The sequence below is a fragment of the Cytobacillus sp. GQ23 genome, assembly GCF_059758675.1.
Genome location: NZ_JCAXER010000010.1, coordinates 1 through 167,995 on the forward strand (window position 1 = coordinate 1; position 167,995 = coordinate 167,995).

Here is a 167,995-nt window from a genome sequence, read left to right on the forward strand (position 1 = left end):
TAAGTCCTCTTTTGGCCATAATACTAATTATACTTGACAAATTTAATAAAGAATTATTATTAGGCGTATTAATATTTACCTTTTTATGTACCTTAATAGCAAAGTTGCTTGGGTATGATTTGGAAATTGGTAGTAAGAAACATTATAAAATATCGTTATTAACTTTTTTATTTATTTTATTTCTAATAGGAATTTATTCTCAAATTCCACATTCGAATCTTAAAGAGTTAATAGCAACAAATTATTTTATTTTATTAGTACTTTTAACTCCTTTTTTTCATTCCTTGGGAATAATATTAATTCCACCTACAAACAATTCTAACAATACTCCTTCACAAGATTGGCATGAACTTTTTAAGAAATAATATCCAAAATTAATGAAGCCAGTGTGACCGAATCAGGATCGGTGAAGTAGTAAAGTGGATATAGAAAAACCTTAAAAGTGAAAAGAAGTGGTCTAGTTCCATTTTAACAAAGTGTTAAAATATAAAAAATTATGTCTACCTTAATATGATTGATAATTAAAAGGTTGAGATGTTTGAAAATGAACTGCATTTTTATAGCAAGGTTTTTATTTTATTCACGAAAGCAGTCAAGGTGTCATCGCTTCTAAATCGCTGAAATAAAAATTTTTAGAGATATTTTAATCCCTTTTAATTCATATATAATATCTGAGCGGGTGCATGCCATTGAGCACAAGTCAAGAAATAAATTCAAATCCTTTCTTTTTTGACAGGGAAGATCATTTGTATTAGGAGCTGCATATGAAACTTAATCGTATTCATCACATAGCTATTATCTGTAGTGATTATAAACAGTCCAAGTTATTTTATGTAGATATCCTTGGGTTACAAGTATTACGGGAAGTCTATCGAGAAGAGCGTCAATCGTATAAATTGGACCTTGAGGTGAATGGTTCTTATCAGGTAGAGCTATTTTCATTTCCTAATCCACCGGAACGCCAAAGTTATCCTGAAGCATTGGGCCTCCGTCATTTAGCTTTTGAGGTTGAGGATATTGAGGAATGGATTGCATATCTTCTGGCTAGGGATATAAAAGCAGAACCGGTACGAATTGATCCTTATACAAATAAAAGGTTCACATTCTTTAACGATCCGGATGGGCTGCCGATTGAATTATATGAATCTTAGTAACAAGATTATTAGTTGGAGAAAAACCACAATAGGTAGTAGACGCCACATACTTTAGTTTAATAGCATGATTTAGAACTACTGTTAGAGGAAGAAAAATCTATTTCTTTGCTTCCTCTAAGTATTCTATAGTCCTTTTATCTATTAAAACTCCTCCTGAATCCCTTCTAAAATAGCGGAGATGAACTTTTCTCCCTCTGACACAAGATCAAACTGATCAAATAATTGCCAATCATACAACGTTCCCCGCATGCAGCGCGTAATTAACATGGTTAATTCACTGGGAGACCGATCTTTTTTAATCTCTCCAGCAACCTGCCCTTCCTCTACTATTTTGTAAACAATCTTATAAAGCTGTCGTTCCATATTAGAGAAGTAATCAGATTTATTAGGGATTAATGCACTGACATATACGGTTCTGAGCAGGTCCTTTCCTAAGGTGTCACGCAAGTAAACCATTTGCGATTTAACCAGCAGCGAGATTTTCTCATATGATTTCATTTCCTTTGGCAGGGTTTCCATAAAGTCAGCATAAAACTCATCGATTTCCTTGAACTTTTCAAGGAAAATATCATATTTTGAGTTGAAATGTACATAGAAAGCACCTTTCGATGTTCCGCTTTTTGCGGCTATTTCATCTACAGTAACATGGTCAAATCCCTTTTCACCGAATAATGCCAAGGCGGTATCGAGGATTTTTTTCTTTGTTTCCTGGGCTTTTAATTGTCTATGAGTTAAACCTGGCATTTGGATTCTCCTTTTAAATTACTTAGTTCATTATATCTGAATTGAATAAATTTTCTAAAAAATTAATTGACTCACTTATCACATTAAACTAAAATGAATTTCAAAGACTGCAGTCAAAAACTATAGTCTTTGAAATTCATTTTAAACTTGGCTTAGAAAAATGTAAACGCTTTAATTTTAAACACAAAGGAGGCATACTGTTTGGACATTGTCGGTCATAAAACCCTGCGTGAATTGTTAAGTGAAAAAGTCGAAATGTACCCAGATAAGACGTTTATCCTCTTCGAAGATCTTAAACAGCAAGTGCGTGAATTAACCTATCGCCAGTTTGCAGATGGAGTCAATCGATTAAGTCAGTCCTTTCTCAAGCTTGGGGTAACAAAAGGAAAGCATGTTACCCTGCACCTGCCTAACACCCTTGAATTTATGACCTCATGGTTTGCCCTTGCGAATATTGGTGCCATCATGGTTCCAACCAATATCTTATCCACATCCGATGAAATGGAATATGTGATCAATCATTCTGAATCCGTGTTATTAATAACGGAAGAAGAGTATTTGGATAAATTCACTAAAATCCGTGACAGGCTCCCTAACCTTCAGGATATTATCCTTGCCAGATATGAAGGGGAGCAATACAGGCAGCAAAGCTTAGAGTATTTGATGGAAGGTGCAGAAGCTTTAGTCCCTAATGTCCCATTAAATGCGGAGGATGTAGCCGCAATGCTTTATACATCCGGCACAACCTCCAAGCCAAAGGGCGTTCAGGTGACCCATGCGAACTATCTTTTTGCAGGGGAAGTGATGTCTAAGTCTATTCGTTTAACCCCCGAGGATAGGCAATTAATCGTGCTGCCGCTGTTTCATGGAAATGCCCAGTATTACTCTGCCATGTCTGCTTTAACTGTAGGGGCTAGTATGGCCATTACAGAGAAGTTCAGTGCATCCCGCTACTTCAAACAGGCAATCAATCTCGGTGCAACTGTAGGATCGCTATTTGCAGCACCTATTCGGATGATCCTGGCGCAGACTTACGATCCTGCTGATCGCAAGAATTCGATGAGGGTGATCTGGTATGCCCAAAGTGTGGCAGAGGGTCAGGTGGAAAGGTTCGAGGACCAATATAATGTTCCGCTGCTTCAAATGTATGGAATGACAGAAACAATCGGTGTTCCATTAATGAACCCCATTGATGGAGTCCGGAAAAATAGGAGTATCGGCAAGCCGACTCTTGGCTATGGAGTGAAAGTAACGGATGAGGATGGGAAGGAAGTTCCTGTAGGGCAGGTTGGCCAAATTACAATTAAAGGAGTACCCGGCCGGACTTTGATGAAAGGTTACTTTAAAAATCCTTCCGCAACGGCGGAAGCATTAAGAGATGGCTGGCTTTATTCAGGAGACAATGCAAGGCTGGGAGAAGACGGTTATTTTTATTTTGTCGATCGCATAAAGGATATGATCAAGCGCGCTGGGGAAAATGTAGCAGCTAATGAGGTGGAAAGTGTCCTGGCTGATCACCCGGCTGTCTATGAATCTGCTGTTATCGGGGTGCCGGACGACATTCGCGATGAGGCCATTATTGCCTACATCATTCCCAAGGCTGGCTATGAAGTAACAAGCGACGAATTGCTTTACTACTGCCGTGATCGGCTCGCGAAATTCAAAGTCCCAGACTCCATTCATTTTGTTGAGGATTTTCCGCGCACCTCTGTCGGTAAGATACAAAAGCATATCATCAGAAAACAGCATTTGGAGCAATGGAATCATATTTCATAGAAGAATTTAAGGTCATAAAAGATACTTTGATAAGGGAGTAGGTTCTATGAAAAAAAGCCGCATATTGATGGCAAGTCTTGTGGGTTCGGTCATTGAATGGTATGACTTTTATCTATACGGAACGGCAACAGGTCTAGTGTTTTCATCTCTATTTTTTCCTAATCATGATCCTGCCATTTCTTTGCTGATTGCATTTGCGACGTTTGGTGCTGGTTATGCAGCAAGACCAATCGGAAGTATTATCTTCGGTCATATGGGCGATAAAATTGGACGGAAGGCCGCCTTAATGCTTACCCTGATTGGGATGGGAGGAAGCTCTTTCCTCATAGGACTACTTCCTACATATGCGCAAATTGGGCTGTTTGCACCTATTTTATTGGTGCTGCTCCGTCTTATCCAGGGCATAGCCCTTGGCGGCGAATGGGGAGGCGCTGTACTGCTGGCCACTGAATATGCTCCCAAAGGAGTCCGGGGACTCTACGGCTCCATTCCTCAATTAGGTGTTCCACTAGGACTCGTGGCAGGATCCTTCAGTTTAACTCTAATCAGCTCATTAACGACAGAGGCCCAGTTTCTGGCATGGGGCTGGAGAATACCGTTCTTAATGAGTATTGTGCTGATTGCCTTAGCATTATGGATCCGAAATGGCATTGATGAGACACCAGCATTTCAGCAGCAAAAGGAAAGCGGTGATCTTGCCAAAGTCCCGTTTTTTGAGATGTTCCGTTCCAACTGGAAAACAGTTCTCCAGGTCATTGGCCTAAAGCTTGGCGATGGATTCTTTAATGTATTCCTCATGTCCTTTGTCCTTGTATTCTCGACGATGTATTTAGGCTATTCCAGGGATACAGCTCTAACGGCTTTGACAATTGGCTGTGCAACAATGATTATTACCATTCCTGCAGTAGGCTATCTTTCTGATTTTATCGGAAGAAAAACGATTTACACAGCGGGGTTAGTTCTTATGTTTTTATTGTCGATTCCTTATTTCACCATGGTCGGGGAAAGCCCTGCGTGGCTGTACTTTTTCCAAGCCGCTATGTTAGGTGTCATCTGGGCTGCTATTTTCTCCACTCAAGGAACTTTATTTTCAGAACTATTCCCTGCAAAGGTTCGTTATACGGGACTGTCGGTAGGATATCAGATTGCAGCTGCCATTGTCGGGTTCGGACCTATGTTATGGACATCGATGGCTGAAGCATATGGACCATCTCCATGGGTATTTGGAGGATTTATGATGGCCGGAGTAATGGTATCTCTTATATTAATTTTGTTTACAACTGATACAAGAAGAGTCTCCAGTTATCAGGATAACGATGAAGAATTAGGGGAGGATAAATCTCTTTCTATTTAAGGGGAGAATGCCTTCCAATTGAACAATGAAAAAAATAACCTTGCTGTTTTTGCAGCAAGGGTTTTTTCTGTATTGTAAAGGCAGGAAATTAAGGAGGTTTGTTTTTTGATTCAATCAAACGTTTGATTGAATACTGTCTATCTCTTGGGAACCAATAGAATAGCATCCGCAATCGGCCGTTCGCCAGTTGAATCAGAAGGTCTTGTCACCAGTGTATCTCGAACTGTCATGGAAGTGGACCCGCCTCCGTCAAGGTTAACCGCATGGACTGCACCCAATGATTTCATCAACCTTGCACTCTCTTCGAAGCTTGCACCAACACTATGGCCTGGAGATCGGCCATCAATGGTTACAAAAAGCAGGGTTCCGTCTGCTCTTATCCCGGCAAGTGTTCTAGGATGGCGTCTTTCCCCAAATCGATAATAGAATTCCGGGTTGTCATTATGGTGGAAGCCTTCTGTCACGGCATTAATTGAAATTTTTCCTTCATCTAATAGTCGCGGTCCCCCATTAATAATACCCGCTGCCTTTTCAAAAGGTAAGGGTACTCTGTCTGCTCTTACCTCATTTTTCACTTGGATTTTCATGCCAATTTGAGCATGGTCCAGAAGCCACTGGGCAGCATCGCCTGCTCCAGCAAGAACCGACCCGTTACTAGGAATTTCTCCGCCTAGCTGCTTTCGCAGTTCAATCACGTCTCCGTTCTCATTTAAGACTGCTTCTATCCCAATTCCAGCCTCTGTTTGATTCCCGAAGTCCGGTGTGAAATGGATGAGTTCATTCCCGTCGCTGCAAGTAAAATCATGTTTTGGGTTCTCGGTTGGTGTATCTCCTCCTGTCCCTCCGCAGCTTCGTATCAATTCTGGTTTCCGGTTTAACCCATCCACTTCCCTCACTGCCCCGTCAGACGATATGGCAGTCTGGGAGGATGTGATAGAAGCGATGCGGGCGTCTATGCCTGCTGAAGGAAGTATAAGGCTTGAACGGCCGTTAACCGCTTCACTTATCAGCTTTCCGTCCATAACGGAGATACCTGCAAGATCACCAGGTGTGCCATCCTTGTTTCCGATCACAAAATAGCCAGCATTGATTCCAGCTAGAGCATGATTGCGGCCTGCCATTTCAGTGAGGAGTTCTTTGCCCTGAACCTTATCTTTAGCAAGCTGGGGTAAAATGCTTCCGTTAAAAGAATCCGGATCAACCTCCAGTAAATTCACGACCCAAGGGCCGGTAGTCTGGTTCCCATCTTCACCGGTATAAACCGTAAGCACATCTGTATAGCCCATCTCGGATAATTCTTGCTGGAGCTCTTTGGCAGCTTCTTGTTTCTGGAACTCGCCAACCCTGACCAGATAGCCAAGAGGGCCTCTTTCTTCATCGTCCATGGCCCGGTCGTCAATACGCTCGATGCGGGGATTAAACCCCTCTGATTTAAGCCTTGCTGCTAAATCTTTAGCCTGTTTTCGTGTCTCCGTAAAATCTACATCAACTGTGAAATAATCCTTTTCAGATTCTTCCCCTCGGATAATCTTTGTGTAGGTAACTCCTGGTGCAAGGCTTTCGGTGGTTCTGGATTCGTTTAAAGACGGCAGACCGAGAGGCAGTGTTTCATTATGCTGATTAGCTGATTCTGTACTTGCCGGCATAATCAGAATTGAGAATAAACCAATGGATGAAATAATAGGAAGAACCATTTTACTTAGTGGTTTGTTCAATTTTCTCACTACTCTCACTCCTTTAAATGGTGTGTTGGAATTCTTTACAACAGTATAAGAAACAGGTATTAACCAAACGTTAACCAATCTTATGTATAGTATTAAGTTTTATTTAGGTTTGTAAATCTGAATGGTTTACTTCTTCTCTGGTTGAATGAAGTGTGGAACAACGAACAGTCTCCGGTTTACTCTCTATGAGTGCGTGGAATAAGTTCTTTAACAGTTCCTCAATTTTACTGTAATAGCATTTGCAAAGTTCTGGACTTTTAATTATCAATACACCTTTGCGAAGGGATGTTCATTGGTTATAAGGTTGGTCTGTCAATTAAATATATACTGTACTACTAAGTGGTTATGTGAAAATGGAAAAGTGGATTAAGTGCCCTGGTAAGAATTCGTTTCCAATAAATGAAATATTAGGTAGTTTGTAATATAAATAAGTTTTAAATGCGAAAAATAGGGATAATTTTATACCCAAAGAACTATATATGTGTTATTATTATTTTCCATTATATTGGATGAAGGGAGTAAAAGAGGTGAATGAAGAATTAAATGCCAAAACAATTCGTGTGTTATCTCTTTTTGAAATGCTGAACAGCGGGGAAATAGTAAAGAAGAGTAAGGCAGCGGAACGTTTTAATGTAAGCGAAAAAACGATACACAGAGACCTCAAAGAAATAAATGTCTACTACACCCAAGTTAAATACAAAACACTAGTCAATAGTGTCGTCTATAATCGGATGGAGAAAGGGTATTTATTAAGGGTTAGTAGGTATTAAATAAACAAAGCCTCCCGAATCATGGGACGGCCTTGTCTTTTTTACATATCATTCCACTTGGAAAAAGCAGGAGTGGGTTCTTTAAGTTGTAATATATTTTCCGATGTATCCAGCCTCTTTTCAATGGCTAAGGCCTGTTTCTTCATTAAATCCCTCAAAAATGCTTTATAGCCTCTTTGTTAATTTCACTCTACGGTGTAACTCTCTTGATTTGCACATAAAACCACTAGTTTATAAAGTAATAAGAAATAAGGGGTCCAACGATAATCAATGCGTATGTTAAGCCGCGGACATTGTCTTCTCACGGAACTTTTATGCTTGAAAAAGTATTTAGTACAGCAGTAACGCACTAGTTTGAGATAATACTTTTCCTTTTGTAACTCCATGCTGAAAAGTATCTTTTCCTGGGAAAGTATTGAATACTATGTCGAAATTTATAAGTGGATGTTTCTTTCAATATATCTCCAACAAGGAGTTTATCTCATACTTAAATCTGTCATTTTTAAGATGTTTTTAATAGAAAATAGAGCAAAAAAAAAGTAAAATAAAAATAAGGCTTAGAAAATTGGAAAAAGTATTAATAATAGAACGTAGTGGGAGAAATTCATAAAAACAAACTTTATCAAATGTTAATGCCACAAAAAACAAAGGAATATTGTCTGTTTTATGTGGGGATGTTACAATGAATAATAAGAAATAAAAGAAATAGGTGATGACATATGGTCTCTTCATTCCAATCAGATACACCATGGATAGGAAATGAAAGACAGGCACAGTTAATTACACTCGTAGATGAACTTGGAATGATTCGAGTTGCGGAAATGAGCAAGCGTTTTGGGGTTACAGAGGAAACGATCCGCAGGGACTTGGAGAGGCTTGAAAAAGAAGGATACCTTTCAAGAGTTCACGGTGGTGCAGTGTCCCTTAAAAAATCTGGCTCTGAAATACCGGTACTGAAGAGGGAACAGACTAATATTGAAGAAAAGCGCGCTATTGCTTTAAAAGCTGCTTCTTTTATAGAAGATGGAGATATCATCGGAATTGATTCTAGTACAACTGCTTTGCAGATGGCGAAGTTTATAAAAGATAAGGAAATCACCGTCATCACTAATTCTATTGCTGTTACACTAGAGCTGGCTAATCAAAAAGGAATTACTGTCATAACGGTTGGGGGATATTTGCTGGAGGATTCCTTGTCATTCGTTGGGGTATCTACCCAAAAAGTGATAGAGGACTATCATTTGGATAAGTTTTTCTTTTCCTGTACAGGGTTTGATGCCAAGAGGGGCATAAGTGAAGTCCATGAAATGCAGGCCCAAATTAAAAAGCAGTTTATCTCTATCTCTGATCAGCTGTTTTTATTAGCGGATTACAGTAAATATGGGACTAAGTCCTTGGTCAGTATTGAAAATTTAAAGAATGTCGATTACTTAATTACAGATGATAAAATGGCAGTAAATGATGTAATGAACATACGAAACCTGGGTATTAATACAATTGTTGCAGATTAAAGCACAGATCTAAATGGATCTGTGCTTTTTTTTGGGGAAAACCAAATAGAATAAGCAAATTAATAAAAAATTATTCTTTAATTTAGACTTGAATGCTTACTATAAACTATTTCTTTACAAAAACGTTTGCAAGTATGGGTAAACAAAGTAATTACTTTTATAAAATGTCTGTTTTTAAAAATAAAATATCAGAAAAATGTTGAAAAACAAAAATTTCCGAATTATAATAAAAATCAAATAAGGTGGTGGGCGATTTTGAGCAATAAATATGTATTTGGGATCGATTTCGGAACCGAGTCGGCAAGGGCGATTTTGGTGAATGTTCAAAACGGTTCAATTGTCACATCTGCCGTTTCCCCGTATCCGCATGGCGTGATCACAGACAGCTTGCCTGGAACAGATATAAAGATTCAGCCGCAATGGGCTTTGCAGCACCCCAATGATTATTTACATACTTTACGGGAGACTGTGACAAATTGCTTAGAAGATTCGAAGATAGAGAAAGAAGAAGTAATTGGAATCGGTGTAGACTTTACTGCTAGTACGGTACTGCCTATCGATGAAAGTGGGATTCCGCTTTGTTTATGTCCGGATTATGTGGAAAACCCACATAGTTGGGTGAAGCTATGGAAACATCATGCTGCAGACAAAGAGGCGGCACTCATTAATATCCGTGGTGCTGAAAGAAGCGAGTCCTTTCTTCAGCGATATGGCGGTGAACTATCTGAGGAATGGATGTTTCCTAAAATGCTCCAAGTGTTACATGAGGCTCCTGAAATTTATAAAGCTGCTGATCGATTTATAGAAGCAGGGGATTGGATTACGATGCAGCTTATTGGTGCAGATATAAGAAGTTCCTGTATGGCGGGGTATAAGGGAAGCTGGAGCAAGAAGGAAGGTTACCCATCAAATGAATTTTTGAAAACGCTTCATCCTGATTTTGAAAAGGCTGTACAGGAAAAGTTAACAGCAAATATTTATCCAGTTGGATCAAGAGCGGGATTTTTAACAAATAGAATGGCGGAAGAATTAGGGTTAACAGAAAACACAGCAGTAGCGGTCGGAATTATTGATGCACATGCTGCAGTTATAGGAGCAGGTGTTGATGCTCCTAAAAAAATGGTTATGGCCATGGGAACCTCTATTTGCCATATGTGCATTGATGAAGAAGAGCGCTTTGTTCCAGGTATCAGCGGAGTCGTAGAGGATGGAATCCTCCCGGGCTATTTTGCATATGAGGCTGGGCAGAGTGCAGGCGGAGATTCTTTGGCATGGTTCATCAATCATTGTGTGCCTGATTATCTGTCAAGAGAGGCAGAAGCCGCAGGGATTTCCCTTTATCAGCTGATGGAAAAAATGGCCTCTGAGCTTATGCCGGGAGAACATGGACTTGTCGCTCTTGATTGGTGGAATGGAAATCGTTTATTGAAGGATCCAAACCTAACAGGGACAATCTTGGGATTAACTCTCAGCACCAAGCCGGAACACATCTATCGGGCGCTGCTTGAGTCCCTGGCTTTTGGTGCAAGAAAAATCCTTCAGGTATTTAATGAAAGCGGTATCAGTATTGAGGAACTATATGCATGTGGCGGTCTGGCTGAAAAGAATAAGCTGCTAATGCAATTGTTCGCAGATATTACCGGTAAAAATGTGCATGTCGTATCGGTGCCTCACACCTGTGCGATGGGAGCAGCTGTCCTTGCCGCCGTTGCAGCAGGAAAGGAAAAGGGTGGATGGAGTTCCATTAACGAGGCCATCCAAAAGATGATCTATTATGATGATGAAATTTATAGGCCAATCCCTGAGAATCAAGCCATTTATCATCAGGTGTTTGAAGTTTATAACGAGCTTCATAATGAATTTGCACAGAACAATTCACCGGTCAAAGCACTGCATGCTATTCATAGGAATCTTGCTGCAAGGCAGAAGGAGGTAATGAAATGACATTAATTGGACCTTCCCTTATGTGTGCGGATATGGGAAATCTCCAGGAATCGGTAACCCGGCTGGATCAAGCAGGAGTAGACTATTATCACTTGGATGTAATGGATGGAAAATTCGTTCCCAATTTCACCATGGGACCTGATCTGATTAGGAAAATAAGAGAATATACAAAGAAGCCTTTAGACGTGCATTTAATGATAGAAAAGCCTGAGGATCATCTTGATCTTTTTATTGATGCCGGAGCAGATATGATTTCCGTACATACAGAGGCAACTGCCCATCTTCAGAGGACTTTACAGAGGATAAAAGATAAAGGGGTAAAAGCTGGTGTTGCTTTAAACCCGTCTACCCCGGTATCAGAGATTGAATATGTACTTGATGTCATTGACTATATTACAGTCATGACCGTAAACCCGGGATTCGCCGGACAGAAATTTGTTCCGCTGATGAATAAAAAGATTAGCAGAATTAGAGAGTTGATTGAAAATGAAGGATACAAGGTGGATATTCAAGCAGATGGAAATATTGGCTACCATACTATTCCCGAAGTAATCGAAAATGGGGCAACGATGCTGGTTCTCGGCACTTCTTGTCTATTTAGGAATGACATCACTCTGGAGGATGCAGTAAAGAAACTTCGCACCTTCTTAAGTGAACAGGAAGCTGGAATTAAATCAGGAATGTGAGGTGGCTTAATTGGCAGAAATAACTGTTGTTGGAAGCATCAACATAGATATTGTGACCCTAACAGATCATTATCCGAATCGCGGAGAGACTATATTTGGGAAGAAGATGGAGCTGATGCCTGGAGGTAAGGGTGCCAACCAGGCTACAGCATGTGCAAGGTTAGGGAAAACGGTAAACATGGTTGGGAGCATTGGTCAGGATACCTATGGCGATATTTTATTAGATTCCCTAAAAGCCAGTAAAGTAGATATCTCCAATATCAAACGAGTAAAGGAAACATCGACTGGCTGTGCCATTATAACCATTGATAAAACAGCCGAGAACACGATGCTTGTGTTAAAAGGAGCCAATGATGAGTTATCTGTTCAGGATATCGAAGAAGCGTTCAGTGAGATCAATGACAGCAAAGTGCTTTTAGTCCAAATGGAAGTGCCTGAGAAAACGGTGATTCAATCGATGATAGAGGCAAGGAAAAGGGGGATGTTTGTCATATTGGATCCGGCACCAGCAGAGGGAATCACAGTGCGTGCTCTGGAATATGCCGATTTGATTATTCCGAATCGGCAGGAAACCAAACAGCTGACAGGTATTGATGTGACCGATATTGAGACAGCGAACAAGGCAGCCAAGTACTTTGAGCATATGGGTTTAAAACAATCCATCATTAAAATGGCCGATAAAGGATCCCTTGTATATCAAGATGGCAGATCCACATATATAGAATCAATCCCAGTCAAGGCGGTAGACACAGTTGGTGCCGGAGATTCATTTGCAGGTGCACTGGCTTGTGCGATTGCAGATGGTGAAGATCTTGTTTCCGCTGCGGAATTCGCAACCATTGTAGGGGCTTTGAAAGTTACCAAGCTGGGAGCGCAGGTGGGCATTCCTACATTGGATGAAGTGAATCAGTTCTGTTCTGAAAGGAAAATCAGTCACTATATGACGGGGAGCCGGAAAACATCTTCTGCTTGACCTGCCAGATGAAAGGAGGATTATCATGTCTGACTATCTATTGAAAATGACCCATATTAGCAAGACGTTTCCTGGAGTAAAGGCACTCGATGATGTAACCTTGGAAGTCAAACCTGGAGAGGTGCATGCGTTAATTGGGGAAAATGGAGCCGGAAAGTCTACTTTAATTAAAATCCTTTCTGGTATTTATCAGCCTGATTCTGGGGCAGAGTTTTATTTTGAAGGCAAAAAAGCGGAAATAAATAAGCCAATAGACGCCACATTAAAAGGTATTTCAATTATATACCAGGACCTGAGTTTATTCCCGAATCTATCAGTCGCTGAAAATATTTATATAGGAAGAGACAGTACAAGCAGGCCTTGGAAGAAAATCAATTGGAAGTCAGCTGAAGACATCGCGAGGAAGGCTTTGAAAGAACTTGATGTTGAAATTGATATTCATCTCCCATTGGAAAAGCTCAGCATTGCCCAGCAGCAATTGATTGAAATTGCGAGAGCCCTGGCTTTTGAGTCCAAATTAATTGTCATGGATGAGCCTACTTCTTCTCTATCAAGCGGGGAGGTAGAAAAGCTGTATAAAGTGATTAATGATTTGAAAAGCAGAGGAATCTCTATTATTTTCGTCAGTCATAAGCTAAAAGAGCTATTTACAGTCTCTGATCGGTTTACTGTCCTTAGGGATGGTAAGTATGTTGGAACTTATGAAAGCAAAGAATTAGATGAGGACCGGTTAATTCAATTAATGGTCGGAAGAACCGTTCTTTATGAAAAAAACCAATCCAGAAGTATGGCCGGTGAAACGATATTTGAAGTAGACCATCTTTCAAAGGATGGTAATTTCAAAGATATATCCTTTGAATTGAAAAAAGGAGAAGTGCTGGGAATTACAGGTTTGGTTGGTTCCGGGAGAACAGAACTTGCCCAGGCTATTTTCGGGGTAAATAAGCCCTACCAGGGAATGATCAAAATCAATGGGAAGGCGGTTTCCATTAAATCCAGTGAAGATGCAATGAAAAAGGGAATTGCTTATATTCCTGAGAGCCGGAAGACCCAGGGGCTGATTCTCGGCCAATCGATTATTAACAATATCTCATTGCCGATCTTAAAAACATTAAGAAATAAATTGGGATTAATCAACCGCAAAAAAGAAATTAAATTGGCCAATGATTACGTAAAAACCTTGGATGTGCGCCCGGCACTGCCTGAAAGGGCAGCAGGGGACCTATCTGGAGGTAATCAGCAAAAGGTTGTTATATCGAAATGGCTATCGACTAATCCTGACATACTCATTATTGATGAGCCAACAAATGGAATTGATATTGGTGCAAAAACTGAAATCCATAAACTTCTTCGCAGGCTTGCTTCTGAAGGAATGGGTGTAATCGTGATATCCTCTGAGCTTCCTGAGGTGCTGGCGGTCAGTGACCGTGTTCTTGTCATGAGACATGGGCGCGTCGCGGGAGAACTGGATATTGAAGAAGCCACTCAGGAATCTATTATGAACTTGGCATTGCTTGGTTCAGGAAATGTAAATAGAAATAAAGAGAAGGCATCATTTGTTCCAAATCAGGAGGTGCAAATGTAATGAACTCTATACTGAAGTCTAAAGAGATGAGCATTGCGGCTATTGTTATATTACTTTGCGTGATTCTGACCATCATGAGCCCGGCATTTCTAAGTCCTGGGAATATCCTCGATATTTTAAAAGGAAATGCGGTACTTGGCATCCTTGCTGTAGGAATGACGCTCATCATTATTACAGGCGGGATTGATGTTTCAGTTGCAGCTGTGACAAGTGCAGTTTGGGTTATTATTGGAAAACTGCTGGTTTTAATGCCTGATAGTCCAGTTGCTATCTTATTGCTCTTTATAATTGCACCTTTGATTGGCATCTTCTTTGGAGCTATAAATGGCTTTCTCGTCTCAAGGATTCAGATACCTGCAATCGTCGTTACACTTGGTACCATGAGCATGATTAACGGGATCGTCTTATATATCACGAATGGCCAGTATTTAAACAGTACAAGCTTTCCAAGCATATTTTTGAAGTTTGCTAACTTTAATGTGTTTGGTGTATCGATTTTAACAATAATCTTTATAGTCATTGCCATTTTCACCTGGTTTGTTCTGAAATATACCGTAATTGGCCGTGAAGTTTTGGCAATTGGCGGAAATAAAGAGTCTGCTATCCGGGTTGGAATCAACTTTGATAAAGTGCAAATATTTGTTTTCTCCTATATGGGCTTCCTGGCGGGTGTTGCAGCAATTGCCCAGCTTTCATACACAAAAGCTGTGGATCCGAATGGAATGCTTGGCTTTGAATTGACGGTTATTGCAGCCGTAGTGCTTGGCGGCGCCAATATTATGGGAGGAAGAGGCTCCATTGTTGGTACTTTCCTTGGAGTATTACTGCTGGCAATTATGGAAAACGGATTGATCCTGGCAAGAATCGACACTTTTTGGCAGCAGGTTGTTATTGGTGTTGTCATTCTATTGGCTGTTTCGTTTGACCATATCCAATATAAAAGGGCTAAGAATAAGATGGCGCGTATCGAAGTGGAAGCATAGAGAGGAGGGGATAAAATGAAATCGCTATCAAAAGAACATGTCTTAGGAATTATTGCTGTTGGGCTAATTGTCTTAATGACCATACTGGCACCAGGTTTTTTATCATCCAACAACATTAATAATATGATGTTTCAGCTGCCTGAATTTGGCCTTATTGCATTGGGAATGATGGTCGTCATAATCACTGGGGGAATTGATCTCTCCATCACCTATGTAGCAGCACTTTCCGGTGTAACCATTGCCATGATGCAAATGAATGGATACTCCATGCTTGTGGCGATTATCGTGGGTATAGCAGTTGGACTGGCATGTGGCTTTTTGAATGGCTTCATCGTTTCAAAGATAGGCGTTTCACCTATTCTCGTAACGCTGGGCACAATGGTCTTATTTGAAGGGGTAATTTTGAGTATAACAAAGGGCAGATCCATATCTGGCTTTAGTGAATCTTACAGCTTGATCGGGAATGGATATTATATGGGGATTATCCCTTTGTCAATGCTGATTTTTATCATTGTAGCCATATTAACCGGGATTATCCTGACAAAGACGGGCTGGGGACGAAGTGTTTATATGGTTGGAAGCAACCCCGTGGCTACACTTTTCTCAGGAATCAATAACAGCCGAGTCCTGATGAAAGTCTATCTTTTTGCCGCATTTATGGCGACGCTTGCATCCATCATCATGACCTCCAGGTATAACACGGCGAAAGTTGACTTAGGTTCTTCCTATCTCCTTCAAAGTGTGGCGGCTGCTGTACTTGGCGGAACCAACATCCAGGGCGGATATGGAAAGGTTATTGGAACAGTATACGCAGTTATCATATTCCAGGTTCTATCTAATGGATTGAATTTAATGGGAGTTCCAAGAGCGATAGTTGGCGTTATTACTGGAGCGATTCTCATTCTTGTGCTTGTCATTAACTTCCTTAAAGCTAAAGCAGATGAAAAGAAACAAAAAAAGCAGCAGGAAGCGGCAGCAGCGTAAAAACGATCGGGCGTCATCTGACATAGTCGGATAACCATATAAATGCAAGACTATTAAAGGGGGAAAAACGAATGAAAAGATTTTGGGTATCGTTACTATCAATGGTTTTAGCTCTTGGCCTTTTAGCTGGCTGTGTATCGCAAGAAAGTGCAGGATCCAAAAGTGAAGCATCAGACAAAAAAAGCGGCGGTGATGACAAGCTGACGATTGCTGTTGTACCGAAGCTTGTCGGTATCCCTTATTTTAACGCATCTGAAAAAGGAGCGGTAAAAGCTGGAGAAGAATTAGGCGTTGAAGTAATTTATACCGGTCCTACTGAAGCGGATGCTGCTCAGCAGGTTAAAGTTATTGAAGACTTAATCAGCCAAAATGTTGATGTTATTGCTGTTGCTCCGAATGATCCAGCATCTTTAACTCCAGTTTTAAAGAAAGCAAAAGAACAGGGCATTACGGTAATGGACTGGGATACACCAGCTGATCAGTCTGTAGTGGAACTATCTGTTCACCAAATCGATGATGAAGGTTTTGGACGCCATATCGCAAAATCCCTGATTGAACAAATGGGTACAGAAGAAGGCGAAATTGCAATCTTGACTGGCGGCCTTTCTGCAGCGAACCTAAACTCTTGGATTGACGCTGCCAAAAAAGAACTTGAAGAAAACTATCCAAATATCAAACTGGTAACGGATGTAGTTCCTACAGACGAAAAGCAGCCTGTTGCTTACCAAAAGACGCTTGATTTAATTAAAGCATATCCTGACTTAAAGGGTATCATGGCTTTCTCAACAATCGCTCCAATTGGTGCTGCACAAGCTGTACAGGAAAAAGGACTTCAAGATAAGATTGCCGTAGTTGGAACGGCTCTTCCAAATGACTCTAAGCCGTTTCTGGAAGATGGATCCCTGGATGTTGCCATCCTTTGGGAGCCGGACAAGCTTGGTTACTTAACTGTTGCTCTTGCTAAAGAACTGGCAGAAGGCAAAAACCCTGAAAATGGCCTGGATGTGCCGGCGGTTGGAAAGATTGAAGTTTGGGATGATAACAAAACGATTATCATGGGTCCTCCAACAGACTTTACAGCTGAAAATGCTGGTGACTATGATTTCTAATCGATAGAAAGAGGCGGGGAATCCAAAGTTTTTGGATTCCCCCTTTTACGTTCTTTCATAACCTGTACAGCTCCTTTTTTATACATTGAGAACGTAATGGCGAGTGTGTTATAGTATGGAAAACAAAAACAAACAAAAGTAAACAAAAACTCGTTAAAAAAAGGGGCAGGAATATAAAGTGTTAGTAGCTGAAAGGCAACAGAAGATTATCGAGCTTGTTAATATTCGTAAAAGTATTCGGGTCAGTGAATTAAGTGAGTATTTCAATGTTACAGAAGAGACGATCCGCAGGGACCTGGAGAAACTGGAAAAAGAAAATAAACTCAAAAGAAGCCACGGCGGGGCTGTCAGCATTCAGGAGGAAGACCTGGATGTATCAGAACGCGAAATTACAAATGTAAATGAAAAAAGGGCTATTGCGAATCTAGCGGCAGAGCTGGTTGAAAGCGGGGACCGAATAATCCTGGATGCGAGCACGACTGCATGGTATATGGCAAAAGTCCTTCAGAATATCCCCCTCACAGTTATTACGAACTCCATAAAAGTTTCTATAGAACTGAGCAAAAAGGACAAGATTGAAGTCATATCCACAGGGGGTAGGCTGAACACAAAATCTATGTCCTATCTAGGCCCGTTAGCGGAGCGGTCACTTGATATGTACCACGTTAATAAGTGCTTTATGTCATGTAGAGGGCTGCATTTAGAGAATGGATTAAGTGATTCAAATGAAGAGCAGGCTCTCCTTAAGAAGAAAATGGCAGAGCAGTCAGATAAGGTGATAGTCATGGTTGATTCCAGCAAGTTTGGCGTAAAGGGATTTTCTAAAATTGCACCTTTAAGCAAAGCTCGTCAGGTCATTACTGATTCAAAGATTAATCCCGGAGTTAAAACAAGATTGGAAGAAAATCAGCTAACTGTCCGTATTGCGGATATTTAAATAAACAAAAATAAAACAACACAATAATCTTTGTTTGTGTTGTTTTATTTTTGGGAAGAAAGTATAATATAAATAGAAAAATTAAGAATATTGATAACTTTGTTTGTGTGAATTATTAGAAAAATGATAGGTCGTTAATTTCATAATATAAAGGAGCATTATAAATGAGTACTGTTAATGCGAAAAGAAATATGCTGGAAGCTCCATTTTTAAAACAGATGATACAGGCAACACAGAATATGTGGAGATTAGGGTGGGATGAACGCAACGGAGGGAATGTTAGTGTAATCCTCGATGAAGAGGATGTGGCGCCATATATTGAAAAAGGGAACTCTATCCGTACAATCAGCCTGGATTTTCCGGTCCCGGAGCTTTCTGGAAAGTACTTTCTAGTAACCGCTTCAGGAAGCTACTTCAAAAATATTATCGACAATCCTGAAGAACTGCTGGGCATTATCCAGGTAGCAGATGGAGGTAATGAACTGGATATCATTTGGGGATTTGCCAATGGCGGAAAACCAACGAGCGAACTTCCGTCTCATTTCATGAGCCATATCGTCAGACTCAAGCATGATGATACTCACAGGGTGATAATGCACAACCACGCTACTAATGTTGTTGCCATGACTTTTACTCATGAATTGGATGAAGCAGCATTTACTAAATCACTATGGCAAATGGAATCAGAATGCATAATTGTATTCCCGGATGGTGTGGGGCTCCTTCCTTGGATGATACCAGGCACGACGGAGATTGGGAAAGAAACAGCAAAGAAAATGAATGAACACCGTTTAGTCGTATGGCCGCATCATGGCATTTTTGGAACAGGAAACTCCATTGATGATGCTTTTGGCTTAATCGAGACTGCCGAGAAAGCTGCGCAGATCTACATGCTGATTCAATCCCACCGTGGAGGAGTGAAACAGGTTATAACAGATGACCAGCTTTCCGTATTAGCTGAAGCTTTTGGAGTAACACCTAAACCAGGAATCCTTCAATTGACTAAATAATATTAATACATGCTGGCTGGACAGATAGTTCTGCCAGTTTTATTTCACATTAAAGTAAACGTTTCCAAAGGAGGGTGTTTCGCATGGGCAAACTCAGCCTGGCTGTCGATATTGGTGCGTCCAGCGGAAGATTGATTGCCGGACACCTTGAGGAAGGTGTACTGAAATTAGAAGAAATTTACCGTTTTGAGAATAAAATCGTTAAAAATCAGGATCAATTCTGCTGGGATGTTGATACTTTATTCATGGAAATTAAAAAGGGAATTCATGAATGCGGGAAACGGGGCTTGAAGCCTGACAGCATTGGCATTGATACATGGGCGATAGACTTTGTGCTATTGGATGAATATGACCAGCCCTTGACTGAAGCTGTATCCTATCGGGATCCTCGGACGGCAGGCATGATGGAAGAAGTATTTAAAGTGATCGAAAAGGATCAGCTCTACTTAGAGACGGGAATCCAATTTCTTACCTTTAATACGATTTATCAGCTTGAGGCGTTGAAAAGAGATAGGCCGGAAGTATTAAAAAGAGCTAAAACATTTCTCATGGTTCCTGATTATTTCAACTATTTATTAACCGGAAAAAAATCAAATGAATATACCAACGCTACCACCACGCAGCTGGTCAATGCCTTTTCAAAAAATTGGGATGCTGGCATCATCGAAAAGCTTGGAATTAATAAGGAGATATTCCAGGAAATCATGCCTCCAGGCACTGTTCTTGGGAAATTAAAGGAAGAGCTAGCTGCAGATTTTGGATTTGATCTTGAAGTCATATTACCAGCTACCCATGATACGGGATCAGCTGTAGTGGCTGTGCCTGAAGTGGAAAAAACCATATATATCAGCTCCGGAACCTGGTCCCTAATTGGCGTTGAGAACCGCTTTCCGATTTGTGTTCCTAAAGCCCACCAATATAATTATACAAATGAAGGTGGCGTGGATTACCGTTATCGGTTCCTAAAGAACATTATGGGGCTTTGGATGATCCAGGAAGTGAAGAGAAATTACAAGGACCAATATTCTTTTAGTGAACTAGTTGCGCTGGCCCGTGAGGCAACAGATTTTCATACCATTATAAATGTGGACGATGGCAGATTTTTGAAGCCTGATCATATGATTGCGGAAATCCAGGATTATTGTACGGAAAAGAACCTGCCTGTACCAGAAAAACCTGGTGAGATTGCTAAGTGTATTTTTGTTAGTTTAGCAGAAAGCTATCAAAATGCCATAATTGAAATTGAAGAGATCTTCGAACAGGAGTTTAAGACCATTAACGTAATCGGCGGAGGCTGCCAGAATGAATACTTGAACCAGCTTATTGCGGACAAGACCGGCAAAGTGGTGATCGCCGGTCCCTCAGAAGCAACAGCCATCGGAAATCTGGCTGCACAGCTCATGTCCCTGGATGAAATTATGGACCTAAAAGAGGCGAGAACCATTATTAAAAGGTCTTTTGATCTGAAGGAATTCACCCCTGCAGCATCAGAAGTCAATGAGGAGTGTGCCTTATGAAGATACAGGAGAACTACCAAAATGCAAAACTGGCTTACGAAAAATGGGGAATAAATACAGATAAAGTCCTAGAAGTTCTAAAAGCCATTCCTATTTCCATCCACTGCTGGCAAGGGGATGATATCCAGGGGTTTGAGATGAAGCAGAATGAACTTTCCGGAGGCATTGATGTTACAGGGGATTATCCGGGAAAGGCTGCCTCTCCCGAGCAATTGAGAAATGACCTGGAAAAGGCTCTTTCCCTAATACCGGGGAAACATCGTGTAAACCTGCATGCTATCTACGCAGAAACAGATGGAAAAGTGATTGAACGCGACCAATTGGAGCCAAAGTATTTTCAAAATTGGGTGGATTGGGCTAAGAAACTTGGCCTTGGATTGGATTTCAATCCTACATTATTCTCCCATGAAAAAGCAGCAGATGGATTAACACTATCCCACCCGAACGAAGAAATCAGAGAGTTCTGGATTAATCACTGTATCGCCAGCCGTAAAATTGGCGAGTACTTTGGCAGGGAACTGGGAACTCCGTGTCTGACAAATATCTGGATACCGGACGGGTATAAGGACATTCCGAGCGACCGGATGACACCGAGAGTGAGATTGAAAGAGTCATTGGATGAGATTTTTGCTGAAGAAATAGAAACTGCTTTTAATATCGATGCAATCGAGAGCAAACTATTTGGCATCGGTTCAGAGTCCTATGTTGTTGGCTCCCATGAATTTTATCTGGGATATGCCCTGAAAAATGATAAACTCTGTCTGCTTGACACGGGTCACTTTCATCCAACTGAGACAGTATCCAATAAAATATCTTCCATGCTTCTATATGCTGATCAGCTGGCATTACATGTTTCACGGCCAGTACGCTGGGATAGTGACCATGTCGTAACATTGGATGATGAGCTGCGTGAAATTGCCTTGGAGCTGGTACGCTGTAATGCTTTGGATAAAGTGAAGCTTGGACTCGATTTCTTTGACGCCAGTATTAACCGGGTAGCCGCCTGGGTCATTGGGACCCGCAATATGATCAAGGCTTTATTGTATGCGCTGCTGACCCCTGTTGATTACCTTAAAGATCTTCAGGAAAAGGGTCATTTTACGGAACGCCTGGCAATCATGGAAGAATTTAAGACATATCCATTTGGAGCAGTGTGGGATTATTACTGTGAATCAATGGGCGTGCCAGTCAAAGAGACATGGCTTGATGAAATAAATAAATATGAGGAAGAAGTTTTGTCGAAAAGATAATTGATATATTCTACAAAGAGATGGGCATTTTTGATCCATCTCTTTTCTTGTTTTCATTTCCTGTTCATATCTGGGAATTTTGTTTTTTAAAACTAAGCGTTTGGACGGTAAAAAAAATTCTGAATATTTCCAGTTTGGCTGTCGTTTAGTAGGGAAATGATTTAATAAGCTTATAAAAGAAAGGGGTGAGTTCCCTGAGGCCCTTATTTGGAACAGTAGAGTATTTCGAACAAAAGATTGAAGCGTGCCTTTCCAATAAAAAAATTAATAAAAATAAAGAAAGGCATTTAAGGGATATCGTTAAAAAGCTTGAAAAAGAAATCCGTCATGATTTTACCTGTCACGAAAGAATCAGGAAAGAATGCCTCGATAATCTCTTTAAAGTATTCAAAAAAACTGCCGCCATGCAGTGAAAAAGGCGGCAGTGGGTTTGGCTATGGCTTTCTTCCTTCTTTGTTTACTTATTATAATCCCACATAATCGTCCATTCATCTTTTTCTTTCCCCAAAAAGATATCCTGCTCGATATCAAAATTTCCATATTTCCCTTTGAACGTTTGGATAACTGTAAGCTTATAAACATCCTTGATGGCGGTGTCCTCCTTGGACATCCTCCAGGATTTAAGCTTTTCAGGTTTGCTGAGTGTGTATGTAAATGTATCTACACCAAAGTGGTTCATAAAAACGTGGGCACGGTCCTGGATATAATGGCCCTTCGTGAATTTCTTTTTCATACTGGGGTGAAAAAGCTCCCAAGACGAGGAGAATTCTCCCTCCTGTTCATAGGAGTAGAACTCTTCAGCCGTTTCTTTAGCTTGCATCTCGGACGATGAGAATAGGAATTTGAAAGCAAACAGGATCATAGCCGCCAAAACCAGTCCGAAGCTGATTTTAAGGATTGTTTTCTGCTGGTGTTTTTTAAATCCCATGAATAACGCTCCCTTATATAGGTTGTATGCTTTTATCCTATTCGAATGCTGGGTGATAAATGAGAAAAGGTGCTGAGAATAATTTGAGTCAGTTTAGTTATGGGTGGACTCAAATAAAAAGAACACCTTTTTTAGCAGGTGCTCTCTGTAATATTACTTAGTATTTTATCGGTTTCGCATAAAAAATAAATCTTTGGGGTGCATTGCCAAGGTAGCTGAAAGGATAGCAGGTTGTAACAGTCAGAATCTCATCAGGAGATGTGCTTTTTATGATTGTGCGGTCATCTGCGTCGACTATTTTCGTATCGTAAATTTCATAGGAAAATTCTCCATAGGGGAGCTTTACGGTAAAGATATCCCCTAATTCCAATTGATCGAATTGCCGGAAGACAGTATCCCGATGGCCGGACAGAACGATCTGATCCTTTTGGGTGGGAAATGCCGTTCCGGGGTAATGCCCAACACCGGCCGCAAGCTGCTCTTCATCTGTTCCTTCGATAATGGGGATATCCTTTTTCAGTTTTGGAACGGTGAGTAGGCCAATTGTCTCATTCGGCTTAAAATCCATGCTGATGGGTTCATCCGCCTTCGAAGCTCCTAAAACCTCTAGTGCTTCTTCTTTTTTCTCCTCCGTCTGAACCTGTGAATCTCGTATCTGCCATAATGAATAACCTGTTAGAACAGCTCCTGCAAGCAATAAAAATAGGACCGCATATTTCAACTCTATCACCCTTGAAAAATATATTTTTTACGACAAAAATCGCGATATACAACTGCTTATTTATAGTATATATTTCTTATATAAATAGAGATAGTAAAATTTTACATTAAAGGGAGCAGTGAGAATGCTTAAAAGAAAGTGGTTACATTTAGCAGTTGTTTTAACCATGATTTTCTCATTTTTCAGTCCGGCTGCCAATGCAGAAGAAAGCGAGGATCCTTCGACTGCCATTGACCTGCTGAATCCAATCTATCAAAAAGGGCAAGTCATTCTAAAATGGAAAACCCTATCCGAAACAGATGCCAATGAAACATTCACGATCATCAAGAACCACCAGGAAACATCCATCCTTGCAGAACTAAAAGCATCTTCAAACCTGGATGGAAAAGTTATAAAGGAATATGAGTATATAGATACAGATATTCAATCAGATATGACTTATACATACGCAGTCAAGAAGGGAGAAGATCAGGCTGTCAGTGCCTCCAAGCAGGTCACATCAGCCGAGGCGAAGGAAAGTGACAAAGAACATACGGAAGAGGCTGCCGAAGATTCCAAGCCATCCTCTGAAAAGCCTTCCGAAACCGATGAAAGTAAAGAACCACAAGATAATGCCGGGGAAACAAAAGCTGAGCAGGAAAAAACGGAACCAGCAGCTGGACAGCCTTCAGCAGAAGAGGCGGGAATTTCTTTTCAAGATGCTAATTTTGAGAAGCTGATCCGGTTCGCAATCGGGAAAGCAGAGGGCGTCATTTTAAAAGATGACCTCATCGGATTAACCTCGTTGGAGATTCATAACAGCTATGGCGATATTACCAGCTTAAAAGGGCTCGAAAATGCAGTGAATTTAGAGACGCTAACAATTGAAAACATTTCTCTTACAGACCTTTCAGCTCTGAAGGACCTAAACAAACTGACCTCCGTGAAATTAGTGTCTCTGCCTGTATCCAATATTGATGTTCTTTTATCATTGCCGCAATTGGAAAAGGTGGAAGCAGGTTATCTGGACCTGGATTTGGGAACTTCATCCGTTCTTGAAAATCTGGTTTCAAAGGGAGTAACTGTTGAAACACTTGAAGAAGACTCATCGTTTTTACTCACAGCTTACCGGATCACAGAATCGTCCGCGCAGATTTCATGGGGAATGTATAATAGCGATACGGTGGAAGAGTACAAATTATATGTGAATGGAAAACTGGAAAAAACGTTAGACGGCGGAGTATACGAATATCACTTATCAGGTCTTGATGACACAAAAGCTTATGAAGTGAAAGTGGAGGCCCTAAAAGGCGGCAAGGTGCTTGCAAGCCAGGTGCATTCTTTTACAACCCTCTCTGCCCCCCAGGGTAAAAAGGCAGCCATCTCAGATGAGAATCTGCTTCGTGCCATTCAGGAGGAACTGGGGCTGAAACGGGAACTGTATAAAAGTGACCTGGAACGTCTAACCTCTCTTGCTGCGCCAAACATGGACATTAAGTCCTTAAAAGGACTTGAAGATGCTGTCAACCTGGATCATTTGGTGATATACGGTAACCAAATTCAGGACTTAACTCCATTAGCCGGCTTGAAAAAACTTATTATTCTGGATATGGGAGACAATCCGCTTTCAGACACAACTGTTTTAAGAAACTTAAATAATGTGGCAAACCTTGATTTATCCTACACAGATATAAAGGATTTTACCTTTTTAAAAGATTTGGGGAAATTGCAGGTTGTTTATCTATACGGAAATCTGCAAATTGAAGAACATGCCCCTTCCCTGGCGGTAATAGAGGCTCTGCAAGCCAAAGGTGTTGAGGTCTATCTTGATATACAGGAAAATGTGAATCTCGAAATTTACCCGACCTTTGTAAACGAATCAAGAATTGGACTTGAATGGGGATATTGGACAGAGGACGAGGAGGACTATTCTTATCCGGACAAATATGTGTTTATCTTTGATGGGGAAGAAGAGGAGCTATCAGGAAACACCACATCGAAAATCATTGAAAATCTTAAACCTGATACCACATACAGCCTTAAGGTGAAAGCTTATGAAAATGGAAAATTGATTGGAAGAGCAGCATTGGATGTGACGACTAAGAAGCCGCCTTCCGGGAAAGTGATTCATTTTAAAGATAAAAACTTGGAAAAAGCCATTAAGGAAGCGTTGGGATTAGTCAGGGATGTACAGGAGAGCGATATGCTTGATGTCACCAGTCTCTATCTTGGCGCAGCTTCCATTAAGAACTTGTCAGGTATTGAGAACGCCGTGAATCTTGAGTTTCTCTCTTTATGGGGGAACGAGATCAGTGACCTCACCCCGCTTAGCAGTCTCGTTAAGCTAATTGAGCTTGATCTGGATGATAATCCGATTTCAAGTTTAAAGCCGCTTGTTTCTTTGAAAAACTTGACCGGGCTGTTTTTATCGAACACGAATGTAAAAGATTATTCACCTTTAAATCAGCTTGTAAATTTGAATTACCTTTTCCTGTCTTCAAACGGAATGACAGCAATCCCTAATCTTTCAAATCTGACTAAACTGGAATTCTTAGTTTTGGATAATAATAACCTGTCTGATTTAAAGGGAATAGAAGGTCTCCGAAATCTTATGCTTCTTGATGTCAGCTATAATCCATTATCTGATCTGTCTGCTCTGAGCAGCATCAGCCTTTATGCTCTAAATGTTTCTTATACGGAAGTTACGGACCTTAAGTGGGCTAAGCCATTAGGGACACTGCAATCTTTAAGTATCGATGGCAACCGTATCGAGGATTTAGGCCCTCTGGTTCATCTGAAAAATTTGGTTGAGCTTAGTGCCAATGAGCTTCCAATTACGGATATCCGCGTGTTATTGGAGCTGCCAAATCTGCAATATGTAAGTCTTTATAACAATGAACTGCTCGATATATCTGAAGGGTCAGAAGCCATGCGTGTAATTGAAGAGCTTGAAGCTAAAGGTGTATATGTTGAATATGGAAATTACAGCGAAGAAGGCCACCTATACTTCGATTGGATTGATACAACCAGCACATCGATTGAAACGTCATGGGTATATGAAGGGGAAGAAGACATCACAAGCTACCGCATCTATTTAAACGGAGAATTGGTTGATGAAATTGATTCCTCGAAAACTAGCTATACGTTTGAAGACCTTGAACCAGGAACGCCATATGAAATTACCCTGGAGGCTTATGCTGGAGAGGAGCCCGTTGACTATGCCTGGGAATATGTTTGGACAGCAAGTGAAGACTTCTATTTTACCGATATGAAAACAGATGCAGATTCCATTGAAGCTTTCTGGACATACGATGGTGACGAAGAGATTTCCGGCTATAATGTCTATTTAGATGGTGAGTATATGGATTCCCTGGATTCTGACAGCAGCAGCTATCTTTTTGAAGAATTACTGTCCGATACGAACTACCGCATCACAATCGAAGCATTGAATGCTGAAGGAATGGTTATTGCTCAGGCATCCGCAAATGTCGCTACAGATCGTGAAGGGGTGCCTGGAGGAGAAAATCCGGGTGAGGACCCTGGAGAGGGTGATTCAGATAGTGGCCCTGTCCCGGGTAAAACACCAGCACCTGGTGGAAAGGCAGAGCCAAAACCTGCTGATAAAGGGAAATATATTTCAGTAGAAGAAAAGAAAGCAGCTAAAGGCAGTAAGCTCCCTAATACCGCAACCAGCCATTACAATTTATTAGCCATGGGTCTAATGACCTTGCTTGCGGGTTCGCTATTGTTTATTTACACTCAGCGAAGAAAAAGAGCATAAGGTATTCGCAAAAAGCCCTATGAAGAGATTGTCTTCATAGGGCTTTTACTATTGTAAATTACGTTTACTTGAAAAGTGCAGAATAAAAGACCCTGTAAGTATAAACAAGGTCTTTGCATGCAGCTTTCTAATTTTCTTATATCTATATCAATCCATTTTGTTAATGCATCTGCTTCTTGCTAAAAAGAATCAGCTTGCCTTATTCCCAATCTATTTTTTATAAACACTGCCATCTTGTATACAAACCCCCGCGAAGGTAAGAATGTATGGAAAAAGGAGGCGGGGGAATTGTACAGATTCGTATTTTTGATAGTTTGGTGCAGTGTTATTTTCATAAGTACTTGCTCAGCAAGCTTAGAGAACATTTTAGAGAATGGAACTATTGAATTTAACTGGACGGCTAGTCCATCTTATACCGATCTTTTCAATCCGGTGCCAGCCAGCCCGTCTCTAGCATTCTGGCTGCGGAAACTGGGGCATGCTTTTGTCTTCCTCATTCTAACTGTTGCGTTGTTTTTGCTGAAAGGAAATCTGACTTTTTCTGGCCTATCTGCTTTTTCTTTTGCAGTCTCGACAGAGATTCTTCAGCTGTTTTTTACAAGAGATGGAAGATTATTTGATGTGGCCTTTGATTCTTTCGGAATTGTACTTGCTCTACTTCTATTGGTGGTTATGTTAAGGCTTAAAAAAAGAGCAGAGACGGTTTATTGCTTAGATGAATAGCTTTTTACGAGGATAATTCAGGACTTTTACATAAGTGCTTCCTTCCTTGCTTTTAAAAAACTTTATTCCAACCAGCTTTAAAGGTGTATAAATTTCTTTCATATGTACTAAAGGCATGTTAATCAGCTCCTATAATTTAGAATATTAACTCTATTATACCTTAATAACGAACACTATTGTTTATATAGTTCTCTAAAAAAAACGACAAAATTTTTGTTTTAGTGTTTATAGTTTTTTAAAATGGGTACTAGTGTGTTGTTGCCTGAATTTAAAACTTTTTTTGAAATGGACAAATAATGTCTAAAAAGAAGAGCAGGGCAGCCGATAATACTAAAGGGCAAAATTACTGAAAGGTAATGACGCAAAGCTAAAGGGGCCTCTATCTCGATGGTAAGGCCAGCCAGCTGCCATCAAATGTAAAGGAGCTAATTTTTTGATGTCAAAATCTATTTGGATCACACCTGAGGAAATTAAGAGAAGAAAGAGGATAAAGAAAAAGGTACTTTATATATCCTTTTTGTTCTTCACCGTAATTCTTAGTGCCATGGTCACCATATTAGCCAGCAAAGTATAATACATAGCAAACACAGCCATCCATTGTCGAGATGGCTGTTTCTTATTGTTTTGAAAGGCTCTTTTCTCATTATTGGCCATGGTCCTTCATATATATATTGTGTGGTGCTGTGAACAGATGAATGGGGGAGAAGCCTTGGGGTCAAAGCATGACAACAGCAGAAAGATTTTGAAAAGCACTTGGCTTTGGTTTACTGTGGCAGGTGTGGTTATTCTTTTTGGAGTGTTTTACTTTATTGGCTCCAATACAGCGAAAACTGAATTAAATGGAAAAAAGGTTGGGCTTGAAGAATTGGTGAAAAAAATAGAGGAGCGGGAAGTCTTATTAGGTGAGTTAAAAAACAAGACTGAAAGCCAGACAAAAGAAGTGGCAGATATTCAGAAAGAAATTCAGGAGATGGAAAAGGAAAAGAATGAAGCTCTTAGAATAATAGAAAATAAAAGCCGGGCAGAAGAAGAAATGAAAGAGCTGCAAAAGCAAGTGGAAAAGAGCCATAAAGAGTTGAGTAACTTAACTGAAGAAATCAAAGCGAAAAAGGCAGAACTGGCTGCTGTTGAAGGGGAAATCATTGAAAAGAAACAAGAGCCCAAAGTTTTACCTGCCGGTTTCTTTACCGTTGGCAAGGATTTGCCAGCGGGACGTTATAAGGTGGTTGCTCAAAGCGGTTTCGGAAACTTCTTTGTTAATAGCGGTTCAAAGGTCAATATCATTCTTGGTGATGCAGAAATAGGAGTAATCGAGTACGTTTTTTACGCTGATGAAGGTGATGAAATCGAATCTGCGTTATCCGCCAAATTTATACCAGTGGAATGATAGATTGGCAGGGGTGTGCCCAGATTCATTATCTGGGCTTTTTTTATTGCTCCATTATTAATATCAATCAAACATTTGAATGAAAAACTGGTACCATTTCAGTGGTAACATAAGCGGAGAAAATGGTAATATGTTGGAAGGAGGGATTTGCATGAAAAGGGTGTTTTTTCTAGTTATTTCTATATTCATTTTGGCCTTTTTGGGTGGATGCAACAAAGAAATTAAGCCGCAAGACCGCTTTAAACAATATGTGGAGCATTGGAACAAACAGGAATTTGAAAAGATGTATGAGTTCCTGTCTGATGACGCCAAAAAATCCATCAGTAAAGAGGATTATGTTAATCGGTATAAAAAAGTGTACAAGGACTTGGAGATCAGCAATTTAAAGGTTACATATAAACCAGATATGGAAAAGGAATATAAGAAGGAAGAAAAGGCAGCTCTTCCATTTTCGGCAAGCATGGACAGTGCCGCCGGAAAGATCGATTTCACTCATGATGCCAATCTTGTGAAAGAGGAAAAAGAGGATGAGGAAAATTGGTTTGTAGCCTGGGATACGACCTATATTTTCCCAGAGCTGGGGCCTGAGGATAAAATCTCTTACTCTGCTGTGCCTTCACAGAGAGGCGATATTGTGGACCGGACGGGAGACCCGCTTGCCTTAAATGGAACCCTATACGAGATCGGGGTCGTTCCTGAGCAGATGGAGGGCCAAAAGGAGCAAACCATTAAGGGGCTATCTGAAGCACTGGATATTTCAGAGGAGCAGATTAATAAAAATCTGAATGCCAGCTGGGTGCAGCCCGGTTATTTCGTGCCATTGAAGAAGGTTTCTCCTGATGATAAAGATACGCTTGATAAAGTATTTGCCCTGAAGGGTGTATTGAAGCAGGATGTAAAAGGCAGAATTTATCCATTTGGAGAGGCAGCTGCCCATCTGATTGGCTATGTGGGGCCAATCAACGCAGATGAACTGAAAAAGCAGGAAGGAAAAGGCTACTCCAGCACCGATCTTATCGGTAAGAGAGGGCTCGAGCAGGTTCTTGAAGAACGGTTGAAAGGTACTAACGGAGTAAAAATAGGCATCGAGAAAAAGGACGGCTCAGAAGTCGTGCTGGCTGAAAAGCCGGTAGAAAACGGGGAAACTATTCAGCTGACAATTGATATTACCCTTCAAAGGGATTTATACAACGAGATGGAAGGAAGTCCTGGAACAGCTGCCGCTATTGACCCTGTTACAGGAGAAACCCTTGCTTTAGTCAGCAGCCCAAGCTTTGACCCAAACCAGGCATCGCTCGGATTCTCGGGGGAGGAATGGAAGGCGCTTGAGGGAAATAAGAATATGCCGCTTATGAATCGTTTCAAACAAACATACGCACCAGGCTCTGTCATGAAGCCAATCACTGGAGCAGTTGGATTGTTGGAAGGAACGCTGACACTTGACGAAACCATTAATGTAAAAGGTCTGAAGTGGCAAAAAAGCAAATCCTGGGGCAGTTATCAAGTCACCAGGGTCAAGGATCCAAATGCTCCAGTTAATTTTGAAAAAGCCATGATGTATTCCGACAATATTTACTTTGCCAAGGAAGCATTGGACTTAGGAAAGGATAAGTTTTCGGCCGGCCTGAAGAAATTTGGATTTGAAGAAGAAATGCCATACGCATTCCCGCTGGAGCCATCCCAAATCGGAAGTCTGGACAGTGAAATTAAACTCGCCGATTCCGGTTATGGCCAGGCTGAGGTAGAAATGAATATCCTCCACCTTGCAGCTTCATATACACCGTTCATTAATAAAGGTTCATTAATCAAACCTGTGTTGATGGAAGAGGAAGAAAAGAGCCAGGTATGGAAGGAAAACATCATAAGCGAAGAAACTGCCAAAACGGTTGAATCCGCCATGATTAAAGTCGTCCAGGATCCTTCCGGAACTGCACGCTCTGCAAACATGAAAGACTATCCCCTTGCAGGGAAAACCGGAACAGCCGAATTAAAACGAAGTGCGGATGAAAAAGGGCAGGAAAATGGCCTCTTTGTTGCCTACAATCCGGAATCTCCGAAGCTCCTAATGGCTATGATGATTGAAGGAGTGGAAGACAAGGGCGGTTCTAAAGTGGTTGTGGAGAAAGTGAAGAAAGCATTTGAAAAGCATAAAGATCGGTTTTAATCACAGAAGGTGAAGCGGGAGCTGCTTCACCTTTTTTTCATTTTTTTGAAGTATGTTCCTGTTAAATGTTTTGAATACAGGCTTTATATTTTTTACCGTGCATAAGAAGACTTTGTGCTTCCTAGGAATATGTTGGAAGATACCTAAAGGGCATTTGAATATTAATAAGAAAATCCCCTTCCAAAATGGAAGGGGATATGTCCATGCAATCTCCAAATGTGCATATGGGAATACGATGATAATTATAGATATTGCTGAATTTGGAGTCAAAGAAAAAGCTTTGTGCAGCTTCTAACGCAATAAAGAATTGATTTATTTCAATTCAAGATGTGCCTTCAATTCATTTTGAACTCTTTGCTGCTCATCGCTTGAAACAATCAGGTACCAGATATTATTTATTGTCTGCCCATTGCCAGATATGGTCATTTGTTCAATATTCCCGGCTGCATCTCTATAATTCTTTTGAATATCTTTCATTTCGGCAAATGTCATATTGGTGCGCACATTTTTGCCAAGTGCTCCAAAAATATCATCAAAGTTTGTCAGGGAGTTCACGCTTATTCCCTTTTTAATAACACCTTGGATAATTTGGCGCTGGCGATCCTGGCGTCCAAAGTCTCCATTGGGGTCTTGCTTTCTCATCTGGACATATGCTAAAGCAGCGTCACCATCAAGATTGTTGGCTCCTTCAGCAAATTGATGGCCGCCTTGATTAAATGCTAGTGAGCTATTAACTGTAATTCCTCCAACAGCATCTACAATATCTTTAAAACCTTCCATATTCACTTTAATATAGTAATCTAGCGGAATGTCCAGGAAGTTTTCGACTGTTGCCATCGACATTTCCTCATTGCCAAATGCATAAGCATGGTTGATTTTATCCTCAGTTCCTGTTCCAATAATCTCTGTTCTGGTATCACGAGGAATGCTGAGCATCTTAATGGATTTATCATTTGGATTAACGGTAAGAACAATCATTGTATCCGAGCGGCCTTTATCGCCTGAGCGCTCATCCACACCGAGCATCAATACAGAGAACGGCTCTCTTTTTTCCAGCGTAATTTTCTCAGGCCGTTTATCTGATTTTTCCCGGTCAATTGGCTGGTGCATTGTTTCCACAGCATCTGTCAGAGACTTGTATACCATAAAGGCATAACCTCCGCCACCTATCAATAACACTAAAAATACGATCCCTAATACCTTCGGCCATTTCGGCTTTTTCTTCCTTTTTTCGGCACGCATCTATTATATCCTCCACGTTTTTACAAGAATTGTAATCCTGCTAACTAGAATATCAAATAATTATAAAAATGAATAGAAAATTTTTGAAATACCTGCAGTCTGCAGGTAAAAAGATATAAATAATCTTAATAAGGAAAGCATTTATTAAAAAGATAACACATGAATCAAAAGTTAAGGTGGGAGTATTCACGTATTTATGTATAGATGCCTGCATTATGAGCACAAAAAAAAGCTCCTAAATTAGAGCCTTTTTGTATCTTTTTTATTTAATTTGGACTAACCATACTCCCAATTCCTCGTCAAAGAACGGCTCGGATGCAGCATGAAGGACATGCTGATTATCGGAGTCTATAAAAGGGGTGCCGTCCGGATGAAACATGCGAAACCTGTCACCTATTTGAATAGTGTGATATTCCGTCTCCTCCCAATTTCCATCTTTATGCACTTCGATTTTGTGAAGCTCCATTTCCTCCATTACCAGCACCTCCAAGTTCGGTTTTCCCATTCAATTAAAGGTTATCCAGAATTATACATTTCCATTCGTTTTTGGAACGAATTTTTAAATTCTCTTAACATCATATGACAAAAATTAAACATATATTTCTATTAGTATATTTTTCTGCAAATTTCGCATTGTGAATTGTAAGATTTATAGATAAAATAAGTAATGGTGTCAAATTATGTAACAAATAAGAGAGATGGGGGATAATTAGTTGAATGCTAGAAAGTGGATGATTCTGGTTTCTGTTTTGGTGTTGATCTTGTCAGTTTCAATTTTCCCTGGTAAATCTGAAGCATTTACAGATTTATCAATTTATAAAGTGGAAACAGGGAAATTTGGAAGTGAAAGCGAGGCGAATGCAGCCTTAGAACAGCTTAGAAAGGACACAGGATGGACCGGAGTATATCAGCAGACTAGTAATTATCAAATTACAAGCGGGTATTTTCCAGGTGAATCTAAAGTAAAAGAAGTCCTTAAGCAAATGGAATCTTCAACTGGCATAACAGGTACATATGAAGGCTGGGGAGAACCACAGGAATATCAGGAGGTAGTCAGCGGTTATTATAGCAGCGAATCTGCAGCCCAGGATGTTTTACGGCAGTTTGAAAGCTCTACAGGTTTTCAAGGCAGATACGAACAATGGCTTGATCCGCTTAGTAAATACAAAGTTATTAGTGGATATTACAATGGAGAGTCGACTGTAAAGGAGATTCTAAAAAAGCTTGAAGAACAAACGGGAGTAACCGGTAAATACCAAGGCTCAGGTGAACCTCAGGATTATTATAATCTTGTTAGCGGCTACTATAACGGTGAAGCGGCAGTAAAGGATGTCATTCAAAAATTCGAAGCTGCAACAGGCTTGAAAGGGAGCTTTGAAGGCTGGGGCAATCCTGAGAATTACTATCAAATTACTAGCGGTTATTATAATGGAGAGTCAGCCGTTAAGAATGCCCTCACCCAAATGGAAACGGCTACGGGCGTAAAAGGAAGCTATAGAGGCTGGGGGGAACCGGAAAGCTATTACCAGCTCACAAGCGGCTATTATAATGGCGAAGCAGCAGTTACGAATGTTCTAAACCAGCTTAAATCTGCTACTGGGATAAATGGTTCATATGTAGGCTGGGGCAATCCCGAAAACTATTATGTACTAAAAAGTGCCTATTACAGCAGCGAGTCTTCGGCCCGGAATGTCATACAGCAATTAACTTCTTCTACAGGAATTAAAGCAAGTTATGAAGGCTGGGGAGAAGCAGAGAGCTATTACCAGATTACAAGCGGCTACTATAATGGTGAAGCGACAGTCAAGAGTGTGGTGCAGCAGTTTAAGTCTGCCACTGGAATCAATGCAGGATACGAGTCTATCGGAAGCGGGAGATATCAGCTTAAATCAGTTCCTGTACTTGGCATGGAGACGGTTAATCGCGGACTGGAATTTTTCAAGAAAAAGAATTTGAGTGCCCAATATCAGGCAACAGGTGAAAAGGGTTATACAAAATTCCAGATTATCTCCCAGCCGGTTTTGGGTGATGCAAATCTGGATAAGGCTTTAAATTTCTTTAACCAAAAAAGCCTTAAAGCGGAATATCAGGCAACAGGGGAAACAGGCTATAACAAGTTTCAATTAGTCACTGAACCTGTGCTGGGGATAGGCAAAGTAAATGAAGCTCTTGCGTTCTTTGGACAAAAGAAGCTGAAAGCTGAATATCAATCGAACGGGAAAACAGGGTATACCAAGTTTGAACTGGTTTCTGAGCCTGTATTGGGTGATTCCAAGTTAAATGCGGTTCTTTCATACTTTAAGCAGAAGAACCTTAAAGCGAATCATCAGGCTACAGGAGAGACTGGATTTACCAAGTTCCAGTTCGTTTCAGCTCCTATTCTGGAGGTTTCACAGCTTAAAGCAGGGCAGGCATTCTTTACAGAAAGAAACTGGAAGGTAGAAACTCTGCCAACAGGAGAAAAGGGATATACGAAATTTGATATAGTTCTTGATTCTGTACTAGGATCACAACTTAATGATGTACTTGCATTTTTTAAACGGAATAATTGGTCTGCAGATTATCAGCCTGTTGGAACAGTGCAGGAAACGAATCGATACCAGATTGTGTCCGAGCCTTTAATAGGAACAAGTAATGTCAACAAAGCTCTTAATTTCTTTGCAAGCAGAAATTTAAAGGCAGTCAATCAGTCTACTGGCGAAAGAGGATATGATAAGTTTTACATTAAATCTGCTCCGATAGCCGGTACGATTTTACTGAATAAGGGGCTGGATTTCTTTAAATCCAATAATTGGTCAGCTACCCATACTGCAATCGGTGTGCCGCATTACCAGATCGTTACCCAGGAGTTTACTGGCTATGACACAGCGGCAGACGTTATTGGGAAGCTGAAGACTTTGTATGGATGGACTTCTTATGCTGTCAAAGTTAAAAATGGACCGCAGTTAATGTATACGGATTATGGCCTTTCTCTTAACCAAATGCTAGATATCCAAATGACTAGAAGCCCACAGACTGATAAGTATCGGAATGAGCCAAGGTTCATCCATGCTGATTATGTGGATACGAGTAAAGGGATTGTAACCGGTGATAACGTTAATGTACGAACAGAGCCGTCTTTGACTGGGACAATTACTCAAAAAGTGAATTCTGGCACTCAAGTGCTAGTGATTCGCAAAACAGGGGATTGGGTCGAAGTTCGTATGACTTGGCAGGATGCTAAGTCAGCAGATGTAAGTGAATATTTAAATCCTAATAACTTTAGCATGGACAGCAAATATTATTTCCAATTTCTCAAATTGTCCAAGCCGGCATATATTGATGCAGCGGAGGTAAACAGCAAAATCCTTAATAATAAAGGTATTCTGACAGGCAAGGCACAAGCCTTCATATCCGCAGCACAAATGTACAGCATTAATGAGCTATATCTGATTTCTCACGCTCTATTAGAGACAGGAAACGGAAGTTCGAAGCTTGCTAACGGTGTAATGTATAATGGCAAAACAGTTTATAACATGTATGGTTATGGGGCATATGATTCCTGCCCGCTTGAATGTGGCGCTAAAACTGCCTATGACAATGGCTGGTTTACACCTGAACAGGCTATCATTGGCGGTGCAAGACTTATCAGCAGCGGTTATATTTATAACACAACGTTCCAGCAGGATACGTTGTACAAGATGAGATGGAATCCTGTTCAGCCTTCACATCAATATGCTACAGATATCGGCTGGGCATACAAGCAGGTTGGCAGCATCTATAACTTATATCAATTGCTTGATAACTATACGCTATACTATGATGTGCCAAAATATTATTAGAAAGAGCAAGCTGGTCCAAGTAATTGGGCCAGCTTTTTTTCTGTGATCTTGCCTGCCAGATGAATGGAAATGAAAAAACTATATTTCTAACTACAAATCAGGTATAATTATGAAAGTGTTTTTATTCAATCGACAAAAATCTGTATGACTTGACAAAAAGCTTCATGTGCTATTTGTGGATGAGGCTTGAGAATACCGCAAACATTTTGGTATCTTTTCTATAAATTCTTTTTGAAAGAGGGATTTAATATGACAGTTTTAGTCACAGGGGGCGCTGGGTATATTGGAAGCCATGCTGCCGTAGAGTTGCTTAATAATGGATATGAAATTGTAGTTCTTGATAATTTATCTAACAGCCAAATGGAATCAATCAGGCGTGTGAAAGAGTTAACAGGCAAGGAGTTTCCTTTTTATTCATATGACTTATTAGATAAGGAAGCGCTGGATCAGCTCTTTAGCAACTATCAATTTGATTCTGTTATGCATTTTGCAGGTTTAAAAGCAGTAGGTGAATCTGTGGAAATTCCATTAACGTATTATCATAATAATATTACCGGAACGTTGAACCTTTGTGAGGTCATGGCCAAATATGATGTGAAGAAGCTGGTTTTCAGCTCTTCTGCCACCGTGTACGGCAATCCGGATCGTGTGCCGATTGATGAATCATTCCCTCTGTCAGCCACTAACCCTTATGGCCGCACAAAATTAATGATCGAGGAAATCTTAAGAGATTTATACGTCTCGGATTCATCTTGGAGAATTGCGCTGTTAAGATACTTTAATCCAATCGGTGCACATGAAAGCGGACGAATCGGAGAAAATCCTAATGGTATTCCAAATAACCTAATGCCATACATTACTCAAGTTGCTATTGGCAAGCGAGAAAAACTATCTGTATTCGGCAATGATTATGATACACATGATGGCACAGGTGTACGTGATTTTATCCATGTAGTCGATTTGGTGAAAGGCCATTTAAAAGCCCTTGAATATTTGGATGGAAATCAGGGAGTAGAAACGTTTAACCTGGGAACGGGTACAGGATACAGTGTACTTGATTTGGTCAATGCCTTTAGCTCTGTCAGTTCGAAGGAAATCCCATATGAGTTCACGGAACGCCGTCAGGGAGATATCGGCATTTGCTATGCAAACCCTGAAAAAGCAGCCAAATTATTAGGGTGGCGTGCTGAAAAGGGACTTCAAGAGATGTGCCAGGATTCCTGGAAGTGGCAATCAACTAATCCAAACGGATTTGAAGAATAAGGTTACGAATCTTAAGAGTCAGGAATCAAAGGAGTAATTTTATGTTTGATATATACAAGGAAATGTGGGAACGCCGCAGAATGGTTCATGCATTGTCCTTAAATGAGATAAAAAGAGAATATGCGGGTACTTTATTTGGGTTTATTTGGGGACTTATAAATCCGCTAATGAGGATAGCTGTTTTTTGGTTCGTTTTCAGTGTCGGTGCCCGGGCGGGAGGACCGGTGAATGGTGCTCCTTTTATGGCGTGGCTCGCAATCGGAATGGTGGCGTGGTTTTTAATCAATGACGGATTTAAACTGGCGCAGAAATCCTTTCGGAGCAAAAGGGGTATCATAAAAAATACACCTTTCCCGATCGCCATATTGCCGGCGGTACAAATTTTGTTTTCCTACTATACTCATTTGATATTATTGGCCGTTATGCTGGTGGTTATTGGCATATCGATTAAGAGCATTTCATTCTACTGGTTCCAGCTTCTATATTATGATTTTGCCGCCTTAATGCTTCTATTGGGTCTCGGTTCGGTTACGGCTCCGCTGGTAGCCATCAGTAAAGATTTCGGTCGTTTCTTGGACACCACTCTTGTATTCCTGTTTTGGATGACGCCTATTTTCTGGTCTATCGATAATTTGGGTCTTGGTGCCTTGGAAACGGTGATTAAACTTAACCCATTTCATTATATTGTCCAGGGCTATCGTGATTCCTTCCTGTTTGATACGGGTTTTTGGGAGTATCCACTGTATACGCTATATTTCTGGGCATTGGTATTCGTATTATTTGTTTTAGGAAATTACTTATATAAACGTATGAAACCTATTTTTCTTGATATATTGTAACTTTCACTTGTGAAAGGCGGATCATTATGGAGATTGCAGTCAGTGTGAAGAATCTGACAAAAAAATATAAGCTATATGATGACAAATGGGGACCTATTAAAGAGGTTCTTACCCATAAAAAGCTCCACAAAGAGTTCCTGGCCCTTAATGATGTTTCAATAGACTTCCCTAAAGGGGAGTCTATTGGCGTTTTAGGTAAAAATGGTTCAGGAAAATCAACTTTGCTCAAAATTATTACAGGCATTGCGGATCCTACCGCCGGAGATGTACGGGTGGATGGGTCTCTTGTATTTTTGGATGTCAGCTCCGGTATTGATGCTGAATTAAGCGGATATGAGAATATCTTTATGAAAGGAATTCTGCTGGGCTATTCAAAAGAGGAAATGATGGAAAAGGTCGAGGATATCATCGAGTTTTCGGAACTGGGAGAGTTCATCCATCAGCCTGTGAAAAATTATTCTTCTGGTATGAGGTCTAAGCTGGGTTTTGCGATATCGGTGAATGTGGATCCTGACATCCTTATTGTCGATGAAGCATTGGCGGTTGGAGACTCTCTATTCAGAGAAAAATGTATGAATAAGATGAATGAATTCAAGGAGAAGGGTAAAACCATTATATTCGTCAGCCATGACAAGCATGCTGTCGAATCCTTTTGCTCCAAGGCAGCCTGGATTCACCAGGGGAATCTGATCAGTTATGGAGACTCCAAATTTGTTGGCTCTATTTATAATGATTTTATGAGCGGCAGGAAAACGCTTGAAGCGATTAAATCTGAAATACAATTTCATCATTCCATCGATAAAGTGGTATATAACACGACTTCCGAGGGGATTTCCTTGGATTTGGAAGGCTATTTATACAGTGACAATGAAACGGCTGCAAGAGACTTTGAAGCAGTTCTGCGGGACTCCAGAACAGGGGAATATCTATCCAAGCCAATAATAAGGAAACCACTAAAGAATCATTCCATGGTTCCGGCAAGCCAAAAGGATCAGGCTGGATTTTCAGTGCAATTTTCTGAAGCTCAACTAGCTGCCTTCGTGAAGCCCGGAAAATATGATGTTGGCATCAGGTATAAGGGCGAAAAGGAAGAGTGGACAGAATTCCCTTTATGGGCAGGGCAGGCAGAGATTATGGAAGATAATTCGGTCCAAGGCCCGTATAAATATCATTTAAAACAAGAAAGCAATAAACTTTTTATGACCGTTGATAACCACGAAAAGGTTCAAGAACAGATCAACAAGATCTGGTTTGATGAAAATTCCTTGAAAATAGAAGGGGTTGCTTTTGTCAGAGGGTATGAAACCGATTCGGAAGATGATGTAAGAATGGAATTCCATTTAATTAACATGGAAACGTTTGAAGAAAGAGTTTATCCAGCTGAAGTGAGCGAAACGGAGGAAATAACAGAGAATGTCTCCTTCAATCCTCAAGGGAAAAAGTATAATTATTCACAATTTCATGTGGATTTGGATATTGCAAATATTCCTGCCGGCAGATATGAGTGCAAATTAAGATACGAAATGAAAAATCCGCCGCATCATAAAATGCTGGTCCTGGCATGGGCATCTAAACATGACCAATATCCATCTGTTCCTTATAAAATAGAAAACAAAGAGATAGACGTACAAACTGGCTCCAAATATCTCTTAATCGAGGTAAAGGGCAGCCTATCATAAAAGCTCTAAAACTTGGGCAGATTATACTTATTCTTGAAGAAGTACGGACCTGGGAAAGAGGTTTTTTATATTAGGGAATATGAGGAGTTATAAAATGAAATCGAAGAATATTGTGTTTGTTTTAAATGAATATAATGGCCATGGCGGCGCACAGAGGGTTGCTTCCATATTGGCGGATGATTTCCTCAAAGATGGACATAACGTTGCCGTTTTAAGTATAAATGAGCAGGAGAATGAGCCAAGCTATTTTTCTGCTGACATACCTGTTCATATCGTACACAAGGATGGATACCGCGCACCGATTGCCAAGGAAATCTCTTCAAACCTGAAGGCTTTGCGATTCAATAAGGTTGCATCTGAAGTTAAGAGAAGGATCGAGCTCGTTAAAAGAAGGAAAGAAGTGCAAAGATTCTTTGACAAATATGGTGATGAAGATGTGTATGTCATTATCATCCAAGTTTGGGGAATGCAATGGATTCAGCCTGTTCTGTATAGGAAAAATGTGAAGATCATCGGACAAAGCCATGAAAGCGTTGCGGCTGCGAAAAATTCCCATCGCTATAAAAGGCTTCTCCGATATTATCGTCAAGTATCGAAGTTTTTATTATTGACCCAAAAAGACGCCGAGTACTTTGTAAATCTGGGTTTTACAAATGCCGGAGTGATGTATAATCCATCACCGTTCAGGTCTGCTAACGAAGCTTTGAAGTTATATTCAAATAAAACGATTGTTTCTACAGGAAGACTTATTGAGGACAAAGGGTTTGATGTGCTGATTGAATCCTTTGCCAGGGTGGCGGAAGATATACCAGGATGGAAGCTTGAAATTTACGGTGAAGGGCCTGCGAAAAAGTCACTCCAAAGCCTGATTGATGTTCTTGACATGAATGATCGGATTCATTTAAAGGGTCAAACAGGAAATGTTCAGGAAGTATTAGAAAGTGCCAGCTTCTTTGTGCTATCTTCCAAAGCTGAAGGGCTGCCCATGTCTTTAATAGAAGCACAATCCTGTGGCCTTCCGTGCATCTCCACGGACTGTGCCCCTGGTATACGGGAGATCATTGATGAATATGAAAACGGGTATTTAGCTCCGGTTGGAGATGTGCCTGTACTGTCGCGGCATATTAGGCGCCTTGCACAAAATGAGGATTTATATGCTGAATTTAGCGAGAAGTCTTTTAGTAAAAGTGAGAAATTCGAAAAATCTGTAATCAAACAGCAATGGTATGACTTATTTGATGAATTGGGAGGTGGGCATGGTGTTAACTAAATTAAATACTCAGCATAAGCCGCCTAAGCTATCTGTCGTTGTCATTGCTTTCAATAACGAATTATATATTGAAGAATGTTTGGAATCCCTCCATGAACAAACATATAAGGATTTCGAAGTAGTTGTCGTAAATGATTACTCTAAAGACAAAACCGGAGAAATCATCGATGACTTTATTAAAGATAAACCAAATTTTAAATCCATTCATCTTCAGGAAAACAGTGGAGGCTGCAGCACACCCCGGAATACAGGGATTGAAAACACAACTGGAGAGTATATCATGTTCCTGGATGGTGACGATTGGTATACGGTGGATGCGTGCGAGAAAATGGTCGCTGCCATTGAAAGGACAGGCTCAGACTTTGTGGCAGGACAAGCAATTCGCACAAATAATTATCATATCTGGTATCATAAACAAATTTATAACATTGAACGGATTAATATAAATATCCGGGATTTTAAAGTGCTTCTTTTTGACAGCGTTTCTACAAATAAGATCTATAAGCGTTCTTTTTTGGATAAACATCATTTGCGTTTTCCTGAAGGCATTCATTATGAAGATGTTGTTTTTACAGGTAAAGCATATTTCCTTGCAGAAAGTGTAAGTATTATTCCGGAACCGATTTACTATTGGCGGGTAGTCGAAAATGCTGCAGTAAAATCTATCTCCAACAGAAGATTTGAATTTGAAAACTTTGAGAACCGAATTATATCCCATCGATATTATGATAAGTTCTTGAGAGAAAACGGAGATCTTCTCTACCAGGAACATAAGAATAACCGTTTTCTGCGCCATGATTTAAAATTATATATAAATGATTACCTGGAGTTTGACGAAGAATATAAAGAAAAATTCCATGCCCTGATTTATGAATATATGCACGAAGTTATGGACGAATATGCATTTACGAATCTTGCCGAAAAAGACCGTATCCTATACTACTTGCTTTATTTAGGTGACAAAGAGGCATTTCAGGATTATATTGCCTATATTAATGGACTGCCTACGAAGGCGAATAGAATTTACGCTGTTGCTGATCGATATTATTTCCGTCCTTCTATTCAAAAATATAATGAAAAGTTCCTTCGGATCAGCAGTTTAAGAGTAGATTTCAATCTATATGATATGAAATTAAATCATGATAAGCTCGTTTTTCAGGCAAATATCAATACAGAATCAGTTAATGATGAAGAAATTGATTTGTATTGGGTGCTTCGAAATAACCTGACAAAAGAAATGCTTGTTTCTGATAGCGAGGGTGGAAACAGGTATAGCATTGATCTGAAGAATATGGAGCCTGGAAACTATTATCTATCCTTGTTTATTAGTCATCAGGGCAACCTTCATAAGCGTCTTGTTAAGAAGACGGATATTTATGACTTCAGCAATAAACTGGTTAAGAACAATGGATTATCAAAAGCATTCTTTATTAATCACAAAAATTCCTTTGCCATACAAGTGCTTCCATTAAAGAGAATGGACCAGGTTAAATGGATGTTTTCCAAAAGGAGAAAACCAAAACAGCATAAGAAGACGGGAGTTCTTCAAAACGCGCTTACTAATTTTATCAAGGGCCGAATTAAAAAGCTCCCTGTTAAATCGAACTGGGTGGTCTTCGAAGCCCATATGGGAAAACAGTACAGTGACAGTCCTAAGTATATTTATGAAGAACTGCTGAAGGGAAATAACAAATACAAATATATCTGGTCCTTTGAAGATCCGGAAGCTGTCGAGGTGCCTGGAAATCCTGTTAAAATTAAAAAAAATAGCCTCAAATATTATTATTATCTAAACCGTTCCAAGTATTGGGTAGATAACCAGGGAATTGCACATTTAGTCCCTAAGAAGAAAGATCAGGTGTATCTGCAAACCTGGCATGGAACACCTCTTAAGAGAATGGGCTATGACCAAAAAAAGCTTCCTGGTGAAACGGAGCTGTCACGACTTCGGGTTCAGACAGATGCTTGGGATTTCTTCATTTCTCCAAACTCCTACAGCTCCAAAATCTTTACGCGCGGATTCCGGTATGGGGGAGAGATACTTGAGACAGGTTACCCAAGAAATGATATTCTGATTAACAAGCCAAGGGAGATTGCGGAAAAGGTTCGGAATGAAACAGGGATTTCTGCAGGCAAAAAGGTCATTCTTTTTGCTCCTACATTCCGGGACTGGGATCCCAACTCATTCCAAAAAACACTCGCAGATATCCAGCAGCTTAGCAAAAGTGTTGACCAAGACACTATTATCCTGCTCCGGCTGCATTACTTGTTATCTGCAAAGATCTCTCATATGAGAATGCCTGAGAATGTCATAAATGCATCAGGCTATCAGGATATACAGGAATTATATTTGGTGTCGGATGTATTGATCAGTGATTATTCATCTGTCATGTTTGACTTTGCATTATTAAAGCGGCCGATTATTTTATACTGCTATGACCTGGAAGAATATTTGGCCCGCCGGGGAACCTACTTTGATCTTGTTGAAAAGGCCCCTGGTCCGGTATGCAGAAAGATAGATGAAGTCATTTCCTTCTTGAATCATCCTGCCCAATTAAACGAGTATGAGCAATTACTGGACCGTTTTGTTGCTGAATTTGGCAGTATAGAAGATGGCAATGCTTCTGAAAGAGTCGTAAACAGGGTTTTTCATTAACTAAATAAAAAGAGTTGCTTTTTGCAGCTCTTTTTATTATTTTGGCATTTGTAAATGTAGAGGTGAGAAATGTGTCTGCACTTGTATCCATTGTAATTCCAGTATATAATGCTGCTCCTTATCTTGACGAATGTTTGAAATCTGTCATAGATCAAAGCTATCAGGCTTTAGAAGTCATTATTATTAATGATGGTTCGACTGACCAAAGCGAAGAGATCATTAATCGGTATGTTAATCAGGATAGCCGATTAACATTAATCAACCAGCAGAACCACGGGTTAGGCTATACCAGGAATAAAGGTATTTCATTAAGCAATGGAACATACATTTTCTTTTTGGATTCTGATGACCGCATACCGGCTCATGCCATCCAATCCTTAGTGAAAGCAGCTTTAAAGGGTGACGCCGATTATGCAGCAGGGAAAGTTATTCGTTTTAATGAAGAGAGAAAATATATCCCCATCAGGCATCTGGAATTTAATCTATACAAAAAGAATGAGATCACTGCACTTTTGGATCAACCGGAATTGCTACAGGATAGCATTGCCTGCAATAAGCTATGGAAGAAGGATTTTGTGAAAAGAAACAATCTTCATTTTACAGAAGGAAAGTATTATGAAGATCTGGCTTTTACAATGAAAGGGGCCGTACTTGCAGGCAAGATAGCCATTGTTAATAGTTTTGTATATGAATGGCGGGTTAGGGAAGGAGAAGATAAGCCTTCCATCACACAGCAGCAAATGAAACTGCAGAACACTCTGGATCGAATTAGTGCCTTATCTTCAAACAGACAGTGGCTGAAAGCTAACCAAATACCTGTGAAAATCATTCAGGAGCATGATTTAAAAAGCTTATTGGATCTCTTGAGGCTCCATGTCATTAAATATGCCTTAATCGATGATGCAGATAGAGAACGGTGGGAAGATGCGGTCACCTCATTTTTAAATGAAATCCCGGCTGATACTGCGTTAAAGCTTCCCGCTAAAGAAAAGAAGCTCTATGATTTATTTATCAATAAAAATTATAATGAATTGAAATTATTTTCTTTAATTTATACAAACACAGAAACAACTCCAATTGTCTTTCAGGAAAGCAGCAGGTTCCTTTTAAAAGGTGAAGAAAAGACTCATGATGTTACCAAAGATTTTAAGCCCACAGTAATAATAAGTAAAATCGTACCGGATGATTTAGGGTTCGAAATTTCAGGAGCATTGACTATTCCGAAGGCCAGCAAGCAAGCCGTTGGTGAAATCTATGCGACTGTAAGAGGCTCAAAGGAAAAGATCATACTCACTAATGTTGAAAGTGAGCCTGTGGAGGAACCTCACCCTTATCTCTTTGAAAATCAGAAATATAAAGCATGGATTCAAGCCAAGGCCTTTAAAAATGTGGTTCGGGGATCCACCTTGGACCTATATTTCCGCCTGGTTGATTATCCCGAGTATCGGCCGGCCAGAATTAGAGTTTCTCCAGGGGTTAACACTCCCGATGGAATCAAAGAGCCCGCGCTATCTCTTTATCGGACAAATTTAGGCAATATGAGTATAGAGATTAAAGCCAAAAATGATCTGTTCGGAAAAGCTCTTGCCAAAATCAAAAAAATACTGAAGTAAAGTGGGAAAAAGCCCGGAACTATAACTGTTCCGGGCTTTCTCTGCTGATTTAATAGGAAATAGCTCTTTTTTCCTGATTGCTCCATAGTTTATTGAACTCGCTTTTACTGATCTTGACATTTTTTTGCCCTGTCCATGGGTCGTTGAAATAATAATTGCTGCTGTCATAGCCTACTAAAGTGATGGCATGTACAGTAAAGCCGTGCATAGGGGAGACCCAGACAACCACTGGCTTTCGATAAGATAAGTGAGCTTCTATTGCTGCATTGCTTTTACCTGATAAGTTTACTGAACTTCCTGCATATTTTTTTACGATGCCCATTAATGCAGTTGGATAAATAGTCCAGCCAAACTTTGTAAATGGATCACCTACATACCCTAAATAAGGGCTGTAAGGATGCTTTGGCATTTCATTGGCTAATTTTACTTTATTAGCTGATGCTCCTTTATATTGAAGCATCATGGTTACAGCAGTGATTTCACAGCCGGTTGGCAGCTCTGGCAGCTGTGATATAAGCGGAACATTTAATTGCAGTCCGCTAATTTTAGAGCCATGGTATCCATAGGATGTTTTTGGTGCATAAAAATAGACTGAAAGGATGCGCTGGGTTCCTGATTCTCTCAAGGATCCTTTTTTAATATAGCCTGCGGTATCAAGATCGAATATGTATTTGATTCTATTGCTGTGGCTGCCATAGTAGGTTTGAGGATAGTACTCAAACCATGAAAGGATACGCTTGGTCCCTTTTTCTCTTTTAGAGGTTTTTGATATATGACCCGACTTGTTCATATCAAATATAAGACTGATTTTATCACCGTGATTTCCATAAACGGCATTAGAATAATATTCATATAGCGAAAGAATTCGCTGAGATCCTTTTTCTCGTTTGCTTGCCAGGGCCACATTGCCTGAGCTGTTTATATCGAAAATGTATTCAATGCTTGTGCTATGCTTTCCGTAAACAGTTCCAGGATAATAATGATAAGCTGATGTGATCCGCTGGGTATCCTTTTCTCTCTGAATAGCTTTATTCAAATAGCCGGATGAATTAAGTTCAAAGGAAAATTTAATCTTGCTTCCATGTGCACCATATGAGGTTTGAGGATAATACTGATATATGGCCAAGGTGCGCTGTGTGTCTATTTCCCTCTGGAATGCACTTGCAATATATCCTGATGCAGTCATTTCAAATATGTATTTAATCCTTTTCCCATGCGCCCCATATCGGGTTTGAGGGTAATATTCATAATGGATTTCTGGCTGCTGGGAGTCCTCTTTAAGTTTTTGAGCTTTTATAATATAACCATCCTGATTTAAAGAGAAAATAAACTTTACATGCTCATTCGCATTTTCGTGCGAAGTATTGGGATAAAACTCCTTTATTGTAACGAGTTTATTATTTGAGTAAACTTCTGCATGGGTCAGGTATCCGTTTGAATTTAAGAAATATTTAGTATTGCCCTCTATAATCGTATTCTCATTTTGCAGAGCCTGAGAACTGCTGACGGCTTTTGATTTTTGAACAGCCTTTTCCGTTAATGTTTTGTTGGACTCAAGGCTTTCTGATACATCAGTTAGCGTATCTTTTGATGACTCATCAGTTAACGTATCTTTTGATGACTCATCAGTTAACGTATCTTTTGATGATTCGGCGGGTTCTGTAATTTGCTGGGATGGCTCTTTTCCTTCTTGCATCGGATCCGTAACATCACTTATAAATGACTCTTCAGCGATTGTATCATCCTCTGTCATTTGTTCTGAAGTTTCTTCCTCTTTTGGCTGGTCAATCAGAGTTTCTTGAAGATTTTCTTCTGAAGGAACAATTTCCTCAGAAACGGTTTCCTGGTTTTCGGCCTCTGCATATGCCGGTCTATGTATGACCGGAATCAATAGCGATAAGATAAGTGAAGAAGCCAATAGTTTCTTAATCATTCTTTTCCCCTTTCTTATTTTGTTCGTGTTACTCACAATTATTAATAGTATAATAGATTTTCAGTGTAGGAAAGAGAATTTTCGACCAGTTTTTATCCAGTTCCGCAATCGCAGACAAAATGCGACGCAAAAAAATACTCCCCTTACGTCTCGTAAAGGGAGCTCTTTTTTGTTTCTTGCGACTTTAAGGTATATAAGATCCAAGAAGCGATATTTTGGCTTGAAGCTCCTTTGGAATATTCATTCCATTTATTCTCGTATTCCGATATTTCTTCAAGCTGAAAATTACCTGACTGTAAAATAGTTATAATTTCGCTTGTTGACATGGCAATTGGGCCAGGGACAACGTCTGAATACTCGCCCCAGAACCCGCGTTCTTTTTGATAGTGCTCAAGATCATAAGGAAAGAAGATCATTGGCTTCCCTAGAATTGAAAAATCAAATGGAATAGATGAATAATCAGTAATTAATATATCAGTAATAAATAAAATGTCATTAAGCTTGGCATATTTAGAATAATCATAAACAAATCCATCGTATTTGCTTATATCCAGATTGTTTTTGACAGCAGGATGCAGCCTTAGCAGAACAATATAATCTCCATATAAATGGTGCTGCATTTCCTCCAGGTCCAAATGAAGCTGAAAGTGATCCAATTCATTATCCCGGAAGGTCGGTGCATATAGAATGACCTTTTTTTCTTCCAGATAAGGGAATTTTTGATACATATATTTTTTAATAAGAGCTATCCGCTTTTCGTTAAAAAAAACATCTGTTCTCGGCATTCCGGTTCTAAGAATGTTTTTTTCTTCAATTCCAAACGCTTTCCCAAATATCCTGGCCATTTCTTCCGAGCCGACTATTATATTATGGAACTGCTTATATACTTTTTTAAACCTTGTAATGGCCCTGCTCTTCCTGTTTGCAATCGAGGGGTCTTTAAGGCCGAATTGTTTAATGGCGCCGGAAGCATGCCATACTTGGAGGCAAGTAACATTTTTTTTGAATCGGATTGATGAAAGAAATCCATAATAATTATCCACGATCACCAGCTTGGAAGTGGCTAAATGATAAATGGAAATTATAAAATCCTTCAGCTTTTTAGGCTCAAATAGCAATATCGTGCTCTCATCATATTTAGAAAAAAAGTTATACACATTCTTGCTTGCTAAAAAAATAGCACGACAAGAAGGATCTTGTCGCCTAAGTTCTTCATATATACTTGCGCTATTTTCAATAAAAGTAACAACGAAAACAGTTTTTTCTTTCTTTTGGGGGAACAGCTTGCATATATTAAATATGAAAGAAAATAACATCAAGTATATTGATACTAAGATCTCTCTAGCCATTGTGAACTTTGAACAAATCTTTCTTAATCTTTGTTGTTGATATTCCAACTGTTCTTGGAAGGTAGATTACTTCGCAATATTCTTTAAGGAAATCAAATTTCCCTTTCCAATCATCGCCCATGACAAAAATATCAATATCATTTTCAATAACATCGCTGATTTTTTGTTCCCAATTGTTTTCAGGAATGACTTTATCAACATATCTAATGGACTCCAGGATCATTTTTCTATTCTCGTAGCTATGGTATGCTTCTTTATTTTTAAGAGCATTAAACTCATCTGAGGAGATGGCAACTGTCAGATGATCTCCAAGCTCCTTTGCTCTTTTTAGAATATTTATATGACCCCAATGCAGCAAATCAAATGTACCGTATGTGATGACTTTTTTCATCGATTACTCCTCCTAAAAACTTGCTGTATTCGATTTCGGATATATTTTTACAATTATTTAATACTGACTCAACATTATCCATCTATCATAAAAGTATAATGGTGGAGTCTGTGTCCAAAGACTTATTTACATCGACAATTTTCATTGTAAATCTTTATGTTTACAAAGCCATTACAGTGAACTAACAATTTGTACACGTTCAGTAATAACGCAAACATACTTATACTATTTTATTCTTTTTCTTGGTATTTTACAAGTTTACTTCGCGTGGGGATGCTGCCATATCCTGTTAGCCATTTATTCATTTTTTATACCTTGATAATGATTCGTTAAAACCAGATTCATTTGATAATCGCCATGAATAGCTTTATAATGTCTTCATATGCCGAAAAATGTTGAAAAAATAGTCAATTCTATATACAAGGTGAATGAGACATGCCATTAAAAAATTTTTTGTTAAGGGTAAAAAGAAGCAATAAAATACAGAGAATATATCAAATTGTTTTTAAGCTGGCCGGTTATCTTCCTGTGAAGGAAGACCTTATCATCTTTGAAAGCTTTTTAGGAAAGCAATATAGCTGCAATCCTAGAGCCATTTATGAATACCTGAGAGAAAATCACCCTGAATATACTATGTATTGGAGTGCAGATAAAAGGTATCTGGAAAACTTTACTGATAAGGATATATTATATGCAGAAAGATTTTCTCTAAAATGGCTTTTTCTCATGGCCAGAGCCCGTTATTGGGTAAGCAACAGCCGACTGCCATTGTGGATCCCGAAGCCTTCTCATACCACTTATCTTCAAACATGGCATGGAACGCCTCTAAAAAGGCTTGCAGCTGATATGGATGAAGTGCACATGCCCGGTACTGATACAGAAAGCTACAAAGTGAATTTCCTGAAGGAATCAAGTAAGTGGGATTATTTGATTTCCCCTAATAAATATTCCACGGATATATTCAGAAGGGCATTTGGATTCCGAAAAGAAATGATTGAATCCGGCTATCCACGCAATGATTTTCTTTACAATAACAATAATGTAGAAACTATTGCAAAGTTGAAAAAGGACTATCACTTGCCGCTGGATAAAAAGATTCTACTCTATGCCCCAACCTGGAGAGATGACCAGTTTTATGGGAAGGGCCAATATAAATTTGAACTTCAGTTAAACCTTGATCGCTTAAGGGAAGAACTGGGGCATGAATATATTATTATTTTAAGAATGCATTATTTAGTCGCTGAGAACTTTGACTTAACACCATATGAAGGGTTTGCCTTTGATTTCTCCCATCATGAGGACATACGTGAGCTATATTTAATATCTGATATGCTAGTGACTGATTATTCTTCTGTTTTCTTTGATTACGGAAATCTGAGGCGTCCGATGATCTTCTATGTATATGATATCGATAATTATAGAGATAAACTTCGCGGCTTCTATTTTGATTTTGAAGAGAAGGCACCTGGTCCATTAGCCAGGACCACAGAGGAGGTAATTCATTATATTAAGAATATAACCCCGGATTCTTATTTGAATGAGCAATATGAGGAGTTTTACAGCAAATTTTGCTATTTAGAGAGTGGAGAGTCTTCAAGGCGGGTTGTTGAAGAGGTTTTTCTGAAAAAAGATATATAACTAATGTATTAAGGTAAAAGGGATGGCGAATGCTGTCCCTTTTTCTTTTAATTCAATTTTGTAAAGCTTTGAATAAAAATATTGCACTTAAGTGAAAAATTGTAAATATTCTCTGCATTCATTTACTTCAAAATACGAATCACTTATTCTATAAGAAATATTCATGAATACATTGCAGAGAGGTGAAAAAACATCCAGATATACTGCTGACTCCAAGTTAAACCCTGCTTTATCCTTGTCCTCGAATGATTAAGCGGCGATTATTGGCTGCTTATCTTTTGTGGTATATTAATGGAGAAAATTTAAGATGACAAGGAGTTTTCTTATGAATTTAGAACATGTGGACATTTTGGGTGTTCCTTTTGTTCATGCAACCCGCTCTCAATTTGTTGATCAATTGCAGCATCATATAAATGCGGAACAAAAAGCTTTTGTGATAACGGCAAATCCTGAAATTGTAATGAAAGCCAATGAGGAACCGTCGTATATGAAGGTGGTGGAACAGGCGACCTATGTAACGGCAGATGGGATTGGTGTGGTAAAGGCGGCAAAGCTGTTAAATAAACCGCTGCCTGAGAGGGTAGCAGGCTATGATGTGATGATGGACTTGCTTCAATTAGCTGACCGGCACCAGCACCGTGTGTATCTGCTGGGGGCCAGGCAGGAAACGCTGGAAAAGGCTGAAAGGAATATTGGAAAACGATTTCCTCAGCTAAAAATAGTCGGTTCGCATAATGGGTTTTTTGACTGGAAAAGCAGACATATTCAGCAGGAAATTGCTGAAAAGCGGCCGGATCTCATTTTTGTGGCATTAGGCGTGCCAAGGCAGGAAAATTGGATTGCTGAAAATATTCATCAATTTGACAAAGGTGTGTTTGTTGGTGTCGGGGGCAGTTTTGATGTCATTGCCGGGACCGTGAAAAGAGCGCCGGAAATCTGGCAAAGGATGAATCTGGAATGGTTTTACAGGCTGTTAAAGCAGCCAAGCCGTTTTGGACGAATGATGGCACTGCCGAGATTCGCTTTCAAGATTTTAGCGCAGAAAGCAAGAAGCTAGCATGAAGCAAGCGTTTATTAAAAGCACTTTAATCTTATCCGTTGCCACTCTGGCATCAAAGATACTTGGAAGCATTTTTCGCATTCCGCTTCAGAATATTGCCGGAGATGAAGTGCTGGGTATTTTTAGCTTAGTTTATCCTGTCTACATGGTGGCTCTGATTCTTTCAGTAGCGGGAATTCCGATTGCTATTTCCAAATTGATTTCTGAAGCAAATGTGCATGGGGATCGGGAGAAGATATATAAAATATATATCACTGCGGTGATTTTGGCTGTTTTATTTGGTCTGACTAGCTTTACGCTTATCTGCAGCTTTTCAGCCCCGATAGCGGAGGTACTGGGCAGCGCAAGCACCCGTTTAGCCTTAATTGTTGTTTCGGCCACTCTTCTGGTAGCGCCGTATATGGCTGTGTACAGGGGGTATTTTCAAGGCTTTCAGGATATTAGGCCAACAGCTGTTTCCCAGGTGCTCGAGCAATTTATCCGGGTGGCTTTTATCCTGATGATTGCTTATGTGCTCGTTGAAAGAAATTATTCCGATGTGGCGGTGTCTGCTGGCATTATGGCCGGTTCCATTTTAGGGGCTGCAGCTTCAGCAGTTTATTTGCGGGTTTTGTTTGCCCGTTCTTCTTTAAAACCCAAATCAGAAGGATTTCGCTATTCATACAGGGATTTTTTGAGTACAGGAAAAACGATTCTCTATATTTCCCTGCCGATCTGTATTGGGGCCATCACAATGGCGCTTTTGAATTTCGTGGATTCTGTGACCATTCCATATAGTCTAAAGAGAACAGATATTGACCAAAATATTACCTATAAGTATGGAATTTACGGGCGGGGGCTGTCGCTTGTTCAAATTGCTACTGTGTTCTCAAGCTCGATCGTGCTTCCGCTTATCCCTCTATTAACAGAGACGCTGGCTGAAAAGAATTACGAAAAGGCAAGTGGGATCCTGGAGAGAACTCACCGTCTGACGCATCTTGTGTCATGGCCCGCAGCATTCGGGCTGCTGGCATTAAGTCTTCCTTTAAACCTGGCTCTATTTAAAGACCTGGAAGGAAGCGCTGTGCTGGCGGTCATCGGCTTCAGCTCTGTATTTACTTCGTTAACTGTACTGGGTACCGGGATTTTGCAGGGAATCAATCTGGCCAAGCAGGCTGCCTATATTATTGTCTGCGGTGTAATTCTGAAAGCGGCAGTGAACATTATCCTGGTCGGCCTGTTTGGCCTAATCGGGGCAGCCTATTCGACACTTGCCGTATATGTGGTCATTTTTATTGCCAATACTATTTTTATTAAGAAGGCAGTTCCTTTCCCTGTTTGGAAATGGAAGGATTCCGCTGTCGTGATTTCTTCCATTATTATGGGCGGGTTCATTAGTCTTTTAGTTTTTTATGCGGATATTGAACATTGGAGCAGAATGAAAGCTTTGTTATTTTCCGGGTCTGCCGTTATAGCAGGTGCTTTCACCTATTTTATCCTTTTAATTATTACGAGAGGTATTGATAGAACTGAAATCGCCTCTATGCCTTTATTGAACAAATGGAAGTCAAAAGGAACAAATTAGCATTCGGTGCTTTCTTTGAAAGGATGTCGAGATTGAAAAAAGCTGTTTTTGGTTTATTGATTCTGTCTCTTCTTTTAACGCTGCCTGGCCTTATGCAGAGGCACCAGGCTGAATGGAATAATCGGAATTATGAAACGATTATTCCGTTTCAGGATATTCAATCACTGGTGTCTAAGGATCCCAGTCTGCAATTGGAGGATGTATTGCGGGATTTGAAAGATGCTGGGCTGCATGGTGTCAGTATACAGCCTGAGACTTTAAATAGCTTGGAGGACATAGGGGATATTAACGTCCTGACCGGCGGAAGGATCCAGGAGATGTCTATCCTGAATAGTGAAGTGGAAAATTCGGTTGATCGGTTGTCTAATGAAGGAGCATATATACATATACAAAATGAAAATAAGCTCACAGACCGGCTTACAAATGTTTTCCAGGCAGCAGAAACAGTCAGAATTGGAGACAAGGAATTTACTCATTTTCCTGCATTGAACAGTGACCAATTCAATGGAACGCCTATTGGATATAGAGAAGAAATTATAGATGAAATTAAGAAAGCAGATCTTTCAGTCGTTTTTCGCATGCCTAATTCCCTGGATGAAAAAGACCCCTTTGTACTCAATCAGCTGCTTGATTTTTCAGATGAGAAATCAAATCGCCTTTTGATTTCCGGTGTAGAAGTCATCGGCTACCCGGACGCAGAGAAGATCAAAAGCTTTGCACAAAAGCTGAAGGATGAGAATATAGCTGTTTATGCCATTGAATTCTCCGATCAGCGTGGAATCGGTACAGTGGCAAGAGCGATGGATTTTGAGATGATCCGGCTGCACAGCCTTGATTTAAATGCAGTACCGAGCATGGAGGAAGGCGTGGATAGGGCTGTTCGTGCCGTAAAGGAAAGGAATATCCGCTCGTTGTTCCTTCGAATGGAGAAGGGGGAAGAACCTGAAAAAGCGCTTTTCAATACAAAAGAGTTTATTCAGGCAATACATAGCCAAATGCCAGCTCACTATAAACCGGGGAAGGCCCAGGTTTTTGATTCCATATCTGTCCCATTATGGAGTCAATTATCAGCGTTGATGGCAGCTGTCCTTTTTATTTCCATTGCAGTACAAACGATTTTTTCCAGGCAGGCATTATTCTATGCATCACTTGCAGGCATGTTTTTACTTGCGGCCGCAGCCTTTTGGCTGAAAGCTCATATCCTCCTGCAGGGGCTTGCTTTACTGGTTGCCGTTATTACGCCGATTTTTGCGGTCCTCCCTGCAAAAAATAGGAAAGGGATATTCCTGCCATATGGCCGGGCGGCTCTAATCAGCTTTGCGGGCATTATCATTATTACTTCACTTTTGAATGGAAATGAATACTTGGTGAAAATTGAAGCGTTCCGCGGAGTTAAGCTGACTTACCTTGTACCAATCCTGTTTGTCATGGTTTATGCTCTTTTGCGGGACCTCAAGGGCATCCTGAGCATGAAGGTTCAGTATTGGCATTTAGCCGTGATTGGCTTATTAGCTGTTATCGGATTGTACTATATAAGCCGTACTGGAAATGCGGGGAGCGTATCATCCATTGAACTGGCTTTTCGCCAATGGCTGGAAGAGGTCATGTATGTAAGGCCGAGAACGAAGGAGTTTCTGATTGGCTTCCCGTTCTTTGTGCTGGCGCTTTACCTCTATCCTCATCATCAAAAAATTGGCTTGTATTTGCTTATACCTGGTGTTATCGGGTATTTATCAATTGTTAACACCTTTACCCATTTGCATATACCTCTCTATATCTCACTTCTGAGGACTTTTTACAGCCTTGCATTAGGGTTAGGGATCGGCCTGATTTTTATCTTTTTATTTAAACAAGGACGGTCTATTTACGAGAAGAAATGGAAACTGAGGTGTTAATAAATGAAGGTGGTTCTATCAGGTTATTATGGTTTCGATAATGTAGGAGATGAGGCGATTCTTTATTCGATCATACAGGCACTAAGGGATAAAGAACCAGGAATGGATATTACTGTGCTATCGAATAACCCTCCACTTACAGAGAAAACTTACAATGTTAAGGCAGTGGACCGCTGGAGCGTTATAGAAGTATGTAAAGCACTAATTGCTGCTGATGGCTTGATAAGCGGAGGGGGCAGTCTGCTGCAGGATGAGACGAAACTTAGGTCGATCCCCTATTACTCAGGCGTAATTCATTTTGCTAATCTCATCAGAAAACCGGTATTTATCTATGCACAAGGAATCGGTCCCCTGCACCATCCTATCAGCAGGGCTGTTGTCAAAAAAGTATTAAGAAAAACGGAAATAACGGTACGCGACCTCGCATCGAAAAAACTGCTCGAAAGAATTGGAGTCCAAAATTCAATTGAGATTGTGCCTGATCCTGTATTAGGTCTTAAGCTTGCAGAGCAGAACAGCACCTGGTGGGAGAAGCAGGCGTTTACCGGTTCTGCTGTTACAGTATCAGTCAGAGATTGGCCTTCTTCCTCGGATTATAAACAAAAGATGGCAAATGCTTTAGATTCCTTAGCCCAGGATGGAAACCAGGTTGTCTTTGTCCCTATGCACGGCAAACACGATGAAAGAGCATCAAAAGAAACAGCTGAAAAAATGAAGGAGAAAAGCTATATTGCTCCTTATGATGCCTCCATTGAAGAAAAAATAGCCATCATCGGCAAGTCGGATGTGCTGGTTGGAATGAGGCTGCATGCGCTTATTTTTTCTTCGATCACCTATACTCCTTTTATTGCTTTATCATATGATCCGAAAATCGAAGCATTTGCCGAGATTGCCGGACAGCCTGTAGCAGGTCATGTGATGGAGGAAGGATGGGATGGATCATCTCTTTCACAAGCGGTAAGAACCGCTTTGCGAAATAAGGGTGCTGAATCCATGCATCTAAAGGAAAAAATCGGATATCTGCAGCAGGAAGCGGGTAACACGGCTCAAAAAGCTATTCGATTTTTCGAGAAGGAGGTGAAGGGAAATAAAATGGGTGAGGGGTCACTGAAAAAACACTAAATCATGTAACTATTATGGCATCTTTAACGTCTTATTAAAGGAAATGCTTAGTTCATGTCGAAATAAGGAATCAGGATGAAGGGAATTACCGAAAAATTTGTAAATTGCTTGGAAGCTAGACCAAAATAAAAAAGCTAATTGATGCAGATGTATGATATAATTAGGCTCGGTATATACATACATTTGTTTAGGAAAAATATGCCTGATTCCGAAAGTGAAATAGGGGCATTATACTCATAAGGAGGGTCTTTATGTTTTACTTGACCTTAGTATTATGTTTTTTATGCTCTGTTATTATGACCCCTTTTGTAAAAAAATTGGCGTTGAAAATAGGAGCTACTGATCGGCCCAACCATAGAAAAGTTCATCAAAAAGTAATGCCCCGATTAGGCGGGCTCGCGATATATATCAGTTTTTTGCTTGGAATGCTCATTTTCCAGCCAGACAAGGATTACCATATTCCTATACTTGTGGGCAGTTTGCTGATCGTCATCCTCGGTGTATTGGATGATAAGTATGAGCTATCTGCAAAGATTAAGCTAATTGTCCAGATTGCAGCTGCCTTAATTGTTGTTTTGTGGGGCGGAGTGGATGTTAATTCCATCAATACCCCTTTTGGCGGAGAAATTAAATTTGGTTATTTTGCCATTCCGATTACAGTCCTGTGGATTGTCGGTGTAACGAACGCAATCAACCTGATTGATGGCTTAGACGGGTTGGCAGCTGGTGTATCATCGATAGCACTGATCACCATCTCCAGTATGGCGATCATCATGGGGAATACCTATGTTATCGCTGTTTCTGCCCTTGTATTAGTTAGTACACTGGGCTTTCTTTTCTACAACTTTCATCCTGCAAAGATATTCATGGGTGATACCGGAGCCCTTTTTTTGGGGTACATCATTGGAGTGCTTTCCCTGTTGGGTTTCAAAAATGTCACAGTGATTTCGTTTATCATCCCGATTCTGATTTTGGGCGTGCCGCTATCAGATACATTTTTTGCGATCATCAGACGAATTGTGAATAAAAAGCCTTTATCAGCACCAGATAAATCCCACCTGCATCATTGTTTATTGAACTTAGGATTTACACACAGGCAAACGGTATTGATGATTTATGCGATTTCAGTCTTCTTCGGACTTGCAGCTATCATCTTTTCTCAGGCAAAAGTGTGGGGGGCCATATTATTCATCACAGTCATCGTGCTTTTAATTGAATTATTTGCGGAAGTGATTGGACTGGTGGGGAAGGATTATCAGCCGCTATTAAAAAGGCTGAAAAGCAGAGTTGCTTCCTCTGCTAAAAATAGATAAACAAAAATAAGCAGCCTTATTAGGTTGCTTATTTTTATGCTTGTGCAAATGGACTTATGTAAAAAAATCTGAAAATTTTCTTAACATTCGCATCATATTGGCTTAACAATCCCATGTTATTTTTTATGTAAAGGAACTTAAGGAGTGATAACATGGTCAAGAAAATGAAGATTATTTGGCATCAGTTTTGGTTTTTAACTTATAATACAATCCTATGCACGACTTTTACATCACCTTATAAGTCCAGTCTATTCAAAAAGTCAAAATATCATCAATTAAAACTGATACAGCATTTATAGGGCTGTATTTTTTTATGCCGAAATAGGTCACATAAAAAACCCTCTCAATTCCTGCTGGAACTGGGAGGGTTCTGCATTTTAATATTCACTTTCGGCTTCAGTCTGATATTCTGTCTGACTATCAACCTGTTCTTGACTATCAGCATCATCCGTTGTGTTTTGTCCGAGTTCTGTATCGCTCAGGTCTAAATGGCCTTTTAATTCAGTCTGTATTTCTGCCAGACTGGCCTGATCCAATTCATAATAATAGACGCGATTTCCATTGCTGTTCGGCAGGTACATATCCTGGCCAGCGATATTTAATGATTCTATATTTATAGAGGATCCTTCTGCTGCATAATTCAGGAATGCCTTCATTTGGTCAAAGGTTAGGTCAGTCTCCATATTCTTTCCAACCGCTTCAATGACATTGGCATACTTTGAAATAGAACCGACAGATGCAGCTCTGTTTACGATTGCTTTCAGAATTTCCTGCTGTCTTTCGCCGCGCTGGATATCACTATCCTTTTTTCTGGTACGGGCCAATGCCAGTGCTTCTTCACCATTTAACAATTGATATCCAGGCTCTAAACTGATGGCATTAGGTGTATCATTTGAGTCCTGCTCCGAAAAAGCGTAAGGGACATCCACTTTAATGCCATCTAATGCTTCCACTATATCGATGAAGGCATTGAAGTTTACTTTCACATAAAAATCGACTGGAATATCAAGCATATCCTCCACGGTTTCAATGGTGGTGGCAGGACCGCCATTCGCATGGGCATGTGTGATTTTATCCTGGTAGCCCAATTTTGGAATGTAAACATAAGAGTCCCTTGGAATGCTAAGCAATTTAACTGATTTGGAATCCTTATTAAAAGTAGCAAGCATTAGCGCATCCGATCTGGAAGATGTGCTGAAAGACCTTTTGCTGCTGTCATCTACACCAATGAAAAGAACTGAAATATTATCTATATCCGGCTGTGCTGCAGATGCTCTCTTTGTAGTGCGATCTATAGGATTATAGGAATCATCCATAACTGATTGTGCTTTATTATATAGAAAAGTTCCATATGCCGTGGCGCTAAGTGTCAGTAAGATAATAGGAAGGAAAATAAATAAAAAGATTCTTCTCTTCCTTTTTGATTTTCTTTTTTCGATAACTATCGAACGTCTATCATGAGACATCTGTATGCTCCTTTATTTAAAAGTAAAGAGTGACATATGTTATTTTATAATTTTTAAGGAGTTTAGTAAAACAAAATTTTGGGTATGCTATTGTTTTACCTCTTCTTCCAAGTATAGGCTGTCACCTAAAGTAATTTGCCCAGCGCCATTTGTTAATTCGGTCATCCAGTCAGTAAAAGCCCCAGTTTGGTTTTCTTCCACAAATGTTTCAACTGTGACTGTATCAAGATAGTGAATTTCCTTTAACGCGTAAATAGAAGTTCTCAGCTCATTTTCGACTTTGCCAAGCAATGTATAATCAATCTTTGTCTTCATAACTGTCATGAGCTTTCTTTCAACAATCCCCGTCGCCTGCAGTCCTTCAGAGGTTGCTCTTCCATAAGCTCTGATCAACCCGCCGGCTCCTAATTTTATTCCGCCGAAATACCTGGTTATGACAACCACAGTATCCTTCAGCTTTTTTTTCTTCAATACTTCAAGGATAGGTACACCTGCCGTGCCGCTTGGTTCTCCGTCATCATTAGCTTTTTGAATCTGGTCGTTTTCACCAATTAAGTAGGCAGAACAATTATGGGTGGCATTGGAATGCTTCTTTTTAATTTTCTGAATAAATTCCAGGGCCTCTTCTGCTGTTTCTGCTCTGGCGACATGAGCGATAAACCTTGATCTTTCTATTTCGATTTCATTTTCTCCGTATCCCTTAACTGTATAATAAGAGGGCAGCACAGACACCGCTCCTTTCTTTACCTTTGTACAAAAAATTCAGCTAAATTCATTATAATTCGACAAGTTTCCCAACATCAATTTTTTAACAGAATGTAATGAAACTTTAATATAGAACATTTTTTCCCATGTTATAATGTAAGCAATTCTGATGTTTATGCTGCTATAATAAAAAATGTGCCAATTTTAATCTTTAAGTGGCATAAATATACATATTATTTTGCTTGATAGTCATGTTTACCCTGCTTTTATATAGGATATAAGACACGGGGTGAAATCACAAGCCTAAGCCTTTTTACCGAATTTTAGGTAACTTGGTATAATTTTCAGACTGGAAACATAGTATCTTAGCTCATTTAGCGCTAAAATAAAGGTACTTAGCGGAAGGGTTACGCCCTTGGAGGAGTGTAAATGAGTATTAAGAAATTCGATTCCAAGACTCTGGATCTTATTCTTGAAAAAATGGTTCAAACAGTAGGTACCAGTAAAGATGAAATATTCCGTATAGGCGAGCAATGCCGTAAAGATTACGAGAACCTTACGGAAGAATTAAAAGAAGTAAAACAAATGGTCCTTAAAGTAATTGAAGAAGGGGATCGGCTGGAAGTGCAAACCCGGTTTGCAAGAAAGCGCCTTTCTGAAGTCAGCATGCATTTTAAGGATTATTCTGAGTCTGAAGTCCGTGAAGCCTATGAGAAAGCACATCAGCTTCAAATGGATTTATCCATGAACCGTCAGCTTGAGAAACAGCTGAGGGATCGCCGTGATGATATTGAAAGACGGCTTATAGGTGTTAATGACACCATCGATAGATCGGAAGTTCTTATTTCACAAATTACCGTCGTAATGAATTATCTGACAAGTGACCTGAAACAAATGGGAGAAATCATTGAAGATGCAAAGCTTAAACAGGATTTTGGGCTGAAAATCATCGAAGCACAGGAAGAAGAGCGGAAAAGAGTATCCCGCGAGATCCATGACGGACCTGCCCAGATGATGGCGAATGTCATGATGAGATCCGATTTAATTGAACGGGTATACAAAGAGCGCGGTGCGGATGAAGCCATTACGGAAATAAAAGACCTGAAAAAAATGGTCCGCAATGCGTTATATGAGGTTCGAAGGATTATTTATGACTTGCGTCCAATGGCACTTGATGATCTGGGATTAATACCTACCCTCAAAAAATACTTAACAACCATCGAAGAGTATCACAGAAGTACCAAGATATATTTCGCGAATGTTGGCGAAGAAAGGCGATTGCCGCCACAATATGAAGTCGCATTGTTCCGTTTGATTCAGGAATCTGTGACAAATGCTCTAAAACATGCGGAAGCTAAAGAAATCCAAGTGAAAATAGAGATAAACAGCACCAGGGTTGCAGTAGTCATTAAAGACGATGGGAAAGGCTTCAATATTCGTGAGAAGCGTCCGGGTTCTTTTGGAATTATGGGAATGAGTGAAAGGCTGGAACTCTTGGAAGGCCAGATGTCCATAGATTCCAAACCTGGCAAAGGAACCATTGTCATCATCCAGGTGCCATTAAAATAAGAAACACCTTAAGAATAGAGATAGAAAACTAACTGGAGATTTGGGAGGCGAAGCATTTGAATACAAAGATCGTCATAATTGATGACCATCAATTATTCAGAGAAGGGGTAAAACGCATTTTAGATTTCGAAAAGAGCTTTAATGTAGTGGCAGAAGGCGATGATGGCAGTGAAGCCATGAGTCTTGTTGAAGAGTATGATCCAGATGTGATTATCATGGATATCAATATGCCTAATACAAACGGTGTGGAAGCGACCCGCCAGCTGATTAATAAATATCCTCAATCCAAGGTAATCATTCTTTCCATCCATGATGATGAGAATTATGTAACGCACGCCCTTAAAACTGGAGCTAGCGGATACCTGTTAAAAGAAATGGATGCAGATGCATTAGTTGAAGCTGTAAAGGTTGTCGCTGATGGAGGATCTTACTTACATCCGAAGGTCACACACAACCTGGTAAATGAATACCGCAGATTAGCAGCAGAAGGTACAGGAACAACATCTTATTCCCAGGTAGAAATTCGCCGTCCTCTTCACTTGCTGACACGCCGCGAATGTGAAGTGCTTCAGCTCCTTGCCGATGGGAAAAGTAACCGCGGAATTGGGGAAGCTTTATACATAAGCGAAAAAACGGTTAAGAACCACGTGAGCAATATCCTGCAAAAAATGAATGTAAATGACCGTACTCAGGCAGTAGTGGTAGCTATTAAGAATGGCTGGGTAGAGGTGCGATAGCTTTATTGAGAGAAAAAGTCCTTTTTTATAGGGCTTTTTCTTTTTTATTTTCACCTTTACTCAAAAAGTTCTTTACATTCCCTTTGAAATCAAAAGGGCCATTTAAGTACCTCCTGAAAGCAAGATGGAATAATTCCTCAATTAATAGAAAGATCACAAACGAAGAAAGAATAATTGTGATTGCTTGTGCCATGTGGTTTACCTCTAATTTCTTAGTGTTTTAAGAGTAAATTATCTTCCTGCATTAATGATAACGAAATGACCATGTGGTTTAAAGGCATTTATACACTTTTCTTGAAATATTAACCAAATTATCGCTCGTAGCAATTATTTGATTAGTGCGGCCGCAGCTGTTTGAAAAATAGCTTTTGTATTGGAAGATCTCTTTTTAGCCTGATTCACCATGTGAACAAGCTCTTCGATTTCTTTAGGGGATGCGCTGTCTATCAGCCATGAAGCAAGTTCTGTCCCGCTTACAGAATGGTTGATATTAGGAACTTTAATATGTTTATATTTACTTAATTCACTATTTAGCATTTGATGAAGGGTATCTAGGCTGTACTTATTTGATGTGTGGGTATTTGTGGAGGAAGTGCTTTTACTCAATGTGTTACAGCTCCTTTACAAAATTAAGACACAAAAAGCATTTTAACATACAGCAGGGGAAGATGATAAGGTGTAAAATTACCGTCCTTAAAAGTAGGTAGAATGGGGTATTGGATTATTTGCTGCCCCAATCTATAACTTAATGCATTTTCCCTCTTAATCATATAAAATGGAACATACAGTAGAGAAAAAAAGATAAGGATGGTACCTCTATTTATGAAAACGGCTGTTGTAACGGATAGTACAGCATACATTCCTAAGAATATTAGAGAAAAGTTAAATATACATATGATTCCGCTGAGTGTGATTTTTGGCGGCGAGACTTACCGGGAAGAAGTGGAAATCACGGCTGCAGACTTTTATGAAGAAGTGAAGCACAAGGAGCTCCCAACTACTTCACAGCCGCCGGTTGGAGAGTTTGCCGAGCTGTTTAGGGAATTATCGAAAGAGCATGATGCGGTGATCTCTATCCATTTATCGAGCGGCATCAGCGGCACTTTTCAGGGGGCAGTTACTGCTGGGAGCATGGTCGAGGATATTCAGGTGTTCCCATTTGATTCCGAAATCAGCTGCATGGTGCAGGGGTTTTATGTGATTGAAGCAGCAGAATTGGCTGCTGCCGGTAAGAGTCCACAGGAAATCCTGGAGCGGCTGGAGGAAATGAAAAAGAGCATTCGCGCTTATTTCATGGTGGACGACCTTTCGCATCTTCAGCGCGGAGGACGTTTATCGAGTGCACAGGCATTGATTGGCAGTCTGCTGCAGGTGAAGCCGCTGCTTCATTTCGAGGATAAGAAAATTGTTCCGTTTGAAAAGATCCGTACCCGAAAGAAAGCGATGAAGCGGATGGTTGACCTTTTCTGGGAAGACGTGAAAAGCGGGGAGCCGTATCAGGCGGTGATTATCCATGCCAATCGTGATGCAGAAGCACGCGAGTGGAAGGCTGAGCTTGCCGCACAGTATCCGAATGTAGAGTTTATGATCAGCTACTTTGGTCCGGTTATTGGAACCCATTTGGGCGAAGGCGCTATGGGATTTGGCTGGGTGAAGAAGTAAAGTATTTTGTGCACCATTTCTGTATGAAATGGTGCATTCTTTTTGTCTGAATTGTGAACTTTGGGAAGTGACTTGCGAAACTGGGGAAGGAATGGCAAAATTGATATTTAAGGAAAACCCTCGATAAATTTATGAAAAATGAGGTGATTTTTTGCGATTTGCCACGAAAAATAATATCGCAGCCCCATGTTTTAGCAAAGAAATTCCTGAAAGCCTCCCTATATCCTTCATAAACACCATTCCGGAGCCCCCACTCAACAAAGACTACCCTTATAACAAAGAATTGCAGCAAATCCTCTGCGGAAAACAGCTTCTGCTCGAAAACCTCCAGCATCCACTCGAAGAAATCCATCAGCACTATGAAAATGGCTATGTTACTTACCGAAAAGGGATCATTAAGACCAAAGGCAAGACGGTCTGTACCAGGTGCGGCAATAAAGATAGCTCACTGTTCGCAGGTTTTCCTTGTGCCCGGTGCGGTGAGAAAGAATGTATTTACTGCCGGAAATGCATCATGATGGGCAGAGTCAGTGAGTGCACCCCGCTGATTGGCTGGAGGGGACCCGAGCCTGTCCGTGAATTAAGCGGGCATCCCCTGGAATGGGCTGGCACCCTTTCACCCGGCCAGCAGCATGCCTCGAACCAGGTAAAACAGGCTGTGATAGAAAATAATGAACTCCTCGTCTGGGCTGTCTGCGGTGCAGGAAAGACGGAGGTTCTATTTGAAGGAATCAATGCTGCTCTCGCCTCAGGAAAAAGAGTGTGCATTGCCACTCCCAGAACAGATGTGGTACTAGAGCTTGGTCCAAGACTCAAAGCAGTTTTTCCCGGCATCCATGTGGCTGTCCTCTATGGCGGCAGTGAAGACCGCCAGCTTCAAGCACCCTTAACCATTGCCACCACGCATCAGCTTCTCCGCTTTTACAAAGCTTTTGACACAGTCATTCTGGATGAAGTAGATGCCTTTCCTTATACCGCAGACGAAAGCCTCCAGTATGCGGTCCGCCAGTCCCGCAAAGAACATTCCTCGATGATTTATCTAACAGCTACCCCGAATCAAAAATGGCAGTATGAATGCCGGAGCAGGAAGAGGGAGTTTGTCACCATCCCGGCCAGGTATCACCGTCACCCATTGCCTGTGCCATCCTTCAAATGGTGCGGCAATTGGGAAAAGCCTCTCCAAAAAGATAAACTCCCGCCTGCAGTCACCCAATGGATTAATAAGAGGCTCGATAATGAGAAGCAGTGCCTGCTTTTCCTCCCTAAAATCGATAAAATGGAAATAGTCCTCTCCATTCTTCGTAAAGCCCATCCTAAAATCCAAGCGGTACACGCAGAAGACCCCGAGCGAAAAGCCAAAGTCCAAATGATGCGCAAGAAGGAAATCCCTATGCTGCTTACCACGACTATACTGGAAAGAGGTGTAACATTTCCCAATATAGATGTAGCGGTGTTAGGCAGTGAAGATCGCATCTTTACTGAAAGCGCTCTAGTTCAAATTGCAGGACGGGTCGGAAGAAGTGCCCAATTTCCAGGCGGAGATATTACCTTTTTCCACTATGGTAAAACCGAGAGCATGGTCAAAGCCCGAAAGCAAATCCTCAAAATGAATGCTGAAGCCAAAATGAAAGGATTGATTGACCATTAACTGTTTAATTTGCCATGAAGAAATTGTCTCTGCTGTCAGCTGGTCTACTCTATGGTCACGACCACAGGAGAATCATTTATGCCGGCGTTGCACAGATAACCTTTTATTTATCGAGGGAGATACTTGCGCTAAATGCAGCCGCCCATTTAGCAATTTAGAGCCTCAATTTCGAGAAGGCGATACTTGTACTGATTGTGTAAGGTGGAACCGGGATGCGGAGTTGTCAGGGATGCTGGATAAAAATGTTTCTCTTTTCATGTACAATGACTTTCTAAAAGAAACAATAGCCCGCTACAAATTCAGGGGTGACTATATTATGGCGAAAGCATTTTCTCTATTTATAAGAGAAAGGCTGAAAAATATGGAATTTGATTATCTTGCTCCTATTCCTTTAAGTCCTGAAAGACTTTATGAAAGGGGATTTAATCAGTCCGCAGCACTCATCCATGAAGCAGGCTTTACAGCCTCGGAACTTCTTCAGCGAATCCATTCTGAAAAGCAATCCAAGAAGTCGCGCCAAGATCGAATTCATCAAAATCAGGTTTTCAAGCTGCTTCCAGCAGAAATTGAAAATAAGTCAATCCTTTTAATTGATGATATTTATACAACCGGGTCGACACTTCACCATGCAGCCAAAGTGTTGAAAACTGGAGGAGCACAATCAATCCAATCTATCACATTGGCGAGAGGATAACTTTACCTATAATTCTACTTTTCTTCAAGCTATAATAGTGTCAAAGAATCTCAGAGAGGAAGAAGTCATATGGCTGAGTTATCGAACTGCCCGAAATGTGATGCCATTTTTGTCAAAAAAAATTTCCGCGATGTCTGCCAGGACTGCTGGAAAGAAGAAGAGAAGTCCTATGAGACGGTTTACCAGTTTATACGGAAGAGGGAAAACCGGACGGCAAAACTGCTGGAGGTTGTAGATGCGACGGGAGTTGAGGAAGAGCTCATCATCAAGTTCATTAAAACCGGCCGGTTGAAGCTGGCGCAATTTCCAAACCTGGGCTATCCTTGCGAAAAATGCGGGACAAGCATCCGGGAAGGCAAGCTGTGCGGCAGCTGTGCAGTCGAGCTGCGGAAGGAGCTTCAACAGTTTACAGCTGAAGAAGAACGAAGAAAAGAAGCAGCCCAGCGGGAAAAACAGGGCACTTATTTTGCGGTCAATGAAAAAATTAATCGGCGTTTTTAAGCTATGTGTCTCATTCACATAGCTTTTTCTATAGGCTTATTGATGTATTTTTTGCCAAATGTAAATTAACATTTAAACAAAATGCCACATTAGCCGATAATAGACATAGGGTTAAATCGACCGGAAAGAAAGTGAGGGGTACACATGAAAATCAATAACTTTGGTCCTTCAGGCGTGAACCCATACAAACGCCAAATGAATAAGCTTGAGCATGCAGGAAAACCAGCCAGAACGGCATCAGATAAAATAGAAATCAGCACCACTGCAAAGGAATTGCAGCAGGTATCCCAGCTGAGCGAAAACCGTAAAGCTAAAGTAGAAGAGCTTAAAATTCAGGTAGAGAACGGCACCTATAAAGTCAATCCAAAAGAAGTAGCGAAAAGCATCGCTAATTTCTATACGAAAAAATAATGAGGAGGGAATGACATGTCAGCCGAAGTACTTACTGGAACGATGGAAAAACTGCTAAAGCTTCATAAAAGCCTATATGAACTCGCAGTTAAAAAGACAGACATTATTAAGACCGGCGACATGGAAGGCCTGAATCAGATGCTGAAGGATGAGCAGGCTCATATTGCGGCTATAAGCCAATTGGAGAAAGAACGGGAGAAAGCGGCACACTCCATCGTACCTGCGCTGGAAAGCCCAACAGTATCAGATTGTTTAAATCTCCTCTCGCAGCCTGACCGCCTTAGGCTTGCAGCCATTACGGAGGAGCTTGCTGAGCTGGTGTTCGAGCTGAAGGAGCAGAATTTCCTCAACCAGCAGCTTGTTCATCAATCTCTTCAATTTGTGAATGTATCTATGAATCTATTAAGGCCGCAGCCTGAAAATATCAACTACGGCCCGCCTGCCGGAAAGAAATCTGGAAAGATGAATCCAGGAATTTTCAACTCGAAGGTGTAGCAGAACGGAGGAACTAACATGCGTTCAACTTTCATGGGACTCGAAACAGCCCGCCGCGGCATGTTCACCCAGCAAAGTGCTTTATATACAACTGGTCATAATATTTCGAATGCGAATACGCCGGGATACACCAGGCAGCGCATTAATTTCACGCAAACCGAGCCTTATCCGGGAGTCGGCATGAATCGGCCTCAGATACCCGGTCAAATGGGAACAGGTGTTGAGGCGGGAACAGTTCAGAGAATAAGAGAATCATTCCTCGATCTGCAATTTAGAACCGAAAACACAAAAATGGGCTATTATGGTGCCATGAGTGAGTCTTTAACCAAGATGGAAGAAATCATAAATGAACCGTCTGAGAATGGATTGCACAGTACGCTGGAAAAGTTCTGGAATGCTCTGCAGGATTTATCAAGCCATACAGAAAACACGGGAGCCAGAGATGTAGTGGCAGCCACTGGTCAGATGGTTGCGGATACACTGAATTATTATCATAATTCCCTGGCGCGGGTTCAGGAGGATATCGGCAATCAGGCTGGTGTGAAGGTTGATGAAATCAACGCGATTGTCGCGCAAATTGATCATCTGAATAAGCAGATTGCCTCTGTTGAGCCGCATGGATATTTGCCAAATGATCTTTATGACGAGAGAGATTTACTGGTAGATAGCCTTTCTCAATTGGTCAACGTGAAAGTGACCAGTGTAGTTCCGAATACATATGGAGATGCCAAGCCAATGGCAGCGGGCCTTTATAATATCGAGATTGTCCAGAAGGATGGAAAATCGTATACTCCGCCTATTAACCTTATTTCCGTAACAAAAGAGAGCGGAATTGTTGGCACTAACAAGGTAGAGCTTGAAAAAAGTGAAGAGAGCGGACTCGTAACAGGATTAAAGATTGGATCCTCTTCTTTTACACAATTTGAGTCTCTTTCAGGTGAACTATCCGGCTTAATTAACAGCTATGGTTATGAAGCAGGTGGTTCTGCTAAGGGAGCTTACCCTGAAATGCTGGAGAAGCTGAATAGAATGGCGTCTGCTTTTGCCAAGGAATTCAATGAGATTCATAAGAATGGATATGCCCTTGGAGCAGATACAGTCTCCGGATTGGACTTTTTCGAGTTTGATGAAGAGAACCCGGCACAAAGCATAAAAGTGAATCAAGCATTGCTAGATGACTCATCTAAAATTGCCGCGGCAGCCGAAACAGGCGGAGCGTCAGGTGATAACAAAAATGCACAGCTGCTGGCTGATTTAAGGAAGAAAAGCTTTAGTGATTATACGTCATTGTCGGATGATGAAAAGTCAAAGCTGAATGGGAGTCTTGATTCTTATTATTCAGGTATTATCGGTAAATTAGGTGTAGATTCTCAGAGTGCAAAAAAGGACCTGAAAAACTCCCTTGTGCTGGCAGATTCAGTAGACCGGAACAGGCAATCCGTCTGTGCAGTCTCATTAGATGAAGAAATGACCAATATGATTAAATTCCAACATGCGTATAACGCATCGGCCCGCAATATCACTGTGGTCGATGAAATGCTCGACAAAATCATCAACGGCATGGGCGTTGTAGGCAGATAAAGGGTGAAATAAAGTGCGCGTAACACAATCTATGCTATCAAATAACATGCTTCGAAACTTAAGCAACAGCTATAGCAGGCTGGACAAGCTGCAAGATCAAATTTCTACCCAGAAGAAATTTACCAAGCCTTCTGACGACCCAGTTGCTGCGATGATGGGGATGAACTATCGCACGGACTTAAACCGGATTCAGCAATTTACCCGTAATATCGGAGAAGTGAGAAACTGGGTCGACAGTACCGATGATGCCCTGGATAAAGGCGTGCTGGCCTTGCAGAGAATCAGGGAGTTGACGCTCCAGGCAAGCAACGGCACGCTTGAGGGAGATCAGCGTAAAGCTGTTGCTGAAGAAATCAAACAGCTAAAAGAACATCTGCAGAATATTGGTGATACGCAAGTGGGCGGAAAGTATATTTTTAACGGCAATCAGACAAATGCACGTCCATCTGAAACAGGCTTTCAAAGCGGAACCATTGAGCTTGAGGTATTTTCAGGCATCAAGATTCCTGTTAACACTGAAGGAAAGGCTCTGTTTGGGGACATGCTCAGTGAAGATGGAGATATCCAAAAGCTAATCACAGCGCTTGAAACAAATGATTCAGCCGTTGGGGATATGCTAAAGAATGTTGATAAAAACATAGACAATTTCTTGTCTGCCCGTGCTCTGATTGGTGCCAAACAGAATCGGGTCGAGCTGATGGAGGACCGACTTTCCCAGCAGGAAGTCTTCTCGACAAGAATCCTATCTGATAATGAAGACATCGATATGGAAAAAGCCATCATAGAGCTTACAACCCAGGAAAGCATCCACCGGGCAGCATTAAGCGTTGGGGCAAGAATTATTCAGCCGAGCTTAACCGACTTTTTAAGATAATCCATGAAAAGCTATCCATATGAGATAGCTTTTTTTCATAAAGAGGTGTCTAACATGAACGTGCCGCAGATCAGGATGGAGTCCAATTTTATTAAAATGGGATTAAAGATAGAAAAACCGGTACAGGAAATCGAACAGCAACCCGCCATCCAATCCATCCAGCAGCCTAAAGCCATCCTGGAAATCGATACAATCCCCGGTAAGCTGACAATCGACCAGACAAAAGCACGCGAGGACGTCGATTTAAAAAGTGTCGGCAGAAGAATAGATGAGTTTGCTCAAAACGGTTACCAGGATTGGCTGAAAGGACTGGAGAGAAGAGCTGCACAGGGAACAGAGCTCATGAAAATTGAAAACGGCGGCAACCCCATCGCCTATCAGGCAAAGGAAAACAGCGAAGGTCCTCCCAAACAGTTCAATATTGGCTGGGTACCTTCTCACAATAGTGTAAAGATTAAATATGAACCTGCAAAAGTAAACATTGAGGCTCAGCCGCAAAAGCCGAAGATTGAGGTTGAGGTCAGAAAGCCGGTTCATAAATATACGCCAGGTAAAGTCAGTACAGAGATACTTGAGAAAAATAGCCTAAGCGTTGATTTTATCAATCTAACAATATAGCAATGAGGTGAAAAGATGAATATTCAAACAAAGTTTCATGGTGTTCAAGAGATTAACAGAGAAAATATTATTACGTTTCCATCTGGGATACCGGGATTTTTAGATGAGAAGGAGTTTTATATTCTCCCACTAGAAGGGACAGACTTATTTGTGATGCAGTCAGTTAAAACAACTGAGGTGGCTTTTATTGTTACAGATCCATTTATTCTTTTTCCGCAGTATGAGTTTGATTTGCAGGACGAGGCATTAGGAAAATTAGAAATTCAATCAGATAAAGATGTGGTGGCCTTTGCAATTTTGACAGTAAGAGAGCCATTTCAGAATACAACAGCTAACCTAAAGGCACCATTAGTCATTAATCAAACAAAAAAGCTGGGCAAACAAGTCATACTTAGTCAAACACCTTACCAAACCAAGCATAAAATCATGTCACCTCAAGAACAGGGGGAGAGATAATGCTTGTACTCACAAGGAGACTGAAAGAATCCATCATGATTGGTGACGATATTGAAATCACTATTCTCTCTATTGAAGGCGACCAGGTAAAGCTAGGCATCAGCGCGCCGAAAAGTGTTGATATTCATAGGAAAGAAATATACTTATCTATTCAGCAGGAAAACAGCAGTGCAACTCAAATAGAGGCTAGAGCAATTGGAAGTTTAAGCAGCTTTTTCAAAAAGAAATAAAATTTTTTTCCAAACTATTAAACACCTGTCAAAATAAGTCGATATAACCATTGTAAAGCTGAACAGCAAAAAGGCGGCCGACTTTTCTGCTATTGGGTAAAACAAACCACATGGATGTGGAAATATATCTCAAGGAGGAAACAAATAATGAGAATTAATCATAATATTGCGGCTCTTAACACTTATCGTCAGTTGAATAGTGCTTCAACAGCACAATCAAAATCTATGGAGAAACTATCTTCTGGTCTTCGTATTAATAAAGCTGGAGATGACGCTGCTGGTCTAGCAATATCTGAAAAAATGCGCGGACAAATCCGTGGATTAGACATGGCTTCTAAAAACTCACAAGATGGTATTTCTTTAATTCAAACAGCAGAAGGTGCGTTGAACGAAACACATGATATTCTTCAACGTATGCGTGAATTAGCAGTTCAAGCTGGAAACGATACAAATACTGAGTCTGACCGTAAAGAAATCCAAAAAGAAATAAACCAAATGACTTCTGAAATTAACCGTATCGGTAATACAACAGAGTTCAACACTCAGAAATTATTGAATGGTGATAAAGATGGAGCTGCGGTTGAGGGAGTAACAGCTGTAGCTGGTGAGTATAAAATCTCCTATTCAGCAAATAACATTACAATAGGTGGGAAAACATTCACATATGATGCCACTTCAGATGGTTCTGATAAGACAAAATTTAAAAATGTTGATGAACTTATCGCAGGAATCAATGATGATGCTTCATTAAAAACTTTATTTACAGCAAGTAAAGACGGTTCGGATGTGAAATTAGTACAAGCTACTGGAAAAGAATCCGCAACTGCTCCTGTTGTTAGTGGGGCCACATTAACTGTAACAAAGGCTGGTGTAGATAAGGTTGATGCTGTCGCAGCAGACCCAACAAAGAGCCTTAAATTCCAAATCGGTGCTAATGAAAATCAAAGCTTAACATTAGATATCTCTGATATGAGAGCAGAAGCACTTGGATTAACGTCAACAGGTACTGGGGCGGACCGTGGTGTTACAGATGGTACAAGTAATGAAATTAAAGAACAAGCCCTTAGCGTTCTAACACATGACGATGCTGCAGCAACGGTAACTACTATCCAAGCAGCAATCGATAAAGTATCTGCTGAGCGTTCTAAACTTGGTGCGAACCAAAATCGCTTAGAGCACACAATCAACAACTTAAGCACATCTTCTGAAAACTTAACAGCTGCTGAGTCTCGTATCCGTGACGTAGACATGGCGAAGGAAATGATGAACCAAACTAAAAATTCTATTCTTTCCCAAGCTGCACAAGCTATGCTTGCTCAAGCTAATCAACAGCCACAAGGTGTACTTCAATTATTACGTTAATATATTTTAGGAGAGGATTGGGAACTTTCCCAATCCTCTTTCAATATTTACTTATACGCGTACATAATTAAAATAGATAGCTTCAAATTGTAGGCTATCTATTTTAGTTAACTGTATGTTTAAAGGAGAAAGTAGCATGATAAAAGAGACAGTAAAACCAAGACCATTACTTGTTCCGCAATATATGACGCAATTTTCTTGCATAGGATCTGCTTGTGAGGATTCCTGTTGTATTGGTTGGAGAGTGAATATTGATGAAGATACGTATAAGAAATATAAAAAGTCACGTGACAGTGAATTGAAACCACTTTTTGAAAAAAATGTAACTAGGCAACGCTCTAAGACAACATCTACATCTTATGCGAAGATTAAAATGGGTAATGGAGGAAGATGTTCCTTCCTATCAGATGAAAATCTTTGTAAAGTACAATTGAATTTAGGAGAAGAGTTTTTATCCAATACATGTGCAGTTTACCCCCGTACCATCAATAGTATTAATGGTGTAATTGAAAAATCAGCCACTATGTCTTGCCCAGAGGCTGCCCGGTTAGCACTTTTGAATTCAAAGGGAATCGAATTTGATGAAATTGAAGAGGCTGGTAATAACCGTGGATTTATTGCTAAGCAAATTGAAACACAGTCTTCAAAGTACACAAACAAATTACAAAGGTATTTTTGGGAGTTACGTATTTTTACTATTCAAGTTTTACAAGATCGTAATTATAAATTAGCGGATCGACTAATTATTTTAGGGATGTTCTATCAAAAGATTCAGGAACAAATTAATAAAGATAAAAATGTCTATGGTATTGTAAATGAAATCGCAAAATTCACTAATTTGATGTCTAATCAGGGAATGAAAGATCTACTTGTTGAAATACCTACCCAGTTGGCGGTTCAGATGGAATTATGCAAAGAATTAGTTGATTATCGTTATGGACAAGGAATTAATAGTCAAAGATACATTGAGTGTTTAACAGAAATGTTACAAGGTATTCAGTATACAAGAGAAGCAACTATAGAAGATGTTACAAAGTATTATAAGAATTCTCTTGATGAGTATTATGAGCCTTTTATGACTGAACACGAGTATATACTAGAAAACTATCTTGTGAATTATGTATTTAAAAATTTATTTCCACTAGAACAAAAAAATCTTTTTGAGGATTATATCATGTTGGTAATCCATTATTCGATGATAAAACTTCATTTAATAGGTATGGCAGGTTTTCATAAAGGTTTAACAAACGATCTTGTTATCAAATTAATTCAGTCTTTTGCAAAAACTGTTGAGCATAACAATACTTATTTAAACAAAGTTTTACATTTAATTAAAGTAAATGACTTTGCAACAATGTCTTATATGGCAATTTTAATAAAAAACTAAAAGGACGTTGATTAAGTAGTTAACAGAAGAAGTTTGATTTATGTAAACTATGGCATTAAAGAAGGTTTAGAGAATGTTGATGTTAGAATTACTGACTTTTGCATATCAGGCGCTAACATCAGTTACAGCAAAAGACATAGCGATAAAGCAAGTCAACAAATATGAGTACTACAATATTTCGCTAATATTAGATTTTATGCAGGAAGACTCTAGTTTTGCTAGGGTCTCTTTTCATATAGAGATTGAATATATAATTAAGAATTGGAATAGGACTTAGATTATGTATTCATTAAAATAGAAGGCTATTTACAAGCTCAATTATAATTAGATTTAATAGATCCCATCCAGGTGAAACGCCCATATTAACAATTAAAAAAAACTTCCGATATAAAAACTAATACAGATAATTTATATAGGTAGGGGATATTAATGATAGGTAGCGTATCATCTCAAAATACTTCTCTTACAACTAGATCAGTATGTTCAGATGAAAATTTAATTAAGTTACGCACTAAGGTAGAAAATAAAGATTTATCTTTTCAGTCAAACCTAAGTGGCAAAATAAAGGAAGAACAGCTGACAGAAGTAGTGGATAGCATGAACAAATTCTTACAGGCCTCTCATACATCATTGAAGTTTGTTCTCCACGAAAAACTAAATGAATATTACGTAACTCTAGTTGATGACCTAACCCAAGAAATAGTAAAAGAAATCCCATCAAAGAAAATGCTGGACATGTATGCAGCAATGACGGAGTTTGTTGGGTTAATGGTAGATAAGAAGATTTAAAAGGAGGAGTACATATTGGTTAGAATCGGAGGTCTGGCGAGCGGGATGGATATTGACCAGCTTGTATCGGATCTAATGAAGGCAGAACGGATGCCTCTAGATAAATTAAAGCAGAAGAAACAAATATTAGAGTGGCAGCGCGATGATTATCGTGCAATAAATGCTTTGCTTCTTGATTTCAGAAGTGAATTGACGCAGATGAAGCTAACTGCACGTTATCGCATGCGCCTGACAACTTCTTCAAATGAAGCAATGGTAAGTGCCACGGCAAGTGGTGCAGCAAGTCAGGCTTCTTACTCGATTTCAAAAGTAACAAAGCTGGCAAGTGCGGAGACCCGCGTGAACGGCGGCAGCATTTCTGCGGATGGGAAGTCTATCGACCCAAGCAAAAGTCTATATGCACAGGAAAACAATTTTATGTATAAAGGCAATCATACAGATTCAGGTGGAAATCCGGCCAGTAGTGCCTGGAAAAATGGTGCTGTATTAAGTAAAAGCATTAATGTGACTGATCCAGCTGCAATTAGCTTTGGAGATATGATCAAAGTAGATCCTAGTGAACTCAGTTCCTGGAGTGTAAAGGTTAATGGAGTCGGGTTTAATACGCTGAGTGAGGCAGAATTGACTGCGGCGAACCGTCCTTTAAAAGAGAACGAAGTGCTGGTAAAAGAAGATGGAACACTGCAGTTTGGCAAGGAGCCTGCAAAGGGAAGTGTCATTAAGATTGATTATGTAGCGACTGAACGGACAGGTTCCCATGCTATTGCAAGCGGCACTTCCTCTATTCAATTGGCTCAAGGTGCCTTGAACGAAGTGAAAAGCATTAAGGTAAAGGAAACATCCTCCGGAGAGACCACTGAGAAAACTTTTTCAATGGGTTATATCGTAAATGGAGAAAGAGAAATACTCGATGATGCGAATAAAGTGGTAGGCACCCTTAACTACGAAACAGGCAAAATCACGTTTAATTCTGATATGCAAAAACCGGCAGATGGATCTGACACAACGATGACTCTGGAGATTACATATGATCACAAATATACTGCTTTTTCCGTAGATACCTCAACCTCTAAAGGAGAGCGTCATGACTCTTTCCTTATTTCAGGCAGTGAGTCTCTGAATAATGTCATCAGTAAAGTCAATGCTTCAAGCACTGGTGTCAATATGTTCTTTGACAGTGCTACAGGCCAAATGACAATGACCCGCACAGAGACGGGGGATTTTAATAAAGATGGGGCTGAAACCACAACAAGCGGAAGCTTTCTGAATGATGTTCTTCGCTTCAAAGGTGCTGTGGTCAAGGAAGAAGGAAGTAACGCAGAATTTGTAATTAACGGTTTGGCCACAAACAGAAGCTCCAACACTTTTGAGGTTAACGGTGTTACCTTTACTCTTAAGCAGACCTTTGAAGATCAGCCGGTCAGCATCAATGTCAGCAATGATTCCACAAAGGTTTTTGACAATATCAAGGCATTTGTGGATAAATACAATGAAATGATCGATAAAATTCAGAAAAAAACTGGTGAAGAACGCTATCGAAGTTATACCCCCTTGACCGATGAACAGCGTGAGCAGCTGTCAGACAAGCAGCAGGAGCAGTGGGAAGAGCGGGCTAAAAGTGGTCTCCTGCGCAAGGATTCTACGCTTCAGTCTGTTTTATCAGGGATGCGGATGAACTTTTACCAGCCCGTATCGAATGATCTTGTTTCTCCGCTTTATAATCAGCTGGCCAGTATCGGTATTAAAACGACCAGCAATTATTTAGAAGGCGGAAAGCTGGAAATTGATGAAGCTGCCCTGAAAAAAGCAATTGAAGAGGACCCTGTTTCAGTTGAGAATCTTTTTAGAGGAGATGGGCAGACAGACGGGCAGAGAGGGATTGCCCACAGGCTTTATGATACTGTGAACGCTGCGATGGATAAATTGAAAACAAAAGCGGGAAACAGCTTCTCAACTAATCAGCAGTTTACCATCGGCAGGGAACTGAATGATGTAGGCAAGCGAATTGACAGCTTTGAAGATAAATTAAAGCAGGTGGAAGACCGGTACTGGCGCCAGTTCACCGCCATGGAAAAAGCGATTCAGCGTTCCAATGAGCAATCCATGTTCCTTATGAACCAATTTAGCAGCGGCATGTAAGAAAAGGGAGTGTTACACATGGCAGTAAGCAATCCATACCAATCTTATCAGCAAAACTCAGTGAATACGGCATCTCCAGGAGAGCTGACACTAATGCTGTATAACGGATGTCTTAAGTTTATTCATCAGGCGAAGAAAGCCATTGAAGATAAGAATATTGAAATGAAAAATACCAATATCCAAAAGGCACAATCTATTATTCAGGAACTGATGGTAACATTGAATATGGACATGGAAATTTCGAAGAATATGATGTCTTTGTACGACTTCATGAACCGCAGATTAATGGAAGCGAACATTAAAAGTGATGCTTCCATACTGGCTGAGGTGGAGGGCCTGGTCACCGAGTTTCGGGATACATGGAAGGAAGTTATCCAGGTGAACCGCCAGAAGCAGTTCTCGCAGGGCGGTGCGGTTTAGTGAGTTCGGTCCAAGACTTCTATGATGCCACACAAAAGCTAATAATATTACTTGAAGATGCAGCACTTGACCGTGATGAGAAAATCAGTCAGGTTGAAAATTTGCTTGAACACCGCCAGCAGGCAATGGCTGGCATAAAACCCCCCTTTTCAGATTCCGAAAAGGACCTGGGAGCCAGGCTCATCAGCTTAAATTCAAAAGTCACCGCGCTGATGACAAGGGAAAAGCTATTTATCCAAAAAGACATTAAAGACTTAAGCGTTAAGAAAGAAACAACCGGAAAATATGCTAATCCCTATCAATCCATGGCAACGGACGGCATGTTTTATGATAAAAGAAAATAGGTGACTGCCATTGTTGACACTAACTGAAGATCAGTACCTTTTCATGAAGGAATACAGTGATCTTTTATATACCATTGATGAAGCTTTTGATTATATCGTCAAAAGCTTCAGCGTTTTTAGTAAAACAGAGGGAGAACGGCTACTCGGTGATATTTTTCAGGCGTTCCCTCAAGTTGCTTCAGCCCATGAACAGCTTAGCCAGCTTGTTCCAGACAATCAGCCCATGCTCAAAGCTTTCGCTGATATCAGCACAGTTGCCGATCAGGCTGAACTGCTTATTCAAAACTTTGATGATCTTTCTGTTAGACAGGAAATCATTTCTAAAAAGCTCTATCCTGCATATGCACAGTGGCATAAAACAATTCAGCAGGAATTAAATCCCTATATTCAATCTTGATAGGCAACAGTCTCGGAGGTGTTCACATGGATATCCCTTTAATGTCTATGGTTTTATCCCAGGGCCAGGTCCAGCAGCAGGCATCCATCTTAGTCCTGAAAAAAGCCATGGACCAGGGAGCAGGAAATGAAGAATTTATTAACAAGATGATGAGCGGGTCTCAGATACAGGCCCTTGAGCATGCAGCCCAGCCCCATTTGGGCGGACATATTGATATAAAAGGATGAGCAGTGAAATTGGCTGCTCGTTTTTTTATATAAGTCATCAATTCGACAAATATTCTCAATCTTTTTACCAGTTTCAGCAGGACTTTTTAGGGGTAAAACAGAAATATAAATATATAGTCTTAATATACTTTTAAGACTAGGCATTCTTTTACAGACGCTTAGGTTTTAAAAAGCGCTCTGAGGAAGTCGCCATTGTATAATGAGAAGGAGGAGTTCACGTATGAATTACAACATTCGTGGTGAAAACATTGAGGTAACTCCAGCAATTAGAGAGTACGTAGAGAAGAAAATTGCTAAGTTAGAAAGGTATTTTACTGAAACTCCTGATGCAAATGTACATGTAAATTTAAAAACGTATAACAATAACCGTTCTAAAGTGGAAGTAACGATTCCGATGCCGAACCTGGTTCTTCGCGCAGAGGAAGATCATGATGATATGTATGCAGCGATTGATCTGATTACCGATAAATTGGAGCGTCAAATCCGCAAACATAAAACCAAAGTGAACCGTAAATTCCGCGAAAAAGGCAATCTGACTGCTGTGTTTGCAGCATTGGAAAATGAGACAGAGGCGCCTGAAGTGGATGAAGAGGATAACGATCTTGAAGTTGTCCGCCAAAAGAGCTTCGATTTGAAGCCAATGGACAGTGAAGAGGCGATCCTGCAGATGAACATGCTGGGCCACAGCTTCTACGTGTTCACAAATGCAGAGTCTAATTTAACCAATGTAGTGTACAAGCGTAAAGATGGCCGCTATGGTCTGATTGAAGCGCAATAATACAATGTGAAAAACCCCGCTCCTGAGGCGGGGTTTTTGTTTGTTGCGGGTTCTCAATTGGACTATTTGCAACGTTTACTTCTTCGCATAAACACTTTCCAAACACCCACCTAAACCGTAAACTTCTCCAATTCCCTCTCCATCACCCCAGTCATTTCCTTCAGCTGCTCCACCTTCACCATCACCTGCTCAAACGCGCGAAGCTGCTCTTCGGTAGACGCTGAGATTTCCTCAGTCCCGGCAGCGGTTTCCTCGGTTACAGCCGAAATGTTTTCTACAGCGGTAATGACCTGCTGGCTCATTTCACTGGAGGTTTTCATATCTTCAACCAATCTTTCCAGATGACTGTGAATGCCGGACACATGCTCGGAAATGGTTTCAAAGACTTGTTCTGTCTCGCTCATCGATTGGGATTGTTCTTTTGAAAGGGCATGTCCCTGTTCGGTGGCATTGTAAATATTGCTGATGCCGTTTTGGATGTTGCTGACCATTGAGGCGATCAGATCGGTTGCTTTTGAAGAGGAATCCGCAAGCTTTCGTACTTCTTCTGCCACAACCGCAAATCCTTTCCCGGCCTCACCTGCACGGGCTGCTTCAATCGCTGCATTTAATGCCAGCAGATTTGTCTGATCGGCGATATCTTTTACCGTGTTAGCTGCCCCTTCAATTTCCTTCGTGAACTGGGCAAATTCACTGACTGAACTTCGGATATGGTTAGACGAACTTGAGATCTCTTCTGCAAGTTTCATTTGTTTTTCTAAAGACACCCGTCCTTGATGGACAGATTCCAATGCCTGAGTGCTTTGCACAGCACTCTCTGCACTCGCCTGATGAACAGCGGAAAACTGCTCACCCATCACACTCATTAATTCAGCCGTTGCCTGAACATCTTCCGAGATGGCTTGGCTTCCTCTCGCCAATTCGTCCGTTGAAACAGCCACCTGGCTGCTGCTTTCATTTAAGCTGTGCATATAGGAAGCCACATCCCTGGCAAATCCCTTTACATTCTGGCTTACTTCTTCAATGGATTGGACGGTTCCTTTTAGGTTTACAACCATTTTCGAAAAAGCTTCCGTTAGTTTATCCACTTCATAGCGGCTGTTTTCTTTAAAGATGAGCTCTGATGAATCAGCGGTTAAATCACCCTCGGATATTTTCTCTGCTTTTTCCACCATGGCATTGATGGGTTTTGTGATCTTTCTCGCAGCCATCCATGAGAATACAGCCGATAAAAGAATAAGCAGCAGGCTGCCTATAAGAGAAGAATTCGTGATAAAGGCAATCTTTTGGCTGGTTTCCAGAAGTATGCCTTCATACCATTCATTTGTGCGCTTTTTCAAAAGGTGCATATCATTTAAGATGCCGGAAATTCGGATGCTCTGACGCTTGATTTCCGCTTTGTTCCCTTTATCGAAGGCTTCTGTTGAAACCTTGGATAGCTCTGCATACTTTCCTTCAATGCTGACAATGATTTTTTTATGCTCAGGAACTGCAGCAACCGAGGAGAGGGAAGCCAGGTTTTCCTGGACTTCCGTCATCATGGTCAGTGCCTGGTCCTTGTTGGCGTCACTTGAATTGTAGGTGTAATTAGCAAGCGACTGGCTTGTCACCACCAGGCTTTGCTCCAGGTCCTTCACTTTCAGTAAAAGCTCAACGTCATCTTTAGCGGAGCTTTGAATGTGTAAAGTCTGGTATATAATAAAGCCGATCATGCTGACCGAGAGTGCGAGCGGGATCAGCGTGACGATTATAAGGCGTTTTCGTAATGTCATCTTGAGAGCTCCTTTATTCAGCTGTGACTGTGATTTTTCCATTAATTATGTCTTCTGTTGCTTTTTTTAATGCAGCTTTCTGTTCCTCTGTTAAGGAAATGACGCGGACTTCAGAAAGGCCGACACCGTTTTCTGCCAGTCCCCATTCATAGGAGGAAGCTTCGATTTTTCCGTTTTCCGTCAATTCCTTCACCAGGTTAAAAACCGCAATATCGATGTTTTTGACCATCGATGCGGCAACGGCTTTTTCCGCAACAAAATACTGGTCGGAATCAACCCCGCCGGCAAGCACGCCTTTTTCTTCCGCTTTTTTCAATGCGCCAAAACCGGTGAAGCCGGCAGCAGGATAGATAAAGTCGGCACCCGCAGCAATTTGTTTTTCAGCAATTTTCCCGCCGAGAGCTGCATCTCCAAAATCACCGGCGTATTCACTTAATACGTCTATTTTCGGATTGAAGTGCTTAGCTCCTTGCACAAATCCATTTTCAAAATGGTGGATGACGGGCACATCAACACCGCCAATAAAACCCAGTTTGCCTGTTTGGCTTGTCATGGCAGCGAGCATTCCGACAAGGAAGCTGCCTTCATGCTCCTTAAACGTGAGTGAGACCACATTATCAAGCTCAGATACAGCATCAATCAGCAGAAATTGCTTATCGGGATATTTCTTCGCTGTTTTTTCAAGTGCTTCCTGTGCTGTGAAACCCAGTCCGATGATCAGGTCATGATCTTCCTTGACCAGCTCTTCAAGCGGCTTTTCAAAATTTCCGTCCGGTGCTTCTTTGTAATCAAACAGAATCCCCAGCTCATCCCGGGCTTTCTCCAGACCCCGGAAGGCAGAATCATTGAAAGATTCATCTCCCAGTCCTGAATCAGAAAGGAGAATGCCAATTTTATATTCTTTATGTTGGTTTGTGCCCTGTTTAGAGGCAGAGCAGGCTGCCAGAAGGAAGCTGAACATCAGCAGAAAAGGTAATAGTTTTTTCAAGGTAAACCTCCATGTTGTCTTATTTTGCCTTACATAATATCGGCAGAACTTCGGAGGTTTTAAGTCTGAAGTCAGTCCTTGCCAATAAAAAGGTCAAAATAAAAAAGCCTGTATTACATACAGGCTACAAAAGCATCATTCCTCCAGCACCTTATATTTCTCCTTCAATGACTCCGGAGCCATCTTCACCATTTGCTGAAGGACAAACGATGTAATTACAATATCATCCGTAAATCCGAGGATCGACAGGAAGTCGGGCACAAGATCAAGCGGCAGAAGGATATATAGAAGGCCGGCAGCAACAGGGAACAGCTTTTTACCGGCCGATACCTCTGGTGACATAAAGTAATCCTTCAGAAAGGGGAGGAACTTCCAGAACTTCAATACAAATTTGATGCGTTTAAAAAACTTCATAAAGTTCACCTTTTTCTAGTTCATTCGCTGATAGATAGTTTGTTTCAAGTATGCTTCTGTAAAGTTAAAAGAGGTGACATGGATTATTGAACAATCGTGATTTTATCCAAATCAGCGCTTTTGACGCCTTCGTTAAAAATCAGCCTTGTTTTAAATTGAAAAACCCGGTCAGGGGCAGAGCAGGGAATATCTTCAGGCAGCTGGAAGTTAAAGTCCATTTTATTGGTTTCTTCAGATTCAATGACTTTGGTGGACAGGATGGTCGCTGTTCCGATTACTTTCTCCTTTTCATCCTCTGGCGATGTCATGACCAGGTCACACTCAATCCGCTTAATTTGCTGTTCGATGGTCCCTCCTTCAATCAGGAAGATTCCGCTCACATTTTCTCCTGGTGTATATTGAAGCTTTGGCAGCTGCAGATCAATTTTTGCAGAGCCTATTCCAAGCATTGACATGTATTTTCGTAAAATCAACAAAGATCTCTCCTCTAATTTTTATAGGGGGAACTGTTTGCTCACACCATAGTTTAGGATGTTACCTACTTTACGTGCTGATCATGATAAAGTTTCAAGTAATTTTCTTTCTACCTATTCCTCCATTTTATAAAGTCAAACGTGCGGAGGTGCGGGCTCGTATATAAAAAGGGCCTTTACCGCGGTGGTAAAGGCCCATAAATAAAGACCTCCGCCACATTTGGGAAAGGTCTTCGAACAATTCTTATAGCTGCAGTCAATATCCTTTTCTTACAGCAGCCGACCCGATAAATAAAACAAGAACGGACACAGCGAACCCGATAAGGATGCTGATCGGCCCTTCGCTGAAAAATAAAAAGGTCCAGCCGGTTAAAGTCCCAATCAGCACTGCTGCAGGCATCAGCATGCCTTTTTCCTTCCTGCTCCATAAGATCTGCAAAATAACCGGCAATATAGCTGCAAAGAAGTCTCCTGAAATGAAGAATAAATCCAGTAAAGATATCGAGAATAGGTAGGCCAAGCATGGGATGACCGCCACAAACAAAAGCAGAATCCCCCACATATGCCTATTCAGTTTAAGGTCGTTCCGGCCATACAGAACATATAGCGAATGAATCTGCGATAAAAAGGTTTCAAAGAAGATAACCATGAGAATAAAAATAAGCAGAATCGTAATCGTGAAATGCTCGTATCTAAGGAATATCTTTTCAAAGACGGAGTAAAAATTTTGAAAACCGCCCTTGTAAATGGCCGATAAAGTAATCATTGAAAAAGAGAAGGGGATGGTGCTCCAGATAAGGCCGGTCATGCTGAGGCCGAGCCGCAGTTTTTCCCTTTTGCTTTTTAGAAGCATATTCCACATCTTCAGGTCCACCAGCAGATGACCAAGCATGGCGATGGTAAAGGCCGACAGCAGCAGGGGAAGTATATCCCATTCCACATAAAGCAAGTATGGATGGTACAGGCGGATGCCATCATATACAACTTCAATTCCATCCAGCATATAGGCGTGAACAAGAATCATGATCATAATTAAAAACAGAATGCCAACTTTGAGCATACTGAACCGGGTAAACCATTTTAACCGGAAAAAGACTGCTGCCAGAAATCCGAATAAAAAGAATAAACTCATCCCGATCGGCACCGGGGTACCCAAAGGAAAGACAAGGATTCCTGCCGCAAAGCCCATGACCGTCATGCCAAAAAAAATAGCCAGCAGGAGAACCCGCTTCATCCACTGAAGCGCAGGTTCAGACAATCGGCTTGCCATGATACCGAGAAAGGATGGAGACTCTTCTGAAGACCGTACCCGTTTGATAATCGGGATAAGAGCCAGGAAGGCAAGGGCGCCGGCTGCTGAAAAGCTGACAGTCCCGATAAAGCCGTAACGCAAAAAGGCTTCTGGTGCTGTAAAAACGGCATTGCCTGAAGTCCATCTGGAGATAATGGCGATGCTCAGCAGCCCGAAGCCATATTGAACTGACTTGGATAGGTTTGTTTTCATCAATGCTGCTCCCTGTATTGCTTTGGTGTGATGTTTTCTTTCTTCTTAAATTGGCTTGAGAAGTAATGCAGGCTGTTAAAACCGGTTTTTTCCGCAATCTCTGAAATGCTGTAATGGGTCGTGGACAGAAGATGTTTTGCTTTTTCCAGCCTGTAAACGGTCAGGTAGTCAATAAAAGAGGTGCCAACTTCCTCGCTGAACTTGCGGCTTAAATAGGCTGGGCTTGCGTGGACTCTGGCGGCAATATCCTGAAGTCCGACCCGCTGGTCATACGACTCATGTATTTGACTTAAAGCCTCATTGACCATTTTAGAATATTCTTTTTGGAAAATAGGAGTGGAGAATTTTTTCAGGGTCTCTTTTAATTCCGCTTCAATTATCGGTTTGGTCAGGTATTCGGAAACCCCTAGCTGAATGGACTTTTTGGCAAAATCAAAGTCCTGGTGTGCTGATAGAATGATAATCTGCAGATGGGGATGGATCTCCTTTAAGTCCTTGACCAGTTCAAGCCCGGACTTTCCCGGCATCTCGATGTCTACGAAGGACAGATGGAAATAGTGTTCTTTGCTGATGGCAAGAGCCTGGCTGCTGTCATACGCAAAGTGAAAGTTCCATAATGGAAATGCCGGCTTTAAAATATATTCAAGCTGTTCGAGTACAATAGGTTCATCATCTATACATAATACATTCATGCCTGCTCCTCCTGATGGAATTCGACTTTAGGAAGTGTTATTTTCACAGTTGCCCCGTTGTGTTCATTTTTATAAATGTCTAAATCCGATGTTTGAAAAAGAAGGTCAAGCCGCTTTTTGACATTGGAAAGCCCCTGCCCTTTAGCTATCATGTCATCAAATGAGTGATCCCCGATGCCAATGCCGTTATCCTCCACATATAAGGTGATGCTGTCTTCATGGCTGACAGCTTTAATGGAGAGGGAAAGCGGCCCTGGCTTTTTCTCCAGTCCGTGTTTGAACGAGTTTTCCACAATCGTTTGCAGAAGGTAAGGAGGCACATAGTGCTTCAAAGCATCCTCGGCTATATTCTCCGTAATGGTAAGCCGGTTATGAAACCTCATTACCTGTATTTTCAGATAATATTTTGTATATTCCCATTCCTTTTTTAATGGAATGAGCTGCTCTTTAATCTGGTATTTGAATTTTAAGAAAAGTGATAGAGTTTCCATCGCCTTGATTAGTGTATCTATGCGGTTTAAACTGGCAAGACCGAGCATCAGGTTAATGGTATTGAATAAAAAATGGGGATGAATCTGCTGGTTGAGCTGCATATATTTGCTTTCCTGCAGCGTGTTTTCAAGAACCATCTGCTGTTTCTCAAAAGAGAGCGTGTCTATTTGCTTCTCAAACGCCAGCACCATCATTAAAATAATGGCCCCGGCCATCGGTACGAATATCGAAAAAATCGCAAACACTGAAAAGGTTTCATAGGTTATTAGCATGTTCTTCCTGCCTTAAAAGAATTTCTAATAGTATAACATGTCAGATAACTGGTTGGTAAGTTAATTCGGGAAACGTAATAAAAAGAAATTTGTAATTTAATAGAAGGATTTTACAAACAAAAAGAGGTTATTTACAAATAGAGAAGTAAATTTGCAAATAGATAGCTGATTTCTGCAAATAGACAAAACGAGTGGGTAAATCGAGAATGGCCAAGTATAGAGCCCAAATCAAAACCGCTAAAAAGAGCGAAGCCGCAAAGCTCCGCCCAAAAGGGGGTTACAATATATCGAGATCAGCACTAAGCTGGTACTCTAACAATTTAAGAGATTGCCTCGGCATAATGGCAGGCAGCCTGGTGTCCTTCTCCCAGGCTCGTAAGCTCCGGATCAGACTGTCGGCACAAGTCGGTAGCCAGCGGACATCTTGTATGGAATCGGCATCCGGATGGAGGATCGATAGGGGACGGGACATCGCCTTTCAGGATGATCCGTTCCTTTTTCTTTTTCCGGTTCGGCTCGGGAATGGCTGACAGCAGCGCCTGTGTATAAGGGTGGCGCGGGTTGTCAAATAAGCTCTTCTTCTCCGCAATTTCAACCACTTTTCCCAGGTACATGACAATGATCCGGTCAGAGATATGGCGTACAACCCCAAGATCATGAGAGATAAATAGATAAGTTAAGCCATATTCCTTCTGCAGTTTTTTTAATAGATTCAGTACCTGTGCCTGAACGGAAACATCCAGTGCAGATACGGCCTCGTCACAGATGATCAGCTTTGGTTCTACCGCCAGGGCGCGGGCAATTCCGATCCGCTGTCGCTGACCGCCGCTGAATTCGTGCGGGTATCGGTCAATATGCTCTTCTTTTAACCCAACCTGCTCCAAAAGCTCAATTGCTTTGCGGCGCCGGTTCGCTTTCGGAACCACATTCAGGATTCCCATTGCTTCTTCAAGCGTCTGTCCGATTGACCTTCTTGGATTGAGAGAGGCGAAGGGGTCCTGGAAAATGACCTGCAGGTCTTTGCGGATCGAACGCATCTCCCGTTTGGATTTAGACAGCAAATTGGTTCCCTGAAAGATCACTTCCCCGCCAGTCGGCTCATCCAGGCGCAAAATCGCGCGTCCAGTCGTCGACTTTCCGCAGCCGGATTCCCCAACAATGCTGACAGTTTCCCCTTCATAAATGGTAAAGTTTACGCCATCAACCGCTTTAACATGATTGACGGTGCGGCCAAATACTCCGCCTTTAATTGGGAAGTGCTGCTGCAGGTCCTTGACCTGAAGGATTTTCTTTTCTTTAGTTAGCGTGGCTGACATCTGCTGCGGCCTCCTTTACTGCCGGGCCGTTCCATTTTTCCGTGTACATCCAGCAGCGTACTTTATCTCCGTTATCTTCTACTAATGATGGTTCTTCTGTTCTGCACATATCAGTGGCAAACGGGCATCTTGGCGCAAAGCTGCATCCTGGGGGAAGATTGTCCGGGCTTGGAACCGTGCCCGGAATGGCTTCCAATTCCTCGACATCCCTGTCGACTGCCGGAATGCTTCTAAGCAGGCCCTGTGTATAAGGGTGCTTAGGGTTATCAAAAAGGGAATCCACATCCGTATGCTCAACAATTTTTCCGCAATACATTACAGCGACACGGTCACAGGTTTCGGAGACAACCCCCATATCATGCGTAATCATGATGACAGCCGTTCCCAGCTGTTCCTGCAGATTTTTTAAAAGATCAAGGATTTGCGCCTGGATTGTTACATCCAGAGCTGTTGTAGGCTCATCCGCAATCAGCAGCTCCGGCTTGCATGCCAATGCCATGGCAATCATGACGCGCTGGCGCATTCCGCCGCTTAATTCATGGGGCTCCTGCTTGGCTCTTTTTTCAGGAGAAGGGATGCCGACTAATCGCAGCATTTCAACCGCTTTCTGCCACGCTTCCTTCTTAGGAAGCTTTTGGTGAATCCGGAAAGCTTCCGCAATCTGCTCTCCAACCGAAAAGACAGGATTGAGTGAAGTCATCGGCTCCTGGAAGATCATTGAAATCTTATTTCCACGCATTTGCCTCATGCCTTCCTCTGTTTGGGATAGCAGGTTTTTCCCTTTAAAATTGATTTCACCGTCCACGATCTTTCCGGGAGGCTCTGCAATCAGCCGCATGATGGAGAGGGAGGTGATACTCTTTCCGCTCCCTGATTCTCCGACAATGCCGAGTGTTTCTCCTCTTTTTACATCAAAGTCTACGCCGTCCACTGCTTTAATGACTTTTTTGCCGGAGAAGAAATGAGTTTTTAAGTTTTTCACTTCCAGTATCGTTTCTTTATGTTCAGTTCCCATATTTCTTGCTCCTCTCAATCGGGAATGGTTTTAGTTCAGTTCAACACGTTTATTCAGGAATCGGTAGGACAGGTCAACAAGCAGGTTGACGATGACAAACAGCACCGATACGAATAAAATGGATCCCTGCACAAGCGGCAGATCACGCATCCGGATGGCATCAATAATCAATCGACCGACTCCATTGATGGCAAAGACCGACTCTGTTAAAACGGTTCCGCCGAGAAGGGCTCCAAACTGCAGTCCGACAACTGTAATAACGGGAATCAGGGCATTTTTTAAAGCATGTTTATAAATGATCAGACGCTGGCGCACACCCTTTGCCTTGGCTGTGCGGATATAGTCCTGGCGGATAACCTCGAGCATGCTTGCGCGGGTCATCCGGGCCACAATGGCTGCACCGCCTGTCCCGAGTGTAATAGCCGGAAGGATGATATGGCTGAATGTCCCCCAGCCGGCAACAGGAAACCACTGAAGTCCGACTGAAAAGTAAATGATCAGCATCAGGCCGAGCCAGAAGTTCGGCAGGGATACGCCAAGAAGGGCAACCATCATCAATCCAACATCTGTAAAGCTGTTTTGCTTCGTTGCAGCAATGATTCCGAATAGAACACCGAGAACAACTGTAATTACAATACTCCAGAAGGCCAATTCAAGTGTGATCGGCAAACGGACAAGGATTTCATCAAGAACAGGGCGGCTTGTCCGGATGGATTCGCCAAAATCCCCTTTTACAACATCCCCAACATAACTCAAATATTGCAGGGCGAGAGGCTGATCAAGCCCGAGGTCATGGCGGATTGCTTCCACCTGCTCATCAGTTGCCCCTTCCCCTGCCACCAGAACAGCGGGATCGCCGGGAACCATTTGCATGATAAGAAAAACCATGAGGGTAACGCCCAGCAGAACTGGGACGATTTGAACAAGCCTGCGCATTAGAAAAATAAACATGGTAGTACCTCCTTAGTTTTTCATTCGCGGATCCAGTGCATCACGGAGTCCGTCCCCAAATAGATTAAAGCCCAGAACAATCAGTGCAATGGCTATGCCCGGAAATAGTGCGATATGCGGTGCTGTGAACAGGAAGTCGCGGCCATCGCTCAGCATGGCTCCCCATTCTGGAGTTGGCGGCTGTGCTCCCATTCCGAGGAAGGAAAGGCCGGCGACTGATAATATCGATGTAGCCAGGCGCAATGTCCCCTGTACGATAATCGGGCTCATGATATTTGGCAGGATATGAACAAAGATAATTTTCAGATCGCTTGCCCCTAAAACCCTTATGGCATCAATGTATTCCATTTTCTTAACACTTAACGTCGAGCCGCGGACAATACGGGCAAAAGTAGGGATTGAAAAGACACCGACAGCGATCATAACATTAATGAGGCTTGGCCCCAGCGCACTGACAATGGCTAATGCAAGCAGCAGTCCCGGGAATGCAAGCAGCACGTCAATGAAGCGCATGATAATCGTATCTACCCAGCCCCCGTAATAACCGGAAATAATCCCCAAAACTATTCCAAACAATGCTCCGATGAAGACGGAGATAAACCCAACTGCCAGAGAAAGCTGCGAACCGTACAAAATACGGCTTAATATATCGCGGCCTTTATCATCAGTTCCCATAATATGGTCAGCAGAAGGAGGCTGCAGTTTGTTAACAAGGTCAATTTCGTATGGATCATAAGGCGAGATAAGCGGTGCAAGGACAGCGAGAATAATATAAAGAAGGACAATGCTGCCGCCCACAAGCGACATTTTATTGTTGATGAGAGCTTTTGCCAGATCGGCTCCCCTAGCCTTCCTTTTAGTTACAGGCACTGGAGCTTTGGCTGTTTCCTGAGGATTTGCAATTATGCTCATGATTTAGTTCCCCCCATGTGTCTTATTGGTTGAGAACTAATTTATCAAAATTATTGACTATTTTGTCTGAATTTTAAGATAAAGTAAAAGATTCACAAAAACTCGACAAAATAACGAAAACATTGTCTAATTTTTTTTCCTATAATGGACACAACCTTAACAAATGAGGGACTAACCCAGTCCCAATTGATTTTACATATTTCATATATATTAGGGGGGAAGGTATGGAACAAAGAATTGAAAAGCTCAGAAGGAAAATGTCGGAAAATGGCTGGAAGGGTGTTTTTATATACTCACCTGAAAACAGATACTATTTTTCTGGATACAAAGGCACAGCAGGCGCTCTTTTAATAGAAGAGGAGTCCCAGAAGCTGTTTACAGATTTCCGCTATGTGGACCAGGCGAAGGATCAGGCACCCGATTTCGAAGTGATCCAGCATCAGCAAAACCTGATCGAAATGGTTTGTGATTCGTTTTCTTCTACTATTAAAAACGGAACACTTGCCCTTGAACTTGGGGATGTACCGGCATCAGTTTATCTGGAGATCCAAACAAGGCTTCCGGAAGCCGAGCTTGTGGACGTTACCTGTGCAACAAACGAAATCCGCATGATTAAAGATAAAGAAGAAATTGAAAACATGCGAAAAGGGATTGAAATTTGCGATCTGGCTTTCACGCACATCCTGGATTTCATCCGTCCCGGCATAACTGAAAAGGATATCGGGCTGGAACTTGAGATCTTCATGAAAAGGCAGGGTGCCGAACGCATTAAGCCTAATCATGTCATTGCTTCAGGGCCGCGTTCCTGCCTGCCCCATGGCCAGGCTACTGACCGGGTGATTGAGGCCGGAGATTTTGTCAAAATGGATTACGGCGCCATCGTAAACGGTTATTTTTCTGATTTTACGAGGACAGTTGTTGTGGGAGATCCATCTGAAAAGCAGTTGGAGATTTATCATATCGTCCGCCGCGCACAGGAGGAATCCTTAAAGGCAATCGGGCCTGGAAAAACGTGCAGAGAGCTTGATGAAGTCGGCCGCGGCATTATCCGTGAAGCAGGTTATGGCGGCAACTTTGGGCATAGTCTGGGACATTCCTTAGGCCTTGCTATTCATGAACAGCCTGCCATGAGAGCGACAGATGAGACGGTTCTTCAGGAAGGGATGGTCATTACTGTTGAACCGGGGATCTATATTCCAGGGTTTGGCGGGGTCAGGATAGAAGACCTTGTTGCAATTACGAAAGAAGGCCATGTAAACTTCACCAAATCAACGAAGGACCTGCAAGTGATATCATATTAAACAGGGGGTAAAGAAGATGAAATTGAAAAGTTTTTGGCTGGGGTTAGCCGCCCTGATTTTATTATTAGCCGGCTGCTCAGGCGGCAGTGATCCGGGAAGCCTTGAAGCTTCCAGCAGTGATTCAAATGCTTCAAATAAAGATCTTGTTATTGCTGTCCTGTCAGATGCAACTAAATTGGATCCGCATCTTGGCACTGATATTCCATCTGCGAATGTGTATCATGGAAAAATTTATGAAGGCCTTGTGCAGCAGGACGAAAACATGGAAATCCAGCCTGCGCTTGCTACTGAATGGAAACAGCTTGACGATCTTACATGGGAATTCAAGCTTCGTGAAGGAGTAAAGTTCCATGATGGCACTGACTTTACTGCAGAAGCTGTTCAAAAAACAATTGAACGTGTTCTTTCTGAGGAAACAGCTTCACCGCGTTCTAACCTATTTGAAATGATTAAAGAGGTAAAAGCAGTTGATGATCACACTGTTCAATTAGTAACAGAATACCCATACTCACCGCTATTGGCCAACCTGGCTCACTATGCAGCAGGCATCATGAGCCCTGCTGCCATTGAGTCAGGAGAGAACCTTGGTCAAAATCCGGTTGGGACAGGCCCTTACAAGCTTGGTGAGTGGAAGCCTGGACAGGAAATTAAATTGACTGCATTCGAAGATTATTGGGGCGAAAAGCCTTCAATGGAAACTGTCACATATAAGGTGGTTCCGGAAGATTCTACCCGTATTGCCATGGTTGAAACAGGGGAAGCGCATATAGCAGAGCCTGTGCCAGTAACAGAAGTAGAACGCATCGAAAACAGCAATAGCATGGAGCTTGTGCGCAGTGATGCGTTAGGTGTGGACTATATCGGCTTTAACGTAGAAAAAGAACCATTCAATAATGTAAAAGTGCGCCAGGCCATTAGCTATGCGATTGATACAGAAGCGATTGTAAAAGGTGTCTATAATAATGTAGGGACAGTGGCAACAGCTCCGATGGGACCTGCCATCTGGGGTCATAACGCTGATCTTAAAGGCTATAAATATGACCTTGAAAAAGCGAAGCAGCTTTTAGCGGAGGCCGGTTACCCGGACGGCTTCAAAACAACGATCTGGACAAATGATAATAAAGCTCGTATGGACGTGGCAGAAGTCGTTCAGTCTCAATTAAAAGGCATTGGCATTGAAGTGGAAACCAAAGTAGTGGAGTGGGGCGCTTACCTTGAGGGCACAGCAAAAGGCGACCATGATATGTTTATCCTTGGATGGTCTAACATGACCGGAGATGCGGATTATAATCAGTACTTTCTGTTCCACAGTGACGCACGAGGCAATCCTGGAAACCGCTCATTCTACAGCAACCCGAAAGTGGATGAGCTGATTGACAAGGGCCGCCAGGAAACAGATGAACAGAAACGTCTTGAATTCTATGCAGAAGCCCAAAAAATTGAGATGGAAGAAGCACCAATTGTCTTCCTTCGCAATGATGAAGACCTTGCCGTCATCGGCAGCAATGTCAAAGGTTTCTGGATGCATCCATCAGGTTTGTACATGCTTGAAAAGGTTACGGTTGAATAAAAAGCAAACTCAAAAAAGGAGCTGTAGCCATAAGGGTACGGCTCCTTTCATCGCAGATATTTCAAGATCCGAAATTTTTTAATCCAATTAAAACGTTAATAGTTTAATAATTTGCTATAATCGAAACTAACCAATAATTCCAGAGGTGACCTCCATGAATTTTGATTTCCAGCACCATCCATATTCATCCCAGCGAACGACCGTCATGGCAAATAACGGCATGGTCGCAACGTCTCAGCCGCTAGCAGCTCAGGCTGGATTAGATATCATGAAAAAAGGCGGAAATGCCATAGATGCAGCAATTGCCACAGCAGCGGCTCTTACTGTGGTTGAACCGACTTCTAACGGAATCGGCGGCGACGCATTTGCACTCGTCTGGACGAAAGGGAAACTGCATGGATTGAATGCAAGCGGCCCTGCTCCAAAGTCCATTTCCATCGAAGCCCTAAAGGAAAGAGGCATCGAAAAAATGCCGACGCACGGCTGGATGCCGGTTACAGTGCCTGGTGCTCCATCAGCGTGGGCTGAGCTTTCCAAGCGGTTCGGCAGGCTTCCGTTAAAAGAAGTCCTTCAGCCTGCCGTTGATTATGCGGAAAAGGGCTATCCTTTAACGCCGATCCTCGGCAAGTACTGGAAGTATGCGTATAAAAAGTTCAAACAGATTCTGACGGACGACGAATTCCAGCATTGGTTTGAAACTTTTGCTCCGGATGGCAGGGCACCTGAAGCAGGCGAGGTTTGGCGTTCTGAAGGGCATGCTGCTACTTTAAGAGCTATTGGCGAAACAGGCGGAGAAAGCTTTTACCGCGGAGAGATCGCTGATAAAATCGATGCTTTTTCAAAAAAATACAATGCTTTTTTATCAAAGGAAGACCTTGCTGATTACAAGGCAGAATGGGTTGATCCCATTAACGTAAATTACCGCGGTTATGATGTGTGGGAAATCCCGCCGAACGGCCAGGGGCTTGTAGCTCTTTTAGGGTTAAACATTGCTAAAGGCTTTGAATTCGGTGATAAAGATACGGTTGATACATACCACAAACAAATTGAATCGATGAAGTTAGCTTTCACAGACGGCAAGGCATTTATTACAGATCCTGCGGAAATGAAAGTGACTGTTGAAGAACTGCTCTCGGAGGAGTATGGTGAATCCCGCCGCAGCGAAATCGGCGAAGAAGCCGTAACGCCTGAGCCATATCAGCCGCCGCGCGGGGGAACTGTTTACCTGGCAGCAGCCGACAGTGAAGGGAATATGGTTTCCTTCATTCAAAGCAATTATATGGGCTTTGGATCCGGCCTTGTCGTTCCGGGAACAGGCATTGCCCTTCAGAATCGCGGGCACGACTTCTCTCTTGATCCGGAGCACCATAATGCCCTGAAGCCAGGCAAAAAAACGTATCATACGATTATCCCTGGCTTCCTGACAAAAGACGGCGAGGCCGTTGGACCGTTCGGTGTGATGGGCGGCTATATGCAGCCGCAGGGCCATATGCAGGTGGTTATGAATACAGTTGATTTCCACTTGAACCCGCAGGCAGCCCTTGATGCCCCAAGGTGGCAGTGGATTGAAGGGAAAAAGGTCCAGGTGGAGCCGCACTTCCCTAATCATATTGCTCAGGCATTGGTTCGCAAAGGTCATCAAATCGAGGTGACTGTTGACACAGGCGGATTCGGCCGCGGCCAGATTATCTGGCGTGACCCGAAAACAGGCGTGCTTATAGGCGGAACAGAATCGAGAACAGACGGATCAATCGCCGCCTGGTAATAAAAAGTGAGGAAGCCGCACGCATATAAGCGTAAAATAACCATATAAAAGGTAAAGGGGAGCGGACCGGACAAAAGCCGCTCCTTCATCTGCTTTTCCCGGACACGGAGGCAGTGATACCCAACTGGTCTAGTGGTGGTACAGGTACCTGGTACCGAAAACAACGAAAAGAGGTGGAGGCATCATGAAGCAGGTTGACATCTTTATGGCTTTTTTTAGAGTAGGCATTCTCGGCTATGGCGGCGGTCCGTCATCTATTCCGCTTGTCCATAAAGAGGTTGTTGATAAATATAAATGGATGGATACGGATGAATTCGGCGATGTGCTGGCACTGGGCAACGCTCTCCCAGGCCCGATTGCCACAAAAATGGCTGGCTATATCGGCTATCGTGTTGGCGGCTTACTTGGAATGGTCACTGCTCTTGCAGCGACGATGGTACCAACAATTGTCCTTATGATTACTCTTCTTACCGCATTAAATACATTCAAAGACCAGCCATGGGTAGCCGGCATGACAAAGGCAGTCGTGCCTGTTGTGGCCGTGATGCTGGCCACACTGACTTGGGACTTTGTTAAAAAGTCCTCGAAATCATCGCTGGGCTGGGGCTGGACCCTTCTTTTTGTAGCCGTGAGCTTAGTTCTTCTTGAATTTGTTAACATTCATCCTGCGATTATCATATTTGTTTTACTGACAGCGGCTCTCCTGAAGAAAGATAAGGCTGGTAAAAATGAAGCAAAAAAGGAGAGGAATCTCGCATGATTTACGTTCAGATCTTCTTGGCATTCTTCATTCCAGGGATTCTAGGATACGGCGGGGGCCCGGCGTCCATTCCATTGGTTGAAAATGAAGTGGTCGACCATTATGGCTGGCTTACAACTAATGAATTCAGTGAAATGCTGGCAATGGGCAATGCACTGCCAGGTCCGATCGCCACAAAAATGGCTGGTTATATCGGATATGAACAGGGTGGAATCCTCGGAGCCATTGTTGGAGTATTTGCCACTGTAGCTCCATCACTGATCTTGATGATTACCCTGCTCGGGCTTCTTATGAAGTATAAGGAATCACCACGGGTCAAACGGATGACTACTTATATCCGGCCAGTTATCGCGGTTCTGCTTGGCATTATGACATATGATTTTTTATTTTCAGCATACGAAGGTGCAGGCATCTGGCAGACGCTCTTTATCGGGCTGGTTAGCTTTTTTTTAATGGAAAGGCTTAAGGTTCATCCGGCTTATGTGATCGCGGGTGCACTCGTATACGGAGGACTTGTTCTAGGATAGGAGGAGAATTAATATGACGTTTTCCATCGTTGGATACGATCCGAAGGAAAAAGAATGGGGAATCGCGGTTCAATCAAAATTTCTCGGCGTTGGTGCAGTAGTGCCCTTTGCAAAAGCAGGTATTGGAGCCGTTGCGACACAGTCCTACGCCAATACTTCATACGGACCCCGTGCATTGCAATTGATGGAAGAAGGTAAAACGGCTGAAGAAGCACTGGAAATCATTACGAAAGATGATCCCGAGAAAGAGCTCCGTCAGGTCGGACTGCTGGATAGCATGGGCAACCCGGCAACATTCACTGGAGAAGGCTGCTATGATTGGGCTGGAGGCATGGTAGGGACTCATTTTGCCGCGCAGGGAAATATCCTGGTGGATGAAACAACGGTTGAGGCTATGGGCCAGACGTTTATCAGCACAGACGGCACTCTGGCTGAGCGTCTGCTCGCCGCCTTGAATGCAGGCCAGGCAGCCGGCGGTGACAGCCGGGGCCAGCAATCCGCAGCTCTTCTTGTAGTGAAAGAAGCCGGTGGATATGGTGGATTTAATGACCGCTACATAGACTTAAGGGTTGATGATCATCCGGAGCCGATTAACGAGCTGATCCGGATTTATCATCTGCAGCAGCTCTATTTTGCGCCGGCAAAGGCTGAACGGATTACGGCGATTGAAGGTGAGATAAAAGAGGGGCTCGTACGGGAGTTAACCAGGCTCGAGTATTTGAAGGCCGGCCAGGGTGATGAACAGCTAATCAAAGCATTAACGGCCTTTATTCATACCGAAAATTTCGAAGCCCGCGAACAGGAAGCGGGAAAAATTGATTTGGATGTCCTGGCATATATGAAAAAACTGTGAAAAAGGGAAAGCGGAGAGTGTGATGCTCTCCGTTTTTTTATTATTGAACTGCTGGAAAGCCGACAGGACTCAATTGAGGAAAATCAGCTAATTCCAACTAATAAAATAAGCTTCCTTAACCTGCCAAATGTAAAATCCTCTTGATTAATGCCTAAATGGCTGATAAATGTTAGGATAGTAGAGTTAAACGAATTTGGTAGGAGAGATTTAAAAGATGTCAACAGTAAAAGTAAGCAGAAACGAACCGTGCCCATGCGGGAGCGGAAAAAAATATAAAAAGTGCTGCGGCAGCAGAGATGCGGTTTCAATCAAGGATGTATTGAACCACGAAGTCCTTGAGCTTCAAAAGGAAGCAAGGGTCTATGCACTAACTCATTTTGCGGAAGACATGAAAGAGGATTTCAAGGATCTTCTGGAAATACTTGAAGACATTGAGCCGCAGGAAAAAGAGTTCTATGAATTTGTGCACTCTTTCTGGTACATTCTTTTTGGAGAACTTGAAGATATGGACTCTGTAATGGATGAGTTCATTCATTACAAGCTGCCTTCCGTTATTCGCCCTCGTACAAAAAACATTTTAAAGTCGTGGGAGGACAGTAAAGCTGCTGCTGGAAAATTAATTGAAGTGACTGAAGATAAAGCAGTTATCGAGGATTGTCTGACCGGGAAGGTGTTCAATGTCTCCCTATTTGGTGATATGGAAGTTACTGAAGGGAACTTTGCCTTTGCCATGCTGCTTCCTTATGGAGAAGAGTATGTGGCATTTCCTGCAATATTTGACCTGCCGGGAGATAATGCTGCGAAGTTTGCAGATTACATTCAGTATTCCTTCGAAGAATCCGGATATGAGAATCCTGAAGAATACACGGCTGAGTTCCTCATTGACCTAATGAATGACACGCCAAAATCATTGGCTGGCCCCAATATGGACAATTTCGACTGGCCTACCAAGGGTGCTGAGCAGGTTGCCGACATGTTCCGGAACGATATGGAAAAGGCTGAAGAGGAACCATGGCTGATCGGCATGGGGATTTCACTTTGGATGGAGTACCTCGAGAAAACCGGCAAACAGGTTAAAAAGCCTGATAACTATGTAGCTGGCCTGAGATACCTTGTAAGTACAATAGCCCCTGTAAAGGAAAATCTCACCCAGAAAGAATTCGGAGAGTTATACGGCATTAGCGCAAACCGGGTTTCTAATTATTATGGCGAGATTTATGACGCTGTCGAGAAAACTATTATTGAATTGATTGAATCATCGAATTCGTAAAATGGAGAGCATTGCTGCTCTCTTTTTTTATTTTTACGGGAATGCTGATGTTTCCCGAACTGACCGATAAATTGAAAAACTGACCGATAAATCTAGAAAGAAGCCGATAACTAGGAAATATGACCGATATACCTGGCCAACAGACTGATATCCCATTTAGTCATCGAAAGTGAGGCAAAAATGAGGCCAAACAGCAGGGAAATCTGATGCCTTACACGAATTGTATTGTCATAACCAAAAAGGAGTGCTGCTTTTGATTGAAAAAGACCGATTTATCCCTGTCCGAATCCAAAAAAATCACGCATTGCTGAAAAGAATTTCAAAAAATCACCCAAAGAGGTTCATGATCGAATCAGATCAAACGAAGAGATTAGCAGGTTATAAAGGTGAGCAAGCCGTTGACTTCCACTTAAGCAAACTGCCGGAAAAAGAGTATGTAATCCTCCATGATCTGCGCCTCTCAAACGGGACACATTTTTTTCAGATTGACACGCTAATCTTAAGCCATTCATTTGCTTTAATTTTAGAAGTGAAAAACTATGGCGGAACTTTATATTTTGATCCTGATTTCAACCAATTAATCCAAACAAATCGCAAAGGTGAAGTCAAAGGCTATCCAAATCCGGCAGAGCAAGCCAGAGTACAATGCTCTGAAATCAAAAAATGGCTATTAAAACGCAATATCAATATCCCGATTGAGTTTTTCATCATCATCAGCAAACCCTCTACCATTCTTAAAACCGCACCAGGCCACGCGAAAATGCACCAAAGAGTTCTTCATGTTCAATTCCTTCTGAAAAGTATTGAAAATATAAAGGCTGCATATAAAAAGGAAGTCTTATCTCCAAAAGATATGAAGAAAATCGCCCGCTCTCTTCTAAAAGAACACACCCCCAAAAATTTTGATATCCTAAAGCATTATGAAATCTCAAGATCTGATATACAAACAGGAGTTATCTGCAGAGTTTGCTCTTCATATCCAATGAAACGCCATTATGGAACATGGTTTTGCACCAAATGCCAATCCAAAGACAAGAGTGCTCACGTTTCAGCTATTAAGGACTTATTCCTCCTAAACAATGATTCTCCATTGAAAAATAGGCACATCTGCAGATTCCTCCAAATTTCTTCAGGAAATATAGCCAAAAAACTTATCTCAGCCAGTAAACTGCCGCATTCCGGTTCAAAAAAAGGAAGAGTGTATTTACCGAAACCAGAATATCAGCAAATTAAAGATCTGGAATAGCCCGCATGCGCCATAAGTTGTCACCCCCCTCTCAAAGTGGTAATATTAATAAGAAATATTGTGATTTTTTATGGGAGGATTCTGCCGAGAAAAAGCGAATCTATACTACCTGTGCAATGATATTAACTTTGAAACCAGATATGGTCAGCACAAGATAAAGAGCTGTCCTATCCAACATAAAGGAGCGTTTTTAATGCTTGGGATTTTAAATAGAGTGTTTGATCAAAATAAACGCGAACTAAAACGCCTCACCAAAATGGCAGAACAAATCGATGCGCTTGCATCTGATATGGAAAAATTATCGGACGAGCAGCTGCGCGAAAAAACGGAAGAATTCAAAGCCCGCTACCAAAAGGGAGAAACCGTTGATGACTTGCTGATTGAAGCCTTTGCGGTTGTCCGTGAAGCAGCGAAGCGCGTTCTTGGCTTATACCCTTATCCGGTTCAGTTAATGGGGGGGATTTCCCTTCATGACGGCAACATCTCCGAGATGAAAACAGGTGAAGGTAAAACCCTGACTGCAACGATGCCGGTTTACCTCAATGCCCTAACTGGAAAAGGCGTTCACGTTGTGACAGTCAACGAATACCTTGCAAGCCGTGACGCCACAGAAATGGGTCAGCTTTATGAATTCCTCGGACTGACTGTTGGCCTTAACCTGAATGGACTTTCCAAAGAAGAAAAGCAGGCTGCCTATGCAGCTGATATCACATATAGCACAAACAATGAGCTGGGATTTGATTATCTTCGCGATAACATGGTTCTTTACAAAGAGCAGAAGGTCCAGCGCCCTCTTCACTATGCTGTAATCGATGAGGTTGACTCCATCCTTATTGACGAAGCGCGTACACCGCTGATCATTTCCGGTTCCGCCCAAAAGTCTACACAGCTTTATATTCAGGCAAATGCGTTTGTCAGCCGCCTGAAAAAAGATGAAGATTACACGTATGATGAAAAAACAAAAGGCGTGCAGCTGACTGAAGAAGGAATGACGAAAGCAGAGAAGGCTTTTGGAATCGATAACCTTTTCGACATTTCGCATGTTGCACTGAACCACCATATTACACAGGCGTTAAAAGCGCATTCCAGCATGCACCTGGATGTTGATTATGTTGTTCAGGACGATGAAATTGTAATCGTTGACCAATTTACCGGCCGTCTGATGAAGGGCCGCCGATACAGCGATGGGCTTCACCAGGCAATCGAAGCGAAGGAAGGCCTGGAAATCCAGAACGAAAGCATGACTCTTGCAACGATTACCTTCCAGAACTATTTCCGTATGTACGAAAAGCTGGCAGGTATGACTGGTACAGCGAAAACGGAAGAAGAGGAATTCCGCAATATCTACAATATGAATGTTATCGTGATTCCAACAAACCGTCCAATTGCCCGTGATGACCGGCCGGATTTAATTTATGCCACAATGGATGGCAAATTCCGTGCGGTAGTAGAAGATATTGCCGAGCGCCACAAAAAAGGACAGCCTGTGCTTGTCGGTACAGTTGCGATTGAAACATCTGAAATCATTTCAAAATACCTGAGCAAAAAAGGTGTTCCTCATAACGTCCTGAATGCGAAGAACCATGGCCGTGAAGCTGAAATTATTGCTGACGCAGGTAAACAGGGTTCTGTAACGATTGCCACTAACATGGCAGGACGCGGTACGGACATTAAGCTCGGTGAAGGTGTTAAAGAAATAGGCGGTCTTTGTGTTATTGGGACAGAGCGTCATGAAAGCAGACGTATTGATAACCAGCTCCGCGGACGTTCCGGACGTCAGGGAGACCCGGGTGTCACGCAATTCTACCTTTCTATGGAAGATGAATTGATGCGCCGTTTCGGTTCTGACAATATGAAATCGATGATGGAACGTCTGGGTATGGATGACTCTCAGCCAATCCAGAGTAAGATGGTTTCAAGAGCTGTTGAATCTGCGCAAAAACGCGTTGAGGGCAACAACTTCGATGCCCGTAAGCAGCTGCTTTCCTATGACGATGTTCTTCGTCAGCAGCGTGAGATTCTTTACGGTCAGCGAAACGAAGTTCTAGAGTCTGAGAACTTGAGAGAGATTGTTGAAAAGATGATCATGACCAGCATCCAGCGCAATATAGAAGGATATGCACCTCGACATGAAGATGAGGATAACTGGAACCTGCAGGGGATCATTGACTATGTAAATGGAAACCTTCTTAATGAAGGTGACCTTACTATAAATGACATCCGCGGCAAAGATACGGAGGAAATCGCCGAAACCATTTTTGCCAAGGTGAAAGAACGCTATGATGAAAAAGAAGAAATGCTTAGCCCTGAACAAATGCGTGAATTTGAAAAGGTCATCGTGCTTCGGGCCGTTGACTCCAAGTGGATGGATCACATCGACGCAATGGATCAGCTTCGCCAGGGAATCCATCTGCGCGCCTATGGCCAGACCGATCCGCTTCGCGAGTACCAGGCAGAAGGCTTTGCCATGTTTGAAAACATGATTGCATCCATTGAAGAGGATGTAGCCAAGTACATCATGAAAGCTGAAATCCGCAACAACCTTGAGCGCCAGGAAGTGGCCAAAGGACAGGCCGTCAACCCAAAAGAAGACGGTGAAAAGGTTAAGAAAAAACCTGTCGTCAAGCAGATGGATGTTGGACGCAATGATCCATGTATCTGCGGAAGCGGCAAAAAGTATAAAAACTGCTGTGGTGCAGAGAAATAAACCACAAGAGCCGGCAACATCTTTGCCGGCTCCTCTCTTTGGAAAAAGCCTGGCATAGGCTTTTACAGAAAATCACGCTATAATAGGAAAAAATATTTTTTGAGGTGACCAAAATGGAATTAGCAGATATTCGGAATGAACTTGAAAAAACAGCTAAGATTTTAGCGGACTTTAGGGGGTCTCTTTGACTTAGAAAACAAAGAGGCACGCATCGCTGAGCTTGACGATGTCATGCTGCAGCCCGGATTTTGGGATGACCAGCAGGCAGCACAGGTTGTTATCAGTGAATCAAACTCACTGAAGGACCAGGTAGTGGAATTCCACAATTTATACGAAGCCTTTGAGAATCTGGAATTAACTTATGAGCTGGTAAAAGAAGAGAGCGACGCAGAATTGCAGGCTGAGCTTGAGGAAGAGCTTAAGGACTTAGTGAAGCGCCTGAATGATTTCGAGCTTCAGCTTCTTTTAAGCGAAGAATATGATAAAAACAATGCCATTCTTGAACTGCATCCAGGTGCAGGCGGAACGGAGTCACAGGACTGGGGCAGTATGCTGCTTCGCATGTACACGCGCTGGGCTGAAAAGAAAGGCTTTAAGGTGGAAACCCTTGATTATCTGCCGGGGGATGAAGCGGGGATCAAGAGTGTTACGCTTAGCATCAAGGGGCATAATGCGTATGGCTACTTGAAGGCAGAAAAAGGCGTGCACCGTCTTGTAAGGATCTCTCCATTTGATTCATCAGGACGCCGCCATACTTCATTTGTTTCCTGTGAAGTCATGCCGGAATTCAATGATGAAATTGAAATTGATATCCGAACAGAAGATCTCAAAATTGACACATACCGTGCAAGCGGTGCCGGCGGTCAGCATATCAACACAACTGACTCTGCTGTCCGTATCACCCACTTGCCGACAAATGTCGTGGTAACCTGCCAGACAGAGCGTTCCCAGATCAAAAACCGGGAACGTGCCATGAAGATGCTCCAAGCAAAGCTTTATCAAAAGAAAATCGAGGAGCAGGAAGCAGAATTGGCTGAAATCCGCGGTGAGCAAAAAGACATCGGCTGGGGAAGCCAAATCCGTTCTTATGTTTTCCACCCATACTCCATGGTGAAAGACCACCGTACCAACACGGAGTCAGGTAATGTCCAGGGAGTTATGGACGGTGACCTGGATCAGTTTATTAACGCATACTTGCGGTCAAAATTGATTTTGCCTGAGGATTAATACCAGGAGATAAGAAGCCAATGCCGGCAGAGAGACCGGCATTGGCTTTTTTGTGCAGAATAAAAGCTGAAAGTTGATTTTCAGAGAATGGCCAAGTATAAAAACGCCGAAAATTCTTCATTAAAAATGTTTTTTCAGTATATCATTAAATCCTTTTCCCCTTTAATGCTTCATAGCATCATATATTCTAACCACTTTATTGAAATAGTTTTAAATACACGTTCATTTTAGAATATAAAAAATAGTTTGACAAATAAAATAAGCTGACGTTAAAATACAAATATGTTCATAAATACAGAACAGAGTTTTATAATGTAAAACAAAATGCATAAAGGGGTGATAGACTTACAAAATTTTCGAAGTGTTTTGAAAGCGTTTTATTAATTCGAACGGCGTTTATGAACTTCCAATGATAGCGCAAACATAGAGTACTATCATTTTTAAAAATATTGAGGGGGAAGATTGATGAAGAAGTTGTCTATTTTATTTTTGAGTATTCTTATGTTCAGTACGATGGTATTGGCAGCATGCGGAGGTGGATCAAACTCGACCGGTGCTACTGAAAAAGGATCTGATAGTGCCAGTGGAGAAGGGGGAAAGCGGACAATCAAAGTTAGTATTGGGGTCAATGACAAGCATCCGGAATATGAGGCATCCTTGAAATTTAAAGAGCTGGTTGAAGCAGAGTCAGATGATTTAACAGTGGAAGTCTATCATTCCGGCCAGATTGCCGATGACCGGTCAGCGATTGAAATGCTTCAGTTCGGTACGCTTGATGCAACCATTCCATCTACTTCACCGCTTGTAAACTTTATTCCGGCGTATGGTGTTTTCGATCTTCCGTTCACGGTTCCGAATGAAGAAGTGGTAGATAAGGTATTGGATGGCCCTTTTGGAGATAAGATGCTTGAGATGGTTGATCAGCAGGGATTAGTTGGTTTGGCCTGGTGGGAAAATGGTTTCCGTAACTTAACAAATGATGTAAAACCAGTTGCAGGTATGGAGGATGTTAAAGGATTGAAGATCCGCACCATGGAAAATGAAATCCATTTAGATGCCTGGAAAGCTCTTGGTGCAAACCCAACTCCAATGGCATTCACAGAATTATTCACAGCATTACAGCAGGGGACAATCGACGGACAGGAAAACCCATATCCAACGATTTTATTAAGTAAATATCCTGAAGTTCAAAAACATGTTTCCAATACAAATCATGTGTACACACCTTTTATTTTCTTATTCAGCAAAAAGGTTTGGGAAGAGCTTTCTGCAGAACAGCAGGATATCATCTCGAAAGCAGCAATAGAAGCAGGTAAGTTTAACCGTGAGCGCACACGCGAGGTTGCCGACGAGTCACTTGAAACGCTAAAGAAAGAAATGACTTTTACAGAAATCAAAGAGGGTGAATTTGAGAAGTTCCAGGAAGCTGTGAAGCCGGTTATTGATAAATACAAAGAGAAAATCGGAGCTGAAATTGTAGACGAGTTCTTTGCTGAAATTGATAAGGCAAAATAAATATAAAACGAGCAGCCGGTTGTCCCCTGATGGCCGGCCGCTTCTGAAAGAGGGAGGCGATCAGTTTGCTTAAAGTACTAAGGTGGCTGGATGATAACTTTGAGAAATACATACTATTCGTTTTATCGGCTATCATGGTTGCTGTCATTTTCATACAGGTTTTTATGCGCTATGTGATGTCAAATTCACTGTCATGGTCAGAAGAGCTTGCGCGGTACTGCTTTATCTGGCTTATCTATATCGGTATCAGCTATGCTGTCAAGCATCATCGCCATATTAAAGTGGATGCAGCACTTATTCTTTTTAAAGATAAAACAAAAATCTATTTTTCACTCATCTCTAATATCCTCTTTTTAGTATTCTGTGTATATGTAGTGTTCTATGGCTACGGTATTGCATCCCAGCTGCTGATGTTTGGACAGACAACACCTGCACTTCAAATTCCGACAGGCATTGTATACCTTGCTCCACCAGTTGGCATGGGGCTTGCGGGCATCCGCCTGATTCAAAATATAATCGGCAATATTATATCGATTAAAAACTTTGATAAAACACATGTACTGCCAAAAGATGCCGAACAAAATATAAATGTGATCTAGACTTTAAAGGGGGTAGGATCTGAATGGCGGGGGTATTATTTGGTTCATTTGCCGCATTTCTATTTTTAACTGTTCCAATAGGAATCGCAATCGGATTGGCTGTATTATTCACCATTTTATATACCGGCAGCATGCCAGTGGAATTCCTGATGAAAGAATTAACCAACTCAGTTGACTCTTTTCCGCTGCTGGCTGTTCCATACTTTATTATCGCCGGCGAAATTATGGGGAAGGGCGGAATATCCAAACGCCTGTTTAATGTAGCTGATTCAATGGTTGGCAATAAAACAGGCGGGATTGCGATGGCAACCATCATCACCTGTATGTTCTTTGCAGCTATATCCGGTTCCGGTCCGGCAACCGTTGCAGCAATCGGGGGAATTATGATACCGGCAATGGTTCAAAAAGGCTACGATAAACGTTTTGCAACTGCAGTTGTTGCAGCAGCGGGGTCAATTGGCGTCATCATTCCACCGAGTATTCCAATGGTTATATACGGTGTTTCCGGGAGTGTTTCAATCGGGGATATGTTTATTGCCGGAATCATTCCTGGGATATTAGTGGGAATTGGATTAATGGTTTATTCTTATATCCACTCTAAAAAAATGGGTTACACGGGTTCAAATCAAGAAACAACATTAAAAGGCATCCTAACAGCTCTTTGGCAGGCTAAATGGGCGCTCATGATCCCGATTGTTATTTTAGGGGGCATATATGGCGGTATCTTTACACCAACAGAAGCAGCAGTTGTTGCTGTTGTTTTCGGCTTAATCGTCAGTGTGTTTGTATATAAAGAATTGAAGCTCAAAGATTTGCCGCAGATATTTGTTGATTCTGCCTTAACGACTGCATCAGTTCTGGTTATTGTTGGAGCTGCTACAGCATTTGGACGGTTACTGACACTTGAACAAATACCAAATCAAATTGCTGAAGCTATGATATCCATCTCGAGCGAACCGCTTATCATCATGATGCTCATTACGTTATTGCTCTTAATTGTAGGGTGTTTTATGGACACGATTGCAGCAATCATCATTTTAACGCCAATCCTCCTGCCAGTTGCCATTCAAATTGGATACGATCCGATTCACTTCGGGATTATTATGATCGTTAACCTGGCAATTGGGTTCATAACACCGCCGCTTGGTGTAAACCTGTTTGTGGGTGCTGGGATTTCAGGGCTGTCACTGGAACAGTTATCCAAGGCAATTGTGCCGTTTTTCTTTGCCATGGTTATTACACTGCTGCTTATTATCGTCGTTCCGCAGATTTCCCTGCTGTTCTTATAAATGGGCAAGTCAGTGCATTGCAGGTATTAAACAGCATTTTCATAAAGAAATAGCTGTTTCCTTTTTGTATATATTACAAAACTCTGTTTTATATTGTAGAACATTTAACAGCTTTAGATAGTTGCAGCAAAACGAATGAAGGGGAGATGAAGATGAAAAACAAGAAGTTATATGGATTGGCAGTCACTGCGCTTGCAAGCTTCTTATTCCTCACAGGCTGTGGCGGCGAGGAAGCAGGAGGAGGAGAAAAGAAAAAGGTCATTAAGGTAGCTCATTACTTTGCTGAGGACCATCCCCAAAACGTAGCATTGAAAGAAAAGTTTAAAACAATCGTAGAAGAAGAGACTAACGGCGAGCTGGAAGTTCAGCTTTACCCGAACAGTACATTGGGTGCCGAGAAGGAATTCTATGATGGTGTCCGCAACGGAACCATTGAAATGGGAATTCCGGGTTTGATTATGCAGGCGGATATTCCGAAAATGGCCGCCCCGGAATGGCCATTTTTATTTAAAAATTTCGACCATGCCCAAAAGGTTTTGAATGGGCCGATTGGCGACGAATTGACAGAAGATCTTGAATCTGAGCATGGTGTAAAGCCCCTTGCCTGGAGTGCAAATGGATTTAGAATGATTTCCTCAAACAAAACGATTGATAGTTTAGAAGATCTTGATGGACTCCGTCTTAGAATGCCGAATATACCGAACTATATTGAACTGGGAAAATTACTTGGTGCCAATGTGACACCCCTCCCAATCTCTGAAGTATTTACAGCGATGGAGCAAAAAGTGGTAGATGGCCAGGACAACCCAATTGCTACAGTCCGGGCATCCGGCTGGTATGAAGTACAAAGCGATATTCTGGAATCAAAGCATATGTTCAGCCCTAACTTGTATATCATCAACAGTAATTTTTGGAACGGTCTGACGGAAGAGCAGCAGAAAATTATCGAAAAGGCGTCAAAGGAAGCAGCAGATTATGAATTTGAACTCCTTGAAAAGAGCTATGAAGAAGATAAGAAATTTCTCGAAGAAAATGGATTAAAGTTTACAGCTCCTTCAGAAAAGTTCTCAGCAGAGATGGAAGAAGCAGCACAGCCTTTATATGAAAAGATCTACAGTGAATTTGAATGGGCGAAGGACTTAGCTGACCGCATCCGTGCGGAAGCAGAGTAACTAGCATAAGCTTGGAGGATAAAAACCTCTTTATTCCTCCAAGCTAAAATTGCAGGGAGGAGAAAGCTGTGTTTAGCAAAATTAACTCTTTTTCTACCATACTATTAAACATCGCGATTGCCTTTTCACTGGCAGCCATGTCCCTCTCCGTCTTTGGAAATGTTGTTTTGAGATATGTTTTTAATTCTGGTCTCACCTGGTCAGAAGAAATGTCACGCTACTTTTTTGTCTGGATGGTCTTCCTGGGAGCCATTGCTGCACTAAAGGATAAAATGCACCTTGGCGTGGACATTGTTGTCAATGCACTGCCAAAGGGACTTCAGAAAGTTGCCTTTCTAATCAGTAATGCAATCGTTCTTTATTTGCTTTGGCTGATCTTGGAGGGAAGCTGGAAAATGACGCTTCTCAATATGAACAGTACTGGACCAGCAACAGGCATGCCCCTTTCCTTTTTATATGGAATAGGAGTTATATCCAGCATATGGATGATGTTGATCATAATTGCAAGCCTTTTTAAGGCTATACGGGGAGCATCTGATAACCTGACCATTATCCAATCCTCACAAGATGTTCCAGCAGAAGCTGACCCTGACCAGGAAGAAAGGATCATTGCTAAATAACGGTATAGGAGAGGAGGGAGAAATCCGATATGATTGGAGTTTTTTTAGGGTCACTGTTTGGCTCGCTGACATTAGGGGTGCCGATTGCATTTGCCCTGCTTGCCAGCGCGGTTATGCTGATGTTTGCCATGGGTACGTTCGATAGCCAAATTGTTGCCCAGAATTTGATCAATGGAGCTAACAACTTTTCATTAATGGCCATTCCCTTTTTTGTTCTAGCTGGTGAACTGATGAATGCAGGAGGGATCTCCAAGCGGATTGTAGACTTTTCCATGGCTCTGGTCGGGCACATTCGTGGAGGCCTTGGCTTTGTAGCCATTATTGCCAGCATTCTTTTTGCAGGATTATCGGGTTCGGCTGTTGCGGATACAGCGGCGCTTGGGGCGATTTTAATTCCCATGATGATTGCCAAAGGATACAACGTAAACACCTCAACCGGCATCATCTGTGCATCCGGTATTATAGCCCCTGTTATACCGCCAAGCATTCCGATGATATTATTCGGAGTAACCGCCGGAGTATCCATTACAGATTTATTCATGGGCGGCATCATTCCTGGAATTATGATGGGAGTGGGGCTCATGATTGGCTGGTTCTTTATGTCAAGGAAGGATACAAGTGAACTGCCGCCAAGGAAATCAGCTAAAGAAATCCTGAAGGCGATCCAGCAGGCCAGTTTTGCACTGATGCTCCCGGTTATTATTATTGGCGGTCTGCGGGGCGGTGTTTTTACCCCAACTGAGGCTGCGGTGGTAGCTGCCTTTTATGCCTTGTTTGTTGGCTTATTCATTTACCGTGAACTGAAGCTGGAAGAGCTGTATCAGGTTTTAATCGCTTCGGCAAAAACAACGAGTGTTGTGATGTTTGTGGCTGCTGCTGCCATGGTATCAGCTTGGCTTATTACCGTCGCAAATGTCCCTGCAGAGATTGCGGGTTACATGGGTTCTCTTGTCAGCAGCCCTCTGCTGTTAATGATAGTCATAATGATATTCCTATTATTGATTGGCCTGGTAATGGATCTGACACCTGCTATCCTGATTTTTACACCGGTTTTGCTGCCGCTTGTTAAAATGGCCGGAATTGATCCAGTTTATTTTGGAATTGTTATGGTAATCAACTTGTGTATTGGATTAATCACTCCTCCGGTTGGCACGGTGTTATACGTGGGCTGTGGTATTAGTAAGATTAACCTGGTGGACCTAACGAAAGGAATTTGGCCATTCTTGCTCGTTCATGTCATTGTGCTGCTTCTATTGATCCTATTCCCGGAAATTATTACAGTTCCGCTTGCATGGCTGAATTGATGAAGGAGTAATGATAATGGACATTATTAATGAAATTTTAAAAGATATCCCCCTTCCCAAAATGGTGAAAGTAAGACAGAAATTTACCGCACCCCAACTGGAAGATGTGGCGGCTGAGGTGCGGAAAACCCTAAATGAAACCAATGTGCTGGCCAAAATAAATGACGGTGATTCCGTTGCTATTGCAGTAGGAAGCAGGGGGCTGGCTGAATTGCCTGTTCTGGTGCGGGAAACCGTCAGGGAAATTAGACGTGTTGGCGGGCATCCCTTTATAGTTCCGGCAATGGGAAGCCATGGCGGTGCTACAGCTGAAGGCCAGATTGATGTGCTGCACCAGCTTGGCGTGACGGAGGAAGCTGTAGAGGCTCCTGTTAAATCTTCTATGGAGGTTGTCCAAATTGGCAAACTTCCAAATGGGCTTCCGGTCTACATTGACCGAAATGCCTATGAAGCTGACAAAATTGTCGTCATTAACCGGATTAAGCCACATACAGCATTCCGCGGACCAGTCGAAAGCGGGCTCATGAAAATGATTACAATCGGGCTCGGAAAGCAAAAAGGAGCGGAAGCTGCCCATGCCTATAGCTTTAAATATATGGCAGAGCATGTGCCGGAAATGGCCAAAATTTCTTTAGCGAAAGCGCCAATCATTTTCGGATTGGCATCGCTTGAGAATGCTTATGACAAAGTAGCAAAAGTTATTGCTGTACCGGCGGAGGACCTGGAAACAGCCGAGCCGGAGCTGTTAAAGGAAGCAAAGTCCTTGATGCCCAAAATCCATTTTGATGAGTTCGATGTGCTGATTGTCGATGAGCTTGGAAAAGATATTTCCGGCGATGGGATGGACCCGAATATTACGGGTAACTTTGCCACGCCGTATGCCTCTGGCGGACCGGATATAAAAAGAACAGTTGTCCTGGGGCTGACCGAAAAAACGCATGGAAACGCAAATGGCATTGGGATGGCAGATATGACCACCAAAGCTGTAGTGGATGAAATTATATGGGAAAAAGGCTATGCAAATGCATTGACCAGTACAGTGATAGAAGTGATTAAGCTTCCTATGGTGCTAGAAACAAAAGAGCTGGCTGTCAAGGCTGCGATTAAAACCTGCAATGCCTTTGATTTAAACAAGGTAAAAGCTGTTCGAATCAAGAATACATTGGATATCGGAGAGATCTGGATCTCTGAGAGTCTGATTGAGGAAGCGAAACAAAACAGCCATTTAGAAGTTATGTCCGAGCCCAGGGAATTAGTGCTCAATTAATTCGAAGAGTCTCTGCAGAAAACTTGCAGATTGATAGATAAGGAGTGTTCATATGACACATTTATACCCGCTTATAGATAATCCTGTAAATCCATACCGTGACAATGTGCAGGGAAAAGCGAATGAACCGATTACGGTAGCCGGACTTTTGGACCGCGCCAAACAGACACTCGGCTCCTCCTATGAAGGCGGAAAGCCGGATTGGACACTCGAGGAAATTTACAACCGCCTGGAAGTAAATGCTCCGCGAATTGCCATTATCGGAGGTTCATCTGACCATCCTGCACACATTATGGACTATCAAACCTCTGCGCGTGCGGCCATCCGCATTTGGCAAAACGGAGGAGTTCCTTTTTATTTTTCCACACCGGTTATGTGTGACGGCACTGCCCAAAGCAATCAGGGGATGAGCTATTCCCTGCAAAGCAGGAATGCGGTTGCCCAAATGGTGGTTAATCAGCTTGAGGCACATAGTTATCACGGTGCGTTCGTCATTCAAGGGTGTGATAAACAGCCGCTGGGCGTTGTCAGTGCGCTGGCACATGTCGACCGGGTAAGACGCAGCCGCGGTGAAGCTCCGTTTTTTGCAACCTTTGCGCCTGCTCATGTGCTCGAAGGAGGCTCAATCCCTGATGATGTCATCGCAGAGCTCGAAGAATTGGCGAAAAAAGCAGAGGCAGATGGTGCAGCTGATGTGGCTGCCGATTTACGTGACACAATGGCATATATCCTGCAGTGTTCATCCAATACAGCCTTCCAGGGCGTTTTCGAGCGTGCCTATGAGAGGGGCATCCTAACAAAGGAACAGCATAAGTATTTTGAGATGAGGCTGGCAGTTGCGACATGCGACGGTCAGGGAGGGGTTTGTGCCTTTAATGGAACCGGAAATAGTTCCAGACATCTTGTGGCTGGACTGGGCCTTGTTCATCCGGCGGTGGAGCTGCTGACAGATCCGCCGACTCAAAGGCAGATCAATTCAGTTCTTGATAGCTTTGCCACCATGATTAATGAAGAAAAGTATGGCGTTTCCAATATTGTGGCTGCCAATATCAGAAATGCGGTCCGCATTCATAGTGCATCCGGCGGTTCCACTAATCTGATGATGCATATTGTTGCAGGCATGCTCTATGGCGGATACAAGTTTAGTCTATGGGATTTGGACCGCATCCATCATGAGCATCCAATTCCGGATTTGTTCGACTATAGCCTGACAGAAGGCCGTGATATTTATTCGCTCGCTATGCAGTGCTGCAGCGGAACGAGCAGGGGAATGGAAACTCTTTTTTACGAATTACTTGAACATGGTGTACCGATGGATCAGGATGCGCCGACAGTTGCAGCCAGAACCTGGAGAGAGCGTCTCGCCATCACAAGAAGCCTCCAGGCATTAAATGTAAAAGAAAATCCTGTTATCTTATCTGCTGAAGCACCGCGCAGGGCATTTAGCGGAGTGGATGTTCTGCAGGGCAATTTCTTTGAAAGCGCAGTGGTAAAAATCAGCGGGATGCCGACGCCGCAGCTTGATCAATTTGATGATAAACTGGCATTTGTTCTTTACTTTGAAAATGAAGATGATGCAAACAGAAGCCTTCTTGACTCGAATCTGCTTAACGATATTAAAAAGGATAAGCTATTTGACCATAACCTCCTGCTGGAAACACTGAAATATAACAACAGGGCGGAATGGGAACTATTAAAAGAAGAAAAATACGAAAAGCTATTTGATGAAATGGCTGAAAAAGGCATATTGAAAATTTCAGTTGTCATTGCCGGTCAGGGTCCTGTAGCCTTTGGAATGCCGGAGATGTTTACACCGATGCAGCATATTAATGCCAACCGGGTCATGAAAAAGCTTGCAACCATTATCAGTGACGGGCGTTATTCGGGTGTTACATACGGTGCTGCGATTGGACATATGACCCCGGAAGGATACGAGGGCGGCGGCATTGGCTTCCTTCAGACAGGTGATGTTGTACATCTTCAGCTGAGGGGACGCCGCATTGATTTTGTAGACAAATCCCGGCTTTTCGCAGGGGAGGTTGTCCATTCCTTTACTGACAGCTTAAAAGCAGATCGCCAGTCTCTTGCAGAGGAGAGAAAGCAGCGAATGAAGGCACGCCAGAAGCTGGTTGCAGCAAGCAATCGCATGTACGGCCATACGGATGCTGCAAACGGGGTGGTTCCGCTGGCCGTAGCCGAGGATGCAGTTCTGGATTATGAGACAGATGTTTTGCTTCAAGAGACAGGTACTGTTGCAAATTAAAGAGGCAAGCTCGTCAAAATTCCTGTAAAATTAGGCTAAATAGAACTAGGAGAGTGAGCAAAAATGCCTATTATCCAATCAGTTGAACGTGCATTGAAAATTATGGATTTATTTGACGAGCGGGATAGAGAATTATCCATCACAGAAATAAGCAAAAGAATGAATCTTCATAAAAGCACGGTTCATTCGCTGCTAAAGACTTTGCAGGAACAGAGATACATTTCTCAAAATGAGGAAAATGGAAAATATCGTCTGGGGCTAAAGCTTTTCGAACGGGGCAACATGGTCCTGAGTAATCTTGATCTGCGGAAAGTAGCCAGAAAGCATCTTGAAAGGCTATCCGCGATGACAAACTTAACGGTTCATCTGGTTATTCTCGATGGGCAGGAAGGTGTTTATATCGATAAGGTTGAAGGAAGCGGAGTTACCGTTCTTTACTCCCGCATCGGACGCAGGGTTCCCGTTCATACAAGTGCGGTAGGCAAATCGCTCATCTCAACAAAAACAGATGCCGAACTGGATCAGTTTCTTGAAAACTATCAGTACACAAAACAGACTCCAAAATCAATCTCTTCAAAAGAGGAGTTACTCTTGGAGATCGCTCATGTCCGCGAGGCAGGCTATTCAGTGGATAATGAAGAAAACGAACCGGGCATTGTCTGTTATGCAGTTCCGATTAAAGACTATTCCGGTGAGGTAATAGCAGGGATCAGCATGTCCATGCCTGCTTCGAAAGTAACGGATGAAGTCCGTGAATACCACGTGGGACTCCTGAAAGAGTGCAGCACCAGCATATCGCAGGACCTTGGGTATGAGTACCAAAAAATTTAAATCAAAATATTCTGCTGGGAGCATCCTTAGAGGGATTCTCCCTACCACTTAGAATGTAGCTTAAATACACATTGAATTAATTGAAGATTTAAAACATAAATAATAGTCATTCAGGAGGAGAGAAAAATGAGAATTATTCGCTACCTAAAGGGAAACGAAAAACAATTGGCAGGTGTAACAAATGAAAACGAAGTGGCAGACCTTCCATTCAGCGACTTTATGTCATTGATAGCCAAAGCACGTGAAGAAAACAGAACAGCGTTTGATATTGTAAAACAAGTTGCTGAGGAATCAGATAAACAGCCTCTTGAAGGCCTCAGGTTAACCACACCGATTGATGCTCCAGAAGTTTGGGCGTCCGGCGTGACATACAAGAAAAGCAGGGAAGCGCGAAATTATGAAGCTACACAAGGGAAGCTCGATCGTGAAACATTTTATGACAAAGTCTATGATGCAGTGAGGCCGGAAATTTTCTTTAAATCAACATCAGCGAGAACGGTAGGTCCGAATGATCCTGTATATCTAAGGTCCGATTCCAACTGGCAAATCCCGGAGCCGGAGCTGGGGCTTGTCATTGATAAAGATGGTAATGTGCTTGGCTATACAGCCGGAAATGATATGAGCTGCCGGGATATAGAAGGGGAAAATCCGCTGTACCTCCCGCAGGCAAAGGTTTGGAAGAACTCCTGCTCCATTGGGCCGGCTATTGTATTGGCGGAGACTGTTTCAGATCCTTATGAATTTCAGATTATCTGCCGCATCTACCGGGATGAAGAGCTTGTATTTTTTGGAGATGCTCAAGTCAGCCAGTTAAAACGCACACTGGATGAGCTGGTTCAGTACCTGGTGCTTGATAACCAAATATTTGACGGAACCGTCCTTCTTACAGGAACTTGCGTTGTACCGCCTAACGAATTTACTTTAGCGGAAAATGACCGGATTGAAATCGAAATTCCTGGTATAGGAATCCTGAATAACCCGGTTGTCCAAAGTGAAAAAGTGGAGCAAGCCGCCAAGGGGTGAGGAAATGAGTGAGTACAAAACACTTTTTTTAAATGAAAGAGACAGTGTGGCTGTAGCTCTATCAGATATACCTGCGGGAGCGGAAGTGATGGTCAAAGCAGATGGCATCGAAAAAACAGTTCGTATTCTTGAGCCGATCCAATTTGGCCATAAATTTGCAGTCCGGGCCATTCCCCAGGGGGATGACATTATTAAGTATGGTGAGGTGATTGGGGCGGCTATTGCCCCAATCGATGCCGGAGAACATGTGCATGTTCATAATCTTGAAGGCAAAAGAGGAAGGGGTGACAAGATTGTTCAATGAAAAGCTTCAGTTTTGGGGCTACCGCCGTCCAGATGGCCGTGTCGGAGTAAGAAACCATGTGCTGATCCTGCCTACTATTACTTGCGCGACGCAAACGGCACAGCGGGTGACGGAGCTGGTCAGCGGAACTGTTACATTCATCCATCAGCATGGCTGCGCGCAGGTTGGAACCGATTATGACCAGACAGCGAGAACCTATGCCGGACTGGGAATGAACCCCAATGTTTACGGTGTGATCGTCCTCGGCCTAGGGTGTGAAACCCATCAGGCACACCGTATTGGTGATGAAATAGCTAAATGCGGCAAGCCGGTTGAGACTGTATCCATACAGGAACATGGCGGAACGCTTCAAACGATTGCCGAAGCAGCAAAAATTGCTGTGAAAATGGTACAGGATGCATCCATGGTGCAGCGTGAGCTATGTGATTTCAGCGAATTGATAGTCGGTACAGAATGCGGGGGTTCTGATGCATGTTCAGGCCTTTCGGCAAACCCGGCTGTTGGGCGAACAAGCGACATGCTGGTTGAACAGGGAGGCACCGCCATTTTAGCTGAAACAACCGAACTAATTGGTGCAGAGCATTTGCTTGCCAATCGGGCAGCGAATGACTCGGTTGCTAAAAAAGCATATGCCGTCATTAAAATGATGGAGAACCGCTCCATTCAAATGGGTGTTGATATCCGTACCGGCAATCCAAGCCCGGGCAACATTGAAGGCGGCCTAAGCTCTCTTGAAGAAAAGTCGCTAGGAGCTGCAACAAAGTCGGGCACCACGCGTTTGGAAGAAGTGATTGACTATGCAGAAAGACCGACCAAAAAAGGGCTGGTCTGGATGGATACGCCGGGGCATGATATCGAACAGTTAACAGGTATGGTGGCAGGCGGAGCGCAAATTGTCCTATTCACAAGCGGACGCGGAACACCTACCGGATCGCCGATTGCCCCTGTGATAAAAATCTCGACAAATACACCAATGTTCGAACGCATGAACGAAAACATGGATCTTGATGCCGGAACCATCGTAGACGGTAAAGAGACTGTCGGAGAAGTCGGCGGACGTATTATGAAGGAGATTCAGGCTGTCGCAAATGGCAAATTGACAAAAGCAGAAATCTTGAAACAGCATGACTTTGGAATTTGGCGTATTGGCCCAACATTTTAATTTAAAGGAGAGTTCAATTATGAAAACAACTGTTGAAACCAAAACATTCAGGAACTTTATTAATAACCAATGGATAGAATCTGCATCCGGAAATGTTATTGAAAGCATTAATCCTGCTACAAAGGAAGCGGTAGGCTATGTGCAAAAGTCTGCGGAGGAAGAGCTGAATGGGGCTGTAGAAGCAGCTTTTAATGCCAAGAAAGCATGGCGTAAGCTTGGCCAGGCCGCAAGAGGCCAGCTCTTGTTCCAAACAGCAAACATCCTTGAATCAAGACTGGATGAAATTGCCGAAAGCATGACAAGAGAAATGGGAAAAACATTGCCTGAAGCCAAAGGGGAAACTGCCCGAGGCATTGCCATTCTTCGTTATTATGCAGGGGAAGGAATGCGCAAAGATGGAGACGTTATTCCATCAACAGATAAAGACGCCCTTATGTTCACAAAGCGTGCACCGCTTGGAGTAGTAGGAGTTATCACTCCCTGGAACTTCCCTGTAGCCATTCCTATCTGGAAAATCGCACCTGCTCTTGTATATGGAAATACGGTTGTATTCAAACCCGCGAGTGAAGCAGCTGTTACAGCTGCAAAGGTGGTTGAATGCTTTGCAGAAGCCGGCTTCCCTGAAGGTGTCTTAAATTTTGTAACAGGCTCAGGCGCTGTTATTGGCCAGGGATTGATTGACCATCCAAAATTGAACGCTATTACGTTTACAGGATCAGAAACTGTCGGGCAGGGTGTAGCGAAAGCAGCAGCAGCCCGCGGCATCAAGTTCCAGCTTGAAATGGGCGGAAAGAATCCTGTGATTGTCACGAAAAATGCCAATCTTGACCAGGCGGTTGAAGCAGTCATCAGCGGCGGTTTCCGCTCTTCTGGACAAAAATGTACGGCTTCAAGCAGGGTAATTGTAGAATCAGATGTTTATAACGAATTTAAGCAGAAGTTAATTGAGGCTTCTGAAAAAATCACTATAGGCAATGGACTTGAAGAAGGAATTTGGATGGGACCATGTGCAAGTGAAAGCCAGTTCAACACATTTAACAAGTACATTGAAATCGGAAAAAATGAAGGTGCCAGACTGGTTCATGGCGGCGAAGTACTGACTGGCGGCGAATTTGATAAGGGCTTCTTCGTAAAACCGGCGATTTTTGAAGACGTGACACCAGACATGACGATTGCTCAGGAAGAGATTTTCGGACCTGTGATTGCTCTTATTAGAGCCGTTGATCTGGAGGAAGCCATTGACCTGGCAAATAATACAAAATACGGATTGAGCGCTTCGATCTTTACTTCCGATATCAGCTCCATTCTGGAATTCATCGATGAAATTGAAGCAGGTCTCGTCCGGATCAATGCGGAAAGCGCCGGTGTAGAGCTTCAGGCTCCATTTGGCGGAATGAAGGCCTCAAGCACAGGCTCACGTGAACAAGGTGAAGCTGCAAAAGAATTTTATACAGCGATTAAAACCGTTTTCATAAAAGGCTCATAAACCGGCTGAATAAGGAAAAACATTCAGAGTCTGAAAAGGAGATTTCCAAACTAGAAATCTCCTTTTTATAAAAAAGTTGTGAGGTGCCCATATGAAAATTACGAAGCTTTCATTATATAAAGTTCCTCCGCGCTGGCTGTTTTTGAAGATAGAGACAGATGAAGGCATTTCAGGCTGGGGAGAGCCTGTTGTCGAAGGGCGCGCTGAAACAGTGAAGGCAGCTGTTAATGAACTATCAGACTATATTATTGGCCGCAATCCTAATGACATCGAAGATATATGGCAAACATTGTATCGGGGCGGTTTTTACCGTGGCGGGCCGATTTTGATGAGTGCGATCTCCGGGATTGAGCAGGCGCTCTGGGATATTAAAGGAAAGTATTACAATATACCAGTCTATGAAATGCTCGGCGGAAAGGCGCGCCAAAAGATTAAGGTGTATTCCTGGATTGGAGGGGACCGGCCGGCTGATGTTGCTGCGGCGGCAATAGAAAAGCAGGAGCAGGGCTTTCAGGCGATAAAAATGAACGCCTCTGAAGAAATGAACTACATAGACAGCTTTTCAAAAGTGGAAGCGGTTATTGAGCGTGTGGCTTCCATACGTGAGGCACTCGGCAGGGACTTCGGCATTGGGGTTGATTTTCATGGCCGCATTCATAAAACTATGGCCAAAACATTGGTGAAAGAGCTGGAGCCCTATCGCCCCATGTTCATTGAAGAACCGGTGCTGCCGGAAAACAATGAGGCTCTTCGTGAGATTGCCCTGCATACAACCTGTCCAATTGCCACCGGGGAAAGGATGTATACACGCTGGGGATTCAAGCAGCTTCTGCAGGATGGATATGTGGATATTATCCAGCCTGACCTTTCGCATACAGGCGGCATCCTGGAGGGAAAGAAAATTGCCGCAATGGCAGAGGCGTATGATGTGTCGATTGCGCCGCATTGTCCTCTTGGACCAATGACACTGGCATCTTCGGTGCATTTGGATGCCTCCACTCCAAATTTTATCATCCAGGAACAAAGCCTTGGCATTCACTATAACCAGGGGATGGACATTCTCGATTATATTAATAATCCTGGCGTATTCGCCTATAAAGATGGCTATGTAAACATTCCGGATCAGCCTGGACTCGGTATAGAGATTAACGAGGAAAAAGTAAAGCAGGCAGCTGAAGCCGGACATGATTGGAAAAACCCTATTTGGCGCCATGAAGATGGCAGCATCGCCGAATGGTAAGTGAGGAGGAATAAAGATGAGCTTTCATGGTATTATCCCCCCGGTTGTCACATTATTTGATGAAGCGGGAAATTTGGATTTGGAGCTGAATAGAAGGTATCTTGATAAGCTGATTTCACAGAATATTCATGGAATATTGCTGATGGGCAGCTCGGGTGAATTTTCTTCTCTTTCCATTGAAGAGCGGAAGCTGTACGTAAGGGAAATGATTAAGCATATTCACGGACGTGTAAAAGTAATGGTTGGTGTAGGACATACGGCTCTTAAGGAAGTCCTTGAACTGACTTCTTATGCAGAGGAACTGGGAGCAGATGGGGTACTGGTTGTCAGCCCTTATTATTGGAAGCTTTCAGATGATCAGCTTTATCGCTTCTATTCAACTGTTGCCAGCCGTACAGAGCTGCCTGTGTTTATTTACAATATTCCGCAATTAACCGGCCAAAACTTGCCGGTTGAGCTAATCATAAAATTGGCCAAAGACTATCAGAATATATCTGGAATTAAAGAAACGATCGGTGATTTTGGCCATATTCGCCAGGTAATGACAGAAGTGAAAAAAGTCCGTCCTGATTTCCTGGTTTTTTCAGCCTTTGACGAGCACATGCTCCCTGCCCTGATGATTGGCGCAGCTGGCAGCATCAATGGCAGCGCAGTATTTGCACCTGAGGTCTCGGTGGATTTATATGAATCTTATCAAAGAGGGGATCTGGCTAAAGCCCAGAGCAGTCACCTGCAGATTTCCAGCCTGATGGATGTTTACACGTATTGTCCGACCTTTTTCACATCCATGAAAGAAGCAGTTCATCAGCGCTGGTTTGATACAGCAGCAGGCCATCGTGCACCGTTTGATGTATATCCTGCAAATTTGCGTGAAAATGTTCGTAATCTATTAAAAATCATCGAAACGAAAGAAGGCGTTCAATTATGAAAGAATCCCGCGAACTGCTTGAACAATTAGGCTATCCATCCAGTGATTTTCGAGAATTGCCCACTTCCGCAAAAAGATTCCCGGACGGTGCCCAATACCGTGTGGAAATTCCGAGTGTTGAAGGACCTGAAGCATTAAAAGCTACGCTTGAAGAAATTGACCGGCTCGGCTTGACGATACACCGTGTCTCTCAGGGAAGCGGCATTATGCTCCAGACTGATGAGGAAATCAAAGAAATGTGCGAACTGACAGCAGAACGGGGAATGGAGCTAAGCTTATTTGTTGGTCCAAGAGGCACTTGGGATATCAGTGCAGCCCCGTTTACAGCGGGGGGGAAATCACAGGCGCTTCGCCACGAGGGAGCGGATCAGCTTGTTTATGCTATGGAGGATTTAAAGCGCGGTGCTGAACTGGGCTTAAGAGGAGCACTTGTAGCTGATGAGGGACTTCTTCTCTTAACAAAGGAGATGAAGAAAAAAGGCCAGCTTCCGGAAGACTTCGTTGTAAAGGTATCTGTGCAAATGGGCTCAGCGAACCCTGTTTCAGTAAAACTGATGCAGGATATCGGAGCAGATACGTATAATGTACCTTCTGCATTACCGCTCGCAAAGCTTGCAGCAATCCGTCAGGCCATTGATATTCCGATTGATTTGTATGTGGAGGTTCCGGATAATTTCGGCGGTTTCCTGCGCTACTACGAAATCCCGGAAATCATTCGGGTTCTCGCTCCGGTTTATATCAAATTTGGCCTTCGCAATCACCCGGATGTTTATCCTTCCGGAAAGCAATGGGAAAGCACGAATATCTCACTCGTAAAAGAGCGTGTACGCCGTGCTTCCATCGGTATTCAAATGATTGAACGATATTATCCCGAAGCTGTTACTTCAAAGCTGGGTGCAGAAGGGCTTGGTGTTCCGAAGGCTGAAAAAACGCTGGCCAAATAATTTTCAATCCCTGAGCGGTCCAATCCGTTCCAGGGATTTCTACTATTATTTAAGAGGTGAAAAGAATGACATATAAAGTACTTATAACAGACTTTGAATTTGAAAATCTCAAATATGAGGAAGCAGTATTTACCGAAAGCGGCCTTAATATAGAATTCGTCAAAGCACAATGCAAAACGGAAGATGAGGTAATCGCGCAGGCTAAGCATGCAGATGCCATTTTAAATCAATATGCACCAATCTCCAGACGTGTAATAGAATCCCTTGGAAATGCCAGGGTGATTTCCCGCTATGGTGTTGGTGTGAATACCATTGATTTAGATGCAGCCAATGAAAAAGGCATTATCGTAGCTAATGTTCCTGATTATGGGATGGAAGAGGTATCGAACCATGCCCTAGCTCTTCTATTATCTTGGGCACGTAAAGTATCCCTGTTAAATAATGAAGTGAAAAAAGGAAATTGGGATTTCAAAGCCTGTGTCCCAATTCACCGTTTTAATAATCAAACAGTTGGTGTTCTAGGGTTCGGACGCATTCCAAGGAGGTTTATTGAAAAGGTAAAGCCTCTTGGTTTTAAATTGGCCGCCTATGACCCCTTCGTTTCCGAAGAGGATATGGCATCAGCCGGGGTGCGGAAAATGGAGCTGGAGGAAATCATTAGGGAAGCCGACTATTTATCGGTACATGTTCCGCTTATTAAGGATACCTTCCATTTATTAAATGCAGACCGATTTAGCCAAATGAAGAAAAATGCTGTCATTATTAACACTGCAAGAGGTCCGATCATTGATGAAAAGGCCCTGATAGAAGCGCTTGAAAAAGCCATCATAGCAGGTGCAGCACTTGATGTAACCGAAGAAGAGCCAATTAGCATCGATAGCCCGCTTCTTCATATGGACAATGTCATTATTACTCCGCACAGCGCCTGGTATTCAGAGGAAGCCATGGTGGAGCTTCGCCAAAAGGCTGCGAAAAATATCGTTCAGGTCTTAAAGGGTGAAAAAACACCTTATGCCCTGACATAAGAAAGGATAGGTGCTGAATATGAAACTGGCTGCCTTCACTATTAATTCACAGAAGCATATAGGCGTTGTTAAGGGAGAAAAAGTCATCAGCTTAACTTTGCTGGACGGAAATCTATATCCTTCGTGCCTGAAAACCTTCATCGAAAAAAGTAAAGAGCTGCTGCCGCTTGCTGAAAGCCTGATTGAGCGTGACAGTGAAGATGCTGTTTTTCCAATTTCTGATGTGAAGCTTCTTCCGCCTATTCCATCGCCGGAAAAAATCATATGTGTCGGGCTGAATTATATTGACCATTGCAGGGAAACCGGTATGGAACCGCCCTCCTCGCCGGTGATCTTTTCGAAATATGCAAACGCTATTGTCGGCCATAATGATGCTGTAGAGATACCCATTAATTCAAATGAAGTCGATTTTGAGGCTGAGTTAGCCATTGTAATAGGTAAAGAAGCCAAGCGGGTAACGGAAGAAAAGGCAAACGATTATGTATTTGGCTACACAATCATGAATGATATTAGTGCCCGCGATTTGCAATTTAAAGACGGCCAGTGGTCCCGGGGCAAAACAGCAGACACTTTTGCGCCAACAGGACCTGTGATCGTGACAAAGGATGAAGCAGGGGATCCGCATAGTCTATCAATCTCACTCGAACTCAATGGGGAAAATATGCAAGATTCCAATACAAGCAACCTGATCTTTACCATCCCCCAGATTATTTCTTTTTTATCACAGTCTATGACGCTTAGGCCAGGTGACTTAATTGCAACAGGAACGCCTCCAGGAGTTGGAATGGGGCGGGATCCAAAGGTGTGGCTAAAAGACGGTGACAAAATGAGTATTACCATTCAAAACATCGGAACACTATCGAATTACGTAATAGGTGATTTATAGAAGAAAGAGGGCTGATAGACATGGATGTTGTAACAATCGGGGAAACGATGGCTCTTTTTACACCGAATGAGGAAGGAATGCTTCGGCATGCCCATTCTTTTTCTTTGAAATTTGGCGGGGCAGAGTCCAATGTCGCCATCGGATTGAGCCGTCTCGGACACCGTTCGAGATGGCTCAGCCGTGTTGGGGAGGATGAATTTGGTGATGCAATGCTGTCATTCATCCGCGGCGAAGGAGTGGATGTTTCCTATGTGACGCGCGATCAAGAAGCCCCGACTGGCGTTTTTTTTAAAGAATTCAGGCGCTTGAAAGACACTCGTGTCTATTATTATAGAAAAGATTCTGCTGCCAGCCGGATGGATGCTGACTGGCTTTCGGAAGAGTCGATTTCAGATGCTGAGTATCTTCATCTTACTGGCATAACACCAGGACTCAGCCCTTCATGCCGGGAGATGTTTGAAAAAGCAATCCGGATAGCAAAAGGAAATGGAGCGAAAATCGTGTTTGATCCAAACCTCCGTTTGAAAATTTGGCGTGATGAAGCAGAAGCACGGCAATTTTTGAAAAAATATGCTTCTGAAAGTGATATAGTCCTTCCGGGGATTTCCGAAGCAGAGTTTTTATTCGGCACATGTTCACCTGAGGAATATGTGGAGAGATTTCACGATCTTGGAATTGAAACAGTCATTATGAAATTGGGAAAGGAAGGATCACTGATTTCATCTTCAGGCTTGGTGAAGAAAATTCCAGGCTTTACAGTTGAGCGGGTAATCGATCCGGTTGGAGCGGGTGATGCATTTGCTGCTGGTGTCCTTTCAGGACTGCTTGACGGAAAAACACTGGAAGAAGCAGCACTGCAGGGCAACGCGATGGGAGCCATGGTAACAATGGTGAATGGCGATGCAGAAGGCTTGCCTAATCGGTCAGATCTTGAGTCCTTTATGGATGGCAGCCTGGAAGATGTTACGCGATAAAAAGGAGGAAAACTGTGGGCAAGATAGAAGAGTTAAAGAAGAGCAAGATTGTTGCGGTTATTCGCGGTGCACGCCAGGATCAGATTTTGCCAATTGCTCATGCGCTGCTGGCCGGCGGTATCAGCACATTTGAGATAACCGTAGAAACACCAAAAGTTTGCTCGTTAATAGAAAAAGTAAAAGCAGAGTTCGGAAACCGGGCAATTGTAGGAGCAGGGACCGTGCTGGATCCAGAAACAGCGCGTGCTGTTATTATGTCTGGAGCGGAGTTCATTTTTTCGCCAATCGTTAATGCGGAAACCATTAAACTGGCAAAACGATACGGTGTCCTCAGTATCCCAGGCGCCCTTACGCCAACTGAAATCCTGACAGCCTATGAAAATGGCGGAGATATTATTAAGGTGTTCCCGGCTGATGTCATGGGTGTCTCTTATTTCAAAAGCCTGCAGGGACCGCTTCCGCAAATCCCAATGATGCCAACCGGGGGGATAGATGTCAACAATATCCGGGATTATTTAAAAGCGGGGGCTGTTGCCGCAGGAGTAGGCGGTTCGTTAGTAAATGCAAAAAGGTTAAATTCAGATGAGGATTATTTGGAGCTGACTGAAAAAGCGAAGGAATTTTCCGAATTAATAAACTTCTGAGTTATTGGCGGTTTCGGAAACTTACTTCAAGTCCAAAGAACCTCCCATTAGGATAGGTGGAGGTCCTTTGGCTAGGTTGTTAGATTTTTATTTCAGCTGCTTCCATACCTCTTGAAAAACTAGTTTTAATGGAATTCCGTATTGCTCAGAGATAGCTTTGCAATCACTGAATTCTGGGGCTTGCTGAACAATTTCACCTTGCATCAGCCCCTCTTTAACAGAGACAGCCCCCCATGGGGTTTCGACCTTTCGAAATGTCCGGCCAAGACGATTTACAGAAAGCGGGTAATATCGTAATCCCAAGGTGGTGGTTTCTCTAAAAATGATATTCATCATCTTGGATTTCAGCTTATTTTCACACAAAACCTGAAGCATGGTTCCCGGCCGATTTTTCTTCATGTAAATCGGTATATAAAAGACATCATTGGCCCCGGATTGAAACAATAAGTCCATAACATGTCCCAGCCATTCTCCAGGGATGTCGTCCAGATTTACTTCAATTTTGATCATGTCATGATCAGTATGCTCTTGGCCATGCTGCATTTTTTATGAGCCTCCTTAAGTGAATTTTAGATAAAGAAAAGAAAGGAAGAAATAAATGCAATCTTATACTACACATATTCTAACACAATTAAAAAATGGCCATCTTTCAATTGAGGAAGCCGAAGAACAATTGAAGGGATTTACAGATTACGGATTTGCGAAAGTGGACGATGAGCGTGAATTCAGGCAAGGATTTCCTGAGGTGATCTTTGGGGCAGGTAAAACAGCAGAGCAAATTTTACATATATTTAAGCATTTGGTTTATAAGGGAAAGACCGTTTTAGCTACAAGGGTTGACGCCAAATCTGCAGAGGAAGTATGCAGGCAGGTGGAGGGAGCTGAGTATGACTCATCCGGCAGAACACTACTATATAAGCCTGAAGGTTATGAGCTGAAAACGGAGAAGAAAATAGGCGTTATCTGTGCAGGAACTTCTGACATTCCTGTAGCCCGGGAGGCAGAAGTGACGATTGAAGCTATGGGACATCATTACGCAAGTTTTTATGATATCGGAGTAGCTGGAATCCATCGCTTATTTGCACAAATGGATGAGATTAAAAAATGTGATGTATTGATTGTTGTAGCAGGAATGGAGGGGGCACTTCCCAGTGTTGTCGGGGGCTTGGTCTCTTCTCCGGTTATAGCTGTTCCAACCAGCATAGGATATGGGGCACATTTAAATGGCATTACATCATTGTTAAGCATGCTTAACACTTGTGCTTCCGGCGTCACGGTCGTGAATATAGACAATGGATTTGGTGCAGGCTATTCAGCTTCTTTGATGCTAAGAATCTGAACTTTAAAAAAGGGGGTAGCTGTAATGAACATATTATTTATTGATTGTGGTATTTCGGGCATTGCCGGAGATATGTCCTTGGCAGCCTTCACTGAATTGGGCGTTGATTTATCAATTATAGAAAGAAAGCTTAAATCTGTGATCAAAGAAGAGTTTTCGTTAGAGACAAAAAAGGTTGTAAAAAAGGGAATCTCCAGTACGGAATTAATCATTCATACAGAAGAAGAGAAACACTCTCACCGCCACTATACACACATAAAAAAAGCAATAGAAGAATCAGACCTTGAAGAGACTGAAAAAGAAACGGCCTTTAAAATGTTTGAAACGATAGGGTTAGCTGAGGCTAAAATACATGACAGCACTCTCGAGAAGGTGCATTTCCATGAAGTTGGAGGTGTAGACTCCATGATTGATATTATAGGGACCGCGATTGCTTACAATGCATTAAACATTGAAAAAGTAGTCTGCACTCCGGTTGCTGCAGGAAATGGATATATCAATATTGCGCATGGCCTTTATCCTGTGCCAGCCCCGGCAACCTTGGAAATTCTAAAAGATATTCCTTTGCGGAGAACTGACATTCAAAGTGAATTGACGACACCCACTGGTGCTGCCATTGTCCGTACCTTGGCCAATGAGTTCGGCAGCATGCCTTCCATGAAAGTCCGGAAAATTGGATATGGTGCAGGAACAAAGGATTTTAAATCCCACCCAAATGTTGTCAGGTTTGTGATTGGAGAGCAATAAGAGGAGGAAGTGTCCAAATGAATATACATAACAGTTTAGTCAAAGAGCAAAGGCTCAAGGAAATACTCTCAGAGATGGAACGGATTATTATTGCATTTTCAGGAGGGGTAGATAGTACCTACTTATTAAAGGTGGCTGTGGATACTCTAGGCAAAGAAAATGTGCTGGCTATTACAGCTGACTCAGAATCTTTTCCTCCTTCTGAGCTCGAGGAAACTATTCGAATTGCCAATGCAATTGATGCCCCGCATCAAATTATTAAGATGTCTGAACTCTCGATTCCCGGATATTCGGAAAATGATTCAAACAGATGCTATTACTGTAAAAAGGGACTGTTTGAGAATTTGTATCCAATTATGATTGAAAAAGGTTATCATAACCTGACTTTTGGCCTCATTAAAGATGATTTAGGAGAACATCGGCCTGGTGTGAAGGCTGCTATTGAAAAAAATGTAAGAGGCCCTCTGGCCGAAGCTGATATAACGAAAGAAGATATTAGGATCCGCTCTAAGGAGCTGGGACTTGATACATGGGACAAACCCTCACTTGCATGTTTATCCTCCAGAATAGCATATGGTGAAACAATCACAATTGAGAAGCTGAGGAAAGTGGATGAGGCAGAGCAGTTTATTAAGGGATTTGGAATCAAGCAGGTCCGTGTCAGAGTTCACCATGAAATTGCAAGAATTGAAGTGGATCCGTCAGATATGAATGAACTCTTAAAGTATCATAAAGAAATCTCTGTGCAATTAAAATCGATTGGATTTAAATATACAGCTATGGATTTGGCTGGGTATAAGAGCGGAAGCATGAATAAATTGCTGGAAGGAACAGCTTTATAATGAAGGAACTTAACTGTATTGGAAAAATGGAATTTTGCAGCTGGGGGAATTTAGATGCTTGAAGGCGGATTATTTTCTATATTATTGCTTGGCTTCACATTAGGAATAAAACATTCAACAGAGCCTGATCACGTTATTGCTGTTTCAACAATTGCAAGCCAGACTAAGCGTTTAGTTCGCTCTTCACTCTCAGGTATCTTTTGGGGGCTGGGGCACACGTTAATGCTCCTGTTAATGGGCATTACGGTAATTGCACTTAATCAGCATATTCCTGGCAATCTTGCTCTTTCTCTTGAATTGGCAGTGGGCATAATGCTTATATATCTTGGTTTTACTGGTTTTAAGGACCATAAACAGTTAAAGACCAACACACAGCATTTTCACAAGAAGTCTTTTATCATTGGAGGAATTCATGGTCTGGCTGGAAGTGCCGCTTTAGTTCTATTAACAACTGCACAGGCTCAAACTGAGATGCAAGCTTTTCTATTCATCCTCATTTTTGGAGCAGGGACAATTATTGGCATGCTGCTCTTTACTACTGTTCTAGGATTGCCCTTTTTGATTACTTCTAAAGCTCAAAAGAAAATACACTTAAATCTCATAAGGATCTCTTCAGCAGCAAGTGTGCTATATGGGATTTATTATATTTTTGAGGTTGGGAGTGAATTATTTCTTTAAAAGTTTTTCTTATTTGGATTTGCCTCAGGATTATATACAAAAAAGCCTATGCTTGCATATTACCGGCATAGGCCTTTTTTTATGGAATTTTAAATGAGCTAGCCGGTGGATGGAGGGCTCTAGGAGTGGATACGCTTTTTGAGCTGGTTAATTTCTGTTTCGTGGACTCCGCTTTTTTTACTTAGGTGTTCAATATCAATTTTTGTACCCATCAATGTATCGGAAATTATATGGAAGGTCTCTTCATGCTGATCCAGCTTTGTTTCAATATGTTTAAAATGGCTTCTGAATTCGGTGGCATTGTTCTCTATCTGTTTAGAAAGTTTATCAACGCTATTTTCAACATTTCCAAGCCTGCTTTCAACATTTCCAAGCCTGTTTTCGACATTACCGAGCCTGCTTTCAACATTTCCGATCCTGCTTTTAACATCAGATATTTCATGGTCAATCGAATCAAACCTCTTTGAATGGTCCTTCAATGTAGTTAAAATTTCATTAAGAATCTTCTCCAATTTTCTCACCTCCTTTTCGACATTATACCACATGCCACTGAATTTCATGCTGATAGGAAGGCGCCCGGCAGCATTTTTCAACAATGTTCATAAACATTTCATAAAGATTGTCTGCTTGATAAATTGACCAATTTTATCACAACATAATGGAAGGTAAAAGGGAGAACTACATTCCTTTAATACCGCAGTTTACTGTCATTTACAGGCAGCAACCTTCATGCTATACTCACTGACGGTAAAAATCGAATAGAAGACCCGGAGGGCGAAGAAATGGGTAAGAATAGAAGAGGATATACATATAGTACAAACGCGGATAGGCTGCTTGAGTATCTATATGTTTTTATTGGGTCAGGAATCGTGGCGATTGCGTTTAATATGTTCCTGCTGCCCAACCGAGTTGCTTCAGGCGGGGTAAGCGGAATCAGTACTATTCTGGATGCTGTTGCCGGCTGGGAGCCGGCATATGTTCAGTGGGCATTTAACATTCCGCTTTTTATTGCCGGAGTCCTTTTGCTCGGAAAGCAATTTGGGGTTAAAACCCTGGCAGGAACCATTTTTCTGCCTTTTGTCGTTTTTCTGACAAAAGATTATGAACCATGGACAAATGATCCGCTGCTGGCTTCTCTGTTTGGCGGAATTGGAGTCGGCCTGGGTTTAGGAATTGTTTTCAGGGGTAAAGCATCAACAGGAGGGACAGACCTTGCAGCACAGATTATTAACAAATATACAGGTTTGTCTCTTGGCACTTGTGTTGCCATTATTGATGGGCTGATTGTGCTGTCAGCTGCTCTTATTTTTGATATAGAGCAGGGTTTATATGCCTTGATCGCTTTATATGTAACAAGTAAAACAATTGATCTCATCCAGCTTGGTTTCAGCAGGACGAAGATGGCGTTAATCATAACGGAAAAACAAAGTGATGTTCGTGAAGGAATTTTGAATAAAATTGACCGCGGTGTGACAAAACTATCAGCATACGGCGGTTATACCGACCATGAACGTCCGGTCCTGATGTGTGTGGTGGATCAGACGGAGTTCACAAAATTGAAACAACTGGTTCAAACCATTGATCCTACAGCATTTATCATTGTTACGGATGCTTCCGAGGTGTTGGGCGAGGGTTTCAAACGAGCGTAGCGTTGGTATAATATAGCTGTACTTAGTATTTTTTCCTGAGGGGGAATTATAGGTGAAAAAGAAGCTATTGGCACTACTGATGGGTACATCTTTAGTTCTTGCAGCCTGCGGCGGAGGAGACGATGCTGCTGAAGACAAGGACACTTCTACAAACGGCGGCGGTGAAACAACAACTGATACGGCTGACGCTGGTGATGCACAAAAGCTTTTTGAACAGAAATGTTCAAGCTGCCATGGTGCAAATCTTGAAGGCGGTGTAGGGCCTGCTCTTGATAAAGTCGGTGCAAACCTATCACAGGAAGATATTGAAAACATAATAGCCAACGGTAAAGGAGCTATGCCTAAAGGATTGCTTCAAGGTGAAGAAGCTTCTGCTGTAGCGTCTTGGCTGGCAGGTAAGAAATAAGAGGGTTCGAATGAAAACGTTCTGTTTACCAGGGCGTTTTTATTTTTTCGATTACTCTTCTTAATGGACACCGCATATCAGGCAAAAGTGAAAACAAGCCGCGTCAAAACCAAAGATATCCACGGAAAAACTAGCAACATCATAATCCAAGAAAGACTCCCCGCAGCAGCCAAAAAAGGTGTTAAAAGCATTAAATCCTGAAATAGTTAAACTCTCACCCTCAGTGTTGCCTATTTTCAACTTTACACAATTTATGACAAATATCGAGTCAATTTCAATATGAAAAAAGAAGGAAAAATCAGTCGATTCAGAAAGTAAACCACTAGGATATTAAAGAAAATAAGGAAGAAAGTAACAAAAGTATCAGGATTGAAAAGAAACTGTAATATTTTTTTCCGTTAATTTGACAACTTATGATGTTATAATGGGTTGTGTGAGAATTTTAGATGGCTAATTAGGTAGTATTTACAAGTATTTTGTCATCCTCTATGTCGAAAGGATGTCGTTTTTTAGCGAAAAAAGCCGTCGGTCTATTAAATTCTTAATACACACTAGATTGCTAGGTGATATATATGATCGAAATGAAAGACGTATATAAGAGGTACCCCAATGGTGTTACAGCTGCCAGCGGGATTGATATCCATATTAAGCAAGGTGAGTTTGTTTATGTAGTGGGACCGAGTGGAGCCGGTAAATCCACTTTTATTAAAATGATGTACCGGGAAGAAAAGCCTTCGAGCGGAACGATAACCATTGACGGAGTGAATTTGGCTACATTAAAGAATTCAAAAGTGCCGATTATGCGCCGTAAGATCGGTGTCGTTTTCCAGGACTTCAAGCTCCTCCAGACACTGACTGTTTATGAGAACGTTGCTTTTGCTCTTGAGGTGATCGAAGAGCATCCGAAGAATATAAAAAAACAAGTCATGGAGACATTGGATCTAGTAGGTTTAAAACATAAGGCAAGGATGCTTCCTACTGAACTGTCAGGCGGAGAGCAGCAGCGTGTTTCCATCGCCAGATCAATCGTTAACTCTCCAAAAGTCGTAATTGCGGACGAGCCTACAGGAAACCTTGACCCGGATACTTCATGGGAAATCATGAATATCTTCGATGAAATCAACACGCGAGGAACAACTGTGGTCATGGCGACTCATAATAAAGAAATTGTCAACACGATTAAACACCGCGTTATAGCCATTGAAGGCGGAAGAATTGTGCGTGACGAGCAAAGAGGTGATTACGGCTATGAAAGCTAGAACATTGGGCCGGCACTTCCGCGAAAGTTTTAAAAGCCTCGGGCGAAACGGCTGGATGACGTTTGCTTCGGCAAGTGCAGTCACAGTAACCCTCATTTTAGTTGGTGTATTTTTCGTCATTATGATGAATCTCAACAAGGTGGCTACAACCATTGAAGAGGACGTAGAAATCCGCGTTCACATCGATGTTGCTGCAAATGAGCAGGATCAGGAAGTTTTACGGCAGAAAATCGAAGGATTAACCGAAGTAAAAACAGTTGAATATTCAACTAAGGAAAAAGAGCTTGATAGTTTAATAGACAGCCTTGGTGAAGAAGGAGAAGCCTTCAAACTGTTTGAACAGGATAATCCGCTGAACGATGTATTTATCGTAAAGACGAAAAACCCGGAAGATACAATGAAAGCTGCGAAGCAGATAGAAAAAATGGAATATGCCGCAAAAGTAAAATATGGGCAGGGACAGGTTGAAAAGCTATTTAACTTTATCAATGCCGGCCGAAATGTTGGCCTTGTTTTAATTATCGGCCTATTATTTACTGCCATGTTCCTGATTTCCAATACAATTAAAATTACGATTATGTCGCGAAGAAAAGAAATCGAGATTATGAGATTGGTAGGAGCAACCAATTCCTTCATTAGATGGCCATTCTTCCTGGAAGGTTTATGGCTTGGATTGCTTGGATCGATTATTCCGATTGTACTTGTTTCAACGGCTTACTATTATGCCTTTGATTATTTGGCTCCTAAGCTAGAGGGACATTTTATCAAGCTGCTGGAATTTAGTCCATTTGTTTATCAGATTTCCGGACTGCTTATCCTGATGGGGGCACTCATTGGTGTATGGGGAAGCTTGATGTCAGTCAGAAAGTTCCTGAAAGTTTAAAACCAGCTTAGAAGGCCCTGCGGGGGGAACCTGTCCAGGCGCCTTCAAGCCTCATAATAATAGACGGTTCAGACGTGTTAAATGTTTCAGACATAGTAAAAAAATAAAACGATTGACCTGTACATATGGTGTTCATTGAAAGGAGAAATCGGAAATTGAAGAAGTCCATCATCACATTATCATTAGCTGCCGTTCTGGGTTTTGGCAGCATAACAGTTGGAATGCCTATTGAGAAGGCATCTGCAGCAAATAAACTAAACGATCTAAACAGCCAAAAGGAAAAAATTAACCAGCAGCGTTCCGGAGTAGAATCAAAGTTAAACGATACAGACAAAAAGATCAGCGAAAACCAGGGCGAGCAGCAGTCAGTACAAAGTGAGATTGAACGTCTGGATAAAGCGATCAGTGATGCATTAGCAAAAATTGAAGAAAAGAATCAGGAAATTGCAGATACTAAAAAAGAAATAGAAAAGCTTGAAGCAGAAATTAAAGTATTAGTAGAGCGCATCAAAAAGCGTAACGAACTATTAAAAGACCGTGCACGCAACTACCAGGAAACTGGCGGAATGGTGAGCTATATTGATGTTTTAATGGGTGCGCAAAGTTTTGGAGACTTTGTTGAACGCGTTGGAGCAGTTGCAACAATCGTAGAAGCTGACCAGGATATTCTAAAAGCGCATCAGGCTGATAAAGACGAGCTTGAGAAAAAACGGGCTCAGGTAAAAGAAGAGCTTGCATCATTAGAAAAAATGCGTGCTGAGCTAGAAAACATGAAAAAGAGCTTAAATGCTCAAAAAGCAGAGAAAGATAAACTACTTGCATCTCTGAAGCATAAAGAAGAGGAAATGCATGCTCATAAGCTTGAATTGGCAGAAGAAAATGAAATCCTTGCAGCACAGGAAGCGGCTATTCAAAAAGCGATCAAGCTGGAGCAGGAAAGACAAGCTGAAGCAGCAAGACAAGCTGAACTTGCAAAACAAAAGGCAGCAGCAGATGCGGCGGCTAAGAAGAGCAGCTCACCATCAGCAGGAAGTGGCTCATCGTCTGACAGCGGCTCATCAGGCAGCCCTCAGGTTACACCACCTTCCGTATCAAGCGGTGCCTGGACAAAACCGGCTTCAGGAAGACTTTCCTCAGGCTTTGGCGGCCGTTCATTAGGCAATCACTTTGGAGTAGACATTGCTTCAGGCGGCACAGTTCCGATTGTGGCTGCAGCAGATGGGGTTGTTATCCGTTCTTATTACTCCAGCAGCTATGGAAATGCAATTTTCATTGCTCACTCTATAGGCGGGCAAACTTATACTACCGTTTATGCTCATATGAGTAGCCGTTCTGTCGGCTCTGGCCAGACTGTTTCTAAAGGCCAGCAAATCGGCATCATGGGGAATACGGGACAATCTTACGGCCAGCATCTTCACTTCGAACTTCACAGAGGTTCTTGGAATGCAGGCAAAACAAATGCAATTAATCCAGTTGGCATCGTGCCTCTATAAAAAATAGTGTTAAGTGGAAGGAGCATAGCTTCTTCCACTTTTCTTTTACCCGCAAAGAGGGTCTTTAATCCTATGTGACGTTTGTTTTTAAAATAGTCTGCAGCAAAAGAAATCATAACTCGTCCATGCCAGACATAGGATGAAATAAGCGAAGACATCCCGCTCCCTTTGCGGGTTGTTTTTATTTATGAAAATCGGGGATGGCCGCAGGCGCTGAAAATATACGGGAAATGGAGCAACCGGAAAGGGAGATGACGATGAGCAGAAAATGGATCGCCGTGCTGATGACGGGATCATTGCTGACAGGGGCGGGAGGCACATATGCAGGCATGCAGTGGCTGGCAAAGGAGACTCCGCAGGCGGAAGCCCCAAACCAATTAATAGATTCCAAGGATGGAAAACAAATTGAACAAGAGAAGATTGAAAAGATGGAAACGGCCTATCAGCTAATTTTAAATAGCTATGTGGAAAAAGTAGAGGAAAAGCAGCTTGTGGAGGGAGCCATCCAGGGCATGCTTGCAACCCTGGAAGACCCATACTCGGTTTATATGGATGAAGAAACCGCAAAGCAATTTAGTGATACATTGGAATCTTCTTTTGAAGGAATCGGGGCGGAAGTCAGTATGGTGGACGGAAAAATCATTATTGTGGCTCCTTTTAAAGACTCACCGGCTGAAAAAGCAGGGTTGAAGCCAAAAGATGAAATCCTAAAAGTAGACGGAGAAAATGTGAAGGGTCTTGATTTATATAAAGCGACCATGAAGATCCGTGGAAAAAAAGGCACAAAGGTAGAGCTGGAAATTGCGCGACAGGGATTAAAAGAGCCTATAAAGGTGGATGTGAAAAGGGATGAAATTCCTCAAATTACCGTTTACTCAGAAATTAAGAAGGAAAGAGGAAAAAAGGTCGGGTATCTGGAAATTACCTCATTTTCCGAAGATACATCCAAAGAATTTGCAAAACAGCTGAGTGAGATGGAGCAGGAAGGGATCGAAGGGCTTGTCATCGATGTGCGCGGAAATCCCGGTGGCCTATTGACTTCTGTTCAGGAAATCCTGAAGGAACTGGTTACGGCTGAAAAACCTTATTTGCAAATTCAAAAACGGAACGGGGAGAAGATGAGGTATTTCTCCACACTTGAAAAGCCAAAAAGCTATCCGATTGCTGTGCTAGTTGATAAAGGGAGTGCATCGGCATCTGAGATTCTTGCCGGTGCATTAAAGGAAGCTCAGGGTTATACGATTATCGGTGAAAACTCATTTGGAAAAGGGACTGTTCAGCAGCCTGTTCCGATGGGTGACGGCAGCAATATAAAGCTCACTTTATTTAAATGGCTGACGCCGGACGGAAATTGGATTCATAATAAAGGAATCAAGCCTACCCTGGAGGTGAAACAGCCGGACATCTATCAAACTCATCCTTTGCAGGTGGAAAAGCCATTGGAAATCGATATGAATAATGAAATGGTGAAGAATGCACAGGAAATCCTGGCTGGCCTTGGATATGCACCGGGCAGGACAGATGGCTATTTCAATGATTCCACTGCAGCAGCAGTCAAAGCCTTTCAACGGCAAAGAGAAATGGAAGCAACCGGCCGGATAGACAAAAAAACCGCAGCAGCACTTGAAGCGGCCGCGATCGAGGAAATAAAAAAAGACCAGAATGACCTTCAGCTGCAAACAGCTCTGAAATATATCGCAAAATAAAATTGGTGACAGGCACCACCCGAATATTGTCGAATTAAAGCAGGAGGAATTTTCCTTCTGCTATTTTTTATTTAAAGTGAGATTGTAATAGGTTTTGTAAGGTGCTTTTGGTAGAATATAGAGTAATAGAGTTTACTGTTGTTTACATAATTCATGAGAATTTATTAATAGAGGCTGGTGGCAAGTTTGATAGAGGAGTGGATTTTTGAGTTTTTTAAAGGAATGGGAAAGCTGCTGCTGAATCCGGTATTTTATTACCTGTTTTTTGTGGCTGCCTTTCTGGGGTTTTCCCGGATAAAGCGTGAGCGCAAGGACTTTTCTGTCCGCGTTGAAAATGCCTATTTTGAACTGAGGCAGCTTCTTCCGCTTGGAATTCTGGCTGGTCTTGCAGTGAGCGTGGTAATGGTGGGTGCAGGTCTTGTTCTGCCATTGGAGACGATTGTGTTTACCGCAGCTCTTACATTCCTGTGGAGCTTTACAGCGAAAGTAAGATGGATGGCTCCTGTTTATACGCTGGGCTTTGCTTTTTTCGCAACAATGTTCGCTCTTGAACAGCAATGGCCATTGCCGTCATTCGCCCAGTCGTCATTAGATCTTGGCTCTTCCATCTTCCCATCCATCACTGTTCTTCTTGCACTTCTTGTAATTACGGAAGGATTCCTGATTAAAAGAAATGGCCGAAAAAGCACATCTCCCCGCCTTGTAAGGAGTAAACGGGGACAAACAATAGGCATTCACGAATCCAAAAGGATTTGGATGGTGCCTGTGTTTCTATTGATTCCGGGAGAAGCTCTGCAGCTTCCGTTTGAGTGGTGGCCACTGATCCCGATGGGCGGCGAAACGTATTCGCTCATTCTTGTTCCTTTTTCGATCGGGTTTCATCAGCGAATCCAGGGAACACTTCCTAAAGAAGCAACAGCGCTGCATGGACAAAGAGTCACTGTGTTTGGCATACTTCTTTTGCTGATTTCATCTGCAGGCTTCTGGTATCCGCTTGCAGCAGTAGGTGTAGCGGCCCTTGCTATTATCGGGCGTGAATTCATTTCCCTCCGCCAGAGAATGGCAGAGGATCAGGCACCGTTTTTCTTTTCCAAGCGCAATCAGGGAATCATGGTACTTGGAGTAGTTCCCGATTCCCCGGCTGATAAAATGTCTCTCTCAGTGGGAGAAATTGTTACAAAAGTCAATGGTGTAAAAATCCATGATGAGAAAGGCTTCTATGAAGCTCTGCAAAAGAATGGGGCTCACTGCAAGCTAGAGGTATTCGATGTGAACGGACAGGTTCGTTTCGTTCAGCGTGCTCTTTACGAAGGGGACCATCACGAACTGGGGCTTTTGTTTGTGCAGAATGAGAAGAAGTGGGATAGTGAAGCGGTATAGAAAATTTATGCTGTGAATTTTGGATTCGGGACGGCATTTAAATAAAGCAATGTGCAGTTGAATGGCTTGGCACTGCACTTTTGCTCTGATGTAATCATTACTATGTCAAAGTTGAAATAAGTTATCAAGGTATCCACTTTAGTTAAGGGATGCCTTTTTATTTTTATAAAGCATTAATAGAAAGAGTTGTATCTTTGTAAAAGGCGGGTGATCAAGCTAGTCATAAGAGATTAAGCCTAAGTGGCAGTTTTTTGTTCTGGCTCGTTTAGCAAGTTCTGGACGGCACTCTGTATGTGGCGAATATCATTAAGAATTTGTTTTTTTATTTTTGCATTCTTACAGCGATCCATTTCAGCTATCAATAAAGTCAGTTCTTTCTTGAAAATATCTATCGTACTCATAAGTTGTTCACTCCTGGCTTATAAGTAGAGTTTGCGGATTATAGTTCTTTGTACCCTTTCGGGGGGTATGTTTAAACAAAAAATGGGATATATTTGTGTGAATGTATCTATTGTGTGTTTATGAAACTTTCCGAAACCTTTTCAATTCCTAATCGTAATAGAGGTAGCATCTTCGTAGGAGTTATACAGGCGAATATGATATTCTTTAGTTAATCCATTTAAAGAAAAAGGTGACATTGTGGCAAAGAAAAAATTGCACTACTGGACTTTGCAATTGCTGATTATCTTAACCATTATCTATGTATCAACAAAAATTTCATTTCTGTTTGAACCTGTCGGCATCTTTGTATCTACTCTATTCTTTCCAATCATTATATCGGGATTTCTATATTTCTTATTGAACCCGCTGGTTAGATTGCTGCAACGCTATAAAGTTCCAAGAACGGCAGCAATTTTAATCATCTATGCAGCGGTGATCGGTTTAGTCATGCTCGTCATTGGCAATATTGCTCCGCTTATCAGCAGACAGGTTACAGAATTATTCAATGATCTGCCGGAATATGCGAAAACGACAAGAGATTTTGTTAATACAATGTCTAACACGGAAGAGTTCAAATGGTTTTTGGCACAGGATTACGTATCGATACAAGAAATTGAAGCACGCATTATGGATTACGCCAATACGCTCCCAAGCCGTTTGACTCAGGGGGTAGCCGGCATTGTGAGCCTGGTCACGAATATTGCCATTACGATTGTAACGGTGCCATTCCTGTTATTCTATATGTTTAAAGATGGTGATAAATTTCCTGCAGCTGTTTCGAAGTTTCTTCCTGCTTCTTACAGAGAAGAAGGGGTTAAAACGCTTAAGGAAACAGGTGAGACCCTTTCTTCCTATATTCAGGGACAGATCACAGTCGCATTATTTGTGGGTACTCTTTCATTTATCGGCTATTTAATCATCGATCTGCCGTACGCCCTGGTTATGGCTTTGATTGTGGCTATAACTAATATCATACCTTATGTCGGACCGTTTCTTGGCGGTGCACCTGCCGTAATCGTTGCACTTTTTGACTCGCCGACAAAAGCCTTCCTGGTTGTCGTAGTCATCGTGATCGCCCAGCAGATTGAAGGGAATGTGCTTTCTCCGCTGATTCTCGGAAAAACATTAAACACACATCCGGCCACGATTATCATCCTGTTGCTGGTTGCAGGCAATCTTGCCGGAATACTCGGCATGATTCTTGCGATCCCTACCTATGCTGTGACCAAAACAATTGTTTTAAATACAATAAGGTTCCTAAGGGCGAGGAAAGCAGCACGGCTCGAGGAGAGGGTTACGTAAAGATGGAAAAGCTCCTTTGCATGAAGGAGCTTTTTCATATTGGTATTATTTTTCCTTAAGTATAAAATAAAAATAAAAATGAAAGCAGTGATCTGCATGTGTTTAATCCTCTTTGGATACAAAGTACATCCAAAATACAAGCTGATATTGGCCGCCAATCGGGACGAATTTTATGAGCGTCCAACTGCCCCGGCGCATTATTGGGAGGATCATCCCCACATTCTTGCCGGCCGGGATTTAAGGAAATTGGGAACATGGATGGGGGTCACAAAGAATGGTCGTTTTGCAGCGCTGACAAATTACCGCGATCCGAATGAAGTGACAGAAGACAAGAGGTCAAGAGGAGATCTGGTGGCTGATTTTTTGAAGGGCAGTGATTCGCCTGCTGACTTTATGCACAGGGCATCTGAACGGCGGAGCAGCTATCCCGGCTACAATCTGCTGGCAGGAAATATGGAGGAGCTTTATTATTATTCGAATGTGGAAGATAGAATAGAGCAGCTTCAGCCGGGAATATACGGAGTCAGTAATCATGTGCTGAACACTGAATGGCCGAAGGTGAAAAAGGGGAAGGAGGGTTTATCAGAGATTATAGATAATCCAGCCGGGGACTTAACAGAAGACCTGTTCACACTTCTCAGGAATACAGACCCTGTACCCGATGATTTGCTTCCCAAAACAGGAGTTTCACTTGAATGGGAACGGATTCTGTCTCCTTTATTTATCAAAAGCGATGGCTACGGAACAAGGAGTTCAACCGTTTTGCTGGTGTCAGAGGATGAGATTTTTTACAAGGAGAGGGTACATATTGGGAGTGAAAGAGCGGAACAGGAATTTATTCTCCAAAAATAAGAAGCCAGTTTAGGCGGCTGGCTTCTTTTATTTAGGCAATCGGTAAAGTAATGCGGACCGTTGTTCCTTCCTTTTCCCTGCTGTGGATGTAAAGGTTTCCGCCGTGGTTTTTAATGATTTTTTTGCAGATCATGATGCCAAGGCCGGTTCCTTTTTCTTTTGTACTGTAAAAAGGCTCACCCAGTTTGGCGAGGCGTTCTTCCGGTATGCCGATTCCTTCATCCTCGACACTGATGATGACAGATTGGTCTTCCTGACGGATATCGACGTTTATTTTGCCGCCCATTGGCATGGCTTCAATTGAGTTCTTGATGATGTTAATCAGGACCTGCTTAATTTTATCTTTTTCACATTTCACAAAGAACTCGCCGGGTGATTGAGTTAATTCGATCAGGATATTTTCCATAACCGCCTGGCTGTTTAAAAGGGTAATCACACTTTTTACAACGTTTGTCAGGCAGGTTTCTTCCATTTCGGTTATTTGAGGTTTGGCGAGAACGAGCAGGTCATTGACGATGCCTTCAATCCGTTCCAGCTCATTTAGAATGACCTCTGCGAAATTACCCTTATGTTCTTCGTATAATAGCTGCGTAAAGCCTTTAATGGCTGTAAGCGGGTTGCGGATTTCATGGGCAATGCCTGCAGCAAGCTGACCGACAACGGAAAGTTTTTCAGCGTTCTGCAGCTTTTCTTCAGTCTTCTTTTGTCCGGTTACATCTTTGATAATGATCTGGTATACCTTTCTGTTCTTGAAGGTGGTTGGAATCAGCTGGACTTCAGCTTTTCTTACTTGTCCATCGGTCCGGATCAGATTAAGCTCAAAATTCACGCTCAGCTTTGTTTGCAGAAAATCATCGAGGGTGGAATGTTCTGAAGGAGGGATGTAGTCGTGGAGGGAGGTGCCGATTATCTCTTTGATGCTCGTGAACCCAAAGAGCTTCTTTCCTTCATTATTGATATAGGTCCAAATCCCCTTTTGTGTCACCATTCCGATCGTATCCTTGGAGTACTCCACCAGAAAGCGGTACTTCTCCTGTGTTTCAAGAATTTCCTCTTCCATGATAATTCTCTGTGTCATATCCCGGATGATGCACATCATTTCTTTATCCTCATTAATGACTGTAAAATTGGCTTCCAGCCATAGGTAATGGCCTTCCTTATGTCTGAAACGAAAAGTCTCCCGTTTATGCGGGAGTTGTTCAAGATCTGCCAATGCATCTCTAAGAAGATCCCGGTCATTGGGATGGCAGTATGTATAAAGGCTGCTTCGATAAAAGTCCTGCTGCGTATACCCCAGCATTGATAGGCAGGAAGGGGAGACATATAAAGCAACGCCTTCTTTTGTCACTCTTGCAATCACATCGCTGGAATGCTGAATGGCCAGCTGCAGATTCCTCGCTTCGACTTTGTCGGCGAATAAATCTGCCGGATTCTCGGTCATAATCATTTTGTCCCTCCTTTATTGAGAAATGACACTTTTCCATTATTATACATGAGATAGAGGTATAGACACATAGGATTTAACTATCATTTTTTAGAAGAGTCCATAGCATACGGGTTAATGACAGAGCGGATTCAGACCAGGAGGCGGTAATCAAATAAAATATATTTAAACTTTATATTGACTTTCTTTACTTTAAGATGGTAAAGTATTAAGCATATTAACAACCGCATATTAAAAATCTTCTTATCAAGAGAGGTTGAGGGACTGGCCCTATGACACCTCGGCAGCGGACAAAATTGTACCGTGCCAAATCCAGCAAGCATTGCTTGAAAGATAAGAAGAGGACCATTGATAAATGCTGCCCTCTTCTTTCTTTAGAAGAGGGTTTTTGTTTTACGCGGAAATATTGCATCAAGATTCTATTCATAAACATATGAATAATTCTTATCAAGAGAAGCAGAGGGACCTGGCCCAATGAAGCTTCGGCAGCAGGCAGACTGCACTGTGCCAAATCCAGCAGGCAAAAGCCTGGAAGATAAGGAGAGGACTTTAAAAAACCTCTTCTGATGGAAGGGGTAAATTTCAGGATATAATTCTTAGTTTTCGGATTGGAATAGTTAGACAATGGAAGGTGACAGGTACCTATACCAGTTCATCAAATTGGTATAGGTGCCTGTCACCAACCACCACAAAGGAGAGAGGCTGCATGATAGAGTTTCAGAATTTAAAGAAGGTCTATAAAAGCGGAGGTCAGCAGGTAGCTGCTCTGGATGGAATAGATTTAAAGATTAATAAGGGGGAGATTTTCGGGGTGATCGGCTTCAGCGGTGCGGGAAAGAGCTCTTTGATCCGCTGTGTCAATTGGCTGGAGAAGCCGACTTCAGGAAAGGTCATTGTCAGCGGCCATGACTTGACGGCTTTATCTGTTAGAGAAATTCGCGAAGTGAAAAGAAACATAGGTATGGTCTTTCAGCATTTCAATCTCTTAAACTCGAAAACAGTGTTTGCCAATGTGGCGATGCCGCTCACACTGGCTAAGGTCTCGAAGGGTGAAATAAAAAAGCGTGTCCATGAACTATTAGAATTCGTGGGGCTTGCCGACAAGGCGAACAGCTATCCTGATCAGCTGTCAGGCGGACAAAAGCAGCGGATCGGAATCGCCCGGGCGCTCGCAACACAGCCTTCCATTCTATTATGTGATGAAGCAACTTCTGCTCTGGATCCGCAGACAACCAGCTCGATCCTGCAGCTGCTGAAGAAAATAAATAAAGAATACAACATTACGATTCTGATCATTACTCATGAAATGTCTGTTATCAGGGAGATCTGTGATCGTGTCGCTGTCATCGAGGCAGGGAAGATTATTGAAGAAGGAACTGTCTTCAATGTCTTTTCTTCACCCCAAACCCCAACAGCGAAAAACTTTGTCAGCACGGTTATGAATGATCAAATACCTGAATCCATTAAGCAAGTGATTGAAAAGCAGCAGGGGCTTCAAAAGGTATTCAGAATCAATTTTGTCGGGAATTCTGCCGGCCAGCCGCTGCTTTCACAGGTTGCTAAAAAGTTTAATATTGACTTCAACGTTCTGTTTGGAAATATTACAGAACTGCAGGGAACCCCGTTTGGCAATCTCATTGTCGAATTCCAGGGGCAGGACAGTGAAATCAGAAGGGCGATTCAGTACATCAGCCAGGAAAAAGTTTCAATAAAGGAAGTGACTGCACGTGCTAGTTAACCAGGAAAAAATCATTGAAGCCTTAATCGAAACGGTCCAAATGGTGGCATTTTCACTGCTGTTTTCAGCTCTTATCGGACTCCCGCTTGGCATATTGCTTGTTGTGACCAGGAAAGGGCATCTGCTGGAAAACACCGTTGTTTTTAACATCATAAACAGCATTATTAATATTTTTAGATCAGTTCCTTTCATCATTTTAATGGTAGCCATTATCCCAATTACCCGGATGATTGTCGGAACATCGATTGGAACCGCCGCAGCCGTAGTGCCTCTTGTCTTTTATGCAGGACCCTACATTGCGAGATTAATAGAAAATTCATTGCTCGAGGTGGATCCAGGCGTCATTGAAGCGGCAGAAGCAATGGGAGCGACACCAGGACAGATCATTTTAAAATTCCTGATTCCTGAAGCACTTAGTTCGCTGGTATTGGGCTTTACCATTGCGACAATTGGTCTGGTAGGAGCATCTGCCATGGCTGGGGCAGTTGGAGGAGGCGGCCTTGGTGACCTTGCCATTACATACGGCTATCAGCGATTCGATACAACCGTCATGCTGATTACTGTTGCAATCTTAGTGGTCATGGTTCAGGGCCTTCAGTCATTCGGAAATCTCTTATCCAAAAAAATCAGAAGAAGATAACATAGGGGGAAATACATCATGAACAAACTATTTATATCATTCATTATTTTAGCATTGGCTGTCTTTACTGCCGCATGCTCAAGTACTACAGGCGGAGAAGAAACAAAGAAAGTTAAATTGGGTGTCAGCGGATCAGATACACGCATTTGGGATTTTATTGCTGAGAAGGCTGAAAAAGAAGGCATTGAAATTGAGGTTGTGACATTCTCTGATTATGTACAGCCAAACGTTGCCCTTGCCGAAGGTGATCTAGATGTAAATGCATTCCAGACAGTCGCTTATTTTGACACTTTTATTAAAGAGCATAATATGGATCTTTCACCGATCGCGACAACTGTTTTAGCACCAATGGGCCTTTATTCGGAAAAAGTAAAATCAGTCGAAGACATTCCGGAAGGCGGCAAAATTGCCATTCCAAATGATGCTTCAAATGGGGGAAGAGCGCTTCTGTTACTGGAGGAAGCCGGCCTGATCAAACTATCCGAGGACTATGATGGAAATCTTGATCTGAATAAAATCGTTGAAAATCCAAAGAACCTTGAATTTGTAGAAATGGTCTCAGCGCAGACACCTCGTGCTCTTCCAGATGTCTCTGCTTCAGTCGTTAATAACGGAATTGCCGTAGACGCAGGCATGAACCCAACTAAGGATTCTGTTTTTATTGAAAGCGAAACCGCTACGCCGTACGTAAATATCATTGCTGTCAGAACAGAAGACAAAGATAACAAAACGCTTAAGAGAATTGCTGAACTTTACCAGGAAGATGATGTAGCTGATTTCATCACAAAAGAATATGACGGAAGCATGATTCCGACTTTCATTCCATTAAGTGATATTGGCTGGTAATTAATATACAAAGGAGGAACAATGATGACGGCACCTGTAAAAGCATTAGTTGAACTGAAAGAAGCAATCAAGAAAAATGTTGAGGATAATAAAGAACTTTATCTTTCCGCGAGCCATCAGATTCATGCGAATCCGGAAATAGGGAATGAGGAGTTTTTTGCCTCTGGCTTGCTAGCGGGCATCCTTGAGAAGGAAGGGTTTGAAGTAGATCGGGCAGCAGCCGGGCATGAAACTGCTTTCCTGGCCCGAAAGAAATCCGTTAAACCGGGACCGTCCATTGCTTTCCTTGCAGAATATGATGCCCTTCCCGGATTGGGCCATGGGTGCGGCCATAATATTATTGGCACGACAAGTGCAGCAGCAGCCATTGCGTTAAGCAAGGTTATTGATGATACGGGAGGAGAAGCAGTCGTATTGGGGACCCCCGCAGAAGAAGGCGGGCCAAATGGGAGTGCCAAAGGCAGCTTTGTGAAACATGGCTTGCTTGAAGGCATTGATGCGGCTCTTATGGTTCATCCCTCAAACCATACCCGCCTGACCAGTTCATCACTGGCAGTTGATCCGCTTGACTTCGAGTTTATCGGCAAGCCTGCCCATGCAGCAGCTTCACCGGAGGAAGGAATAAATGCACTGGATGCGGTTATTCAGCTTTTTAACGGAATCAATGCCCTCCGACAGCAATTAAAGGATGATGTGCGTATCCATGGAATAATTACTCACGGCGGAGATGCGCCGAATATTATCCCTGAATATGCAAAAGCCCGATTCTTTATTCGTGCTTCCACCAGAACGAGTTTAAATGAGGTAACTAGAAAGGTGAAAGCTGTCGCGGAAGGTGCCGCCCTGGCAGCAGGAGCAAAGCTGAATGTTATTGCTTTTCAAAATGAAGTAGATAACCTCCTGTTAAACAAGACATATGACCAGGTGTTTAAAGAAGTGATAGAGGACTTGGGAGAAAAGGTTGTAGAAGGGGACAGAGATGGAATCGGTTCTACGGATGCCGGCAATATCAGTCAGGTGGTGCCAACCATTCACCCTTATATCAAAATCGGTGCTGATGATCTCGTTGCCCATACTGTTCCATTCCGGGAAGCAGCAGCATCTGCAAAAGGAGACGAAGCGCTGGTAACCGGAGCAAAAGGGCTTGCACTCACTGCCTTACAGCTGATAACGAAACCGGATTTGCTTAAAGCCATTAAACAGGAATTTCTGGAGCGGAAAACGGCTGAATAGAAATAAAAGCTATCCTTTTGCGGGATAGCTTTTCCTCATTTTTGTGAGTGTTTTCCTCTCACTGGTGGGTGTTTCCCTGATTTGCTGAGTTTTTTCCTTTAATTAAGTATTAAGTTTCCGAAAATTCATTATTCTTTTCCCGAAGTTCACATATAACTACTGTTCCTTCATCCGTTCCTTTGCCATCCGGATAAGCTCCTTCACCATACTGCCGCCAATCTTTCCCCCGACTGTTCCTGCCTGTTTGGATGTAAGCCTTCCATTGTAACCTTGCTTCAAAGGTACACCTGCCTCCTCAGCAATTTCATATTTCACAGCATCAGGATTTTCCTTGTCAACATGATACCCCTGGTTTGCCATTACCTGATTTTTCAGCTGATCTAATGCGCCTCTTGATTCCGGTACTATCGGGCGTCTTTTTCTTCTGGCCATGATTCATTCCTCCATAAAATGTTCTTCTTCTTATTATGTAAAAGTACGCTTGGAATAACCCTGAAAAAACTTGTACAACCTCCTGTGAACAGCTATTCTAATGGTAGAAACCTTGAAATTTTGTGAAAAACCAAAAGAAGGTGTTTAAAAATGGCATTAAAATACTTGTCAGCTCTCTTGCTTCCTGGACTGCTGGTATTGTTTTTTACGAGAGTCAGCTATAATCGTGTAATTGGGCTGGTGCTGACAGTGGGGCTTATTGCTGCTTCTGTATATAAAGGCTATACCAATTCATTTGCCTTAATTGTTATAGACGCATTTTCGCTGACGGTTGGTTTTTGGTATGCCCAAAAATTAAAGCAAATAAAGCCAAGTGCTGAATAAATTTTGCAGAACCTGTCGAAAAAAACTATCGACAGGTTTTTATTTAATGATTTATTAGCTATTTTTTAGGCATACGTCCTATCAGCTTTTAATTGAGTTCAATCAAACGTTTGATTAAACTCAAGGCAGTCAATCAAACGTTTGATTAACCATTCTTCGACAATCCCCTCGATAATTCGGCATATTTCCCAAGCAATAATTACTCAGTAAAATAAAAAAACGAATATCCGTTCGCATATTATTGGTTTGTTTTAGGCTCTTTGTGGTAGAATGATGATAGGAGTTTTGAGTAAAAAACTGACAAATCAGCGTGCATCCCGGATCTTAAATTATTTCAATGCTGGTTTGTGTTTACTATATAGATAAAAGTAATTTGAACGGGAGGCTTTTAGGTGAAGGATCAATTTGAATTAGTTTCAAAATATTCCCCTCAGGGCGACCAGCCTGGGGCCATCAAAAAAATTGTGGAGGGAATCAATTCCGGCAAGAAGCACCAGACACTTCTGGGTGCAACAGGAACGGGTAAGACCTTCACAATTTCGAATGTTATAAAAGAAGTAAATAAGCCTACGCTTGTTATTGCCCATAATAAAACACTCGCAGGGCAGCTATACAGTGAGTTCAAGGACTTTTTTCCGAACAATGCGGTTGAGTATTTTGTCAGCTATTATGACTACTATCAGCCTGAGGCTTATGTGCCTTCTACAGATACCTTTATTGAAAAGGATGCAAGCATCAATGATGAAATTGATAAGCTCCGCCACTCGGCTACTTCTTCATTATTTGAGCGAAAAGATGTCATCATTATTGCCAGTGTCTCCTGCATTTATGGTTTGGGTTCTCCTGAAGAATACCGTGAAATGGTGCTGTCCCTAAGAACCGGCATGGAGATTGAGAGGAATCAGCTTCTTCACAGGCTCGTTGACATCCAATACGAGCGCAATGATATCGATTTCCAGCGCGGCACCTTCCGTGTACGCGGAGATGTTGTCGAGATTTTCCCGGCATCAAGGGATGAACACTGTATCCGTGTGGAATTTTTCGGAGATGAGATAGACCGGATCCGTGAAGTGGATGCCCTTACCGGAGAGATTATGGGTGAACGTGAGCATGTTGCGATTTTCCCGGCATCCCACTTCGTTACGCGTGAAGAAAAAATGCGGATCGCCATCCAAAACATTGAAAAAGAGCTGGAAGTGCGCCTTGCTGAATTAAGGGAAAACGATAAGCTGCTTGAAGCCCAGCGCCTCGAGCAGCGGACCCGCTATGACCTTGAGATGATGAGGGAGATGGGCTTTTGTTCCGGCATTGAAAACTATTCCCGCCACCTTACATTAAGACCGCCTGGGTCAACACCTTATACCCTTCTGGATTATTTTCCGGAAGACTTTTTAATTGTCATAGATGAGTCGCACGTAACTCTGCCGCAAATCCGCGGGATGTTCAATGGTGACCAGGCAAGAAAATCCGTGCTTGTGGACCATGGTTTCCGTTTGCCATCAGCTATGGATAACAGGCCACTTACGTTTACCGAATTTGAAAAGCATGTGAAGCAGGCTGTCTTTGTTTCGGCAACTCCTGGTCCTTATGAGCTTGAGCATACTCCAGAAATGGTTGAGCAGATTATCCGCCCTACCGGTTTGCTTGATCCTACAATTGATGTCCGGCCAATCGAAGGTCAAATTGATGACCTTATTGGTGAAATTCAGGATCGCATTCAGAAAAATGAACGTGTACTTGTCACGACATTAACAAAGAAAATGTCTGAGGACTTGACAGACTACTTAAAAGAAATCGGCATTAAAGTGCAGTATCTGCACTCAGAAGTGAAGACTCTCGAGCGGATTGAAATTATCCGCGAACTGCGTCTAGGCAAGTACGATGTGTTAGTCGGCATTAATCTTCTGAGGGAGGGACTTGATATACCTGAAGTTTCTCTCGTTACCATACTCGATGCTGATAAAGAAGGCTTCCTCCGTTCGGAACGTTCACTCATCCAGACGATAGGGCGTGCAGCACGTAATGCAAACGGCCATGTCATCATGTATGCAGACCGGATAACGGACAGCATGGAAAAAGCCATCAGTGAGACGAAGCGCCGCCGCTCTATTCAGGAAGATTACAATGAAAAGCATGGCATCACGCCAATGACTATACAGAAGGATATACGCGATTCAATCCGTGCAACCCACGCGGCAGAAGAGCAGGAAGAATACCAGCCGTCAGCAAAGCTCGGCAAGCTGAACAAGAAAGAGCGCGAGAAGCTGATCGGCGATATGGAAAAAGAAATGAAGGAAGCGGCCAAATCCCTCAATTTCGAAAGGGCTGCAGAGCTTCGTGATTTAATATTAGAGCTAAAAGCGGAAGGATGACGTAAAAATGGCGATGGATAAACTGATTGTAAAGGGTGCCAGAGCCCATAATCTAAAAAATATTGATGTCACCATTCCGAGAGATAAGCTTGTCGTCCTGACAGGACTTTCTGGTTCAGGAAAGTCCTCTCTGGCCTTTGATACCATTTATGCAGAAGGGCAGCGCCGCTATGTGGAATCGTTGTCTGCTTACGCACGGCAATTCCTCGGCCAGATGGATAAGCCTGACGTGGATGCAATTGAAGGTCTGTCACCTGCTATTTCAATTGATCAAAAAACGACAAGTCGAAATCCTCGTTCCACAGTGGGAACAGTGACAGAAATTTATGATTACCTGAGATTATTATTTGCCAGGGTTGGGCGCCCCACCTGCCCGATTCACAATATCGAAATCTCCTCACAGACGATTGAACAAATGGTTGACCGGATTATGGAGTACCCTGAAAGGACAAAGCTTCAGGTCCTGGCGCCGCTTGTATCCGGCCGAAAAGGGACGCATGTAAAAGTGTTCGAGGATGTCAAAAAGCAGGGGTTTGTCCGTGTCCGTGTCGATGGAGAAATGATGGATCTCGGTGAAGAGATTGAGCTGGAAAAAAATAAAAAGCATTCTATAGAAGTGGTGATTGACCGGATTGTCGTAAAAGAAGGCGTAGCACCAAGGCTTGCAGATTCATTGGAAACTGCTTTGAATCTTGGCAACGGAAAGGTGCTTGTGGATGTTATCGGGGAAGAAGAACTGCTGTTCAGCGAGAACCATGCCTGCCCTCAATGCGGATTCTCAATCGGTGAGCTTGAGCCAAGAATGTTCTCCTTTAATAGTCCATTTGGTGCCTGTGGAGAATGTGACGGTTTGGGCTCAAAGCTGGAAGTAGATGTTGATCTAGTCATACCTAATAAAGATCTTTCATTAAAGCAAAATGCCATTGCGCCATGGGAACCGACAAGCTCTCAATATTATCCTCAGCTGCTTGAGGCAGTCTGCAATCATTATGGGATTGATATGGATGCGCCGGTTAAGGATATCCCTGACCACTTGCTTGAAAAAGTTTTATACGGATCATCAAAGGACAGCATTTATTTCCGATATGAAAACGACTTTGGCCAGGTTAGGGAGAATTATATTCGTTTTGAAGGTGTCATTCGCAATGTAGAGCGCCGCTACAAAGAAACAAGCTCTGATTATATACGGGAGCAAATGGAGAAATACATGGCTCAGCATGCATGTCCTTCCTGCAAGGGCTACCGTCTGAAGCCGGAAACACTTGCTGTGCTTATATCTGGAAAGCACATAGGCCATGTAACTGAATATTCGATTGAGGAAGCATTCAGCTTCTTTGAAAATCTGACACTGTCTGAAAAGGAAATGAAGATTGCCAAACTTATTTTCCGTGAGATTAAGGAAAGGCTGGGCTTTCTCATCAATGTGGGGCTTGATTACCTGACATTAAGCAGGGCAGCGGGAACGTTATCCGGCGGTGAAGCCCAGCGTATTCGACTGGCCACACAAATCGGTTCGCGCCTGACAGGTGTGCTCTACATTCTAGACGAGCCTTCCATTGGCCTCCATCAGCGCGATAATGACCGTTTAATTGATACGCTGAAAAATATGCGTGATATCGGCAACACCCTGATCGTCGTAGAACATGATGAAGATACAATGGTAGCTGCAGATTATTTAATTGATGTAGGGCCAGGAGCAGGAGTTCATGGCGGGCAAATCGTCTCAGCCGGTACGCCTCAGGAGGTAATGGACGATCCAAACTCCTTGACAGGGCAATATCTTTCAGGCAAAAAATTTATTCCGCTTCCAATTGAGCGCCGCAAGAACGATGGACGATTCATCGAAATTAAAGGGGCTAAAGAAAACAATCTTAAAAATGTGAACGTTAAGTTCCCGCTCGGCACTTTTATTTCCGTGACAGGCGTATCCGGTTCCGGGAAAAGTACGCTCATCAATGAAATACTTCATAAAGGGCTTGCCCAAAAGCTTCATAGAGCCAAAACAAAGCCGGGTGAGCATAAGGAAATTAAAGGTGTGGATCATCTTGATAAAGTCATTGATATCGACCAGTCTCCAATCGGGCGGACGCCTCGTTCCAACCCGGCAACCTATACCGGAGTGTTTGATGATATTCGCGATGTGTTTGCTTCAACCAATGAAGCAAAGGTGCGCGGCTATAAAAAGGGTCGCTTCAGCTTCAATGTTAAAGGCGGACGATGTGAAGCCTGCCGCGGAGACGGGATCATTAAGATTGAAATGCACTTCCTTCCTGATGTGTATGTGCCATGTGAAGTCTGTCATGGCAAGCGCTATAACAGGGAAACACTTGAAGTTAAATATAAAGGGAAGAATATTTCGGAGATTCTCGATATGACAGTGGAAGATGCATTGGAGTTTTTCGAAAATATTCCTAAGATCCGCCGCAAGCTGCAGACGATTTATGATGTCGGCCTGGGCTACATCACATTGGGGCAGCCTGCGACAACATTGTCTGGCGGGGAAGCGCAGCGTGTGAAGCTTGCTTCCGAATTGCACCGCCGTTCAACGGGCCGTTCCCTATATATCCTTGATGAACCGACAACTGGCCTTCATGTGGATGATATCTCCCGGCTGCTGGTGGTCCTTCAGCGTCTGGTTGAAAATGGAGACACCGTACTGGTTATCGAGCATAATCTGGATGTCATCAAGGCTGCTGACTATATCGTTGACCTTGGTCCTGAAGGCGGGGATAAGGGCGGTACCATTTTAGCTGCAGGTACGCCGGAAAAAATTGCCGAAGTACAAGAATCCTATACAGGCAAATATCTTAAACCGATTTTGGAAAGAGACCGCCTGAGAATGAAACAGCAAATTGAAGAAAAAGAAGGCGTGACAAACTCTTAATTAACTAGAAGCAGTACCGTTTTGGTGCTGCTTCTTTATTTTGGAAAGATTAGATAGCCAGGATGCGGGGTAAAGAACATGCGTCTGCAGCAATCATCACGCATACCAACAGGAAAGGAACATACACAATGAAAAATAAATTCTATCTTTTAGCAGGTGTCATCCTGCTTGGTCTCGGCATCTATCTTTCCATTATGTTTCTTGGAGAAGAAAAAAAGGCAGATAGCAGCCAGGAAATTGTAGCTTTTGGCGATTCCCTTACCTACGGTTATGGAGATGAAACTGAGGAAGGGTACATTGGCAGGCTGCAGAGCAAATTGGATAAGACATATCAGGACAAGAATTACCGCATAACAAATCATGGAGTGTATGGCTTTAAATCTTCTGATGTTCTCCAGCAAATGCTCAAACCGAAAGTGGCAGAGGATATGAAAAAGGCAGATTTGTTTATTGTATATATTGGCACAAACGATTTACTGAAAAGCAATGGCGGGGATCTGTATCCGCTCCATCACGAAAAACTTGTTGAAGCTAAGGACGTATTTGAAGTTAAACTGAATGGAATTCTGGAAGCGCTGGAAACCGCCAACAGTGATGCACCAGTTATTCTGATAGGATTATACAACCCTTATCCTGACGGTGACAGGATTGAAGAATATATTGACCATTGGAACAAATCGATCAGAAAGAAAGCAGCAGAAGAGAAACACATCACCTACATTTCAACCAATGAACTGTTCAAGGGAAAGAACAAAAAACAATATTTCGCTGATTCTCTTCATCCGAATGGAAAGGGATATGAGCTGATTGCTTATAAAATTATAGATAATTACTCATTTTAGGTTTCTTGGCTTTTTACATTCTTATAAAAAGTGCTTCTGCCAAGTCTTTGTTTTCTTATTTTGCTGTGATAACCCTAATATGATATTTTTATGTGTGGTTTGGACCGGAAGATGAGAGATCCTCGAATCGTGCGATGATTATTCGTGGATGCTTATTCAAAGTCCTGCGGGAGCAGCGGGACAAGCGAGTGCCTGCTGCGGAAATCTACACTCCTGCTTCAACAGACAATATTTCCTTCTTTAATTGATAACACAATGTAATGTTACAGCAAAATCAGTGTAACCAAGCAGCGTTATACTCCTATATAAGGGAAACTATTGTCTGGAAACAGAAGGGGAGGTCATTATGGAGGATTATTTAGCGAAGTCACTGGAAGAATGGAAAGAGGATATTTCTGAAGTATTGGACCAAATTAATAATGAATACGAAGATGTTAAAAAAGAGCTGAAAGTATATTCCTATAAATATGGAATTACCAAGCAGGTTATCCAGTCTACTGTGAACGAAGAAATTATTGATAATATACGGGAAATGTATCATAGGCCTTTTGAAGAGAAATATAACGAATTGAAAGAGTACATACGTGATTTGGATGAAAAACGAAAAGTATTCCTGATGTTTGTCAATAAAATTGACGAAGTGAAAAAGAAGGAAGCGCCTCGCACTGACCTGGCTGCTGCCTATAAATAGGACTTATCGATAAAACCGTCTTTTCAGGAAAGGCGGTTTTTTATAATAAAAGATGCTATGAGACTTGAGGCTATGAAACCCCTCAGTCTGCAGATGTATTTATAATATTATTGAGGTAAATGCTCCTTTGATTTTTTATAATGAAGAAGAGGCTGAAACTTTTAACGCTCCAATTTCGTATAACAGATAAGGTGAAGCTTCAATCTGAGGGTTCCTTATTCCCCGCTTATTGAGTTAAACCAATCGGGCCTTTACGGGCTGGGGGTACTGCCCGGAGGACTGCGATAAAGGAGCTGAGTACATTGGAAACTAGAAAGGTTCTGTCTGCCTTAAGCTATTTTAGCATTATGTTTGCAGGATTTATATTCCCGCTCATTGTATTTTTTGCATCAGAAGATATGGAAGTGAAGCGGCATGCCAAAAGGGCCTTCTTATCACATTTGATCCCGCTGGTTCCTGTTCCGTTTATTGTAGTTGCAGGGGTAACCCAGTTTGCAGTAAACGATCAGGGAATTCCGTTTCTTTTTCTTGCAGCTGCCGGCATCACAATCATTCTGCTGTTAATTGTATTTATATGGAATATCATTAAAGGGGTAAAAGTCCTGATACAGGAATAGAACTAATAGAGGAGGGCGAGAAAATGAAAGAGGAACGCAAACGTATTTTGAAAATGGTTGAGGATGGAAAGCTTACGGTTGATGAAGCTTTAACTCTGCTGGAACAGCTTGAACAAACAAATCAGACGGTGGAGCAGAAGCAGGAGGATTTAATTAAAGAGCTATCTGCAGAAGTAAAGTTTGAGGAAGCTAAAAAAGGGGAAGCATACAGTTCAAAACATCATAGTGCCAAGGAAAAAATAATTGACTTTGTTGAGTCTGCTTTTAAGAAAGTGAAGGATCTGGATCTAGATTTTAACTTTGGGAAAAGCGTTGAAATTTCTCATATATTCCAGCATGCAGACGCATACTTAAAAGATCTGGATATTGATGTTGCGAATGGAACCGTTAAGGTCATTCCATGGGAGCAAAATGATGTGCGTGTTGAATGCAAAGCCAAGGTCTATCGTGTGGATGATCAGGATGAAGCACGCAGAAACTTTCTGAAGGATGTTATTTTTGCCATTGAAGGCCAAAGGCTGAGGTTTTCAACTCAGCAAAAATGGATGAAGCTTGAAGCGGTCATTTATATTCCAAAGTCTGAATATGAAAATGTGAAAATCCGCATGTTTAATGGCCCAATTGAAAGTCAAAGCTTATCAGTGGAAAACTTTAAGGCTAAAACAGCTAATGGAAAGATAACGATTAGTGATTTGAACAGCAAAAATGTCGAGGCTGAAACTGCCAACGGACAAATTACCATTCAAAATTGCCGGATTGATTATGTGGAAGCTGAAACGTTAAATGGAGCTATACTGGCTCAGGGAGACTTCAAAAAAGCTGAACTCCAGTCTTTTAATGGAAATGTGACATGCAGGGCTGAAAATGAACGCTGTGAATGGATTGAAGCGAAGGCAGCTACAGGCAGCATTGATCTGTTTGTTCCAGATTTCGCTGCTGTCAGCGGGGAGCTTCGCACCAATCTGGGCAGTTTCCATCCAGACATTGAGGGGATTGAAGTAATAGAAGAAAAGAGCGAAGTGATCCAGAAACTGCTGCGTTTTAAGTCTGTGAAAGAAAGCGGAAGCGGACTTAAGCTGCGGGCTGACTCAAAGACAGGTGCCATCACGATCAAGCGGTCAGCAGCCCTGTAAAACGGGTGGGCCTGGCGCCTTCCGCTTTTATAGTTAGGAGGGATTCTTAATGAACAAATTAATTCGCTCCCGCAGTAACCGAAAATTAGCGGGGGTATTGGGCGGCTTATCAAAAGCGATTGGTATAGACGCTACCATACTCAGAGTACTTTTCATTGTTTTATTATTTACAACAGGCGTCTTTCCGATGACACTCATCTATGCGCTGCTTGTGTTCGTTCTCCCGAATGAAGAGGTGCTGTAGGAAATGAGATGGATTCTGGGAATTTTGATTAATGCGGTCCTATTTGTTGCGATCGCAGGTTTCTTTAAGGATTCGTTTTACTTGTCGGGATTTGGAGCTGCTGTTGGTGCCAGCTTCATGCTTTCCATCCTCAACATTCTGGTGAAGCCAATCCTGATTATTTTAACTCTTCCTGTCACTGTTTTAACTCTAGGTTTGTTTCTGTTTGTGATTAATGCTGTCACGCTTATGATCACGGATGGTTTTATGGGTGATTCATTTGAAATAGCCGGGTTTGGCACAGCAATTCTTGTGTCAGTGATTATGTCCATTGTTAATCTGGTCATTCAAAAAGCAATCCTGGAACCGGCGAGGGAAAAGTAAAATGCGCTAAAAAGCCAGCATTCGTTATGCTGGCTTTTTTCTTTATTCAATAATAGTGGCATTAAAGCCGTCCTTCTTCAGATTCCCGGCAAGCTTCTCGGCAAGCTGCTTTTCGGAAAAGGCAACTTGAACTTTATATTGTTTGATTCTATGATTCTTTTTTAATCCGTATTGTTCGGCGATTGCTTTTACAATGGCTTGTGCACAGCGTTTCCGGAAGAGGGGAGTCCGGAGAAGGGAAGCTTCTTCTTTATTGGTCATAAATCCGCATTCAACCAGTACAGCTGTCATTTTTGTCTCGCGAAGAACCTGGAAATCAGCTGTTTTGACTCCCCGGTCCCGCAAGCCTGTAGAACTGATTAAGTTTCGCTGTATCTTTTGGGCTAATGAGAGTGCTTCACGGGGCTTTGAAGGGTAGACGTATGTTTCGATTCCCCCTGCACTGTTCCATCCGCCAGTTCCGTTAGCATTGGCATGGATGGACACATAGCAGTCGGCGTTTTGTTTATTTGCCAGTGCAGTCCTCTCGGCAAGCGGTACGTCCCGTTCATCGGAATGGGCAAAGACAACCTCTGTGTTTTGATGCTTTACCAGCATCTCCTTTGCCAGTTCTGCCACCGCACGGTTGAATTCATATTCTCTCATTCCGTCGGGGCTCCGTTTGCCTGGGGTGCTATAACCATGTCCGGCATCCAATATGATCTTCATCTAATCGCTCCTTTCATATAAAAAATACTTTCATATTTATAATATGGACAAACCTTCCAAATGGACATGGTAAAATGAAAATAGGAGAAAACCCTAAGGGGCTTTCTCCTATTTTGCAGCACGCTGCATCGAATGAACGAATTTGTAGCGGTCTGCGCGGTATGCTGATTTTACAAGCTCAAAAGGTGTGCCATCCTCTAAAAAGGAAGTTCGGGCAATTAGGAGTACAGGAGATCCAGGATCTACCTGCAGGTGGTTTACCTCCGTTTCCTTAGCGATTGAGGCTTCAATCTGCTGGGTCGCTTCTCTTATGGTTAGAGACAGTTTTTCTTCAATATACTGATAAAGTGACTTATTGATAATTTCTTCCGTAAGCCCTTTAACGAGATTAGCAGGCAAGTAGGTGGTTTCAAGCGCCATTGGCAGATTATCTGCCATCCGCACCCGTTTAATTTCATATACGGGTGTGTTTTCTTTTATATCAAGCTTTCTAGCCAGCTGAGGCTCGGCCGGGATGATTTCAAATGAGATAAGGCGGCTGCTCGGGACCATGCCGCGCTCTTTCATATCTTCAGTAAAGCTGGTGAGTCCCTGAAGCTTTTGCTCCACCTTCTGCTTGTTGACAAAAGTTCCGCGGCCTTTTTGCCTGTAAAGATAGCCATCATTAACAAGATTATTTAAAGCCTGTCTGACTGTCATCCGGCTAATCTGATATTGCTCCGAATACTCGCGTTCAGAAGGAATGGCTTCGTCAGGCTTTAAGCTGCCGTTTTCTATTAATTGTTTAATATACTCTTCTAATTGGTGATATATCGGGATGGGTGATTGCTTATCGATCATGGAAATTCTCCTATCACTATTAGTACAGATCATCAATCCTGACTGACGAGTCTGAGTGCTTCTTCATCGGCGAAGATGGTCACATTTGTATGAAGCTTCAAAGCGGATGCAGGGAACTGTTCATCAGGCTCTCCATACACCAATTGTCTGATAGCTTCTGCCTTGGCTGAACCTGAAGCGAGCAGGATGATTTTCCGGCTATCAAGAATCGAAGCGATTCCCATTGTAATGGCTTTAGCCGGAACCTCTTCTATAGAATTGAAAAATCTTGCGTTAGCCTTACGCGTACTTTCCGCAAGGTCCACGACATGAGTACGGCTGTTAAAGGCGGTTCCCGGTTCATTGAATCCGATATGCCCGTTTTGTCCGATTCCCAGCAGCTGCAGATCAATATCCACCAGGTCCTTGATCAGCTGCTCATACCGTTTACATTCCCTGGAGATATCCTTTGCGGCTCCATTGGGAAGATGTGTGTTTTCCATCTTTATATCCAGATGGCTAAATAGTTCGCTATTCATGAAATGCCTGTAGCTATTTGGATCAGAAGGGGGCAGGCTGATATATTCGTCCAAATTAATGGTCGTGACTTTTTCATAAGAAGTGCCATTTTCCTGGTGATCCTTAATCAGCTCGGCATAGACGCCTTTTGGTGTACTGCCGGTTGCTAGCCCTAATGTCATATCAGGCTGCCGGCGAACTTTATCAATCATCAGCCTGGCAGCTTTGCGGCTCATATCGTGATAATCGGCAGCTCGAATGATGTTCAATTCCCATTCACCTCACGTTCAAAGGCTTTGACGCCTCTGCAGAAGGTCATGGCAACCTCAAGGTTTTGATCGAGTACAACCAGGTCTGCATCCTTGCCTTCTGAAATGCTCCCTTTCCGGTCGAAAATATTGAGCTGTTTGGCTGGATTGATGCTCGCAAGCCGGACAGCTTCAGACAGCTGGATATCTGTAAAGTCCATCATATTTTTAATGGAGTCTTTCATTTTCAAAATACTTCCAGCTAATGTGCCATCAGCAAGCAGGGCCTGGCCATTTTCAACCTTTACATCCTGTCCGCCAAGGTCATAATGGCCATTTTTCAGGCATTTGGCTCTCATGGAATCTGTTATCAGAATCATTCCATCTGCGCCTTTTGCGTTCAGTGCAAGCTTGATCATCTCCGGACGGACATGAATTCCGTCAGCAATCATTTCAACAATCAATTCTTTAAATAAAAGCGAAGCACCGGCAACACCAGGTTCACGGTGATGCATGCCTCTCATTCCGTTAAAAAGATGGGTCACCTGTTTAGCTCCCGACTGAACCGCTTTCTCCATTTCGGTAAAAACGGCATCACTATGGCCAATTGAAGGAACAACCCCATTTTCACTTAAATAGCGTATAAATTCATAGCCATTTGCTTTTTCAGGTGCAAGTGTGATCAGCTTGATGGTTCCGTCCGCTGCTTCCTGCCAGCGCTTAAAGAGTTCAATATCAGGCTCGAGGATATGATCCTTCGGCTGGGCTCCGCCTCTTGCTTCGTTAATAAAGGGGCCCTCCAGGTGGATTCCGATAACTTCAGCCTTGCCGGGAGTACTTTGTTCTTTTTGGAAGCGAGCCGCATTGATCAGTGCAGCTTCTATTTTTTCTTTTTCCTGTGTGATGGTTGTTGCTAGGAAGCTTGTAGTTCCTTCTTCAGGCAAAACGCCGGCCATCGTGTTCAGTGCTTCAAATGTTGCATCCATTGTATCGGCACCGCCAGCACCATGTATATGGACATCAATAAATCCCGGGCAGATTGTATGCTCAGGTGAAAGTTCTATCGTTTCTGTATCCTGGCCAATGAAAGGAAGCTCCTCTAAAGGTCCAGTCTGCAGGATCTGCTCATTTTCTATTAAAATAAACCCTTTATCAATCGTGCTGTTTTCCAGAAGGATTCTGGCGTTTTTCAGTAAAAGACGGCTCATTTTCAAATCATCTCCGTTTGAATGATACCTTTATTATAAAAGGTTTGAGTTTAGATGTCTATACCAGTTGAGTGGATTTAACTCTCTGATGCTATTTGGTCTATACAACTAAAAAAGGATAGAAGGCGATTGAACGCGTTCTATCCTATTTATTTGAGTTTTAGAAGAAATACATACCAAAAATGATTATTTTGTATCCGCAGCAGCTTCCCGCAGATAGCCATTATGCTTTTTCAGAAGCTCGGCTGCTGCTTCACCTTTTAATCCTGTTAAAATCTGAAGAATGGCAGCTTTTGTATGATAGTTTTGTTCTTTAAGTGCGGTCCGGGCTTCTTCATCAGATGCACCTGTAGCCATTTTGACGATGCTTTCTGCGCGTTTAAACAGCTTCTCGTTTGTCATTTGCACATCAACCATTAAATTGCCGTACACTTTTCCGAGCTTAATCATGGATGCTGTTGTTAACATATTCAGGACGAGCTTTTGTGCAGTGCCTGCTTTCATTCTTGTGGAGCCGGTAACCACTTCAGGACCAGTGATGGGTGCTATCGTATATTTAGCGACTTTTCCCATTTCAGGGTCTTTGGTGCAGGCGACAGCAACCGTAACTGCACCGACTTCATTCCCGTATTGAAGAGCTCCGATCGTGTACGGCGTACGGCCGCTCGCCGCAATGCCTACAAGCACATCCTTGTCCGATATTTGAATATCTGCAACATCCTGGCGCCCCTGCTCACTGTTATCCTCAGCGCCTTCAACCGCCTCAGTCATGGCTTCCTTGCCCCCGGCAATAATCCCGACAACCATCTCAGGATCTGTTCCGTATGTTGGCGGGCATTCTGAAGCATCGATAATGCCAAGGCGTCCTGAGGTGCCGGCTCCCACGTAAATTAGGCGGCCTCCTTTTTTAAAGCTCTCCGTAATTTCATCCACCACTTTTACAATGTGGGGGATTTCTCTCGCGATGGCATTAGGAACTATTGTATCCTCCTGATTAATGATTGTAATAATTTCTTCTGTTGACATTAAATCAATTTCCATTGTTTTTGGGTTCCGCTGCTCAGTATTAAGCTTTGTAATATTCATTATTTATCCCTCACTATTAATTGAAATTTAGTTCCTGCCTTAATGTGATCAAGCAGGGGCATATCTTCTTCTATTACTCTGGCGATTACATTCACGCGTTCATCCCGGGGGAGATCTGCTAAAGTAATCTGCAGCTCTCCTGCATAGCGGCCGTATAAAATATTATCAATTGTGACACTGCCTTTTTTACGTTCCAGCTGATTTATTGGTTCCCATTTAGCTGTTCCTTGCCCGGCATAGGACCTGGATTCAACTGACCTTACAACATCCCGGGCAGGATCCATCCGATTAGTATGAAGGTTACTAAAAAGAGTTTCATTGATTTGTCCTCCGGTCAGCTCGATTCGGAGAGGCACAGCACCTTGGGCTATTTTCGCCAGCTGAGAAAGTGTTCCGTCTTTTACAGAATGGTCACCAATCAATACCTTATCTGTATAGCAGCTGTTCATCAGTTCAGCCGCCGCCGCAGCAGGTGAGAAGCCCCGGTGTTTTTCAAGAGTAGGCAGACCGGCAAAAATGGGTCCGCGAAGTTCCCCGTCTCCAGGCACAAATGCCATGGTAGTTATTCCGATGCTTTTTAGGAACTTATTTCGCTCTATTAGAAAGTCTTTATCCAATCCCGTTTCAGGCCGCGGGTAAAAGTTATGCCAGGCTTCTATATTATTGGTTTTTAATCCCAGTTCCATCCACTCATGCAATTCTTCAGCAGAGATTGTACTGGCATTGATTCCGAGTTTCATTTTTTTTGAAAGTTCAACAATCTGTTCAGAAGTGAAGCCGTAATCAGCCCGGATTCCGGTCAGGCCCCATTCGAGAAGTGTATCAATTGAATCCCATCCCAATCCTAAATGGCCCAATGATTGAGGGGAAACATCAGCGAGGAGTTCCATATGATGCTGTTTTGCCAGGTTCCCAAGATTCTGAAGCAAATGTTTATAAGTGCTGTGGTCATCTTCTGGAATGTGGAGGGATGTGAAAATGGATGTGAGGCCATGAGAAGCCGCCCTTTCTATCCATTCCGCATTTTGAAGCTGGCGTTCTTCTGATAAGTAAACTGAAATTCCAAGCATTCTAATCACCTCGTTTAATCTGAATATTATAAAAATACAGGTTCATAAGTAAAGAAGGAGGAATTCTCCTCCTTCTCCTTGTATTTTATATGTTTTTAGCCATTTCCTCTTTGAATCCGAACAGCCATGTGAACAGGAAGCCGAAAGCATAGGCAATTAATAGACCAATCAGATACAGTATAATTTGATTGGTATGAACGAGGAAGGCAAGCGGTATGCCGGAAACCCCGATGGCTACTGTAGCAATTTTAAAGAGCGCCTGGAAAGCACCGCCGACAGCAGCTCCAAGACATGCTGTCAGGAACGGGCGCCCCAGCGGCAGGGTTACACCGAAAATAAGCGGTTCGCCAATACCGAGTATTCCTACCGGAAGTCCGCCTTTGATAACTTTTTTCAGGCGGGCATTTTTTGTTTTGAAGTAGATGGCGAAAGCTGCCCCTACCTGGCCGGCACCGCCCATTGCAAGAATCGGCAGCAGCGGGTCATCGCCGATTGAGTTAATCAATTCCATGTGAACTGGTGTTAAACCTTGATGCAAACCAGTTACAACTAAAGGAAGGAATGTTCCGGCAAGTACTAATCCGGCAAGGATGCCGCCGACATCAAGTATGCCAAGCAGGCCTTTAGTAATAATATCTGATAGGAATCCGCCAACAGGCTGCAGGATGAAGAATGTTGCAAAACCTGTAAGTAATAACGCCAGTGTCGGTGTTACGATTATATCAATCGAAGAAGGAATGACTCTGCGGATCCTTTTTTCCAAAAAGGCCACCAATGCAGCAGCGAGCATAACTCCAATAAGTCCACCGCGGCCAGGAACCAATGCTTCACCAAAAAGAGTGATATTGGCAAGGCCAGGGTTGATTAATAGAATACCGGCTGCACCGCCAAGAGCAGGAGATCCTCCAAACTCCTTCGCCGTGTTAATACCAACAAATACGCCAAGGTAACCGAATAAACCCCAGCCAATCAGATCAAGCATTTGAACAAGCGTAGATTCAGGATCTCCGCCTGATTTGATGATGACATTATTGATCCCGGCAATCAAACCGGAAGCAACGATAGCCGGAATCAGCGGAATGAAAATACTTGCTATTTTTCGTAAAAATAGCTTGAATGGCGTAGCGTTTTTCTCATTGATTCCGGCTTTCGTCCGTGCTGCCAGTCCTTCTAATGAAGTATCAATCTCTTCTTCATCGTCAACGGAAGAAACCCTTTTGCCTGTCATTTTGGAAACTTCGTCAGCAACCTTGGTGACGATTCCGGGCCCAAGAATGATTTGGAGTGTTTCTGCTTCCACAACACCCATGACGCCGTCAATATCTTTGATGCCATTCAGGTTGACTTTGCTTTCATCGACCGGCTTCACTCGAAGACGGGTCATGCAGGATGCCAGTTCCGCGATATTGCCGGTGCCGCCCAACTGCTCCGTAATCTCTTTCGCCAAGCGTTCTTCTTTACGCATGAGCTTTTCCCCCTCTTTTTTAAAATAAATAAATGTAATAAGAGCTAAAAAATAAAATGAATTCGCTTACACACCCATATTACCAAGCTTAAGTATAGTTGTCTATACCATTTATATATTTTCGTACGGGCATGTCATCATATTTATACGCAGAACAATCTTGAAAATTGTCCTTTATAGACGGGAATAAGCATATATGCCTAGTGTTAATTTTGAAAAAAACGATTTCAGAAATTTGGTTCTGGGTTAAAAAGTGCTAAAATAGAGTGAAACTTCCGCCAGCCTGTTTTTTTGCTGACGTTAGCCTGCGTCCTGCAGGAGCGGGTCACTCAGGCGCTGTGACAGGATGCCGCTGTTTAGCTTGAGTTCACTCCGAAATTAAAAGGATTAAATAGTTACATATAAAGAAATCATCTGAACCGCAGCATTAAGGGAGGAACCTAATTTGGTAAAAGTGCGCACGAAAGATATTATAGAAAAATTTGGGCTCGAATTGATTGCCGGTGAGGAAGGCATCAACAGGCCGATTACAACGAGTGACATTTCACGTCCAGGCCTTGAGATGGCAGGGTATTTTGATTATTATCCAGCTGAACGCGTTCAGCTGATTGGAAAAACGGAACTGTCTTTCGTTGAAACATTAACGAATTCTGAACGGGAGATTCGTCTTGAACGGCTCTGTACAGATATTACGCCCGGCATAATCGTGACGAGAGGGCTTGATATACCTGAGCAGCTGATTGAAGCAGCTGAAAGAGAATCGGTTCCGCTGCTTCGCTCCAAGCAAAAAACGACCCGTTTTTCCAGCTTGCTGACAAACTTTCTGGAGAGCAAGCTTGCTCCAACTACAGCCGTACATGGCGTCCTTGTTGATATTTATGGGGTAGGAGTACTGATAACAGGTAAAAGCGGTGTAGGTAAAAGCGAGACAGCACTCGAATTAGTAAAACGCGGACATCGCCTTGTTGCGGATGACTGTGTGGAGATCAGGCAGGAAGATGAAGACTATCTGGTAGGAAATTCACCGGAATTGATCGAACATCTGCTTGAGATCCGCGGCCTTGGCATTATAAATGTTATGACCTTGTTCGGTGCTGGAGCTGTCCGAAGCTATAAAAAAATCTCTGTGGTTATGAATCTTGAGCTTTGGGATCCGAAAAAGCAGTACGATCGTCTCGGTCTGGATGAAGAAAAAATGAAAATTATCGATACCGAGGTTACAAAGCTGACCATTCCGGTAAGACCCGGACGAAATCTCGCTGTCATCATTGAGGTAGCTGCAATGAATTTCCGCTTAAAGAGAATGGGAATGAATGCAGCGGAACAATTCACGAACCGCCTCTCAGATGTAATTGAGGATGGAGACCATGATGATCGTTAATCTGTGAATACAGGTCATTCGTTTTCAATCAAACGTTTGATTGAAAACTGTTAAACTTAATAAAAAAGTATAGATAAAGGGCGCTTTGCGCTTTTCGAAAGGAGAAGTGATCATGGAAAGCAATATTCAGCCGTTAGATCCGATTGCCATATCCCTTGGTCCGATTCAGGTCCATTGGTATGGTTTGATTATCGGGGCAGGTATTGCCCTTGCTCTCATTATCGCAATGAGAGAGGGGGAAAGAAGGGGACTCCCTAAAGATATCTTTGCCGATTTAATGCTGTGGGCCATTCCTATTGCGATTATTTCCGCAAGGATCTATTATGTTATTTTTCAATGGGATTTCTACTCGCAGAATCCGGGTGAAATCATCAAAATATGGAATGGCGGAATTGCCATTCATGGGGCCTTAATAGGTTCTGTCATCACCGCATATGTTTTTTCAAAGAAGAGGAAGATATCTTTCTGGAAGCTGGCTGACATAGCTGCACCAAGCATCATCTTGGGGCAGGCAATCGGGCGCTGGGGGAATTTTGTGAACCAGGAGGCTCATGGCAGGGAAGTCAGCCGGGCATTCCTTGAAAATATGCAATTGCCTGATTTTATCATTAATCAGATGTATATTAACGGAGCCTATTACCATCCGACGTTTTTATATGAATCCATTTGGAATATCATTGGGTTTATCATTCTTATCTTATTAAGAAAAGCAAACTTAAGACGCGGGGAGCTTTTCCTTTCTTATGTTATCTGGTATTCGGTCGGGCGTTTCTTCGTTGAAGGCCTGCGTACTGACAGCCTGATGCTTACTGAGAGTTTAAGAATTGCTCAGACGATATCTATCGTTCTAATAATTGTGGCGCTAGTTCTGATTTTTTATAGAAGAGCAGAGGGTCTTGCCAAAGCTCGTTATTTGGATAAAGCCGAGGGGAAATAAAGATTAGAGGAGAGTAGAAACATGCTGGTTGAATCATCCAAACGGGGGCTGATGGCCGGCTTAAAGACAACATGGACACTCGGGAAAGTGATATTCCCGGTCACGCTGATTGTTGCACTGCTGCAGCATACGCCAGTGCTTCCATGGGTTATCAAGCTGATCACGCCCCTTATGAATCTGATTGGGCTGTCAGGAGATGCATCCATACCGCTTGTATTGGGGAACTTCTTAAATCTATATGCGGGGATTGGAGCCATTTTAACGCTTGATCTGACAGTTAAAGAAGTATTTATTATTGCCGTCATGCTGTCGTTTTCACATAATATGCTGATCGAAACGGGAGTGGCGCTGAAGGTCGGTGTGAAGCTCTGGGTCGTTCTTGCAGTACGCATCGGATTGGCACTGCTAAGCGCCATTGTCATCAATCTGGTTTGGCAGGGTGGAACCGAAACAGCTAAGTACGGGTTTATTCCGGCAAAAGAAGAGCAGGCAACGGGGGCATTGCCAATCCTGCTGGATGCACTTCAGACTGCTTTGCTAGGCATTATCCAGCTGGCCCTCATCGTCATTCCGCTGATGATTATTATTCAGATTTTAAAAGATAAGCAATGGCTTGCTGTCTTTTCAAGATGGATGGCGCCTGTGACCAGGGCGCTTGGAATGAAAGAAAATACGTCAACAACTCTTGCGGCGGGCTTGCTGATTGGCCTTGCCTATGGGGCGGGCGTCATGATCCAGGCTGTAGAGGAAGATGGCGTCAGCAAAAAAGATGTCACGATCGCCTTTATTTTCCTTGTTGCCTGCCACGCAGTTGTTGAAGATACACTGATTTTCGTGCCGCTTGGCATTCCGGTACTGCCGCTTCTCCTGATCCGCCTGTTTGTGGCGATCATCCTGACATTGGTGGTGGCAATGATCTGGAACCGTGCCGATCTGGCAAAAAGAAAGGAAGCAACATATGAGCATTAACACATTATTATTTGATTTAGATGGAACACTGATTGACACAAACGAATTGATTATTTCTTCATTTTTGCATACTCTTGGAAAATATTATCCTGACCGCTATCAGCGGGAGGATGTACTTCCGTTCATGGGGCCAACCCTTCATGAAACATTTGAGTCCATCAACCCTGATAAAGTGGAGGAGATGATCTCAGTTTACCGGGAGTACAATATTAAAAACCACGACGTGCTTGTGAAGGAATTTGACGGCGTGTTTGAAACGATTCGGACTTTAAAAGAATCGGGATATAAACTTGGCATTGTGACGACGAAAGTTTCCAATGTAGTTGAAAAGGGCTTAAAGCTGACAAATCTTGACCAGTTTTTCGATGTGGTTGTTACACTGGATCATGTCGAAAAACCAAAGCCGGATCCGGAGCCAATCCTGAAGGCGCTGAGCCTGCTGGATGCGAAGCCGGAGGAAGCCATTATGGTCGGCGATAATTCACACGATATAGACGGCGGGAAAAATGCCGGCACGAAAACGGCAGGTGTTGCCTGGACAGCGAAAGGCCGTGATTTTCTTGCGCGCTTTGAACCGGATTATATGCTCGACAATATGGCTGACCTGCTCGATATTCTTGAGGCAGAAAACCAATGAGAAAAACGGAGCGTTTTCCGGTAGAGGGAGGCAATTCACTCTGGCATGTGTATAAAACGGTTCCGTTCCTGAAGGTTGTCAAAAACTTTATTGTGATCCAGCTTGCGCGCTATACGCCTTTTCTGGCCATGAAAAATTGGCTCTATCGGAATTTCCTGAGGATGAAGGTGGGGGATCAGACATCATTCGCACTTATGGTTATGCTGGATGTTATGTTCCCGGAAAAAATATGTGTCGGCCGGAACACGGTCATTGGCTACAACACGACAATCCTTGCTCATGAATATTTGATTAAGGAATACCGCCTTGGCCGGGTTGAGATTGGCAGTGAAGTCATGATAGGAGCCAATTCAACCATTCTTCCCGGCGTTACAATTGGCGATGGTGCGATTGTTTCTGCCGGGACCCTAGTTCATAAAGATGTTCCGGCTGGTGCCTTCGTTGGCGGTAACCCGATGCGTGTCATTTATACAAAGGAAGAGCTTGCCGATCGCTGGGCAGACGATCCGATATATGGTGCAGATAAAAACATGACTCCGCTTGCTTAGGCTGGCGGAGTTTTTTTAATAATTGTATGTGCTGCTGGATAAATTCTAATAGATTGCAGATATATATCGAAATACGCTGGATAAAAATCATATCTTGTTAGAAAAATGAAGTAGGATGCAGGATAAAATAAACAAGCTGCCAGATATTCCAGATGAAAGTCTTTAAAGTAAATAACCTTTCCAAAAAAGAACAAACTATTAAAGCTCCTTTTAAAAAAGGGAGCC

At 42.3% G+C, this 167,995-nt stretch carries 156 protein-coding genes, 2 pseudogenes and 3 riboswitches; of the genes and pseudogenes, 120 read left to right on the forward strand and 38 right to left on the reverse strand.

The window, feature by feature from the left end; all coding sequences use genetic code 11:
- Nucleotides 1-365 (forward strand): hypothetical protein (locus AC6CHU_RS09970; protein WP_498121409.1); only part of this gene is annotated, 365 nt, incomplete at its 5' end.
- Nucleotides 366-764: 399 nt separating this feature from the next.
- Entirely contained in the window at nucleotides 765-1,151 is a 387-nt protein-coding gene (gene gloA2, locus AC6CHU_RS09975; RefSeq protein WP_498121411.1) for an SMU1112c/YaeR family gloxylase I-like metalloprotein, read from the forward strand.
- A gap of 144 nt (nucleotides 1,152-1,295) precedes the next feature.
- On the opposite strand, the gene AC6CHU_RS09980 is transcribed toward gloA2, so the two are convergent.
- The gene (locus AC6CHU_RS09980; protein WP_498121413.1) at nucleotides 1,296-1,898 is read right to left on the reverse strand and encodes a TetR/AcrR family transcriptional regulator; all 603 of its coding nucleotides are present in this window, start codon (nucleotides 1,896-1,898) and stop codon (nucleotides 1,296-1,298) included.
- Nucleotides 1,899-2,099: 201 nt separating this feature from the next.
- Between AC6CHU_RS09980 and AC6CHU_RS09985 the strand changes: the two genes are divergently transcribed.
- The gene (locus AC6CHU_RS09985) at nucleotides 2,100-3,674 is read left to right on the forward strand and encodes an AMP-binding protein (protein ID WP_498121415.1); all 1,575 of its coding nucleotides are present in this window, start codon (nucleotides 2,100-2,102) and stop codon (nucleotides 3,672-3,674) included.
- A 46-nt stretch (nucleotides 3,675-3,720) separates the two neighbouring features.
- Complete coding sequence (locus tag AC6CHU_RS09990; RefSeq protein WP_498121417.1) at nucleotides 3,721-5,028, forward strand: MFS transporter; 1,308 nt, start codon at nucleotides 3,721-3,723, stop codon at nucleotides 5,026-5,028.
- A gap of 137 nt (nucleotides 5,029-5,165) precedes the next feature.
- Here the strand turns inward: AC6CHU_RS09990 and AC6CHU_RS09995 are convergent, their stop codons facing one another.
- Complete coding sequence (locus tag AC6CHU_RS09995) at nucleotides 5,166-6,752, reverse strand: phosphodiester glycosidase family protein (protein WP_498121419.1); 1,587 nt, start codon at nucleotides 6,750-6,752, stop codon at nucleotides 5,166-5,168.
- Nucleotides 6,753-7,261: 509 nt separating this feature from the next.
- Here AC6CHU_RS09995 and AC6CHU_RS10000 point away from each other — a divergent pair.
- From AC6CHU_RS10000 to AC6CHU_RS10065, 14 genes are all read left to right on the forward strand, one after another.
- Nucleotides 7,262-7,522, forward strand: coding sequence for a DeoR family transcriptional regulator (locus AC6CHU_RS10000; protein WP_498121421.1), 261 nt, complete (start codon nucleotides 7,262-7,264; stop codon nucleotides 7,520-7,522).
- A 719-nt stretch (nucleotides 7,523-8,241) separates the two neighbouring features.
- Complete coding sequence (locus tag AC6CHU_RS10005; RefSeq protein WP_498121423.1) at nucleotides 8,242-9,033, forward strand: DeoR/GlpR family DNA-binding transcription regulator; 792 nt, start codon at nucleotides 8,242-8,244, stop codon at nucleotides 9,031-9,033.
- A 255-nt stretch (nucleotides 9,034-9,288) separates the two neighbouring features.
- Nucleotides 9,289-10,977: a ribulokinase gene (locus AC6CHU_RS10010; RefSeq protein ID WP_498121425.1), complete on the forward strand. Its 1,689-nt coding sequence runs from the start codon at nucleotides 9,289-9,291 to the stop codon at nucleotides 10,975-10,977.
- On the forward strand, nucleotides 10,974-11,663 hold the full coding sequence (gene rpe / locus AC6CHU_RS10015; protein WP_498121427.1) for a ribulose-phosphate 3-epimerase: 690 nt from the start codon (nucleotides 10,974-10,976) through the stop codon (nucleotides 11,661-11,663). The genes AC6CHU_RS10010 and rpe overlap by 4 nt, the downstream gene beginning before the upstream one ends.
- A gap of 10 nt (nucleotides 11,664-11,673) precedes the next feature.
- Entirely contained in the window at nucleotides 11,674-12,636 is a 963-nt protein-coding gene (gene rbsK / locus AC6CHU_RS10020) for a ribokinase (RefSeq protein ID WP_498121429.1), read from the forward strand.
- 25 nt (nucleotides 12,637-12,661) lie between these two features.
- Nucleotides 12,662-14,221 carry a sugar ABC transporter ATP-binding protein gene (locus tag AC6CHU_RS10025; protein WP_498121431.1) on the forward strand — a complete coding sequence of 520 codons (1,560 nt, stop codon included), beginning with the start codon at nucleotides 12,662-12,664 and terminating at the stop codon, nucleotides 14,219-14,221.
- Nucleotides 14,221-15,204, forward strand: coding sequence for an ABC transporter permease (locus AC6CHU_RS10030; protein WP_498121433.1), 984 nt, complete (start codon nucleotides 14,221-14,223; stop codon nucleotides 15,202-15,204). Before AC6CHU_RS10025 ends, AC6CHU_RS10030 begins: the two co-directional genes overlap by 1 nt.
- A gap of 15 nt (nucleotides 15,205-15,219) precedes the next feature.
- The gene (locus AC6CHU_RS10035; protein ID WP_498121435.1) at nucleotides 15,220-16,188 is read left to right on the forward strand and encodes an ABC transporter permease; all 969 of its coding nucleotides are present in this window, start codon (nucleotides 15,220-15,222) and stop codon (nucleotides 16,186-16,188) included.
- A gap of 71 nt (nucleotides 16,189-16,259) precedes the next feature.
- Nucleotides 16,260-17,297, forward strand: coding sequence for an autoinducer 2 ABC transporter substrate-binding protein (locus AC6CHU_RS10040; RefSeq protein ID WP_498121437.1), 1,038 nt, complete (start codon nucleotides 16,260-16,262; stop codon nucleotides 17,295-17,297).
- A gap of 178 nt (nucleotides 17,298-17,475) precedes the next feature.
- On the forward strand, nucleotides 17,476-18,234 hold the full coding sequence (locus tag AC6CHU_RS10045; protein ID WP_498121439.1) for a DeoR/GlpR family DNA-binding transcription regulator: 759 nt from the start codon (nucleotides 17,476-17,478) through the stop codon (nucleotides 18,232-18,234).
- 164 nt (nucleotides 18,235-18,398) lie between these two features.
- The gene (gene rhaD, locus AC6CHU_RS10050; RefSeq protein WP_498121441.1) at nucleotides 18,399-19,244 is read left to right on the forward strand and encodes a rhamnulose-1-phosphate aldolase; all 846 of its coding nucleotides are present in this window, start codon (nucleotides 18,399-18,401) and stop codon (nucleotides 19,242-19,244) included.
- An 83-nt stretch (nucleotides 19,245-19,327) separates the two neighbouring features.
- Nucleotides 19,328-20,761 carry a rhamnulokinase gene (gene rhaB / locus AC6CHU_RS10055; RefSeq protein WP_498121443.1) on the forward strand — a complete coding sequence of 478 codons (1,434 nt, stop codon included), beginning with the start codon at nucleotides 19,328-19,330 and terminating at the stop codon, nucleotides 20,759-20,761.
- Nucleotides 20,758-22,011, forward strand: coding sequence for an L-rhamnose isomerase (gene rhaA, locus AC6CHU_RS10060; protein ID WP_498121445.1), 1,254 nt, complete (start codon nucleotides 20,758-20,760; stop codon nucleotides 22,009-22,011). The genes rhaB and rhaA overlap by 4 nt, the downstream gene beginning before the upstream one ends.
- Nucleotides 22,012-22,196: 185 nt before the next feature.
- Complete coding sequence (locus AC6CHU_RS10065; RefSeq protein WP_498121447.1) at nucleotides 22,197-22,424, forward strand: hypothetical protein; 228 nt, start codon at nucleotides 22,197-22,199, stop codon at nucleotides 22,422-22,424.
- A gap of 44 nt (nucleotides 22,425-22,468) precedes the next feature.
- Here AC6CHU_RS10065 and AC6CHU_RS10070 read toward each other — a convergent pair whose 3' ends face one another.
- The gene (locus AC6CHU_RS10070) at nucleotides 22,469-22,939 is read right to left on the reverse strand and encodes a hypothetical protein (protein WP_498121449.1); all 471 of its coding nucleotides are present in this window, start codon (nucleotides 22,937-22,939) and stop codon (nucleotides 22,469-22,471) included.
- Nucleotides 22,940-23,096: 157 nt separating this feature from the next.
- The gene (gene srtD / locus AC6CHU_RS10075) at nucleotides 23,097-23,660 is read right to left on the reverse strand and encodes a class D sortase, LPxTATN-specific (RefSeq protein WP_498121451.1); all 564 of its coding nucleotides are present in this window, start codon (nucleotides 23,658-23,660) and stop codon (nucleotides 23,097-23,099) included.
- A gap of 124 nt (nucleotides 23,661-23,784) precedes the next feature.
- Here srtD and AC6CHU_RS10080 point away from each other — a divergent pair, with 124 nt between their 5' ends.
- Both AC6CHU_RS10080 and AC6CHU_RS10085 read left to right on the forward strand, forming a co-directional pair.
- A complete protein-coding gene (locus AC6CHU_RS10080) occupies nucleotides 23,785-27,420 on the forward strand; it encodes a leucine-rich repeat domain-containing protein (protein WP_498121453.1) in 3,636 nt (1,211 codons plus the stop codon).
- 288 nt (nucleotides 27,421-27,708) lie between these two features.
- Nucleotides 27,709-28,143 (forward strand): VanZ family protein, encoded by a 435-nt coding sequence (locus tag AC6CHU_RS10085; protein WP_498121455.1) that lies wholly within the window; start codon nucleotides 27,709-27,711, stop codon nucleotides 28,141-28,143.
- Here AC6CHU_RS10085 and AC6CHU_RS10090 read toward each other — a convergent pair.
- Nucleotides 28,132-28,260, reverse strand: coding sequence for a hypothetical protein (locus tag AC6CHU_RS10090; protein ID WP_498121457.1), 129 nt, complete (start codon nucleotides 28,258-28,260; stop codon nucleotides 28,132-28,134). The genes AC6CHU_RS10085 and AC6CHU_RS10090 overlap by 12 nt on opposite strands.
- Before the next feature lie 209 nt (nucleotides 28,261-28,469).
- Nucleotides 28,470-28,555: riboswitch (cyclic di-GMP riboswitch) on the forward strand.
- Nucleotides 28,556-28,579: 24 nt separating this feature from the next.
- On the opposite strand from AC6CHU_RS10090, the gene AC6CHU_RS10095 reads away from it, so the two are divergent.
- The 3 genes from AC6CHU_RS10095 (at nucleotide 28,580) to AC6CHU_RS10105 (ending at nucleotide 31,694) form a co-directional block, all read left to right on the forward strand.
- A complete protein-coding gene (locus AC6CHU_RS10095) occupies nucleotides 28,580-28,717 on the forward strand; it encodes a hypothetical protein (RefSeq protein ID WP_498121458.1) in 138 nt (45 codons plus the stop codon).
- Nucleotides 28,718-28,852: 135 nt separating this feature from the next.
- On the forward strand, nucleotides 28,853-29,530 hold the full coding sequence (locus AC6CHU_RS10100) for a hypothetical protein (RefSeq protein WP_498121460.1): 678 nt from the start codon (nucleotides 28,853-28,855) through the stop codon (nucleotides 29,528-29,530).
- Nucleotides 29,531-29,681: 151 nt separating this feature from the next.
- Nucleotides 29,682-31,694, forward strand: a complete 2,013-nt coding sequence (locus AC6CHU_RS10105; RefSeq protein WP_498121462.1) for a penicillin-binding transpeptidase domain-containing protein — start codon at nucleotides 29,682-29,684, stop codon at nucleotides 31,692-31,694.
- 312 nt (nucleotides 31,695-32,006) lie between these two features.
- Here AC6CHU_RS10105 and tagU read toward each other — a convergent pair whose 3' ends face one another.
- Entirely contained in the window at nucleotides 32,007-32,936 is a 930-nt protein-coding gene (tagU, locus tag AC6CHU_RS10110; RefSeq protein WP_498121464.1) for a polyisoprenyl-teichoic acid--peptidoglycan teichoic acid transferase TagU, read from the reverse strand.
- 262 nt (nucleotides 32,937-33,198) lie between these two features.
- Complete coding sequence (locus AC6CHU_RS10115) at nucleotides 33,199-33,441, reverse strand: hypothetical protein (protein WP_498121466.1); 243 nt, start codon at nucleotides 33,439-33,441, stop codon at nucleotides 33,199-33,201.
- 208 nt (nucleotides 33,442-33,649) lie between these two features.
- Here AC6CHU_RS10115 and AC6CHU_RS10120 point away from each other — a divergent pair, with 208 nt between their 5' ends.
- The 7 genes from AC6CHU_RS10120 to AC6CHU_RS10150 all read left to right on the forward strand — a co-directional run bounded on the left by AC6CHU_RS10120 (nucleotide 33,650) and on the right by AC6CHU_RS10150 (nucleotide 46,077).
- Nucleotides 33,650-36,757, forward strand: coding sequence for an N-acetylglucosaminidase (locus tag AC6CHU_RS10120; RefSeq protein WP_498121468.1), 3,108 nt, complete (start codon nucleotides 33,650-33,652; stop codon nucleotides 36,755-36,757).
- 249 nt (nucleotides 36,758-37,006) lie between these two features.
- Complete coding sequence (gene galE, locus AC6CHU_RS10125; RefSeq protein WP_498121470.1) at nucleotides 37,007-38,020, forward strand: UDP-glucose 4-epimerase GalE; 1,014 nt, start codon at nucleotides 37,007-37,009, stop codon at nucleotides 38,018-38,020.
- 41 nt (nucleotides 38,021-38,061) lie between these two features.
- The gene (locus AC6CHU_RS10130) at nucleotides 38,062-38,859 is read left to right on the forward strand and encodes an ABC transporter permease (protein WP_498121472.1); all 798 of its coding nucleotides are present in this window, start codon (nucleotides 38,062-38,064) and stop codon (nucleotides 38,857-38,859) included.
- A 26-nt stretch (nucleotides 38,860-38,885) separates the two neighbouring features.
- The gene (locus tag AC6CHU_RS10135) at nucleotides 38,886-40,538 is read left to right on the forward strand and encodes an ABC transporter ATP-binding protein (protein WP_498121474.1); all 1,653 of its coding nucleotides are present in this window, start codon (nucleotides 38,886-38,888) and stop codon (nucleotides 40,536-40,538) included.
- 94 nt (nucleotides 40,539-40,632) lie between these two features.
- Nucleotides 40,633-41,808 carry a glycosyltransferase gene (locus AC6CHU_RS10140; RefSeq protein ID WP_498121476.1) on the forward strand — a complete coding sequence of 392 codons (1,176 nt, stop codon included), beginning with the start codon at nucleotides 40,633-40,635 and terminating at the stop codon, nucleotides 41,806-41,808.
- Nucleotides 41,798-44,464 carry a bifunctional glycosyltransferase/CDP-glycerol:glycerophosphate glycerophosphotransferase gene (locus tag AC6CHU_RS10145; protein ID WP_498121478.1) on the forward strand — a complete coding sequence of 889 codons (2,667 nt, stop codon included), beginning with the start codon at nucleotides 41,798-41,800 and terminating at the stop codon, nucleotides 44,462-44,464. The genes AC6CHU_RS10140 and AC6CHU_RS10145 overlap by 11 nt, the downstream gene beginning before the upstream one ends.
- A gap of 41 nt (nucleotides 44,465-44,505) precedes the next feature.
- Nucleotides 44,506-46,077, forward strand: a complete 1,572-nt coding sequence (locus AC6CHU_RS10150) for a glycosyltransferase family 2 protein (RefSeq protein WP_498121480.1) — start codon at nucleotides 44,506-44,508, stop codon at nucleotides 46,075-46,077.
- A gap of 49 nt (nucleotides 46,078-46,126) precedes the next feature.
- On the opposite strand, the gene AC6CHU_RS10155 is transcribed toward AC6CHU_RS10150, so the two are convergent.
- The 3 genes from AC6CHU_RS10155 to tagD all read right to left on the reverse strand — a co-directional run bounded on the left by AC6CHU_RS10155 (nucleotide 46,127) and on the right by tagD (nucleotide 49,750).
- The gene (locus AC6CHU_RS10155; RefSeq protein WP_498121482.1) at nucleotides 46,127-48,010 is read right to left on the reverse strand and encodes a C39 family peptidase; all 1,884 of its coding nucleotides are present in this window, start codon (nucleotides 48,008-48,010) and stop codon (nucleotides 46,127-46,129) included.
- Between the two features lie 143 nt (nucleotides 48,011-48,153).
- On the reverse strand, nucleotides 48,154-49,359 hold the full coding sequence (locus AC6CHU_RS10160; RefSeq protein ID WP_498121484.1) for a CDP-glycerol glycerophosphotransferase family protein: 1,206 nt from the start codon (nucleotides 49,357-49,359) through the stop codon (nucleotides 48,154-48,156).
- Nucleotides 49,352-49,750 carry a glycerol-3-phosphate cytidylyltransferase gene (tagD, locus tag AC6CHU_RS10165; RefSeq protein WP_197218116.1) on the reverse strand — a complete coding sequence of 133 codons (399 nt, stop codon included), beginning with the start codon at nucleotides 49,748-49,750 and terminating at the stop codon, nucleotides 49,352-49,354. The genes AC6CHU_RS10160 and tagD overlap by 8 nt, the downstream gene beginning before the upstream one ends.
- Nucleotides 49,751-50,215: 465 nt before the next feature.
- Here tagD and AC6CHU_RS10170 point away from each other — a divergent pair.
- From AC6CHU_RS10170 to AC6CHU_RS10195, 6 genes and pseudogenes are all read left to right on the forward strand, one after another.
- Nucleotides 50,216-51,388: pseudogene (locus tag AC6CHU_RS10170) on the forward strand (CDP-glycerol glycerophosphotransferase family protein); the annotation flags it as partial.
- A gap of 325 nt (nucleotides 51,389-51,713) precedes the next feature.
- Nucleotides 51,714-52,445, forward strand: a complete 732-nt coding sequence (locus AC6CHU_RS10175) for a WecB/TagA/CpsF family glycosyltransferase (RefSeq protein ID WP_498121487.1) — start codon at nucleotides 51,714-51,716, stop codon at nucleotides 52,443-52,445.
- Between the two features lies 1 nt (nucleotide 52,446).
- Nucleotides 52,447-54,012, forward strand: a complete 1,566-nt coding sequence (locus AC6CHU_RS10180; RefSeq protein WP_498121489.1) for a putative polysaccharide biosynthesis protein — start codon at nucleotides 52,447-52,449, stop codon at nucleotides 54,010-54,012.
- A 32-nt stretch (nucleotides 54,013-54,044) separates the two neighbouring features.
- Entirely contained in the window at nucleotides 54,045-55,907 is a 1,863-nt protein-coding gene (locus AC6CHU_RS10185; RefSeq protein ID WP_498121491.1) for a DUF5693 family protein, read from the forward strand.
- A gap of 3 nt (nucleotides 55,908-55,910) precedes the next feature.
- Nucleotides 55,911-57,029 (forward strand): polysaccharide pyruvyl transferase CsaB, encoded by a 1,119-nt coding sequence (gene csaB, locus AC6CHU_RS10190; RefSeq protein WP_498121493.1) that lies wholly within the window; start codon nucleotides 55,911-55,913, stop codon nucleotides 57,027-57,029.
- A gap of 251 nt (nucleotides 57,030-57,280) precedes the next feature.
- Nucleotides 57,281-58,342 (forward strand): MraY family glycosyltransferase, encoded by a 1,062-nt coding sequence (locus AC6CHU_RS10195; protein ID WP_498121495.1) that lies wholly within the window; start codon nucleotides 57,281-57,283, stop codon nucleotides 58,340-58,342.
- A 377-nt stretch (nucleotides 58,343-58,719) separates the two neighbouring features.
- Here the strand turns inward: AC6CHU_RS10195 and AC6CHU_RS10200 are convergent, their stop codons facing one another.
- Both AC6CHU_RS10200 and AC6CHU_RS10205 read right to left on the reverse strand, forming a co-directional pair.
- Nucleotides 58,720-59,808: an LCP family protein gene (locus AC6CHU_RS10200; protein ID WP_498121497.1), complete on the reverse strand. Its 1,089-nt coding sequence runs from the start codon at nucleotides 59,806-59,808 to the stop codon at nucleotides 58,720-58,722.
- Between the two features lie 87 nt (nucleotides 59,809-59,895).
- Nucleotides 59,896-60,534, reverse strand: a complete 639-nt coding sequence (locus tag AC6CHU_RS10205) for a YigZ family protein (protein WP_498121499.1) — start codon at nucleotides 60,532-60,534, stop codon at nucleotides 59,896-59,898.
- A gap of 408 nt (nucleotides 60,535-60,942) precedes the next feature.
- Between AC6CHU_RS10205 and AC6CHU_RS10210 the strand changes: the two genes are divergently transcribed.
- Entirely contained in the window at nucleotides 60,943-62,082 is a 1,140-nt protein-coding gene (locus AC6CHU_RS10210) for a sensor histidine kinase (RefSeq protein WP_498121501.1), read from the forward strand.
- A 56-nt stretch (nucleotides 62,083-62,138) separates the two neighbouring features.
- Nucleotides 62,139-62,819, forward strand: a complete 681-nt coding sequence (locus AC6CHU_RS10215) for a response regulator (RefSeq protein WP_498121503.1) — start codon at nucleotides 62,139-62,141, stop codon at nucleotides 62,817-62,819.
- A gap of 25 nt (nucleotides 62,820-62,844) precedes the next feature.
- Here AC6CHU_RS10215 and AC6CHU_RS10220 read toward each other — a convergent pair whose 3' ends face one another.
- Both AC6CHU_RS10220 and AC6CHU_RS10225 read right to left on the reverse strand, forming a co-directional pair.
- Nucleotides 62,845-63,012, reverse strand: a complete 168-nt coding sequence (locus tag AC6CHU_RS10220; protein WP_498121505.1) for a hypothetical protein — start codon at nucleotides 63,010-63,012, stop codon at nucleotides 62,845-62,847.
- Between the two features lie 134 nt (nucleotides 63,013-63,146).
- Nucleotides 63,147-63,425 (reverse strand): hypothetical protein, encoded by a 279-nt coding sequence (locus AC6CHU_RS10225; RefSeq protein ID WP_251284098.1) that lies wholly within the window; start codon nucleotides 63,423-63,425, stop codon nucleotides 63,147-63,149.
- A gap of 216 nt (nucleotides 63,426-63,641) precedes the next feature.
- On the opposite strand from AC6CHU_RS10225, the gene AC6CHU_RS10230 reads away from it, so the two are divergent.
- The 21 genes and pseudogenes from AC6CHU_RS10230 to hpf all read left to right on the forward strand — a co-directional run bounded on the left by AC6CHU_RS10230 (nucleotide 63,642) and on the right by hpf (nucleotide 79,832).
- Nucleotides 63,642-64,481 (forward strand): DegV family protein, encoded by an 840-nt coding sequence (locus tag AC6CHU_RS10230; RefSeq protein WP_251284097.1) that lies wholly within the window; start codon nucleotides 63,642-63,644, stop codon nucleotides 64,479-64,481.
- Nucleotides 64,482-64,632: 151 nt separating this feature from the next.
- Nucleotides 64,633-66,129 (forward strand): ATP-dependent helicase ComFA, encoded by a 1,497-nt coding sequence (locus AC6CHU_RS10235; RefSeq protein WP_498121508.1) that lies wholly within the window; start codon nucleotides 64,633-64,635, stop codon nucleotides 66,127-66,129.
- Nucleotides 66,119-66,268 (forward strand): annotated as a pseudogene (locus AC6CHU_RS10240) (ComF family protein); the annotation flags it as partial. The gene AC6CHU_RS10235 and the pseudogene AC6CHU_RS10240, both read left to right, overlap by 11 nt.
- 90 nt (nucleotides 66,269-66,358) lie before the next feature.
- Entirely contained in the window at nucleotides 66,359-66,823 is a 465-nt protein-coding gene (locus AC6CHU_RS10245) for a ComF family protein (protein WP_311315932.1), read from the forward strand.
- A gap of 69 nt (nucleotides 66,824-66,892) precedes the next feature.
- A complete protein-coding gene (locus tag AC6CHU_RS10250) occupies nucleotides 66,893-67,324 on the forward strand; it encodes a TIGR03826 family flagellar region protein (RefSeq protein WP_251284095.1) in 432 nt (143 codons plus the stop codon).
- Between the two features lie 144 nt (nucleotides 67,325-67,468).
- The gene (gene flgM, locus AC6CHU_RS10255; protein WP_498121511.1) at nucleotides 67,469-67,735 is read left to right on the forward strand and encodes a flagellar biosynthesis anti-sigma factor FlgM; all 267 of its coding nucleotides are present in this window, start codon (nucleotides 67,469-67,471) and stop codon (nucleotides 67,733-67,735) included.
- Nucleotides 67,736-67,750: 15 nt separating this feature from the next.
- Nucleotides 67,751-68,230, forward strand: coding sequence for a flagellar protein FlgN (locus AC6CHU_RS10260; RefSeq protein ID WP_498121513.1), 480 nt, complete (start codon nucleotides 67,751-67,753; stop codon nucleotides 68,228-68,230).
- Between the two features lie 18 nt (nucleotides 68,231-68,248).
- Complete coding sequence (gene flgK / locus AC6CHU_RS10265; RefSeq protein WP_498121515.1) at nucleotides 68,249-69,811, forward strand: flagellar hook-associated protein FlgK; 1,563 nt, start codon at nucleotides 68,249-68,251, stop codon at nucleotides 69,809-69,811.
- Nucleotides 69,812-69,824: 13 nt separating this feature from the next.
- Nucleotides 69,825-70,685, forward strand: a complete 861-nt coding sequence (flgL, locus tag AC6CHU_RS10270; protein WP_498121517.1) for a flagellar hook-associated protein FlgL — start codon at nucleotides 69,825-69,827, stop codon at nucleotides 70,683-70,685.
- A gap of 54 nt (nucleotides 70,686-70,739) precedes the next feature.
- Nucleotides 70,740-71,303, forward strand: a complete 564-nt coding sequence (locus tag AC6CHU_RS10275; RefSeq protein ID WP_498121519.1) for a DUF6470 family protein — start codon at nucleotides 70,740-70,742, stop codon at nucleotides 71,301-71,303.
- Between the two features lie 15 nt (nucleotides 71,304-71,318).
- Nucleotides 71,319-71,759, forward strand: coding sequence for a flagellar assembly protein FliW (gene fliW / locus AC6CHU_RS10280; RefSeq protein WP_498121521.1), 441 nt, complete (start codon nucleotides 71,319-71,321; stop codon nucleotides 71,757-71,759).
- Entirely contained in the window at nucleotides 71,759-71,989 is a 231-nt protein-coding gene (csrA, locus tag AC6CHU_RS10285; protein WP_498121523.1) for a carbon storage regulator CsrA, read from the forward strand. The genes fliW and csrA overlap by 1 nt, the downstream gene beginning before the upstream one ends.
- Nucleotides 71,990-72,136: 147 nt before the next feature.
- Nucleotides 72,137-73,351, forward strand: coding sequence for a flagellin N-terminal helical domain-containing protein (locus AC6CHU_RS10290; RefSeq protein WP_498121525.1), 1,215 nt, complete (start codon nucleotides 72,137-72,139; stop codon nucleotides 73,349-73,351).
- 136 nt (nucleotides 73,352-73,487) lie between these two features.
- A complete protein-coding gene (gene fliB / locus AC6CHU_RS10295) occupies nucleotides 73,488-74,738 on the forward strand; it encodes a flagellin lysine-N-methylase (RefSeq protein ID WP_498121527.1) in 1,251 nt (416 codons plus the stop codon).
- 429 nt (nucleotides 74,739-75,167) lie between these two features.
- Nucleotides 75,168-75,527 carry a flagellar protein FlaG gene (flaG, locus tag AC6CHU_RS10300; RefSeq protein ID WP_498121529.1) on the forward strand — a complete coding sequence of 120 codons (360 nt, stop codon included), beginning with the start codon at nucleotides 75,168-75,170 and terminating at the stop codon, nucleotides 75,525-75,527.
- A gap of 15 nt (nucleotides 75,528-75,542) precedes the next feature.
- Complete coding sequence (fliD, locus tag AC6CHU_RS10305) at nucleotides 75,543-77,666, forward strand: flagellar filament capping protein FliD (protein ID WP_498121531.1); 2,124 nt, start codon at nucleotides 75,543-75,545, stop codon at nucleotides 77,664-77,666.
- A gap of 18 nt (nucleotides 77,667-77,684) precedes the next feature.
- Complete coding sequence (gene fliS / locus AC6CHU_RS10310) at nucleotides 77,685-78,086, forward strand: flagellar export chaperone FliS (RefSeq protein WP_498121533.1); 402 nt, start codon at nucleotides 77,685-77,687, stop codon at nucleotides 78,084-78,086.
- Nucleotides 78,086-78,430 carry a flagellar protein FliT gene (gene fliT, locus AC6CHU_RS10315; protein ID WP_498121535.1) on the forward strand — a complete coding sequence of 115 codons (345 nt, stop codon included), beginning with the start codon at nucleotides 78,086-78,088 and terminating at the stop codon, nucleotides 78,428-78,430. The genes fliS and fliT overlap by 1 nt, the downstream gene beginning before the upstream one ends.
- 10 nt (nucleotides 78,431-78,440) lie before the next feature.
- Entirely contained in the window at nucleotides 78,441-78,827 is a 387-nt protein-coding gene (locus AC6CHU_RS10320; RefSeq protein WP_498121537.1) for a DUF8042 domain-containing protein, read from the forward strand.
- Between the two features lie 26 nt (nucleotides 78,828-78,853).
- The gene (locus AC6CHU_RS10325) at nucleotides 78,854-79,054 is read left to right on the forward strand and encodes a YjfB family protein (RefSeq protein ID WP_498121539.1); all 201 of its coding nucleotides are present in this window, start codon (nucleotides 78,854-78,856) and stop codon (nucleotides 79,052-79,054) included.
- 220 nt (nucleotides 79,055-79,274) lie between these two features.
- Nucleotides 79,275-79,832 (forward strand): ribosome hibernation-promoting factor, HPF/YfiA family, encoded by a 558-nt coding sequence (gene hpf / locus AC6CHU_RS10330; RefSeq protein WP_498121541.1) that lies wholly within the window; start codon nucleotides 79,275-79,277, stop codon nucleotides 79,830-79,832.
- A 110-nt stretch (nucleotides 79,833-79,942) separates the two neighbouring features.
- On the opposite strand, the gene AC6CHU_RS10335 is transcribed toward hpf, so the two are convergent.
- The 11 genes from AC6CHU_RS10335 to nikC form a co-directional block, all read right to left on the reverse strand.
- Nucleotides 79,943-81,604 (reverse strand): methyl-accepting chemotaxis protein, encoded by a 1,662-nt coding sequence (locus AC6CHU_RS10335; RefSeq protein ID WP_498121543.1) that lies wholly within the window; start codon nucleotides 81,602-81,604, stop codon nucleotides 79,943-79,945.
- A 13-nt stretch (nucleotides 81,605-81,617) separates the two neighbouring features.
- Nucleotides 81,618-82,592 (reverse strand): BMP family lipoprotein, encoded by a 975-nt coding sequence (locus tag AC6CHU_RS10340; protein ID WP_498121545.1) that lies wholly within the window; start codon nucleotides 82,590-82,592, stop codon nucleotides 81,618-81,620.
- A 135-nt stretch (nucleotides 82,593-82,727) separates the two neighbouring features.
- Complete coding sequence (locus AC6CHU_RS10345; protein WP_498121547.1) at nucleotides 82,728-83,006, reverse strand: YkvA family protein; 279 nt, start codon at nucleotides 83,004-83,006, stop codon at nucleotides 82,728-82,730.
- A gap of 83 nt (nucleotides 83,007-83,089) precedes the next feature.
- The gene (locus AC6CHU_RS10350) at nucleotides 83,090-83,479 is read right to left on the reverse strand and encodes a sporulation protein (RefSeq protein ID WP_251284077.1); all 390 of its coding nucleotides are present in this window, start codon (nucleotides 83,477-83,479) and stop codon (nucleotides 83,090-83,092) included.
- Between the two features lie 256 nt (nucleotides 83,480-83,735).
- Nucleotides 83,736-84,983, reverse strand: a complete 1,248-nt coding sequence (locus AC6CHU_RS10355; RefSeq protein ID WP_251284076.1) for a hypothetical protein — start codon at nucleotides 84,981-84,983, stop codon at nucleotides 83,736-83,738.
- Complete coding sequence (locus AC6CHU_RS10360; RefSeq protein WP_159863791.1) at nucleotides 84,983-85,675, reverse strand: response regulator transcription factor; 693 nt, start codon at nucleotides 85,673-85,675, stop codon at nucleotides 84,983-84,985. The genes AC6CHU_RS10355 and AC6CHU_RS10360 overlap by 1 nt, the downstream gene beginning before the upstream one ends.
- Nucleotides 85,672-86,439, reverse strand: a complete 768-nt coding sequence (locus AC6CHU_RS10365) for a sensor histidine kinase (RefSeq protein ID WP_251284075.1) — start codon at nucleotides 86,437-86,439, stop codon at nucleotides 85,672-85,674. The genes AC6CHU_RS10360 and AC6CHU_RS10365 overlap by 4 nt, the downstream gene beginning before the upstream one ends.
- A 320-nt stretch (nucleotides 86,440-86,759) precedes the next feature.
- Nucleotides 86,760-87,755 (reverse strand): ABC transporter ATP-binding protein, encoded by a 996-nt coding sequence (locus AC6CHU_RS10370; protein WP_251284074.1) that lies wholly within the window; start codon nucleotides 87,753-87,755, stop codon nucleotides 86,760-86,762.
- On the reverse strand, nucleotides 87,736-88,770 hold the full coding sequence (locus AC6CHU_RS10375; RefSeq protein WP_251284073.1) for an ABC transporter ATP-binding protein: 1,035 nt from the start codon (nucleotides 88,768-88,770) through the stop codon (nucleotides 87,736-87,738). Before AC6CHU_RS10375 ends, AC6CHU_RS10370 begins: the two co-directional genes overlap by 20 nt.
- Nucleotides 88,771-88,800: 30 nt before the next feature.
- Nucleotides 88,801-89,721, reverse strand: coding sequence for a nickel ABC transporter permease (gene nikB, locus AC6CHU_RS10380; RefSeq protein ID WP_159863783.1), 921 nt, complete (start codon nucleotides 89,719-89,721; stop codon nucleotides 88,801-88,803).
- 12 nt (nucleotides 89,722-89,733) lie between these two features.
- Nucleotides 89,734-90,633 (reverse strand): nickel transporter permease, encoded by a 900-nt coding sequence (gene nikC / locus AC6CHU_RS10385; RefSeq protein ID WP_498121550.1) that lies wholly within the window; start codon nucleotides 90,631-90,633, stop codon nucleotides 89,734-89,736.
- A 224-nt stretch (nucleotides 90,634-90,857) separates the two neighbouring features.
- On the opposite strand from nikC, the gene AC6CHU_RS10390 reads away from it, so the two are divergent.
- The 30 genes from AC6CHU_RS10390 to AC6CHU_RS10535 all read left to right on the forward strand — a co-directional run bounded on the left by AC6CHU_RS10390 (nucleotide 90,858) and on the right by AC6CHU_RS10535 (nucleotide 125,335).
- Entirely contained in the window at nucleotides 90,858-91,934 is a 1,077-nt protein-coding gene (locus AC6CHU_RS10390) for a M24 family metallopeptidase (RefSeq protein WP_498121552.1), read from the forward strand.
- A gap of 16 nt (nucleotides 91,935-91,950) precedes the next feature.
- Nucleotides 91,951-93,504 (forward strand): glutathione ABC transporter substrate-binding protein, encoded by a 1,554-nt coding sequence (locus AC6CHU_RS10395; RefSeq protein WP_498121554.1) that lies wholly within the window; start codon nucleotides 91,951-91,953, stop codon nucleotides 93,502-93,504.
- 154 nt (nucleotides 93,505-93,658) lie between these two features.
- Nucleotides 93,659-95,269, forward strand: a complete 1,611-nt coding sequence (locus AC6CHU_RS10400) for a gamma-glutamyltransferase family protein (RefSeq protein ID WP_159863776.1) — start codon at nucleotides 93,659-93,661, stop codon at nucleotides 95,267-95,269.
- Nucleotides 95,270-95,453: 184 nt separating this feature from the next.
- Entirely contained in the window at nucleotides 95,454-96,029 is a 576-nt protein-coding gene (locus AC6CHU_RS10405) for a chromate transporter (RefSeq protein ID WP_159863774.1), read from the forward strand.
- Entirely contained in the window at nucleotides 96,026-96,556 is a 531-nt protein-coding gene (locus AC6CHU_RS10410) for a chromate transporter (protein ID WP_251284070.1), read from the forward strand. Before AC6CHU_RS10405 ends, AC6CHU_RS10410 begins: the two co-directional genes overlap by 4 nt.
- A gap of 13 nt (nucleotides 96,557-96,569) precedes the next feature.
- A complete protein-coding gene (locus AC6CHU_RS10415) occupies nucleotides 96,570-97,409 on the forward strand; it encodes a DUF1028 domain-containing protein (protein WP_159863770.1) in 840 nt (279 codons plus the stop codon).
- Nucleotides 97,410-97,623: 214 nt separating this feature from the next.
- Nucleotides 97,624-98,679: a YecA family protein gene (locus AC6CHU_RS10420; RefSeq protein ID WP_159863768.1), complete on the forward strand. Its 1,056-nt coding sequence runs from the start codon at nucleotides 97,624-97,626 to the stop codon at nucleotides 98,677-98,679.
- 253 nt (nucleotides 98,680-98,932) lie between these two features.
- On the forward strand, nucleotides 98,933-99,925 hold the full coding sequence (locus AC6CHU_RS10425; protein WP_498121557.1) for a nuclease-related domain-containing protein: 993 nt from the start codon (nucleotides 98,933-98,935) through the stop codon (nucleotides 99,923-99,925).
- A 193-nt stretch (nucleotides 99,926-100,118) separates the two neighbouring features.
- Nucleotides 100,119-102,632 (forward strand): preprotein translocase subunit SecA, encoded by a 2,514-nt coding sequence (gene secA, locus AC6CHU_RS10430; RefSeq protein ID WP_498121559.1) that lies wholly within the window; start codon nucleotides 100,119-100,121, stop codon nucleotides 102,630-102,632.
- Between the two features lie 113 nt (nucleotides 102,633-102,745).
- Nucleotides 102,746-103,859 (forward strand): peptide chain release factor 2 gene (prfB, locus tag AC6CHU_RS10435; protein WP_159863762.1). Its coding sequence is split into 2 segments (ribosomal slippage): nucleotides 102,746-102,817 and nucleotides 102,819-103,859, totalling 1,113 coding nucleotides; the frame shifts between segments, so codons are not numbered across the junction.
- 465 nt (nucleotides 103,860-104,324) lie between these two features.
- Nucleotides 104,325-105,374 carry a TRAP transporter substrate-binding protein gene (locus AC6CHU_RS10440; protein ID WP_498121561.1) on the forward strand — a complete coding sequence of 350 codons (1,050 nt, stop codon included), beginning with the start codon at nucleotides 104,325-104,327 and terminating at the stop codon, nucleotides 105,372-105,374.
- A 65-nt stretch (nucleotides 105,375-105,439) separates the two neighbouring features.
- Complete coding sequence (locus AC6CHU_RS10445; RefSeq protein WP_159863758.1) at nucleotides 105,440-105,973, forward strand: TRAP transporter small permease; 534 nt, start codon at nucleotides 105,440-105,442, stop codon at nucleotides 105,971-105,973.
- Between the two features lie 23 nt (nucleotides 105,974-105,996).
- On the forward strand, nucleotides 105,997-107,262 hold the full coding sequence (locus tag AC6CHU_RS10450) for a TRAP transporter large permease (protein WP_159863756.1): 1,266 nt from the start codon (nucleotides 105,997-105,999) through the stop codon (nucleotides 107,260-107,262).
- Nucleotides 107,263-107,414: 152 nt separating this feature from the next.
- Complete coding sequence (locus AC6CHU_RS10455) at nucleotides 107,415-108,434, forward strand: TRAP transporter substrate-binding protein (protein WP_159863755.1); 1,020 nt, start codon at nucleotides 107,415-107,417, stop codon at nucleotides 108,432-108,434.
- A gap of 68 nt (nucleotides 108,435-108,502) precedes the next feature.
- Nucleotides 108,503-109,054 carry a TRAP transporter small permease gene (locus AC6CHU_RS10460; protein WP_498121564.1) on the forward strand — a complete coding sequence of 184 codons (552 nt, stop codon included), beginning with the start codon at nucleotides 108,503-108,505 and terminating at the stop codon, nucleotides 109,052-109,054.
- Between the two features lie 29 nt (nucleotides 109,055-109,083).
- On the forward strand, nucleotides 109,084-110,358 hold the full coding sequence (locus AC6CHU_RS10465; RefSeq protein WP_159863751.1) for a TRAP transporter large permease: 1,275 nt from the start codon (nucleotides 109,084-109,086) through the stop codon (nucleotides 110,356-110,358).
- A gap of 16 nt (nucleotides 110,359-110,374) precedes the next feature.
- Nucleotides 110,375-111,625, forward strand: a complete 1,251-nt coding sequence (locus tag AC6CHU_RS10470; protein ID WP_159863749.1) for a nickel pincer cofactor-dependent isomerase, group 22 — start codon at nucleotides 110,375-110,377, stop codon at nucleotides 111,623-111,625.
- Between the two features lie 52 nt (nucleotides 111,626-111,677).
- Nucleotides 111,678-113,888, forward strand: a complete 2,211-nt coding sequence (locus AC6CHU_RS10475; RefSeq protein ID WP_498121567.1) for a dihydroxy-acid dehydratase domain-containing protein — start codon at nucleotides 111,678-111,680, stop codon at nucleotides 113,886-113,888.
- A 63-nt stretch (nucleotides 113,889-113,951) separates the two neighbouring features.
- Nucleotides 113,952-114,719, forward strand: a complete 768-nt coding sequence (locus tag AC6CHU_RS10480) for an IclR family transcriptional regulator (protein WP_159863745.1) — start codon at nucleotides 113,952-113,954, stop codon at nucleotides 114,717-114,719.
- Between the two features lie 126 nt (nucleotides 114,720-114,845).
- Complete coding sequence (locus AC6CHU_RS10485; protein ID WP_498121570.1) at nucleotides 114,846-115,742, forward strand: fumarylacetoacetate hydrolase family protein; 897 nt, start codon at nucleotides 114,846-114,848, stop codon at nucleotides 115,740-115,742.
- Nucleotides 115,743-115,746: 4 nt separating this feature from the next.
- Entirely contained in the window at nucleotides 115,747-116,046 is a 300-nt protein-coding gene (locus tag AC6CHU_RS10490; protein WP_159863741.1) for a UxaA family hydrolase, read from the forward strand.
- Complete coding sequence (locus AC6CHU_RS10495; protein WP_498121572.1) at nucleotides 115,994-117,208, forward strand: UxaA family hydrolase; 1,215 nt, start codon at nucleotides 115,994-115,996, stop codon at nucleotides 117,206-117,208. Before AC6CHU_RS10490 ends, AC6CHU_RS10495 begins: the two co-directional genes overlap by 53 nt.
- Before the next feature lie 19 nt (nucleotides 117,209-117,227).
- Entirely contained in the window at nucleotides 117,228-118,694 is a 1,467-nt protein-coding gene (gene gucD, locus AC6CHU_RS10500; RefSeq protein ID WP_251284066.1) for an alpha-ketoglutaric semialdehyde dehydrogenase GucD, read from the forward strand.
- A 91-nt stretch (nucleotides 118,695-118,785) separates the two neighbouring features.
- Nucleotides 118,786-119,934 (forward strand): galactonate dehydratase, encoded by a 1,149-nt coding sequence (gene dgoD / locus AC6CHU_RS10505; protein ID WP_251284065.1) that lies wholly within the window; start codon nucleotides 118,786-118,788, stop codon nucleotides 119,932-119,934.
- 16 nt (nucleotides 119,935-119,950) lie between these two features.
- Complete coding sequence (locus AC6CHU_RS10510; protein WP_498121574.1) at nucleotides 119,951-120,862, forward strand: dihydrodipicolinate synthase family protein; 912 nt, start codon at nucleotides 119,951-119,953, stop codon at nucleotides 120,860-120,862.
- Nucleotides 120,859-121,806, forward strand: coding sequence for a U32 family peptidase (locus AC6CHU_RS10515; protein WP_251284064.1), 948 nt, complete (start codon nucleotides 120,859-120,861; stop codon nucleotides 121,804-121,806). The genes AC6CHU_RS10510 and AC6CHU_RS10515 overlap by 4 nt, the downstream gene beginning before the upstream one ends.
- A 65-nt stretch (nucleotides 121,807-121,871) precedes the next feature.
- On the forward strand, nucleotides 121,872-122,831 hold the full coding sequence (locus AC6CHU_RS10520; RefSeq protein WP_498121576.1) for a C-terminal binding protein: 960 nt from the start codon (nucleotides 121,872-121,874) through the stop codon (nucleotides 122,829-122,831).
- 19 nt (nucleotides 122,832-122,850) lie between these two features.
- Complete coding sequence (locus AC6CHU_RS10525) at nucleotides 122,851-123,717, forward strand: fumarylacetoacetate hydrolase family protein (RefSeq protein ID WP_498121578.1); 867 nt, start codon at nucleotides 122,851-122,853, stop codon at nucleotides 123,715-123,717.
- A gap of 20 nt (nucleotides 123,718-123,737) precedes the next feature.
- Nucleotides 123,738-124,691, forward strand: coding sequence for a sugar kinase (locus AC6CHU_RS10530; RefSeq protein ID WP_498121580.1), 954 nt, complete (start codon nucleotides 123,738-123,740; stop codon nucleotides 124,689-124,691).
- A 14-nt stretch (nucleotides 124,692-124,705) separates the two neighbouring features.
- Nucleotides 124,706-125,335: a bifunctional 4-hydroxy-2-oxoglutarate aldolase/2-dehydro-3-deoxy-phosphogluconate aldolase gene (locus AC6CHU_RS10535; protein ID WP_159863729.1), complete on the forward strand. Its 630-nt coding sequence runs from the start codon at nucleotides 124,706-124,708 to the stop codon at nucleotides 125,333-125,335.
- 87 nt (nucleotides 125,336-125,422) lie between these two features.
- Here AC6CHU_RS10535 and larC2 read toward each other — a convergent pair whose 3' ends face one another.
- Nucleotides 125,423-125,878 (reverse strand): nickel pincer cofactor biosynthesis protein LarC2, encoded by a 456-nt coding sequence (gene larC2, locus AC6CHU_RS10540; protein ID WP_159863728.1) that lies wholly within the window; start codon nucleotides 125,876-125,878, stop codon nucleotides 125,423-125,425.
- Between the two features lie 55 nt (nucleotides 125,879-125,933).
- Between larC2 and larB the strand changes: the two genes are divergently transcribed.
- From larB to AC6CHU_RS10560, 4 genes are read left to right on the forward strand one after another with little or no spacing between them, the layout of a single operon-like run.
- Nucleotides 125,934-126,674 (forward strand): nickel pincer cofactor biosynthesis protein LarB, encoded by a 741-nt coding sequence (gene larB, locus AC6CHU_RS10545; protein ID WP_159863727.1) that lies wholly within the window; start codon nucleotides 125,934-125,936, stop codon nucleotides 126,672-126,674.
- Between the two features lie 24 nt (nucleotides 126,675-126,698).
- Nucleotides 126,699-127,421, forward strand: a complete 723-nt coding sequence (gene larC, locus AC6CHU_RS10550; RefSeq protein WP_159863726.1) for a nickel pincer cofactor biosynthesis protein LarC — start codon at nucleotides 126,699-126,701, stop codon at nucleotides 127,419-127,421.
- A 17-nt stretch (nucleotides 127,422-127,438) separates the two neighbouring features.
- Nucleotides 127,439-128,263, forward strand: a complete 825-nt coding sequence (gene larE / locus AC6CHU_RS10555; RefSeq protein WP_251284061.1) for an ATP-dependent sacrificial sulfur transferase LarE — start codon at nucleotides 127,439-127,441, stop codon at nucleotides 128,261-128,263.
- 54 nt (nucleotides 128,264-128,317) lie between these two features.
- The gene (locus AC6CHU_RS10560) at nucleotides 128,318-128,941 is read left to right on the forward strand and encodes a HoxN/HupN/NixA family nickel/cobalt transporter (protein ID WP_159863724.1); all 624 of its coding nucleotides are present in this window, start codon (nucleotides 128,318-128,320) and stop codon (nucleotides 128,939-128,941) included.
- Nucleotides 128,942-129,060: 119 nt separating this feature from the next.
- On the opposite strand, the gene AC6CHU_RS10565 is transcribed toward AC6CHU_RS10560, so the two are convergent.
- Nucleotides 129,061-129,501 carry a hypothetical protein gene (locus AC6CHU_RS10565; protein WP_498121584.1) on the reverse strand — a complete coding sequence of 147 codons (441 nt, stop codon included), beginning with the start codon at nucleotides 129,499-129,501 and terminating at the stop codon, nucleotides 129,061-129,063.
- 222 nt (nucleotides 129,502-129,723) lie between these two features.
- Here AC6CHU_RS10565 and AC6CHU_RS10570 point away from each other — a divergent pair, with 222 nt between their 5' ends.
- The 7 genes from AC6CHU_RS10570 (at nucleotide 129,724) to AC6CHU_RS10600 (ending at nucleotide 137,717) form a co-directional block, all read left to right on the forward strand.
- Nucleotides 129,724-130,590, forward strand: a complete 867-nt coding sequence (locus AC6CHU_RS10570; protein ID WP_498121585.1) for a YitT family protein — start codon at nucleotides 129,724-129,726, stop codon at nucleotides 130,588-130,590.
- 52 nt (nucleotides 130,591-130,642) lie between these two features.
- Nucleotides 130,643-130,996 carry a cytochrome c551 gene (cccB, locus tag AC6CHU_RS10575; protein WP_159863721.1) on the forward strand — a complete coding sequence of 118 codons (354 nt, stop codon included), beginning with the start codon at nucleotides 130,643-130,645 and terminating at the stop codon, nucleotides 130,994-130,996.
- A 572-nt stretch (nucleotides 130,997-131,568) separates the two neighbouring features.
- On the forward strand, nucleotides 131,569-132,255 hold the full coding sequence (gene ftsE / locus AC6CHU_RS10580; RefSeq protein WP_159863720.1) for a cell division ATP-binding protein FtsE: 687 nt from the start codon (nucleotides 131,569-131,571) through the stop codon (nucleotides 132,253-132,255).
- Nucleotides 132,245-133,138 carry a permease-like cell division protein FtsX gene (gene ftsX / locus AC6CHU_RS10585; protein WP_159863719.1) on the forward strand — a complete coding sequence of 298 codons (894 nt, stop codon included), beginning with the start codon at nucleotides 132,245-132,247 and terminating at the stop codon, nucleotides 133,136-133,138. Before ftsE ends, ftsX begins: the two co-directional genes overlap by 11 nt.
- A 155-nt stretch (nucleotides 133,139-133,293) precedes the next feature.
- On the forward strand, nucleotides 133,294-134,631 hold the full coding sequence (locus AC6CHU_RS10590; RefSeq protein ID WP_159863718.1) for a murein hydrolase activator EnvC family protein: 1,338 nt from the start codon (nucleotides 133,294-133,296) through the stop codon (nucleotides 134,629-134,631).
- Between the two features lie 257 nt (nucleotides 134,632-134,888).
- Nucleotides 134,889-136,337, forward strand: a complete 1,449-nt coding sequence (locus AC6CHU_RS10595) for a S41 family peptidase (protein WP_498121587.1) — start codon at nucleotides 134,889-134,891, stop codon at nucleotides 136,335-136,337.
- 186 nt (nucleotides 136,338-136,523) lie between these two features.
- The gene (locus AC6CHU_RS10600; RefSeq protein ID WP_498121588.1) at nucleotides 136,524-137,717 is read left to right on the forward strand and encodes a PDZ domain-containing protein; all 1,194 of its coding nucleotides are present in this window, start codon (nucleotides 136,524-136,526) and stop codon (nucleotides 137,715-137,717) included.
- A 236-nt stretch (nucleotides 137,718-137,953) separates the two neighbouring features.
- Here the strand turns inward: AC6CHU_RS10600 and AC6CHU_RS10605 are convergent, their stop codons facing one another.
- Nucleotides 137,954-138,118 (reverse strand): YaeH family protein, encoded by a 165-nt coding sequence (locus AC6CHU_RS10605; RefSeq protein WP_159863715.1) that lies wholly within the window; start codon nucleotides 138,116-138,118, stop codon nucleotides 137,954-137,956.
- Between the two features lie 238 nt (nucleotides 138,119-138,356).
- On the opposite strand from AC6CHU_RS10605, the gene AC6CHU_RS10610 reads away from it, so the two are divergent.
- The gene (locus AC6CHU_RS10610) at nucleotides 138,357-139,460 is read left to right on the forward strand and encodes an AI-2E family transporter (RefSeq protein WP_159863714.1); all 1,104 of its coding nucleotides are present in this window, start codon (nucleotides 138,357-138,359) and stop codon (nucleotides 139,458-139,460) included.
- Between the two features lie 96 nt (nucleotides 139,461-139,556).
- Entirely contained in the window at nucleotides 139,557-140,312 is a 756-nt protein-coding gene (locus AC6CHU_RS10615) for an NRDE family protein (protein ID WP_498121590.1), read from the forward strand.
- 31 nt (nucleotides 140,313-140,343) lie between these two features.
- Here the strand turns inward: AC6CHU_RS10615 and AC6CHU_RS10620 are convergent, their stop codons facing one another.
- Nucleotides 140,344-141,759: a PAS domain-containing sensor histidine kinase gene (locus AC6CHU_RS10620; RefSeq protein ID WP_251284530.1), complete on the reverse strand. Its 1,416-nt coding sequence runs from the start codon at nucleotides 141,757-141,759 to the stop codon at nucleotides 140,344-140,346.
- 237 nt (nucleotides 141,760-141,996) lie between these two features.
- Nucleotides 141,997-142,096: riboswitch (SAM riboswitch) on the forward strand.
- A gap of 101 nt (nucleotides 142,097-142,197) precedes the next feature.
- Nucleotides 142,198-142,298, forward strand: a riboswitch (SAM riboswitch).
- Between the two features lie 164 nt (nucleotides 142,299-142,462).
- On the opposite strand from AC6CHU_RS10620, the gene AC6CHU_RS10625 reads away from it, so the two are divergent.
- The 4 genes from AC6CHU_RS10625 to AC6CHU_RS10640 are packed head-to-tail and all read left to right on the forward strand — an operon-like array spanning nucleotide 142,463 to nucleotide 146,213.
- Entirely contained in the window at nucleotides 142,463-143,494 is a 1,032-nt protein-coding gene (locus AC6CHU_RS10625; protein WP_159863711.1) for a methionine ABC transporter ATP-binding protein, read from the forward strand.
- A complete protein-coding gene (locus AC6CHU_RS10630; RefSeq protein WP_159863710.1) occupies nucleotides 143,484-144,134 on the forward strand; it encodes a methionine ABC transporter permease in 651 nt (216 codons plus the stop codon). Before AC6CHU_RS10625 ends, AC6CHU_RS10630 begins: the two co-directional genes overlap by 11 nt.
- Nucleotides 144,135-144,152: 18 nt before the next feature.
- On the forward strand, nucleotides 144,153-144,980 hold the full coding sequence (locus AC6CHU_RS10635; protein ID WP_251284529.1) for a MetQ/NlpA family ABC transporter substrate-binding protein: 828 nt from the start codon (nucleotides 144,153-144,155) through the stop codon (nucleotides 144,978-144,980).
- 24 nt (nucleotides 144,981-145,004) lie between these two features.
- Entirely contained in the window at nucleotides 145,005-146,213 is a 1,209-nt protein-coding gene (locus AC6CHU_RS10640; protein WP_498121593.1) for a M20 family metallopeptidase, read from the forward strand.
- Nucleotides 146,214-146,369: 156 nt separating this feature from the next.
- Here the strand turns inward: AC6CHU_RS10640 and AC6CHU_RS10645 are convergent, their stop codons facing one another.
- Nucleotides 146,370-146,645: an alpha/beta-type small acid-soluble spore protein gene (locus AC6CHU_RS10645; protein ID WP_498121595.1), complete on the reverse strand. Its 276-nt coding sequence runs from the start codon at nucleotides 146,643-146,645 to the stop codon at nucleotides 146,370-146,372.
- Nucleotides 146,646-146,795: 150 nt separating this feature from the next.
- Here AC6CHU_RS10645 and AC6CHU_RS10650 point away from each other — a divergent pair, with 150 nt between their 5' ends.
- The 9 genes from AC6CHU_RS10650 to AC6CHU_RS10690 all read left to right on the forward strand — a co-directional run bounded on the left by AC6CHU_RS10650 (nucleotide 146,796) and on the right by AC6CHU_RS10690 (nucleotide 156,175).
- A complete protein-coding gene (locus AC6CHU_RS10650) occupies nucleotides 146,796-147,029 on the forward strand; it encodes a DUF2198 family protein (RefSeq protein WP_159863707.1) in 234 nt (77 codons plus the stop codon).
- Between the two features lie 392 nt (nucleotides 147,030-147,421).
- Nucleotides 147,422-149,401: an excinuclease ABC subunit UvrB gene (gene uvrB, locus AC6CHU_RS10655; protein ID WP_159863706.1), complete on the forward strand. Its 1,980-nt coding sequence runs from the start codon at nucleotides 147,422-147,424 to the stop codon at nucleotides 149,399-149,401.
- 7 nt (nucleotides 149,402-149,408) lie between these two features.
- Entirely contained in the window at nucleotides 149,409-152,285 is a 2,877-nt protein-coding gene (gene uvrA, locus AC6CHU_RS10660; protein WP_159863705.1) for an excinuclease ABC subunit UvrA, read from the forward strand.
- Nucleotides 152,286-152,413: 128 nt separating this feature from the next.
- Nucleotides 152,414-153,127, forward strand: coding sequence for a DUF459 domain-containing protein (locus AC6CHU_RS10665; protein WP_498121598.1), 714 nt, complete (start codon nucleotides 152,414-152,416; stop codon nucleotides 153,125-153,127).
- Nucleotides 153,128-153,473: 346 nt separating this feature from the next.
- Entirely contained in the window at nucleotides 153,474-153,818 is a 345-nt protein-coding gene (locus AC6CHU_RS10670; protein WP_159863704.1) for a hypothetical protein, read from the forward strand.
- A 302-nt stretch (nucleotides 153,819-154,120) separates the two neighbouring features.
- Nucleotides 154,121-154,435, forward strand: coding sequence for a magnetosome magnetite crystal formation protein family (locus AC6CHU_RS10675; protein WP_159863703.1), 315 nt, complete (start codon nucleotides 154,121-154,123; stop codon nucleotides 154,433-154,435).
- A gap of 23 nt (nucleotides 154,436-154,458) precedes the next feature.
- Nucleotides 154,459-155,568: a DUF4097 family beta strand repeat-containing protein gene (locus AC6CHU_RS10680; RefSeq protein ID WP_159863702.1), complete on the forward strand. Its 1,110-nt coding sequence runs from the start codon at nucleotides 154,459-154,461 to the stop codon at nucleotides 155,566-155,568.
- 49 nt (nucleotides 155,569-155,617) lie between these two features.
- A complete protein-coding gene (locus tag AC6CHU_RS10685; protein ID WP_159863701.1) occupies nucleotides 155,618-155,812 on the forward strand; it encodes a PspC domain-containing protein in 195 nt (64 codons plus the stop codon).
- Nucleotides 155,813-155,815: 3 nt separating this feature from the next.
- Entirely contained in the window at nucleotides 155,816-156,175 is a 360-nt protein-coding gene (locus AC6CHU_RS10690; RefSeq protein ID WP_159863700.1) for a phage holin family protein, read from the forward strand.
- A 42-nt stretch (nucleotides 156,176-156,217) separates the two neighbouring features.
- On the opposite strand, the gene AC6CHU_RS10695 is transcribed toward AC6CHU_RS10690, so the two are convergent.
- From AC6CHU_RS10695 to AC6CHU_RS10725, 7 genes are all read right to left on the reverse strand, one after another.
- Nucleotides 156,218-156,883: an N-acetylmuramoyl-L-alanine amidase gene (locus AC6CHU_RS10695; RefSeq protein WP_159863699.1), complete on the reverse strand. Its 666-nt coding sequence runs from the start codon at nucleotides 156,881-156,883 to the stop codon at nucleotides 156,218-156,220.
- A gap of 108 nt (nucleotides 156,884-156,991) precedes the next feature.
- Complete coding sequence (locus AC6CHU_RS10700; RefSeq protein WP_251284526.1) at nucleotides 156,992-157,723, reverse strand: GntR family transcriptional regulator; 732 nt, start codon at nucleotides 157,721-157,723, stop codon at nucleotides 156,992-156,994.
- Between the two features lie 32 nt (nucleotides 157,724-157,755).
- A complete protein-coding gene (nagB, locus tag AC6CHU_RS10705) occupies nucleotides 157,756-158,490 on the reverse strand; it encodes a glucosamine-6-phosphate deaminase (RefSeq protein ID WP_498121602.1) in 735 nt (244 codons plus the stop codon).
- Nucleotides 158,487-159,677, reverse strand: a complete 1,191-nt coding sequence (gene nagA / locus AC6CHU_RS10710; protein ID WP_159863696.1) for an N-acetylglucosamine-6-phosphate deacetylase — start codon at nucleotides 159,675-159,677, stop codon at nucleotides 158,487-158,489. The genes nagB and nagA overlap by 4 nt, the downstream gene beginning before the upstream one ends.
- A 186-nt stretch (nucleotides 159,678-159,863) precedes the next feature.
- Complete coding sequence (gene murQ, locus AC6CHU_RS10715) at nucleotides 159,864-160,763, reverse strand: N-acetylmuramic acid 6-phosphate etherase (RefSeq protein ID WP_159863695.1); 900 nt, start codon at nucleotides 160,761-160,763, stop codon at nucleotides 159,864-159,866.
- Nucleotides 160,763-161,833 (reverse strand): DUF871 domain-containing protein, encoded by a 1,071-nt coding sequence (locus tag AC6CHU_RS10720; RefSeq protein ID WP_159863694.1) that lies wholly within the window; start codon nucleotides 161,831-161,833, stop codon nucleotides 160,763-160,765. The genes murQ and AC6CHU_RS10720 overlap by 1 nt, the downstream gene beginning before the upstream one ends.
- Nucleotides 161,834-161,918: 85 nt before the next feature.
- Complete coding sequence (locus tag AC6CHU_RS10725; protein WP_159863693.1) at nucleotides 161,919-163,298, reverse strand: PTS transporter subunit EIIC; 1,380 nt, start codon at nucleotides 163,296-163,298, stop codon at nucleotides 161,919-161,921.
- Nucleotides 163,299-163,743: 445 nt separating this feature from the next.
- On the opposite strand from AC6CHU_RS10725, the gene hprK reads away from it, so the two are divergent.
- The 5 genes from hprK to AC6CHU_RS10750 all read left to right on the forward strand — a co-directional run bounded on the left by hprK (nucleotide 163,744) and on the right by AC6CHU_RS10750 (nucleotide 167,770).
- Entirely contained in the window at nucleotides 163,744-164,679 is a 936-nt protein-coding gene (gene hprK, locus AC6CHU_RS10730) for an HPr(Ser) kinase/phosphatase (protein ID WP_159863692.1), read from the forward strand.
- Nucleotides 164,680-164,791: 112 nt separating this feature from the next.
- A complete protein-coding gene (gene lgt, locus AC6CHU_RS10735; protein WP_159863691.1) occupies nucleotides 164,792-165,616 on the forward strand; it encodes a prolipoprotein diacylglyceryl transferase in 825 nt (274 codons plus the stop codon).
- Between the two features lie 21 nt (nucleotides 165,617-165,637).
- Nucleotides 165,638-166,585, forward strand: coding sequence for a nucleoside recognition domain-containing protein (locus tag AC6CHU_RS10740; RefSeq protein WP_159863690.1), 948 nt, complete (start codon nucleotides 165,638-165,640; stop codon nucleotides 166,583-166,585).
- Nucleotides 166,575-167,222, forward strand: coding sequence for a pyrophosphatase PpaX (gene ppaX / locus AC6CHU_RS10745; RefSeq protein ID WP_159863689.1), 648 nt, complete (start codon nucleotides 166,575-166,577; stop codon nucleotides 167,220-167,222). The genes AC6CHU_RS10740 and ppaX overlap by 11 nt, the downstream gene beginning before the upstream one ends.
- Nucleotides 167,219-167,770 (forward strand): acyltransferase, encoded by a 552-nt coding sequence (locus AC6CHU_RS10750; RefSeq protein WP_498121606.1) that lies wholly within the window; start codon nucleotides 167,219-167,221, stop codon nucleotides 167,768-167,770. Before ppaX ends, AC6CHU_RS10750 begins: the two co-directional genes overlap by 4 nt.
- On the opposite strand, the gene AC6CHU_RS10755 is transcribed toward AC6CHU_RS10750, so the two are convergent.
- A partial coding sequence (locus AC6CHU_RS10755; RefSeq protein ID WP_498121608.1) for a hypothetical protein occupies nucleotides 167,767-167,995 on the reverse strand: 229 nt, incomplete at its 5' end. The genes AC6CHU_RS10750 and AC6CHU_RS10755 overlap by 4 nt on opposite strands.

Coding starts and splice junctions, on each gene's coding strand:
- gloA2 (WP_498121411.1), top strand. CDS start 765: ATGAAACTTAATCGTATTCATCACATAGCTATTATCTGTAGTGATTAT.
- AC6CHU_RS09980 (WP_498121413.1), bottom strand. CDS start 1,898: ATGCCAGGTTTAACTCATAGACAATTAAAAGCCCAGGAAACAAAGAAA.
- AC6CHU_RS09990 (WP_498121417.1), top strand. CDS start 3,721: ATGAAAAAAAGCCGCATATTGATGGCAAGTCTTGTGGGTTCGGTCATT.
- AC6CHU_RS10000 (WP_498121421.1), top strand. CDS start 7,262: ATGAAGGGAGTAAAAGAGGTGAATGAAGAATTAAATGCCAAAACAATT.
- AC6CHU_RS10005 (WP_498121423.1), top strand. CDS start 8,242: ATGGTCTCTTCATTCCAATCAGATACACCATGGATAGGAAATGAAAGA.
- rpe (WP_498121427.1), top strand. CDS start 10,974: ATGACATTAATTGGACCTTCCCTTATGTGTGCGGATATGGGAAATCTC.
- AC6CHU_RS10025 (WP_498121431.1), top strand. CDS start 12,662: ATGTCTGACTATCTATTGAAAATGACCCATATTAGCAAGACGTTTCCT.
- AC6CHU_RS10030 (WP_498121433.1), top strand. CDS start 14,221: ATGAACTCTATACTGAAGTCTAAAGAGATGAGCATTGCGGCTATTGTT.
- AC6CHU_RS10035 (WP_498121435.1), top strand. CDS start 15,220: ATGAAATCGCTATCAAAAGAACATGTCTTAGGAATTATTGCTGTTGGG.
- AC6CHU_RS10040 (WP_498121437.1), top strand. CDS start 16,260: ATGAAAAGATTTTGGGTATCGTTACTATCAATGGTTTTAGCTCTTGGC.
- rhaD (WP_498121441.1), top strand. CDS start 18,399: ATGAGTACTGTTAATGCGAAAAGAAATATGCTGGAAGCTCCATTTTTA.
- rhaB (WP_498121443.1), top strand. CDS start 19,328: ATGGGCAAACTCAGCCTGGCTGTCGATATTGGTGCGTCCAGCGGAAGA.
- rhaA (WP_498121445.1), top strand. CDS start 20,758: ATGAAGATACAGGAGAACTACCAAAATGCAAAACTGGCTTACGAAAAA.
- AC6CHU_RS10070 (WP_498121449.1), bottom strand. CDS start 22,939: ATGGGATTTAAAAAACACCAGCAGAAAACAATCCTTAAAATCAGCTTC.
- AC6CHU_RS10080 (WP_498121453.1), top strand. CDS start 23,785: ATGCTTAAAAGAAAGTGGTTACATTTAGCAGTTGTTTTAACCATGATT.
- AC6CHU_RS10090 (WP_498121457.1), bottom strand. CDS start 28,260: ATGCCTTTAGTACATATGAAAGAAATTTATACACCTTTAAAGCTGGTT.
- AC6CHU_RS10095 (WP_498121458.1), top strand. CDS start 28,580: ATGTCAAAATCTATTTGGATCACACCTGAGGAAATTAAGAGAAGAAAG.
- AC6CHU_RS10105 (WP_498121462.1), top strand. CDS start 29,682: ATGAAAAGGGTGTTTTTTCTAGTTATTTCTATATTCATTTTGGCCTTT.
- tagU (WP_498121464.1), bottom strand. CDS start 32,936: ATGCGTGCCGAAAAAAGGAAGAAAAAGCCGAAATGGCCGAAGGTATTA.
- AC6CHU_RS10115 (WP_498121466.1), bottom strand. CDS start 33,441: ATGGGAAAACCGAACTTGGAGGTGCTGGTAATGGAGGAAATGGAGCTT.
- galE (WP_498121470.1), top strand. CDS start 37,007: ATGACAGTTTTAGTCACAGGGGGCGCTGGGTATATTGGAAGCCATGCT.
- AC6CHU_RS10130 (WP_498121472.1), top strand. CDS start 38,062: ATGTTTGATATATACAAGGAAATGTGGGAACGCCGCAGAATGGTTCAT.
- AC6CHU_RS10135 (WP_498121474.1), top strand. CDS start 38,886: ATGGAGATTGCAGTCAGTGTGAAGAATCTGACAAAAAAATATAAGCTA.
- AC6CHU_RS10140 (WP_498121476.1), top strand. CDS start 40,633: ATGAAATCGAAGAATATTGTGTTTGTTTTAAATGAATATAATGGCCAT.
- AC6CHU_RS10155 (WP_498121482.1), bottom strand. CDS start 48,010: ATGATTAAGAAACTATTGGCTTCTTCACTTATCTTATCGCTATTGATT.
- AC6CHU_RS10160 (WP_498121484.1), bottom strand. CDS start 49,359: ATGGCTAGAGAGATCTTAGTATCAATATACTTGATGTTATTTTCTTTC.
- tagD (WP_197218116.1), bottom strand. CDS start 49,750: ATGAAAAAAGTCATCACATACGGTACATTTGATTTGCTGCATTGGGGT.
- AC6CHU_RS10175 (WP_498121487.1), top strand. CDS start 51,714: ATGAATTTAGAACATGTGGACATTTTGGGTGTTCCTTTTGTTCATGCA.
- AC6CHU_RS10180 (WP_498121489.1), top strand. CDS start 52,447: ATGAAGCAAGCGTTTATTAAAAGCACTTTAATCTTATCCGTTGCCACT.
- csaB (WP_498121493.1), top strand. CDS start 55,911: ATGAAGGTGGTTCTATCAGGTTATTATGGTTTCGATAATGTAGGAGAT.
- AC6CHU_RS10195 (WP_498121495.1), top strand. CDS start 57,281: ATGTTTTACTTGACCTTAGTATTATGTTTTTTATGCTCTGTTATTATG.
- AC6CHU_RS10200 (WP_498121497.1), bottom strand. CDS start 59,808: ATGTCTCATGATAGACGTTCGATAGTTATCGAAAAAAGAAAATCAAAA.
- AC6CHU_RS10210 (WP_498121501.1), top strand. CDS start 60,943: ATGAGTATTAAGAAATTCGATTCCAAGACTCTGGATCTTATTCTTGAA.
- AC6CHU_RS10220 (WP_498121505.1), bottom strand. CDS start 63,012: ATGGCACAAGCAATCACAATTATTCTTTCTTCGTTTGTGATCTTTCTA.
- AC6CHU_RS10230 (WP_251284097.1), top strand. CDS start 63,642: ATGAAAACGGCTGTTGTAACGGATAGTACAGCATACATTCCTAAGAAT.
- AC6CHU_RS10245 (WP_311315932.1), top strand. CDS start 66,359: ATGCTGGATAAAAATGTTTCTCTTTTCATGTACAATGACTTTCTAAAA.
- AC6CHU_RS10250 (WP_251284095.1), top strand. CDS start 66,893: ATGGCTGAGTTATCGAACTGCCCGAAATGTGATGCCATTTTTGTCAAA.
- flgM (WP_498121511.1), top strand. CDS start 67,469: ATGAAAATCAATAACTTTGGTCCTTCAGGCGTGAACCCATACAAACGC.
- AC6CHU_RS10260 (WP_498121513.1), top strand. CDS start 67,751: ATGTCAGCCGAAGTACTTACTGGAACGATGGAAAAACTGCTAAAGCTT.
- flgK (WP_498121515.1), top strand. CDS start 68,249: ATGCGTTCAACTTTCATGGGACTCGAAACAGCCCGCCGCGGCATGTTC.
- AC6CHU_RS10275 (WP_498121519.1), top strand. CDS start 70,740: ATGAACGTGCCGCAGATCAGGATGGAGTCCAATTTTATTAAAATGGGA.
- fliW (WP_498121521.1), top strand. CDS start 71,319: ATGAATATTCAAACAAAGTTTCATGGTGTTCAAGAGATTAACAGAGAA.
- csrA (WP_498121523.1), top strand. CDS start 71,759: ATGCTTGTACTCACAAGGAGACTGAAAGAATCCATCATGATTGGTGAC.
- AC6CHU_RS10290 (WP_498121525.1), top strand. CDS start 72,137: ATGAGAATTAATCATAATATTGCGGCTCTTAACACTTATCGTCAGTTG.
- fliB (WP_498121527.1), top strand. CDS start 73,488: ATGATAAAAGAGACAGTAAAACCAAGACCATTACTTGTTCCGCAATAT.
- flaG (WP_498121529.1), top strand. CDS start 75,168: ATGATAGGTAGCGTATCATCTCAAAATACTTCTCTTACAACTAGATCA.
- fliS (WP_498121533.1), top strand. CDS start 77,685: ATGGCAGTAAGCAATCCATACCAATCTTATCAGCAAAACTCAGTGAAT.
- AC6CHU_RS10325 (WP_498121539.1), top strand. CDS start 78,854: ATGGATATCCCTTTAATGTCTATGGTTTTATCCCAGGGCCAGGTCCAG.
- hpf (WP_498121541.1), top strand. CDS start 79,275: ATGAATTACAACATTCGTGGTGAAAACATTGAGGTAACTCCAGCAATT.
- AC6CHU_RS10335 (WP_498121543.1), bottom strand. CDS start 81,604: ATGACATTACGAAAACGCCTTATAATCGTCACGCTGATCCCGCTCGCA.
- AC6CHU_RS10345 (WP_498121547.1), bottom strand. CDS start 83,006: ATGAAGTTTTTTAAACGCATCAAATTTGTATTGAAGTTCTGGAAGTTC.
- AC6CHU_RS10355 (WP_251284076.1), bottom strand. CDS start 84,983: ATGAAAACAAACCTATCCAAGTCAGTTCAATATGGCTTCGGGCTGCTG.
- AC6CHU_RS10360 (WP_159863791.1), bottom strand. CDS start 85,675: ATGAATGTATTATGTATAGATGATGAACCTATTGTACTCGAACAGCTT.
- AC6CHU_RS10365 (WP_251284075.1), bottom strand. CDS start 86,439: ATGCTAATAACCTATGAAACCTTTTCAGTGTTTGCGATTTTTTCGATA.
- AC6CHU_RS10370 (WP_251284074.1), bottom strand. CDS start 87,755: ATGTCAGCCACGCTAACTAAAGAAAAGAAAATCCTTCAGGTCAAGGAC.
- AC6CHU_RS10375 (WP_251284073.1), bottom strand. CDS start 88,770: ATGGGAACTGAACATAAAGAAACGATACTGGAAGTGAAAAACTTAAAA.
- nikB (WP_159863783.1), bottom strand. CDS start 89,721: ATGTTTATTTTTCTAATGCGCAGGCTTGTTCAAATCGTCCCAGTTCTG.
- nikC (WP_498121550.1), bottom strand. CDS start 90,633: ATGAGCATAATTGCAAATCCTCAGGAAACAGCCAAAGCTCCAGTGCCT.
- AC6CHU_RS10390 (WP_498121552.1), top strand. CDS start 90,858: ATGGAACAAAGAATTGAAAAGCTCAGAAGGAAAATGTCGGAAAATGGC.
- AC6CHU_RS10395 (WP_498121554.1), top strand. CDS start 91,951: ATGAAATTGAAAAGTTTTTGGCTGGGGTTAGCCGCCCTGATTTTATTA.
- AC6CHU_RS10400 (WP_159863776.1), top strand. CDS start 93,659: ATGAATTTTGATTTCCAGCACCATCCATATTCATCCCAGCGAACGACC.
- AC6CHU_RS10405 (WP_159863774.1), top strand. CDS start 95,454: ATGAAGCAGGTTGACATCTTTATGGCTTTTTTTAGAGTAGGCATTCTC.
- AC6CHU_RS10410 (WP_251284070.1), top strand. CDS start 96,026: ATGATTTACGTTCAGATCTTCTTGGCATTCTTCATTCCAGGGATTCTA.
- AC6CHU_RS10415 (WP_159863770.1), top strand. CDS start 96,570: ATGACGTTTTCCATCGTTGGATACGATCCGAAGGAAAAAGAATGGGGA.
- AC6CHU_RS10420 (WP_159863768.1), top strand. CDS start 97,624: ATGTCAACAGTAAAAGTAAGCAGAAACGAACCGTGCCCATGCGGGAGC.
- secA (WP_498121559.1), top strand. CDS start 100,119: ATGCTTGGGATTTTAAATAGAGTGTTTGATCAAAATAAACGCGAACTA.
- AC6CHU_RS10440 (WP_498121561.1), top strand. CDS start 104,325: ATGAAGAAGTTGTCTATTTTATTTTTGAGTATTCTTATGTTCAGTACG.
- AC6CHU_RS10450 (WP_159863756.1), top strand. CDS start 105,997: ATGGCGGGGGTATTATTTGGTTCATTTGCCGCATTTCTATTTTTAACT.
- AC6CHU_RS10455 (WP_159863755.1), top strand. CDS start 107,415: ATGAAAAACAAGAAGTTATATGGATTGGCAGTCACTGCGCTTGCAAGC.
- AC6CHU_RS10465 (WP_159863751.1), top strand. CDS start 109,084: ATGATTGGAGTTTTTTTAGGGTCACTGTTTGGCTCGCTGACATTAGGG.
- AC6CHU_RS10470 (WP_159863749.1), top strand. CDS start 110,375: ATGGACATTATTAATGAAATTTTAAAAGATATCCCCCTTCCCAAAATG.
- AC6CHU_RS10475 (WP_498121567.1), top strand. CDS start 111,678: ATGACACATTTATACCCGCTTATAGATAATCCTGTAAATCCATACCGT.
- AC6CHU_RS10480 (WP_159863745.1), top strand. CDS start 113,952: ATGCCTATTATCCAATCAGTTGAACGTGCATTGAAAATTATGGATTTA.
- AC6CHU_RS10485 (WP_498121570.1), top strand. CDS start 114,846: ATGAGAATTATTCGCTACCTAAAGGGAAACGAAAAACAATTGGCAGGT.
- AC6CHU_RS10490 (WP_159863741.1), top strand. CDS start 115,747: ATGAGTGAGTACAAAACACTTTTTTTAAATGAAAGAGACAGTGTGGCT.
- AC6CHU_RS10495 (WP_498121572.1), top strand. CDS start 115,994: ATGTTCATAATCTTGAAGGCAAAAGAGGAAGGGGTGACAAGATTGTTC.
- gucD (WP_251284066.1), top strand. CDS start 117,228: ATGAAAACAACTGTTGAAACCAAAACATTCAGGAACTTTATTAATAAC.
- dgoD (WP_251284065.1), top strand. CDS start 118,786: ATGAAAATTACGAAGCTTTCATTATATAAAGTTCCTCCGCGCTGGCTG.
- AC6CHU_RS10510 (WP_498121574.1), top strand. CDS start 119,951: ATGAGCTTTCATGGTATTATCCCCCCGGTTGTCACATTATTTGATGAA.
- AC6CHU_RS10515 (WP_251284064.1), top strand. CDS start 120,859: ATGAAAGAATCCCGCGAACTGCTTGAACAATTAGGCTATCCATCCAGT.
- AC6CHU_RS10520 (WP_498121576.1), top strand. CDS start 121,872: ATGACATATAAAGTACTTATAACAGACTTTGAATTTGAAAATCTCAAA.
- AC6CHU_RS10525 (WP_498121578.1), top strand. CDS start 122,851: ATGAAACTGGCTGCCTTCACTATTAATTCACAGAAGCATATAGGCGTT.
- AC6CHU_RS10530 (WP_498121580.1), top strand. CDS start 123,738: ATGGATGTTGTAACAATCGGGGAAACGATGGCTCTTTTTACACCGAAT.
- larC2 (WP_159863728.1), bottom strand. CDS start 125,878: ATGCAGCATGGCCAAGAGCATACTGATCATGACATGATCAAAATTGAA.
- larB (WP_159863727.1), top strand. CDS start 125,934: ATGCAATCTTATACTACACATATTCTAACACAATTAAAAAATGGCCAT.
- larC (WP_159863726.1), top strand. CDS start 126,699: ATGAACATATTATTTATTGATTGTGGTATTTCGGGCATTGCCGGAGAT.
- larE (WP_251284061.1), top strand. CDS start 127,439: ATGAATATACATAACAGTTTAGTCAAAGAGCAAAGGCTCAAGGAAATA.
- AC6CHU_RS10560 (WP_159863724.1), top strand. CDS start 128,318: ATGCTTGAAGGCGGATTATTTTCTATATTATTGCTTGGCTTCACATTA.
- AC6CHU_RS10565 (WP_498121584.1), bottom strand. CDS start 129,501: ATGAAATTCAGTGGCATGTGGTATAATGTCGAAAAGGAGGTGAGAAAA.
- AC6CHU_RS10570 (WP_498121585.1), top strand. CDS start 129,724: ATGGGTAAGAATAGAAGAGGATATACATATAGTACAAACGCGGATAGG.
- ftsE (WP_159863720.1), top strand. CDS start 131,569: ATGATCGAAATGAAAGACGTATATAAGAGGTACCCCAATGGTGTTACA.
- ftsX (WP_159863719.1), top strand. CDS start 132,245: ATGAAAGCTAGAACATTGGGCCGGCACTTCCGCGAAAGTTTTAAAAGC.
- AC6CHU_RS10595 (WP_498121587.1), top strand. CDS start 134,889: ATGAGCAGAAAATGGATCGCCGTGCTGATGACGGGATCATTGCTGACA.
- AC6CHU_RS10605 (WP_159863715.1), bottom strand. CDS start 138,118: ATGAGTACGATAGATATTTTCAAGAAAGAACTGACTTTATTGATAGCT.
- AC6CHU_RS10615 (WP_498121590.1), top strand. CDS start 139,557: ATGTGTTTAATCCTCTTTGGATACAAAGTACATCCAAAATACAAGCTG.
- AC6CHU_RS10620 (WP_251284530.1), bottom strand. CDS start 141,759: ATGATTATGACCGAGAATCCGGCAGATTTATTCGCCGACAAAGTCGAA.
- AC6CHU_RS10625 (WP_159863711.1), top strand. CDS start 142,463: ATGATAGAGTTTCAGAATTTAAAGAAGGTCTATAAAAGCGGAGGTCAG.
- AC6CHU_RS10635 (WP_251284529.1), top strand. CDS start 144,153: ATGAACAAACTATTTATATCATTCATTATTTTAGCATTGGCTGTCTTT.
- AC6CHU_RS10640 (WP_498121593.1), top strand. CDS start 145,005: ATGACGGCACCTGTAAAAGCATTAGTTGAACTGAAAGAAGCAATCAAG.
- AC6CHU_RS10645 (WP_498121595.1), bottom strand. CDS start 146,645: ATGGCCAGAAGAAAAAGACGCCCGATAGTACCGGAATCAAGAGGCGCA.
- AC6CHU_RS10650 (WP_159863707.1), top strand. CDS start 146,796: ATGGCATTAAAATACTTGTCAGCTCTCTTGCTTCCTGGACTGCTGGTA.
- uvrA (WP_159863705.1), top strand. CDS start 149,409: ATGGCGATGGATAAACTGATTGTAAAGGGTGCCAGAGCCCATAATCTA.
- AC6CHU_RS10665 (WP_498121598.1), top strand. CDS start 152,414: ATGAAAAATAAATTCTATCTTTTAGCAGGTGTCATCCTGCTTGGTCTC.
- AC6CHU_RS10670 (WP_159863704.1), top strand. CDS start 153,474: ATGGAGGATTATTTAGCGAAGTCACTGGAAGAATGGAAAGAGGATATT.
- AC6CHU_RS10680 (WP_159863702.1), top strand. CDS start 154,459: ATGAAAGAGGAACGCAAACGTATTTTGAAAATGGTTGAGGATGGAAAG.
- AC6CHU_RS10685 (WP_159863701.1), top strand. CDS start 155,618: ATGAACAAATTAATTCGCTCCCGCAGTAACCGAAAATTAGCGGGGGTA.
- AC6CHU_RS10690 (WP_159863700.1), top strand. CDS start 155,816: ATGAGATGGATTCTGGGAATTTTGATTAATGCGGTCCTATTTGTTGCG.
- AC6CHU_RS10695 (WP_159863699.1), bottom strand. CDS start 156,883: ATGAAGATCATATTGGATGCCGGACATGGTTATAGCACCCCAGGCAAA.
- AC6CHU_RS10700 (WP_251284526.1), bottom strand. CDS start 157,723: ATGATCGATAAGCAATCACCCATCCCGATATATCACCAATTAGAAGAG.
- nagA (WP_159863696.1), bottom strand. CDS start 159,677: ATGAGCCGTCTTTTACTGAAAAACGCCAGAATCCTTCTGGAAAACAGC.
- murQ (WP_159863695.1), bottom strand. CDS start 160,763: ATGAATATTACAAAGCTTAATACTGAGCAGCGGAACCCAAAAACAATG.
- AC6CHU_RS10720 (WP_159863694.1), bottom strand. CDS start 161,833: ATGCTTGGAATTTCAGTTTACTTATCAGAAGAACGCCAGCTTCAAAAT.
- AC6CHU_RS10725 (WP_159863693.1), bottom strand. CDS start 163,298: ATGCGTAAAGAAGAACGCTTGGCGAAAGAGATTACGGAGCAGTTGGGC.
- lgt (WP_159863691.1), top strand. CDS start 164,792: ATGGAAAGCAATATTCAGCCGTTAGATCCGATTGCCATATCCCTTGGT.
- AC6CHU_RS10740 (WP_159863690.1), top strand. CDS start 165,638: ATGCTGGTTGAATCATCCAAACGGGGGCTGATGGCCGGCTTAAAGACA.
- ppaX (WP_159863689.1), top strand. CDS start 166,575: ATGAGCATTAACACATTATTATTTGATTTAGATGGAACACTGATTGAC.
- AC6CHU_RS10750 (WP_498121606.1), top strand. CDS start 167,219: ATGAGAAAAACGGAGCGTTTTCCGGTAGAGGGAGGCAATTCACTCTGG.